This is a genomic window from Nocardioides houyundeii (genome assembly GCF_002865585.1).
In the GTDB taxonomy this organism is placed as follows: Bacteria; Actinomycetota; Actinomycetes; order Propionibacteriales; family Nocardioidaceae; genus Nocardioides; species Nocardioides houyundeii.
Genome location: NZ_CP025581.1, coordinates 1466971 through 1693695 on the forward strand (window position 1 = coordinate 1466971; position 226725 = coordinate 1693695).

215 protein-coding genes, 1 tRNA gene, 9 pseudogenes and 1 riboswitch (1 of these 226 only partly in view) are annotated in these 226725 nt (G+C 71.0%); of the genes and pseudogenes, 149 read left to right on the forward strand and 76 right to left on the reverse strand.

Annotated features, from left to right (window positions below; all coding sequences use genetic code 11):
- Window positions 1-1514 carry the 5' portion of a DEDD exonuclease domain-containing protein gene (locus C0R66_RS07135; protein ID WP_101524117.1) on the reverse strand. The gene continues 268 nt to the left of window position 1, outside the view, so 1514 of the gene's 1782 nt are visible here — the first part of the coding sequence; its start codon is at window positions 1512-1514; its stop codon lies beyond the left edge, outside the window.
- A 96-nt stretch (window positions 1515-1610) separates the two neighbouring features.
- Between C0R66_RS07135 and C0R66_RS07140 the strand changes: the two genes are divergently transcribed.
- From C0R66_RS07140 to C0R66_RS07160, 5 genes are all read left to right on the forward strand, one after another.
- Entirely contained in the window at window positions 1611-1877 is a 267-nt protein-coding gene (locus C0R66_RS07140; RefSeq protein ID WP_101524118.1) for a hypothetical protein, read from the forward strand.
- 82 nt (window positions 1878-1959) lie between these two features.
- Window positions 1960-2169, forward strand: a complete 210-nt coding sequence (locus tag C0R66_RS07145) for a hypothetical protein (RefSeq protein ID WP_101524119.1) — start codon at window positions 1960-1962, stop codon at window positions 2167-2169.
- 101 nt (window positions 2170-2270) lie between these two features.
- A riboswitch (cyclic di-AMP (ydaO/yuaA leader) is annotated at window positions 2271-2429 on the forward strand.
- An 83-nt stretch (window positions 2430-2512) separates the two neighbouring features.
- Window positions 2513-3433, forward strand: a complete 921-nt coding sequence (locus C0R66_RS07150) for a C40 family peptidase (RefSeq protein WP_241901610.1) — start codon at window positions 2513-2515, stop codon at window positions 3431-3433.
- Between the two features lie 549 nt (window positions 3434-3982).
- Window positions 3983-4681, forward strand: a complete 699-nt coding sequence (locus C0R66_RS07155; protein ID WP_158647934.1) for a hypothetical protein — start codon at window positions 3983-3985, stop codon at window positions 4679-4681.
- Between the two features lie 54 nt (window positions 4682-4735).
- Window positions 4736-5959: a M48 family metalloprotease gene (locus C0R66_RS07160; RefSeq protein ID WP_241901611.1), complete on the forward strand. Its 1224-nt coding sequence runs from the start codon at window positions 4736-4738 to the stop codon at window positions 5957-5959.
- A 38-nt stretch (window positions 5960-5997) separates the two neighbouring features.
- Here the strand turns inward: C0R66_RS07160 and C0R66_RS07165 are convergent, their stop codons facing one another.
- The 10 genes from C0R66_RS07165 to C0R66_RS07210 form a co-directional block, all read right to left on the reverse strand.
- On the reverse strand, window positions 5998-6201 hold the full coding sequence (locus C0R66_RS07165; protein WP_101524123.1) for a Flp family type IVb pilin: 204 nt from the start codon (window positions 6199-6201) through the stop codon (window positions 5998-6000).
- 81 nt (window positions 6202-6282) lie between these two features.
- Window positions 6283-6480 (reverse strand): Flp family type IVb pilin, encoded by a 198-nt coding sequence (locus C0R66_RS07170; RefSeq protein WP_101524124.1) that lies wholly within the window; start codon window positions 6478-6480, stop codon window positions 6283-6285.
- A 160-nt stretch (window positions 6481-6640) separates the two neighbouring features.
- Window positions 6641-7315, reverse strand: coding sequence for a response regulator transcription factor (locus tag C0R66_RS07175; protein WP_101524125.1), 675 nt, complete (start codon window positions 7313-7315; stop codon window positions 6641-6643).
- Window positions 7312-8913, reverse strand: a complete 1602-nt coding sequence (locus C0R66_RS07180) for a sensor histidine kinase (protein ID WP_101524126.1) — start codon at window positions 8911-8913, stop codon at window positions 7312-7314. Before C0R66_RS07180 ends, C0R66_RS07175 begins: the two co-directional genes overlap by 4 nt.
- Entirely contained in the window at window positions 8913-9839 is a 927-nt protein-coding gene (locus C0R66_RS07185; protein WP_101524127.1) for a type II secretion system F family protein, read from the reverse strand. Before C0R66_RS07185 ends, C0R66_RS07180 begins: the two co-directional genes overlap by 1 nt.
- A complete protein-coding gene (locus tag C0R66_RS07190) occupies window positions 9839-11740 on the reverse strand; it encodes a type II secretion system F family protein (RefSeq protein ID WP_101524128.1) in 1902 nt (633 codons plus the stop codon). Before C0R66_RS07190 ends, C0R66_RS07185 begins: the two co-directional genes overlap by 1 nt.
- Complete coding sequence (locus tag C0R66_RS07195; RefSeq protein ID WP_101524129.1) at window positions 11740-13269, reverse strand: TadA family conjugal transfer-associated ATPase; 1530 nt, start codon at window positions 13267-13269, stop codon at window positions 11740-11742. Before C0R66_RS07195 ends, C0R66_RS07190 begins: the two co-directional genes overlap by 1 nt.
- 4 nt (window positions 13270-13273) lie before the next feature.
- The gene (locus C0R66_RS07200; protein WP_101524130.1) at window positions 13274-14530 is read right to left on the reverse strand and encodes a CpaE/TadZ family protein; all 1257 of its coding nucleotides are present in this window, start codon (window positions 14528-14530) and stop codon (window positions 13274-13276) included.
- 6 nt (window positions 14531-14536) lie between these two features.
- The gene (cpaB, locus tag C0R66_RS07205) at window positions 14537-15265 is read right to left on the reverse strand and encodes a Flp pilus assembly protein CpaB (protein WP_101524131.1); all 729 of its coding nucleotides are present in this window, start codon (window positions 15263-15265) and stop codon (window positions 14537-14539) included.
- Window positions 15266-15423: 158 nt separating this feature from the next.
- Window positions 15424-17214 (reverse strand): AMP-dependent synthetase/ligase, encoded by a 1791-nt coding sequence (locus C0R66_RS07210; RefSeq protein WP_101524132.1) that lies wholly within the window; start codon window positions 17212-17214, stop codon window positions 15424-15426.
- Window positions 17215-17348: 134 nt separating this feature from the next.
- Here C0R66_RS07210 and C0R66_RS07215 point away from each other — a divergent pair, with 134 nt between their 5' ends.
- The 9 genes from C0R66_RS07215 (at window position 17349) to C0R66_RS07250 (ending at window position 24104) form a co-directional block, all read left to right on the forward strand.
- Window positions 17349-17786, forward strand: coding sequence for an SRPBCC family protein (locus tag C0R66_RS07215; protein ID WP_101524133.1), 438 nt, complete (start codon window positions 17349-17351; stop codon window positions 17784-17786).
- A 2-nt stretch (window positions 17787-17788) separates the two neighbouring features.
- On the forward strand, window positions 17789-18955 hold the full coding sequence (locus C0R66_RS07220; RefSeq protein ID WP_101524134.1) for an ArsA family ATPase: 1167 nt from the start codon (window positions 17789-17791) through the stop codon (window positions 18953-18955).
- Window positions 18952-19401 carry a hypothetical protein gene (locus tag C0R66_RS07225; RefSeq protein WP_101524135.1) on the forward strand — a complete coding sequence of 150 codons (450 nt, stop codon included), beginning with the start codon at window positions 18952-18954 and terminating at the stop codon, window positions 19399-19401. Before C0R66_RS07220 ends, C0R66_RS07225 begins: the two co-directional genes overlap by 4 nt.
- A complete protein-coding gene (locus C0R66_RS07230) occupies window positions 19398-20339 on the forward strand; it encodes an ROK family glucokinase (RefSeq protein ID WP_101524136.1) in 942 nt (313 codons plus the stop codon). Before C0R66_RS07225 ends, C0R66_RS07230 begins: the two co-directional genes overlap by 4 nt.
- On the forward strand, window positions 20336-21304 hold the full coding sequence (locus C0R66_RS07235) for an ROK family protein (RefSeq protein WP_101524137.1): 969 nt from the start codon (window positions 20336-20338) through the stop codon (window positions 21302-21304). Before C0R66_RS07230 ends, C0R66_RS07235 begins: the two co-directional genes overlap by 4 nt.
- A gap of 50 nt (window positions 21305-21354) precedes the next feature.
- Window positions 21355-22119: a hypothetical protein gene (locus tag C0R66_RS07240; protein WP_158647935.1), complete on the forward strand. Its 765-nt coding sequence runs from the start codon at window positions 21355-21357 to the stop codon at window positions 22117-22119.
- Window positions 22119-22307: a hypothetical protein gene (locus tag C0R66_RS07245; protein WP_158647936.1), complete on the forward strand. Its 189-nt coding sequence runs from the start codon at window positions 22119-22121 to the stop codon at window positions 22305-22307. Before C0R66_RS07240 ends, C0R66_RS07245 begins: the two co-directional genes overlap by 1 nt.
- The gene (locus tag C0R66_RS19370; protein ID WP_241901612.1) at window positions 22274-22894 is read left to right on the forward strand and encodes a hypothetical protein; all 621 of its coding nucleotides are present in this window, start codon (window positions 22274-22276) and stop codon (window positions 22892-22894) included. Before C0R66_RS07245 ends, C0R66_RS19370 begins: the two co-directional genes overlap by 34 nt.
- 316 nt (window positions 22895-23210) lie before the next feature.
- Complete coding sequence (locus tag C0R66_RS07250) at window positions 23211-24104, forward strand: glycosyltransferase 87 family protein (RefSeq protein ID WP_241901653.1); 894 nt, start codon at window positions 23211-23213, stop codon at window positions 24102-24104.
- Here the strand turns inward: C0R66_RS07250 and C0R66_RS07255 are convergent.
- Together C0R66_RS07255 and C0R66_RS07260 are read right to left on the reverse strand one after the other, a co-directional pair.
- Window positions 24041-24496 carry a hypothetical protein gene (locus tag C0R66_RS07255; protein ID WP_101524141.1) on the reverse strand — a complete coding sequence of 152 codons (456 nt, stop codon included), beginning with the start codon at window positions 24494-24496 and terminating at the stop codon, window positions 24041-24043. The two genes, C0R66_RS07250 and C0R66_RS07255, sit on opposite strands and share 64 nt — an antisense overlap.
- A 49-nt stretch (window positions 24497-24545) precedes the next feature.
- Complete coding sequence (locus C0R66_RS07260) at window positions 24546-25313, reverse strand: alpha/beta hydrolase (RefSeq protein WP_101526099.1); 768 nt, start codon at window positions 25311-25313, stop codon at window positions 24546-24548.
- A gap of 56 nt (window positions 25314-25369) precedes the next feature.
- Here C0R66_RS07260 and C0R66_RS07265 point away from each other — a divergent pair, with 56 nt between their 5' ends.
- The 6 genes and pseudogenes from C0R66_RS07265 to C0R66_RS07290 all read left to right on the forward strand — a co-directional run bounded on the left by C0R66_RS07265 (window position 25370) and on the right by C0R66_RS07290 (window position 28983).
- Window positions 25370-26116, forward strand: a complete 747-nt coding sequence (locus C0R66_RS07265) for a lysophospholipid acyltransferase family protein (protein ID WP_101524142.1) — start codon at window positions 25370-25372, stop codon at window positions 26114-26116.
- A 107-nt stretch (window positions 26117-26223) separates the two neighbouring features.
- Window positions 26224-26553, forward strand: a pseudogene (locus C0R66_RS19375) (DUF5931 domain-containing protein); the annotation flags it as partial.
- A 101-nt stretch (window positions 26554-26654) separates the two neighbouring features.
- Complete coding sequence (locus tag C0R66_RS07275) at window positions 26655-27302, forward strand: ATP-binding protein (protein ID WP_158647938.1); 648 nt, start codon at window positions 26655-26657, stop codon at window positions 27300-27302.
- Window positions 27299-27835, forward strand: coding sequence for a flavin reductase family protein (locus C0R66_RS07280; protein ID WP_101524145.1), 537 nt, complete (start codon window positions 27299-27301; stop codon window positions 27833-27835). Before C0R66_RS07275 ends, C0R66_RS07280 begins: the two co-directional genes overlap by 4 nt.
- Before the next feature lie 33 nt (window positions 27836-27868).
- Window positions 27869-28507 carry a response regulator gene (locus C0R66_RS07285; protein WP_101524146.1) on the forward strand — a complete coding sequence of 213 codons (639 nt, stop codon included), beginning with the start codon at window positions 27869-27871 and terminating at the stop codon, window positions 28505-28507.
- An 8-nt stretch (window positions 28508-28515) separates the two neighbouring features.
- Window positions 28516-28983, forward strand: a complete 468-nt coding sequence (locus C0R66_RS07290; RefSeq protein WP_158647939.1) for a GNAT family N-acetyltransferase — start codon at window positions 28516-28518, stop codon at window positions 28981-28983.
- 111 nt (window positions 28984-29094) lie between these two features.
- On the opposite strand, the gene C0R66_RS18960 is transcribed toward C0R66_RS07290, so the two are convergent.
- The gene (locus tag C0R66_RS18960; protein ID WP_199286847.1) at window positions 29095-29613 is read right to left on the reverse strand and encodes a hypothetical protein; all 519 of its coding nucleotides are present in this window, start codon (window positions 29611-29613) and stop codon (window positions 29095-29097) included.
- 111 nt (window positions 29614-29724) lie between these two features.
- Here C0R66_RS18960 and C0R66_RS18965 point away from each other — a divergent pair, with 111 nt between their 5' ends.
- On the forward strand, window positions 29725-29922 hold the full coding sequence (locus C0R66_RS18965; RefSeq protein WP_199286848.1) for a hypothetical protein: 198 nt from the start codon (window positions 29725-29727) through the stop codon (window positions 29920-29922).
- Between the two features lie 7 nt (window positions 29923-29929).
- Here C0R66_RS18965 and glpK read toward each other — a convergent pair whose 3' ends face one another.
- The 3 genes from glpK to C0R66_RS07310 are packed head-to-tail and all read right to left on the reverse strand — an operon-like array spanning window position 29930 to window position 33490.
- A complete protein-coding gene (gene glpK / locus C0R66_RS07300; protein WP_101524148.1) occupies window positions 29930-31396 on the reverse strand; it encodes a glycerol kinase GlpK in 1467 nt (488 codons plus the stop codon).
- Window positions 31393-32235: a DUF1028 domain-containing protein gene (locus C0R66_RS07305; RefSeq protein ID WP_101524149.1), complete on the reverse strand. Its 843-nt coding sequence runs from the start codon at window positions 32233-32235 to the stop codon at window positions 31393-31395. The genes glpK and C0R66_RS07305 overlap by 4 nt, the downstream gene beginning before the upstream one ends.
- A 52-nt stretch (window positions 32236-32287) precedes the next feature.
- Window positions 32288-33490, reverse strand: a complete 1203-nt coding sequence (locus C0R66_RS07310) for a pyrophosphate--fructose-6-phosphate 1-phosphotransferase (RefSeq protein WP_101524150.1) — start codon at window positions 33488-33490, stop codon at window positions 32288-32290.
- A 110-nt stretch (window positions 33491-33600) separates the two neighbouring features.
- Between C0R66_RS07310 and C0R66_RS07315 the strand changes: the two genes are divergently transcribed.
- The 3 genes from C0R66_RS07315 (at window position 33601) to C0R66_RS07325 (ending at window position 37573) form a co-directional block, all read left to right on the forward strand.
- Window positions 33601-35058 (forward strand): APC family permease, encoded by a 1458-nt coding sequence (locus tag C0R66_RS07315; RefSeq protein WP_101524151.1) that lies wholly within the window; start codon window positions 33601-33603, stop codon window positions 35056-35058.
- 167 nt (window positions 35059-35225) lie between these two features.
- The gene (locus tag C0R66_RS07320) at window positions 35226-36527 is read left to right on the forward strand and encodes a class II 3-deoxy-7-phosphoheptulonate synthase (RefSeq protein WP_101526100.1); all 1302 of its coding nucleotides are present in this window, start codon (window positions 35226-35228) and stop codon (window positions 36525-36527) included.
- A 38-nt stretch (window positions 36528-36565) separates the two neighbouring features.
- On the forward strand, window positions 36566-37573 hold the full coding sequence (locus C0R66_RS07325; RefSeq protein ID WP_275888071.1) for a threonine aldolase family protein: 1008 nt from the start codon (window positions 36566-36568) through the stop codon (window positions 37571-37573).
- A 39-nt stretch (window positions 37574-37612) separates the two neighbouring features.
- Here C0R66_RS07325 and aroF read toward each other — a convergent pair whose 3' ends face one another.
- From aroF to pknB, 4 genes are all read right to left on the reverse strand, one after another.
- Entirely contained in the window at window positions 37613-38662 is a 1050-nt protein-coding gene (aroF, locus tag C0R66_RS07330) for a 3-deoxy-7-phosphoheptulonate synthase (RefSeq protein ID WP_101524152.1), read from the reverse strand.
- A gap of 85 nt (window positions 38663-38747) precedes the next feature.
- The gene (locus C0R66_RS07335) at window positions 38748-39638 is read right to left on the reverse strand and encodes a DMT family transporter (RefSeq protein ID WP_240311607.1); all 891 of its coding nucleotides are present in this window, start codon (window positions 39636-39638) and stop codon (window positions 38748-38750) included.
- Entirely contained in the window at window positions 39631-40581 is a 951-nt protein-coding gene (locus tag C0R66_RS07340) for a deoxyribonuclease IV (RefSeq protein ID WP_241901613.1), read from the reverse strand. The genes C0R66_RS07335 and C0R66_RS07340 overlap by 8 nt, the downstream gene beginning before the upstream one ends.
- A 46-nt stretch (window positions 40582-40627) precedes the next feature.
- Window positions 40628-42682 carry a Stk1 family PASTA domain-containing Ser/Thr kinase gene (gene pknB, locus C0R66_RS07345; protein WP_241901614.1) on the reverse strand — a complete coding sequence of 685 codons (2055 nt, stop codon included), beginning with the start codon at window positions 42680-42682 and terminating at the stop codon, window positions 40628-40630.
- Window positions 42683-42831: 149 nt separating this feature from the next.
- Between pknB and C0R66_RS07350 the strand changes: the two genes are divergently transcribed.
- A complete protein-coding gene (locus tag C0R66_RS07350; RefSeq protein WP_101524153.1) occupies window positions 42832-43203 on the forward strand; it encodes an Rv2175c family DNA-binding protein in 372 nt (123 codons plus the stop codon).
- Between the two features lie 30 nt (window positions 43204-43233).
- On the opposite strand, the gene C0R66_RS07355 is transcribed toward C0R66_RS07350, so the two are convergent.
- Window positions 43234-44328 carry a polyprenyl synthetase family protein gene (locus tag C0R66_RS07355; RefSeq protein ID WP_101524154.1) on the reverse strand — a complete coding sequence of 365 codons (1095 nt, stop codon included), beginning with the start codon at window positions 44326-44328 and terminating at the stop codon, window positions 43234-43236.
- Window positions 44329-44387: 59 nt separating this feature from the next.
- Here C0R66_RS07355 and metF point away from each other — a divergent pair.
- Together metF and C0R66_RS07365 are read left to right on the forward strand one after the other, a co-directional pair.
- A pseudogene (gene metF / locus C0R66_RS07360) lies at window positions 44388-45277 on the forward strand (methylenetetrahydrofolate reductase [NAD(P)H]).
- Between the two features lie 25 nt (window positions 45278-45302).
- Window positions 45303-45911, forward strand: a complete 609-nt coding sequence (locus C0R66_RS07365; protein ID WP_101524155.1) for an SIMPL domain-containing protein — start codon at window positions 45303-45305, stop codon at window positions 45909-45911.
- Window positions 45912-45925: 14 nt separating this feature from the next.
- Here the strand turns inward: C0R66_RS07365 and C0R66_RS07370 are convergent, their stop codons facing one another.
- Window positions 45926-47224, reverse strand: coding sequence for a phytoene desaturase family protein (locus C0R66_RS07370; protein ID WP_101524156.1), 1299 nt, complete (start codon window positions 47222-47224; stop codon window positions 45926-45928).
- Between the two features lie 47 nt (window positions 47225-47271).
- Window positions 47272-47625: an ArsC/Spx/MgsR family protein gene (locus C0R66_RS07375; protein ID WP_101526105.1), complete on the reverse strand. Its 354-nt coding sequence runs from the start codon at window positions 47623-47625 to the stop codon at window positions 47272-47274.
- Window positions 47626-47856: 231 nt separating this feature from the next.
- On the opposite strand from C0R66_RS07375, the gene C0R66_RS07380 reads away from it, so the two are divergent.
- The 7 genes from C0R66_RS07380 to C0R66_RS07410 all read left to right on the forward strand — a co-directional run bounded on the left by C0R66_RS07380 (window position 47857) and on the right by C0R66_RS07410 (window position 55622).
- Window positions 47857-48321 (forward strand): hypothetical protein, encoded by a 465-nt coding sequence (locus C0R66_RS07380; RefSeq protein WP_101524157.1) that lies wholly within the window; start codon window positions 47857-47859, stop codon window positions 48319-48321.
- 101 nt (window positions 48322-48422) lie between these two features.
- The gene (locus tag C0R66_RS07385; RefSeq protein WP_101524158.1) at window positions 48423-48770 is read left to right on the forward strand and encodes a DUF6504 family protein; all 348 of its coding nucleotides are present in this window, start codon (window positions 48423-48425) and stop codon (window positions 48768-48770) included.
- Window positions 48771-48780: 10 nt separating this feature from the next.
- Window positions 48781-49242, forward strand: a complete 462-nt coding sequence (locus C0R66_RS07390) for an SAV_6107 family HEPN domain-containing protein (RefSeq protein WP_101526106.1) — start codon at window positions 48781-48783, stop codon at window positions 49240-49242.
- Window positions 49232-53026, forward strand: a complete 3795-nt coding sequence (locus C0R66_RS07395; RefSeq protein ID WP_199286849.1) for a DNA polymerase III subunit alpha — start codon at window positions 49232-49234, stop codon at window positions 53024-53026. The genes C0R66_RS07390 and C0R66_RS07395 overlap by 11 nt, the downstream gene beginning before the upstream one ends.
- A 31-nt stretch (window positions 53027-53057) precedes the next feature.
- Window positions 53058-53765, forward strand: a complete 708-nt coding sequence (locus tag C0R66_RS07400; RefSeq protein ID WP_101524160.1) for a methyltransferase domain-containing protein — start codon at window positions 53058-53060, stop codon at window positions 53763-53765.
- A gap of 83 nt (window positions 53766-53848) precedes the next feature.
- On the forward strand, window positions 53849-55024 hold the full coding sequence (dinB, locus tag C0R66_RS07405) for a DNA polymerase IV (protein ID WP_101524161.1): 1176 nt from the start codon (window positions 53849-53851) through the stop codon (window positions 55022-55024).
- A 160-nt stretch (window positions 55025-55184) separates the two neighbouring features.
- Window positions 55185-55622 carry a DUF3040 domain-containing protein gene (locus C0R66_RS07410; protein WP_101524162.1) on the forward strand — a complete coding sequence of 146 codons (438 nt, stop codon included), beginning with the start codon at window positions 55185-55187 and terminating at the stop codon, window positions 55620-55622.
- Between the two features lie 39 nt (window positions 55623-55661).
- Here C0R66_RS07410 and C0R66_RS07415 read toward each other — a convergent pair whose 3' ends face one another.
- From C0R66_RS07415 to C0R66_RS07425, 4 genes are read right to left on the reverse strand one after another with little or no spacing between them, the layout of a single operon-like run.
- Window positions 55662-58022, reverse strand: a complete 2361-nt coding sequence (locus C0R66_RS07415; protein ID WP_101524163.1) for a transglutaminase TgpA family protein — start codon at window positions 58020-58022, stop codon at window positions 55662-55664.
- The gene (locus tag C0R66_RS07420) at window positions 58019-59023 is read right to left on the reverse strand and encodes a DUF58 domain-containing protein (protein ID WP_241901615.1); all 1005 of its coding nucleotides are present in this window, start codon (window positions 59021-59023) and stop codon (window positions 58019-58021) included. The genes C0R66_RS07415 and C0R66_RS07420 overlap by 4 nt, the downstream gene beginning before the upstream one ends.
- A gap of 26 nt (window positions 59024-59049) precedes the next feature.
- Window positions 59050-59295 carry a hypothetical protein gene (locus tag C0R66_RS19380; protein WP_241901616.1) on the reverse strand — a complete coding sequence of 82 codons (246 nt, stop codon included), beginning with the start codon at window positions 59293-59295 and terminating at the stop codon, window positions 59050-59052.
- A complete protein-coding gene (locus C0R66_RS07425; RefSeq protein ID WP_241901617.1) occupies window positions 59288-60265 on the reverse strand; it encodes an AAA family ATPase in 978 nt (325 codons plus the stop codon). The genes C0R66_RS19380 and C0R66_RS07425 overlap by 8 nt, the downstream gene beginning before the upstream one ends.
- A gap of 364 nt (window positions 60266-60629) precedes the next feature.
- Here C0R66_RS07425 and mraZ point away from each other — a divergent pair, with 364 nt between their 5' ends.
- The 30 genes and pseudogenes from mraZ (at window position 60630) to C0R66_RS07560 (ending at window position 90528) form a co-directional block, all read left to right on the forward strand.
- Window positions 60630-61058 (forward strand): division/cell wall cluster transcriptional repressor MraZ, encoded by a 429-nt coding sequence (gene mraZ / locus C0R66_RS07430; protein WP_101524164.1) that lies wholly within the window; start codon window positions 60630-60632, stop codon window positions 61056-61058.
- A gap of 250 nt (window positions 61059-61308) precedes the next feature.
- Window positions 61309-61464 (forward strand): hypothetical protein, encoded by a 156-nt coding sequence (locus C0R66_RS18610; RefSeq protein ID WP_158647940.1) that lies wholly within the window; start codon window positions 61309-61311, stop codon window positions 61462-61464.
- Between the two features lie 5 nt (window positions 61465-61469).
- On the forward strand, window positions 61470-62438 hold the full coding sequence (gene rsmH / locus C0R66_RS07435; RefSeq protein ID WP_101524165.1) for a 16S rRNA (cytosine(1402)-N(4))-methyltransferase RsmH: 969 nt from the start codon (window positions 61470-61472) through the stop codon (window positions 62436-62438).
- On the forward strand, window positions 62435-62944 hold the full coding sequence (gene ftsL, locus C0R66_RS07440) for a cell division protein FtsL (protein WP_101524166.1): 510 nt from the start codon (window positions 62435-62437) through the stop codon (window positions 62942-62944). The genes rsmH and ftsL overlap by 4 nt, the downstream gene beginning before the upstream one ends.
- 217 nt (window positions 62945-63161) lie before the next feature.
- Window positions 63162-64880: a peptidoglycan D,D-transpeptidase FtsI family protein gene (locus C0R66_RS07445; RefSeq protein ID WP_101526108.1), complete on the forward strand. Its 1719-nt coding sequence runs from the start codon at window positions 63162-63164 to the stop codon at window positions 64878-64880.
- Between the two features lie 32 nt (window positions 64881-64912).
- The gene (locus C0R66_RS20390) at window positions 64913-65677 is read left to right on the forward strand and encodes a Mur ligase family protein (RefSeq protein ID WP_277869175.1); all 765 of its coding nucleotides are present in this window, start codon (window positions 64913-64915) and stop codon (window positions 65675-65677) included.
- A complete protein-coding gene (locus C0R66_RS20395) occupies window positions 65674-66441 on the forward strand; it encodes a Mur ligase family protein (RefSeq protein WP_277869176.1) in 768 nt (255 codons plus the stop codon). The genes C0R66_RS20390 and C0R66_RS20395 overlap by 4 nt, the downstream gene beginning before the upstream one ends.
- A 5-nt stretch (window positions 66442-66446) precedes the next feature.
- Window positions 66447-67838 (forward strand): UDP-N-acetylmuramoyl-tripeptide--D-alanyl-D-alanine ligase, encoded by a 1392-nt coding sequence (locus C0R66_RS07455; protein ID WP_241901618.1) that lies wholly within the window; start codon window positions 66447-66449, stop codon window positions 67836-67838.
- Entirely contained in the window at window positions 67835-68908 is a 1074-nt protein-coding gene (mraY, locus tag C0R66_RS07460; RefSeq protein ID WP_101524168.1) for a phospho-N-acetylmuramoyl-pentapeptide-transferase, read from the forward strand. The genes C0R66_RS07455 and mraY overlap by 4 nt, the downstream gene beginning before the upstream one ends.
- Window positions 68905-70365: a UDP-N-acetylmuramoyl-L-alanine--D-glutamate ligase gene (murD, locus tag C0R66_RS07465; RefSeq protein ID WP_101526109.1), complete on the forward strand. Its 1461-nt coding sequence runs from the start codon at window positions 68905-68907 to the stop codon at window positions 70363-70365. The genes mraY and murD overlap by 4 nt, the downstream gene beginning before the upstream one ends.
- Before the next feature lie 24 nt (window positions 70366-70389).
- The gene (ftsW, locus tag C0R66_RS07470; RefSeq protein WP_101524169.1) at window positions 70390-71634 is read left to right on the forward strand and encodes a putative lipid II flippase FtsW; all 1245 of its coding nucleotides are present in this window, start codon (window positions 70390-70392) and stop codon (window positions 71632-71634) included.
- Window positions 71635-71646: 12 nt separating this feature from the next.
- Window positions 71647-72717, forward strand: coding sequence for an undecaprenyldiphospho-muramoylpentapeptide beta-N-acetylglucosaminyltransferase (gene murG / locus C0R66_RS07475; protein ID WP_101524170.1), 1071 nt, complete (start codon window positions 71647-71649; stop codon window positions 72715-72717).
- On the forward strand, window positions 72714-74132 hold the full coding sequence (murC, locus tag C0R66_RS07480) for a UDP-N-acetylmuramate--L-alanine ligase (RefSeq protein WP_101524171.1): 1419 nt from the start codon (window positions 72714-72716) through the stop codon (window positions 74130-74132). The genes murG and murC overlap by 4 nt, the downstream gene beginning before the upstream one ends.
- Entirely contained in the window at window positions 74132-74887 is a 756-nt protein-coding gene (locus C0R66_RS07485) for a cell division protein FtsQ/DivIB (protein WP_101524172.1), read from the forward strand. Before murC ends, C0R66_RS07485 begins: the two co-directional genes overlap by 1 nt.
- Window positions 74888-75140: 253 nt before the next feature.
- On the forward strand, window positions 75141-76391 hold the full coding sequence (gene ftsZ, locus C0R66_RS07490) for a cell division protein FtsZ (RefSeq protein WP_101524173.1): 1251 nt from the start codon (window positions 75141-75143) through the stop codon (window positions 76389-76391).
- 191 nt (window positions 76392-76582) lie between these two features.
- Window positions 76583-77154, forward strand: a pseudogene (locus C0R66_RS20100) (purine nucleoside phosphorylase YfiH/LACC1 family protein).
- Complete coding sequence (locus tag C0R66_RS07500; RefSeq protein ID WP_101524174.1) at window positions 77151-77846, forward strand: YggS family pyridoxal phosphate-dependent enzyme; 696 nt, start codon at window positions 77151-77153, stop codon at window positions 77844-77846. The pseudogene C0R66_RS20100 and the gene C0R66_RS07500 overlap by 4 nt, the downstream one beginning before the upstream one ends.
- Before the next feature lie 58 nt (window positions 77847-77904).
- Window positions 77905-78405 carry a cell division protein SepF gene (locus tag C0R66_RS07505; protein WP_101524175.1) on the forward strand — a complete coding sequence of 167 codons (501 nt, stop codon included), beginning with the start codon at window positions 77905-77907 and terminating at the stop codon, window positions 78403-78405.
- A gap of 6 nt (window positions 78406-78411) precedes the next feature.
- On the forward strand, window positions 78412-78705 hold the full coding sequence (locus C0R66_RS07510; RefSeq protein WP_101524176.1) for a YggT family protein: 294 nt from the start codon (window positions 78412-78414) through the stop codon (window positions 78703-78705).
- Window positions 78706-78854: 149 nt separating this feature from the next.
- Window positions 78855-79604, forward strand: a complete 750-nt coding sequence (locus C0R66_RS07515; protein WP_101524177.1) for a DivIVA domain-containing protein — start codon at window positions 78855-78857, stop codon at window positions 79602-79604.
- Window positions 79605-80118: 514 nt separating this feature from the next.
- Entirely contained in the window at window positions 80119-80514 is a 396-nt protein-coding gene (locus C0R66_RS20245; RefSeq protein ID WP_422385614.1) for a TraR/DksA family transcriptional regulator, read from the forward strand.
- 1218 nt (window positions 80515-81732) lie between these two features.
- Window positions 81733-81897 carry a hypothetical protein gene (locus C0R66_RS18620; RefSeq protein WP_158647941.1) on the forward strand — a complete coding sequence of 55 codons (165 nt, stop codon included), beginning with the start codon at window positions 81733-81735 and terminating at the stop codon, window positions 81895-81897.
- Window positions 81897-82328, forward strand: a complete 432-nt coding sequence (locus C0R66_RS07525) for a hypothetical protein (protein WP_158647942.1) — start codon at window positions 81897-81899, stop codon at window positions 82326-82328. Before C0R66_RS18620 ends, C0R66_RS07525 begins: the two co-directional genes overlap by 1 nt.
- 23 nt (window positions 82329-82351) lie before the next feature.
- Window positions 82352-82930: a hypothetical protein gene (locus C0R66_RS07530; protein WP_158647943.1), complete on the forward strand. Its 579-nt coding sequence runs from the start codon at window positions 82352-82354 to the stop codon at window positions 82928-82930.
- Window positions 82931-83386: 456 nt separating this feature from the next.
- The gene (lspA, locus tag C0R66_RS07535; RefSeq protein WP_241901619.1) at window positions 83387-83884 is read left to right on the forward strand and encodes a signal peptidase II; all 498 of its coding nucleotides are present in this window, start codon (window positions 83387-83389) and stop codon (window positions 83882-83884) included.
- Complete coding sequence (locus C0R66_RS07540; protein WP_101524182.1) at window positions 83881-84819, forward strand: RluA family pseudouridine synthase; 939 nt, start codon at window positions 83881-83883, stop codon at window positions 84817-84819. The genes lspA and C0R66_RS07540 overlap by 4 nt, the downstream gene beginning before the upstream one ends.
- Complete coding sequence (locus C0R66_RS07545; protein ID WP_199286850.1) at window positions 84806-85291, forward strand: GNAT family N-acetyltransferase; 486 nt, start codon at window positions 84806-84808, stop codon at window positions 85289-85291. Before C0R66_RS07540 ends, C0R66_RS07545 begins: the two co-directional genes overlap by 14 nt.
- 21 nt (window positions 85292-85312) lie before the next feature.
- Window positions 85313-86329, forward strand: coding sequence for a DUF2332 domain-containing protein (locus tag C0R66_RS07550; protein WP_101524183.1), 1017 nt, complete (start codon window positions 85313-85315; stop codon window positions 86327-86329).
- Window positions 86330-86405: 76 nt separating this feature from the next.
- Window positions 86406-89965, forward strand: a pseudogene (gene dnaE, locus C0R66_RS07555) (DNA polymerase III subunit alpha).
- Window positions 89962-90528, forward strand: a complete 567-nt coding sequence (locus tag C0R66_RS07560) for a hypothetical protein (RefSeq protein ID WP_158647944.1) — start codon at window positions 89962-89964, stop codon at window positions 90526-90528. The pseudogene dnaE and the gene C0R66_RS07560 overlap by 4 nt, the downstream one beginning before the upstream one ends.
- Here C0R66_RS07560 and C0R66_RS07565 read toward each other — a convergent pair.
- Complete coding sequence (locus tag C0R66_RS07565; protein ID WP_241901620.1) at window positions 90525-91202, reverse strand: LON peptidase substrate-binding domain-containing protein; 678 nt, start codon at window positions 91200-91202, stop codon at window positions 90525-90527. The two genes, C0R66_RS07560 and C0R66_RS07565, sit on opposite strands and share 4 nt — an antisense overlap.
- 69 nt (window positions 91203-91271) lie before the next feature.
- On the opposite strand from C0R66_RS07565, the gene hisD reads away from it, so the two are divergent.
- The 22 genes and pseudogenes from hisD (at window position 91272) to pyk (ending at window position 113870) form a co-directional block, all read left to right on the forward strand.
- Entirely contained in the window at window positions 91272-92567 is a 1296-nt protein-coding gene (hisD, locus tag C0R66_RS07570) for a histidinol dehydrogenase (protein ID WP_101524186.1), read from the forward strand.
- A complete protein-coding gene (locus C0R66_RS07575; protein ID WP_101524187.1) occupies window positions 92564-93670 on the forward strand; it encodes a histidinol-phosphate transaminase in 1107 nt (368 codons plus the stop codon). Before hisD ends, C0R66_RS07575 begins: the two co-directional genes overlap by 4 nt.
- Complete coding sequence (gene hisB / locus C0R66_RS07580; RefSeq protein WP_101524188.1) at window positions 93667-94302, forward strand: imidazoleglycerol-phosphate dehydratase HisB; 636 nt, start codon at window positions 93667-93669, stop codon at window positions 94300-94302. The genes C0R66_RS07575 and hisB overlap by 4 nt, the downstream gene beginning before the upstream one ends.
- Window positions 94299-94958 carry an imidazole glycerol phosphate synthase subunit HisH gene (hisH, locus tag C0R66_RS07585; RefSeq protein ID WP_101524189.1) on the forward strand — a complete coding sequence of 220 codons (660 nt, stop codon included), beginning with the start codon at window positions 94299-94301 and terminating at the stop codon, window positions 94956-94958. Before hisB ends, hisH begins: the two co-directional genes overlap by 4 nt.
- A gap of 152 nt (window positions 94959-95110) precedes the next feature.
- Window positions 95111-95854, forward strand: coding sequence for a bifunctional 1-(5-phosphoribosyl)-5-((5-phosphoribosylamino)methylideneamino)imidazole-4-carboxamide isomerase/phosphoribosylanthranilate isomerase PriA (gene priA, locus C0R66_RS07590; protein WP_101524190.1), 744 nt, complete (start codon window positions 95111-95113; stop codon window positions 95852-95854).
- Window positions 95851-96612 carry an imidazole glycerol phosphate synthase subunit HisF gene (gene hisF, locus C0R66_RS07595; protein ID WP_101524191.1) on the forward strand — a complete coding sequence of 254 codons (762 nt, stop codon included), beginning with the start codon at window positions 95851-95853 and terminating at the stop codon, window positions 96610-96612. Before priA ends, hisF begins: the two co-directional genes overlap by 4 nt.
- A 188-nt stretch (window positions 96613-96800) precedes the next feature.
- On the forward strand, window positions 96801-97916 hold the full coding sequence (locus tag C0R66_RS19385; protein WP_241901621.1) for an ABC transporter transmembrane domain-containing protein: 1116 nt from the start codon (window positions 96801-96803) through the stop codon (window positions 97914-97916).
- Complete coding sequence (locus C0R66_RS19390) at window positions 97871-98635, forward strand: ABC transporter ATP-binding protein (protein ID WP_241901622.1); 765 nt, start codon at window positions 97871-97873, stop codon at window positions 98633-98635. Before C0R66_RS19385 ends, C0R66_RS19390 begins: the two co-directional genes overlap by 46 nt.
- The gene (locus C0R66_RS07605; protein ID WP_241901623.1) at window positions 98632-99849 is read left to right on the forward strand and encodes an ABC transporter transmembrane domain-containing protein; all 1218 of its coding nucleotides are present in this window, start codon (window positions 98632-98634) and stop codon (window positions 99847-99849) included. The genes C0R66_RS19390 and C0R66_RS07605 overlap by 4 nt, the downstream gene beginning before the upstream one ends.
- Window positions 99804-100439 (forward strand): ATP-binding cassette domain-containing protein, encoded by a 636-nt coding sequence (locus C0R66_RS19395; protein ID WP_241901624.1) that lies wholly within the window; start codon window positions 99804-99806, stop codon window positions 100437-100439. Before C0R66_RS07605 ends, C0R66_RS19395 begins: the two co-directional genes overlap by 46 nt.
- Window positions 100440-100494: 55 nt before the next feature.
- Entirely contained in the window at window positions 100495-100851 is a 357-nt protein-coding gene (gene hisI / locus C0R66_RS07610; RefSeq protein WP_101524192.1) for a phosphoribosyl-AMP cyclohydrolase, read from the forward strand.
- A complete protein-coding gene (locus tag C0R66_RS19400; RefSeq protein WP_241901625.1) occupies window positions 100844-101062 on the forward strand; it encodes a hypothetical protein in 219 nt (72 codons plus the stop codon). The genes hisI and C0R66_RS19400 overlap by 8 nt, the downstream gene beginning before the upstream one ends.
- Complete coding sequence (locus tag C0R66_RS07615; protein WP_241901626.1) at window positions 101032-101472, forward strand: Trp biosynthesis-associated membrane protein; 441 nt, start codon at window positions 101032-101034, stop codon at window positions 101470-101472. Before C0R66_RS19400 ends, C0R66_RS07615 begins: the two co-directional genes overlap by 31 nt.
- A 45-nt stretch (window positions 101473-101517) precedes the next feature.
- Window positions 101518-101733, forward strand: coding sequence for an HGxxPAAW family protein (locus C0R66_RS07620; RefSeq protein ID WP_101524194.1), 216 nt, complete (start codon window positions 101518-101520; stop codon window positions 101731-101733).
- A gap of 88 nt (window positions 101734-101821) precedes the next feature.
- Entirely contained in the window at window positions 101822-102604 is a 783-nt protein-coding gene (gene trpC / locus C0R66_RS07625; protein ID WP_101524195.1) for an indole-3-glycerol phosphate synthase TrpC, read from the forward strand.
- Window positions 102601-103830, forward strand: coding sequence for a tryptophan synthase subunit beta (trpB, locus tag C0R66_RS07630; protein ID WP_101524196.1), 1230 nt, complete (start codon window positions 102601-102603; stop codon window positions 103828-103830). The genes trpC and trpB overlap by 4 nt, the downstream gene beginning before the upstream one ends.
- Window positions 103827-104621, forward strand: a complete 795-nt coding sequence (trpA, locus tag C0R66_RS07635; protein ID WP_101524197.1) for a tryptophan synthase subunit alpha — start codon at window positions 103827-103829, stop codon at window positions 104619-104621. Before trpB ends, trpA begins: the two co-directional genes overlap by 4 nt.
- Window positions 104618-105268, forward strand: a complete 651-nt coding sequence (locus tag C0R66_RS07640; protein WP_101524198.1) for an SCO family protein — start codon at window positions 104618-104620, stop codon at window positions 105266-105268. Before trpA ends, C0R66_RS07640 begins: the two co-directional genes overlap by 4 nt.
- A gap of 228 nt (window positions 105269-105496) precedes the next feature.
- Window positions 105497-106192 (forward strand): prolipoprotein diacylglyceryl transferase, encoded by a 696-nt coding sequence (gene lgt / locus C0R66_RS07645; RefSeq protein ID WP_241901627.1) that lies wholly within the window; start codon window positions 105497-105499, stop codon window positions 106190-106192.
- A gap of 149 nt (window positions 106193-106341) precedes the next feature.
- A pseudogene (gltB, locus tag C0R66_RS07650) lies at window positions 106342-110869 on the forward strand (glutamate synthase large subunit).
- Entirely contained in the window at window positions 110862-112322 is a 1461-nt protein-coding gene (locus C0R66_RS07655) for a glutamate synthase subunit beta (protein ID WP_101524199.1), read from the forward strand. Before gltB ends, C0R66_RS07655 begins: the two are co-directional and overlap by 8 nt.
- A 93-nt stretch (window positions 112323-112415) precedes the next feature.
- Window positions 112416-113870 (forward strand): pyruvate kinase, encoded by a 1455-nt coding sequence (pyk, locus tag C0R66_RS07660; protein ID WP_101524200.1) that lies wholly within the window; start codon window positions 112416-112418, stop codon window positions 113868-113870.
- Between the two features lie 5 nt (window positions 113871-113875).
- Here pyk and C0R66_RS07665 read toward each other — a convergent pair.
- Window positions 113876-113949: transfer RNA gene (locus C0R66_RS07665), tRNA-Leu, on the reverse strand.
- 70 nt (window positions 113950-114019) lie between these two features.
- On the opposite strand from C0R66_RS07665, the gene C0R66_RS07670 reads away from it, so the two are divergent.
- From C0R66_RS07670 to C0R66_RS07690, 5 genes are all read left to right on the forward strand, one after another.
- Window positions 114020-114628: an ANTAR domain-containing response regulator gene (locus tag C0R66_RS07670; protein ID WP_275888067.1), complete on the forward strand. Its 609-nt coding sequence runs from the start codon at window positions 114020-114022 to the stop codon at window positions 114626-114628.
- A gap of 233 nt (window positions 114629-114861) precedes the next feature.
- The gene (locus C0R66_RS07675) at window positions 114862-116109 is read left to right on the forward strand and encodes a branched-chain amino acid ABC transporter permease (protein WP_199286851.1); all 1248 of its coding nucleotides are present in this window, start codon (window positions 114862-114864) and stop codon (window positions 116107-116109) included.
- Window positions 116110-116122: 13 nt separating this feature from the next.
- Window positions 116123-117256 carry a branched-chain amino acid ABC transporter permease gene (locus C0R66_RS07680; protein ID WP_199286852.1) on the forward strand — a complete coding sequence of 378 codons (1134 nt, stop codon included), beginning with the start codon at window positions 116123-116125 and terminating at the stop codon, window positions 117254-117256.
- Window positions 117249-118214 carry an ABC transporter ATP-binding protein gene (locus C0R66_RS07685; protein WP_101524201.1) on the forward strand — a complete coding sequence of 322 codons (966 nt, stop codon included), beginning with the start codon at window positions 117249-117251 and terminating at the stop codon, window positions 118212-118214. The genes C0R66_RS07680 and C0R66_RS07685 overlap by 8 nt, the downstream gene beginning before the upstream one ends.
- Window positions 118207-118968 carry an ABC transporter ATP-binding protein gene (locus C0R66_RS07690; RefSeq protein ID WP_101524202.1) on the forward strand — a complete coding sequence of 254 codons (762 nt, stop codon included), beginning with the start codon at window positions 118207-118209 and terminating at the stop codon, window positions 118966-118968. The genes C0R66_RS07685 and C0R66_RS07690 overlap by 8 nt, the downstream gene beginning before the upstream one ends.
- A 73-nt stretch (window positions 118969-119041) precedes the next feature.
- Here C0R66_RS07690 and C0R66_RS07695 read toward each other — a convergent pair whose 3' ends face one another.
- Window positions 119042-120400: an ABC transporter substrate-binding protein gene (locus C0R66_RS07695; protein ID WP_199286853.1), complete on the reverse strand. Its 1359-nt coding sequence runs from the start codon at window positions 120398-120400 to the stop codon at window positions 119042-119044.
- Between the two features lie 271 nt (window positions 120401-120671).
- Between C0R66_RS07695 and C0R66_RS19405 the strand changes: the two are divergent.
- A pseudogene (locus tag C0R66_RS19405) lies at window positions 120672-120956 on the forward strand (N-acetyltransferase family protein); the annotation flags it as partial.
- A gap of 59 nt (window positions 120957-121015) precedes the next feature.
- Complete coding sequence (locus tag C0R66_RS19410) at window positions 121016-121249, forward strand: hypothetical protein (protein ID WP_241901705.1); 234 nt, start codon at window positions 121016-121018, stop codon at window positions 121247-121249.
- 5 nt (window positions 121250-121254) lie between these two features.
- Here C0R66_RS19410 and C0R66_RS07705 read toward each other — a convergent pair whose 3' ends face one another.
- Window positions 121255-121731: a hotdog fold thioesterase gene (locus C0R66_RS07705; RefSeq protein WP_101524204.1), complete on the reverse strand. Its 477-nt coding sequence runs from the start codon at window positions 121729-121731 to the stop codon at window positions 121255-121257.
- 50 nt (window positions 121732-121781) lie between these two features.
- Between C0R66_RS07705 and polA the strand changes: the two genes are divergently transcribed.
- The gene (gene polA / locus C0R66_RS07710; RefSeq protein WP_101524205.1) at window positions 121782-124454 is read left to right on the forward strand and encodes a DNA polymerase I; all 2673 of its coding nucleotides are present in this window, start codon (window positions 121782-121784) and stop codon (window positions 124452-124454) included.
- A gap of 14 nt (window positions 124455-124468) precedes the next feature.
- On the opposite strand, the gene C0R66_RS07715 is transcribed toward polA, so the two are convergent.
- The gene (locus C0R66_RS07715) at window positions 124469-125725 is read right to left on the reverse strand and encodes a lipopolysaccharide biosynthesis protein (RefSeq protein WP_241901654.1); all 1257 of its coding nucleotides are present in this window, start codon (window positions 125723-125725) and stop codon (window positions 124469-124471) included.
- 56 nt (window positions 125726-125781) lie between these two features.
- Window positions 125782-126498, reverse strand: a complete 717-nt coding sequence (locus tag C0R66_RS07720) for a class I SAM-dependent methyltransferase (protein ID WP_199286854.1) — start codon at window positions 126496-126498, stop codon at window positions 125782-125784.
- 75 nt (window positions 126499-126573) lie between these two features.
- Here C0R66_RS07720 and C0R66_RS18625 point away from each other — a divergent pair, with 75 nt between their 5' ends.
- Both C0R66_RS18625 and C0R66_RS18630 read left to right on the forward strand, forming a co-directional pair.
- The gene (locus C0R66_RS18625; protein WP_158647946.1) at window positions 126574-128289 is read left to right on the forward strand and encodes an MmpA family trehalose lipid delivery protein; all 1716 of its coding nucleotides are present in this window, start codon (window positions 126574-126576) and stop codon (window positions 128287-128289) included.
- Between the two features lie 38 nt (window positions 128290-128327).
- Entirely contained in the window at window positions 128328-128474 is a 147-nt protein-coding gene (locus C0R66_RS18630) for a hypothetical protein (protein ID WP_158647947.1), read from the forward strand.
- Here C0R66_RS18630 and C0R66_RS07730 read toward each other — a convergent pair.
- The 3 genes from C0R66_RS07730 to C0R66_RS07740 are packed head-to-tail and all read right to left on the reverse strand — an operon-like array spanning window position 128452 to window position 133075.
- Window positions 128452-129546 (reverse strand): glycosyltransferase family 4 protein, encoded by a 1095-nt coding sequence (locus tag C0R66_RS07730; protein ID WP_101524207.1) that lies wholly within the window; start codon window positions 129544-129546, stop codon window positions 128452-128454. The genes C0R66_RS18630 and C0R66_RS07730 overlap by 23 nt on opposite strands.
- Complete coding sequence (locus C0R66_RS07735; RefSeq protein WP_101524208.1) at window positions 129546-131594, reverse strand: hypothetical protein; 2049 nt, start codon at window positions 131592-131594, stop codon at window positions 129546-129548. Before C0R66_RS07735 ends, C0R66_RS07730 begins: the two co-directional genes overlap by 1 nt.
- The gene (locus C0R66_RS07740) at window positions 131591-133075 is read right to left on the reverse strand and encodes a bifunctional glycosyltransferase/class I SAM-dependent methyltransferase (RefSeq protein ID WP_199286855.1); all 1485 of its coding nucleotides are present in this window, start codon (window positions 133073-133075) and stop codon (window positions 131591-131593) included. The genes C0R66_RS07735 and C0R66_RS07740 overlap by 4 nt, the downstream gene beginning before the upstream one ends.
- Window positions 133076-133196: 121 nt before the next feature.
- Here C0R66_RS07740 and C0R66_RS07745 point away from each other — a divergent pair, with 121 nt between their 5' ends.
- Window positions 133197-134045, forward strand: a complete 849-nt coding sequence (locus C0R66_RS07745) for a 2OG-Fe(II) oxygenase (protein WP_101524210.1) — start codon at window positions 133197-133199, stop codon at window positions 134043-134045.
- Window positions 134046-134110: 65 nt separating this feature from the next.
- Here C0R66_RS07745 and C0R66_RS07750 read toward each other — a convergent pair whose 3' ends face one another.
- A complete protein-coding gene (locus tag C0R66_RS07750) occupies window positions 134111-135445 on the reverse strand; it encodes an acyltransferase family protein (protein ID WP_101524211.1) in 1335 nt (444 codons plus the stop codon).
- A gap of 125 nt (window positions 135446-135570) precedes the next feature.
- On the opposite strand from C0R66_RS07750, the gene C0R66_RS07755 reads away from it, so the two are divergent.
- Together C0R66_RS07755 and C0R66_RS07760 are read left to right on the forward strand one after the other, a co-directional pair.
- A complete protein-coding gene (locus tag C0R66_RS07755; RefSeq protein ID WP_101524212.1) occupies window positions 135571-136464 on the forward strand; it encodes a PorA family protein in 894 nt (297 codons plus the stop codon).
- A 112-nt stretch (window positions 136465-136576) separates the two neighbouring features.
- Complete coding sequence (locus C0R66_RS07760; protein ID WP_101524213.1) at window positions 136577-138223, forward strand: hypothetical protein; 1647 nt, start codon at window positions 136577-136579, stop codon at window positions 138221-138223.
- Here the strand turns inward: C0R66_RS07760 and C0R66_RS07765 are convergent.
- Window positions 138210-139067: a class I SAM-dependent methyltransferase gene (locus tag C0R66_RS07765; protein ID WP_101524214.1), complete on the reverse strand. Its 858-nt coding sequence runs from the start codon at window positions 139065-139067 to the stop codon at window positions 138210-138212. The genes C0R66_RS07760 and C0R66_RS07765 overlap by 14 nt on opposite strands.
- Window positions 139068-139295: 228 nt before the next feature.
- On the opposite strand from C0R66_RS07765, the gene rpsA reads away from it, so the two are divergent.
- The 4 genes from rpsA (at window position 139296) to C0R66_RS07785 (ending at window position 143650) form a co-directional block, all read left to right on the forward strand.
- Window positions 139296-140774, forward strand: coding sequence for a 30S ribosomal protein S1 (gene rpsA / locus C0R66_RS07770; protein ID WP_101524215.1), 1479 nt, complete (start codon window positions 139296-139298; stop codon window positions 140772-140774).
- Between the two features lie 88 nt (window positions 140775-140862).
- Window positions 140863-141747 (forward strand): sulfotransferase domain-containing protein, encoded by an 885-nt coding sequence (locus C0R66_RS07775; protein ID WP_101524216.1) that lies wholly within the window; start codon window positions 140863-140865, stop codon window positions 141745-141747.
- Entirely contained in the window at window positions 141744-142346 is a 603-nt protein-coding gene (gene coaE, locus C0R66_RS07780; protein ID WP_101524217.1) for a dephospho-CoA kinase, read from the forward strand. The genes C0R66_RS07775 and coaE overlap by 4 nt, the downstream gene beginning before the upstream one ends.
- Window positions 142343-143650: a glycoside hydrolase family 3 N-terminal domain-containing protein gene (locus tag C0R66_RS07785; RefSeq protein WP_158647949.1), complete on the forward strand. Its 1308-nt coding sequence runs from the start codon at window positions 142343-142345 to the stop codon at window positions 143648-143650. Before coaE ends, C0R66_RS07785 begins: the two co-directional genes overlap by 4 nt.
- Window positions 143651-143684: 34 nt before the next feature.
- On the opposite strand, the gene C0R66_RS07790 is transcribed toward C0R66_RS07785, so the two are convergent.
- Together C0R66_RS07790 and C0R66_RS07795 are read right to left on the reverse strand one after the other, a co-directional pair.
- Window positions 143685-144647 (reverse strand): sigma-70 family RNA polymerase sigma factor, encoded by a 963-nt coding sequence (locus C0R66_RS07790; protein ID WP_101526115.1) that lies wholly within the window; start codon window positions 144645-144647, stop codon window positions 143685-143687.
- 251 nt (window positions 144648-144898) lie between these two features.
- Window positions 144899-147034: a S9 family peptidase gene (locus tag C0R66_RS07795; RefSeq protein ID WP_101524219.1), complete on the reverse strand. Its 2136-nt coding sequence runs from the start codon at window positions 147032-147034 to the stop codon at window positions 144899-144901.
- Window positions 147035-147104: 70 nt separating this feature from the next.
- On the opposite strand from C0R66_RS07795, the gene C0R66_RS07800 reads away from it, so the two are divergent.
- The 3 genes from C0R66_RS07800 to C0R66_RS07810 are packed head-to-tail and all read left to right on the forward strand — an operon-like array spanning window position 147105 to window position 149256.
- Window positions 147105-147794: a 5-oxoprolinase subunit PxpA gene (locus tag C0R66_RS07800; RefSeq protein WP_101524220.1), complete on the forward strand. Its 690-nt coding sequence runs from the start codon at window positions 147105-147107 to the stop codon at window positions 147792-147794.
- The gene (locus tag C0R66_RS07805) at window positions 147791-148417 is read left to right on the forward strand and encodes a 5-oxoprolinase subunit B family protein (RefSeq protein WP_101524221.1); all 627 of its coding nucleotides are present in this window, start codon (window positions 147791-147793) and stop codon (window positions 148415-148417) included. Before C0R66_RS07800 ends, C0R66_RS07805 begins: the two co-directional genes overlap by 4 nt.
- Window positions 148414-149256 (forward strand): 5-oxoprolinase subunit C family protein, encoded by an 843-nt coding sequence (locus C0R66_RS07810; RefSeq protein ID WP_101524222.1) that lies wholly within the window; start codon window positions 148414-148416, stop codon window positions 149254-149256. Before C0R66_RS07805 ends, C0R66_RS07810 begins: the two co-directional genes overlap by 4 nt.
- Here C0R66_RS07810 and C0R66_RS07815 read toward each other — a convergent pair.
- A complete protein-coding gene (locus C0R66_RS07815; RefSeq protein ID WP_101526116.1) occupies window positions 149242-150558 on the reverse strand; it encodes a DNA polymerase IV in 1317 nt (438 codons plus the stop codon). The two genes, C0R66_RS07810 and C0R66_RS07815, sit on opposite strands and share 15 nt — an antisense overlap.
- 172 nt (window positions 150559-150730) lie before the next feature.
- Here C0R66_RS07815 and C0R66_RS07820 point away from each other — a divergent pair, with 172 nt between their 5' ends.
- A complete protein-coding gene (locus tag C0R66_RS07820) occupies window positions 150731-151690 on the forward strand; it encodes a DUF4192 domain-containing protein (RefSeq protein ID WP_158647950.1) in 960 nt (319 codons plus the stop codon).
- 35 nt (window positions 151691-151725) lie between these two features.
- Entirely contained in the window at window positions 151726-153189 is a 1464-nt protein-coding gene (locus C0R66_RS07825; protein ID WP_101524224.1) for a glutamate-cysteine ligase family protein, read from the forward strand.
- A gap of 11 nt (window positions 153190-153200) precedes the next feature.
- On the opposite strand, the gene C0R66_RS07830 is transcribed toward C0R66_RS07825, so the two are convergent.
- Window positions 153201-153638, reverse strand: a complete 438-nt coding sequence (locus C0R66_RS07830; RefSeq protein ID WP_158647951.1) for a hypothetical protein — start codon at window positions 153636-153638, stop codon at window positions 153201-153203.
- Between the two features lie 149 nt (window positions 153639-153787).
- On the opposite strand from C0R66_RS07830, the gene C0R66_RS07835 reads away from it, so the two are divergent.
- The 5 genes from C0R66_RS07835 (at window position 153788) to C0R66_RS07855 (ending at window position 158160) form a co-directional block, all read left to right on the forward strand.
- On the forward strand, window positions 153788-154186 hold the full coding sequence (locus C0R66_RS07835; RefSeq protein ID WP_101524226.1) for a universal stress protein: 399 nt from the start codon (window positions 153788-153790) through the stop codon (window positions 154184-154186).
- Window positions 154187-154233: 47 nt separating this feature from the next.
- Window positions 154234-154797, forward strand: coding sequence for an HhH-GPD-type base excision DNA repair protein (locus C0R66_RS07840; protein WP_101524227.1), 564 nt, complete (start codon window positions 154234-154236; stop codon window positions 154795-154797).
- Window positions 154798-154975: 178 nt separating this feature from the next.
- Window positions 154976-156370 (forward strand): RNA polymerase sigma factor, encoded by a 1395-nt coding sequence (locus C0R66_RS07845; protein ID WP_241901629.1) that lies wholly within the window; start codon window positions 154976-154978, stop codon window positions 156368-156370.
- A 67-nt stretch (window positions 156371-156437) separates the two neighbouring features.
- The gene (locus C0R66_RS07850; protein ID WP_158647952.1) at window positions 156438-157649 is read left to right on the forward strand and encodes an SGNH/GDSL hydrolase family protein; all 1212 of its coding nucleotides are present in this window, start codon (window positions 156438-156440) and stop codon (window positions 157647-157649) included.
- A gap of 46 nt (window positions 157650-157695) precedes the next feature.
- Window positions 157696-158160 carry a hypothetical protein gene (locus C0R66_RS07855; protein ID WP_158647953.1) on the forward strand — a complete coding sequence of 155 codons (465 nt, stop codon included), beginning with the start codon at window positions 157696-157698 and terminating at the stop codon, window positions 158158-158160.
- A gap of 84 nt (window positions 158161-158244) precedes the next feature.
- On the opposite strand, the gene C0R66_RS07860 is transcribed toward C0R66_RS07855, so the two are convergent.
- Window positions 158245-160668 (reverse strand): immune inhibitor A domain-containing protein, encoded by a 2424-nt coding sequence (locus C0R66_RS07860; protein ID WP_101524231.1) that lies wholly within the window; start codon window positions 160666-160668, stop codon window positions 158245-158247.
- A gap of 213 nt (window positions 160669-160881) precedes the next feature.
- On the opposite strand from C0R66_RS07860, the gene C0R66_RS07865 reads away from it, so the two are divergent.
- Window positions 160882-161433, forward strand: a complete 552-nt coding sequence (locus C0R66_RS07865) for a hypothetical protein (protein ID WP_101524232.1) — start codon at window positions 160882-160884, stop codon at window positions 161431-161433.
- 6 nt (window positions 161434-161439) lie between these two features.
- On the opposite strand, the gene C0R66_RS07870 is transcribed toward C0R66_RS07865, so the two are convergent.
- Both C0R66_RS07870 and C0R66_RS07875 read right to left on the reverse strand, forming a co-directional pair.
- The gene (locus C0R66_RS07870) at window positions 161440-161913 is read right to left on the reverse strand and encodes a DUF456 domain-containing protein (RefSeq protein WP_199286856.1); all 474 of its coding nucleotides are present in this window, start codon (window positions 161911-161913) and stop codon (window positions 161440-161442) included.
- A 77-nt stretch (window positions 161914-161990) separates the two neighbouring features.
- Window positions 161991-162241, reverse strand: a pseudogene (locus C0R66_RS07875) (DUF7455 domain-containing protein).
- Between the two features lie 222 nt (window positions 162242-162463).
- On the opposite strand from C0R66_RS07875, the gene C0R66_RS07880 reads away from it, so the two are divergent.
- Complete coding sequence (locus C0R66_RS07880) at window positions 162464-164536, forward strand: DNA gyrase/topoisomerase IV subunit B (RefSeq protein ID WP_241901630.1); 2073 nt, start codon at window positions 162464-162466, stop codon at window positions 164534-164536.
- A gap of 16 nt (window positions 164537-164552) precedes the next feature.
- Here the strand turns inward: C0R66_RS07880 and C0R66_RS07885 are convergent, their stop codons facing one another.
- From C0R66_RS07885 to C0R66_RS07900, 4 genes and pseudogenes are all read right to left on the reverse strand, one after another.
- Complete coding sequence (locus C0R66_RS07885; RefSeq protein ID WP_241901631.1) at window positions 164553-165047, reverse strand: beta-class carbonic anhydrase; 495 nt, start codon at window positions 165045-165047, stop codon at window positions 164553-164555.
- Window positions 165040-166805: pseudogene (locus C0R66_RS07890) on the reverse strand (MFS transporter). The gene C0R66_RS07885 and the pseudogene C0R66_RS07890 overlap by 8 nt, the downstream one beginning before the upstream one ends.
- A 26-nt stretch (window positions 166806-166831) precedes the next feature.
- The gene (locus C0R66_RS07895; RefSeq protein WP_101524234.1) at window positions 166832-167563 is read right to left on the reverse strand and encodes an LppX_LprAFG lipoprotein; all 732 of its coding nucleotides are present in this window, start codon (window positions 167561-167563) and stop codon (window positions 166832-166834) included.
- A 4-nt stretch (window positions 167564-167567) separates the two neighbouring features.
- Window positions 167568-170048 (reverse strand): DNA gyrase/topoisomerase IV subunit A, encoded by a 2481-nt coding sequence (locus C0R66_RS07900; protein ID WP_101524235.1) that lies wholly within the window; start codon window positions 170046-170048, stop codon window positions 167568-167570.
- A 78-nt stretch (window positions 170049-170126) separates the two neighbouring features.
- Between C0R66_RS07900 and C0R66_RS07905 the strand changes: the two genes are divergently transcribed.
- From C0R66_RS07905 to C0R66_RS07920, 4 genes are read left to right on the forward strand one after another with little or no spacing between them, the layout of a single operon-like run.
- Window positions 170127-172835 (forward strand): bifunctional acetate--CoA ligase family protein/GNAT family N-acetyltransferase, encoded by a 2709-nt coding sequence (locus C0R66_RS07905; protein ID WP_241901632.1) that lies wholly within the window; start codon window positions 170127-170129, stop codon window positions 172833-172835.
- 35 nt (window positions 172836-172870) lie between these two features.
- A complete protein-coding gene (locus tag C0R66_RS07910) occupies window positions 172871-173494 on the forward strand; it encodes a sulfotransferase family 2 domain-containing protein (protein ID WP_158647954.1) in 624 nt (207 codons plus the stop codon).
- Window positions 173495-173538: 44 nt separating this feature from the next.
- On the forward strand, window positions 173539-174138 hold the full coding sequence (locus C0R66_RS07915; RefSeq protein ID WP_101524237.1) for a DUF5998 family protein: 600 nt from the start codon (window positions 173539-173541) through the stop codon (window positions 174136-174138).
- Window positions 174135-175280: an alkaline phosphatase family protein gene (locus C0R66_RS07920; protein WP_101524238.1), complete on the forward strand. Its 1146-nt coding sequence runs from the start codon at window positions 174135-174137 to the stop codon at window positions 175278-175280. Before C0R66_RS07915 ends, C0R66_RS07920 begins: the two co-directional genes overlap by 4 nt.
- Window positions 175281-175286: 6 nt before the next feature.
- Here C0R66_RS07920 and C0R66_RS07925 read toward each other — a convergent pair whose 3' ends face one another.
- Window positions 175287-175940, reverse strand: a complete 654-nt coding sequence (locus tag C0R66_RS07925; RefSeq protein WP_101526120.1) for a thymidine kinase — start codon at window positions 175938-175940, stop codon at window positions 175287-175289.
- Window positions 175941-176015: 75 nt separating this feature from the next.
- Here C0R66_RS07925 and C0R66_RS07930 point away from each other — a divergent pair, with 75 nt between their 5' ends.
- Both C0R66_RS07930 and C0R66_RS07935 read left to right on the forward strand, forming a co-directional pair.
- A complete protein-coding gene (locus tag C0R66_RS07930; RefSeq protein WP_101524239.1) occupies window positions 176016-177026 on the forward strand; it encodes an aldo/keto reductase family protein in 1011 nt (336 codons plus the stop codon).
- The gene (locus C0R66_RS07935; protein WP_101524240.1) at window positions 177023-177865 is read left to right on the forward strand and encodes a sulfurtransferase; all 843 of its coding nucleotides are present in this window, start codon (window positions 177023-177025) and stop codon (window positions 177863-177865) included. Before C0R66_RS07930 ends, C0R66_RS07935 begins: the two co-directional genes overlap by 4 nt.
- Here C0R66_RS07935 and C0R66_RS07940 read toward each other — a convergent pair.
- Both C0R66_RS07940 and sepH read right to left on the reverse strand, forming a co-directional pair.
- Window positions 177837-178697, reverse strand: a complete 861-nt coding sequence (locus C0R66_RS07940) for an MOSC domain-containing protein (protein WP_101524241.1) — start codon at window positions 178695-178697, stop codon at window positions 177837-177839. The two genes, C0R66_RS07935 and C0R66_RS07940, sit on opposite strands and share 29 nt — an antisense overlap.
- A gap of 12 nt (window positions 178698-178709) precedes the next feature.
- Entirely contained in the window at window positions 178710-179744 is a 1035-nt protein-coding gene (sepH, locus tag C0R66_RS07945; protein ID WP_101524242.1) for a septation protein SepH, read from the reverse strand.
- A gap of 173 nt (window positions 179745-179917) precedes the next feature.
- Between sepH and C0R66_RS07950 the strand changes: the two genes are divergently transcribed.
- Entirely contained in the window at window positions 179918-180565 is a 648-nt protein-coding gene (locus C0R66_RS07950; RefSeq protein WP_101524243.1) for a trimeric intracellular cation channel family protein, read from the forward strand.
- Window positions 180566-180599: 34 nt separating this feature from the next.
- Here C0R66_RS07950 and C0R66_RS07955 read toward each other — a convergent pair whose 3' ends face one another.
- On the reverse strand, window positions 180600-181904 hold the full coding sequence (locus C0R66_RS07955; RefSeq protein ID WP_101524244.1) for a D-arabinono-1,4-lactone oxidase: 1305 nt from the start codon (window positions 181902-181904) through the stop codon (window positions 180600-180602).
- Between the two features lie 10 nt (window positions 181905-181914).
- Window positions 181915-183108 carry an MFS transporter gene (locus tag C0R66_RS07960; protein ID WP_101524245.1) on the reverse strand — a complete coding sequence of 398 codons (1194 nt, stop codon included), beginning with the start codon at window positions 183106-183108 and terminating at the stop codon, window positions 181915-181917.
- Between the two features lie 37 nt (window positions 183109-183145).
- Between C0R66_RS07960 and C0R66_RS07965 the strand changes: the two genes are divergently transcribed.
- Window positions 183146-184246 (forward strand): ferrochelatase, encoded by a 1101-nt coding sequence (locus tag C0R66_RS07965; RefSeq protein ID WP_101524246.1) that lies wholly within the window; start codon window positions 183146-183148, stop codon window positions 184244-184246.
- Window positions 184247-184257: 11 nt separating this feature from the next.
- The gene (locus tag C0R66_RS07970; RefSeq protein ID WP_241901633.1) at window positions 184258-185085 is read left to right on the forward strand and encodes an inositol monophosphatase family protein; all 828 of its coding nucleotides are present in this window, start codon (window positions 184258-184260) and stop codon (window positions 185083-185085) included.
- Between the two features lies 1 nt (window position 185086).
- On the opposite strand, the gene C0R66_RS07975 is transcribed toward C0R66_RS07970, so the two are convergent.
- A complete protein-coding gene (locus C0R66_RS07975) occupies window positions 185087-185374 on the reverse strand; it encodes a DUF4235 domain-containing protein (protein WP_101524248.1) in 288 nt (95 codons plus the stop codon).
- A 29-nt stretch (window positions 185375-185403) separates the two neighbouring features.
- A complete protein-coding gene (locus C0R66_RS07980) occupies window positions 185404-185874 on the reverse strand; it encodes a DUF3093 domain-containing protein (RefSeq protein WP_241901634.1) in 471 nt (156 codons plus the stop codon).
- Window positions 185875-185928: 54 nt separating this feature from the next.
- On the opposite strand from C0R66_RS07980, the gene dut reads away from it, so the two are divergent.
- Genes dut through C0R66_RS08000 form a run of 4 tightly spaced genes read left to right on the forward strand, consistent with a single transcriptional unit; the run spans window position 185929 to window position 188278 of the window.
- Window positions 185929-186447, forward strand: coding sequence for a dUTP diphosphatase (gene dut, locus C0R66_RS07985; RefSeq protein ID WP_101526121.1), 519 nt, complete (start codon window positions 185929-185931; stop codon window positions 186445-186447).
- A gap of 10 nt (window positions 186448-186457) precedes the next feature.
- Window positions 186458-187108, forward strand: coding sequence for a DUF3710 domain-containing protein (locus tag C0R66_RS07990; RefSeq protein WP_114422622.1), 651 nt, complete (start codon window positions 186458-186460; stop codon window positions 187106-187108).
- A gap of 1 nt (window position 187109) precedes the next feature.
- On the forward strand, window positions 187110-187472 hold the full coding sequence (locus C0R66_RS07995; RefSeq protein WP_101524251.1) for an OB-fold nucleic acid binding domain-containing protein: 363 nt from the start codon (window positions 187110-187112) through the stop codon (window positions 187470-187472).
- The gene (locus C0R66_RS08000; protein WP_101524252.1) at window positions 187469-188278 is read left to right on the forward strand and encodes a DUF3159 domain-containing protein; all 810 of its coding nucleotides are present in this window, start codon (window positions 187469-187471) and stop codon (window positions 188276-188278) included. Before C0R66_RS07995 ends, C0R66_RS08000 begins: the two co-directional genes overlap by 4 nt.
- Before the next feature lie 15 nt (window positions 188279-188293).
- On the opposite strand, the gene C0R66_RS08005 is transcribed toward C0R66_RS08000, so the two are convergent.
- The gene (locus C0R66_RS08005) at window positions 188294-188959 is read right to left on the reverse strand and encodes a potassium channel family protein (RefSeq protein ID WP_101524253.1); all 666 of its coding nucleotides are present in this window, start codon (window positions 188957-188959) and stop codon (window positions 188294-188296) included.
- Between the two features lie 3 nt (window positions 188960-188962).
- The gene (locus tag C0R66_RS08010; RefSeq protein WP_420818773.1) at window positions 188963-189610 is read right to left on the reverse strand and encodes a potassium channel family protein; all 648 of its coding nucleotides are present in this window, start codon (window positions 189608-189610) and stop codon (window positions 188963-188965) included.
- An 88-nt stretch (window positions 189611-189698) separates the two neighbouring features.
- On the opposite strand from C0R66_RS08010, the gene C0R66_RS08015 reads away from it, so the two are divergent.
- Both C0R66_RS08015 and C0R66_RS08020 read left to right on the forward strand, forming a co-directional pair.
- Window positions 189699-191747, forward strand: coding sequence for an APC family permease (locus C0R66_RS08015; RefSeq protein WP_241901636.1), 2049 nt, complete (start codon window positions 189699-189701; stop codon window positions 191745-191747).
- Window positions 191744-192895, forward strand: coding sequence for a class I SAM-dependent RNA methyltransferase (locus tag C0R66_RS08020; protein WP_101524256.1), 1152 nt, complete (start codon window positions 191744-191746; stop codon window positions 192893-192895). Before C0R66_RS08015 ends, C0R66_RS08020 begins: the two co-directional genes overlap by 4 nt.
- A gap of 30 nt (window positions 192896-192925) precedes the next feature.
- Here the strand turns inward: C0R66_RS08020 and C0R66_RS08025 are convergent, their stop codons facing one another.
- The 3 genes from C0R66_RS08025 to C0R66_RS08035 all read right to left on the reverse strand — a co-directional run bounded on the left by C0R66_RS08025 (window position 192926) and on the right by C0R66_RS08035 (window position 196518).
- Window positions 192926-195199: an FdhF/YdeP family oxidoreductase gene (locus tag C0R66_RS08025; protein ID WP_338418226.1), complete on the reverse strand. Its 2274-nt coding sequence runs from the start codon at window positions 195197-195199 to the stop codon at window positions 192926-192928.
- Window positions 195200-195296: 97 nt separating this feature from the next.
- Window positions 195297-195803, reverse strand: coding sequence for an SRPBCC family protein (locus tag C0R66_RS08030; protein WP_101524258.1), 507 nt, complete (start codon window positions 195801-195803; stop codon window positions 195297-195299).
- Window positions 195804-195882: 79 nt separating this feature from the next.
- A complete protein-coding gene (locus tag C0R66_RS08035; protein WP_101524259.1) occupies window positions 195883-196518 on the reverse strand; it encodes an endonuclease in 636 nt (211 codons plus the stop codon).
- Between the two features lie 202 nt (window positions 196519-196720).
- Here C0R66_RS08035 and C0R66_RS08040 point away from each other — a divergent pair, with 202 nt between their 5' ends.
- Window positions 196721-199531, forward strand: a complete 2811-nt coding sequence (locus C0R66_RS08040; protein WP_101524260.1) for an aconitate hydratase — start codon at window positions 196721-196723, stop codon at window positions 199529-199531.
- A gap of 10 nt (window positions 199532-199541) precedes the next feature.
- Here C0R66_RS08040 and C0R66_RS18970 read toward each other — a convergent pair whose 3' ends face one another.
- Both C0R66_RS18970 and C0R66_RS08050 read right to left on the reverse strand, forming a co-directional pair.
- Window positions 199542-200645: an FAD/NAD(P)-binding protein gene (locus C0R66_RS18970; protein WP_101524261.1), complete on the reverse strand. Its 1104-nt coding sequence runs from the start codon at window positions 200643-200645 to the stop codon at window positions 199542-199544.
- Entirely contained in the window at window positions 200621-200872 is a 252-nt protein-coding gene (locus C0R66_RS08050) for an FAD/NAD(P)-binding protein (protein ID WP_101524262.1), read from the reverse strand. Before C0R66_RS08050 ends, C0R66_RS18970 begins: the two co-directional genes overlap by 25 nt.
- Window positions 200873-200968: 96 nt before the next feature.
- Between C0R66_RS08050 and C0R66_RS08055 the strand changes: the two genes are divergently transcribed.
- From C0R66_RS08055 to C0R66_RS18640, 6 genes are all read left to right on the forward strand, one after another.
- Window positions 200969-201112 (forward strand): thiamine-binding protein, encoded by a 144-nt coding sequence (locus C0R66_RS08055; protein ID WP_101524263.1) that lies wholly within the window; start codon window positions 200969-200971, stop codon window positions 201110-201112.
- 49 nt (window positions 201113-201161) lie between these two features.
- Window positions 201162-201467 carry a thiamine-binding protein gene (locus C0R66_RS08060; protein WP_101524264.1) on the forward strand — a complete coding sequence of 102 codons (306 nt, stop codon included), beginning with the start codon at window positions 201162-201164 and terminating at the stop codon, window positions 201465-201467.
- A gap of 207 nt (window positions 201468-201674) precedes the next feature.
- On the forward strand, window positions 201675-202049 hold the full coding sequence (locus C0R66_RS08065) for a hypothetical protein (protein ID WP_101524265.1): 375 nt from the start codon (window positions 201675-201677) through the stop codon (window positions 202047-202049).
- A 2-nt stretch (window positions 202050-202051) separates the two neighbouring features.
- On the forward strand, window positions 202052-202933 hold the full coding sequence (locus C0R66_RS08070; RefSeq protein WP_101524266.1) for a hypothetical protein: 882 nt from the start codon (window positions 202052-202054) through the stop codon (window positions 202931-202933).
- A 205-nt stretch (window positions 202934-203138) separates the two neighbouring features.
- Window positions 203139-203615, forward strand: a complete 477-nt coding sequence (locus C0R66_RS08075) for a hypothetical protein (protein WP_158647955.1) — start codon at window positions 203139-203141, stop codon at window positions 203613-203615.
- 294 nt (window positions 203616-203909) lie between these two features.
- Window positions 203910-204056, forward strand: a complete 147-nt coding sequence (locus C0R66_RS18640) for a hypothetical protein (protein WP_158647956.1) — start codon at window positions 203910-203912, stop codon at window positions 204054-204056.
- A 522-nt stretch (window positions 204057-204578) separates the two neighbouring features.
- Here C0R66_RS18640 and C0R66_RS08080 read toward each other — a convergent pair.
- Both C0R66_RS08080 and C0R66_RS18645 read right to left on the reverse strand, forming a co-directional pair.
- On the reverse strand, window positions 204579-204770 hold the full coding sequence (locus C0R66_RS08080; protein ID WP_158647957.1) for a hypothetical protein: 192 nt from the start codon (window positions 204768-204770) through the stop codon (window positions 204579-204581).
- Window positions 204771-204813: 43 nt separating this feature from the next.
- Window positions 204814-205095, reverse strand: coding sequence for a hypothetical protein (locus C0R66_RS18645; protein WP_158647958.1), 282 nt, complete (start codon window positions 205093-205095; stop codon window positions 204814-204816).
- Between the two features lie 43 nt (window positions 205096-205138).
- Here C0R66_RS18645 and C0R66_RS18650 point away from each other — a divergent pair, with 43 nt between their 5' ends.
- Window positions 205139-205570, forward strand: coding sequence for a hypothetical protein (locus C0R66_RS18650; protein WP_158647959.1), 432 nt, complete (start codon window positions 205139-205141; stop codon window positions 205568-205570).
- A 229-nt stretch (window positions 205571-205799) separates the two neighbouring features.
- On the opposite strand, the gene C0R66_RS08085 is transcribed toward C0R66_RS18650, so the two are convergent.
- The 6 genes from C0R66_RS08085 to C0R66_RS08110 all read right to left on the reverse strand — a co-directional run bounded on the left by C0R66_RS08085 (window position 205800) and on the right by C0R66_RS08110 (window position 210934).
- Window positions 205800-206612 carry a hypothetical protein gene (locus C0R66_RS08085; protein WP_101524269.1) on the reverse strand — a complete coding sequence of 271 codons (813 nt, stop codon included), beginning with the start codon at window positions 206610-206612 and terminating at the stop codon, window positions 205800-205802.
- Window positions 206613-206663: 51 nt separating this feature from the next.
- Window positions 206664-206960, reverse strand: a complete 297-nt coding sequence (locus C0R66_RS08090; protein ID WP_101524270.1) for a hypothetical protein — start codon at window positions 206958-206960, stop codon at window positions 206664-206666.
- A gap of 185 nt (window positions 206961-207145) precedes the next feature.
- Window positions 207146-208021: a hypothetical protein gene (locus C0R66_RS08095; protein ID WP_101524271.1), complete on the reverse strand. Its 876-nt coding sequence runs from the start codon at window positions 208019-208021 to the stop codon at window positions 207146-207148.
- Window positions 208022-208266: 245 nt separating this feature from the next.
- Window positions 208267-208464 (reverse strand): hypothetical protein, encoded by a 198-nt coding sequence (locus tag C0R66_RS08100; RefSeq protein WP_101524272.1) that lies wholly within the window; start codon window positions 208462-208464, stop codon window positions 208267-208269.
- A 602-nt stretch (window positions 208465-209066) separates the two neighbouring features.
- A complete protein-coding gene (locus tag C0R66_RS08105) occupies window positions 209067-209330 on the reverse strand; it encodes a hypothetical protein (RefSeq protein WP_158647960.1) in 264 nt (87 codons plus the stop codon).
- Window positions 209331-209476: 146 nt separating this feature from the next.
- The gene (locus C0R66_RS08110; protein WP_158647961.1) at window positions 209477-210934 is read right to left on the reverse strand and encodes a recombinase family protein; all 1458 of its coding nucleotides are present in this window, start codon (window positions 210932-210934) and stop codon (window positions 209477-209479) included.
- A gap of 70 nt (window positions 210935-211004) precedes the next feature.
- Here C0R66_RS08110 and C0R66_RS08115 point away from each other — a divergent pair, with 70 nt between their 5' ends.
- The 8 genes and pseudogenes from C0R66_RS08115 (at window position 211005) to C0R66_RS08150 (ending at window position 217730) form a co-directional block, all read left to right on the forward strand.
- Window positions 211005-211184 carry a thiamine-binding protein gene (locus C0R66_RS08115; protein WP_101524275.1) on the forward strand — a complete coding sequence of 60 codons (180 nt, stop codon included), beginning with the start codon at window positions 211005-211007 and terminating at the stop codon, window positions 211182-211184.
- Window positions 211185-211220: 36 nt separating this feature from the next.
- On the forward strand, window positions 211221-211625 hold the full coding sequence (locus tag C0R66_RS08120) for a YjbQ family protein (RefSeq protein ID WP_101526122.1): 405 nt from the start codon (window positions 211221-211223) through the stop codon (window positions 211623-211625).
- A 34-nt stretch (window positions 211626-211659) separates the two neighbouring features.
- Entirely contained in the window at window positions 211660-212031 is a 372-nt protein-coding gene (locus tag C0R66_RS08125) for a hypothetical protein (protein ID WP_101524276.1), read from the forward strand.
- An 11-nt stretch (window positions 212032-212042) separates the two neighbouring features.
- Window positions 212043-212513 (forward strand): NUDIX domain-containing protein, encoded by a 471-nt coding sequence (locus C0R66_RS08130; RefSeq protein WP_101524277.1) that lies wholly within the window; start codon window positions 212043-212045, stop codon window positions 212511-212513.
- Entirely contained in the window at window positions 212510-213463 is a 954-nt protein-coding gene (locus C0R66_RS08135) for an SMP-30/gluconolactonase/LRE family protein (RefSeq protein WP_101524278.1), read from the forward strand. The genes C0R66_RS08130 and C0R66_RS08135 overlap by 4 nt, the downstream gene beginning before the upstream one ends.
- 16 nt (window positions 213464-213479) lie before the next feature.
- Complete coding sequence (locus C0R66_RS08140) at window positions 213480-214127, forward strand: 4a-hydroxytetrahydrobiopterin dehydratase (RefSeq protein ID WP_101524279.1); 648 nt, start codon at window positions 213480-213482, stop codon at window positions 214125-214127.
- Between the two features lie 116 nt (window positions 214128-214243).
- Window positions 214244-216114 (forward strand): annotated as a pseudogene (gene dxs / locus C0R66_RS08145) (1-deoxy-D-xylulose-5-phosphate synthase).
- A 95-nt stretch (window positions 216115-216209) separates the two neighbouring features.
- Window positions 216210-217730 (forward strand): amino acid permease, encoded by a 1521-nt coding sequence (locus C0R66_RS08150; RefSeq protein WP_101524280.1) that lies wholly within the window; start codon window positions 216210-216212, stop codon window positions 217728-217730.
- A 63-nt stretch (window positions 217731-217793) separates the two neighbouring features.
- Here C0R66_RS08150 and C0R66_RS08155 read toward each other — a convergent pair whose 3' ends face one another.
- Entirely contained in the window at window positions 217794-219881 is a 2088-nt protein-coding gene (locus C0R66_RS08155) for a 3-hydroxyacyl-CoA dehydrogenase NAD-binding domain-containing protein (RefSeq protein ID WP_101524281.1), read from the reverse strand.
- Window positions 219881-221080 carry a thiolase family protein gene (locus C0R66_RS08160; protein ID WP_101524282.1) on the reverse strand — a complete coding sequence of 400 codons (1200 nt, stop codon included), beginning with the start codon at window positions 221078-221080 and terminating at the stop codon, window positions 219881-219883. Before C0R66_RS08160 ends, C0R66_RS08155 begins: the two co-directional genes overlap by 1 nt.
- A gap of 180 nt (window positions 221081-221260) precedes the next feature.
- On the opposite strand from C0R66_RS08160, the gene C0R66_RS08165 reads away from it, so the two are divergent.
- From C0R66_RS08165 to C0R66_RS08175, 3 genes are all read left to right on the forward strand, one after another.
- Window positions 221261-222193, forward strand: a complete 933-nt coding sequence (locus C0R66_RS08165) for a proteasome assembly chaperone family protein (protein WP_101524283.1) — start codon at window positions 221261-221263, stop codon at window positions 222191-222193.
- Between the two features lie 3 nt (window positions 222194-222196).
- The gene (locus C0R66_RS08170; RefSeq protein WP_101524284.1) at window positions 222197-223054 is read left to right on the forward strand and encodes an acyl-CoA thioesterase; all 858 of its coding nucleotides are present in this window, start codon (window positions 222197-222199) and stop codon (window positions 223052-223054) included.
- Between the two features lie 224 nt (window positions 223055-223278).
- On the forward strand, window positions 223279-224478 hold the full coding sequence (locus tag C0R66_RS08175; protein ID WP_158647962.1) for a peptidoglycan DD-metalloendopeptidase family protein: 1200 nt from the start codon (window positions 223279-223281) through the stop codon (window positions 224476-224478).
- Between the two features lie 9 nt (window positions 224479-224487).
- Here the strand turns inward: C0R66_RS08175 and C0R66_RS08180 are convergent, their stop codons facing one another.
- Both C0R66_RS08180 and C0R66_RS08185 read right to left on the reverse strand, forming a co-directional pair.
- Window positions 224488-225333, reverse strand: a complete 846-nt coding sequence (locus C0R66_RS08180; RefSeq protein ID WP_101524286.1) for a MaoC family dehydratase — start codon at window positions 225331-225333, stop codon at window positions 224488-224490.
- 1 nt (window position 225334) lies between these two features.
- The gene (locus C0R66_RS08185; RefSeq protein ID WP_101524287.1) at window positions 225335-226678 is read right to left on the reverse strand and encodes a 3-oxoacyl-ACP reductase; all 1344 of its coding nucleotides are present in this window, start codon (window positions 226676-226678) and stop codon (window positions 225335-225337) included.
- Window positions 226679-226725 lie beyond the last annotated feature (47 nt).

A 226725-nucleotide genomic window follows, 5' to 3' on the forward strand; every position in this document is an offset into this window, starting at 1 on the left:
AACTGGTGGGCATCGGCACCCGCGGGGATCACCCCGGCTGCGGCGAGGCGACCGAACCGGACCACGTGGACTGCCCAGCGGCCGTCGTCCTCGCGGCGTCCGGCGACCACCTCAGGGCAGCCGCTGAGGGCGGACAGGCGCTGGGTGCGGGCGGCGGCGCGGACGAACGCCGAGAGCCGGTCACGATGGGCGCCTGCCTCCTCGAACCGCTCCTCCGCCGCCAGCGCCGACATCCGGCGGTTCACGGCGTCCACCACCTCGTCGGGGCGCCGTCGCAGGGCGTCCCCGAGTCGGGCGACCATCTCGGCGTACGTGGAGGAGTCGGTGGATCCGTCACAGGGGGAGAGGCAGCGACCCATCTCAGCCAGGACGCAGGGCGACCGGGACGGCGTCGCGGGCAGCCGGCCGGAGCACTGACGCACCGGGAAGGTGTCGTGCAGTGCCGCGAGGCACTTCTCCGCGACACGTCTGGAGCCGAAGGGGCCGAGGTACTCGGCGTCGTCGTCCAGGACCCGCCGGACCAGGGAGAGCCTGGGCCACACCTCGCGAGTGAGCTTGATGAAGTGCACCTTCTCGGGAAACCGGCTGCGCCGGTTGTAGCGGGGCTTGTGCTCGGCGATCAGCCGGAGCTCCCGCACCTCGGCCTCCAGGGAGGTGGCGCACTCGATGCCCGTGACCGAGGCGGCCAGGCCCACCATCTCACCCATCCTGGATCGGGTCTCGGAGGCGGTGAAGTAGGTCCGGACCCGGGTCCGCAGGTCTCGGGAGGTGCCTATGTAGAGGACGCGGGACCGGTCGTCCTGGAACAGGTAGACACCGGGCGCGTGCGGCAGCGACTCCGCGAGGTGTCGTTTGCGGCGTTGGGCACTGGTCACCTTGGAGCTGAACGTCTGGAGCTCCTCGAGGGTGTGCACCCCCAGGCCGCCGAGACGCTCGACGAGGCCGTGCAGGACGTCCACCGTGGCTCGGGCGTCCGACAGGGCCCGGTGGTTGGGCGTGGTGGTGGAGCCGAAGAGGGTGGCGAGGCTGGACAGCTTGCAGTTGGGCGTCTCGTCCCGGGTGACCACCCGGCGGGCGAGCTTGGCGGTGTCGACGACCTCGAACCGCGGCCAGGGCCGCCCCTGCTGCTTGGCGAAGTGCTGGAGGAAACCGACGTCGAACGGCGCGTTGTGGGCGACCAGCACGCTGCCTGCAGCGAACTCCAGGAACGCGGGCAGTGCCGACTCGATCGACGGGGAGTCGGCGACCATCGAGTTGGTGATGCCGGTGAGGACGGCGATGAACGCGGGTATCTCGGCGCGCGGGTTGACCAGCGTCTGGAACTCGCCGAGGACCTCGCCGCCCCTGACCTTCACGGCTCCGATCTCGGTGATCATCGAGCCGCCTGCTGCCGAGCCACCTGTGGTCTCGAGGTCGACGACGGTGAACGTGAGGTCGCGCAGTGGGCGCCCCAGCTCGTCGAAGCTGCGCTGGGACTCCCACCGGGTCGACGCGGTCTGCTGGGCGGTGCTCATGTCCGGTGACGTTAGACGCGAGCACCGACAGTCATCACGCGCCCGCGCGCACTAGGGTTGGTCCGCCCAGGTCCGATCCCATGCCAGGAGCGCGCGGTGAACCTTGAGCTGCCCGGCCCCACCACCCGGTTGCGCTGTGGCGCGTGCGGCAACCTGACCCGCTTCGACGTCACCCGCACCCGACGCACCACCGAGTTCTGGCACTTCGACCTCGCGGGCGAGCACGTCGTGGAGGAGTCCGAGCTCAGGGCCGAGGACGTCGAGAGCATCACCTGCCGGTGGTGCGGCCGTAGGGACGCCGTCGAGCTGGTGGACCGCAACGTGGTGGCGACCGGTGTCCAGGACCGACAGAGCGGGGGCTGATCGTCCCGGTCGGGACGCGCCGACACGCCGTCTGGCCCTGCGCGCGGCGGGACTGTCGGCGCTCGCTGCTTGAGTCGCTGACATGACGACGAGAATCGACTGTGACACCTGTGTGGTGCGGGGCCTGGCGTGCCACGACTGTGTGGTGACCGTGCTGCTGGGACCACCCCCCGAGCTCACGCTGGAGGACGATGCGCGCGACGCCCTGGACGTCCTGGCGGCCGGCGGACTCGTGCCGCCGCTGCGGATGGTGCATCCCGTCCCGGGGGGTCCGATCATCGAGTCCGCCTGAATTCACACCTTTCTCGGGCGCAAGTTGTCCTGGTCCCGTCCAGCCCACTAGCCTGACCCCAGACTCGCGTGGAAGTGGATCGTCGATTCGCGCGTGGGTCGCGTTGAGTCCCGTCAGCGCCTCCGGGTGTGCGGGAGCCGGGGAACCACAACTCTGGGGTGAATCGTCGACAAGGCGGGCTGCTGGCCCGAGGAGTCGGGGTAGGGCATGTCGTGCCCGAATCCGTCAGCTCACCCGGTAGACGTACGACAAGTAGGGAGACTGCCCGCTCGTGACTCGCGACCGGAAGCGAATCGGCAGGACGACCATCGCGTGCGTGGCCCTCGTCTCGACAGGTTTCGTCGTGGCGAGCCCCGTCCAGGCAGAGCCCGACATCAGCGACGTGCGCGGCCGTGTCGACCGCCTGTACCACCAGGCCGAGCAGGCGCAGGAGCGCTACAACGACGCCCGGCTCGAGCTCGAGGCACTGAGCGACCAGCTCGGCTCCCTCAAGGCTGACGAGAAGCGGCAGAACTCCCGCCTCGCGGTCGTGCGTGAGCAGGTCCAGGAGTCGATCGTCCGCCAGTACCAGGGCGAGAGCGTCTCCACCGTCGGCCAGGTCGTCGTCTCGGAGGACCCGGGTGCGTTCCTGGGCCAGCTGTCCACCATGTCGGCGTTCAACGACCTGCAGAACGACCTCTTCGACTCCTTCTCGACCGAGGTCGACGCGCTGGACATCCGCCAGGACGCGACGGCCGAGCGCAAGACCGAGATCGCGGAGACCACCAAGGCGCTCGCGGAGGAGAAGGCCGAGGTCGAGGCCAAGCTGTCCGAGGCCAAGAGCCTGCTCGGCAAGCTCGAGGACAAGGAGCGCGAGCGACTCCTGTCCGCATCCCGGGGGGACTTCACCCGGCTGCCCGAGAGCGTCCCCGCTTCAGGTCGTGCCGCCGCTGCGGTCAAGGCGGCCATGGCTCAGGTCGGAGACGCCTACGTGTACGGCGCAGTCGGCCCCAACGCCTACGACTGCTCGGGTCTGACCATGATGGCGTGGGGCCAGGCCGGAGTAGGCCTCCCGCACTCCTCCAGCGCCCAGTTCGGCTCGGGCGCCCGCGTCTCCCAGAACGACCTGCAGCCCGGGGACCTGGTCTTCTACTACTCACCCATCAGCCACGTGGGCATGTACATCGGCAACGGCATGATCGTGCACGCGGCCAACCCGTCGAGCGGCGTCCGCGTGGCAGGGGTCTTCTCGATGCCCTACGTCGGTGCCGTCCGTCCTGGCTGACCTCACCCCGAAGCGTCGCCTGGGGTCCGGGCGGCAGATGATCCTGCTCCTGGTGTTCCTGCTGGTCCTGGGCGGAGCGGTCCGCTGGACCGTGCAGGCACGCGTCCCGACACCGCCGCACGCCGGACCGGATCGGATCGTGGTCGCGTCCGCCTCGCCTGCGGCCCTCGCGAGTCTCCTCCACGCCTTCCGCGCCGCCGTCGTGAACCGGGACGAGGCGGCCGCGACTGGTCTGGGTGCAGATGCCGGCGCGCGCCAGCAGCTGCGCCACGTCGTGCGCAACGCGCGCGCACTCGGGATCGGTGGGTTCGAGGTGCGCTACCTGCGCCAGGACGGGGAGGCAGCGCCCGGCGGAGCGCGCACGGTGGTGGCCGAGGTGAGGTGGCAGCTCGCCGGCTACGACCCCGCCCCCTCCGTCTCGAAGGTCTCGGTGCGGCTAGTCCCGGAAGGGGCCGGATCGCGATCGCAGGCATCGACGCCTCCGGCGGCGCCCCTGCCCCGCTGTGGCTCACCTCCCGCCTGCACGTCGAGCGCTCCGCCAGAGTGCTGGTGCTGGCCCAGGACTCGCCACGGGCCGCACGCCGCGAGGCTGTCCTGGCACGGCGTGCCCTGGCCCAGCTGGAGGCGGTGCTCCCGCAGTGGCGGGGGAAAGCCGTGGTCGAGGTGCCCGCCACGGGGCGCGGCCTCGCTGCCGCTCTCGGGGCCCAGGAACCCGTCCCGGAGGGCACGGCCGGCGTCGTGTCGCCGGCGGGGGAGGGGCGCGGCCCCCGGACGCCGGTCCACATCTTCATCAACGGTGCCGCGGCCGGGAGCCGTCCTCACCACCTTCCCAGCGCCCAGCTCGTGCTGACGCACGAGCTGGTGCACCTGGCCACCAGAGCTGGGGACGAGCACCTCCCGTACTGGCTGCTCGAGGGGTTCGCCGAGCACGTCGCACTTCGTGGAGTGCAGCCCGGCCCAGGTACGGCGGGGCGGATCGCCGGCGCGGTCCGTGCGGGTGGGGTGCCTGCCGGTCTGCCGGCTGCTGCGGACTTCGCGCCCGGGGCCCCCGGCGTCCAAGCGGCCTACCAGGCCGCCTGGCTGGCGTGCCGGGCCCTGGAACGACGCCTGGGGAGCGCCGGACTGGTCTCCCTGCACCAGCAGGTCCGCTCCGGGCGCAGCGTGGCCGACGCCCTGCGCCGGGCCGGATGGTCCCAGGAGGGACTGGTCCGGGCCTGGCAGGCGGAGCTCCGGGCGCTCGTCGGCTGACGCCCGGGCACCGGTGATGGTGCTGGCTGGGAGCGCGGTGAGAAGGTGGTCCTCGTGACCCCGCCCCGACTCACGAGCCGCGTCGTGGGGTGGCTGGTCGCCGCCACCGCCGGGGCCTGCTTCCTGGTCCTCGCCGCGGTGCTGGTCCCGTGGCACCCCGTGCCCGACGGCCTGGCTGCGGTGCCCGCGGACAGTCTCTTCACGAGAGCACAGATCAGCCGAGCCGAGTCCTACGCAGGCCAGGCCCGCCTGCTGAGCTGGAGCTCGCTGGGCCTCTCGCTGATCGTCGTCGTCGCACTGGCGGCATCCGGCCTGGGCTCCGCGATGATGCGCCGGCTACCTGGGTCTTGGTGGGTGCGTACCGTCCTCGGGGTGGCGCTGACGCTGCTCGGCGTACGCCTGGTGACGCTCCCGTTCGCGCTCCTGCTGCTGCGGCTCCGGCGGGATTACGGGCTGACGACGCAGCGCGTGCCGGCGTTTCTCCTCGACCTGACCGTCTCGCAGCTGGTCGAGACCGTGGGGACGGCGCTGGTCGTCCTCCTCGTCGTGGGCTGCGCCCGACGGTGGCGGACCTGGTGGCCGTTGATCTGCGCGACCGTGCTGGGAGCACTCGTCGTCCTGGTCTCGTTCGTCTACCCGGTGCTGGTGGAGCCCCTGTCCAACGACTTCACCACGCTGGGGCCGCGCCAGCTGCGGGAGGAGGTCACCGAGCTCGCGGACGAGATGGACGTGCAGCTGGACGACGTGGTGGTCGTGGACGCCTCGCGTCGCACCACGACGCTGAACGCGTGGGTCTCTGGACTGGGCAGCACCCGGCGCGTGGTGCTCTACGACAACCTGGTCACCGAGGTGCCTGGGCAGCAGGTGCGGTCGGTGGTCGCGCACGAGCTGGCGCACGCCCGGCACCAGGACGTGCTGACCGGCACGGTACTGGGCGCGCTGGGAGCCATGGCGGCGGTGGGTCTGCTCGGCGCCTCGTGCACCCGGTCGGATGGCCGGCGACGGGTCGCGGCAGCAGCGACGGTGCCGGTGCTGCTGGCACTGCTCGCGGTCGGCGCACAGGTGGTGGCGCCGGTGGAGAACGGCATCAGTCGGCGCCTGGAGCTGCGAGCAGACGCGGATGCGCTGGCCGCGACCGGGGATCCCGAGGCGTTCGTGGCGGTGCAGCGGGCTCTGGCGCTCAGGTCCCTCGCGGATCCGACGCCGCCGAGATGGTCGTCGTGGTGGTGGGGGAGCCACCCCGGGGTGCTGGAGCGCGTGGCGCTCGCTCGGCGGTGACCTCGGTCCCCGGGAGACGGGCAGCCGCGCGGAGGCGGTCAGCAGCTGCCGGTGTGGGTGCTGGCGTTCATGGTCTCGCAGGAGCCCCCGAACAGGTCGGCCACGGCTCCACCGAACATGAAGACCGAGAGCACGATCAGGGCGGCGATGCCGGCGATGAGGAGTCCGTACTCGACGCTCGAGGCGCCCTGCTCCGACGTGCGGCGACGACCCCGGTCACGTGCGGTGTAGTAGGTGCGCATGCGTTCTCCTCGGGTTGGGAAAAGTGAGATGGCGCGGTTCCGAGACTCTCGGAACCGCGCCGCGTCACGCACGACGAGCGGTCAGTTAGCCTGGCCCGAGCTGATCGCCGAGCTGGTGTTGCCGAAGATGCCGGAGACGAGGCCACCGAAGGCGAACACGACGACGACGATGAGGGCGGCGATGCCGGCCACGAGGAGGCCGTACTCGACGGCGGAGGCGCCGCGCTCGTCCATCTTGGACTTCTTGGCGTCGAGGAGGATGGTGAGGTACTGAAGCATTGGGGTGGTCCTTCCGGTGAATGCTTGGGATTCGGGTCCGGCAGGCACTCGCCTGATCCGTTGAGGCAATCCTCCGGCAATGCGGGACCGGATGTGATCGGAAGAACAGTCACGCTCGTCTAGTCAATTGGGACTAGTTCCGGCGCGTCCCGGGGGAGGTTCAGTGGCCCATGGGGTTCATGCTGGACAGCAGCCCGCTGCGCATCGCGGTGACCAGCGCCTGCGCCCGGTTCGTGGCGCCGAGCTTCTGGTAGATCCGGGCGATGTGGGACTTCGCCGTGGACTCGCTCATGTACAGCTTGCCCGCGATCTGTCCCGCGCCCAACCCGTCCGCCAGCAGCACCAGGACCTCCTGCTCACGGTCGGAGAGTCGCGAGGTCTCGCCACTCATCCGCCGGATCATGGCCGCGGAGAGCCCGGCGCACAGGAACGTGCGAGGGGAGATGGCCGCGTGCTTGGCCGCCTTGACCACCTCTGTGGAGGGGGCGTCCTTGCCGACGAAGGCGGAGGCGCCGGCCTCCATGGCGGCGAAGATCTGCTCGTCGCCGGAGTGCATGGTCAGCACCACCAAGCCTGTGTGCGGGGCCGCCTTGCGCACTGCCCGGACGATGTCCAGGCCGGTGCCGTCGGGCAGCTGGAGGTCGGTCACCACCACCTGGGGCCGGGTCTCGGAGAAGGCGCGCATCGCCTCGCCCACCGAGCCGGCCTGGGCCAGCACCGTGGTGCCCGGGTCGAGGGAGAAAGCGGTCGCGAGACCGTGCCGGATCAGCTCGTGGTCGTCCACGAGGAGCACGGTGGTAGGTCCGGTGGGCAGCTCGGTCTCAGTGTGGTTCATGCGTCGATCGCATCCTTTTCCGTTCTCGGGTGGGTCAAGGGCATGCTCAGTCCCGCTTCGGCCAGCTGCCCCAGCCGCACCGACACGCGGGTGCCGCGCACAGGGCTGGAGCTCACTTCCAGGATCCCGCCGATCAGGGCGGCGCGCTCCTTCATGATGGAGAGGCCGTGGGAGTCGTGCCGGCCGGTCTGGAGACCTTGGCCGTCGTCGCTCACCACGATCTCCGCGGCCGGCGCCTGCACCCGGCAGTGCACGTCGATGAGCTGTGCGGCGGAGTGCTTCACCGCGTTGTTCATCGCCTCCTGGGCGATCCGCAGCAGCTCTGCCTCCACCTCGTGACGCAGCCTGCTGGTCCGCTCGTCGACGGTGACCTTGATCGGGATGCCGGAGACGTCGCTGAGGTGGCGCGCCAGCGTGGCAATGGCGGCGCCCAGGCTCTCGCTGGAGCCGGCCTGGGTGCGCAGCGTCATCACCGAGCGTCGTACCTCGCCGACGACGGAGGTGATCATCGCCCGTAGCTGTTGCAGCGCGGCCTCCTGCGCCGGGGAGGCGGCCGAGCCGATCAGGGCATCGACCACGTACCCCATCGACGCGATGTCCTGGGCGACTCCGTCGTGCATCTCTCGCGCCAGACGCCGACGCTCGTCCGACATCGCCGCGTCCCGGAAGGCGGTGAAGAGCTGAGCCGTGTCCAGGCGGAGCGCCTTGGGGGCCAGGCGGGTGGCGAGTGCGTCGAGCTGGGCGATCACCTGCGTGGGGTCCGGGTCGACGTGCGGCGCGAGCCGGCCGGTGACCACCGCGATGGGGGTCCCGGAGCTGGTGACCTGGAAGGCCACGTCGTTGCCGAGCACCCGGGGCTTGCCGTCGTGCCAGACAGCGTTTGCCATCTCGTCGTTGTCGTCGCTGTCCACCCCGTCCGCGGAGGAGCGGGTGACCAGCGGTAGCAGCACGCTGTCGCGCTGCACGTGGAGCACGACCACCTCCAGCGGCAGCTCCTCGCTGACCTCCTCCAGGATGGTCCCGCCCATGCTCATCGGGTCCAGGCCGCCCTGCAGCTTGGCCGAGAGGTCGTTCAGCTCGGTGATCAGCAGCCGCGCCTCTCGGTAGGCCGCCGAGCTGTCGTCCTGAGGGAGCGTGCTGACGAAGAAGCTCGCGACCAGTCCGAGACCCAGTCCGGTCACCACCCAGGTGAAGATGTCGGCGACCTGGGACACGCTGGGAGCATCGCTGCGCAGGGCCATCACCGCCGCCATCGCGATGGTCTGCGCCGCCAACGACTCCGTGACGCCCCGGACGCTGCGGACCAGGCCGTGGACGAACGGGGGGACCGCGAGGCCGGCGAGCAGCGCGGGCGCCACGTCGTAGAACAACCCGGCGATCATGCCCATGAGACAGGCCTCCGCCAGGCACGCCAGCATGACGGGCGTCGCCGTGCGCATCAACCACGAGGCAGCCACCCAGGTGGTGGCCAACGAGAAGAGCCCGCCCAGGGCGTCCACCTCGCGGCTCCACAGGATCGAGACCCCGACAGCGAGCAGCACGAAGGCGCGGCTGCCGTTGATCAGGCCCGCGTGCTGGCGCTCCGCACGCAGTGACATCAGCCGAGGCTGTCCATGATGGTGATCGCGGCTGGCCCCATGACGGCGATGAACAGGGTGGGCAGGATGCAGAAGATGAGCGGCACCGTCATCTTGACCGGGACCTGCTGCGCCTTCTCCTCCGCGCGCTGGCGGCGCTTCGTGCGCATCTCCGCGGACTGCACCCGGAGCACCTGGGCGATCGGGATACCGAAGGCATCGGCCTGGACCAGTGCGCTCACGAAGCTGCGCAGGTCGTCCAGGTTGGTCCGTTCCGCCAGGCCGCGCAGGGCATCGGCACGGCCAGTGCCGATCTGCATCTCGCGCAGCACCCGCGAGAACTCCTCGGAGAGCGGACCGGTGGTGTTGCGTGCCACCTGCTGGACCGCCGCGTCGAAGGCCAGGCCGGACTCCACGCTGATGGTGAGCAGGTCGATGGCGTCGGGGAGCTCCCGCTGCAGCAGGTTCTGCCGGTCGTAGGCCTTCTGGTACAGGAACATGTTGGCGCCGTAGTAGCCCACCACGGTGCCCACGGCGATGAAGCCGATGCGGGTGGTGAGCGCGAAGCCGAGCATGAAGGAGAACAGGAAGAACAGCACCAGACCGGCGGCGGCTCCGATCACCTTCATGGCCACGACCCGGTCCACGGTCCAGCCGGGCGGGTTGCCCGCCAGCTCGAGCTTGCGGTAGATGCGCTCGGTGCTGTCGGAGCCGCTGAGACGACGGCCGATCGCCAGGGCGCGGGCCTGCAGGGGCGCCAGCACCCGCTCGGAGAACGGACGGTCGAACTCGGCCGTCAGCTCCTTCGGCATGTCGCCCATGGCCTCGAGGGCAGCGATCGAGCGGCTGAGGCCGCTCTGCTCCTTGGAGGCGTCCCTGGTGGCCATGGCGGCCAGCGCGATGGCCGAAGCCACCATCAGCACGCCGAGCAGCAGAAAGATCGTCATCAGACTTCCACCTTCACGAGTCGGCTCATCCAGAACGCCCCGACACTCAGCAGCACGAGTCCGCCACCGAGCATCGCCAACCCCAGCGGGGTGTCGAAGAGCACGCCGACGTAGTCGGGCTTGGTCAGCACCAGGAAGAGCATGAAGCCGGGAGGCAGGCCGCCCAGCACGTAGCCGGAGAGCTTGCCCTCGGCCGCCAGGGCGCGGACCTGCCGGCGCATGTACTCCCGCTCCCGGATGGTGACGGCCACGGTGTCCAGCAGCTCACCGAGGTTGCCGCCGACCTGGCGCTGGATGCGGATGGCCATCACGATCCAGGCGAAGTCCTTGCTGTCGAACCGCTCGGTGATGCCCTCCATGGCGTCCTCGATGGTCACGCCCAGGCGGGTCTCCACGAGCACCCTCTTGAACTCACCGGCGATGGGCTCGCTGCCCTCGCGGACGATGGTGTCGATGGACTGTGCCAGTGAGAGCCCCGCGGACAAGGACCCGGACATCAGCTGGAGGGTGTCGGGGAGCAGGGTCTCGAACTGCTTGAGGCGCTTCTTCCTCTTCCGACCCAGCCACAGCCACGGCAGGACCACACCGAGCAGGATGAAGATCAGGCCGACGACGAAGTTCCCCTTGCCGATGAGCAGGCCGGCGAGACCGGCGACCAGGACGACGCCCAGGTGGGTGAGCAGCCACTCCGATGCCCGCATGTCGCTACCTGCTGCCTCGAGCCGCTTGGCGATCCGGGCCTCGAGCGACTTGTTGCGCTTCAGGACGGACTCGGCAGCGCCCTTGGCCTGCGCGAGGGTCTGGCCGGAGGCGCGGCCGGGCGCTGCCCCGGTCCCGGTCGCTCCGGCTCCGGCGGCGTACAGGTTCACCCGCTCCTCGGCCGTGAGCTCCCGCTTGGTGAAGCCGGAGAGCAGGGCGGCGAGGAAGCCCAGGAGACCGACGCCGACGAGGGCGAGGGCTGCCCACTTGCCCCACTCAGGAACCATCAGGCCCTGGTCCTGCGAGGGCAGCCGGACCGAGGACGGCGCCCGGTAGCCCTGGTCGCGGATCGGCACGAACGCCTCGGCCGTGAGCGTCTGGGCGCCCGATCGCATGGTGACCACGACGTTGGACTCGCGGGTCTCGACCTGCGTCGGGAGGGTGGCGCTGACGAGGATCTGCCGGGCGAGGACCTGAGCCTCCGCCGAGAAGGCGGCGGTGAGGGCCTCCGGCTCGGCGCTGATCACCGTGCCGTTCCCGGCCTCGCTGAGGCTGGTGAGCTCGGACAGGGCACCGTCCTGGTCCAGCGACACCACGTCGACCAGCGCCCGGGACGTCTCGATGGCGCGGATGACGGTGGTCAGCTTGGTCTTGCTGGTGTCGGCTCCGTCCGAGAGCACCAGGATGCTTCGCTGGCCCTCGTCGCCGGCCATCTCGGTGGCGGCGAGCACGCCGTTGTAGAGGCGGGTCCCGCCGCTGAGCTCCAGCCCGGGCAGCACCGCGGTGGCAGCGGCCCGGTCCGTGGTCGGCAGGAGCGCCTCCTCGACCTGGCCGTCGAAGGTCACGATGCCGACCTTCACGTCCGCGGGGACCGTCGCCAGGTAGGCGCTGGCCGCGGCCTTGGCGGCCTCGAATCGGGGGCCGGCCATCGACTTGCTGGTGTCGATGGCCAGGATTGTGGTGCGCTCGATCTTCTGGCCCCCGGCCGGCTCCGCCGTCGACGTGGTCGGGAAGCCGTCGATCTCGACGACGACGCTGGACAGGTCGACGTCGGCGCCGGGCGGGACGCTCACCAGGACCCGCACCCCGTCAGCGCTGGGCTCCACGTGGGCGATGGTGGTGTCGTCCGCGGCCTGGGCGGGGAGCGGCAGACCGATCAAGGCCACCAGACCCGCGGCCGCCAAGAGGCGGGGGAGACGCATCAGAACCTCTCAGTCGCGAAGAGGAGCGGATCCACCTGGACGTTGTTGTACGCCATCTTCTCGAGGAACTTGGGACGCAGCCCGGTGGAGCGCAGGCCACCCAGCGCCTTGCCGTCCGCGTCGAAGCCGGCGGAGTGGTCGTAGAGGAAGACGTCCTGGAGGGTGATCACGTCGCCCTCCATCCGCTCCACCTCGGTCACGTGGGTGATGTGTCGTGAACCGTCCCGGAACCGGGACTGGTGGACGATCAGGTCCACCGCGGATGCGACCTGCTCCCGGATGGCCCGCACCGGCAGGTCCATGCCGGCCATCAGCACCATGGTCTCCATACGAGAGAGCGTGTCCCGGGGGCCGTTGGAGTGCAGGGTGCAGATGGATCCGTCGTGGCCGGTGTTCATGGCCTGCAGCATGTCGAGGGCCGAGGCGTCTCGGACCTCACCGACGATGATGCGGTCTGGTCGCATGCGCAGGCTGTTCTTGACCAGGTCGCGGATGGTGACCGCGCCCTTGCCCTCGATGTTGGAGGGGCGGGACTCCAGGCGCACCACATGCTCCTGCTTGAGCTGGAGCTCGGCGGCGTCCTCGATGGTGACGATGCGCTCGTCCTCGGGGATGAACGACGACAGCACGTTCAGGGTGGTGGTCTTGCCGGCGCCGGTGCTCCCGGAGACGATGATGTTGAGGCGTCCCCGGACACAGGCGTCCAGGAAGTCCTTGGTGCGCGCGCTGATGGAGCCGAAGCGCACCAGGTCGTCGGCGGTGAGCGGGTCGGTGGCGAACTTGCGGATGGTCAGCGCCGACCCGTCGATCGACAGCGGCGGTACCACCGCGTTGACGCGGCTCCCGTCGGGCAGGCGTGCGTCCACCATGGGGCTGGACTCGTCGACGCGGCGCCCGATCCGGGAGACGATCTTGTCGATGGTGCGGCGCAGGTGGGACTCGTCCTGGAAGACCGCGTCCGCGGGCACCAGCTTCCCCTTGTACTCCAGCCAGATGTTGTGCGCGCCGTTCACCATGATCTCCGAGACGTCCGGGTCGCGCAGGTAGGGCTCGATGGGCCCGTATCCCAGGATGTCGTCGCTGATCTCACTGGTGATCTGGGTCCGGTCGGCGTGGCTGATCGGACGATCCTGCTTCTGCAGCACGTCGGCCAGCGCCGCCCTGACCTTCTGGTCCAGGTCGGTCTGCTCCATGTTGGCGTCGTAGAGCTGGGGGCCGAGCTGGCGCAGCAGCTCGGCGTGCACCGACGCCTTGAGCTCGTCGATCCGTTCGGTACCCACGGGAGCGACCTTGCGGCCGCTGACGTGCGTCACCGGCGTCGGGGTGGCGCGGCGGTCGTTGAGCGGGGAGTCCGAGGTGCTCACGGTGGGCCGCGGAGGCGCGGCCACGTGCTCCACGGGGCTCTCGGTCGTGACCGTCTCCACGGGAAGCTGGAGGTTGTCGACGAACCCGCCCGGTGCACCAGCGTCCAGGGCGGCCTCGGCCTCGGCCCTGCGCCGTGCGGCGAGGCGTTCGGAGAGATTGCTCATGTCGTCATCTCCTGCTGATGCGGAAGCGCTTGGGGCCTTCGTCGCGCTTGTCGGTGGTGGCCGGGGTCGCGGGCTGGGGGGCAGGCACCGGCTCGGGGCGCGGCAGCCTGGGGGTGCGCCCCTTCTGCGGCGGCACCGCAGCAGGCGGTGCCGTCTCGTAGCCCATGAGCTTGTCCGCCAGGCTCTTCAGCGCCTTGGAGGAAGGGTGGGACGGGGAGGAGAGCATCAGCGGACGGCCGGCGTTCGTCGCCTTCGCGATGTCCAGCGAGGTCGCCACCTGCACGGTGACCCCCATGCCCAGGATCCCCTCCACCTTGTCCGCGCCGATGCCGACCTGCTCGTCCGCCCGGTTGAGCAGCAGGTGCCGGTGGCCCTCGGCCACCCCGAGCACGTCGAGCGTCTCCAGCGCCACCTTGACGTTCTTGAGGGTGGGGACGTCGAGGGTGGCCACGATGATGCAGTCGTCGGTCTCGTCCAGCGCCGTCAGGGTCTGCTCGTCGAAGGCGGGAGCGGTGTCGAGGACGACGTAGTCGAAGTGCGACTGCAGGGTGTGCAGCAGGCGGGTCACCAGCGCGCCGCTGACCCGTTCGCGGGCGTCGGGCTGGCTCGGGGCCGCCAGCACCATGAGCCCGCTCTCGTGCGGGGTCATGAGCTCCTCGACGAAGGCGTAGTCCATCGAGCTCTCGCCGCCGATGGCGTGCTCGATCGAGTGCGTCGGGAAGAGCTGCAGGGTGATGGCGATGTCGCCGAAGGCAAGGTCCAGGTCCACCACGCACACCCGGTTCTCGCCGCCGCGCATCAGCGCGATGCCGAGGTTGACCGACATCGTCGTCTTGCCGACCCCGCCCTTGGGGGAGAAGATCGTGATGACCCGACCCAGCTTGGCCGGCGCGGACGCCGTGCCGCGCAGGGCCGCCCACAGGGCGTGGGCCCGCTGCAGGGAGGCGGTGACCTGGGGCAGGTCACCGGCGCTCACCACCTCGCGGACTCCGGCGTGCATGGCTCTGGTGAGCACGTCGGTGTCGACCGAGTCGCGCACCAGGATGACGCTGGCGGTCGGCAGCACCGTCCGCATCCGGTCGGCGATGGTCATCGCCTCGGGGACCGAGAGGCTCGGCCCCAGCACGACGGCGTACTCGTCGCTGCGGTGGGTGAGCCAGGTGAAGAGGCGATCGGCGCTGTCGACCACCTGGGTGCCGGCGGGAAGGACGGCGACGAGCGGTGCGGCCTTCGCCGGGTCCGCGTCGAGGAGGATTGGCATGTCGGCCTACTGGAAGAGGGTCTGGAGGGAGACGCCGGGACCTGGCTGGATCTTGCTGTTCTCGGTCAGCAGGCCGAAGGACAGCTCACCGTTCGCGGCGGCGAACATCAGGCGCTCGGCCTGGGGCTGGTCGACGGCCAGGGTCAGCAGGGTCTTGGGCAGCTGCTCGGTGGTCTCGGCGCCCGACTCGTCGGTGGAGGTGGTGGAGACCAGCGTCGTCGACCCCGCCGCCAGGACCTTGACCTTGGGCAGCAGCAGGCGGGTGATGGACTGGCCCTGCTCGTTGGCGCCGGTGAGCCAGACCGCCACGTCGGAGCCGGCGGCCACGAAGCCGGCCACTCGCGCGGTGTCGGTGAGCTGGACCGAGACGGCCGTCTGACCGTCCGGGATGGGGAGCACGGAGGACTCGCCGAGCCCACCGAACTTCTCCTGGACGAGCTGCTCGCCCACGTAGATGTTGCTGTTGGCGGCCAGCCCCGAGAGGGCGTTGATGTCACTCAGCGCGGTGGGGAGCACTGCGGTGCGGGGCAGGCTCTGACGTTGCAGCTTGCCCGCCGCTGCGGCGTCCTCGACGGTCTCGCCGGCGGTGATCGGGCTCACGGCCGTGAGCACCTCGACGGTGTCGTACTGCTCGGCGGCCCGCTTGTCCGCGCCCTGGACGTAGACGAAGACGAGTGCGGTGCCGAGAGCCGCGACGATGACAGCCACCACGAGCAGGAGCTTGCGACGATCCATGGGGTTGAGCCCTCCGGTTTCCGGCAGGCCCCGGCTCAACTCCGGCCGGACACTCTGCGCTGTTCCTTCCCTCACACATTGCCCAACATCTGTTGCGCATGTGGAGGAACTGCGGATCGAACGCTAGTGGTCTGTACCGGGTCTTGTTCGCGTTTTCGTCAAGGAAGGTAGAGCGCCTCCACGTCCTCGCGGAACTCCCGCATGACGACGCTGCGCTTGAGCTTGAGGCTGGGCGTCAGCTGGCCGCCCTCCTCGGTCCATTCCGCGGAGAGGATCGTGTACTTGCGGATGGACTCGGCTCGCGAGACAGCCTTGTTGGCATCCTCGACGGCGGCGTCGATCTCGGCCCGCAGCGCCGGGTTGTCGATGAGGGTGGTGGTGATTCCGCCCGTCAATCCCTGCGCCGTGGCCCAGGCGGGCACGGTCTCCGGGTCGAGGGTGATCAGGGCGCCGATGAACGGCTGACCGTCCCCGACCACGATGCACTGGTCGATCAGGGGGTGGGCGCGCAGCCGGTCCTCGAGGGCGGCGGGAGCGACGTTCTTGCCGCCGGCCGTCACCAGGATCTCCTTCTTGCGACCCGTGATCCGCACGAATCCCTCGTCATCGATCTCACCGACGTCGCCGGTGTGGAACCAGCCGTCCCGGTCCACCGCGACGGCGGTAGCAGCCTCGTCGTTCCAGTACCCGGCGAAGATCTGCCCGCCCTTGAAGAGCAGCTCCCCGTCGTCGGCGACCCGGACGGTGGTGCCGCCCAGCGGGCGGCCGACCGATCCGACTTTGTGGGCGCCTGGGAGGTTCACCGTCAATGCCGCGGTGGTCTCGGTCAGGCCGTAGCCCTCCAGAACCGTCAGGCCGATGCCCCGGTAGAAGTGGCCGAGTCGCTCGCCCAGGGGGGCGCCGCCGGACACGGCATGGAAGCAGCGGCCACCGAGCGCGGCCTCCAGCTTCTTGAACACCAGCCGGGTGAAGAGCGCGTGCTGGACCCGCAGCGCGATGGAGGGGCGCCCCTTGTCCATCGCCCGGGACCAGGCGATGGCCACCTCGGCGGCGCGGTCGAAGATCCTGCCCTTGCCGTCGGCCGCGGCGTTCTGGGAGGCGGAGTTGAACACCTTCTCGAACACCCGAGGAACAGCCAGGATGAACGTGGGCTGGAACTCGCCCAGGTCGGCGACCAGGTTCTTGATGTTGGCGCTGTGTCCCAGCCGCACCCGCCTCTTGACGACGCCGATCTGGATGATGCGGGCGAAGACGTGGGCCAGGGGGAGGAACAGCAGCGTCGAGGCGCCGTCGCTGAACAGCTCGTCGAGCTCGTCGACGGCGACCCCCAGCTCGAACATGAAGTTGCCGTGGGTGAGCATGCACCCCTTGGGCTCACCAGTGGTCCCCGAGGTGTAGATCAGGGTCGCCAGGTCCAGGGGGGTGGCGGTGGTGCGCCGCTCCTCTAGAGCCTCGTCGGAGATGTCCTGGCCCAGCTGGGTGAGCACGTCCAGCGCGTTGTCGGCCAGTGACCAGACGTGGTGCAGCTCCTCGAGCTCGGCACGGACCGAGACAATGCGCGCCACGTGCTCGGGAGTCTCGGCCACGACGGCCCGGGTGCCGGAGTCGGAGAGGATGTGCCGGATCTGGAGCGAGGAGGAGGTCTCGTAGATGGGCACCGTGACGGCGCCGGCGAACCAGATCGCGTAGTCCAGCAGGGTCCACTCGTAACGGGTCTTGGAGATCAGGGCCACCCGGTCCCCGACCTCGATCCCTGCGGCGATCAGTCCCTTGGCGACGTCTTGGACCTGGGCGAGGAACTCCGCAGCCGTGACGTCGAGCCACGCGTCTCCGGTGTTGCGGCTGAAGACCACGGCGTCAGCTGCCTCACGGGCGTTGTTGACGACGTCGTCGGTGAGATTGCCGGTGCCGGGAATCTCGGTCGTCAGGGGCGTGGCGAACTCGCGCACGTGGGGGCCTCCTCATTTGCAGGTGTCAGACGCACGTTACCGCTGCGTTGCGGACCGACGAGATCCGGTAGGGTCCCTGACCTGACCTGACTACGACGGCCCACCGGCTCGTCGGCGACCCAGTGGAGGCAGGGATGGCCGAACAGACCACGTCCTCGATCATCATCGATGCGCCGCCGGCAGCCGTGATGGACGTGATCGCGGACTTCGAGGCATACCCCGCCTGGGCCAAGGGCGTGCAGACCGTGGAGGTCGTGGACTCCGGGTCCGGCAAGCGGGCGAAGTCGGTCTTCTTCGCCCTCGACGTCTCGCCGATCAAGGACGAGTACACGCTGACCTACGACTGGGACGGTGACCGCGCGGTCACCTGGACCCTGGTCGAGGGCAAGATGCTCAAGGCCCTGGACGGCGCCTACATCCTCGAGGACCTCGGCGACGGCTCCACCGAGGTCACCTACCGGCTGGCGCTCGACGTCTCGATCCCGCTGATCGGCATGCTGAAGCGCAAGGGCGAGAAGATCCTCATCGACACTGCGCTGAAGGGCCTCAAGAAGCGCGTCGAGTCGCTCTGACTTTGCGGGTACTGCTCTTCACCGGCAAGGGCGGGGTGGGGAAGTCGACGATGGCGGCGGGCACGGCCGCGCTGGCCGCCCGGGACGGCCGACGCACGCTCGTGCTGTCCACCGATGCGGCCCACTCCCTGGGGGATGCCTACGGCGTCGAGGTCGGCGCCTCCCCGTGCCAGGTGGCGCCCGGACTCTTCGTGCAGCAGGTTGACGCGCAACAGCGCTTCCAGGAGTCCTGGGGCGAGCTGCAGCGCTATCTGCTGACCCTGCTCGACGCCGTGGGCGTGGACCCGGTGGCGGCCGAGGAGCTGACGGTCCTGCCGGGGGCTGAGGAGGTCCTGGCGCTGCTCGAGCTGCGCCGTCAGGCGCGCTCGGGGGACTGGGACCTGATCGTGGTCGACTGTGCGCCCACCGCGGAGACGCTGCGGCTGCTCGCCCTCCCGGAGGCGCTGAGCTGGTACATGCGGCGTGTCCTGCCGGTGGAACGACGGGTGGTCAAGACCCTGCGGCCGGTGCTCTCACGCGCTGCGGGGGTGCCGATGCCCCAGGACTCGGTCTTCGACGCGCTCGAGCGGTTGCACTCCGAGCTCGGCGAGGTGCGGGCCTTGTTGTCCGGGCCGGGCGCGAGCGTGCGCCTGGTCCTCACCCCGGAGCGGGTGGTGCTCGCCGAGGCGCGGCGTTCCTGGACCACCCTGTCGCTCTACGGCTACACCGTGGACGGGGTGGTGGCCAACAGGGTCTTCCCCAGCGACGGCTCGGACCCGTGGCGCTCCGGATGGGTTCAGGCACAGGGGGCTGTGCTGGCGGAGGTCTCCGAGTCGTTCTCCGGCCTCCCGCTGTGGCGGTCGGTCTACCGGACCGAGGAGCCCATCGGGGTCGAGGCGCTGGCCGCGCTGGCCGGCCAGGTGTACGCCGGCAGCGACCCCTTGGCCCTTCCCGTCCGGCAGCCCTTCACGGTGACCGAGTCCGGTCGGGGACGCGTCCTGTCGCTGCTCCTGCCGCTCACCACTCGGGCCGAGGTGGAGCTGGTGCGCCATGCTGACGACCTGGTGGTGACCGTCGGGTCGTACCGTCGCGTGATCACCCTGCCCGCGGCGCTGGCCCGGCTGCGGGTGGCCGGGGCACGGGTGGAGAACGAGCAGCTGCAGGTGAGATTCGTGGAGGAGGCGTCATGACGGCGTACGAGGACGACGTGGTGGGACCCCCGGTCGGGTCGGTGGGCGAGGAGGCCGCCAAGCTGCTGGGCGCGCTGTCGGACTGGGCCGGGGAGCGGGGGCCGGGCCTCGGTCAGCACGTCGAGGACCTGATCGGCCAGATGGCGACCTCCTTCCAGAGCGCCGAAGCCAGTACCGAAGCCAGCGCCGACGCGGGCCCCGACGCGGATCCGGGCGAGCAGCCCGGGGAGCCACGCGGCCACTCCGAGTGCACGGCGTGCCCGGTGTGCCGCGTCATGCACTCCGTGCGTGGACTGCCACCCGAGGTCCGGGGGCACCTGGGCGCGGCGGCGGTGTCGCTGGGGCGGGCAGTGTCTGCGGCCCTCGCGCCTGCCCAGGGCCGGACGGAGTCGGAAGCCGTCGAGCACATCGCACTCGACGACAACGAGGGCTGGGACCGGGAGTGATCCTGACGGTGGGGGTCGACGTGGGCGCCTCGAAGATCGCCGCCGCGGTGGTGGACCCCTGCGGCACGGTGCTCGAGCGCCGGCAGGTGCCCACCCCGGCTCATGACGTCCACGCACTGCTGGACGTCCTCGTCGCCGTGGTGCGGGACGTCTCGGGCGAGCACGAGCCGCCGGCGGTCGGGCTCGGTGTGGCGGCCTTCGTCGACGTGACGCGGTCCAAGGTGCTGTCCGCGCCCAACCTGCCCTGGCGCGACCTGCCGTTGCGTCGGGTGCTGGAGGACAGGCTCGGTCTGCCGGTCGTGGTCGAGAACGACGGCAACTGCGCGGTGTGGGGTGAGTTCCGGTTCGGCGCCGGAGCCGGGGTCCAGGACGTGCTGCTGGTGACCGTCGGCACGGGAGTCGGGGGCGGCATCATCGCCTCGGGGCGTCTGCAACGGGGAGCCCACGGGGTCGCCGCTGAGATCGGTCACCTCAGGCTGGTGCCGGACGGTAGGGCCTGTGGGTGCGGTGCCCGTGGTTGTCTGGAGGCCTACGGGTCCGGCACGGCGCTGGCGCGTGGAGCTCGCGAGGCCGCGCAGACGGATCCCTCCTCAGGACCGCTGCTGGCCCTGGCCGGGTCGCCGGACCTGATCACCGCAGAGCTGGTGTCCCGGCTGGCAGCACAGGGCGATCCCTTCTCGATCGCGCGGCTGACGTCGCTGGGCCAGCGGCTGGGGGAGGGGCTTGCGTCCCTCGCCGCGATCCTGGATCCCGAGGTGGTGCTGGTCGGCGGAGGGGTGAGCGCAGCCGGAGAGCTGCTGCTCGCCCCGCTGCGGGCGGCGTTCGTCGCCCACCACCCCGGCCGGGACGCCCGGCCGCTCAGCGAGGTGCGCCTGGCACACCTGGGGACCTGGGCCGGGGTCGTGGGCGCTGCAGACCTCGCTCGGGAGGCGTCGTGAGCGCTCCCGTGTGGATCGGGGTCGACGTGGGCGGAACCAAGATCCTGGCCGGAGTGGTCTCCGAGGACGGCGCCGTGCTGCGCTCGGCAGGACGCCCGACACCGGGCCGGCTGGCCGAGGTCCGTCATCTCGAGGACGCACTCACCGAGGCCGTCCTGGAGGCGGCGCACGGTGCGCCCCTGGCGGCCGTGGGGCTGGCGGCGGCCGGATTCGTCGACTCCTCCGGCGACCGGGTGATGTTCGCGCCACACCTGCCTTGGCGCGACGAGCAGGTCCGGACCCGGCTGTCCGAGCGTTGGTCGACTCCGGTGTTCCTGGACAACGACGCCAACTGTGCTGCGGTGGGGGAGCGGGAGCACGGGGCGGCGCGCGGTGCCTCGTCGGTCCTGATGGTCACGCTCGGCACCGGCATCGGCGGCGCTCTGCTCGTGGGGGACACCCTGGTGCGCGGGGCCGGTGGCATGGCCGGCGAGTTCGGACACATGCGGGTGGTGCCGGGAGGCCTGCCGTGCGAGTGCGGAGGGCGTGGCTGCTGGGAGCAGTACTGCTCCGGGAACGCGCTGCTGCGGGCCGCGCGTGCCTCGCTCACCGAGGGCCCCACGCTGCTCACCGAGCTGTGCGCCGGAGACCCGGCCCGCCTGACGGGTCCGATGGTCGGGGTGGCCGCCGGCGCCGGCGACCGTTCCGCGATCGCTGCCTTCACGACCGTGGGTGAGTGGCTCGGTGCGGGACTGGCGAACCTGACGGCCGCGTTCGATCCGGCTCGGGTGGTCGTGGGTGGTGGACTCGCGGCGGCGGGGGCGCACTTCCTGGGTCGTGCGCGAGATGCCCTGGCGTCTTCGCTGGTGGGAGCCGGGCACCGGGCCCTCCCGCCGATCGTCGTCGCCTCCCTCGGCGCGGAGGCAGGTCTGGTGGGCGCGACAGTCCAGGCCAGGCGTCAGGTGGAAGGCACGCCCGCGTGCTGAGTGTGGCTGATCGCCTGCGGGCGTGGCGGGAACGCTGACAGACTCCCGGGGTGCAAGCTCATTCCCTCGGACGTGTCTGGGTGCTGGGCATCGGTGGCACGTGCCTGTTCCTGGTAACCCAGTCGGAGCCGGTGTTCCTGGTGCCGCTGCTCCTGCTGGTCGCGACCGGGTGGGCGCTGTTCCTGGTCGTCGGAGGGCCGAACCGGTCCACGCGGATCGACCCGTTCCACGTGGCGGGGACGATGGCGGCCCTCGCCCTGCTGATCACCGGGGCACTCATCGCGATCGACTACGGCGGCAGTCTGCTGGGCCAGGTCGCCCTGGTCTGCGGCTACGCCGGCGTCGGGGTGGTGGCGGTCTGGGGCTCCCCTCGGTGGTCCGGCAGAGCCTTCCTGGCACTTCTTCTGGTCCACGTCGTCGTTGCGCTCGTGGACTTCCACAGCTACGACCCGCGGATCGACGTCCAGCCGTTCCTCGAAGGCGGCATCGACGCCCTCTGGTCGGGTTCCAGCCCCTACGGCATCACCATTCCCAACGTCTTCGACGCCGCGGACACAGCCAAGTTCTACGGCCCCGGCATCGTGGACCAGGGTCGCGTGTTGATCGGCTACCCGTACCTGCCCTCCCCCTGCTGCTGGACTCCCTGGCTCACGTCGTGGGCGAGGTGCGGCTCATGCACCTGGCCTCGCTGCTCGGGACAGCCGCGATCATCCGGCACCTGGCCACGGACCGGACGGGCCGGGCGCTCGCGGTGCTCGTGGTGGCCGCCCCGGTCTCCCGGCCGCTTGTCAACAACTTCTGGGTGGAGCTGGTGATGACCCTGCTGCTGGCGCTCTCGGTCTGGGCGATGTGCCGGGACCAGCGGACCCGAGCTGGTATCGCGCTCGGGCTGCTGCTCGCCTCCAAGCAGAACCTGGTGGTGGTCCTGCCGAGCTTCCTCAGCGTGTGGCGGGCGGGGGTCGCCGCGCCGTGGTGGTCGCCGTGCTCCTGGCCGCCGGGCTGATCGGGCCGTTCCTGCTCTGGGACCCCAGAGGCTTCTGGCGCTCGGCGGTGGAGTTCCAGTTCGTCCAGCCGTTCCGCGAGGACGCGATGTCGCTGCTCCCGGGCCTGGTGGACGTCGTCGGCCCCCTGCCGGACTGGTTCCTCTCCGGGCCGTCGCTGGTGCTGGGCCTTGCGGTCTCCACCCTGGTGGCCTGGCGCACCAGACCTGGGCCGACGGCCTTCGCGCTTGGGGTGGGGCTGAGCCTGCTGGTCACGGTGCTGCTGTCCAAGCAGGCGTTCACGAACTACTTTGGCTTCATCGGCGCCGCGTTGCTGCTGGCCGCCACCACGTGGCAGCGAGACAGCCCCACCGCCTCGGCAACGGCTCCGGGAGAATCGGCGCGCGTGCCGGGGGAGCCCTGGCCGGAGCAGGACGGACAGGAGGTCCCGAGTGGTGGAGCACCGCGGGGCGCGCGTGGCCGTCCTCACGACCGCGGCGCTCGCGATGTACTACCAGACCCAGCAGGTTCCCACCCTGGTGGTGCCCTCGATCCTGGTGCTGGGGGTCCTCGCAGCGCTCCTCATGCTGGCCAGGCCCACCCCGGTTGACCAACTTGACCCGTGGTGGCCGGCGCTGGTGGTGACCGGGACCTGTCTGGCGGACACCGCGGTCAGGTACGGGCTCGACCACGGGGGGCGGACAGCCGGAACTATGGCGATCGTGGTGCTGTACCTGGGCACCGGCGCCGTAGCGATGCTGGGCGGCGCTCGGTCGTCCCGGGTGGGCTTCGTCGCCCTGCTCGCCGTGCATGCCGTGCTGATCCTGGTGGACCTCCGGGTGCATCCGCAGTTGATCGACGTCCAGGTGTTCCTCGACGAGGGGGTCGACGCCCTGCTGCACGGGGTGAACCCCTACTCCATCACCATGCCCAACATCTTCGACCCGGAGCGCACCGCCCGCCTTTACGGGCCGGGAGTGGTGCAGGACGGCCGCATCCAGTACGGCTTCCCGTACCTGCCCGCCCCGCTGTTCTTGGACGTGCCGGGTCGGCTGCTCGGCGACGTCAGGTACGTCCACCTGGCGGCGCTACTCGCCACCGCGGTCCTGGTCCGGCACCTGGCCACCGACCGCACGGGCCGCGCGATGGCGGTGCTGCTGGTCAGCGCTCCGGTCTCGCGCGTGGTGGTCAACGCGTACTGGATCGAGCCCTTGCTCGGCCTGCTCCTCGCGCTCACCGTGTGGTCCTTGGCGCGCCGGCGGCCCGGGTGGGCTGGGATCGCGTTGGGACTGCTGCTGGCCTCCAAGCAGTACCTGGTCGTGGCGGTGCCGAGCCTGGCGAGCGCGTGGCGCGGCCACGGTCGCAAGGCCCTGTTCGCGACGGTGGCGACCGCCGTACTGGTGGTGCTGCCCTTCTTCGCCCTCGACCCGGTCGGGTTCTGGCGTTCGGTCGTGCAGTGGCAGTTCGTGCAGCCGTTCCGGAACGACTCCATGTCGCTCCTGCCGGGTCTGGCCGACGCGTTCGGCGAGCTGCCGGGCTGGTTCGTCTCCGGGCCGTCGCTGGTCCTGGGGCTGCTGGTCTCAGGCCTGGTGGCCTGGCGCACCAGGCCAGGACCGACCGCCCTGGCGCTGGGCGTGGGGCTGAGCCTGCTGGTGACCGTGCTCTTCTCCAAGCAGGCCTTTCCCAACTACTTCTACTTCGCCGGCGCTGCCCTGATCCTCGCGGTGACCACGTGGCCCCAGGACGAACCGAGACGTCAGACCTGCGCGCCGTTGTCCCAGGGATCGCGGGGGTCCCGCGACATCGTCGCGACGAGATAGCCGAAGCCGGCGACGAAGCAGACGACCGCGACCAGCGAGACCAGCGTGGGCGGACGCCAGCCGGTCAGGGCCAGCACGAGCATCAGGATCGGGATCCCCAGAACCGCCGACCACGACGCGCGGCGCAGCGGCGGCACCTCCGGCAACGGGGGCGCCGGCTGGGGCACGAAGTCGTCGTCGGTGTCTCCCTCGGGCTCCGGCGGGTCGCCGGCGGCCTCGTCGGACCCCGAGGGGCCGGTGAAGGGACCAGGATCCGTGGCGGCAGGGTCGCCCTCACCGGCGGGGCGCGCACGTCGGCCGCCGGCGGTCTCGGTCCCGAGGTCGTCGAGGCTGGGCCGCTCGCCGTAGTTTTCGACGATCGCCCTCCAGGCCTCGTCGTCCCGCGAAGTCACTCCTCGACACTAGCCGGGGGACGGAACTGACGCCTCCCCGACGGGCGCCTCAGGACGTCACCCGAGCCACGAAGGCAGCGGACTCCTCGAAGATGGTGGGGGCGTCGTTGTCCAGCGTGGCCACGTGGAAGCTCTCCTCGAGCGAGCGTTCGGTGAAGTCCCGGGAGGAGATCCGGGCCTTGATGATCTCCAGCGAGGACGGGTCGACCACGTGGTCGACGGCGGACTTGAAGAGGAGCACCGGGACCGTGATGCGCACCAGGTCCTCACGGAGCAGCCGCCAGTGGCGCATCATCGAGTGAGTGGCCTTGAGGGGCGTGCGGAGGTAGCCGTGCTCCTCGCCGCCGGGCTTCTTGATGTCGTTCGCGATGCCGGGGAGTGAGGGGACGACCCACTTGAGCACCGGCAGTGCCAGCACGTCCTTGCGGGTGGTGGCCACCGCCGGGTTGACCAGCACCAGGCCGCGCAGCGCCTCTCCCCGGTCGGCCGCGAGCTGGAGAGCCAGGGCGCCACCCATGGACAGGCCGCCGACGACGACCTCGTCGCTCTCCCGCGCCAGCCGGTCGAAGGCCCGGTCGAGCTCGGCGTACCAGTCGTCCCAGGTGGTGCGGTTGAGCTCCTGCCACGACGTGCCGTGCCCGGGCAGCCGGGGCACCTCCACGCCGTACCCGCGCGCGGCCAGGGCCTCGCCCCACGGCTTGATGGAGGCGGGCGAGCCGGTGAAGCCATGGCTCAGCAGCACGCCGATCCGGCGGCCGCCGGTCTGCTCGGGACTGGCGGGGCGCGAGAGCGGCGAGGCGAGCGGGTGGATGGCCATGCCGGGCATTCTGCACCAGCATCGGCAAATAGGCCCGGGGGGTCTAGGCTCGCGTCGTGCTGTACTGGTTCCTGAAGAGGATCGCCCTCGGGCCATTTCTCCGACTCATCTTCCGTCCCCAGGTAGAGGGAGCGGCCAACGTCCCTGCCGAGGGACCCGCCATCCTGGCCAGCAACCACCTCTCCTACGCCGACTGGCTGTTCATGCCGCTCACGCTGCCGCGCCGGGTGACCTTCGTGGCCAAGGCGGAGTACTTCACCACCCCCGGGGTCAAGGGCTGGTTCCAGAAGAAGTTCTTCGCCGGCTCCGGCCAGGTGCCGATCGATCGCAGCAGCGGCAACGCGGCTGAGGGCGCGCTGGCGTCCGCCAAGCAGATCCTGGCCCAGGGCGACCTGTTCGGGATCTACCCCGAGGGCACCCGCTCCCACGACGGCAAGCTGTACCGCGGCAAGACCGGCGTCGCCCGGCTGGCGCTGGAGAGCCGCGCGCCGGTCATCCCGGTGGCCGTCGTGGGCACGGACGTGGTCGCTCCTCCGGGCAAGAAGTTCGGATCCTTCACCCGGCCCATGGTCCGTTTCGGCGAGCCCCTGGACTTCTCCCGCTACGAGGGCATGGAGAACGACCGCTACATCCTGCGCTCCATCACCGACGAGATCATGTACGAGATCATGCGCCTCTCCGGCCAGGAGTACGTCGACATGTACGCCGCCCGGGCCAAGGACGAGGCCAAGAAGGCTGAGGACGAGACCCGGCGTCTCGAGCGCGAGGCCGCGGCCGAGGCCGAGGCCAAGCAGGCGTCCTGACCAGCCAGGCCGGGCCCCGGCCCCGTCCTGGGGTACGGGATCCCGACGACGCCGTCGGTGCCGGCGTCGAGGACCGGCTCTTCGACGCCCTCGCGGTACTCCGCGTCCTGGTCACCATCAACATGGTGGGGCTCACCGTGTGGCGTTGGGACAACTTCGTCCGGCCCACCGCCGCGCTCGTGGCCGTCGGCCTGCTCGTGCTCTGGACCGGTGTGGCGCTCGTCGCCTACCGGGACGCGGCCCGCCGGACCCTGTGGCTGCTCGGCAGCGACCTCGCGGTGGCCGCGCTGGCCCTGGGCATCACCCCGTGGCTCAAGGGTGACGGCTTCCGGGCCACCCTGCCCGGGTTCTGGGTGATGGGGGCCCTGCTCGCCTGGGCGGTGCACTGGCACTGGCGCGGGGGACTGGTCGCGGCCGTGATCCTCTCGGTCGTCGACGTGGCGATCCGCCAGGAGGTGACGCAGACCAACTACGGACACATCTTCCTGCTGCTCCTGGGGGAACGGTGGTCGGCTACATGGCGGGTTCGGTGCGCGAGATGGCGGTCCAGGCCGCCCGCGCCGATCGGGCCACGGCCGCGGCCGAGGAGCGGGCCAGGCTCGCCCGGGCGGTGCACGACGGCGTGCTGCAGGTGCTCAGCCTGGTGCAGCGCCGCGGGGCCGAGACCGGTGGCGAGTTCGGTGAGCTGGCCCGGCTCGCGGCCGAGCAGGAGTCCCGGCTGCGCTCGCTGATCCGGGCCCAGGACACCCTGTCGGAGGCTGTCCCCGCGTCGCAGGCCGAGAGCCGCGGGGCCCTCAGGGACCTCTCCGCAGCCCTGGAGGCGCTGGCCTCGTCGCGGGTGACCGTGGTGACCCCCGGTACGCCGGTGCCGATGCCGGCACCGCGGGTCGAGGCACTGGTCGGTGCGGTGCGGGCCTGCCTGGACAACGTCCAGCTGCACGTCGGGCTCGACGCCCCGGCCTGGGTGCTGCTCGAGCACGCCGGAGACGAGGTCACCGTCAGCGTGCGGGACGAAGGGCCGGGCATCCCGCCCGACCGGCTCGAGGCGGCCGCGCGCGAGGGACGGCTGGGCGTGGCCTCCTCGATCAGGGGGCGTCTGGAGGAGCTCGCAGGGACCGCCTCGCTGCACACGGGCGCCCAGGGCACCGAATGGGAGCTGACCGCTCGGCTGGAGGAGCCCCGATGACCATCCACACCACGCATCCGTTCGCGTCCGAGGAACCGGATCGAGACCCCGTCCGCCGGCTGCGCGGCCGGCTCGGCGGCGTGGTCACGCTCTGGACCGCCGGCGACGCGCAGGGCCGTGCCGGGCTGACGGTCTCCTCGGTGATGGTCGCGGGTGGCGAGCCGGGTCGGGTGCTGGGCCTGCTCGACCCGGACTCCGACCTCGTCGAGGTGCTGCAGCGCACCCGGGCGGCCGTCGTACACCTGCTGCGGTGGGAGCACCGCGACCTCGCCGACGCCTTCGCCGGCGTGGCGCCGGCGCCCGGAGGGCCCTTCCGGACCGGGGTGTTCGTCGCGGACACCGACGGACCCCGACTGGAGTCGGCCACCACCTGGGCCCGGGTCGAGATCGAGAGCCTCGTCGAGGTGGGCTGGTCCCTGCTCGTCACGGCCACCATCACGGCTGCGGAGATCGGCGACGAGGACGACCCGCTAATGCACCGCCGCGGCCGGTATCGGCGCGTGGGCGGGCCGGGCGGGCCCGCGGCGGACTAGGGTCACCGCGTGAGCGAGCAACCCACCAGGCTGATGGTCGTCGACGACCACCCGATGTGGCGCGACGCCGTGGAGCGAGACCTGCAGGCGGCGGGCTTCGACGTGGTCGCCGTCGCGGCCACCGGCGCGCAGGCCGTGGCCCGGTTCGCCGCGGCTCGGCCCCAGGTGGTCGTGCTGGACCTGCAGATCCCCGAGCCCAACGGCGTCGAGGTGACCCGCACGGTGCTGGAGCAGGACCCGGGCGCCCGGGTGCTGATCCTGTCCGCCTCGGGGGAGCAGAACGACGTGCTGGAGGCCGTGAAGGCGGGAGCCACCGGCTACCTGGTGAAGTCGGCCTCGCGCGAGGAGCTGATCTCCGCGGTACGGCGGGTGGCGGCCGGGGACACCGTCTTCACCCCGGGACTCGCCGGGCTGGTGCTGGGCGAGTTCCGGCGGATCTCCGACCCCAGGACCGTGGACGGGACGCCCCAGCTGACCGACAGGGAGACCGAGGTGCTGCGGATGGTCGCGAAGGGGATGTCCTACAAGCAGATCGCCGAGCGGCTGTTCATCTCCCACCGCACCGTGCAGAACCATGTGCAGAACACCTTGCGCAAGCTGCAGATGCACAACCGGGTCGAGCTCACCAGGTACGCGATCGAGCAGGGCCTGGACGACCCCGAGGAGGCGTGATCACGCCCGTGAGCTGGCGACCCGCGGGGGCGGCGGACGCGTTCGCACTGGCCGAGGTCGAGCGGGTCGCGAACCTGGAGGCGCTCGCGCACGTGTTCGATCCGCTGCGCCACCCGTTCCCCTTTGACGACGTGCTGGCCCGGTGGGCGCTGGTGCTCCAAGACCCCGAGGTCCGGGTGGAGGCGGTCGGGGGGGAGCAGGGCCTGCTGGCCTGCACGGCGTACGACCAGGAGAACCTGCGCCACCTGTTCGTGCATCCCCAGCGGTGGGGCACCGGTCTCGGACGCGACGGCGTGGCGCGGGCGGTGGCCCACATCCGAGGCCTCGGTGGGACCCCGCACCTGTGGAGCCTGGAGGAGAACCGCCGGGCCCGAGGGCTGTACGAGCACCTGGGATGGTGTCCCACCGGGGTCACCCGGGAGGCCGTCTGGCCCCCGCACCCTGTTGAGATGGAGTACAGCCTCACCTGGTCGTGAGTCCGAGGCCCCGCGCCCTATGCTCACCAACGTGTCGAGTGACCCTCTCCTCCAGGTGGCGGACGAGCTCTACTCCTTGCCGCTGGCGGAGTTCACCCCCGCACGGGACCGTCACGCCAAGGAGCTGAAGGGCTCCGACGCAGCCCTGGCTGCCCGGGTCAAGGCCCTGCGCAAGCCGTCGCTGGCCGCCTGGGTGGTCAACCTCCTGGTGCGCCGGGAGGCCGAGCAGGTGGAGCAGCTCCTCGCGGTGGGGGCAGCCCTGCGCGAGGCACAGGCCAACCTGGTCGGCGAGGAGCTGCGGGCGCTGACCCGGCAGCGGCGACAGGTGACCGCCGCGGTCACCGGCCGCGCGCGCAGCCTGGCCGCGGAGGCCGGCCAACGGGTCACCGACTCGGTGGCCGACCACGTGGAGGCCACCTTGACGGCGGCGGTGCTGGACTCAGACGCCGCGGAGGCGGTGCGCAGCGGGCTGCTGGTCACGGGGCTGAGCGCGACGGGGGTGGATCCCGTCGACGTCGCCGCCGCGGTGGCCGCGCCGGCAGCCCTCGGCTTCGCCGCCAGCACCCGCGAGGCCCCCGTCGCGTCCCGGCCCCAGCTCCGGGTGGTGCCGGACCCGGACGCGGACGCCAAGAGGCTCAGTGCCGCCCGGGAGCGCGTGAGCCGGGAGGCTGCCGACCTGGCCAGCGCCAGGGGGAGCACGAGGCGGCGGCGCGCGAGGTGGCCGAGCTGGAGGCCCGGAGCATGCAGCTGCAGTCGGAGATCGACGAGCTGCGCCGCCGGCTGGCAGAGCTGGAGGCCGCGGCCGAGCAGGTCGACGACGACCTCACCGACGCCGAGGACGTCCGAGCCGAGGCGGAGGGGACCCTGGCTGAGCGGGAGCGCTCGCACCAGGCGGCCGCCGAGTCGCTGGCGACCCTGGAGCAGCGGCCCCAGTCCTAACCCTGCCCTAGGCCCAGCCCTTGGACCGCTCGACCGCGTCCTGCCAGCGTCGGTACGCACGGTCGGAGTCCTGGCGATCGGACCGGGGCTCGAAGTTCCGCTCGAGCTGCCAGGTCTCGCGCAGGTCGTCCACCGAGTCCCAGACCCCCGTGCCCAGCCCGGCCAGGAACGCGGCCCCCAGTGCGGTGGTCTCCACGACTCGCGGGCGTTCCACCGGGACCCCCACCTGGTCGGCCTGGATCTGGCAGAGCAGGTCGTTGGCAGCGGCACCGCCGTCCACGCGCAGCGACGCCAGGTCCGGCATCGTCTCCAGGACGTCGCGCACCTCGAAGGCGATGGCCTCCAGGGTGGCGCGCACCAGGTGGGCGCGGGTGGTGCCTCGGGTCAGCCCGATGATCAGTCCGCGCGCGTGCGGGTCCCAGTGCGGCGCGCCCAGACCGGTGAGCGCCGGCACGAAGACGACACCCCCGGCGTCGGGCACCGTGGCCGCGATGCCGGCGGTCTCCGCCGCGGACCCGATGATCTGCAGCCCGTCCCGCAGCCACTGGACCGCGGCACCGGTGACGAAGATCGACCCTTCGAGTGCGTAGGTGGTCACTCCGTCCGGGCTCCGCCAGGCGGCGGTGGAGAGCAGCCCCGCGTCGGAGCGGGCGACGGTGGTGCCGGTGTTGGTGAGGATGAACGATCCGGTGCCGTAGGTGCACTTGGAGTCCCCCTCCTCGAAGCAGGTCTGCCCGAACAGGGCCGACTGCTGGTCGCCGGCGATGCCGGCCACGGGCACCGAGAGACCGCAGAAGGAGGCCGCGTCGGTGACCGCGACCTCGCCCCAGCTGGGCACGACGTCGGGCAGGGAGTCGCGAGGCACCCCGAACAGGTCGCACAGCTCCGAGGACCAGTCGCCGGCCTCGAGGTCGAACAGCAGGGTGCGGGAGGCGTTGGAGACGTCGGTGATGTGCCAGGTGCCGCGAGTCATCCGGGCGATGAGGTAGGAGTCGACGGTGCCCACGGCGTAGCGCCCGGACTCCACCAGTGCCCAGGTGTGCGGCTCGTGCTCGGCCAGCCAGGCCAGCTTGGTGCCGGAGAAGTACGGGTCCAGCCGCAGGCCGGTCAGCTGTGCCACTCGCTTCTCGTGACCGGCCTCCCGCATCCGGGTGCACACCTCCGCGGTACGACGGTCCTGCCAGACGATCGCCCGGCGCGGGGAGCCCAGCGTCTCGCGGTCCCACAGCAGGATCGTCTCGCGCTGGTTGGTGATCCCGATCGCCGTGATGTCGCCGGTCTCGACCTGGGCGAGGACCTCTCGGGTCGCTGCCAGGGTGGCCTGCCAGATCTCCTCCGGGGCGTGCTCGACCCATCCCGGGCGGGGGAAGTGCTGGGTGAACTCCTGGTAGCTGCGGGCGGTGATGGTCCCCTGTGGGCTGACCACCACGGCGGTCACGCCGGTGGTCCCGGCGTCGATGGCGATGACGCTCATCCCTGTACCCCCTGGGTCGTCGTGGCGTTGCGCAGGATCTCCAGGACCTGGACGTCGATCCACTCCGGTGCCAACCCCGGGGCGACCCGCATCTCGTAGTTCTCCGACGCCACCCAGGCGGCGAACCGGTCGTGCCCCAGCGACTGGGCACGCTCCTCCAGCTCGCCCAGCAGCCCCGGGTCGACGCTGACCCGCTCCGCGGCGGTGGAGGCGGTGAGGTGGAGCTGGTGGAGGTCCAGCAGCCGCGCCAGCTCGGCCAGGGGGTCGGTGTGGTCGTCGACGCGGAGGTCGACGGCCAGGTCGTCCCGGCCGGCGTACCCGGCTCCGTCCCGGACCACCAGCAGCGCCGCGGACTGTCGTCCCCTGCGGTCGCCGCCGGCATCGTCCCCGGCGGCCAGTGCCGCGAGCAGCCGCCGGGCGAACGGGGCGGAGGTGTCCTCCTGCCAGGCCCGGGTCATCGCCTCGACCACCTCGGGGCCGGCCAGGATGTTGCCCTGGACCGCGAACCCGGGGCCGGTGCGGCCGCCGGCCCACTCGTGGCAGTGCCGCCCGGTGTACGTCGCGGCGTCGCCGTCCAGACCGACGATGCCGACCTGCCGGTCCTCGCGGCCCTCGTCCTCGGCCAGCAGCCGGTCGAGGGCCACCTGGGCGGTGGCTCCCTCGTCCAGGTGGGCCAGTGCCTGGCCCTTGTAGGCCACGTTGGCGTCGGCCTGGGTGGCCAGGGCCCCCAGGCCGGCCACGGCGGCCGGCACGACCGACCCGACGGCCAGGAACTTCGACGCCACGGCCACGCCCCAGGACTGGCCGTCGTCGGATCTTGCGACGATGGAGAAGGTCATGGGCCGACCCTAGTGCCGACGGGGACGACGACGCCGAGGTGGAGCCGGTGGCTCAGGGCAGCTGTCCGATCGAGGAGAGCATGTCGGTGAACCACGGCTGGTCGACGTCGAACGCCTTGTGCCCGGCGATCCGCGACAGCTCGACCGCCCGCAGCTCGTCGCCCCGTTCCTCGTCGTTCCCCACGACCCCGGACTCGCCGCGCACGGCGCACTCGACGGCGACCTCGGCCATCTGGCGGATCAGCGCCAGGTCCGTCGCGTTGGCCGGAGCCGAGCGGGAGAAGTAGCCCGACTTCTGCACCATCTGCTTCTGGGCGCCGATCCGGGACCCGAACGCCTCGGCGAAGTACTTGCCGGGGTTGATGGTGTCGAGCTTGACGTGGCCGAAGGCGTCGCGGGCGACCGTGGTGCCGGCGGCCTCGAGCTCGGCGACGATGTCGGAGACGCCGGCGCCCTCGGAGAGGAAGATGTTGACCGAGCCGATCTCGTCCATCACCGCGCTGAGCCGGGCGGCCTCGGCCTCCAGGTCGATCGCCAGCTCGGGCACGTAGACGGCATGGATGTTCCAGCGCTCGGGGGTCAGACCGATGCTCGGCAGCCAGTCCTGCTCGGCGTGCCAGTCCAGGTAGGAGCGTGCCGCCGCCGCGGTGAGCCAGCCGCAGTTGCGGCCCATGACCTCGTGGACGATGAGCATCCGGGGGCTGGACCCGTGCTCGGCGAGCACGTTGCGGGCGAACAGCGCCGCCTGCTCCGCGGCGGTCTGGGACCCCAGGCTCTGCCGGATGGGGATGATGTCGTTGTCGATCGTCTTGGGCAGGCCCACGACGGTGAGCTCGACCTCGTGCTCCTTCAGGTACGCCGCCAGGTCGGCCGCTGCGGTGTTGGTGTCGTCCCCGCCGATGGTGTGCAGCACCGAGACCCCGTCGGCGACCAGCCGGTCGGCCGCCACCTGGAGGGCCGTCTCGTCGGGGCCGATCAGCCCGCGTCTGCGGCAGTCGGCATCGTTGGTGAGCTTCACCCTGCTGTTGCCCAGGGGGCTGCCGCCGAAGCGGTGCAGGATCGAGGCGCCGCGCCGGGCGTCCTCGTCGACCACGACGCTGTCCCCGGTCAGCAGGCCCTGGTAGCCGTGCCGGTAGGTGAGGATCTCGGTCTCCGGGGAGACCCGGGTCCAGGTCTCGATCAGGGCACCGACGGCCGAGGAGAGGCAGGGCGCATAGCCGCCGGCGGTCAGGATCGCGACACGGGTGGGAGACATGCCGGGAAGTCTAGGTTGTTGCGCTCGCGTCTGCCCGAGGACACAGTGGGAGGCCACAGTGGGCGGGGCGCGCCGGCGATCGGCGGTGGCTCGAGGGGCGAGGAGCGCAGATGGCCGAGACAAGTGCCGAACCGACCACGACGTCCACCGGGGAGCCCGGGCTCAAGCGGGTGATGGGGCCGCGCCTGCTCCTGCTGTTCATCGTCGGCGACATCCTGGGGGCCGGCGTCTACGCGGTGACCGGGCAGATGGCCGCCATCGTCGGCGGCATGGTCTGGCTCCCGTTCCTGCTGGCCTTCGTCGTGGCGACCCTCACCGCGCTGTCCTACCTCGAGCTGGTCACGAAGTACCCCCAGGCGGCGGGGGCGGCGCTGTACGTCCACAAGGCCTTCGGCATCCACTTCATCACCTTCCTGGTGGCGTTCGCGGTGGTCTGCTCCGGCATCACCAGTGCCTCGACCTCGGCCAACGTGCTGGCCCAGAACCTCACCGGCGGCCTGGTGGTCAACGGGTGGCTGGACGAGGCTCCGAGCACCACGGTGATCATGCTCATCGCGATGGCCTTCATGGTGCTGCTGGCGCTGATCAACCTGCGTGGGGTGGGGGAGTCGGTCAAGTTCAACGTGATCCTCACCCTGGTGGAGATGACCGCGCTGGGCATCGTGATCCTGGTCGGCTTCTGGGCGATGGCCCAGGGGGAGGGCGACGTCGGGCAGGTCTTCACCTTCGAGACCGCCGACGACCAGGGCTTGTTCATGGCGGTCACTCTCGCCACCTCCATCGCGTTCTTCGCCATGGTGGGGTTCGAGGACTCCGTCAACATGGTGGAGGAGTGCCAGGAGCCCCAGAAGATCTTCCCGCGGACCATGCTCACCGGCCTGGGCATCGCGGTGCTCATCTACATGCTGGTGGCGGTCGCGGTGGTGACGGTGCTGACCCCCAGCGAGCTGGAGACGATCAACGAGTCAGAGGGTCGAGCGCTGCTCGAGGTCGTCAGCAAGGGGGCTCCTGACTTCCCCATCGACCGGATCTTCCCCTTCCTGGCCGTCTTCGCGGTGGCGAACACGGCACTGATCAACATGCTGATGGCCAGCCGCCTGCTCTACGGCCTGGCCCTCCAGGACGTGCTGCCGCGCGTCCTGGGCAAGGTGGCGCCCCGGACCCGCGCACCCTGGGTCGGCATCCTCTTCTCCACCGTGCTGGCCCTGGGCCTGCTCTGGTACGTGGCGCGGGAGTCGGACAGCCCGGTGGTCACCCAGCTCTCCGGCACCACGGCGCTGCTCCTGCTCGCCGTCTTCAGCGTGGTCAACATCGCCTGCCTGGTGCTGCGCCGGGACCCGGCCTCGGGGTTCTTCAAGTCGCCCGGCCTCACCCCGTTGCTGGGCGCGGCGCTCGCCCTGGTTCTGCTCGTGGTGCCCTGGAACGAGCGAGACCCGCTGCAGTACAAGATCATGCTGTGGCTGCTCGGCATCGGCGTGGTGCTGTGGGCGCTGACCTGGCTCACCAACCGGGGCGTGCGGGCCAAGAAGACCGGCTTCCGCGACATCGAGCACCTCGACCACGAGTGACGAGGGTGCTCGGGGACCGCCCCGAGCCTCACGCGGCCGGACCACGCCTGTGGTACGGGTCCTGGACGCTCGCGCGTCGGACGTAGTCTGGGACGGTGAGCACCTTCCCACCCGACTCCTCCCTCGTGTCCTCGGACGTCATCCCCACCCTCGAGCAGCTGCACGCCATGGGCCCGGCCCAGCAGCCGACGTACGGCGACCGCGCCGCGCTCGACCGGGCGGTGGCCCGGCTCCGCAAGTCTCCGCCGCTGGTCTTCGCCGGTGAGTGCGACGACCTGATGACCAAGCTGGCCGCGGTCAGCCGGGGGGAGGCGTTCCTGCTCCAGGGTGGGGACTGCGCCGAGACCTTCGACGGCGTGACGGCCGACAACGTGCGCAACAAGCTGCGGGTGCTGCTGCAGATGGCGGTGGTGCTGACCTACGCGGCGTCGGTGCCGGTGGTCAAGCTGGGCCGGCTCGCGGGGCAGTACGCCAAGCCCCGGTCCTCCGACACCGAGACGCGGGACGGACTCACCCTGCCGGCCTACCGCGGGGATGCCGTCAACGGCTTCCCGTTCACCGCCGAGGACCGCGAGCCCGACCCCCAGCGACTGGTGGACGTCTACAACTCCTCCGCCGCCACGCTCAACCTGGTCCGCGCCTTCGTCACCGGCGGCTACGCCGACCTGCGCCAGGTGCACACCTGGAACACCGACTTCGTGCGCGACTCGCTGGCCGGCCAGCGCTACGAGACGGTGGCGAGCGAGATCGACCGCGCCCTGACCTTCATGCGGGCCATCGGTGCCGACCCCGACGAGTTCCACCGGGTCGACTTCCACTCCAGCCACGAGGCGCTGCTGCTGGAGTACGAGCAGGCCATGACCCGGATCGACAGCCGGACCCAGGCGCCGTACGACGTCTCGGCCCACTTCCTGTGGATCGGTGAGCGCACCCGCCAGATCTCCGGAGCGCACGTCGAGCTGCTGAGCCACATCCGCAACCCCATCGGCGTCAAGCTGGGCCCCACCACGACGCCGGACGACGCGCTGGCGCTGGCCGCCAAGCTCAACCCGGACAACGAGCCGGGGCGGCTGACGTTCATCACCCGCTTCGGTGCCCACAAGATCCGCGACGGCCTGCCGACGCTGGTGGAGAAGGTGGACGCGGCCGGCGTCAAGGTCGCCTGGGTCTGCGACCCGATGCACGGCAACACGTTCGAGGCGTCCTCGGGCTACAAGACGCGGCGCTTCGACGACGTGATCGAGGAGGTCCAGGGGTTCTTCGACGTGCACCGCTCGCTCGGCACCTGGCCGGGCGGGGTCCACGTGGAGCTCACCGGGGACGACGTGACCGAGTGCGTCGGCGGTGGGGAGGCCCTGGACGAGGCCGGCCTCAGTGACCGCTACGAGTCGGTGTGCGACCCCCGGCTCAACCGGGTGCAGTCCCTGGAGCTGTCGTTCCTGGTGGCGGAGATGCTGCGCAAGGCCTGACGCAGCGGGCTCCACCAGCACCTGCATAGCATCGGGGCGTGACGAACCTCATCGACCTGCGCTCCGACACCCTGACCCGCCCCACTCCCGACATGCGTGCCGCGATGGCACGCGCCGAGGTCGGCGACGACGTCTACGGCGAGGACCCGACGGTCCGCGCCCTGGAGGAGCGGGTGGCGGGGCTGTTCGGCCACGAGGACGCCCTGTTCACCCCGACCGGGTCGATGGCCAACGTGCTCGCCGTCCGCACCCTGGTGGGGCCGGGGGAGGAGGTGCTGTGCGAGTCGTCGGCGCACATCGCCCGCGCCGAGCTGGGGGCGCACGCCGCCTACACCGGGCTCACGATGCGCACCTGGAGCCACCCCCGCGGCGGGGTCGACCTGCCGGCCGTGGAGCGGATGTTCGCCCCCGACATGGGGCCGTTCTTCGTGCGCACCAAGGCGGTCTCGGTGGAGAACACCCACAACTTCGCCGGTGGCACCGTGCTCCCGCTGGCGGACCTGGACGCGCTGCATGCCTTCACCAGCGCACAGGGGATCGGACTGCACGTCGACGGGGCCCGGATCTGGAACGCCCACGTGGCCACCGGCACCCCGCTCTCCGCGTACGGCGCCCGCGCCGAGGTGATGGCGGTCTGCCTCTCCAAGGGGCTGGGGGCCCCGGTGGGCTCGCTGGTGGTCGGCTCGGCCGAGGCGATGGCGGAGTCCCGGGTGTGGCGCAAGCGGATGGGCGGCGGCATGCGGCAGGTGGGGATCCTGGCCGCGGCCGGCCTGCACGCCCTGGACCACCACGTGGAGAGGCTCGCCGAGGACCACGAGCACGCGCGCCTGCTGGCCGAGGCCTGCGGGGTGGACCCGGAGCAGGTGGAGACCAACATCGTGGTCCTGGAGAGGAGCGACGCCGCCGAGCTCGTCGAGGCCGCCTCGGCGGAGGGGATCAGGATCTCCACCGTGGGTCCCCGGACCGTCCGACTCGTGACCCACCTCGGGATCGATCGGGAGGACGCCCAGCGGGCGGCGACGGTGCTCGCCAAGCTCACGAGCTGAGCAGCCACGAGGCTCACCACGACGAGCCTCGCCACACGCTCAGGCGCGTCTGATCCGGGTGCTGGAGTCCACCCGGTTGACCACCGGCGGCATCCGGCGCACGGCCTGGGCCAGCTCGCGCAGCTCGCTGCCCAGCAGTGCCTGGGGTCCGTCGCACAACGCGGTCTCCGGGTTCGGGTGGACGTCGACGATGACGCCGTCGGCGCCCACCCCGATGGCTGCGCGGGTCAGCGGCACCACGAGGTCCTTGCGCCCGGCAGCGTGCGAGGGGTCGACGATGACCGGCAGGTGGCTGGTGGCCTGAACCACCGGGACGGCCGAGATGTCCAGGGTGTTGCGGGTCGACGGCTCGAAGGTCCGGATGCCGCGCTCGCAGAGCACGATGTCCAGGTTGCCGCGCTGGGCGATGTACTCCGCGGCCATCAGCCACTCCTCGATGGTGGCCGTCATGCCACGCTTGAGCAGCACCGGCTTGCCGGCCGTGCCGACGGCCTGCAGCAGGCCGAAGTTCGCCATGTTGCGGGTGCCGATCTGGAGCATGTCGGCATGTGCGGCCACCACGTCCACGTCCCGGGCGTCCACCACCTCGGTGACGATCGGCATCCCGGTCGCGGCGCGGACCGAGCTGAGGATCTTCAGGCCGTCCTCGCCGAGGCCCTGGAAGGCGTACGGCGAGGTGCGCGGCTTGTAGGCACCGCCGCGCAGCAGGGTGGCTCCCGCGGACTGCGCCATCCGGGCCGCGGCCATGGTCTGCTCGCTGGTCTCCACCGCGCACGGGCCGGCGATGAAGGTGAAGGAGTCCGGGCCGATGGGCACCTGGTGCTCCGGGGGGCCGACCCACACCGTGGAGCGCTGGGGGTGGTGCTGACGGCTCACCAGCTTGTACGGGTCGGAGATCCGGTGGACGTCCGCGACGCCGCCCAGGGCGCGCAGGTTCAGGTGGTGGAAGGACTCCAGGTCGCCGACCAGGCCGATGATGGCTCGCTCCACGCCGGTGGAGACGAAGGCCTTCCCGCCGACCCCCTCGACGCGGGACACCACCCGGGCGATGTCCTCCGCCGTGGCCTCTGGGGACATGACGACGACCATGGGGCGACGGTAGTGGCGCAGCGCGGCGCCGCACGCGCCACACCACGATGTGGACCGCGCCGCCCAGGCACCCGGCGGGCCGGGGTCAGACCGCGAGGTGCGGGACCTCGCCCTCGATCTTGCGCCGCGGCACGATCTCCACGACCACCATGGCGGTGAGCACCATGAGGCCGCCGACGACCAGTCGCGAGGTCACGGACTCGTCGCCCAGGAGCACGGCGAAGAGGGCGGCGAACACCGGCTCCAGGCTCATGATGATGGCGCACCGGGTGGGCGGCAGGTGGGCCTGGGCCCAGGTCTGCACGACGAGTGCCGCGGCGCCCGCGACCAGGGCCATGTAGAGCAGGGAGAGCCAGTCGCCTCGGGTCGCGGGGAGCACGATCCCGTCCGGGGCGGTGGCGGTCAGGCACACCAGGGTGATGACGACGAGCTGCACGATGGACATGCCCAACGCCTCGTCGGGCTTGGACCAGGCGCCGAGCCCCACGATGTGCAGGGCGTAGATCACCGCGGCCACCAAGGTGATGGCCTCGCCGTATCCCAGGCTCAGCCCGTTGAGGGTGAGCACCGCCAGACCCGCCGTGGCCAGGGCCACCGCAGCCCAGGTGAGGCGGGTGATCCGCGTCTTGAGGATCCAGGCGGCCAGCAGGGGGGTGAACACGACGTACATGCCGGTGATGAAGCCGCTCACGCTGGCGGCGGTGTGCGCCAGGCCGGCGGTCTGCAGGATCTGCGCGACACCGTAGAGCAGACCCAGCACCAGCGCGTGGCGGCGGGACTCCGCCGACAGCCTGCCCACGGCCCGGGGTGCGAGGACGAACAGCGCCACGCTGGCCACGGCGAAGCGGACCGCCAGGAAGTCCAGGGTGGGCACCCGGTCCAGGAGGTCCTTGATGAGGAAGAACGTGGAACCCCAGCTCGCGGTCATCGCGAGCAGGGCCAGGCTCGCGACCAGAGCGGTACGTCGCTCAGTCACGCTCAGTCACCCAGGCCTCCGCGCGCAGCCTCTTCAGCAGTGCCAGGTCCGGGTTCCCGACCTCGCGCGACCCGGGGGTCTCCAGCACGAACGGCACCCCGGCCGTCGCGGGATGGGAGAGGAGCTCGGCGAACGCACCGACCCCGATGTGTCCCTCGCCGAGCCGCATGTGCCGGTCCTTGCCGGCGCCGCGGACGTCCATCGAGTCGTTGGCGTGCACCAGGCGCAGCCGGCCCGGTCCGGCGATCTCGACCAGGCGGTCCACCGTCGCTGTGGTCCCACCGGGCTCGTCGAGGGGGGCACCCGCCGCGAAGACGTGGCAGGTGTCCAGGCAGATCCCGGCCCTGGGGTGGTGGTCCACCGCGGCCAGGTAGGGCTCCAGGTCCTCGACCCCGGCGCACAGCGACCGGCCCTGGCCCGCGGTGGGCTCGAGCAGCAGCCAGGGCGCGTCGTCGCCCTCCAGGGTCTCCAGGATCGGCAGCAGCGACTCGCGGACCTGCCTCATGGCCTCGGCGTACCGCAGGTCGCTGGCGCTGGGGTCGACGTAGGACCCGGTGTGCACCACGACTCCCTCGGCTCCCAGCTCTCGTCCCCGGCGCAGGTTGTGGGCCAGCACGGCGGCGGACTTCTCGTAGGTCGCGGCCGTGGGGGAGCCCAGGTTGACCAGGTAGGGGGCGTGCACGAACACCCGCAGGCCGCGCTCGGCGCAGGCCGTGCGGAAGCGGGCGTCCTGGACCGGGTCGCCGGCGGAGTGGGCCCACCCGCGAGGGTTCCCCGCGAAGATCTGGATGGTCTCGCAGCCCAGCTCGTCGGCGCTGGCCAGGGCGCCCGCGACCAGTCCCTTGCCCACCACGACGTGGGTGCCCACCGGGTTGCGCCGGGCCGGTGTCTGGTGGAGGGTCCGGGAGGCGGGGGTCACGTCGGGCAGCGCGTTCTGGGGCACCGCGACAGCCTAGGCGGCGCCGGTGGCTCCGCCCCTGCCGGTGCGCTCAGATCAGGCTGAGGGTGATGGTCGAGCCCTTCGGCACCGACTCGCCGGCGTCGGGATCGGTGCTCAGCACGAAGCCCAGCCCGATGTAGGTGCGCGACTCCCGGGTCTCCACGTCGAACCCCAGGGCCTCCAGCTGCTCCCTGGCGGCATCCACCCCGGAGGCGACCACGTTGGGCATCTCGACCAGCTCGGGACCGCGGGAGACGACCAGGGCCACGGTCTCGCCCTTGAAGAGGGTCCCGCTGCTGGGGGACTGGCTGATCACCTCGCCGGCCGGGACGTCGTCGTTGAAGACCTCCTCGCGGGTCACCACCAGCTTGCGCTTCTCCAGCACCTGCTGGGCGCGCTCGGCGCTGCGGCCTGTGAAGTCGGTGACCGTCCTCGGCTTGCGACCCTTGCTGACCACCACGTTGACGGTCGCACCAGGCTTGAGCGTGGTGCCGGCTGGCGGGTCCGAGGACATCACGACGCCGGCCGGGACCGACTCGCTGAAGCGCTCCACGGCCCGCCCGTAGGTGAGGTTGAGGGAGGTGACGGCGTCCTGGGCGGCATCGAGGTCCTTGCCCTCGAGCGCGGGCACGTCGTAGCGCTCCAGCCCCTGGGAGACCACCAGCGTGACGGTGCCCCCCTTGGTCACCCGGGCGCCGGGGTCGGGGTCGGTGGACAGGACCGACCCGGCGGGGACGGTCTCGGAGTAGGCGGGGTCACCGAGCTCGGTCTCCAGGCCGGCGTCCTCCAGGGAGGACACGGCCTCGGCCTCGGCCATGCCCAGGACTCCGGGAGTGGTGGTGTAGCGCGCGAAGCCGAACCACCAGGCGCCGACGCCGAGGCCGACGACCAGCACCAGGGCGATGGCCAGGAGCACCGGCCCGCGTCGCGAGCGCCGTGGCCGGTCGCGCGGCTCGTCCGGGAGGTCGGTTCGGGCAGGGGGAAGCCGGTGGATCGCAGGGGGGGCCGACGGCGCCGGCAGGGTCTGGATCTGGCGGGTGTGGTCGACCTGCTCGTCGCGGCGCGGCTCGGTGGGGAACGGCACGATGTCGTGGTCGGCGGGGTCCTCGATGTCCACCAGGCCGTCGCGGTCCGCGGCCTCCTCCACCTCCAGGGGCGCATGCGCCGGGAGTGGGCGGAGGTCGGCCTCCAGCTCCGGGTCCTCCAGCAGCCCGTCGCGCAGCGTCTGGGCCACCCGGTGCACCTGGTGCAGCAGGACGCTCGCGTCGGCCGAGCGCTGGCTACGGTCCCGGGCGGTCGCGCGGGCCACCAGCGCGTCGACGTACGCCGGGATGCCCGGCACCTTCGCCGACGGCGCGGGCACGTCCTCGTGGACGTGCTGGTAGGCGACCTGGATCTGCGACTCGCCATCGTGCGGCTTGGTGCCGGTGAGCAGCTCGTAGAGGATCACGCCGACCGCGTAGACGTCGGCGCGCTCGTCAGCGCGGCCCTGGACGACCAGCTCGGGTGCCAGGTAGGAGACCGTGCCGATCAGGACGCCGGTGGCGGTGTGCTGCGTGTGGGCGCTGACCGCCTTGGCCAGCCCGAAGTCGGCGACCTTGACCTGGCTGCCGCCCGGCTCGTCGGCGATCAGCACGTTCTCGGGCTTGATGTCGCGGTGCACGAGGCCGGCGCGGTGCGCGGTGGCCAGCGCCGAGAGCACCGGGTCGAGCAGTGCGAGCGCCCGCGCCGGAGCCATCGGTGACTCCTTGCGGATGACGTCGCGCAGGGTGTGGCCCGGGACGTACTCCATGGCCAGGAAGACCGTCCCGTCGTCCTCGCCCTGGTCGTAGACCGAGACGATGTTGGGGTGCGAGAGCCCGGCGGCGGCGCGCGCCTCCCGCACGAAGCGCGCGACGAACTCCTCGTCGTCGCCCAGCCCGGGGTGCATCACCTTGACCGCCACGACCCGGTCCAGCCGAGTGTCCACGGCCTCGTAGACCGAGGCCATGCCACCACGCGCGATCCGCCTCAGGATCCGGTAGCGCCGCTCCAGGGTCCGCCCGACCATGGGGTCGCCGGAGTCGCGGGGCGTGCGGCTGGGCGCATGCTGGTCTGGCTCCACCAGGGACCTCCGAACTGACCGGACGGGGAAGAATCCGTGGCTCAATCGTACGGACGTGGGCCACCGAGCGTGGGCGGCAGTCCATCCCGGCGTGGCGTGCGCCCCTCCGCGGCTCGGCTCCCGGACCTTGCGGGTGGCACGATGGGCACATGAACGACGTACCTCTGGCCGATGCCGACCTCGACGCACTCGTCCCCGACTGGATCGACTGGGCGGCCGCCGCGAAGCTCCTCGGGGTGACCGTGAGCCGGGTGCGCACCATGATCCGCGAGCACGAGCTGGCCGCCGCCGTCCCGCGTCCCGGGGCGGGACAGCAGATCCCGGCGGACTTCATCCAGGACGGCCTGGTCACCAAGGGGCTGCCGGGCCTGCTGACGGTGATGCACGACGGGGGCTACGACGACCGTGAGGCGATCGCCTGGCTCTTCACCGACCTGGACCTGCCGGGCCGGCCGATCGACGCACTGCGCGAGAACCGGGGTGCGGAGGTCAAGCGCCGCGCCCAGGCGATGGCCTTCTGAGGGCTCGCCGGCGGTGCCTCAGACGGTGCCTCAGACGGTGCGCTGGGTGACGGCAGCCGCGAGGTCGCGCAGCACTCCGCGGGCGTCGTCGTCGATCTCGGCCTGGTCGAGCGCGGTCAGGGAGAGCGCGCAGAGCTGCTCGATGACGACCTCGACCTGGTCATGGGCGCCGGAGGCGTCGATGATCTGCCGCAGCCGGTCCACCTGGGCGGCGTCCAGCGGTCGGCCGAGTGCGGTGTCGAGCTCGAGGGCGCCGTCCCCGCCGGCGTCCAGCGCCAGTGCCACCAGCACGGTGCGCTTGCCCTCCACCAGGTCGTCGCCCGCAGGCTTGCCGGTGGTCGCCGGGTCGCCGTAGACGCCGAGCAGGTCGTCGCGGAGCTGGAAGGCCTCGCCGAGGGGCAGGCCGAAGCCGGAGAGCCGGGCGAGGTCCGCGGGCGCCGCGCCGGCCAGCGCCGCGCCGATGTGCAGGGGACGCTCGATGGAGTACTTGGCCGACTTGTAGCGCAGCACCGTCATCGCGGTCTCCACGTCGGCGTGGCCGCGGGCCTGCACCGAGACGTCGAGGAACTGGCCGGCGATCACCTCGGAGCGACACAGGTCGAAGACCTCCAGCGCCGGAGCCACCTGCGCGAACGGCAGGCCGCAGCGCCGCAGCAGCTCGTCGGACCAGGAGAGCAGCAGGTCGCCGAGCAGGATCGCCGCGGAGGCGCCGTACTGTCCGGGCGCCCCACGCCAGCCGCGCTGGCGGTGCTCGGCCTCGAACGCCCGGTGCGTCGCGGGCCGGCCCCGGCGGGTGTCGGAGGCGTCCATGTAGTCGTCGTGCACCAGGGCGCTGGCGTGCAGCAGCTCCAGCGCCGCGCAGGCCCGCACCAGGGCCGTCTCGTCCTCGACCCGGGGCTGCACTGCTCGGTAGCCCCACCAGCAGAACGCGGCCCGGAAGCGCTTGCCCCCGGTCATCGCCGCCCTGGCCTCCTCGAGCAGGCGCGCGGCGTCCGGGCCCAGGGGGGCCAGGCGGTCGGCCTGCTCGCTGAGGAACTCGTCCAGCGCGTCCTGGATCGAGCTGCGGAAGGCCGCTGGGTCCCAGCCGGAGGAGGTGAGGTCGTGCGACGGCGCGGACACAGTCATGAAGACTAGCCAGTGGACATCCCCGGGGGGACAGGTGGTCCGTCCCTAGGATTCGGCGCATGAGTCCCGCCCCCGTACCCGGCATCGGTGACCTCGTGAGCCGCGGTGACCACTCCTTCTCCTTCGAGTTCTTCCCGCCCAAGGACGAGGCCGGGGAGCGGGTGCTGTGGGACTCGATCCGGGAGCTGGAGAAGCTCCGGCCCACCTTCGTCTCGGTGACCTACGGGGCGGGCGGCAGCACCCGCGACCGCACGGTGGCGATCACCGGTCGCATCGCGCGCGAGACCAGCCTGCTTCCGATGGCGCACCTGACGTGCGTGGGGCACACCTGCGCGGAGATCGGCCAGATCCTGGACGACCTCGTCGCCGCCGGGGTGCGCAACGTCCTGGCCCTGCGGGGCGACCCGCCCACCGGGCCGGGGACCCCCTGGGTGCAGACCGAGGGGGAGTGCGCTACGCCAGCGAGCTCGTCTCCTTCATCAGGTCCGCGGCCGAGGTCTCGGTCGGGGTCGCGGCCTTCCCCGAGGGGCACCGCGACGCCGAGAGCCTCGAGGCGGACGTCCGCGCCCTGCGCGCCAAGTACGACGCGGGGGCGGAGTTCGCGATCACCGACATGGTGCTGCGGGCCTCGGACTACTTCGGCCTGGTCGAGCGCGCCCGCGCCGCCGGCGTGGACTTCCCGATCATCCCGGGGGTGATGCCGATCCTGGGCATCGCCTCGATGCGCCGGATGGCCGATATGTCGGGGCGCGCCATACCCGCGGAGACCGAGGCTCGGCTGCTGCCCCACCAGGACGACCCGGCGGCGCTGCGCGCCGAAGGTGTGCGGATCGCCACCGAGATGTGCGCGGAGCTGCTGGCCGGGGGTGCCCCGGGGCTGCACTTCTACACCCTGAACAGGTCCCGGGCGACCCGGGAGATCTGGGCGGCGCTGCGCATTCCCGTGTGAGCCTCGCGCTGGCTAGTCTCACCGCATGCAGCGCACGGTCACGGTCACGGGTCACGGGTTCGCACCGGCGGTCCCGGACTCCGCCGTGGTCACGGTGGTCGGCGTCCGCCGGGCGCCCACCGTGGCCGAGGCCGTGGCGGGCGTCGACGCCGCGGTGAGCGGCATCGTGGCCGTGGCGCGAGGGTTCGTGACCGGGGCCGGCGGCCGGGAGGCCGACGTCGCGAGCGCGGGGCTGCAGGTGTGGGCCACGACCGGCCCCGATGGGGCCCCGGACGGCTTCGAGGCCTCCCACCGGCTCAGGATCCGCTGTCCCAACCTGCCTTCGGCCTCCGCGCTGGTGGTGGGGCTGGCCGCAGAGGTCGGGGACGCGCTGCGGATCGAGGCCGTGGCTCTGGAGGTCACCGATCCCGGGCCGGCCGCCACGGCGGCGCGGGAGAGCGCCTATGCCGATGCCAGGAAGCGGGCCGCGCACCTGGCCGGGCTCGCCGGAGCGGAGCTGGGTGACGTGCTCGTGCTGGAGGACGGGCTCGCCGGGAGTCCAGGGATCGCTCGCATGGACCAGGCGAGTGCTGGGCTCGAGCCGGGGGAGTCGATGCTGGACGCCGCGGTCACCGTGACCTGGCAGCTGCTGTAGCTCCGGCGGGCTGCTCAGGCGGGACCGATGGCCTGGGCGACCAGGGCGGCCGAGAGCCCGACGAAGGGCAGGCCGGACCCGGGAGTGGCGTGGGCGCCCGCGGCGTACACGCCGGGCACGGGGGTCCGGGGACCGAGCCTGCGACGCACCGTGCCGCGTCCCTGCCACGCGACGCCCAGCGGGGAGCCGCCCCACTGCTCGAGCAGCTGTGCGGGGGTGCGGTCGACGCGTACGGCGACCTGTCCGCGCACGTCGAGGCCGTGACCGGCCAGGGCGGCCACCAGGTCGCCGGAGGCCGGGACCCGGCTGTGCACCGTCCAGGCGGTCCCGCCGGGGGGTGCCGTCCCACCAGTGCGCAGCACCAGCGGGACGTCGCCGTGCAGCACCACCTCGGCGGGCAGGTCCGGTACCTCGCCGGTCAGGCCGAGGTAGCAGACCGCGTCCGGAGTCAGGGGCCTGGTCCTGGACACGTGCGCTCGCAGCGCCGGGAGCCGGCGCGGGTCCACAGCGCAGACCACCGCGTCGGCGTCCACCTCACCGGCCGCGGTGACCACCGCCACCGCTCGTCCGGCGCGCACCACCAGGTCCTCGGCCTGGGTCCCGAGGAGAACCTGCACCCGGCGTGTCTGGAGGCGGTGCGCCAGGGCCTCGCCGAGCTGAGCCAGCCCTCCGGGGACGGTCCAGGCGCCGAACTTCTGCTCCAGGTACGACACGGTGCCCAGCCACGCCGGCACTCGGCGAAGGTCGTGGCCGTCCATGGCGAGGGGGTGGCCGGCCACCAGTCGCAGGCGTGGGTCCGGAAGCGCCTTGCGGAGCCTGTGGAGCAGGCTCTCCCGGCCCTCGAGGAGGTTTCGGGTCTCGCGGCGGGCCAGCGCGGGGTCCCACGGACGCTCGAGGTAGTCGCGCCGCAGCAGCTCCCACTCCTCGCCGAGGGTGTCGACGTACGCCGTCCACGCCGCACCGAGGCCGGCGCCGAGCGCGTCGAAGGCGGCCTTCTGTCGGGCCCGGGAGCCGCCCGGAAGCCGCACCGAGGTGCCGTCGGTGAACCGGTGCTCACGGATCACCTCGACCGGGACCAGCTCGAGCTCCCGCTCCAGGGGGCGACCGGACTTGCGGAACAGGTCGCGGACCACGGCGGGCACCAGGGTCGTCGAGGGGCCCGAGTCCCAGCGATAGTCGGCCTCGGCGGTCCAGGACAAGGCGCCGCCGAGGCTCTGCGAGCGTTCCAGCAGGGTGACCTCGTGGCCGAGCTTGGCGAGCCGGGCGGCGCTGGCCAGACCGCCGAAGCCGCCCCCGATCACCACCACGCGCATGGCGAGAGGCTAGTCCCGACCTCTGGGAGGCGCCGCGGCTGGGCTGGTCACTCGGCGGCGATCACCCGGGCCAGGGAGTCGGCGTCGCGGCCGACGACGGTGGTCCCGTCGCCCGCGGTGAGGATGGGACGCTGGATCGCCCGAGGATGGGCCGCGAGGGCGGCGAGCCACTCCTGCCGGTGCTCGGGGTCCCGGGGCAGGTCGATCCCTGCCTCTCGGCTCTCCGCGGGGCGGGCCAGGTGCCAGGGCTCGACGCCGAGCCGGGCCACCACCTCGGCGAGCTCCTCCACCCCGGGCACGTCCTCGAGATAGCGGCGCACCGTGTAGTCGACCCCGGCCGCGTCCAGCTCGGCGACTGCGGCCCGGCACTTGCTGCAGGCGGGGTTGAGCCAGATCTCCATCGTCTCCACCTCGAGCTCTCGTTCGTCGGGTCCGCAGGTCCTGGCCCCCATCCTGCCCGGCCCCACGGGACCGCCGGCGATCACCTCGCCGGTACCGTTGCGGCGCGGCTCGGGCCAAACGTCGTGTCGCCGCCGGTGCCCGGCTGCCGTCCTGCGACCCTGTCAGGGATGGCACCAGCCGCCGTCCACGCTCTTTCCGCGCCGTACCTCGTCCACTTGGGAGAACCACTCATGATCGTCCGGCCTGCCTCGGTCAACCGGGTCACCATCGTCGCGCTGGCGCTGGTCCTGACCGCGGGCGTGATCACCGTGCTGACCTGGATCTTCTCCGACGACCTGCTGACCTCCTGGGCCGAGGGCAACAGCGGGGCGCGGGTGATCCTTCAGGAGGGCGGCCTGGACGCGGTGCGCGAGACCCTGACGGTCCCGGCGTTCGTCCCGGTCGCGATCACCTCGTTCGTGGTCTTCTCGATGCTGGTCGGGGTGCTGGTCGCCTTCTTCGTCGAGGGGTTCACCTGGGCGCGGCTCTCGCTGGCGGTGATCGCAGTGTTCGGCGTCTTCCTGGCGGTGCTGTGCGTGGCCAGCGGCATCCCGACGCTGTTCGTGGTGATGGCGGTCCTGATGATCGTCCTGTGCCTGCTGTTGCTGTTCTTCCTCTTCCACAAGGACACCAGCCGCTACTTCCGCGAGAGCTGAGCTCACGCGCCGCCCGGCGCCGGTTGATCCATTGACCCGGTGTCGGTGGTGAGGTGTACCTTTTCCTTGTTCGAACAAATGTTCGAACGGGAGGAGGAGTCATGAGGCGGTACGACGATCCCGTGGAGGTTCGGCAGGGGCTGGTGCCCGGGGGCGACCCCGGGTCGCCGGAGCAGTTCCTGTGGCGTGGCCGGCTGTGGAAGGTGCGCTCGGTGGTGGCCCACTGGGTGGAGACGACGCCGTGGTGGCAGTCCTCGGGTGCCCGGGCCGTGGTGGGGGACGACGAGCCGCTCGGCACCGGTGGGGCCGACCTGCTGGTGGAGCGGGAGATGTGGCGGGTCGAGGCGGGGCGGGGTCTGGCTCGCGACGATGCTCCGTCGGGTGGGGTCTTCGACCTCTCCTTCGACGGGACGGCCGGCCGCTGGCAGCTCGTCGGCTGCGTGGACTGAGGTGACGACGATGACGGTGCCCAACCCGCACCTGCTGCCCGCGACCACCCACTCCTACCTCGCCCGAGCGGCCCAGTCCCTCCAGGAGGCGATGATCGCCCGGGACGTTCCCACCCGTTATGCGTGTGCCCACGTGGCGGCGCTGCGCGCTGCCGCGGCCCTGCTGGCTGCCCGCGCGCATCCGACGCCTTCGCGACGGCGCCAGAAGAACGCCTGGGTGCTGCTGGCCGAGGTCACCCCCGAGCTCTCCGAGTGGGCAGCCTTCTTCGCTGCGGGAGCCGGGAAGCGGGCTGCCGCGGAGGCAGGCTCAAGCCGTGCCGTCACCGAGCGGGAGGCCGATGACCTGGTCCGGGACGCCGATCGCTTCCTGGGTGTCGTGGAGTCCTGCCTGGGGCTGGTGCCGCACATCTCCGTGGGGCAGCAGAGGCTCGTGGTCGCGACGGGACCGGGTGGTTGGACCGGTGTCGCCTGATCCCTTCACCCATCTCCACGTGGCGTCGGGCTACTCCCTCCAGTACGGCGCCTCGCACCCGGATGCCCTGGTGGAGCGGGCGGTCGAGCACAGGATGGACCTGCTGGCGCTCACCGACCGGGACGGCACCTACGGGGCGGTGAAGTTCGCCAAGGCCTGCAGCCGGGCCGGGATCCGTCCGGTCCTGGGGGTGGACCTCGCCATGGACCCCGCGGGCGAGATGGGTGCCGGACCCGGGCGGGGGACGCGACCGGTGCCGCCGAGCCGAGGTCCGGTGCGCGGGGGAGCGTTCCGTGAGGACCGGCTGCCCCGGGTGACGCTGCTGGCCCAGGGGCGTGCCGGGTGGGCGCAGGTGTGCCGGCTGGTCTCGGCGGTCCACCTCGCCGGCGAACGGGGACGGCCGGTGGCGACCCTGGAGCTGCTGGCGCCCTACCTGATGAGCGGTGACGTGGTGGTGCTGCTGGGACCGACGTCCTCGCTCGGAGCTGCCCTGGCCCGGCGCCGTGAGGACCTGGCGCGGGCGGTGGTGGACTCCTGGCTGACCTGCGTGCCGCGCGAGAACCTCCTCGTCGAGCTGGTCTCCCACCGGGTGGGCAGTGGCCCGGACGGGTGGGGGCCGGGCAGCGCTCCGTACGCGGCCCGGATGGCGGCCGGATCCCGCGACCTCGGTCTCGGGGCGGTGCTCACCAACGCGGTGCGCTACGCCGACCGGCTGGATGCCCCGACGGTCGACGTCCTCGACGCCGCCAGGCGGCTGGTCGCCCTGGACCGTCGTCACGTGGACCGCGACAACGCCGAGGGCTTCTTGAAGTCGGGTCGGCAGATGGCCGAGGTCGCCGAGGAGATCTGCCGGCTCGCCGGGCTCGGCCCTCGGCAGGCCGATCAGCTGCTGGCGATGACCCGCAAGGTGGCAGAGCGGTGCGCCCTGGATCCCCGGGCCGACCTGGGGATCGGCGAGATCCACTTCCCGGAGCTGGAGACGGCTCGGGGCGCCACCGGGCCGGCAGGCTCTCCGGCTGCCGATGCCCTCCTGCGGACCCGGTGCGAGGCTGCCATCGGTGCCCGCTACGGCAACGCGCCGCGACAGCGGATCTGGAAGCGTCTCGACGACGAGCTCACAGTCATCGGGTCCCTGGGCTATGCCCCCTACTTCCTCACCGTCAGCGACGTCACCGACCTGATCCGCGAGATGGGGGTGCGGTGCGCGGCCCGGGGATCCGGGGCCGGGAGCCTGGTCAACTACCTCCTGGGCGTCTCCGGCGTCGACCCGCTGCGCCACAACCTGCTGATGGAACGCTTCCTCTCCCCGCTGCGTCAGTCGCTGCCCGACATCGACGTCGACGTGGAGTCGGCCCGACGCCTCGAGGTCTACCGGGCGATCCTCGACCGCTACGGCGGGGAGCGCTGCGTGTGCGTGTCGATGATGGAGACCTATCGGGTGCGTCACGCGGTCCGGGACGTCGGTGCCGCGCTGGGCATGCCGCCGGGCGAGGTCGACGCGATCGCCAAGGCATTTCCCCATATCCGCGCCAGGGACGCCCGGATGGCGCTGCGTGACCTGCCCGAGCTGCGGGCCAGCGGGCTGGGGGAGGAGCGACTGGACCTGATGTTCGGTCTCGTCGAACGCCTTGACGGGCTGCCGCGCCACATCGCGGTCCATCCCTGCGGAGTGCTGCTCTCCGACATGACGCTGCTCGACCGGACGCCGGTCGAGGCGAGCTACGCCGGGTTCCCGATGAGCCAGTTCGACAAGGACGACGTGGAGGACCTCGGCCTGCTCAAGCTCGACGTGCTGGGCATCCGGATGCAGTCGGCCATGGCGCACGCCGTCGACGAGATCGCCCGGCTCGACCAGGTCGAGGTGGATCTCGACGACGAGGCGCAGGTGCCCTTCGACGACCGGGCGACCTACGACCTGATCAGCTCTGCCCGAACCCTGGGGATCTTCCAGATCGAGTCGCCGGGGCAGCGCGAGCTCGTCGGCAAGTCGGGCATCGACTCCTTCGAGGAGATCATCACCGACATCTCGCTCTTCCGCCCGGGGCCGGTCAAGAGCGACATGATCACGCCGTACCTGGAGGTGAAGCAGGGCTGGAAGGAGGCCTCCTACCTCCACCCCGACCTGGCCCCGATCCTGGCTCCCACCCACGGGGTGGTGGTCTTCCACGAGCAGGTGATCGAGATCATCGCCTGCTTCGCGGACGTCTCGCTGGCCGAGGCCGACGAGAAGCGGCGCGCCCTCGGCGACGTCGAGGGGATGGCCGAGACCCGTGCCTGGTTCCTGCCCCGAGCCTGCGCCCGCGGCTATCCGCGGCCGGTGGTGGACCAGGTGTGGAGGGTGCTCGAGGCGTTCGCCTCCTTCGGCTTCTGCAAGGCACATGCAGCGGCGTTCGCCCTGCCGACCTACCAGTCCGCCTGGCTGAAGACCCATTGGCCGGCGCACTTCCTCGCCGGTGTGCTCACCCATGACCCGGGCATGTACCCCAAGCGGCTCATCCTCGACGACGCACGCCAGTTCGGCATCGGCATCCGCCCCCTCGACGTCAACAGGTCCGCCCGGGAGTACACCGTCGAGCGGTCTCCCGACGATCCGGTGGGCTATGCCCTGCGGCTGGCGCTGGCGGAGGTCAAGGGGATCAACGACGCCGAGGTGGAGCGGATCGTGGCCAGCAGGCCCTTTGCCTCGCTCAGTGACTTCTGGCACCGTGCCCACGTCTCGCGGCCGGTGGTGGAGAGACTCGTGCTGGCCGGAGCCTTCGACTCCGTGCACCGGATCGCGGCGGACGACACCGAGGTGGGTTCCCGTGCCCGGGTCACGCGCCGGGACCTGCTGCTCGGCGTGGCCGAGCTCGACCGCTTCAGCCGCTCCCTGGACCGGACTGCCCGCGGGCGGGGGCTGCGGAGCCTGCGGGGGCCCGGGGCGCCGGCGACCCGGGCCGCCGAGGCGGTCTCGCGCAACAGCAGCGACCCGGTCACCCGGGACGGGATCTGGGAGCAGGCCGCTGCCCAGTCGCGAGCCCCGTCGAGGGACCGACCCGTGGAGTCGGTCCAGATGGCGCTGGAGCTGGGGGACGAGCCCACCGAGTCGGCTGCGGCTGGTCTCCCCGAGCTCACCACCGCAGAGCGGATGGGGGCGGAGCTGGAGATCCTGGGGCTCGACGTCAGCCGCCACGTCGTCGACGAGTACGCCGGGCTGCTCCAGGCCCTGGGAGTGACCAGGAGCAACGAGCTGCTCTCCGGACGGAGTCGGGGAGAGGTGCTGGTGGCCGGGGTGAAGGTGGCGACCCAGACCCCGCCGATCCGTTCGGGACGCCGAGTGGTCTTCCTGACCCTCGACGACTCCACCGGCCCCGTGGACGCGACCTTCTTCGAGGACGCCCAGGGCGCCTACGCGGCCACGGTGTTCGCGTCGTGGTTGCTCCTCGTGCGGGGCGAGCTGCGGCGCACCGGCCATCGGGGAGTCTCGGTGCGGGCCACCGGCGCCTGGCCGCTGCCGGACCTTCTCGCCGCCTGGGAGGCGGCCGACTCCCCGGAGGAGGGCCTGGCCGCGGTGCGTGCGCTGATGGAGCGCCCGGCGCCCGGATGGGTCGAGCCCGGCACGCGGCGGGTGCTGGTGCACAGCAGCGGTTTCAAGATGTCGCCGTACGCCGACGTCAGGCCTGCCGGCGAGGAGGCCTCGAGCGCCAGCGGTCTGAGCAGGTCGCTGTCGGGCCGGGCCGATCCGGATCGGACGGCTCCCCCTTCCCGCAACCTGTGGCACCGCAGCCCCGGGAGCCCAGGATGACCCGCTGGACCCACGCCCTAGGGTGTCTTCCATGTCAGCGAGCGAACGACGCAGCGCCGCCCGGACCTCAGTCGTGTGGGAGGCCTTGGAGCCGATGCTCGCTGGTCCTCCCCAGGAGATCCTCGACATCGGTGGAGGCACCGGTGGCTTCGCGGTGCGGGTCGCTGAGCTGGGACACCGGGTCACGGTGGTCGACCCCAGTCCCGACGCGCTCGCTTCGCTGGATCGCCGTGCCCGCGAGGCGGGCGTCGGTGTCACCGGCCGCCAGGGCGAGCTCTCCACGTTGCTCCAGGTCGCCGCGCCGGCCAGCGTGGATCTCGTGCTGTGCCACGGGGTGCTCGAGGTGGTCGATGACCCTGCGGCCGCCCTGGCCACCATCGTCGAGGTGCTGCGGCCCGGCGGCACTCTCAGCCTGCTCGTCGCCCAACGTCACGCGGCTGTCCTCGCGCGGGCGATGGCGGGCCACTTCCAGCAGGCCCGGGACCTGCTCGACAACATCGACGTCGGCCGGTCGGGCCACCGGTTCACCGCCGAGGAGGTCTCGGTGCTGCTGGCTGACGCGGGTCTGGCGACCCACCAGGTCCACGCGGTCCGGGTCTTCGCAGACCTGGTCCCCGGGTCGCTGCTCGACCTCGAACCCGGAGCCACTGCTGCCCTGGTGGAGCTGGAGCGGGCCGTCAGCGACCGTCCGGAGTACCTCCCCCTCGCGGCCCAGCTGCACGTGCTCGCGACCCGCTGAGCCGCGCGGCCGTCGTCGGCCGCAGAGCCAGGCCGTCCGGGCATCGCAGCCGGTGCGGTCGAGCCGGTCACGGAGGTGCGCCGATGGCTGAGGCGACTCCGGTGCTCCACGTCGACATGGATGCCTTCTACGCCTCCGTGGCGACCCGGGAGCGTCCTGACCTGCGGGAGGTCCCCGTCATCGTGGGCGGCGGTGGTCGAGGGGTGGTGCTCTCGGCCAACTACCTGGCTCGCCAGTACGGCGTCCGCTCGGCACTGCCGATGACCAGGGCTCGGAGGATGTGTCCGGACGCGGTGGTGATACCGCCCGACTTCGAGACCTTCGGCGCCGTCTCGGCGGCGATCATGGAGAACTTCCGCCGGATCACCCCGCTCGTCGAGGTGCTCTCCCTGGACGAGGCCTTCCTCGATGTCTCGGGATCGGCGCTGCGGCTGGGAGGCCCGGTCGAGATCGCCGAGCAGCTGCGGGCCGCCATCCACGACGAGCAGGGCATCACCTGCTCGGTGGGGGTGGCCGCCTCGCCGACCATCGCCAAGATGGCCAGCCGGCGTGCCAAGCCCGACGGAGTGGTCGTGGTCCCACCCGAGGAGGTGACCTCGTTCCTGCACCCCCTGGACGTGGGCGAGCTGTGGGGAGTGGGGGAGAAGACCCGTGCCCAGCTCCACCGCCTGGGTCTCTACCGGGTCGGCGACCTGGCCCACACCCCGGTCCGGACGCTCCAGCGGGCGCTGGGGCCCGGAGTCGGAGCCCATCTGCACGACCTGGCCTGGGGCGTGGACCAGCGGGCGGTCACGCCGCGGCGCGGGCCGGACGAGCCGGATCGCTCCATGGGCGCGGACGAGACGTTCGCGCGCGACACCGACGACCGGGAGGTGATCCTGCGCGAGCTGCTCCGGCTCTCGACCAAGGTGGCCGGGCGGATGCGGACCGCGGGGGTGGCCGGTCGCACGGTGACGGTGCGGATCAGGTTCGCCGACTTCACCACGATCACCCGTTCTCGCACTCTCCCCGAGGCCACCGACGTCTCGGTGGAGGTCTACCGAGCGGCGGTCCGTCTCTTCGAGGCGTTGGGTCTGCAGCGCGCCCGGCTGCGGCTGGTCGGGGTGCGGGTGGAGGGGCTGCTGCCTCGCGAGGAGGTGCAGCGACAGCTCGTGCTCGGGGAGCGTGACCGCGGATGGGCGGAGGCGGACCGAGCGGTGGATGCGGCAACCCGGAGGTTCGGGGCCAGCGCGGTCCGGCCGGCCAGCCTGCTGGCCTGACGCCGCGGGTGCTCAGCACGGTCCAGACCCACGGTCACGCCGTCGGGGCAAACGGCGAACCGATGCCTGATCAATTTGTCGTAGCGACTACCGTGTCACCAGGCCGCTGCCTAGACTTGGGGAAGCGGATGTGCCGCACATCATAGTTTCGGGAGGAATCGTGCCGCTCTCGGAAGAGGAGTTGCGACTGCTCGAGCAGATGGAGCGCGCTCTCGTCGAAGAGGACCCCAAGTTCGCGCACACCCTGCGGGGCACCGCGTTCCAGCGTGCTGCGCGCCGACGAGCCGTCGTCGCCGGCCTCGTCTTCGCGCTTGGAGTCGTCATCCTGATGACGGGCGTCATCGTCCCGCTGCCCGTCGTGGGCGTGGTCGGCTTCGTGATCATGCTGGCCTCCGCCACGATCGCGGTGACCTCGTTGCGAACACCGCAGACCGCCGCCACTCCGTCCGCCCCCTTCCGGGAGACCCGCCAGGGCTTCAGCGTGGTCGACGGTGGCCGCAAGCGCCGCCGTTCCGGCGGCACCGCCAAGCCCTCCGGCTCCTTCACCGAGCGCATGGAGGCACGCTGGCGTCGCCGTCGTGACTCCGGCGGCTACTGAGCAGCACCGGCCCCCTGAGCCCGGGCCCGAGGCCCGACCTCAGCTGAGGTGGTCGGCCAGTCCGGCGCGGCTCGTCACCACCGGCTCTGCCTCGGCGCGCCCGGTCCCGACCTGGCGCAGCACCGAGGTCGGCCACCAGGTCGCCATCGACCGCCGCCCCTTCCCGGCGCCGGCCGACAGTGCGCGAGTGCAGGTCTGCAGGTCCTCCAGCCACCCGGGCACCCGGTCCGCCGCGACTCCAGGACGCCCGTAGCGGGAGCGCTCCAGTGCTGTGACCAGTCGACGGAGCGCGGACCTGGCCCGCGGGTCCTGGTCCGGCCCGAGCCGGGGACGCGCATCGTCCCCGGGTGCCCCGAACCACTGGGAGACCGCATCGGCGGCCGCCTGGGGCGAGCGGCCCGTGGGCCACTGCCGGCCGAGGTCGACCACGTGGTCGGCCAGCTCCGCCCACAGCGACTCGATGTCCCCGGCGTGCAGCCTCGCCAGGCGCCGGCGGCGCCGCACCAGCGCCGGGGTCAGGGCCAGCCCGACCACCACCAGCAGCGCCAGCACCGTGCCCACCAGACGGCGCCACGGGAAGGCCGAGGCCTCCTGGGATCCCGTCTGCTCCAGCGTCTCCTCCTGCCGCTGCTCACGCGGTGCCCTGCTGATCAGGCCCTCACCGGCTCGGGGCGCCGGACGCACGGTCTCCTCGATCTCGGGGAGGTTGGCGACCGTGTAGCCCGGCGTCCCGGGAGCCCGCGAGCTAGGGGTGGGCTCGAAGCGCACCCACCCCGACCCGGGGAAGAAGAGCTCCGGCCAGGCGTGCAGGTCGTCCGAGGAGAACTCCCAGATCGAGGGGGCGACCTCGGTCGGCTCCAGGAAGCCCACCGCCACCCGGGACGGGATGTCGAGGACTCGTGCCATCACGGCCATGGCGGCGGCGAACTGCTCGCAGTAGCCGGTCCGCCCCTCGGGGGAGAGGAAGGCGACGAGCTCGTTGTTGCCCACCGAGTCGACCCGGTCCAGGCTGTAGGTGAACTCGGTGCGGAACCACTCCTGCAGGGCACGGGCCTGACGGAAGCGTGTGGTCTCGCCGCCCGCGACCGACTCCGCCAGCGAGCGGACGACACCGGGCAGGTTGGCTGGCACCTGGACCAGGTCGGCCCCGGTCTGGGAGACCCCGGAACCGGCGTCGTCCAGGCTCTGGGCGTCGTACTCCAGGTCCACACCCCGGAGCTGCCAGCTGAGCCCCGCGGTGGTGAGGTCGTCGTCGCCGGCGATGAAGTCCATCGTCGAGCGGTCGTAGCGCCAGTCGCCCTCGGCGGTGATCTGCGAGGTCTGGGGCATGGTGGGCAGCCAGCGCGACTCGAGGCCGTCGGTGGCGGCGAACGTGTAGGTGGTCTCGTCGCGGTTCAGCCGCCGGTCGACCCCCACCAGGTCCGGGAGGTCGCCGTCGGCCTGCTGGCTGGGCGGCACGGTGCGGTCGCCGCTGCTCCACTCCTCGCCGCTGAAGCGGTTGAGCACCGAGAGCCGGACGTACGTCGGCCGCCTCCCGGTGCTCTGGACCTGGAGCAGCGGGACGTCGTTGCCCCGCTGGAGGTCCCGTCGCAGATCGACCAACGGGTTGGCCACCGAGATGCCGTCGCCGCTCTGGCCCTGCCCGGGACCGTTCCACACGTCGAGCCCCAGTGTCGGCACGAGGACGGGCAGCGCGACAGCCAGTGCGGTGCTGCCGGCGCCGAGGGCGAGGGCCGAGGACCGGGCCCTGCCCGTCCGGGTCCCGAGCAGGGCCTGGCCCACCTCGCCCTCACGGCCTCCGGGCACGCCGCGTCCCCAGCGCGAGACGAGACCGTCCTGCTGCAGGAAAAGCAGGGTCAGGAAGCCGGTCGCGACCAGCACGAACACCCACCAGGCCACGCCTGCGACCAGCAGACTGACCGGGATGCTGTAGAGCGCCATCAGCAGCAGGCCGCACCCGGCGGCGCGGCCCAGTCGCACCGCCACCACGTCGACGACCACCATGGACGACGCGCCGACGAGCAGGAAGAGCGGCCAGACGCCAGGGACGTCGCGGGGCACGGGGGAGGGATAGCGGTGGGCCGAGGTGACCGCCTGGTCCAACCCGGCGAGCAGCTCGCTGATCCCGCCCGGAGCGGGCACGGGGGAGCCGGTGACCGCCCACAGGACGCAGAGCCCCGCCAGGAGCGCCTGGAACGGGACGGCTGCCGCTCCCGGAACCCGGGCGTGACGCAGCGCCGCGCCGGAGACCGCCACCACCGCCGCGCACCAGATGAGCGGATCGAGGAAGGAGCCCGGTGCTTCGGTCAGCGGGGACCAGCCGAGCATCGCCGCCCACACGGTGGCGGCGGCCACCGTGGAGAGCAGGAGCTCGCGACCGAACGAAGGCGCCCGCGTCACGGCGTGGCCCGGATGTCGCGACGATCCCGTGCATGCGTCCGCACCGCGGCACGCCCCAGCTCCTGCCACGCGGCGTCGAGACGGCCGCCTGGTCCCAGCTGGGCGGTTCGCCAACCGGCGGCGGACAGCAGGGCGGCGGCCGGGGGGCTGGTGCGGGTGCGGCCGGGCGCCCAGGCGTCCACGTCCAGCGCGATCGCCATCGGCGCGCTGCCCTGGTGCTGCAGCCGGTTGAGGAAGCCGCGGTCGTGGCTGGTCAGGGCGCCGCTCACCATGACCAGCACCCCGCCCTGGCCGGCCTCTCCGAGCCAGGAGGTGTCCATCGAGGGGCGGCGGTCGAGGTCGACCACGGCCAGCGCCTCCAGGAGGGGCCCGGTGTTGGCCTCGGGGTCACGGAAGTGCCAGGCGGTGGTGGGTTCCTCACCGGCCGCGGTGACCAGTCGCACCATGAATCCTCGGCGGGTCAGGTGGACGGCGATCGAGGCGGCCGCGGTGACCGCCTCCTCCAGTGACGAGGCGGCACCCTTGCCCCGGTGGGAGCCGTCCCGGTTGTCCAGCACCACGGTGGCCCGGGACTGCCAGGGCTGCTCCTCGCGTCGCACCATCAGCTCGCCCAGCCGGGCCGAGCTGCGCCAGTGGACCCGCCGCAGGTCGTCACCTTGGCGGTACTCGCGCACCGTCACGTCCTCGGCGCTCCCGGTGGCGAACGAGCGCGGTCGGTTGTCGCCCGAGCCGGTCCACGCGCCGCCGAGCCCGATGTCGGGCAACGGGACCGTGGGCGGGGTGATGGTCAGTGGAGCACTGGTGTGGAAGGTCCGGCCCAGCTCGACCAGGCCGAACGGGTCGGTGATCCGGATCGTCATCGGGCCGATCTCGTAGTGGCCCCGGAGGTCGGCCCGCAGCTGGTAGGTCACCTGACGGCGCCAGCCCTGTGCGATGCCCTCGAGCACGAACCGTGGTCGTGCGCCCAGGGCGTAGGGGACCTGGTCCTCCAGCAGCAGCACCCCGGTGGGCGCGCGGCCCTCGTTGGTCAGCGTGAGCGTGACCCGGGCGGGCTGACCGGCCGCGACCAGGCGGGGGTCACCTCGCGCTCCAGGGCGAGCCGGAAGTGGGAGCGTCCCAGGAAGGCCGCGCACAGCAGCGGCAGCGCGACCACCAGACCTCCGACCCGGACCAGGCCCTGCTGGTCCAGCAGGATCGCGCACACCACCGCCATCAGGCCGCCGGCAAGGAAGGCCCGGCCCCGGACCGTCAGCGAGGCGAGGGCCTCACGCACGACCGGAGTCCGGGACGCGGACGCTGTCCAGGATGGAGTTGAGGACGTCCCTGCTGGTGCGGCCGCTCATGGCGGCGTCCACGTTGGTGAGCAGCCGGTGGGAGAGCACCGGCACGGCCAGCCGGTGGACGTCGTCGGGCAGGACGTAGTCCCGACCCGACATCGCCGCGACCGCCTTCGCGGCTCGCACCAGGTGCAGGGTGGCGCGTGGGGACGCGCCCAGGTTGAGCTCGCGGGAGGACCTGGTGGCGGTCGCGAGCGCCACGGCGTACCGCTGGACGGGCTCCGAGACGTGCACCTGGGCGACGATGTCGATCAGCTTGCGGATCTCCGCGGCGTCGGTGACGGGCTCGAGGTCGTCCAGCGGACTGGCGCTGGTGTGCGAGGCGAGCATCGCCAGCTCGGCCGCCTCGACGGGGTACCCGACCGAGACCCGGGCCATGAAGCGGTCCCGCTGGGCCTCGGGCAGGGCGTAGGTGCCCTCCATCTCGATGGGGTTCTGGGTGGCCACCACCATGAACGGCGACTCCAGCTGGTACGTCGTGGTGTCCACGGTGACCTGCCGCTCCTCCATGCACTCCAGCAGGGCGGACTGGGTCTTGGGGGAGGCGCGGTTGATCTCGTCACCGACCACGATGTTGGCGAACACCCCACCGGGGCGGAACTCGAACTCGCGGGTGTCCTGGTTGAAGATCGAGACGCCTGTGACGTCGGAGGGCAGCAGGTCCGGGGTGAACTGGATGCGACGCACCGTGCAGTCGATGCTGCGCGCCAGCGCCTTGCTGAGCATCGTCTTGCCGACCCCGGGAACGTCCTCGATGAGGAGATGGCCCTCGGCCAGCAGCACCATCAGCGCGGTCGAGACCACGTCGGGCTTGCCCTCGATCACCCGCTCGATGTTCTCGCGCACCCGACCGGTGACCCGGTTCAGGGTGTCTAGATCGGCTCCCACGGCGATCGGCACGCTCACTGTGTCTTCCCCTCGTCCCGACGCCCGGGCGCGACGTCGTGTGAGTGATCCACGTTAGTCGAGGGATGGCTGTCGCGCCCCCGTGGCGCCCGCCGCTTTGCTCCACTCCGCACCACCCGGTGTGCTCCCTGCTCCACCGGCGCTCCACCCGGGCCGGATCTCACGGGTCCACGCTCCACCACACGGCGCTGACCTGCGGTTTTAGCGCGGCGAGCCACCTAAGACGGTGCCGACGGGGGAGGGCGGGACCGGGAGTTCGTGCCTGGATTTGGGGCGGAATCGGGTGAAAGGTGATTGACGGTGGAGGGAAGTGGGGTAATGTGGGGGAAAGTGGTGGAGGGGTCGACAACGTGGGGGGTGCCGGATGTTCTTCGGCACCTACACGCCCAAGCTGGATGACAAAGGTCGGCTCTTCCTCCCCGCGAAGTTCAGAGATCAGCTGGCGGAAGGACTCGTGGTGACCCGAGGGCAGGAACGCTGCTTGACGGTGTGGTCACTGGAGGACTTCGGTCGGCTCACCGAACGCCTGGCCCAGGCGCCGGTGACCAACAAGGGCACCCGGGACTACGTCCGCATGCTGTTCGCGGCCGCCAGCCAGGAGGTTCCAGACAAGCAGGGCCGCATCTCGATCCCGCAGGTGCTCCGCGACTACGCGTCGCTGAGCAAGGACGTGATCGTGATCGGCTCGATGAACCGGATCGAGATCTGGGACCCCGCCTCCTGGGCCAGCTACAGCGAGGAGCAGGAGCAGGTCTTCTCCGAGCTCAGCGACGAGGTCTTCCCCGGCATCTAGCCGGACCCAGCAGCACCGCAGCACCAGCAGGTCGGCAGCACCACAACTTCACCAACGACGTAGGGCCAGGTCTCGAGCCCGCTCCATGCGGGTCATCTGGGGTCACTTCCCCGGCACCAGAGGACCTTCCCACCGCGGGAGCGGGCAGGGACCTGACCACTACGTCGTACACAGCCGCCGCCGGCACGTACCGCCGATCGCCGGCACCGCACTCCCCGCACCAGCAGCCACGACAGATGGGTCGAGATCTATGGACAGCGTTTCCGCAACTGTCACGGGGCGGGCGGCACGTCCGCGTCGCGTCCGGGACCAGGCGCGCGAGGTGCTGGCCGTGATGACCTTCTCCGCCGGCGCCTCCGCCGCGCTGGCCCTGGCGCTGCTCATCCTCACGTCCCTGGGCAAGTAGGGCAGATGAGCCGCGCATCCCACGTCCCGGTCATGCTCGACCGGGTCGTCGCCCTGCTGGCACCCGCGCTGGAGCGTGACGGCGCCGTGCTGGTGGACTGCACGCTGGGCCTGGGAGGCCACAGCGAGGCGGTCCTGCAGCGCTTCGACCACGTCCGGGTGATCGGCATCGACCGTGACCCCCAGGCGCTGGAGCTGGCCTCGTCCAGGCTGGCCGGGTTCGGCGATCGGTTCACCCCCGTGCACGCGGTCTACGACGAGATCGCGGACGTGGTGGCCGAGCAGGGGCTGAGCTCGGTAGATGCCGTGCTCTTCGACCTCGGGGTCTCCTCCATGCAGCTGGACGTCCGCGAGCGGGGGTTCGCCTACGCCGAGGACGCGCCGCTGGACATGAGGATGGACGGGACGACGGGCATCACCGCCGCGGAGGTCCTCAACACCTACTCCGCCCAGGAGCTGACCCGGGTGCTGCGCGAGTACGGCGAGGAGAAGTTCGCCCGCAAGATCGCCGGCGCGATCGTGCGCGAGCGCGAGCGGGAGCCGTTCACCCGCTCGGGTCGGCTGGTCGAGCTGCTCTACGCCGAGATCCCCGCGCCCGCACGGCGTACCGGGGGACACCCCGCCAAGCGCACCTTCCAGGCCCTCCGGATGGAGGTCAACGACGAGCTCGGTGCGCTGCGGGACGCGCTCCCGGCCGCGCTGTCGGTGATCTCCGTCGGTGGCCGCGTCGTGGTGGAGGCCTACCACTCGCTGGAGGACCGGATGGTCAAGCACGCCTTCACCGCGCTCACCCGCCTCGACGTGCCCGAGGGCCTGCCCTTCATCCCCGAGGGCCACGAGCCGACCATGCGGATGGTCACCCGCGGTGCCGAGGTCGCTGACGAGCACGAGATCGCTGAGAACCCCCGAGCTGCCTCCGTGAGGTTGCGAGCCGTCGAACGAGTCCTGCCAGCCCGAGGAGCGCACCGATCATGAGCAGCCCCGCAGTCCAGATCCGCTCCCGTGTCGCCGCGATCGGCGAGGCGGCCGTCACCCGGTCGCGCCTCAACGTCGTGCCCCGGGTGCGTTCCAAGGCTCCCCGGGTGCCCTTCGTCTTCCTGGTCTCGATGATCCTGCTGACCGGGGTCGTGGGGCTCCTGCTCTTCAACACCTCCATGCAGCAGGCGGCCTTCACCGCCAACCGGCTCGAGGCGCAGGCCGCGACCATGGCAGCGCACGAGGAGTCGCTGAAGATGGAGCTCGACGACCTGCGCGACCCCCAGCGGGTCGCCCTGGCCGCCCAGCGGATGGGGATGGTCATCCCGGCCGCGCCGGCGTTCCTGAAGCTGGACGGCGCGATCGTGGGCACCCCCGCCCCTGCCACGCGGGAGAACGGCATGCGCCTGGCGCCCCGCCCGAAGGCGCTGCCGCCCGAGCTCCGACCGGAGGTCACCGTGGTCCAGGTCCCTGCAGACGCCGGGGCCGCCCAGACCACTCCCTGAGCCGGTCGACCCCTTGACGCGTCCGGCCGAGGCGGAGCGCCGAAGCGCCGACACGCAAGTGACCTGAGCCGAAGCGCCCTTCCGGACAGGTATCAATGAGTACGACACCGCCAGGAGTCCCGAACCGAAACGGAGCCCACCCTTGACCACCACCGGCCGTCCGCAGCTGCGGCGTGGCAGAGGCTCCGAGGCCAGGGAGGGCCGCCGCGGGTCACCGATGGTGCGCCTGCGGTTCGGGTTCGTCCTCATCGCGATGGTGCTCTCGCTCTTCGGCGCCCGCCTGGTGCAGCTCCAGGGCATCGACCCCAAGTCGTACGCGCAGATGGCAGCTGCCGAGGGGGTCGTGGACCTGACGCTGCCCGCGGCGCGCGGGGACATCCTGGACCGCAACGGTGTGCCGCTGGCCGCCTCGGTGACCGGCAAGATGGTGGTGGCCGATCCCCTGATGACTGCTGCGGACGCCCCGGAGATCGCGACGATCCTGTCCAGCGAGCTCGGCCTGGACTACTTCAAGGCGCTGGAGAGCCTGCGCGAGGAGGGCAGCCGCTTCGAGTACCTGGACCGGCGCGTGCCCGCCACCAAGGCGGAGAGCGTCATCGACAAGCTCAAGCAGGCCGGCTACCAGGGCGTCACCACCCACGAGGACCCGGTCCGCAACTACCCGGCCGGCGAGGTGGCGGCCAACCTGGTGGGCTTCATGGGTACCGACGAGCCGCTGGGCGGGTTCGAGCGCACCTTCGACGCCCAGCTCTCGGGCACCGACGGTCGTGCCCGCTACACCCAGGGAAGCGGCGGCTACCGAGTGCCTCTCGCGGAGAACTCGATCACCGAGGCGGTGGACGGTCAGCCCCTTCAGACCACCCTCGACCAGGACCTGCAGTGGTTCGTCACCAAGGCCCTGGCCCAGACGGTGGAGGACTACCGCGCGAAGTCCGGCGCAGCCATCGTGATGGACTCGCGCACCGGCGAGGTGCTGGCGCTGGCCGACGTCCCCACGTTCGACGCGAACTCCCCGCAGGAGAGCCCCGAGGAGGACCTCGGGTCCCGGGCGCTGAGCGAGCCGTTCGAGCCCGGTTCGGTGGAGAAGGTGCTGACCGTGGCGTCCCTGGTCGACGCCGGCAAGGTCACCGCACGCACCAAGATCAAGATCCCCTCCAGTCTGGCGCGGCAGGACCGCACCATCAACGACTGGTTCGACCACGACATCATCAAGCTCACGATGGCCGGGGTCATCGCGAAGTCCTCCAACATCGGGACGGTGCTGGCCGCCGACCAGTTCACTCCCGCGGAGCTCACCGGCTACCTGTCCAGGTTCGGCCTGGGGGAGCCCACCGGGGTCGGTGTGCGGGGCGAGACCCGCGGCATCCTGACTCCGGGCGAGGTGATGACCTCCCAGACCAAGGACCGCGTCGCCTTCGGGCAGTCGCTCTCGGTCAACGCGCTCCAGATGACCGCGGCGGTGAACACCGTGGCCAACGGCGGGGTGCGCGTCAGTCCCAGCCTGATCCGGGGCCGGGCCACCACCGACGACGGCACCGAGGTGGGCACCGAGGTCGCCACCCGTGCCCGGGTGGTCAGCAAGCGGGCTGCCCGGCAGACGGCCCAGATGATGGAGCGCGTGGTGGATCCCGAGGTCGGCGTGGCCCCTCGGGCGCAGGTGCCCGGCTACCGGGTGGCCGGCAAGACCGGCACCGCCCAGCGGGTCGACGGGGACTGCGGCTGCTACGACGGCTCCTTCTCCCTGAGCTTCGGCGGTTTCGCTCCCGCCGACGACCCCCGGTTCACCGTCTACGTCGTGATCCATGCCCCGGAGGTCGACGGTGGCGGTGGCTCTGTCGCCGGTCCGGTGTTCTCCCGGATCATGGGCTACGCGCTCTCGCGCTACGGCGTCCCGCCCACGGGCACCAAGCCCTCGCGCCTGCCGGTTGAATGGTGACCTGGAGGCTCGCCGCAGATAGTCTCCCGGGCGTGAAGAACGAGCGGACGGTCTCGGCGACGAGGCCTGAGCGCCCGCCCGCGAGCAGCCTGGCCGACATCGCGGACTGGCTCGGGACGCACGCCGTCCCGCTCCTGCACGGCGAGCCGCGCACCCTGGTCACGGGCCTGACGCTGAGCTCCCAACGGGTGCTCCCCGGCGACCTGTACGTCGCGCTCCCGGGTGCCCGCGTGCACGGCGCGGCGTACGCCGGGGCGGCCCTGGAGTCCGGCGCCGTCGCGGTGCTCACCGACCCCGAGGGTGCCGCCCTGCTGCCACCCGGGGTGCCCACCGTGGTGGTGGAGAGGATCCGGGCCCTGCTCGGCCCGCTCTCCGCCCACCTGTACGGCGACCCGGCGACCTCGCTGGCGATGATCGGGGTCACCGGGACCCAGGGCAAGACCACCACCACCCGGCTGGCGGAGTCGGGCCTGCAGGCGGCCGGGGTGCGGGCCGGGGCGGTGGGCACCGTCGGCACCAGGATCGCCGGAGTGGACGTGCCGACCACCCTGACCACCCCGGAGGCCCCCGACCTGCACGCCCTGTTCGCCCTCATGCGCGAGCGGGAGGTGCGGGTGTGCGCGATGGAGGTCTCCAGCCATGCCCTGGTGATGGGCCGGGTCGACGGCGTGGTCTTCGACGTGGCGACCTTCCTCAACCTGGGGCGCGACCACCTCGACTTCCACTCCAGCGTCGAGGAGTACTTCGCGGCCAAGGCCTCGCTCTTCACCCCGAGCGGGCCCGGCGCGGGCTGGTGAACCTCGACGACGCCTACGGGCGCCGGCTGCTGGACTCCCCGAGCATCCCGATGCGCACGTTGTCCGCCTCCGGCGACGAGGCGGCGCACTGGCGCGCGGTGGACGTCCGCGCGACGGCGACCGGGTCCACCTTCACCGTGCTCGGGCCCGAGGGCGAGTCGTGTGCCGCGGGCGTGCCCCTGGCCGGCGACTTCAACGTCGCCAACGCCCTGGCCGCCATCGCCTCCGCGGCCGAGGCCGGGTTCGATGCCGCCGCGGTCGCGGCCGGCATCGCCGCGGGTGCCGGGGTCCCCGGGCGGCTGGAGGGCATCGAGACCGGCCAGGAGTTCGCGGTCATCGTGGACTACGCCCACAAGCCCGACGCCGTCGAGGCCACGCTGCGCACCCTCCGGCCGTTGACGACCGGCCGACTCATCGTGGTCCTGGGGGCCGGCGGCGACCGGGACGCCGGCAAGCGACCGTTGATGGGGGAGATCGCCGCCCGGCTGGCCGACGTGGTCGTCGTCACCGACGACAACCCCCGGAGCGAGGAGCCTGCGGCGATCCGGGCCGCGGTGCTGTCCGGCATCGCCCCGGGCTCCCGGGCCGAGGTCGTCGAGATCGGCGACCGACGCCTGGCCATCCGCGACGCCGTACGCCGGGCCCGTCCCGGTGACATCGTGCTCGTGGCCGGCAAGGGCCACGAGACCGGTCAGGAGGTCGGCGACCGGGTGCACCCCTTCGACGACCGCACCGTGGCCCGTGAGGAGCTGGACGCACTGTGATTCCCATGAGCCTGAACGAGGTCGCCGAGGTCGTCTCGGGGACCGTCACCGGAGTCGACGGGGCGAGCCAAGCTCCGCCGACCGTCACCGAGGCCGCCTTCGTGGACAGTCGACACGTGCTTCCGGGCGGGCTCTTCGTGGCGATCGAGGGCGAGCGGGTCGATGGCCACGAGTTCGCGGCGGCCGCGGTGGCGCAGGGCGCTGCGGCGTTCCTGGGCACCCGCGAGTGCGGCGTGCCCGGCGTCCTGGTCGAGGACCCGCTCGCTGCGCTGGGCCTGCTGGCCCGGCACGTGGTCGACTCCCTGCCCGGTCTGATGGTGCTCGCCCTGACCGGCTCGCAGGGCAAGACCGGCACCAAGGACTACCTGGCCCAGGTGCTGGCGGCCGCCGGCCCGTGCGTGGCCACGGCCGGCAACTTCAACAACGAGCTCGGCGTCCCGCTCACGGTGCTGCGCGCCACGCCGGAGACCTCCTTCCTGGTCGTGGAGATGGGTGCCCGGGGCATCGGGCACATCGCCCGGCTCTGCGCTGTCGCGCCGCCCCGGGTCGGGGCGGTGCTCAACGTCGGGACCGCCCACCTGGGGGAGTTCGGCAGTCGGGAGGCCATCGCCCAGGCCAAGGGCGAGATCGTCGAGGCCCTGCCGCCCGGCGGCGCCGCGGTCCTCAACGCCTCCGACTCCCTGACCGCCGCGATGGCCGACCGCACCGCGGCCGGGGTGGTGACCTTCGGACCGTCGGGGGACGTGTCGTGGCGCGACGTCACCACCGACGAGCTCGGCAGACCGGCCTTCCAGCTCGGGTACGCCGGGTCGTGGGCGCCGGTGCACCTGGCGCAGCTCGGTGCCCACCAGGTGGAGAACGCCGCCGCAGCCGCCGCCATGGCGCTGGCCGCGGGCCTCGACCTCGACCTCGTGGCAGACGGCCTCACCCGAGCCCGGGCGGAGTCGCGCTGGCGGATGGAGCCGACCCGGCGCGCCGATGGTCTGCTGGTGATCAACGACGCCTACAACGCCAACCCGGAGTCGACGATGGCCGCCCTGGACACCCTGGGCCACATCGGGCGTGCCGGTGGGCGGCGCACCTTCGCCGTGCTGGGGGAGATGCTCGAGCTCGGCGAGGGATCGCCGGCGGCGCACCGCGGGGTCGGGCAGTTCCTGGCCGCGGCCCAGATCGACGTGCTGGTCACGGTCGGCTCCGCGGCCGAGCAGGTCGCCGACGGGGCCAGGAGCGATCCGGACTGGCGTGGTGAGGCGATTGTCACCGCAACTCGGGACGAGGCACTGGCCTGGATGCGGGAGAATGTGAACCCGGGCGATGTCGTCCTGGTCAAGGCATCCCGCGGTGCTGCGTTGGAGCACGTCGCGCAAGGACTTCTGGAAGGGAACGCTGCTCGATGAGAGCCATCCTGTTCGCGGGCGGACTGGCGCTCATCTTCTCGCTGCTCGGCACCCGGGTGGCGATCACCTCGCTGTCGCGACGCGGCTACGGCCAGGAGATCCGGGACGACGGGCCCACCACCCACCACACCAAGCGGGGCACCCCCACCATGGGTGGGATCGTGATCATCGGCGCCTCGGTGGTCGCCTACTTCCTCGCCAAGCTGATCACCGGTCAGAGCCCGACCGCGTCGGCGCTGCTGCTGCTCTTCCTCTTCGTGGGACTGGGCGCGGTGGGGTTCCTGGACGACTTCATCAAGATCGTCAAGCAGCGGAGCCTCGGCCTGCGGAGCAAGGCGAAGATGATCGGCCAGACCGTCATCGCGCTGGTCTTCGGCCTGCTCGCGCTCTCCCCGATGCTCGAGGACGAGCGCGGGGAGACCCCTGCCTCCCGCCACCTCTCCTTCATCCGGGACTTCGACTCCTGGGTGGTGCCGACCATCCTGCTGCTGGTGGTCATCTGGTTCTTCATCACCGGCTTCAGCAACGCGGTCAACCTCACCGACGGGCTCGACGGGCTCGCGACCGGTGCCTGCGTGATGGTCTTCGGCGCCTACACGCTGGTCAACATCTGGCAGAACAACCAGTCGTGCGCGCTCCAGTCCTCCGGCTCCTGCTACGAGGTGCGCGACCCGCTCGACCTGGCGGTGGTCTCCGCGGCGATCATGGGCGCCTGCTTCGGCTTCCTGTGGTGGAACGCCTCGCCGGCCCAGATCTTCATGGGCGACACCGGCTCGCTCTCCCTCGGCGGGGCGCTCGCCGGCCTCGCCATCCTGACCCGCACCGAGATGCTGCTGGTGATCATCGGTGGGCTGTTCGTGGTCGAGACCCTCTCGGTCGTCCTCCAGGTCGGGTACTTCAAGGCGACCAAGGGACGGCGGATCTTCCGGATGGCCCCCCTGCACCACCACTTCGAGATGCTCGGGTGGGAGCAGGTGACGGTGGTGATCCGGTTCTGGATCATCACCGGCCTGGCCGTGGCCACCGGACTGGGCATCTTCTACGCCGAATGGGTGGCGGGCATCGGATGACGAGCAAGGATCCCCGCTCCCTGGGCCGTCGCGACTCCTGGGACGGCGTGCGCGCCGTCGTGGCCGGCTTCGGGGTCTCCGGCTTCGCGGCTGCGGACAGCCTGAACCACCTGGGCGCCGGGGTGGTCGCGCTGGACGAGGCGACCTCCGACGACAAGGCCGAGAAGGCCGAGCTGCTGAACGTCCTGGGGGCCGACGTACGCCTGGGCCAGGGCGTGACCGAGCGGCTGCCGGACGAGGTGGACGTGCTCGTCACCTCTCCCGGCTGGCGTCCCGACGCCCCCCTGATCGCCCAGGCGAGGGCCCGCGGCGTCCCGGTGTGGGGCGAGGTCGAGCTGGCGTGGCGGCTGCGGGACCCCGAGCACCCGGCACCCTGGCTGGCCGTCACCGGCACCAACGGCAAGACCACGACCGTGCAGATGCTGGACTCGATCCTCACCGCGGCGGGACTCAGGTCGACCGCCGCGGGCAACGTGGGACGGCCCATCGTGGAAGCCGTGATGGACCCCGAGCCCTACGACGCGATCGCCGTGGAGCTCTCCAGCTTCCAGCTGCACTACACCTCCTCGATGAGCGCCGAGGCCGCCGCGGTGCTCAACGTCGCCGAGGACCACCTCGACTGGTACCCCTCCTTCGACGACTACGTGGCCGACAAGGGCCGCATCTACACGCAGGCGCAGCGGGCCTGCGTCTACAACGTCGCCGACGAGCGGACCCGCCGCCTGGTGGAGGAGGCCGACGTGGTGGAGGGCGCCCGGGCGATCGGCTTCACCCTCGGGATGCCCGGTGTGGGCATGCTCGGGCTGGTGGAGGACATCCTCGCGGACCGCGCGTTCGTGGAGGACCGGGCCTCCAGCGCGGCCGAGCTGTGCACCATCGCCGACCTGGCGTCGCCGGCACCGCACTTCGTGGCCAACGCCCTCGCGGCCGCCGCACTGGCTCGCGCGCACGGCGTGAGCCAGGCCGCAGTCCGCGACGGGCTGCGCGCCTTCCGGCCCGACGGCCACCGCATCGCCCACGTCGCGACCGTGCGCGAGGTGAGCTACGTCGACGACTCCAAGGCCACCAACCCGCACGCCGCCCAGTCCTCGCTGCAGGCCTACGACTCCGTGGTGTGGGTGGCCGGCGGCCTGGCCAAGGGCGCCCGGTTCGACGACCTGGTCTCCTCGGTCCGCAGCCGGCTGCGCGGCGTGGTGCTCCTGGGCCGGGACCGGCACGTCATCGCCGACGCCCTTTCGCGACACGCGCCAGATGTCCCCGTCATCGAGATTGGCGACGGGGAGACTGGAGATCCCATGGAGCGCGTCGTCGACGCCGCAGTCGGGCTCGCCAGTCCGGGAGACACCGTGCTGCTGGCGCCGGGATGTGCCTCGATGGACATGTTCGCCAACTACGGCGCACGAGGCGACGCGTTCGCCTCAGCGGTGCGGCGCAGGGCAGCGGGCGAGACGGACTAGCCAGGAGCACAGGGAAGGGGAGCGATGACCACCGCCAACCCCGAGCACGTCCCGCGCGGCACCTTCGGCACCCAGCGGCTGGCCCTCAAGCAGGCCCTGGACCGCCCGCTCACCTCGTACTACCTGTTGCTGGGCTCCTCGGCGCTCCTGCTGACCATCGGCCTGATCATGGTGCTGAGCGCCTCGAGCGTGAACTCGTTCCGGGTCTACGACGACTCCTACGCGATCGTGAAGCGCCAGCTCATGTGGGTGCTCATCGGCGTCCCGGCGGCCTTCGTCGCCTCACGCGTCCCGTTGCGGCACCTCAGGCGGCTCGCCTACCCGGGATACCTGGCCGCGATCGTGCTGCTGGCGCTGGTGGCGAAGTTCGGCGTGACCGTGAACGGCAACAAGAACTGGCTGGCGGTCGGCCCGTTCGCCCTCCAGCCCTCGGAGTTCGCCAAGCTGGCGATCGTGCTCTGGGCCGCGCACGTGTACGCCCACAAGGAGCGGCGACTCGGCGACCTGCACCACGTGATGGTGCCGGTGGTCCCCGGGCTGCTGGCGATCATCACCCTGGTCGTGGTGGGGCACGACCTGGGGACCGCGCTGGTGCTCTTCGCCATCCTGCTGTCGATGCTGTGGATCGTCGGCGCCCCGGCACGGCTCTTCGCGTTCTGCCTGACGATCGTCGGAGTGCTGGCGCTCTTCCTGGCCTCCACGAGCCCCGAGCGCCGGGGCCGGCTGACGAACTTCGTCGACCCCTTCAAGGACTACCACGACAGCGGCTGGCAGCCCGCTCACGGGCTCTACGCCCTGTCCTCGGGCGGATGGCTCGGCGAGGGGATCGGGCGCTCGATCCAGAAGTGGGGAGACCTGCCGGAGGCCCACACCGACTTCATCTTCGCGGTGCTCGGCGAGGAGCTCGGCCTGGTCGGCACGCTCCTGGTCGTCGGCCTGTTCCTCACGATCGCCTACGCCGCCACCCGGGTCGCGGCCACCACGACCGACCCGTTCGTGCGCTACATGACGTTCGGCATCGTGGTGTGGCTGCTCGGGCAGATGATCATCAACGTCGGGATGGTGCTGGCACTGCTGCCGGTCATCGGCATCCCGCTCCCGCTCGTCTCCTACGGAGGATCCGCCCTCGTGCCCTCACTGGTGGCCCTCGGCCTGCTGATCGGCTTCGCGCGACGCGAGCCGGAGGCGGCCGCCGCGCTCGCCGCCCGTCGGCGTCCGGGTTCGGTGGGCCTGGCGGCCGGTCCGCCCGTCGGCCCGGACAAGACTTAGGCTGGCACCGATATGCACGTCCTGCTCGCCGGCGGTGGCACCGCCGGCCACACGTCCCCCCTGCTCGCGACCGCTGACGCGATCCTGCGACTGGCCCCCGAGGCCACCATCACCTGCCTGGGCACCTCGACGGGCCTGGAGGCTCGGCTGGTTCCCCAGGCCGGGTTCCCCCTGGAGGTGGTGCCTCGGGTGCCGCTTCCGCGCAGGCCCGGGGCCGACCTGCTGCGCACGCCCGGGCGGTTGTGGCAGGCCCGCGCGGCGGCGCTGGAGGTCGTGGACCGGGTCCGGCCCGACGTGGTGGTCGGCTTCGGCGGCTACGTCTCCGTGCCGGCGTACCTGGCCGCGCGCAGCCGGGGACTCCCGCTGGTGGTCCACGAGGGCAACGCACTGCCCGGCATCGCCAACAAGCTCGGCGCCCGGCTGACGACCCATGTCGCCACCAGCTTCCCCGGCACCCCCCTTCCGCACGCGGTCCACCTCGGCCTCCCGGTACGCCGGATGATCTCCACGCTCGACCGGGCCGCGCTGCGCGACCAGGCGCGCGCCGCCTTCGGGCTCGACCCGGAGCGACCCACCCTGCTGGTCACCGGCGGGTCACAGGGCGCCGCCCGGATCAACCAGGCGATGGTCGGTGCAGCCCCCGACCTCGGCGCCGCCGGGGTCCAGGTGCTGCACGTGGTCGGTCCCAAGCAGCAGGTGGCGGCGCCGGAGACCGGCGTCCCGTACGTCGTGGTGAACTACGTCGACCGGATGCACCTGGCCTACGCCGCGGCGGACGCGGTGCTGTGCCGCGCCGGCAGCAACACCGTCACCGAGGTGTCGGGGACGGGGCTCCCGGCCGTCTACGTCCCGCTGCCGATCGGCAACGGCGAGCAGGCGCTGAACGCCCGGCCGGTCGTCGACGCCGGGGGAGGGCTGATGGTGGCCGACCAGGCGCTGTCGAGCGAGTGGGTGGCCGCGACGTTGCCCGGCCTGCTCAACGACCCGGACCGACTGCGCCTGATGGGCGCCGCCGCCTCGCACGCCGTCGTCCTGGACGCTGACGAGAAGCTGGCCCGGATGATCCTGGAGGCCGCCCGGTGAAGCTCCCGGTCCCCGACCAGCTCCTGCCCGCCGACCAGCTCGGCCGGGTGCACTTCGTCGGCATCGGCGGGGCCGGCCTGTCCGCCATCGCCCGGATCATGCTGGAGCGCGGCATCGAGGTCTCGGGCAGCGACGGCACCGACTCGCCCACGCTGGAGGCCCTGCGCGAGCTCGGGGCGCGGGTGTACCTGGGTCACGACGCCGCCCACGTCGAGGGCGTCGACACGCTGATCGTCTCCACCGCGGTGCGCGAGGACAACCCCGAGGTGGTCGAGGCCCTGCGCCGCGGCCTGCGGGTGCTGCCCCGCTCTGCAGGTCTGGCCTCGGTGATGGTGGGCCGGCGCACGGTCGCCGTCGCCGGGACCCACGGCAAGACCACCACCACCTCGCTGCTCACCTCCGCGCTGATCGCGGCCGGTGCCGACCCGACGTACGCGGTGGGTGGGGACCTGGCCGCCACCGGTGCCAACGCGCACGAGGGCACCGGCGACCTGTTCGTGGCCGAGGCCGACGAGAGCGACGGCGCCTTCCTCGTCTACTCCCCGCACGCGGCACTGGTGACCAACGTGCAGGCCGACCACCTGGACCACTTCGGCACCGAGGAGGCCTACCGGGCGGCGTTCTCGGCGTTCCTGCGGCGGATCGAGCCCGGTGGGTTCCTGGTCTGCGCCGTCGACGACCCGGGCGCGGCGGCGCTCGCCGAGCAGGCGCGCTCGCTCGGCATCGAGGTGGTCGCGGTGGGGGAGTCGCCCGACGCCGATCTCAGGCTCACCGACCTCAGCTTCGTCGGCACCAGCTCCTCGGCGAGCCTGGTGGACCGCGGCGGCGAGGTCGCCCGCCTCGAGCTGCAGATCCCGGGACGCCACTACCTGCTCGACGCCGCGGTCGCGCTGGCCGCCGGCATCCGGCTCGGGCACGATCGCGAGCGACTGCTCGCCGGGCTCGCCGGGTTCACCGGCACCCGGCGCCGGATGGAGCGCAAGGGCGAGGCGGCCGGGATCCGGGTCTTCGACAGCTACGCCCATCACCCCGTCGAGATCGCGGGCGACCTCGCCGCGGCCCGCGCGGTGGCCGGGGAGGGGCGGGTCGTCGTGGCGTTCCAGCCGCACCTGGTCTCGCGCACCCGCATCTTCGGCACGGCCATGGGCCAGGCCCTGGCCGCGGCCGACGAGGTCGTCGTGATGGACGTCTACCTGGCCCGCGAGGACCCCGATCCGGCCGTCTCGGGCGCCCTGGTGGCGCAGGCGTGCCCGTTGCCGGCCGGCCGAGTGGTCTTCGAACCCGACTTCGACGCCGTCCCGGCCGAGCTGGTACGCCGGGCGGCGCCCGGCGACCTGGTCCTCACCCTCGGCGCCGGCACCGTCACCCAGGTCGGGCCCCGCGTGCTCGCGCTGCTCGCGGCTCGCGACAGCTGATGACCTGGCGTCCGCGCCCGCTGGGGCAGGTCGAGGCCGCCGAGCGCACCCGACGGCGCTTCGCCCGCCGCCAGCGGCTGCGGCGCTGGCAGGTGTGGCGTCGGGTGCTGGTCGCGGTGCTGGTCCTGGTGCTGATCGGCACGGGTGTCTGGCTCGCCTACTTCTCCTCCGTGCTGGCGGTCGCGGGGGTGGCGGTGCACGGTGCCGACCAGGTCTCCGCGGCGCAGGTGCGGCAGGCCGCCGCCGTCCCCGCGCACACCCCGCTGCTCCGGGTGGACCTGGACTCGGTGAGGCGGCGGGTGGAGGGACTCGCGGCCGTCCGCTCCGCGCGCGTCACGCGACAGTGGCCCGACGAGATCCTGGTGTCCGTCCAGGAGCGCGCGGCCGTGGCCGTGGTCGACCTGGGCGGCTCGTGGCGCGGCATGGACTCCGAGGGGGTCGTCTTCCGTGAGTACGACCAGGCGCCGGCGACGCTGCCCCGGGTGCGGGTCGTCGGGGACGCCGGCCGGGACGCGCTGCGCGAGGCCGCGCAGGTCGTCTCGGCGCTGCCGGAGGACCTGGCATCCCGGGTCGACCACGTGGACGTGCAGACCGTCGACCAGATCTCCCTGGTGCTCAGGGACGGTCGGGTGGTGGTCTGGGGGAGTGCCGAGCAGTCCGACGACAAGGCATCGGTGCTGGCGGCCCTGCTGAAGGCGCGCGAGGCCCGCCGGTACGACGTCAGCGTTCCCGGCCAGCCGGTCACCTCCGACTGAGCGGACCTCCCCGGAGGCCCAGATCTCACGACCTAACTGCGGCGCGCGGCGTGTCTGGACCAGTTGGGAGCCGTCGCTTGCCTATGGTCATACCCAACGCGAGGTTGACATAACTATAACCCTCAGGTTCACGGTTAGGGTTTCGCGGACCTGAGCAGCAGCACAGATCCGCTCCCCGGACCTCGCGACATCCCCTGACGATCAACCGGAGCCCGGCAACCGGCCGGCCCAGACGCAAGAGAGGCGTAGAGCCGTGGCAGCAGCCCAGAACTACCTGGCGATCATCAAGGTCGTGGGCATCGGTGGTGGTGGCGTGAACGCCGTCAACCGGATGATCGAGGTCGGACTCAAGGGTGTCGAGTTCATCGCGATCAACACCGACGCCCAGGCGTTGCTCATGAGCGACGCCGACGTCAAGCTCGACATCGGTCGAGAGCTCACCCGCGGCCTCGGTGCCGGCGCCAACCCCGACGTGGGTGCCAAGGCCGCCGAGGACCACGCGGACGAGATCGAAGAGGTCATCAAGGGCGCCGACATGGTGTTCGTGACCGCCGGCGAGGGTGGCGGCACCGGCACCGGCGGTGCCCCCGTCGTGGCCCGCATCGCGCGCTCGCTCGGTGCCCTGACCATCGGTGTGGTGACCCGTCCGTTCGCGTTCGAGGGACGCCGCCGGGCCAACTCCGCCGAGGAGGGCATCGCGCAGCTGCGCGAGGAGGTCGACACCCTCATCGTCATCCCCAACGACCGCCTGCTGTCCATCAGCGACCGCAGCGTGTCGATCCTGGACGCGTTCAAGCAGGCCGACCAGGTCCTGCTGCAGGGTGTCTCCGGCATCACCGACCTGATCACCACCCCCGGCCTGATCAACCTCGACTTCGCCGACGTCAAGTCGGTGATGGCCAACGCCGGCTCGGCCCTGATGGGCATCGGGTCCGCCCGTGGCGAGGACCGCGCGGTTGCCGCGGCCGAGATGGCGGTCTCCAGCCCCCTCCTCGAGGCCTCCATCGAAGGCGCCCACGGCGTGCTCCTCTCGATCGCCGGAGGTTCCGACCTCGGCCTGTTCGAGATCAACGAGGCGGCCGCCCTGGTCTCGGAGGCGGCCCACGCCGAGGCCAACATCATCTTCGGCGCCACGATCGACGACGCCCTCGGCGACGAGGTGCGGGTCACCGTGATCGCGGCCGGGTTCGACGGCGGCATGCCCAAGCGGCGCGAGAACAGCTCGGGCTTCAACCGTCCCGCGACCCAGACGCAGCAGCAGACCCAGCGTCCGCAGGCTCAGCGTCCGGCCACGGACCGTCCTCAGGTCGAGGCCCGCCCGCCGGTGCAGTCACCCGTGCTGGGCAACCAGCGCGAGGGTGACGCCGGGCGTGGGGGCGATGCCTCCTCCCAGCAGGGGGGACGACCCGCGCAGCAGGCCGCCCCGGCGCCGGAGCGTCCTCGGGTCCAGCGCAAGGTCGAGTTCGACGACGACGACCTGGACATCCCCGACTTCCTGAAGTGAGGACCGGGGAGTCGCGGATGTTCGTCCACACCGAGAGTGCCGCGGGAGCGGCCGGCGTGCAGGTGGCCTTCACCGACGCCACGGTCGACGTCGCGGAGCCCGCGCCGGGTCTCACCGGTACGGGCGGGCCGGGCTCGCTCCACCCCACGCTGTTGGCCCTGGGTCGCCAGTGCGGCGCCGAGGTGGTGCGGATGCGACAGGTGCACGGCTCGACGGTGCACGTGGTGGGCCCCGCCGTAACAGGCGCCGTGGCAGGGGCCGCCGCGGAGTCCGGGCCGGAGGGCGTGCCCGAGGCGGACGCCCTGGTGACCCGTCAGGCCGGTGTCGCCCTGATGGCCCGGGCGGCGGACTGCGTCCCGGTGCTCCTGGCCGATCCCGAGGTCGGCGTCATCGGCGCCGTCCATGCCGGGCGCAAGGGCGTGGTCGAGGGCGTGGTGACCGCCGCGGTCGAGCAGGTGCGGGCGCTGGGCGGTCAGGCCCTGCACGCCTGGGTGGGACCCCACGTGTGTGGTCGCTGCTACGAGGTGCCCGCGCCGATGCGTGACGCGGTCGCCGCTGTGGTGCCCGAGACCTGGTCCGAGACCTCGTGGGGCACCCCCGCCCTGGACCTGGGGCCGGCGTGCTGGCTCAGCTCGAGCGCAGCGGCGTGCGCAGCCACACCTCGCTCGGACTCTGCTCGCTCGAGGACCCGCGGCTGTGGTCCTTCCGGCGCGACGGCGAGGCGGCGGGACGCATGGGCGCGCTGATCTGGATGCGGCCGTGAGCAGGCGAGAGGTGCTGGCGGCCAACCTGGAGACCGTCACCCGCCGCATCGACGACGCGCGGCGTGCTGCTGGGCGGACCGACGAGGTGACGCTGGTGGTGGTGACCAAGTTCTTCCCCGCCTCTGACGTGCGCCTTCTCGCCGAGCTCGGCGTCGCCCACGTGGGGGAGAACCGGCACCAGGAGGCCGCGGACAAGGCCGCACAGTGCGCCGAGCTGGACCTGACCTGGCACTTCATCGGTGGACTGCAGAGCAACAAGGCCGCCGCCGTCGCCGGCTATGCCGACGTGGTCGAGTCGGTGGACCGCCGCAAGCTGGTGGCCCCGCTGGGCCGGGGGGCACTCGCCCGTGGGCAGGACGTGGACGTGCTGCTCCAGGTCAGCCTGGACCCGCCGGGGGCCACCTCCCGGTCCGGGGCGGCTCCCGAGGACCTGGACCGGCTGGCCGACGAGGTCGCCGGCACCCCGGGGCTGAGGTTGCGCGGACTGATGGCAGTCGCCCCGCTGGGGGAGGAGCCGGACAGCGCGTTCACCCGGCTGGCCGAGGTCCGCGCGGGGTTCCTGGCGACGCACCCCACTGCGGGTGTGCTCTCCGCAGGCATGAGCGGGGACCTGGAGTCAGCGGTGGGGCACGGTGCGACACACGTGCGCATCGGGTCAGCGGTCCTCGGTCCGAGGCCTGTGATCAAGTAATGTCGAAATTCACGACGGCACTCACTGTGAGTGCCACGACGTACCGGAGGAAACTGTCATGAGCGGCGCGATGCGCAGGATCGGCGAGTACCTCGGCCTGCTCGAGGACACCGGTCGGTACGACGACTACAAGGCGGAGGAAGTCTCCGCCGAGACCGAGACCACCACCCACGGCCGGGTCGAGGACCGACCGGGTCGGGAGCGCCGACCCGCCCCGGTCGCCGATCTCTCCGAGCGCCGGCGGCCCACGCCGGTCCCCGTCGCACAGACAGTGAGCGAGTTGAGTCGAATCACCACTCTGCACCCCCGCACCTACAACGAGGCGCGCACCGTCGGCGAGCAGTTCCGGGAGGGCATCCCGGTGATCATGAACCTCTCCGAGATGGACGACTCCGACGCGAAGCGGCTCGTGGACTTCGCCGCAGGCCTGGTGTTCGCCACGCGCGGCACCATCGAGCGGGTGACCAACAAGGTCTTCCTGCTGTGCCCGCCCAACGTCACGGTGGCTGCCGAGGAGAAGGAGCGCCTCGTCGAAGGCGGTTTCTTCAACCAGAGCTGAGTCCTCATGATCGTGGTGGGCAACATCCTTTACGGGCTGATCTGGCTCTTCCTGGCTCTCATGTTCGTGCGATTCATCATCGACTGGGTCCAGGTGTTCGCGCGACAGTGGAGCCCCACCGGCCCCCTGCTCGTGGTGCTCGAGGGCGTCTACACGGCCACGGACCCGCCCATCAAGGCAGTGCGCAGGTTCGTGCCGCCTATCCGGCTGGGCTCGCTCGCCCTGGACCTGAGCTTCATGATCGTCTTCCTCGTCGCGTGGCTCCTGCTGCGCGTCGTGGGCATCGTGTTCTTCGGGTGATCAGACGCCGATCCTCCGGACCGGGCGACCCGGATCCCCGCCGCGAACCCACCAGCCTCACGGGTCCCTGACCACGGAGCATCCGGGGGCGCTATTGTTCCCACAGTTCACAACCACAAGTTTTGCCGACGAAGAGATTGGGTGAGGTCATGCCGCTGACGCCTGAGGACGTGAGCAACAAGCGCTTTACTCCTGTCCGTCTCCGTGAGGGATACGACATGGGGGAGGTCGACCAGTTCCTGGACGAGGTCGAGGCCGAGCTTGCCCGGTTGACCAAGGAGAACGACGACCTGCGGGCGAAGCTGTCCTCGGCGCAGACCGCTGGGGCCAGTGCCCCGACGCCGGCACCGTTCACGGCCCCCGTGGTCAAGGAGCCCGAGCCGGTCAAGCCGGAGCCCGTCGTGGCAGCGACCCCTGCGCCCGCACCGGTGGTGGAGACCATCAAGGTCGAGACCGTGCCGGACGCCTCCAACGCTGCGGCTCGGCTGCTGGAGATCGCCACTCGCAACGCCGACGAGCTCGTCGACGGCGCGAAGAACGAGGCGGACAAGATCGTCGGCGAGGCCCGCACCAAGGCCGAGCGGCTCGAGGCCGAGTCGAAGTCGAAGGCGGACCGCGTCGAGGCCGACGCCCGCCAGCGCGCCCAGATGCTCGACTCCGAGACCGCCGAGCGACGTCAGCAGATGTTCGGTGACCTGGAGAAGGAGCGCGACAAGCTGAACGGAGAGGTCGAGACGCTGCGTTCGTTCGAGCGCGAGTACCGCTCCCGCCTCAAGACCTACTTCACCCAGCAGCTGGAGTCCCTGGAGGGAACAGCAAGCCTGGAGAACCCGGCACCCGGCGAGAACTCGCCCGCCCCCAAGCGGTTGCGTTCGATCCTGGGTGACGACGAGGGCTGACGCCCCCCTTCGTTCGGCACACGACGGCCGGTCCCCTCGGGGGCCGGCCGTCGTGCTGTCGGCAGAGATACATCGCGCGCCGACGGAGGTTGAGTCCGGGTGTACGACGGGCTAGCCTCCGGTGGCGAGCATGTGGCGCCCGCCACAGCTTTGTTGTCCTAGGGGGCGGATCGCCATGGTGCGCAGTGCTCGAAAGACTCCCGGAGACTCCGCCGCTGCGGCGGCCGAGAAGGCGCGTGGCCGCAGGGGCGTGAGCCTGGAGGACGCCGAGGCATCCACGCCGCGGGTTCCCACGCAGGCCCCGACGCCACCCGGGCAACAGGCGGCCAACGGCTCTGTCGCGAGGAAGGCGGGCTCGGCGAAGAAGGCGGCGCCGGCTCGCAACGGGGTCAAGAAAGCGGCGCCGGCTCGCAACGGGGTCAAGAAGGCGGCGCCGGCTCGCAACGGGGTCAGCGCGGCGAAGCGGGCCACCGCAGGACGCAAGGCCGACCCCACCACGTCGTCGGCTGCCTCCCTGGTCGTCAAGGACGGGGAGCAGCCCTGGACCCAGGCCGAGCTGGACGAGGTGCTGGCCGACCTGCACGAGCACCGCGACCGGCTCGTGGGGATCATGGAGGAGCAGGAGCGCGACCTGTCCCTGCTCATGCGCGACCCCGGGGACGGCGCCGGGAACGACCAGGCGGACGTCGGGGCCACCAACTTCGAGCGGGACCACGAGCTGACCCTGATGAGCGGCGAGCGCGGGATGCTCGAGCAGATCGACCGGGCCCTCTCCCGCATCGGCGACGGCACCTACGGGGTGTGCGAGTCCTGCGCACAGCCGATCGGCAAGATGAGGGTCATGGCATTCCCGCGTGCGACACTGTGCCTGTCATGCAAGCAACAGGCTGAGAAAAGAGGCGCTCGCTGAGCGTGTATCTCGGGGCCACCCAGATCGTCTCGGGGGCATGATGCGGGTGTGACCCAGAGTGCTCCCGCTGCAGCAGACTCGGACCAGCCTCGGTTCGTGCCATGGGAGTACGGCGTCGGCGCGGTGCGCTTGTCCGGCGATAGTTACCCGGGGCAGCGCATCCCGAGGCACCGACCACGCCGGCCACGGCTTGGCTGTGCCGGGACCACCCGCGAGCAAGGTGCCAACATCCGTGGTCGCAGGTCTATCGCAGGTCTTCCTAGCGTGACCGTCATCGGACACACCGCCCGACACCGAACCACGAAGGAGAACTGACGTGGCCGCGAGCGAGAGCTAGACCGAGGCTAGGGACGCCGTCTTCGAGGCCATCATCGCCGTGGCGAAGCAATCCATCCGGTTCAGTGGAACCACCCAGTCCGAGATGATCCGTGACGCTGCGATCGCCGTGCGGTCGTAGGCGGCCAGCAGCCTGGCGGGATCTACGTCGACGTCCCCAAGTAGATCGGGATCAGCCAGCGACGCGAACCGGAGGCGGATCGATCAGCCAACTGGTGATCCAGATGTGCTCTCCGGAGCACAGGTAGTCGGCGGTCGCCAAGCAGTGTCGGAGTCGCACGTTCGTGCTCGTCGGCGGCCTGCCACAGCTCGGGCACGCGGGGGCGCCCTGAGCGGCGAGCCGCGTGGTCGTTACGTTGGTCATGAGTCGGTCGTTTCCCTTCGGTCGGCAAGGCCCCTCCGGACCTTCACCTCCGGCAGGGGGCCGACTTGTGTCGTTTCCCAGGGACAGCACAGCAGACGGTCCCGACTCGGACTACTCCGTTATCCACAGAGGCCTGTGGATAACTGTCCGCTCGGCGCCCATGGCCGTCTCCTGAACGAACGTTGAGCCCGCTGACCTGGCGTACGCGCGCACAAGTGGAGGTACTGCCTGCGCCGATGCGCCTCGTCGACGGCATACAGCACGATGTGTTGAGTGCGCTGAGGCCCGGCAACCCTCTGCCCGAACTTGGTTTCGGCGTAGATCTCCACCGGTCCCGGTCCAGGGTGCAGGTCATTTTGCGGCGTTCGGCGCTCCTCTGGTCGCGCCGCTGCCTCCGCCGGCCACGTACTTGCCCCGGGGCGCCCGTGACCGGAAATCCCCTCACCCCTGTCGGAGGTGTCGAGTACGTTCCCGATCACCCGGCACACCGCCCGGACCTAGGGAGAGAGGACCACGCCATGACCCCCGAGGAATGCCGCGACTGCGGCGCACTGGTGAACCCACACAACTCGAACCGACACCGCGCCTGGCACGACCATCAGACACGACAGACCCGAAAGATCCTCCACGACGGTCAGGCACTGCAGGACCGCATCGACGACCTCGAGCGGCGGTCTCAGTGATGCGCGACCTCTGGACCACCCGCGACCTCCCCGTCCTCCGCGAGTACGTCGAGCTCGACGCGACCGGTGACGACCTTTTTAACGCGACAGACGATATTGCCGCGAAGCTCGGACTCGACAGCGATGAGCTCGACAACTCCATCCACAAGCTCACCACTGCCGGGTACATCACCAGCGCCGCCACCTTCGGCGGCGCGTACGTCACCGACGTCACCGAGCGAGGCCTCCGCACGGTAGGCGCCTGGCCTGACACCGAGAGCGGCGTGGACCGCCTGATCGCAGCACTCGAGGCGCTCGTCGCATCCGCACCAGACGAGCCCACGCGGACGAAGCGACGTGCGACCCTCGAGCAGGTCAGCGGCTTGGGCCGCGACACCCTGGCCGCCGTCGTGGCCACCGTCATCACCGGTCAACTCCCGGGCAGCCAGTGATCGCCGGAGACGCCGCCGCGTGGGTGGCCATCTTCGTCACCCTCGGCATCGCCGTCGTGGGATGGACGCACTCGAACCGTGCCTCTCGCGACGCCGCCAAGGCCGCAGTGGCCGCCGAGCGCAGCGCCACTGCAGCCGAACAGAGCGGGAACGCCGCTGACCGCACAGCCGACGCGCTTGAGAAGATGGGCGAGCAGTGGGGCGACTGGATGTCCCGGGCCGAGAAGCGGGACCAGCGGCAGTGGTCCAGGCCCTCCTCTGGGCATGACTTGCCGTGGCCGTCGCCCGAGGACGGTGGCCCGTGGAACGGCCCGATGCCTGTTGCTGCGCCGAGCGAGCCGGCCGTGCACTGGACAGTCGACCGCCTCAAGGGCCGCCTGCACATGCTCAGAAACCTGGGCCGGGCTACCGCGTACGACGTTACCTTGACCTCGGAGAATGCTGTGCGGTTCGACAGCCCAGAACCGCAGAGCATCGCGATGGGTGAGGCCGTCGAGTTCCGTGCGATCGGGTCCATGCAGACCGGGACACCCGAGCTCACGGTCAGGTGGCGAGAGACACCAGACGGCGCGTGGCGCGAGTGGAAGCGCCCGCTGCCCTGACAAGCCACCAGTCGGGCAGTGCGCAACGCCTTCCGGACGGTGACGGGGGTTTCGCCGGTCAGCCTCCTCGGTGGTCGTGGCCGGCATGTTGTCCGGCCCTGGCAGGGACAAGTCACAGGGACTCTCTCGCCCGCACCTGTTGCCCCAGTCGACGTCTTGTTGCTTGCGGCTGCGTGCCGGTCCCGGCATTACCCGGGCAGTTGGCCGGCCCTTGGGCTGAGCCGCGACCCTGGCTCCCTTGAGCGTTGCAGAGAACTCCCGACTGGGAGACATGTGCGTAGGCGTGCGACTATTGCGACGAGATGCGTGCGAGATCCAAGTCGGCTGAGTGCCCTGCGATGAGGCGAGCGGCTGTGCCTCCGTTGGCACACCGGTGGGTATGACGCGATGAAAGCAGCGCGAGGAACGCCGCTGAAGAACAGCGGCCACACCCCCGGATTCACTCGACGTACCCACTTGGCGATCTTCTCGGCCGTCGCCCTCGTCGGGCTGACGATCGACCAGGCCACCAAGGCGTGGGCTGTCGCCGCCCTCGCCGACGGCGACCGCGAGCTGGTCGGCGACTGGTTCACCCTGCACCTGGTGTTCAATCCCGGTGCCGCCTTCAGCACCGGCACGGAGTTCACGATCGTGTTCACCGCCCTGGCGGCGGTGGCGGTGTGCGTGGTGCTCTACCTCAGCCGTCGGCTCGGTGACCCGCTGTGGGCGCTGGGGCTGGGGCTGCTGCTGGCCGGGGTCGCCGGCAACCTGGCTGACCGGCTGTTCCGTGACCCGACGCCGCTGCGCGGCCACGTCGTGGACTTCCTGCGCCTGCCCAACTGGCCGGTCTTCAACTTCGCCGACATCTTCATCAACGTCGCGGCCGCGGTGATCATCGTGCAGTCCCTGAGGGGGATCGCGTTGAACGGCACCCGGGACTCCGCGCCGCGAGCAGAACAGGGGGACCAGACGTGAACGGCCAGAGCGACCACCGGTCCGTGCAGATCCCGGACGGCTTCGACGGGGAGCGGGTCGACGCCGCCATGGCCCGGATGTTCGGGCTGTCGCGGACCCGCGCCGCCGAGCTCATCGCCCAGGGCCACGTGCACCTCGACGGCGCGGGGGTGAGCAAGAGCGAGCGGGTGCATCCCGGCGCGACCCTGGACGTGACCATCCCCGTCCTGCGCGACCCGCTGGCGCTGGTCCCCGAGCTCGTGGAGGGCATCAAGATCATCCACGACGACGACGCCATCGTGGTGATCGACAAGCCCGTAGGCGTGGCTGTCCACCCCAGCCCCGGATGGTCGGGCCCCACCGTGGTCGGCCACCTCGCCGGCGCCGGCTTCCGGATCGCCACCTCGGGGGCGTCCGAGCGTCAGGGCATCGTGCAGCGACTCGACGTCGGCACCTCCGGGGTCATGGTGATCACCAAGTCCGAGCACGCCTACTCGGTGCTGAAGAACGCCTTCCGGCACCGCACCGTCGACAAGACCTACCACGCCCTGGTCCAGGGCCATCCGGACCCGCTGGAGGGGACCGTCGACGCGCCGATCGGACGGCACCCGAAGTTCGACTACAAGTTCGCGGTGATGGCCGACGGACGGCACAGCATCACCCACTACGAGACACTCGAGGCCCATCGGTTCGCGAGCCTGCTCGAGGTCCACCTGGAGACCGGGCGCACGCACCAGATCAGGGTGCACATGGCCGCCCTCAAGCATCCCTGCGTCGGCGACATCACTTACGGCGCGGACCCGGTGCTCGCGCGGCGGGTCGGGCTGGAGCGCCAGTGGCTGCACGCGGTCAAGCTGGGCTTCGAGCACCCGGAGTCCGGTGAGTACGTCGAGTACGAGTCGACCTACCCCGCCGACCTCGAGCACGCGCTCGACGTGATCCGTGACGAGCGCTGAGCCGGACTCTCTGGCGGACGTCGTGGTCCGGCCTGGCGGCCCGGAGGACCTCGCAGAGGTCGCCGCGCTCTACGTCGCGGCGCGGTTCGCCGCGGTGCCGGCCGTCCCGGCCCCGGTGCGCCTCCCCGAGGAGATGGCGGCCTGGGTCCGCGGGTGGGACCTGGGAACCCATGACCTCTTCGTGGCCCACGCCGACGGCGACCTGGTCGGGTTCGCACTGGCGACCGCCACCTGGCTCGACCACCTCTACGTCGCCCCCGACCGCACCGGCCAGGGGATCGGCTCCCTGCTCCTGGGTCTGGTGCAGGCGATGCGCCCGGACGGGTTCGGACTCTGGGTCTTCGCCTCCAACAGGCCGGCGCAGCGCTTTTACGCCCGCCACGGGTTCGTCGAGGTCGAGCGCACGGACGGGTCCGACAACGAGGAGCGGGCACCCGACGTACATCTCGCGTGGCCGGGCTCCGCGACCTAGGTCCCTGCCCGAAGGAGAGAGATGCTGCTGCACGGAGACATCGCAGAGCGCTACCGCGACTTCGCCGACTATGCCCGCGGCGACTCGCCCTGCTTCGAGGAGTGGGCACTGTCGGTGGCCCAGGACCCGGAGGTCCTCTCCTGGCTGGAGGACCTGCCCGAGGCCAAGCAGCAGCCCAACCTGGTCTTCGCGGCTGCGCGCCGGCACGGGGCGGCGGCGCCCGCGCCGTACGCCGAGCTGCGCCGCGTGCTGCTGCAGCACGGGACAGCCGTGCGGCGGACCGTCCTGGCGTGCGCCACGCAGACCAACGAGGTGGGGAGGCTGGCGACACTCGTCCCGGTGCTGGCGGGTCTGGGGGAGCCGCTGGCGCTGGTGGAGGTCGGGGCCAGTGCCGGGCTGTGCCTGTTCCCGGACCGCTACGACTACGTATGGTCCGGTGCGGGCTCGCTGCGCACCGGCGTCGGACCGGTGCTCCGGGCCGAGGCCACGGGGCCGCTCCCGGTGCCTCGTCGCCATCCGCAGGTGGCCTGGCGGGGGGGCTGTGACCTCAACCCGCTCGACGTCCAGGACGCCGACCAGATGTCGTGGCTGGAGACCCTGGTCTGGCCCGAGCAGGAGGAGCGGCGCCGGCGGCTGCGTGCGGCGATCCGGATCGCGCGCGCCGAGCCTCCGCGGCTGCAGCGCGGGGACCTGCTGGACCTGCTTCCCTCACTGGTGGAGGAGGCGGGGCGCCACGGGCTGCCCGTGGTCTTCCACAGCGCCGTGGCCGCCTACCTCGACGCGGACGAGCGGGACCGGTTCGCCACGCTGATGGCTGGTCTGGTGGCCCAGCGGCGGTGCCACTGGGTGAGCAACGAGGGTCCCGGGGTGCTTCCGGGCGTGAGCGCCACCGGACCAGCCGCCGGGCCGCCGGCGGGCCGCTTCGTCCTCGGCCTCGACGGCCGGGCGGTCGCCTGGACCCATGGCCACGGGCACGCCATCGAGTGGGTCCGAGTCCGGTCTGGTGTCCTGTCGGAGGGGCCTGACACACTGACGTAGGCTGACGTCCTTCCCTCCAGAGACGCCTCAGCGCGTGCCCATCAGCGACCTTTCGGAAGGTGTGGAAGAGCCACTCATGTCGGCCGGTTCCAACGACAACTTCGTCCACCTGCACGTCCACACCGAGTACTCCATGCTCGACGGTGCGGCGCGGCTCCAGCAGATGGCCGAGCGGACGGCGGAGCTCGGCATGCCGGCGATCGCCATGACCGACCACGGCAACGTGTTCGGCGCCTACGAGTTCTACAAGAAGGCCAAGAAGGCCGGCATCAAGCCGATCATCGGCATCGAGGCCTACTTCACCCCCAACATCTCCCGGTTCGAGCGCAAGCGCGTCAACTTCTACAAGGGTGGCCCGGACGACGTCTCCAGTCGCGGCGCCTACACGCACATGACGCTGCTCTCGGAGTCCACCGAGGGCATGCACAACCTGTTCCGGCTCTCCACCGGCGCCTGGCGCGACGGGTTCTTCCAGCATCCGCGGATGGACCGCGAGCTGCTCGCCCAGCACAGCCGCGGGATCATCGGCACCACCGGCTGCCCTTCGGGGAGGTGCAGGTGCACCTGCGCCACGGCAACTACGACGCTGCCCGGCAGACCGCGGCGGACTTCCAGGACATCCTGGGCCGGGAGAACTACTTCCTGGAGCTGATGGACCACGGGCTGTCCATCGAGTCCCGGGTGCGCGAAGGTCTGCTCCGGCTGGCCAAGGACCTGCAGATCCCGCTGCTGGCCACCAACGACTCCCACTACGTGCGCCAGGAGGACGCGGCCTCCCAGGAGCACCTGCTCTGCATCAACTCCGGCTCCACGATGGACATCCCCGCCGGTGACGGTCCGGGCCAGCGCTTCGCCTTCTCCGGCGACGGCTACTACATCAAGAGCCCGGCCGAGATGCGGTCCCTGTGGGTCGACAAGTACGACCTGCGCGAGGCGTGCGACAACACGCTGCTCATCGCCGAGCGCTGCGACGTGGAGTTCACCGAGGGCAACGGCACCTACATGCCGCGGTTCCCGTGCCCGCCCGGCGAGGACGAGACCTCCTGGATGATCAAGGAGGTCGAGCGGGGCCTCAAGGTGCGCTACCCCGACGGCATTCCCGACAAGGTGCGCAAGCAGGCCGACTTCGAGGTCGGCGTCATCACCCAGATGGGGTTCCCCGGCTACTTCCTGGTCGTCGCCGACTTCATCAACTGGGCCAAGGACAACGGGATCCGCGTCGGCCCCGGTCGTGGTTCCGGTGCCGGCTCGATGGTCGCCTACGCCATGCGCATCACCGACCTCGACCCGCTCCAGCACGGGCTGATCTTCGAGCGCTTCCTCAACCCCGACCGGGTCTCGATGCCCGACTTCGACATCGACTTCGACGAGCGTCGGCGCGGTGAGGTGATCCGCTACGTCACCGAGAAGTACGGCGAGGACCGGGTCTCGATGATCGTCACCTACGGCACCATCAAGGCCAAGCAGGCGGTCAAGGACTCCTCGCGCATCCTGGGCTACCCCTTCTCCATGGGCGACCGGATCACCAAGGCGATGCCCGCCGCGGTGATGGGCAAGGACGTGCCGCTCAACGACGTCTTCGACCCCAACCACAAGAGGTACGGCGAGGGCGGGGAGTTCCGGGCGCTCTACGAGGCCGAGGCGGACGTCAAGCGGGTCGTCGACACGGCGATGGGCATCGAGGGCCTCAAGCGCCAGTGGGGGGTGCACGCGGCCGGGGTCATCATGTCCAGCGAGCCGCTGATCGACGTCATCCCGCTGCTCAAGCGGCCGGCCGACGGGGTGATGATCACCCAGTTCGACTACCCCACTTGCGAGGCCCTCGGCCTCATCAAGATGGACTTCCTCGGGCTGCGCAACCTGACGGTGCTCGACGACGCGGTGAAGAACATCGAGGCCAACCGCGGCGAGACCATCGTGCTGGAGGACCTCACCCTGGACGACCCCGTCACCTACTCGCTGCTCCAGCGCGGTGACACGCTCGGGGTCTTCCAGCTCGACGGCGGGCCGATGCGCGCGCTGCTGCGCTCCATGCGCCCCGACACCTTCGAGGACATCTCCGCGGTGGGCGCGCTCTACCGTCCCGGTCCGATGGGCGCGGACTCGCACAACAAGTACGCCCGCCGCAAGACCGGTCGCGAGCCGGTGGAGGCGATCCACCCCGAGCTGGCCGACGCCCTCGAGGACGTCCTGGGGGAGACCTACGGGTTGATCGTCTACCAGGAGCAGGTGATGGCGATCGCCCAGCAGCTCGCCGGGTACACGCTGGGCCAGGCCGACCTGCTGCGTCGGGCCATGGGCAAGAAGAAGAAGGAGGAGCTGGACAAGCAGTTCGCCACCTTCTCGGCCGGCATGACCGAGCGCGGCTACTCGATGGCGGCGATCAAGACCCTGTGGGACATCCTGCTGCCGTTCTCCGACTACGCGTTCAACAAGGCGCACTCCGCCGCCTACGGGCTCGTCTCCTACTGGACGGCGTACCTCAAGGCGAACTACCCGGCCGAGTACATGGCCGCGCTGCTGACGTCGGTGAAGGACGACAAGGACAAGATGGCGATCTACCTCAACGAGTGTCGCCGGATGAAGATCGCCGTCCTGCCCCCGGACGTCAACGAGTCGGCCGCCAACTTCACCCCGGTCGGCACCGACATCCGGTTCGGGCTCACCGCTGTGCGCAACGTGGGGTCCAACGTGGTCGACGGGGTGGTCGCCGCGCGCGAGGAGAAGGGCCGCTTCACCGACTTCAACGACTTCATGGACAAGGTCCCGCTGGTGGTGTGCAACAAGCGGGTGATCGAGTCCCTGGTCAAGGCGGGCGCCTTCGACGAGATGAAGCACTGCCGTCGGGCGCTGGTCACCATCCACGAGACCGCCGTCGACCAGTACGTCGACATCAAGAAGAACGAGGCCATCGGCCAGGACTCGCTGTTCGGCGGTCTCGACGACGGCGAGGAGGGTGGCTTCGGCATCGCCGTGGCGGTGCCCGAGATCGACGAGTGGGACAAGATGACGCTGCTGGGCCACGAGCGCGAGATGCTCGGCCTCTACGTCTCCGACCACCCCCTGCTGGGCCTGGAGCACGTGCTCTCCTCGGGCACCGACTGCACCATCGGACAGCTGATGCTCGACGAGGACCGGCAGCACGGCAGCATGCTGACCGTCAGCGGGCTGATCACCTCGGTCAACCGCAAGATCACCAAGCGCGGCGACGCCTGGGCCACCATCACGCTGGAGGACCTCGACGGTGCCATCGAGGTGCTGCTCTTCCCCAGCGCCTACCAGCTCGCGGCGCCTTACCTCTCCCAGGACGCGATCGTCCGGGTCAAGGGCTCGCTCTCGCGCGACAAGGACCAGCCCGAGATCCGGGGGCAGGAGATCACCGTCCCCGACCTCTCCGACGGCCCTTCCGGCCCGGTGGTGATCAGCCTGCCGTCCACGCGCTGCACCGCGCCTGTGGTCGACCAGCTCCGTGACGTGCTTTCCACCCACCCCGGCATGACCGAGGTGCAGCTGCGACTGCTCACCCGCAGCTCGACGACGGTGATGAAGCTCGACGACCGGCTCCGGGTCACCGCGAGCGCCGCGCTGTTCGCCGACCTCAAGCAGCTCCTGGGCCCCGGGTGCCTGAGCGGGTGAGCGGGACCGAGCGGACACCGGGGTGGGCGGTGGCGCGCCGTCTGGTGCTCATGCTGCTCGCCGCCCTGGTCTGGGGGGCACTCCTGGGATGCGTGTGGGAGGCGGCGTGGACACCGCCGAACGGCGCGGCCTACCAGGGCACCTGGTACCTCGGGCCGGGTGGGCTCGGCCAGGACGTCGGCGGTACGGCGTGGTTCGCCGTCATCGGGCTGGCGGGCGGCCTGGTCTACGGGATCGTCTCGGCGGCGCTGACCAAGGACCGTGAGGTGCTCACCCTGGTCGCCGTGGTGACGGGGGCCGTGCTGGCCAGCTGGGTGATGTTCCACGTCGGTCACGCTCTGGGGCCGGCCGACCCGCAGGCACTCGCCGCCGACGCCGGCGACTACGAGGCGATCCCGTCGGACCTCGGGCTCGCCGGCGCGGGGGACCGGCCGTGGCCCTTCTGGTTCGACTCCAGTGCCTTCACCGCGTTCCCGGCCGGGGCGCTGCTGGGACTGATGGGAGTGTTCCTCGGTGGTTCGCGCCGGACGCGGGAGCGGCCGCGGACCGAGTCCGGCTCCTAGTTGGGCGACCAGCGGGTCCGAGCCACCTCGGTGGCCGGCAGCGACGGGATGACGTTCATCGCGCGCAGCTCCTGGCGCAGCAGGTCGACCACTAGGATCAGCCGCTCGGAGGTGCTGTCGGCCTCCAGCAATGACTGGCGCTCGGCCATCGGCAGTGGGGCGAGCGCGGCCAGAGTCCACGACAGGAAGAGCGGGTCCTGCGGGAGGCGACCGGAGAAAGGGTCCGACCGCACCGCGGAGACCGCCGCCCGATAGGCGGTGAAGGTGGCCCGTGCCCGGTTGACCAGCTCGGGGGAGACCGTCTCCGCCGGGTCTGTCATCTCGGTCACCCGGGCGAGCGGGAACTCCCCGCTGGTGCTCAGCTCCTCGACCCGGATCCGGCTGCGTCCCACCGCCATGATGTCGAAGCCCCCGTCGGGCCGAGCCTCGACCTCGGTCAGCTGGAGCAGGCAGCCGACGCGGTAGAGCGACTGGGAGCCGTGGTCCCCGACCTCGTAACCCTCGCGGATGGCCACCGAGCCGAAGAGCCGCTGGGCGGGGTCCTCGATGCGCAGCAGGTGGTGCACCAATGCCCGGTAGCGGTCCTCGAAGACGTTCAGGGGCACCGAGACACCCGGGAAGAGCACCGTGCTCAGTGGGAACATCGGCAAGGTCTCCGGCGGCGTGGCACTCACCCCTCCAACGTAGATGTCCATCCCTCATCCGGTCCCGGGGCACGCAGGGTGCCCGCCTACAATTGCGCCATGATCCGTCGCATCGACCTCCGGGACGCCGCCGCGTCCGTCGACTACCGCGCCGCCGTGCCGCGTGCCGCGTTCGACGTCGAGTCCGCGACCCATCTGGTGCGGCCCATCTGCGACGCGGTCCGCGACCGCGGCGTGGAGGCCATCACCGAGTTCTCCGAGCGCTTCGACGGGGTCAGCCAGAGCGACATCGTGGTGCCCCCGGCCGCGCTCTCCGACGCGCTGGAACGGCTCGACCCGGCCGTGCGTGCCGCGTTGGAGGAGTCGGTGCGCCGGCTGCGCATCACCTGCCAGGCCGAGCTCGAGCAGGACGTCACCACCGTGGTGGCGCCGGGGGCGACCGTCACCCACCGGCTCGTCCCGGTCGACCGGGTCGGCCTCTACGTCCCGGGCGGCCTGGCGCCCCTGGTCTCCAGCGTGCTGATGAACGTGGTGCCCGCCCAGGTCGCCGGCGTGGGATCGATCGCCCTGACCAGCCCCCCGCAGAAGGACAACGGCGGCCTGCCCGCCGCCACGATCCTGGCTGCCTGCGCGCTGCTGGGCGTCGACGAGGTCTACGCCGTGGGCGGGGCCCAGGGGATCGCGATGCTGGCGCACGGTGCGGGTCCCTGCCGCCGGGTCGACCTGGTGACCGGGCCCGGGAACATCTACACGGTCGCCGCCAAGCGACTGCTCAAGGGCGTCGTGGGCATCGACTCCGAGGCCGGTCCCACCGAGATCGCGGTGCTGGCCGACGACACCGCGAACGCCCGCTACGTCGCTGCCGACCTCATCTCCCAGGCCGAGCACGACCCGCTGGCCGCCTCGGTGCTGGTCACCGACTCGGTGCGGCTCGCCGACGAGGTCGCGATCGAGCTGGACAAGCAGGTCGGCCAGGCGCGGCACGCTGAGCGCATCCGCACCGCCCTGGAGGGCGAGCAGTCGGGCGTCGTGCTGGTCAAGGACCTCGAGCAGGGACTGGCGGTGGTCAACGCCTACGCCGCCGAGCACCTCGAGGTCCACACCGCCGACGCCGCTCGGGTCGCGGGTCGGGTCCGCAACGCCGGCGCGGTCTTCGTCGGCCCCTATGCACCCGTCTCGCTCGGCGACTACGCCGCCGGCTCCAACCACGTGCTGCCCACCGCCGGGTGTGCCTGCCACTCCTCGGGGCTCTCGGTGCGCTCCTTCCTGCGGGCCGTGCACGTCGTGGACTACACGCGCGAGGCGCTGGAGCAGGTCGCCCAGCACGTGGTGACCCTGGCCGAGGCCGAGGACCTGCCCGGCCACGGAGCAGCGGTCCAGGCGCGGCTGTCGTGACGTTCCCCCCGCTGCGCGAGGACCTGCGCGGCATCGAGCCCTACGGCGCGCCCCAGCTCGACGTGCCCGTCCAGCTCAATGTCAACGAGAACCCGTACGCGCCGTCCGCGGCCGTGGTGGCCGACATCGCGGCCTCCGTCGCGGCTGCGGCGAGCACGCTGAACCGCTATCCGGACCGGGAGTTCACCGAGCTGCGTGAGCGGCTGGCCGACTACCTCAACACCTCGGGCGGCAGCGGTATCGCCGCCACCGGGGTCTGGGCCGCCAACGGGTCCAACGAGGTGATGCTCCAGCTCCTGCAGGCCTTCGGCGGGCCGGGTCGCTGCGCGCTGAGCTTCGCCCCGACGTACGCGATGTATCCGGAGTACGCCCGCGACACCGTCACCGGGTGGGTGGAGGGTCGGCGGGAGACCGACTTCGAGCTCGACCTGGACGCGGCCCGCGAGCTGGTGCTCGAGCACCGCCCCAGCGTGGTCCTGCTGCCCTCGCCCAACAACCCCACGGGCACGGCACTGCCGTCCGAGGCGATCTCGGTGCTGTGCGAGGCCGCCGGGGACGGGCTGGTGGTGGTCGACGAGGCCTACGGGGAGTTCCGCCGGGCCGGGACGCCCAGCGCGCTGGAGCTGCTCCCGCAGCACCGCAACCTGGTCGTCACGCGGACCATGAGCAAGGCGTTCGCGCTGGCCGGAGCCCGCCTGGGCTACCTGGCCGCGGACCCGGCCATCTGTGACGCGCTGCGCGTCGTGCGCCTGCCCTACCACCTCTCCGCGGTGACCCAGGCGACCGCGCTGGCCGCCCTGCGACACGCGCCCGAGCTGCTGGCCCAGGTGGACGCGCTGCGCGCCGCGCGCGACGCCTGCGTGACCTGGCTGGCCGAGCAGGGCCTGCGGGTGGCCACGAGCGACGCCAACTTCGTGCTCTTCGGCGGACTCGTGGACCGGCACGCGGTCTGGCAGGGTCTACTGGACCGCGGCGTCCTGATCCGCGAGACCGGTCCCCAGGGCTGGCTGCGCGTCTCGGTCGGGACGCCCGAGGAGATGGCCGCCTTCAGGGATGCCCTGGTGGACGTGATGAAGACCCAAACGATGGAGGAGCAACGATGAGCACCGAGCAGTCCGTGGCCACGGGCAGGCGGGTCGCCGTCGTCGACCGCGAGACCCGGGAGACGCAGATCCACCTCGAGCTCGACCTCGACGGCAGCGGCCAGGCCCAGATCTCCACCGGGGTCGGCTTCTACGACCACATGCTCACCGCGTTCGCCAGGCACTCCCTGGTCGACCTCGTCGTGCACGTCGTCGGCGACACCCACATCGACTCCCACCACACCGTGGAGGACACCGCGATCGCGCTGGGTGCGGCGATCCGCCAGGCCCTGGGCGACAAGGTGGGCATCCGGCGCTTCGGGGACGCCACCGTGCCCCTGGACGAGGCGCTGGTCCAGGCCGTCGTCGACGTGTCCGGGCGTCCCTACTGCGTGCACACCGGTGAGCCCGCGGGCCAGGAGTTCGTCTCCATCGGGGGCACCACGGCGCCGTACGTCGGCTCCCTGACGCGGCACGTCTTCGAGTCGATCGCGCACCACGCCAACATGGCCATCCACGTGCGGGTGCTGGGCGGACGTGACCCGCACCACATCGTGGAGACCCAGTTCAAGGCCTTCGCCCGCGCCCTGCGGGACGCGGTGGCCATCGACCCGCGCGAGACGGGCGTGCCCTCCACCAAGGGCTCGCTGTGACGACGACAGACAACGCAGACCGCCCCGCCCGGGAGGTCGTGGTCCTGGACTACGGCTCGGGCAACGTCCGCTCCGTGGTGCGCGCACTGGAGCGGGCCGGCGCGTCGGTGACCCTGACGGCCGACCGTCAGGCCGCGCAGGACGCAGACGGCCTCGTGGTGCCCGGCGTGGGTGCCTTCGCCTCGTGCATGGCCGGGCTGCAGGCGGTCCGAGGGCACGAGATCATCGGCCGGCGGCTCGCCGGCGGCCGTCCGGTGCTGGGCATCTGCGTGGGCATGCAGATCCTGTTCTCCCGCGGCGTCGAGCACGGCGTGGAGTCCCAGGGCTGCGACGAGTGGCCCGGGGTCGTGGAACGGCTCCAGGCGCCGGTGGTCCCGCACATGGGCTGGAACACCGTCGAGGCGCCCGCGCCGTCGACGCTGTTCGCCGGCATCGCCGAGGAGCGCTTCTACTTCGTGCACTCCTACGGCGTGCGGGACTGGACCCTGGTCACCAACGACCGCACCCGCGCGCCCCTGGTCACGTGGGCCGAGCACGGCGGGGACCGCTTCGTGGCGGCCGTCGAGAACGGCCCGCTGACCGCCACCCAGTTCCACCCCGAGAAGTCGGGGGACGCCGGGGCCGCGCTGCTGCGCAACTGGATGCAGTCCTTGTGAGCTGGCTGCAGCGGCGCCGGAGCGCCAAGCGCCGACGCAGCACCTACCTCCGCTCCATCCGGGTCCGTGCGATCCCGCCCCTGGGCGCGCACGATGCGACCGCGCCGAACCCCGCCATCCCGAACCCCAGCACCCCCAGGAGAGTCCCCGCCATGTCCCAGTACCTCGAGCTCCTGCCCGCCGTCGACATCGCCGGGGGCCAGGCCGTCCAGCTGGTCCAGGGCGTCGCTGGGTCGGAGAAGCGGTTCGGAGACCCGGTCGAGGCCGCCCTGCGCTGGCAGGAGGCGGGGGCGGAGTGGCTCCACCTGGTCGACCTGGACGCCGCGTTCGGCCGGGGACACAACCGGGAGCTGCAGGCCAGGATCGTGGACACCCTCGACATCAAGGTCGAGATGAGCGGCGGCATCCGCGACGACGAGTCGCTGGCGGCCGCGATGGCGACCGGCTGTCGGCGGGTCAACATCGGCACCGCCGCCCTGGAGCAGCCGGAGTGGTGCGCGCGCGCCATCGCGACGTACGGCGACCGCGTCGCCGTGGGCCTCGACGTCCGCGGCCGGACGCTGGCCGCGCGGGGCTGGACCCGCGACGGGGGAGACCTGTTCGAGGTGCTGAGCCGACTGGACTCCGAGGGCTGCGCCCGCTACGTGGTCACCGACGTCAACAAGGACGGCATGCTCCAGGGGCCGAACCTCGACCTCCTGGAGTCGGTCTGCGCCGCGACCGACCGTCCGGTCGTCGCCTCCGGTGGCATCACCGAGCTGGCCGACCTGGCAGCACTGCAGAAGCTGGTCGGCATCGGCGTCGAGGGGGCCATCATCGGCACCGCGCTCTACGAGGGGCGGTTCACCCTCGAGGAGGCCCTCGCCCTGACCCTGCCCGCCGGCGGCGCGTCGTGAGCCTCGCGGTACGGGTCATCCCGTGCCTGGACGTGGACGCGGGGCGCGTGGTCAAGGGCATCAACTTCTCCGACCTGCGCGACGCCGGCGACCCCGTGGAGCTGGCCCGGATCTATGACGCCGAGGGTGCGGACGAGCTGACCTTCCTCGACATCTCGGCCTCGCACGAGGGGCGGGCCACGACGATGGAGATCGTCTCCCGGACCGCCGAGCAGGTCTTCATCCCGCTCACCGTCGGTGGCGGGGTGTCCTCGGTCGCCGACGTCGACCGGCTGCTGCGAGCCGGGGCGGACAAGGTCGCCACCAACACCGCCGCCATCCAGCGTCCCGAACTGATCGCGGAAGTAGCGGACCGGTTCGGCAGCCAGGTGCTGGTGCTGTCGGTCGACGCCCGCCGGGCACCGGGCACCGACTCGGGCTTCGAGGTGACCACGCACGGGGGCCGGCGCTCCGCGGGTCTGGACGCCGTGGCCTGGGCCGCCCGCGCCGCCGAGCTCGGAGCCGGGGAGATCCTGCTGAACGCGATGGACGCCGACGGGACCCAGGACGGCTTCGACACCGACCTGATCCGCGCCGTACGCCGGGAGGTCACCATCCCGGTGATCGCCTCGGGCGGTGCCGGGCGTGCCGAGCACTTCCCTCCGGCCGTGGAGGCGGGCGCGGACGCCGTGCTCGCGGCCACCGTGTTCCACTTCGGCACCCTGCGGATCGGCGACGTGAAGCAGTCGCTGGCCGCCGCCGGCCACCCCGTGCGCTGAGGCCCGAGCCTCCTCCTCGCCGCCTGCTCCGGACCCGTCAGGGAATAGGCCGGGCGCCGGTGCGGTTCGCCACTGGCGATCGCCTCCGACGGTCCCGGCGTCGTCCGGCGCCCGGCGTCGATGGACACTGGCTCTGGGCACAGAGCGCCGGCACAGGCACTTCCAAGACGGGACTAAGGGGCACACGCGTGGTGGACGAGCGGGGCACGTTGCGGAGCTCGACCACCCGAGAGGGCTTCGCCGTGCTCGGGGTCGCGATCCGGCGGGAGCCGGTCATCTTCGTCCTCTCCACCCTGGGCAGCGTGCTCTTCGCGGTCCTCACCGTGGCGGATGCCTGGGTACTGGGGTGGGCCACCGAGAACGTCGTCATCCCCGCCTTCGACGACGGCGAGATCGCAGCCGGGCTGCTCTGGGCCGTGCTGGGGCTGTTCCTCGGCGTCGCCGTGCTCCGAGCGGTGGGCATCGTGGCTCGGCGCCTCGGGGCGGGCCTCATGCAGTACCGGATGCAGTCGCACACCCGGCGCGCCGTGACGCGTCAGTACCTCGCGCTGCCCATGGAGTGGCACCAGCGCCACCCGACGGGTCAGCTGCTCTCCAACGCCTACTCCGACGTCGAGGCCGCCTGGGGCCCCATCGCGCCGCTGCCGATGGCGCTGGGGACCGTGGTGATGATGGTGATCGCGGTGGTGCAGATGCTCGTCGCGGACGTGGTGCTGGCCGCCGTGGGCCTGCTCGTCTTCCCGGCCGTGGTGGTCGCCAACCTGGCCTACCAGCGCCTGTCCTCGCCGTTGATGACCCGGGCCCAGGGCCTGCGTGCGGAGGTCAGCGAGATCGCCCACGAGTCCTTCGACGGCGCGATGGTGGTCAAGACCCTGGGCCGGGAGCCCGAGGAGACCGCCCGCTTCAGCGTGAAGGCCCACGAGCTGCGCGACGTGACGATCCGAGCCGGCCGGATCCGGGCCGTCTTCGACCCCACCCTGGCCTCCCTGCCCAACCTCGGCGTGCTCGTGGTGCTCGCGGTCGGCGTCGCACGGGTCACCTCCGGCGCGGCCAGTGCCGGCGACGTCGTCACCGTCGCCTACCTGCTCACCATCGTGTCCTTCCCGATCCGGGCCATCGGGTGGCTGCTCGGCGAGTTCCCGCGCAGCGTCGTGGGGTTCCGGCGCATCCAGTCGGTGCTGAGCGCCACCGGCGCCGTCGCGTACGGCGAGGCGTCGCTGCCCCCTCGACGGTCGGGGCACGCCTGGAGCTGGAGTCCGTGGGCTACTCCTACGACCCGGCGACCCCGTTGCTGCGCGAGGTGAGCTTCGCGGTGGACCCGGGACAGACCATCGCCCTGGTCGGCGCGACAGCGTCCGGCAAGAGCACCCTCACGAGCCTGATGACCCGCCTGGTCGACCCCGACCACGGGCGGATCCTGCTGGACGGGGTCGACCTGCGGGACCTGCGCCGCGGGGGAGGCTCGCGGGCGGTCGCCCTCGTCCCGCAGACGGCCTTCCTCTTCGACGACACCGTCCGCGGCAACGTCACCCTCGGCGCCCAGATCGATGACGAGCAGGTGTGGGCGGCGCTGCGGACCGCCCAGGCCGACGGCTTCGTCGCCGCACTGCCCCAGGGACTCGACACCCAGCTCGGCGAGCGGGGCACGTCGCTGTCCGGCGGGCAGCGGCAGCGGCTCTCCCTGGCGCGGGCCCTGGCGCGGCGACCTCGGCTGCTGATCCTCGACGACGCCACGTCGGCGGTGGACCCCGAGGTGGAGGCCAGGATCCTCAGCTCGCTGCGCGAGGGCTCCGGCGACACCACGCTGGTGGTGGTGGCCTACCGCAAGGCGACCATCTCCCTGGCCGACGAGGTGGTCTACCTCGCCGACGGGAAGGTGGCCGACCGGGGCAGCCACGCCGAGCTGCTGGCCCGCAGACCCGCCTACGCCAGGCTGGTCAACGCCTACGAGCAGGCCGCACACGAGGAGTCGGAGGCCGGGCCCGCCCAGGTGCTCGGCCAGACCGCAGGAGAACGCGCATGAGCACCGTCCAGGACCCTGCTGCCACGACCCGGATGGACGGCAGCGACGAGATCGGGGCCATGGACACGCTCCGTCGCGGGTTCGCGATCTCGCCGGAGCTCAAGGAGGGCCTCGGCCTGACCGTGTTCTTCGCCGTGGTCGCCTCGCTGGGGCAGGTGATCGTGCCCGTGGCGGTCCAGCAGACGCTGGACCGCGGGCTCAACGGCCCCGACGGCACCGACGTCGGGTTCGTGGTCTGGACCGGGCTGGCCTGCGCCCTGGCCCTGGTGATCTCCTCCGTCGCCTCGTACCTGATGACCAGTCGGCTCTTCGGTGCCGCGGAGCGGGGCCTGGCCACCCTGCGGATCAAGGCGTTCCGGCACGTCCACGACCTGCCGCTGCTGACCCAGAACACCGAGCGTCGCGGTTCGCTCGTCTCGCGGGTGACCTCAGACGTCGACCAGGTGAGCCAGTTCCTGGTGTTCGGCGGGATCCTGCTGGTGGTCAGCGTGGGACAGATCCTGGTGGCCACCGTGATCATGGCGTTCTACAGCTGGCAGCTGGCCATCGTGGTGTGGGTCTGCTTCGCTCCGCTGCTGATCTCCATCCGCTACTTCCAGCGCAAGCTCTCCGAGGCCTACGGCATCGTCCGGCGCCATGTCGGCACCCTGCTCTCGGCCATCTCCGAGCCCGTGGTCGGCGCCGCGGTGGTCCGCTCCTACGGCATCGAGGAGCGCACCCAGGGCCGGATCGACCACGCGATCGACGACTTCCAGGCCGCCAGCGTGCGAGCCCAGAAGTTCACGGTCGTGTCGTTCTCGTTGGGAGGGATCTCCGCGGGTCTGGCCAACGCGGGGGTGCTCATCATCGGGGTGCTGCTCGGCTTCACCGGTGACATGACCGCCGGCCGGGTGCTCGCCTTCGCCTTCCTCGTCACTCTCTTCGTGGGCCCGGTCCAGATGGGCACCCAGATCCTCACCGACGCCCAGAACGCCATCGCCAGCTGGCGCCGGGTGATCGGGATCGTCGAGACCCCGGCCGACCTGGTCGACCCCGGCGCCGGGGGCCAGGTGCTGCCTCGCGGCCCGATCGACGTGCGTTTCGACGACGTCACGTTCGCCTATCCCGGGGGCCTCCGGTGCTCCGGTCGGTCTCGTTGGACATCGCGGCGGGGACCAGGATCGCCATCGTGGGGGAGACCGGATCGGGCAAGTCCACCTTCGCCAAGCTGCTGACCCGACTGATGGACCCGACGAGCGGGGCAGTGCTCCTGGACGGCGTCGACGCGCGCGAGGTCTCCCAGGAGCACCTGCGCCGCAGCGTGGTGCTGGTGCCGCAGGAGGGGTTCCTGTTCAACGACACCATCGCCGCGAACGTCAGGTACGGGCGCCTGGAGGCGACGACGGAGGAGATCCTGGCCTCGGCCGAGGAGCTCGGACTGGCGGACTGGCTCGCGGGACTTCCGGCAGGGCTCTCGACCCAGGTGGGACAGCGCGGGGAGGCGCTGTCCGCCGGCGAGCGCCAGCTGGTGGCGCTGCTGCGCGCCCACCTCGCCGACCCCGACCTGCTGGTGCTGGACGAGGCGACGAGCGCGGTCGACCCCCAGCTGGAGATGAGGATCGGACGAGCCCTGGAGCGCCTGATGTCGGGCCGGACCTCGGTCACCATCGCCCACCGGCTCTCCACCGCCGAGCAGGCGGACGAGGTCGTGGTGGTGGACGCGGGTCGGGTCGTGCAGCGCGGGCCGCACGCCGAGCTGGCCCGCCAGGCGGACTCGGTCTACGCCGGGCTCTACGCGTCCTGGACCGCGCAGCAGGGCCGATGATCGCGGTCCTGCTCCCGCCCTCGCCCTGGCATCGTCCACCGGCGATACTGGCAGGGTGAGTGAACTAGATCCCGCCGTCGCAGCCCGGCTCAAGCGGACCGCCGAAGGGCTCGTCCCGGCCGTGGTCCAGCAGTTCGACACCCTCGAGGTGCTGATGCTCGGCTGGATGGACGAGGAGTCCCTGGCCCGGACGATGGCCACCGGCAGGGCCACCTACTGGTCGCGAAGCCGGCGGGAGTACTGGGTCAAGGGGGAGACGTCGGGTCATCGGCAGTGGGTCCGCGAGATCCGCCTGGACTGCGACAAGGACACCCTCCTCGTCAAGGTCGACCAGGAGGGCGCGGCGTGCCACACCGGCGACCGCACCTGCTTCGACGCCGACCTGGTCTGGGAGGCCGAGCCGCGTGGCTGAGCGCAGCTTCGGTCCTACCGTGCTGCTCGGCGTGGGCGCCGGAGTCCTGGCGGCCGTCTCGGGCAGCCGCGCCTGGATGTCGGTCGAGTCGGCCGACCCCGAGACGCCCGGAGCCGCACTGGTGCTCGACGGGTTCCCCGGCCTGGGTCAGATGCCGCTCGCGGGGCCCTGGGTCTGGTCGTGCTGGCCTGCTGGGGTGTGGTGCTGGTGAGCCGCGGCCTGATGCGGCGCGTGGTGGCCTGGCTCGGACTCGTCGCGGCGCTGGGCCTGGTGGCGACCTGGATCACGGGTCTGGTGACGCTGCGCGAGGCGGTGCTGCAGACCCTGGAGGAGGGGGGCGCCGGGGGAGAGTGGAACACCGCTTGGACCTCCTGGTTCTGGGTCGCCGCCGTCGCCGCCCTCGGCTGCGTGGCGGCCGCGGTGGTCGCCGGCCTGCGGGCCGGTCGGTGGCCTGCGATGGGCAGCCGGTACGACGCCCCGACCGGCGGGGGCCCCGCGTCGGCCCCTGGCCGTGCCGAAGACGGTGGCCGGGGTGAGGGCGCCGAGGGCGAGACCGATCCCGCTGCGTTGTGGAAGGCCCTGGACGAGGGCCGGGACCCGACTCGGGACGGCGCCCCCTAGACTGTGGCTCGCAACTGATGGCACGGCTGACTTGGAGCGCAACACATGGCTGACAACCACGGCAACACCCCTGCTGCATGGACCGCGGTGGGAGTGGCGATGGTGGGCTTCCTGGTCGGGGGCATCGCCCTGATGCTCAGCCCCGTCAGCATGGTGATGTTCTGGATCGGGATCGCGCTCGGCGTCGCCGCCCTGCCCGTGTTCCTGGTGATGTCCCGCATGGGGCTGCACCACACCAGCAGCCACGACTCGGGTCACTGACACCTGCGAGCCTGGCCCCGGGCGGGTCCTCACCGCCGTGGTGAGAGGCTTGCCCACGTCCTTCCCACCGAGAGCAAGAGGTCGCAGCGTGTCCGTCCTCGACGACATCGTCGCCGGTGTCCGGATCGACCTGGCCCGGCGTGAGGCCGCCCGACCCCTGGCCGAGGTCCGTGCCGCCCTGGCTGACGTGGACCCGCCCCGCGACCCCGTGCCGCACTTCCGTGGTGCCGGCTCGAGCGTGATCGCCGAGGTGAAGCGGCGCAGCCCCAGCAAGGGGGACCTGGCCGAGATCCCGGACCCCGCCGACCTGGCTGCTGCCTATGCCCGTGGCGGTGCGGCCGCCATCTCGGTGCTCACCGAGGAACGACGCTTCGGCGGCTCCCTGGCCGACCTGGTCGCCGTCCGGGCGGCGGTGGACGTGCCGCTGCTGCGCAAGGACTTCATCGTCGCCGAGTACCAGCTGGTCGAGGCGCGGGCTGCCGGGGCGGACCTGGCGCTGCTCATCGTCGCGGCGCTGGACCAGGACCGCCTCCGGGCGCTGCACGAGACCGCCCGCGAGCTGGGCCTCACCGTGCTGGTGGAGGTCCACGACGAGCCAGAGACCGAACGAGCGGTCGATCTCGGAGCCGAGCTGATCGGCGTCAACGCCCGCAACCTCAAGACCCTCGCGGTCGACCAGACCACCTTCGGCCGCCTCGCGCCGCTCATCCCCGACGACCGGGTCAAGGTGGCGGAGTCGGGCATCAACACCCCCGCCGACGTCGCCGGCTTCGTCGCCCAGGGTGCGTCGGTGATGCTGGTGGGCGAGGCCCTGGTCACCGGGGGAGACCCCGAGACCGCGGTCCGCAACATGACAGGAGTGCTCGGATGAGCCAGGACGTCTACGACGCCGACGAGCGAGGTTTCTTCGGAGACTTCGGTGGCCGGTTCATGCCCGAGGCCCTGGTGGCGGCCCTCGACGAGCTCGACGTCGCCTGGCGGGAGGCCATGGCCGACCCGGCCTTCGTGGCCGAGTTCGAGGCGATCCTGCTCGACTACGCCGGGACCCCGAGCCTGCTCTACCACGCCGAGCGGCTCTCGGCGCAGGTCGGAGCGCGCATCCTGCTCAAGCGCGAGGACCTCAACCACACCGGCGCCCACAAGATCCGCAACGTGCTGGGCCAGGCGCTGCTGACCAGACGGATGGGCAAGACCCGGGTCATCGCCGAGACCGGGGCCGGTCAGCACGGCGTGGCCAGCGCGACCGCCGCCGCCTACTTCGGCCTCGACTGCACCGTCTACATGGGCGCGGTGGACACCCGTCGGCAGGCGCTCAACGTGGCGCGGATGCAGCTGCTGGGAGCCACGGTGATCCCCGTGGAGTCGGGCAGCGCCACGCTGAAGGACGCCATCAACGAGGCCCTGCGCGACTGGGTCGCCAGCGTCGACCACACCGCGTACCTCTTCGGCACCGCGGCCGGGCCGCACCCGTTCCCCAGCATGGTGCGGGACTTCTGCCGGGGCATCGGCGACGAGTCCCGGGCCCAGTGCCTGGAGCAGTACGGCCGGCTGCCCGACGCGGTGGCGGCCTGCGTGGGCGGCGGGTCCAACGCGATCGGCATGTTCACCGCGTTCCTGCACGACGAGTCGGTGGCCATCTACGGCTTCGAGCCGGGCGGCGACGGGATCGAGACAGGTCGCCACGCGGCCACCATCCACGCCGGTCAGAGCGGGGTGCTGCACGGTGCCCGGACCTTCGTGCTGCAGGACGAGGACGGGCAGACCAAGGAGTCGCACTCCATCTCCGCCGGTCTGGACTACCCCGGGGTGGGCCCCCAGCACGCCCACCTGGCTCGTACCGGCCGCGCGACGTACCTGCCGGTGACAGACGCCGAGGCGATGGAGGCGATGGCGCTGCTCAGCCGCACCGAGGGGATCATCCCGGCGATCGAGAGCGCGCACGCGCTCTCGGGGGCGCTGCGGGTGGCCGCCGAGCTGGCGCAGACCAAGGGCCCGGAGGCCACGATCATCGTCAACCTGTCCGGACGCGGCGACAAGGACATGGGCACCGCCATCGAGCACTTCGGCCTGGGCGGGCCCGCGGGGGAGGCACGATGAGCGTCGGTCCCGCCTTCGACAAGGCCCGGGGCGAGGGCCGGGCGGCCCTGGTCGGCTACCTTCCCGCCGGGTTCCCCGACCTGCCGGGCTCGGTCGACGCGATGCGGGCCATGGTGGCGGCCGGCTGCGACGTGATCGAGGTCGGACTGCCCTACAGCGACCCGGTGATGGACGGACCCACGATCCAGGCGGCGGCCCAGCAGGCCCTCGAGGCCGGCATCCGGACCACGGACGTGCTGCGCACCGTGGAGGCCGTGGCCGCTACCGGTGTCCCTACCGTGGTGATGACCTACTGGAACCCGGTCGAGCGCTACGGCGTCGCTCGCTTCGCCGCCGACCTGGCTTCCGCGGGTGGTGCCGGACTGATCACCCCCGACCTGACCCCGGACAGCGGCGCCGAGTGGATCGCCGCCGCGGACCAGCACGACCTGGACAAGGTGTTCCTGGTGGCACCCAGCTCGACTCCGGAGCGGATCGCGATGACCACCCGCAACTGCCGGGGGTTCGTCTACGCCACCGCGGTGATGGGCGTGACCGGGGCGCGCAGCACCACCAGCGACCTGGCCGGCCCGCTGGTCGCCCGGACCAAGGCCACCACCGACCTTCCGGTGGGGGTGGGGCTGGGCGTCAGCAACGGCGACCAGGCGGCCGAGATCGCCGCCTTCGCCGACGGCGTCATCGTGGGGTCGGCGTTCGTGCGGACCCTGCTCGACCACGCCGGCGACCGCAGGGCGGGCCTGCGGGCCCTGGAGGCGCTGACCCAGGACCTGGCGGAGGGAGTACGCCGATGACCGGGCTGCGCTCGCGGCTCGGCACCGCCCTGGCCGCCGGACTCGTCCTGCTGCTGGCCGGTTGTGGCGGTGGCGGCGGCGGACAGGCCGCACCGCCGGACGGCGAGATCGACGACGACGGGCTGCACGGCTCCGCCCTGACCACCCCCTACGTCGTGCCGAAGGCGCCGCTGGTCTCCACCCAGGGCGGCAAGGACGGCTCCGCCTACTCGCTGACCGAGGCGGACAACGACCTGACCCTGGTCTTCTTCGGCTACACGCACTGCCCCGACATCTGCGGCATCGTGATGTCGACCATCGCCTCGGCGCTCAACCGGCTCGACGACGCGGACCGGGAGCGGGTCGACATGGTCTTCGTGACCACCGACCCTGCCCGGGACGACGTCGCGGTCCTGCGCGACTACCTCGCCGGCTTCGACCCCGAGTTCACCGGCGTCACCGGCGAGCTGGACACCATCGTCAAGACCGCCCGCTCCTTGGCCGTCCTCATCGAGGACGGTCGCAAGCTGCCCGGCGGCGGCTACGAGGTGGCGCACAGCGATCCGGTCATCGGCCTGGACGACCAGGACCGTGCGACCACGGTCTGGAGCAGCGACGTCTCAGCCGCCGAGCTCGCCGAGGACATCGAGAGGCTGCTGGCCGGATGACCCGGGGCCCTGGGCGCCGCCCTGACCGCACCGTGACTGGAGAACCATGTCCCTGTCTGTGATCGCCCTGAGCATCCCCAGCCCGGGCCAGGGCGTGTGGCACCTCGGCCCGGTGCCGATCCGCGGCTACGCGCTGGCCATCATCCTCGGCATCGTCGTGGCCGTCTGGATCGGCGAGCGCCGCTGGGTGGCGCGCGGGGGACCTTCGGGGAGATCCAGGACCTGGCCGTGTGGGGCGTGCCCTTCGGCCTCGTCGGCGGGCGCCTCTACCACGTCGCCACCGACTACCAGCTCTACTTCGGCGAGGGGCGCAACCCCATCAACGCGCTGTACGTGTGGCGCGGGGGACTGGGCGTGTGGGGTGCCGTCGCCCTCGGTGCGGTCGGGGTGGCGATCGGGGCCCGGCTCAAGGGCATCCGGCTGCTCCCGGTCCTGGACGCGGTGGCTCCCGGGGTCCTGGTCGCCCAAGCGATCGGGCGGTGGGGCAACTGGTTCAACCAGGAGCTCTACGGACGACCCACCGACCTTCCGTGGGGCCTGGAGATCGACGACGCGCACCGCCCCTCGCAGTACGTCGGCCAGGACGTGCTGTTCCACCCGACCTTCCTCTACGAGAGCCTCTGGGCGCTGGCCGCCTTCGCGGTGGTCATCTGGCTCGACCGGCGCTTCAACCTCGGACACGGCCGGGTGGCGGCCCTGTACGTGATGGCGTACACGGCCGGTCGCGGGTGGATCGAGACCCTGCGCATCGACGACGTGCAGCTCGACGACGTGGCGGGGCTTCGGCTCAACACCTGGACCTCGCTGGTGCTCTTCGTGCTGGCGGCCGTCTACTTCGTCATCTCCGCACGCCGCCACCCGGGCCGTGAGACGGAGGTCTACCGCCGTCCGCGGGAGCCCGAGCCCGCCTCGTCCGAGGCCTAGCCTCACGTCGGGAACACCCTGGCCCGGGTGATAACCTCAGATCTCACGCCTGGGCCAACGTCGTCCCGAGCAGACCCCCCATGCTTGCCAGTCCGCCGGCCCTCCCCGGAGTACCACCGGCGCACCCGACGACGACGGGAGAATGCCTCATGCACGCATTCCCGCCGCCCCAAGGGCTCTACGATCCCCGCCACGAGCACGATGCTTGTGGTGTGGCCTTCGTCGCGACCCTGACCGGCGTTGCCAGCCACGACATCGTTGCCAAGGCGCTGACCGCGCTCCGCAACCTGGACCACCGCGGTGCCGCGGGTGCCGAGCCCAACTCCGGGGACGGCGCGGGCATCCTGATGCAGGTGCCCGACGCGTTCCTGCGCGCGGTCGTCGACTTCGACCTGCCCACCCAGCACTCCTACGCCGTGGGCACGGCCTTCATCCCCGGCGACGCCGGCGAGGTGAGCAAGGCCCGTGGCCGGATCGAGGAGATCGCCGCCGAGGAGGGCCTGACCGTCCTCGGCTGGCGCGACGTCCCCACCGACGACTCCGTCCTGGGTGCCACGGCCCTGAGCGTCATGCCGACCTTCGTCCAGCTGTTCGTCGCCGCCTCCGGGCCACGCCTGTCCGGGATGGCGCTGGAGCGGCTGGCCTTCTGCCTGCGCAAGCGTGCCGAGCACGAGACGGGGGTCTACTTCCCCTCGCTGTCCTCGCGCACCCTGGCCTACAAGGGCATGCTCACCACGGGTCAGCTCGACGCCTTCTTCCCCGACCTGCTCGACGAGCGGGTGGCCTCGGCGCTGGCCGTGGTGCACTCGCGCTTCTCCACCAACACGTTCCCGAGCTGGCCGTTGGCCCACCCGTTCCGGTTCATCGCCCACAACGGCGAGATCAACACCGTGATGGGCAACCGGAACTGGATGCGGGCCCGGGAGGCGCTGCTGTCCTCGGACCTGATCCCCGGCGACCTCGACCGGCTCTTCCCGATCTGCACGCCCGGTGCCTCGGACTCCGCCTCGTTCGACGAGGTCCTGGAACTGCTGCACATGGGTGGCCGCTCGCTGCCCCACTCGGTGCTGATGATGATCCCCGAGGCGTGGGAGAACCACGCCGAGATGGACGCCAAGCGCCGGGCCTTCTACGCCTTCCACTCCGCCATGATGGAGCCGTGGGACGGCCCCGCCTGCGTGGTCTTCACCGACGGCAGCCAGATCGGTGCCGTGCTGGACCGCAACGGGCTGCGACCCTCGCGCTACTGGGTCACCGACGACGGTCTGGTGGTGCTGGCCTCCGAGGTCGGCGTGCTCGACCTCGACCCCGCGACGGTGGTCCGCAAGGGCCGGCTCAAGCCGGGCCGGATGTTCCTGGTGGACACCGACGAGCACCGCATCATCGAGGACGAGGAGGTCAAGGCCGAGCTGGCCGCCGACCACCCGTACGACGAGTGGCTGCACGCCGGCCTGATCAGCCTCGACGACATCCCCGAGCGCGAGCACATCGTGCACACCCACGCGTCGGTGACGCGGCGCCAGCAGGTCTTCGGCTACACCGAGGAGGAGCTGCGCATCCTCCTCACCCCGATGGCCAACGCGGGCATGGAGCCCATCGGGTCGATGGGCACCGACACGCCCATCGCAGCGCTGTCGGAGAAGCCTCGGCTGCTCTTCGACTACTTCGCCCAGCTGTTCGCCCAGGTCACCAACCCCCGCTGGACGCCATCCGCGAGGAGCTCGTCACCTCGCTGTACGGCACCATCGGGCCGGAGTCCAACCTGCTCGACCCGACGCCGGCCTCGTGCCGCCAGGTGGTCGTGCCCTTCCCGGTGATCTCCAACGACGACCTGGCCAAGCTGCGGCACATCAACCGTGACGGCGACATGCCGGGCTTCATCACCCACGTCTCCCGCGGCCTCTACGAGGTCGACGGTGGCGGCGCCGCCATGGCCCGCCGCATCGACGAGATCTGCGCCGAGGTCTCCGAGGCGATCTCGCAGGGTGCGCGCATCATCGTGCTCTCGGACCGCCACTCCACCGCAGAGCTGGCGCCGATCCCGTCGCTGCTGGTCACCGGCGCGGTGCACCACCACCTGGTCCGGGAGAAGACCCGGACCCAGGTCGGCCTGGTGATCGAGGCCGCCGACGTCCGCGAGGTGCACCACGTGGCCCTGCTGATGGGCTACGGGGCGGCCGCGGTCAACCCGTACCTGGCGATGGAGACGGTCGAGGACCTCGCGCGCCAGGGGCACTACGTCAAGATCGAGCCGGAGCAGGCGGTCAAGAACCTGGTCAAGGCGCTCGGCAAGGGCGTCCTGAAGGTGATGTCCAAGATGGGCGTCTCCACGGTCGCCTCCTACACCGGCGCCCAGATCTTCGAGGCCGTGGGGCTCTCGCAGTCGGTGGTGGACAAGTACTTCACCGGCACCACGTCCAAGCTCGGTGGCATCGACATCGACACCATCGCCGAGGAGGTGGCACGCCGCCACGCCACGGCGTACCCGCGCGGGGCATCCTGCCCGCGCACCGCGAGCTCGACTCGGGTGGCGAGTACCAGTGGCGGCGCGACGGGGAGCCGCACCTGTTCAACCCCGAGACGGTCTTCCGGCTCCAGCACGCCACCCGCACCGGGCGGTACGACGTGTTCAAGCAGTACACCAGCGCGGTCGACGACCAGTCGCGCCGCCTGATGACCCTGCGCGGGCTGTTCGCCTTCAAGTCCGACCGCCAGCCGGTGCCGATCGAGGAGGTCGAGCCGGTCTCCGAGATCGTCAAGCGCTTCTCCACCGGAGCGATGTCCTACGGCTCGATCAGCCAGGAAGCGCACGAGACGCTGGCGATCGCGATGAACCGGCTCGGCGGCAAGTCGAACACCGGCGAGGGCGGGGAGGACGCGGAGCGTCTCTACGACCCGGAGCGTCGCAGCTCGATCAAGCAGGTCGCCTCGGGGCGCTTCGGCGTCACCTCGGAGTACCTCACCGGAGCCGACGACATCCAGATCAAGATGGCCCAGGGGGCCAAGCCGGGTGAGGGCGGCCAGCTGCCTGGTCACAAGGTCTACCCGTGGGTGGCCAAGACCCGGCACTCCACGCCGGGCGTGGGCCTGATCTCGCCGCCGCCGCACCACGACATCTACTCCATCGAGGACCTGGCGCAGCTGATCCACGACCTCAAGAACGCGAACCCCTCGGCACGGGTGCACGTCAAGCTCGTCTCCGAGGTGGGCGTGGGCACGGTCGCCGCGGGCGTCTCCAAGGCGCACGCGGACGTGGTCCTGGTCTCCGGTCACGACGGGGGCACCGGTGCCTCGCCGCTCACCTCGCTCAAGCACGCCGGTGGGCCCTGGGAGCTCGGCCTGGCCGAGACTCAGCAGACGCTGCTGCTCAACGGACTGCGCGACCGGATCGTGGTGCAGGCCGACGGTCAGCTCAAGACGGGTCGGGACGTGGTGATCGCCGCGCTGCTGGGGGCGGAGGAGTTCGGGTTCGCCACCGCGCCGCTGGTGGTCTCCGGCTGCATCATGATGCGGGTCTGCCACCTCGACACCTGCCCGGTGGGCGTCGCCACCCAGAACCCCGTGCTGCGCGAGCGCTTCTCGGGCAAGCCGGAGTTCGTGGTCACGTTCTTCGAGTACATCGCCGAGGAGGTGCGCGAGCTGCTCGCCGAGCTCGGCTTCCGCACGATCGACGAGGCGGTGGGCCACGTGGAGGCGCTCGACATCGTCGACGCCGTGGACCACTGGAAGGCCTCTGGCCTGGACCTGACCCCGATCCTGCACCAGGTTCAGACCGGCAAGCAGTTCGCCGGCCAGGACCTGCGCCGCACGAAGTCCCAGGACCACGGGCTGGACCGGGCCCTGGACAACGAGCTCATCGAGATCGCACGACCCGCGCTCGAGAACCGCGAGCCGGTGCGCGCCCAGATCGCGGTCCGCAACGTGAACCGGACGGTCGGCACCATGCTCGGCCACGAGGTGACCAAGCGCTACCGCGGGGAAGGGCTGCCCGAGGGCACGATCGACCTGACCTTCACCGGTTCCGCCGGGCAGTCGTTCGGGGCGTTCGTGCCTCGCGGGATCACCATGCGGCTCGAGGGCGACGCCAACGACTACGTCGGCAAGGGCCTCTCGGGTGGGCGCATCGTGGTGCGACCGGACCGAGCTGCCACGTTCGAGGCGTCGGCCCAGATCATCGCCGGCAACACCATCGGCTACGGCGCCACGTCGGGCGCGATCTTCCTGCGAGGCCAGGCCGGCGAGCGGTTCTGCGTGCGCAACTCGGGTGCCACCGCGGTGGTCGAGGGCGTCGGGGACCACGGCTGCGAGTACATGACCGGCGGCCGGGTGGTGGTCCTGGGCTCCACGGGCCGCAACTTCGCGGCCGGCATGTCCGGGGGCTACGCCTTCGTGCTCGACCTGGACCCGGGACGGGTCAACGGCGAGCTCGTGGAGCTCGCACCGGTGACCGGCGCGGCTGCCGACGAGCTGGAGGCGCTGGTCCGCGAGCACCTGGAGGAGACGGGTTCGGACGTCGCCGAGGCGCTGCTGGCCGACTGGCCCACGTCGCTGGGGCGCTTCACCGAGGTGATGCCCAGCGACTACAAGCGGGTCATGGAGGCCCGTGCCGAGGCACTCGAGGAGGGTCTCAGCGAGGAAGAGGCCGCCGCACGAATCATGGAGGTGCTACATGGCTGACCCCAAGGGCTTTCTCAAGCACGGACGCCAGGTGGCCACCCGGCGGATCGTGGAGGAGCGAGTCAAGGACTGGAACGAGGTCTATCCCGACGGCATCGGGCGCGCCCTCCTTCCCATCATCGGCACCCAGGCCGGACGCTGCATGGACTGCGGCATCCCGTTCTGCCACCAGGGCTGCCCGCTGGGCAACTACATCCCGGAGTGGAACGACCTGGTCTGGCGCGACGACTGGGACGGCGCGATGGACCGGCTGCACGCGACCAACAACTTCCCGGAGTTCACCGGTCGCCTGTGCCCGGCTCCGTGCGAGACCGCCTGCGTGCTGGGGATCAACCAGGACCCGGTGACCATCAAGAACGTCGAGGTCTCGATCATCGACCGCGCCTGGGACTCCGGCTACGTCCGGCCCCAGCCGCCGGAGTGGCTCTCGGGTCGCACGGTGGCCGTGATCGGCTCCGGCCCGGCCGGGCTGGCCGCCGCCCAGCAGCTCACCCGGGCCGGTCACACCGTGGCCGTCTACGAGCGCGCCGACAAGCTCGGTGGGCTGCTGCGCTACGGCATCCCCGAGTTCAAGATGGAGAAGAAGCACCTGGACCGTCGGCTGGACCAGATGCGGCGCGAGGGCACGATCTTCCGCGCCGGCGTCGACGTGGGCCGGGACAACCTCAGCGGCCAGCGGCTGCTGGAGCGTTACGACGCCGTCGTGCTGGCCACCGGGTCCACCGTGGCCCGGGACCTGCCCGTGCCCGGTCGCGAGCTCGCCGGGATCCACCAGGCCATGGAGTTCCTGCCCCAGGCCAACCGGACCGCGCTGGGGGAGGAGGTGCCCGACCAGATCCGTGCCGACGGCAAGCACGTCGTGATCATCGGCGGCGGCGACACGGGTGCGGACTGCCTGGGGACCTCCATCCGGCAGGGCGCGGCCAGCATCACCCAGCTGGAGATCCTGCCGCAGCCGCCCGAGACCCGGCCGGCCAACCAGCCCTGGCCGTCGTACCCGATGACCTTCCGGATCTCCTCGGCCCACGAGGAGGGCGGGGACCGGATGTTCGCGGTCTCGACGACGGAGTTCCTCGGTGACGAGGAGGGCCGCGTGCGGGCCCTGCGGCTCGTCGAGGTGGACGCCAAGTTCCAGCCGGTCGCCGGCACCGAGCGGGACCTTCCCGCGGACCTGGTGCTGCTCGCGATGGGCTTCACCGGTCCGCAGCGCGAGGGACTCCTCGACCAGCTCGGCGTCGCCCTGGACGAGCGGGGCAACGTGGTGCGCGACGAGCGGTACGCCGCCTCGGTGGAGAAGGTGTTCGTGGCCGGCGACGCCGGTCGCGGCCAGTCGCTGATCGTCTGGGCGATCGCGGAGGGCCGGGCAGCCGCGGCGGGCGTGGACGCCTACCTCACCGGGTCCACCGCGCTGCCGGTGCCGATCCCGCCCACGGCACGTCCGCTGAGCGTCTGATCAACCCCCATGACGGGCTCCCTGGCGGTTCGCCGCAGGGAGCCCGTCGTCGTTCCCGGTCCGGTTGGATCGTTCAAGAGGTAGGCTCGTCCCGTGCGTAGAGCAAAGATCGTGTGCACCCTGGGTCCCGCAGTAGCCACCCCCGAGAAGATCCGTGAGCTGGTCGACGCGGGCATGGACGTGGCGCGGCTCAACATGAGCCACGGCTCGTACGAGGACCACGAGCGGATGTACCGGATGGTGCGGGAGGCCAGCGACGCCTCCGGTCACGGAGTCGGCATCTTCGCCGACCTCCAGGGCCCCAAGATCCGGCTGGGGACCTTCGCCGACGGCCCGGTGGTGCTCGAGACCGGCCAGCGCTGGACCATCACCACCCGCGACGTGCCGGGCGACGCCGTCGAGTGCGGCACGACGTACTCCGGGCTCCCGGGCGACGTCTCGCCGGGCGACCCGATCCTGATCGACGACGGCAAGGTGCGTCTGTTCGTCACCGGGGTCGAGGGACGCGACGTGCACACCCGGGTGGTCGTGGGCGGACGGGTCTCGGACCACAAGGGCATCAACCTGCCCGGCGTCGCGGTCTCGGTGCCGGCGCTGTCGGAGAAGGACAAGGACGACCTGCGGTGGGCGCTGCGGCAGTGCGTCGACTTCGTCGCCCTGAGCTTCGTCCGCCACGCCGCGGACGTCGAGGACGTCCGTCAGGTGATGGCCGAGGAGGGCGTGCGCGTCCCGGTCATCGCCAAGATCGAGAAGCCGCAGGCGATCGCCAACATGGAGGCGATCATCGACGCCTTCGACGGCCTGATGGTGGCCCGCGGCGACCTGGGCGTGGAGTGTCCCCTGGAGCAGGTCCCGCTGCACCAGAAGAACCTCATCGACCTCGCCCGCCGGCACGCCAAGCCGGTGATCGTGGCCACCCAGATGCTGGAGTCGATGGTCGACTCGCCGTCGCCGACCCGCGCCGAGGCCTCCGACGTGGCGAACGCCGTCCTGGACGGGGCCGACGCGGTCATGCTGTCGGGGGAGACCAGCGTGGGCCGGCACCCCGTGCTGACTGTGCAGACCATGGCACGCATCATCGAGAACACCGAGGACCACGGCCTGGCCCGGATGGCTGCGGTGACCTGGCAGCCGCGCAGTCGCGGGGGAGTCATCACCAAGGCGGCCGCGGAGGTCGCGGAGCGGATCGGGGCGCGCTACCTCGTCGCCTTCACCCAGAGCGGCGACTCCGCACGTCGGCTGGCCCGGTACCGCTGCGAGATCCCCGTGCTGGCCTTCACGCCGCTGGCGGCCACCCGCTCCCAGCTGGCCATGACGTGGGGCGTGGAGACGTTCAAGACCGAGGACGTGGAGCACACCGACGAGATGGTGCGCCAGGTCGACGAGGCGCTGCTGGCCATCGGGCGTGTCACCGAGGGGGAGCGGGTGGTCATCGTCGGCGGCAGCCCTCCCGGGATCCCCGGATCCACCAACGCCCTGCGCATCCACCGCATCGGGGACGCGATCAACGGCGTCGCACCGGCGTACCGGCGCCTCGGCCCTCGCTGATCGGGTGCCCCGGGTGGGATTCGAACCCACACTGGACGGTGTTTGAGACCGCTTCCTCTACCGGTTGGGATACCGGGGCCCGGCGTGCGACACCGTACCGGAGCGCCGCGGGGTCGTAGCACGGAGGGGCAGGGCGCTAGCCTGCGTGCGTGACCGCACCTGCCCCGACGTCCAGGCCCACCGTCGTCATCGCCGAGGACGAGGCGCTGATCCGGATGGATCTCGCCGAGATGCTGGCCGAGGAGGGGTACGACGTGGTCGGCCAGGCCGGCGACGGGGAGCGGGCGGTCGAGCTCGCGGAGGAGCTGCGCCCGGACCTGGTCATCCTCGACGTCCGGATGCCGGTGCTGGACGGCATCGCAGCCGCGGAGCGCATCGCGGCCCAGCGCATCTGCGCGGTCGTCATCCTCACCGCCTTCAGCCAGCGTGAGCTCGTGGAACGAGCCCGTGACGCCGGCGCGATGGCCTACCTGGTCAAGCCGTTCGGCAGGTCCGACCTGGTGCCGGCCGTGGAGATGGCGATGAGCCGGTTCGGCGAGCTCCGCGGCCTGGAGGCGGAGGTGGGCGACCTCAACGAGCGGCTGGCCACGCGCAAGGCCATGGACCGGGCCAAGGGCGTGCTGCAGGCGGAGCTGGGGATCAGCGAGCCGGAGGCGTTCCGGTGGATCCAGAAGACGGCGATGGACCTGCGGCTCTCGATGCGGCAGGTGGCCGACGGCGTGCTGACGCACGGCCCGGGCATCGCGCAGAGCGAGTAGTCGCCGCAGGGGCACCGGGCACCAGTGCCGAGGCCGGCGGCAAAGGTCACTGTTTCGCATCACCTCGGCACGGCGGCGAGCAGGTCCTCCCCATATGAGGCAACACACACCTACACTTCCGTGTGCGTCCGTCCGGGCGTGTCGATGGGAGGGATCGAGTGAAGCTGCGCCAGCAACCACGCGAGTGGCGAGGGGGACGCGGGTCACCAGTGGGCGCCTCGGCGCTTCTCCTGGTGATCCTCGGAGCCCTCTCCTTCCTGCTGGCCGCGCCGGCACAGGCGGTGGACACGCTGTGCATGCCGAGCGAGACCACCGGATGCATCGCGGGCACCCTGCGCACCGAGGAGGGGCCGATCGCCGACGTCGACCTGACCCTCACCGGCCCCACGGGGGTCGAGGAGACGGTGACCACCAGCGAGTCGGGCAAGTGGAACCTCTCGATCTCCGAAGAGGGCCAGTACGAGGTCGCGATCGTCACCGACACCCTGCCCGACGACCTGGACACCAAGGGTGCGGCCACCGTCCAGGCCACGTTGGGCTCGACCGCCGCCGCGGTCATCGAGGTACGCACCAGCAGCTACAGCTCCGAGCGCAGCTTCGGGGAGTACTTGGCCCAGAGCGCCGCCAACGGCATCCGGCTCGGCCTGCTGCTGGCGCTGGCCTCGGTGGGCCTGTCCCTGATCTACGGCACCACCCGGCTGGCGAGCTTCTCCCACGCCGAGCAGGTCACCCTGGGCGGCATGCTCGCCTACGGCCTGGTCAACGTGGCGGGGATGAACCTGTGGCTCGGTGGCGCCCTCACGGTGGCGCTGTGCGCCCTCACCGGCTATCTCCAGGACCGCGTGCTCTGGCAGCCGCTCCGGCGGCGGGGGCTCGGCCTCACCCAGCTGATGATCGTGACCATCGGGCTCTCCCTGGCCATGCAGTACTGCTTCCAGTACTTCGTCGGCGCCCGGACCGTCCGGATCGTCCAGGACAACCCCGGGGTGGCCACCTTGGGTCCGATCACCATGACCTACCAGTCCTTCGTCGCGATGGGTATCGCGGTGCTGGTGCTCGGGGGCGTGGGGTTCGCCCTGCTGCGCACCCGGGTCGGGCGCGCCACCCGCGCGGTGGCGGACAACCCGGCACTCGCGGCTGCCTCGGGCATCGACGTCGACAAGGTGATCCGCCTGGTGTGGACCGTGGCGGCCGGCCTGGCCGGCCTGTCCGGGATCATGTACGCGCTGGTGACCAACGGGATCAAGTGGGACTCGGGCATGCAGATCCTGCTGCTCCTGTTCGCCGCCACCACGCTCGGCGGTCTCGGGACCGCGTTCGGTGCGCTGATCGGCTCGCTGATCATCGGGCTGGTCGTGGAGCTGGCCCCGGTCTTCGGCATGCCCGGGGACTTCAAGTACGCCACCGCGATGCTCATCCTCATCCTGCTCTTGCTGGTGCGGCCCCAGGGTCTGCTCGGCAAGGCGGAGCGAGTCGGCTAGGAAGGGGAACGAGATGACCATCGACGCAGGCTCAGAGTCCGTTGAGGCTCAGTCCATCCAGGAAGCACGGCCGCAGGCCGGTCCCGCCCGGCGCGCCCTCTACATCGCCCTCGGGCTGGTGGCCGGCATGGCGCTGCTGATCCTCATCGGCGAGCTGGTGCCGGGCACCGCAGGCAGCATCGCCCGGGGCATGGCGCGGGAGGCGATCTCGCCGCAGACGGCCGCGGTCGCCATCGCCGTCATCGGGCTCAACGTGCACTTCGGCTTCACCGGCCTGCTCAACATCGGCCAGGCCGGCTTCATGCTCATCGGTGCCTACGGCCTCACCATCTCGCTGAAGGCCGACGTGCCGATCGTGCTCGCCGTGCTCATCGGCCTGGCCGCCTCCGTGATCTTCTCCCTGATCCTGGGCCTGCCCACACTGCGGCTGCGCGGGGACTACCTGGCCATCGTGACGATCTCGGCCGCCGAGATCATCCGGTACGTCGGCCGCTCGTCACTGTTGACGGACTTCACCGGTGCCGCACAGGGCATCCAGGGCAAGTCGTACCGTGACCCGTTCACCGACCTCTCCTTCTTCGGCTCGGGGGAGAAGAGCTTCTTCTTCCTCGACTACCAGATGACCGGCGTCAACGGCTGGTGGGTGCGCTTCGTCGCGTGGTCGCTGGTGGCGCTCTGCGTGGGCCTGATCTTCCTGCTCGCCCGCAGCCCCTGGGGTCGGCTGCTACGTGGGATCCGGGAGGACGAGGCCGCGATCCTCAGCCTGGGCAAGAACGCCTTCTCGGTGAAGATGCAGGCCCTGGTCATCGGCGGCGCGCTGGGCGCGCTCGGCGGCATGGTCTACGTCCTGCCGTCCTCGGTGCAGCCCGACTCGATGGGCCGGGCCCTCACCTTCTTCGCCTGGACCGCCCTGCTGCTCGGCGGAGCCGCCACCATCTTCGGGCCGGTCCTGGGGTCGATCCTCTTCTTCATGACGCGCATCTTCATCAAGGGCACGGCGGGGGCCATCATGCCGCCCGAGGTGATGAGCAGCCAGCAGACCGAGCAGTTCTCCTGGATCGTCGTCGGCGTCGCCCTGATGCTGCTGGTGATCTTCCGACCACAAGGGATTCTGGGCGACAAGAGGGAGCTGCGGTTCAATGTCTGAGGCACAGGTGCGCCCCCGGGACTTCGACTCCGCTGACCCGGCGTCGCGACGACAGTTGATGGCCGGCGTCGAGGCGGTTCCGGGCTCGGCCAAGCCGGACGCCATCTTGAAGGTCGACAACATCGTGCGCGCCTTCGGCGGCATGACCGCGGTCGACGTCGGACACCTCGAGGTCCAGCGCGGCGTGATCACGGCGCTGATTGGGCCCAACGGGGCGGGCAAGACCACGTTCTTCAACCTGATCACCGGGTTCGACAAGCCGACCTCGGCCGGCAGCGGCGCCCACTGGGAGTTCGAGGGCAAGTCGCTCGACAAGACCTCGGCCTCCACGGTGGCCCGCTCGGGCATGGTCCGCACCTTCCAGCTGACCAAGGCGCTGAACCGGATGACCGTCCTGGACAACATGATGCTGGGTGCGCGCGACCAGGCCGGGGAGAACCTCTTCAAGTCCCTGCTCAAGCCGCTGTGGAGCGGCCAGGAGCGGGAGATCGAGGCCAAGGCCAAGGATCTGCTGCAGCGCTTCAAGCTGCTGGACAAGAAGGACGACTTCGCCGGCAGCCTCTCCGGCGGGCAGCGCAAGCTGCTGGAGATGGCTCGGGCGCTGATGAGCGACCCGACGATGATCATGCTGGACGAGCCGATGGCCGGGGTGAACCCGGCCCTGACCCAGTCGCTGCTGGCTCACATCCAGAGCCTGCGGGACGAAGGCATGACCGTGCTGTTCGTCGAGCACGACATGCACATGGTCCGCCACATCTCCGACTGGGTGATCGTGATGGCCGAGGGCAAGATCGTCGCCGAGGGCGCGGCCGACGTGGTGATGAGCAACCCGGCCGTCATCGACGCCTACCTGGGTGCCCACCACGACACCGACCTGGGAGACGACTCGCTCCTCACCGACGAGACCATGACCGAGTTGGCGCAGGCAGTGAAGGACGAGGACAAGGCCCATGACTGAGACCGCTCCCAGTGCCGTGCCCGTCGTGGAGGCCGAGAACGTCGTGGCCGGCTACCTGCCAGGCGTCAACATCCTCAACGGCTGCAGCCTGACCGCCTACCCCGGCGAGATGATCGGCATCATCGGCCCCAACGGTGCCGGCAAGTCGACCCTGCTCAAGGCGATGTTCGGGCTGGTCAACGTGCACGAGGGTGCGGTGCGGCTGCACGGCGAGGACATCACCAACAAGCGGACCAACCGGCTGGTGGAGATGGGCGTGGGCTTCGTGCCCCAGACCAACAACGTGTTCCCGAGCCTCACCATCGAGGAGAACCTGCGGATGGGGCTCTTCCTGCGCCCCAAGAAGGTGGGGGAGCGCCTGCAGGCCATGTGGGACCTCTTCCCGGTGCTGCACGACCGGCGCAACCAGAGCGCCGGTGCGCTGTCCGGCGGCGAGCGCCAGTCGCTGGCCATGGCTCGGGCCCTGATGATGGAGCCCGCGGTGCTGCTGCTCGACGAGCCCTCCGCGGGGCTCTCGCCGGTGCGCCAGGACGAAACCTTCCTGCGCACCCGGATGATCAACAAGACCGGGGTCTGCGTGGTGATGGTGGAGCAGAACGCGCGCCGCTGCCTGCAGATCTGCGACCGCGGCTACGTGCTGGACCAGGGTCGGGACGCCTACACCGGCACCGGCCGGGAGCTGGCCAACGACCCGAAGGTGATCGAGCTCTACCTCGGCACGCTGGCCGCGGACGTGAAGTCCGAGAGCGCCTGAGGCGGGACCTGACGAGAAGAAGCCCCCCGGACCGTGAGGTCCGGGGGGCTTCTTCAGTTGACTCGAGCCAGGATCAGCTCTTGCCCTCGACCGAGCCGGTCAGCTCGTTCTTGTTGTCGGCGTTGAACGTGTAGATGCCGATGAACGCGGAGGAGGGGTCGTTCTTGGCGTTGATCGGGCCGATGCCCGACGGGCCGGTGTACTGGATCTCCTTGTCCGCCTCGAGGAGCTCGACGCACTCCTCGTAGGTGGCGCACTCCTCGGCGCCCTTCTCGGCGCCGGAGACCGCTGCCAGGTTCTTCTGGATGGTCACCGAGGTGGTGTCGCCACCCCTGACGGCCGCCAGGGCCGCCAGCATGACCGCGTCGTAGGACTCGGGGCCGTAGGCGAAGTCCTTCAGGGTCTCGCCCTCGGCGGAGTCGTACCAGCCGATGAGGTTGTCCTTGAAGCCCGGGACCGCCTCGGGGTCGGCACCCGGGATGGTGCCCTGGGCACCCTCGAGCGTGCCGGCCTCGAAGTCCTCGCCGTAGTCGGCGGTGTTGCCGTCGCTGAAGTAGGTCTTCTGCATGTCCCAGCCCTGCGCGGCGAGCTCGGGCACGATGGCCTTGGTCTCGTCGAACGCCAGGATGACGATGGCGTCGGGCGAGCTGTTCAGGGCCGCGGTGACCTCGGCCGAGAACGTGGTCTGGCCGGCGGGGAACTCGTCGCCGTCGCCCTTCCCGCCGTACACGACCTCGCCGCCCGCGTTCTCGATGGCCGCCTGGGTGGCGTTGCGCAGACCAGTGCCGTAGGTGTCGTTGAACACCAGGAAGGCGATCTTCTTGTAGCCGTCGGTGGCGATCAGGGTGCCGAGCGCGTTGCCCTGGATGCCGTCCGGCGGTGCGGTGCGGAAGAAGTAGTCGGAGTAGCCGCTCAGGTCCACCGCGGTGTTGGCGGGGGAGATCTGCACGATCTTGTTGTCGGTGAGGGTGTCGACGAAGTTCAGCGAGACGCTGGACGACGCGGCGCCGATCACCACGGACGGCTTGGCCGCCACCATGTTGCCGGCTGAGGCGGTCGAGACCGACATGTCGGTGGAGTCGCCGGAGTCCTCGATCATGTGGCACGCGTCGACGCCGTTGACGCCGCCGGCCGCGTTGATCTCGGAGACCGCGAGACCGACCCCGGAGATCTCGGGCGGGCCGAGGTAGGCCAGGTTGCCGGTGAGCGGCAGGATGCCACCGACCTTGAAGGTGTCCTTGGAGGTCGTGTCGGTGCCGCACTCGTCGTTGGTGAACGCAGCAGCGTCAGTGCTTTCCGAGGCCGAGGCCGAGTCCGTGGGGTCCTCGTTCGCCTCCGAGTCGGATTCGCTGCCGCAGGCGGTGAGCGCGAGCGACAGCGTGGCAGCGCCAGCCATCACCTTGAGCCAGGAGGCTGATGTGGATCGATTCACGTGGTGAACCTTTCGTAGTGGGGTTTCGTCACCTCGCGCCCCGCCCCGAGGGTTGGGCCTCAGCCCTGTCAAGGTAGGGGGGCCAGGACGTGGCGTGATCCCCGCGAGACGTGTCGTTAGCGAACCGTTATGTCGTGTCCGGCTGCCGGACAGCCCCAGGGGCCCCGTACACACTGCCTCTGCCCAAGCAGCCACCGAAGGCGTAGTCTGGCCGGCGGTGCAGATCGGGGGCGAAAAGGCACCACATCTCGTCGTGCTCGGAGGTCTGGACATGGGTCGTGCTGCTGTCACCCTGAGGGCTGCCCTGCCACAGGACCTGGAGGCTCTGCTCGAGCTGTGGGCCGACGTCGTACGGCGGGCGACGCCTACGGAGCAGGCAGCCGATCTGCTCTCGGTGATCCAGTCCGCGGCGGCCTCGGACAACCAGCGACTCCTGGTGGCCGAGTACGACGGCGAGGTCGCCGGCGCCGTGCACCTGAGCCTGACCAGCATCTCGCCGCTCAACCTGGAGCCGGTGGTCCACGCGCTCTCCCCGCACGTGCTCCCCGACTATCGCCGCCGTGGGGTCGGGGCCGCCCTGATGGAGGCTGCGGTCGCGTTCGCCGAGGAGCGCGGGTGGCTTACGTGGCCACCGCCGCGACGTCGTCCTCGCGGGACTCCAACCGGTTCTTCGCCCGGCTCGCCATGGGGCCGCTCGCCGTGCTGCGGGTCGCCCCGACGCACACGGTGCGTCAGCGCCTCAACGCGCTCCGTCCCGCGCGCAGCCGGGTCGCCCAGTCCAGCAACCGCCACATCGACAAGGTGCTGGCAGCCCGCAGGGTCAGGCGGGGCGACCGCGTCTCCTCCTGAGGCGGTCAGGCGCTGCGGTCCGCCGGGATCAGCGCACAGGTGATCCGGGAGGTGCACAGTCGCCGACCCTGCTCGTCGCTGATCACGATCTCGTAGGCGGCCGAGGTACGTCCGAGGTGGATCGCGGTGGCCACACCGGTCACCGTCCCGCTGCGCGCGGAGCGGTGGTGGGTGGCGTTGATGTCCACGCCGACCGGGATCCGGTCGGGGTGCGCGTGCACGGCGGCGCCCATCGAGCCGAGCGTCTCCGCCAGGACCACCGAGGCGCCTCCGTGCAGCAGGCCGTAGGGCTGGGTGTTGCCCTCGACGGGCATCGTGGCGACCAACCTCTCGGCGGAGAGCTCGAGGAGCTCGACACCCATCTTGGCGTTGAGCGCGCCGAGCTGGCTGCGCATCGTCTCCAGCAGCTCGCTCTCCGCGGTGTCGTCCTGGGTGGGGGTCGGTGCGGCGGCAGCGGCTGCCGGTTCCTGGTCCTGGGTCATGGGCGCATTGTGGCTGACGGCCCGTCGGCGCGCCCGGATAGGGTCGAGGTGTGACTGCGACGCCCTCCCGACCTCGACTCCTCCTGCTCGACGGCCACTCCTTGGCCTATCGGGCGTTCTTCGCGCTCCCGGTGGACAACTTCTCCACCAGCACCGGACAGCACACCAACGCGGTGTACGGGTTCACCTCGATGCTGATCAACGTCATGCGTGACGAGGAGCCGACCCACGTCGGCGTGGCGTTCGACCGCTCGCGCCAGACGTTCCGCCTCGAGGAGTACCCGGAGTACAAGGCGAAGCGCAACAAGACCCCCGACGAGTTCAAGAGCCAGCTGCCGCTGATCCAGGAGGTGCTGGACGCCCTCCACATCCCCCACGTGGAGCTCGACGGCTTCGAGGCCGACGACATCATCGCCACCCTCACCACCCAGGCGGTGGCCCAGGGCATGGAGGTGCTGATCCTCACCGGTGACCGGGACTCGCTCCAGCTGGTGGGGGAGACCTCCACGGTGCTCTACCCCATGCGCGGGGTCTCGGAGCTGGCGCGGATGACGCCCGAGGCGGTGGAGGCCAAGTACGGCGTCCCCCCGCACCGGTACCCCGAGATCGCTGCCCTGGTCGGCGAGGACTCCGACAACCTGCCGGGCGTGCCCGGGGTCGGCCCCAAGACCGCGGCCAAGTGGATCAACGAGTACGACGGCCTGGACAACGTGATCGCCCGGGCGGACCAGATCAAGGGCAAGGCGGGGGACAACCTGCGCGCCCACCTCGGCGACGTCATCCGCAACCGGCACCTCAACGCCCTGGTCTGCGACCTCGCCCTGGACCTCTCCCCGGACGACATGCTGCGCCAGCCCTGGGACCGCCAGGAGGTGCACACGCTCTTCGACGGCCTCGAGTTCCGGGTCCTGCGCGACCGGCTCTTCGAGTCGCTGACCTCGGAGGAGGACGTGGAGGGGGAGGGGTTCGAGGTGGCCGGCACGGTGCTCGCGCCCGGCGCCCTGCCTCAGTGGCTGCAGCAGCGCGCCAGCGCCGTGGTCGGGCTGCACGTGCGCGGGTCCTGGGGGGCCGGGACGGGACGGGTCGAGGGGCTGGCGTTCTCCGACGCGCAGGGAGACGCGGCGTACGTCGACGTCGAGCAGCTCAGCCCCGAGGACGACGCCGCCCTGGCGACCTGGCTGGCCGACGCCGACCGGCCCAAGGTGATGCACGACGCCAAGGGGCCGATCCTGGCGCTGGCCGCCCACGGATGGACACTGGACGGTCTCCGCAGCGACACCGCCCTGGCGGCGTACCTGGTCCGGCCCGACCAGCGCTCCTACGACCTGGCAGACCTCACCCTGCGCTACCTGCGCCGGGAGCTGAAGGAGGAGGTGGACGACGGCCAGGCGCTGCTGTTCGACCAGGACGAGGCCGTCGCGGACCTGGCGATGCTGCGGGCCCGAGCCATCGTCGACCTGGCCGCCGCGCTCGAGGACGCGGTGGAGGAGCACGGCGGGACCCGGCTGCTGGCCGACGTCGAGCTGCCGCTGGTGGGAATCCTCGCGGGGATGGAGCAGACCGGCATCGGGGTGGACCTGGAGCACCTCGAGGCGCTGGAGAGCGAGTTCGCCGGTGAGGTGAAGAAGGCCGCCGAGGAGGCCTTCGGGGTGATCGGCAAGGAGATGAACCTGGGCTCGCCCAAGCAGCTCCAGGTCGTCCTCTTCGACGAGCTGGGGATGCCCAAGACCAAGCGCACCAAGACCGGCTACACCACCGACGCCGACGCACTGCAGCAGCTCTTCGTCAAGACCGAGCACCCCTTCCTGCTGGCCCTGCTGCGTCACCGGGACGTGAGCCGGTTGCGCCAGACCGTGGAGGGGCTGCTCAAGACCGTCTCCCCGGACGGTCGCATCCACACCACGTTCAACCAGATCATCGCCGCCACGGGGCGCCTGTCCAGCACCGACCCCAACCTGCAGAACATCCCGGTGCGGACCGAGGAGGGCCGCAGGATCCGTGAGGGGTTCGTCGTCGGGCCCGGCTACGAGACGCTGCTGACGGCCGACTACAGCCAGATCGAGATGCGGATCATGGCCCACCTCTCCGCCGACGAGCTGCTGACCGAGGCGTTCCGCTCAGGTCAGGACTTCCACGCCACCACCGCCTCCCGGGTCTTCGAGGTCGCCCCCGAGGACGTGACGCCCGAGATGCGCGCGAAGATCAAGGCGATGAACTACGGCCTCGCCTACGGCCTGTCGGCGTACGGACTGGCCCAGCAGCTGAAGATCGAGCCGTCCGAGGCGCGGCTGCTGATGGACGACTACTTCGAGACCTTCGGGGGAGTGCGGGACTACCTCGGCGGAATCGTCGACGAGGCGCGCAAGTCCGGCTTCACCGAGACCATCATGGGGCGTCGGCGCTATCTGCCCGACCTGACCAGCGACAACCGCCAGCGGCGCGAGATGGCCGAGCGGATGGCGCTGAACGCTCCGATCCAGGGATCTGCCGCAGACCTGGTCAAGGTCGCGATGCACCGGGTCCACCGTGCGATGTCGGAGCAGGGCCTGCGCTCCCGGATGCTGCTCCAGGTCCACGACGAGCTGGTGTTCGAGGTCGCGCCGGGCGAGACGGAGTCGCTGTCGGCCCTGGTCAGGTCGGAGATGGGCCGTGCCGCCGACCTCAGCGTCCCGCTCGACGTCTCGCTGGGCACCGGGCGCAGCTGGCACGAGGCTGCCCACTAGGGCCCGAGCGGGGCTCAGACCGGGTGCTGGGAGACGTCCTGGGGTTCGGGCAGGGCGTCGTCGGGGACCAGCAGGAAGCTGATGGCCAGCAGGGCCACCAGCAGCGCGAGGTCCACCAGGACCACCCAGACGAGCAGCGACGTGATCGACCCGACCATCAGGCCGCCGAGCACCACGGCGGCCAGCGCGGCCCAGACCAGGTAGACCGATCGCTGTCCCTGCCGGGCGATGACCGAGTAGACCACCAGCTGGAGCATGGACATCGCGGTCCCCAGGATGGCGAACAGCCAGAGCCTCCCCTGGATCTCCGCGAAGTCCTCCCCGCCGACGAAGACCATCGCCAGGGAGGAGAGCAGGGCGACCGTGCCGGTGCCGACGAGCCCCAGCGCCGAGACCAGGGCGAGGCTTCGTCCCAGGGCCCGCCGGCGCTCGTGGGCCGAGGCCATGGCCGGGAAGGCGACCACCACGACGAACTGGGGCAGGAACAGCATCGCCTTGGCCAGGATCAGACCACCTGCGTAGAGACCGGCGTCGTGCTCGCTGAGCACGTTGCGCGCCACCACGATGTCCACGTTGGAGAGAGCGAAGAAGGCCAAGAGAGCCTGGGAGTTGTGGAAGATCTCCTTGGCGATCTCCCGCCCCTGCGGCAGCTCCGTGGAGACTTCGGGCTCACGGACCGGGCGCAGCGCCCACCACCCCACGACCACCGGGGCGACGGATCCCAGGATCACGGCCAGGAAGGCCACGAGCTCGTTGGGCTCCCAGAGCAGCATCGCGGTCCCGACCAGCAGCCGCGGCACCCCGGCGGAGATGTAGAGGACGCCAAGCGGCAGCCACTTCCGTTCGCCCTGCAGGGTGCCGGCCTGCCCGCCCATCATGGTCAGGGGCACCGCGGCCGGTCCGATGAGCGCGGCCATCATCAGGTTGTCGAGCTTGAGGACGGCGTTGACGACCGGGGAGAGGACCAGCAGCACCGCGCCCAGGATGAGGGAGGCGCGCAGGGTGAACCGGAGGATGTCAGCCTGGATCTGCCCGACGTGCGCCGGGTCTGCGGAGATGCGCCGAGCGGCCGTGGTCTGGAGCCCCAGGGACACGACGCTGACCACCAGGAGCACCGCCATGGTGGCGATGAAGCGACCGTAGGCCTGCGGGCCGAGCATCTTGGCCGCGATCATGGTGTAGCCGTAGGTGGCCACGTTCATGACACCCATGGCGACAGCGATCCCTGCGCCGGTGCGCATCAGGTTCCCGAGCTTGTCCCTCATCTGCATCACGGCGGGAGCCTACGGGGTACGCGGCGCGCGTGGCAGGGTGGTTCACATTCGGTTCAGAAGGGGTCCGCGGAGTCGGTGTGCCCGAAGAGCCCGGCCGCCGCACGGCGCAGCCTGAGTCTCAGCAGCACCTTGACCGCGACGTTGCGGCACCACCAGGGCAGGGGCGTGAGGAGGGCCAGCCGGTCACGCAGCGACACCGGGCCCGCCTCGAAGTCGGCCAGGGACCCGGTGCGCCCGCGGTAGCGCAGGGAGGCTCCTCGCCCCCACCCGTGTCGCAGCACGCCGAGGGTGACGCCGATCGAGGAGAACGAGTCGTGGACCAGCAGGTGCCCGCCGGCCGGCAGGTGGCGCGACCAGCCCAGGTCGTGCAGGACGGACCAGTAGTCGTGCTTGCCGTCCACGTACACCAGCGCCAGCGGCTCGTGCCAGGAGTCGAGCACCTGCGCCGAGGTGGCGACTTGGACCTCGACGTCTCCCGTGACACCCGCACGCTCGAGGTTGTTGCGGAACTGCTGCTCGGTGTCGGACTGCCCGTACTTCCAGCCGGCCCCGAACGGATCGACGGCCACGAGGCGCGAACCCTCGGGCAGCGCCGCGGCCAGGACGACCGCCGACCGGCCCTGGTGGCTGCCGATCTCCAGCACCACCGAGCCCGGCGGCAGGCACGCGGCTCTGTCCCACAGGGCCTGGGCCTGGGCGCGGGTGAGCCACCCGGGGATGCCGTCGGCGATCTCCCACACCTCCGCGAAGGTGTACGTCGGTCGGTGCATGGGGCTCCTCGGGTGCGGCGGCGGGAGTCACCCTAGGCTGGGCCGGTGCTGCGGCGCAGGGGAGGAGGCCAGCAGATGAGAAGACCGTCCGCGCGCGCTGTCGTGCTCGACGCCTGGCCCCTCCTTCTCAGTGTCGTGCTGTCCTGGCCCCTGTTGTCGGGACGCGGGTTGCCGCTGGCGCGAGACCTCGTCTTCGTGCCGCGCCAGCCGTTCACCGACGCCTCGATCGGTCTGGGCGACGCGGCCCCTCGCGCCGTGCCCCTGGATGCGGTCGTCTCGGTGCTGAGCCAGGCGGTCGGCGGCGAGGTGCTCGCCCGGGTCCTGGTGCCGGGGCTGCTCGCGCTCGCGGGCTGGGGCGCGCACCGGTTGCTTGCCCAGCACGGGATGGCGGCTCGCCTGGCTGCCGGGGGCTTCGCGGTGTGGAACCCGTGGACGGTGGAGCGGCTGTCGTTGGGGCAGTGGGCCTTGATCGGTGGCTACGCCGCCCTTCCGTTCGTGCTGGCCGCCACCGTGCGGCTTCGCCGGGAGTGGGGCCTCGCCAGCTTCTCCCGCCTGGTGCTGGTGGCCGCCCTCGGATCGCTCACGCCGACCGGCGGCCTCCTGGCAGTCCTGGTGGTGGCCGCGACGACCCTCGGGCGGAGTGCGCGAGGATGGCTGGCGACCGGCGTCGTGCTGGTGCTCCAGCTCCCCTGGGTGGTGGCGGGCGCGGTCGGCGCCGCAGGGCTGACCTCTGACCCCGATGGGGTGACCGCGTTCGCCGCGCGTGGCGACGGGGTCGGCCACGGCGTCGGGGCGCTCCTGGGCCTGGGCGGCATCTGGGACGGGCGAAGCGTGCCCGCCTCCCGGGAGGCGGCCTGGTCGTGGGTCGCGCTCGCGGTCACCGTCCTAGCGTGCACCTTCGGCTGGGCGGCCCTGCGCCGGCTCTGCCCGGCCCGGACGCTGACGGGCGCGGCGGTCGCGGCGGGGGTGGGGCTCGCACTGGCGAGCCTGTCCGCGCTCCCGGGCGGGGCGGCACTGGTCCAGCTGCTGGTGGAGTCGGTGCCGGGTGCTGGACTGCTCAGGGACTCCCAGAAGTTCCTGGCTCCCTTCGTGCTCTTCGTCGTGGTCTCCGGCGGAGCCGCGCTGGGCCGTCTCTCGGCCGCGGCCGCGGTCTCGGACCGCGACGGCTTGGCGGGCACGGTGCTGGTGGGGGCCCTGTTCCTGCCGGTGGTGCTCCTGCCGGACGCGACCACTGTGACCTGGCCGACGGTGACGCCGGTGGCCTTCCCGCCGGGGTTCGCGCGGGCGGCGGACATCGTGGCGGCCGAGGACCGGGCACCGGACTGCCGGATGGTGAGCCTCCCGTGGCGGTCCTACCGCCTCTATCCCTGGGGCTCGGGAGACACCTCCTCGGACCTCGCGGTGCGGATGTTCGACTGCTCTGTCATCGCCGACGACTCCCTGCAGGTCGGGGACACCGTCGTCTCCGGTGAGAACGTGGCGGCTGCGGAGACGGAACGAGCGCTGGCCGAGGGCCGGCCCGCCGACGTCCTCGCCGCGCGTGGGGTCGGCTGGGTGCTGGTCCAGCAGGACGATCCGGAGGCAGCTGGACTAGACCTATCGGGGCTCCAGGAGGAGTATCAGGACGAGTCCGTCGCGCTCTACCGGGTGCCAGGAGCCACGACACGTCCACCATCCGTACCAGTAAGTAGGCAAGAACTGGTGTGGTTCGCTACGCTCATCACGTTCTTGACGGCGCTACTGGCATCAGTTGGTCTCGTCTTCACGACATTCCGGACGCGGAACAGGTAAGACTGATACGGTCCGGATACCTAGGGAGGGAAATCAACGTGACGTTCTTCAGCTGGCTGGGCCCTGTGATCGCAGGCGCGCTGCTCGGTATCTTGTCCATCATCGGCCTGGTGTGGTCTCAGACCCAGCCCCCGGCTGAGAACCCGGCCCAGGACCCGGTTCTCAACTACGGCGACCGCCGCTGATCATGATCTTCTCCACCTGATCGGCGGTTGCGCCCCAGGTGAAGCGACGCGCCCGCTCGGCAGCTTGTCTGCCGAGCCGGGCGCGTTCTGCATGTCCCACCAGGAGACGGCGGGAAGCCGTGATCATGCCGTCCAGGTCGGCCACGAGCAGGCCGGTTGACCCGTCCTGCACTGACTCGTTGACGCCGCCGGCGCTCAGGTAGGCGATCGTCGGCGTCTGCTGGGCTGCCGCCTCCATGATGGAGAGCCCCCACCCCTCCTTGACGGACGGCAGCAGGTGCACCCAGGCCTCGGCCAGGAGTCGATCCCTCTCGGACTCGCTGACGTGCCCGTGGAAGGTGACCCGGTCGCGTACGCCGAGCCGCTCGGCGTCGGCCTCGAGACGATCGCGCCACCAGCCGTCCCCGACGACGTCGAGGCGAAGGTCGGGCAGCTCGTGCGACAAAGTGGCGAGCGCGACGAAGGCGTGCTCGATCTGCTTGTGCGGCACCAGTCGCGAGCACACGGCGAGCGTGGGCGTGGGCGCTTCCTGAGCCTTGCTCCTGGTGACGTCCAGCCCGTTGCGAGCCACCGTCACGGACTGCTCGGGCAGGCCGAGGGCGATGAGGTCGTGCCGGCTCGCCTCTGACACGGTGACGAAGGGCAGCCGTCGGTACAGGCGAGGGACGATGCGGCTCTCCACGAACCAGCCCAGGCTTCCGGGCCAGCCGGGGTAGATGATCTGCCACTGCTCGCGGTGCAGGTGGTGCACCAGAGCGGTGACCCCGCGACGTCGTACCAGCGGCGATGCGAACGGCAGACCGTTGATGACGTCCACGACCCCGTCGTACCTCCGGCCCGGGCCGAGCAGCCAGAGCAGGGCACGGGGATAGACCCCCAGGCGCCCACCGGCACGACGGATCAGCACGCCCCCCAGCCACTCCCGGGTCGGTGCTGCGCCGTGCCGGGCGCAGCGGATCGTCACCTGGTGCCCCCGGGCGGCCAGCTCCTGCGCGACCCGCTCCACGAACACCTCCGACCCTCCGCCGTCGGGGTGGGTGGAGTCGCGCCAGGAGAGGAAGACGAAGCGCATCAGTCGTCGATGTCGATGCCGGCGGTCTCGGCCAGCTTCGAGCAGAGCGTGAGAGGGAGACCCGGCTCGATAGCGAAGGTCACCCCGGCGGTACGGGCCTCCCAGGTGTTCTGCGCCTGGGTCACGATGTCGACCGCGTGGGTGATCGCCTCCCGGTCCCACTGCGCGGCCCTGATGTACCCCACCCAGCCGCCGGGGGTCGAGGTCACCTCGGCATACTCCCACTCCGGGATGTCCCGGATGCCGATGCGGACCTTGTACGGCGGCAGCACGTCGAACCACTGGCCGGCGTACTCACCGGTCTCGTTCTCGATGATCACGCGGGCGCGGCCCTTGGTGTCGGTGATGAGCCAGACCCGGTGCGGCGGGGTGATGAGGGTCTCGTAGAGCAGCAGACGGCCACGGCGGGCACGCTCGATGGGCTTGATCGTGGCCACCACGGTGTCGTTGCGACGCTCCACCAGGGTCCAGGGGACGTACCGGTCGCCGGTGTTGAAGTAGACCGCCTCGCAGTCACCGACGATCGCGATGTCGTCGGTCTTGCCCGAGCCGAACGCCGGGCGGGCGGGGTACTGGTGGATCAGCTTGCTCTGGGCCGACGGGGTCAGCGTGTTCTGGCGACCGAGGTACTGCGCGAGGGTCTCGCCGCCCGCAGTGTTGGCCGCCGCGGTGTGCCCGATGAGCATGTTGGCGACGATGGAGAAGGTCGTGGCGATGGCGGCCAGCCCGATGAAGGGGATCATCAGCAGCGAGCGGTGCTTGATCAGCCACGCGTTGATCAAGCAGGTGGCGATGATCCCGCCCATCATCACGCCGGGGATGAAGTCACAGGTGTACCTGGTCGCGATGTACCCGTAGGCCATCACGCCCCCCGAGACCATCACCCCGGCGACCAGCGGGATCCGCAGCATCTTGTGATCGCGCGGCATCCGGCGACGGAAGAGCATCAGGCTGGACGCGACGGTGAGCAGGAGCAGCCACGGCATGAAGCCGCTGACGCTGCCCGTGCGGTAGCTCTGGTCGAGGAAGGCTCCGTCGATGCCCTCCGCGGGCGTGGCCGGCACCGTGATGAAGGGGAAGTAGTCGACGAATCGGACACCGTCGAGACGGAAGTAGGCCACGAAGGAGGTCCAGAAGAACTGCAGTCCGGTGATGGTCCCGCCGTTCACCTCCAGGGCCCGGCGCCGGTGCTCGTTCAGCTGGGACCACACCTGGTCCTCGAGCGGGAACATGTAGGGGTGCCGGAACTTGGCATAGTTGATGACGGCGCCCACCAGCACGGGGCCGGCACCCGCCGCCATCGCGGCCCAGGCGAACCGGCGGCGCTCGGGGTGCTCGCGGTCGAGGACCAGCCAGGCGCCGACCGCCATCGCGCCCAGGCACATCGCCCAGCCGCCGGTGGTCCGGGTGCACACGGCGCCCAGGCAGAAGGCACCCATCCAGGCGATGCTGGAGAACTGCGGGTCCCGAACCGAGCGCAGCATCCAGTACATGGCGCCCACGCTCATCGGGATCGCCCAGGCGTAGACCTCGTGGTAGACCCACGGCAACGACGCGTTGTAGGTCAGCGTGGTGCCGGCGAGCAGGCACGCCAGGAGGATGGTCAGGGAGAAGGCCTCGAACCGGCCCACGGGCAGGTCGGGCTCCATCACCATGTCGCGGACCAGCCACACCAGCTTGGTGAGCATCACCGCGAGCAGGATGTAGGCCAGGCCCATGAAGAGGAGGGTCAGCTCTCCGTCGAACTCGTTGGTGGTCAGCATCACCGGCACCCGGATCAGGGCGGGCCACGGCTGGAAGTACATGAACTCCTGGCCCCGCTGCCTGAACCCCTCGATCCCCAGGCTGTCCATCGGGACGTTGAGGTCCCCGTCGATGAAGGCACGAGCCTGGAGATCGAAGAAGTTCGAGGCATACCCCAGCGCGTTAGCGGTCCGGGTGGGGTCAAGACTGAAGTTGAGCAGGGTCAGCAGATACGCGACGCTTCCGGTCGCGATTCCGATTGCGGACGCGAGGGAACGCCTGCGATCGCGGCGGAGCAGACTCAAGCGCGCTCCAGGCGATAGAGGAACTGGTACCCGAAGAGCGTGGGCCAAGCCTTCGTGGCCGCTCGATCGACCACGGCGGCACGTTCGGCGACCTGGATCAGCTTGGTGTTGTCCGAGCCTCGACCCAGCACGTCGATCGGCGATCCGACCGCCCGCATCTCGTTGACCTTCATGTCGCACGCCTCGATCAGGCGGCCGAAGCTGCGGCGGGTGAAGAAGCGGACGTGGCCCTGGTCCAGGGGACCGCGCTGGTCGTAGTCGAAGCGGCCCACCGCGGTGCGACCACGGGGGTACCAGTGACCGAAGTTGGGGATGGAGATCAGGACCTCGCCACCTTCGGAAAGACGGTCCCGCAGGTCGGAGAGCAGCGACTCGGGGTCGATCACGTGCTCGAGCACGTCGCCGGCGACGATCAGGTCGTAGCCGCCGCCCGTCTCCGACGGCAGGCCGGCGTTGAGGTCGGCCTGGATGAAGGCGTCGACGCGCTCGGAGACCCCTTCGTGCTCAACGAGGTCCACGCCGGTGACGTGATGCCCGTGGGCGCGCACCAGAGCGGCGAACTTGCCATCGGAGCAGCCCACGTCCAGCACGCGACCCGGCTTGGCGCGCCCCAGCCAGTCCAGCAGCACCCCGTGCGAGGAGTGCGGGGACGGCTTGAGGTCGTAGGCGTCGGTGTCCAGGCCGTGCGAACCGTCGCCGAGGCCCATCTTGTTCAGCCGGAAGGAGATCACGTCGCGGGTGACGTCCTTGGCGTACTTCATGCCGTTGACGTAGCAGATCTCGTCGCCGTAGTACGTGGGGATCGGGACCTCGCTGATGCGCATCCCCTTGTCGTGCAGCCCGAGGATGATCTCGGTGTCGAAGTCGAAGTCGTCGGAGTACGAGGACAGGTCCAGCTCGGCCAGGGCGCCGACGCGGTAGGCGCGGTAGCCGCTGTGCCACTCGCTGAGATCGAGGCCGGCAAGCTTGTTCTCGAACTTCGTCAGCACCTTGTTGCCCAGGTACTTGTAGAGGGGCATCCCACCCGACAGCGCGGACCCGCGCTCCAGCATCCGGGAGCCGAAGACCGCGTCGGCCTCGCCGTCGAGCAGCGGCTGCACCAGGTCCTCGATGTGCTCGGGGGCGTACTGGCCGTCCCCGTGCAGCAGCACCACGATGTCGAGCCCGTGCTCGATGGCCCACTGGTAGCCGGCCTTCTGGTTGCCGCCGTACCCGAGGTTCTTCTCGTGGCGCACCACGGTGAGCGGCAGGTGCGAGCCGTTCTTGAACCGCAGCCCGATCTCGTAGGTGTTGTCCGAGCTGGCATCGTCGCAGACCATGATGTGGTCGACGGTGCGCGCAAAGGTCTGGGGAAGTCGGGACAGAGTCTGGACGAGCGTGCCGGCGGCGTTGTAGGCGACCACCAGGACCCCCACCCGCGGCTCGGTGCGTGCCTCGGTGGAGCCGTCTGTGGGCTGTGGTGCAAGAACTGAGTTGTGCATCGTTTTCTCCCTTGGGTCCTGCGCCGGCCCAGCCCCGAAGAGGCTGCCTCCTAGCACGACGAGTAAACAGAGGTTACTAGGTAGTTACCTTCGGCGGCAGGGCGTGGCATCATCTTTCCGCATGGGAGACAACGAGCTGATCGACTTTAACCGGCTGACCGAGAATCTCGCAGAGAAATCGGTGGCCTACCGCGCGGCGGAGCCCTTCCCACACATCGTCCTGGACGACGTGCTGCGGCCTGAGGCCTTCGCGAAGGCGGCAGGGGAGTTCCCCGGAATTCACGACGAGTTCTGGAAGGGCTACCTGCACGTCAACGAGACCAAGTACTCCAACACCGAGCCTGACACCTGGGGGTCCACCCTGCGAGAGGTGGCCGAGCAGTTCTGCTCTGACGAGTTCGTCGCCTACCTCACCGAGCTGACCGGCATCGAGGGGCTCATCCCCGACTGGTCGATGGACGGCGGAGGGCTCCACCAGACGCTGCGTGGGGGACACCTCAACCTGCACGCCGACTTCACCACCCACCACGTCCACGAGAACTGGGCGCGGCGGGTGAACATCCTGCTCTACCTCAACGAGGAGTGGGAGGACGAGTGGGGCGGCAAGCTGGAGCTGTGGGACAAGAACATGACCGCATGCCAGGGCAGGGTCACCCCTGCCGGCAACCGGATGCTCGTCTTCACCACGTCCTTCGACAGCTTCCACGGTCACCCGGACGGGCTCACCTGCCCCGAGGACGTGGCACGCCGGTCCATGGCCCTCTACTACTTCACCGTGGAGGACGCCCCCGAGCGGCGCTCGACCAACTATCAGGCACGCCCTGAGGAGAGCGCGGTCAAGAAGGCTGCCATCTGGGCAGACCGCAACGCCCTGGACGCGTACGACCGCCTGAAGCGTCGCCTGAACATCTCCGACGAGAAGGTGAACACGGTGCTCACCAAGCTCCACAGGGTGCGCCGCAAGAAGTAGTCACCGCCACAGCCGCACAGGCGCGTCCCGGGGAGGGGGCGCGCCTGTGCTGCATTTGCCCGGACTCAGGCGCGGTGCGAGGCCCGACGGTGCCCCTGTGCCGGTGCATCCTCAGCATGGTCGTCCTTCGCGTCCGCGCGGGCGTCGCCGCCGGTGTCCTGGCCGGGGCTGGTGCTCTCGCCCTCCTTGCTCAGGTTGACGCCCGCGTCGCTGCCGACCTGGTCGCCGGTGGTGCTGGTCCCATCTTGGCGGCCGTCGTTGCGCAGCCGGGAGACCAGCCACGGGACCAGGCCGAGGCGCTCCATGTCCCGCCACGAGTCCGCAGCCAGGAACTTCTGCACCCGGCGCTCGACCAGCAGGTCACTGATCCAGGCGAGGCCGAGCGCGATGGTGAGTCCAGTGACCGTGCGCTCGAAGGTGGTCCAGTCCTGGCTGTGCCGCGAGACCAACCAGAAGATCGGGTAGTGCCAGATGAAGATGGTCAGCGAGTGCTCACCCAGGTAGGCGAGCGGGCGGAAGGACAAGAACGTCGTCATCCAGGCGGGGGGCTCGGCCAGCGAGGTGGCCACCATGAAGAGGGCGAGCGCGATGCTCACCCCGACGCCGGGAGCCAGGAAGAAGTCCTCGTCCTCCACCGCGAGGTGGGACAGAGGCACCAGCGCGACCAGGGCCGCGGCGCCCATCCAGCTGCTCCAGCGCACACGGGCCAGGTAGGGCATCGCGGCGGCCGCGAAGGCGCCCATCAAGGGTGCGTCCATGCGCACCGTGGTGCGGAGCAGCGCCTGGTAGATGCCCTCGGTCTGGTACACGTGGTAGCGCCAGGCGAAGCAGAACAGCAGCACGCCACCGAGCGCCACCACCAGCCAGGCCCGGTGACGCTGCAGCAGCCAGACCAGGAGCACCACGAACACGAAGACCTGGAAGTCGACCGACAGGTACCACAGGTGCCCCAGGTCCGAGCGTGCGTCCAAGGCGTGCTGCTGGAGGAACTGGTTCCAGGTGAAGGTCATGATGCGGAACAACGACTGACGCGTCTGGCTGTCGGTGAACTCATCGACGTCGTCCGAGGCGGTGATCACCGTCAAGGCAGCCAGGGCGAACACCAGGGAGCCGGCGAACCGGACGTAGCGGCGGATGATCAGTACCGCCGGACGGACGCCGGCCTCTGTCCCGGCGCGGTTCAGCATGCTGCGCGTGGCGAGGAAGAAGCCCACCACGAAGAAGATCGACACGGCCGAGTTGCCCGCCCGGAACAGCGTGTTCGTCACTGGGTTGGCGTGCAGGTCCTCGGTCGGCCAGAGCATCCAGCCGTGGTGCAGGATGATCACGATGATGGCGATTCCGCGCAGTCCGTCATAGATCGCGGTACGGCGGCGGACCGTGCTCAGGGCTTCCGACATGCCGGGAACGATAGCGCCCGGACGCGCCCCTGACACCCCTGGAAAAGGTTCTTGTCCAATGGCAGCTACTTGGTAGTAGGTGCTGCTAGTGTTCCGCAGATCACACGATTGATGGAGGGTGCGAAATGCGCAAGGGCGCAGCTATTGTCTTGTCGGTACTCGGTGCGTTCTTGGTCCTCGTCGCCATCATGGCGCAGTTCTACGCTCCGGACAGGCTGATGAAGACGCCGCTTGACGTGAAGACGGTCACGCGGCTCGACGGAACGGCCGAGCTGGCGGACGGTGAGGGCGGCACCAACTCCTTCCCGGTCCGAGCCACCAGCATCACCTACGCCGACAGTGATCTGTCGGACGACAAGGTCGTCTCCTTCGCGAGCTCACAGTGTCTGTTCAAGGACGAGGGCGAGGTCGACCAGTGCGTGTCGGCCCAGGACTCCGAGGACCGGTTGATCAGCGCAGAGACCGACAACTTCGCCACCGACCGCAAGACGGGGGAGTCGGTCAACGACCCCAAGTACGTCCCGCCGGGCAGCGTTGCCCACTCCGGTGTCGTGAACAAGTGGCCCTTCGAGGCCGAGCAGATCGACTACCCCTACTGGGACGGGATGGTCGGTGACGCGGTCACCGCGGCCTTCGACCGCACCGAGATGGTGGAGGACATGGAGGTCAACGTCTACAAGATCGAGGTGAGCGACGTGCCGGCCGAGGTCACCACCGACACCCCGGGCACGTACAGCTCCTCCAAGGAGGTCTGGATCGAGCCCCTGACCGGCCAGATCGTGAATCAGGTCGATCACCAGGAGCGCTACACCGCCGACGGCGACCCGTTCCTCATCCTGGACCTCGGGTTCACCGACGAGCAGGTGCAGGCGAACTACGAGGAGATCAGCGACACCGTCGCGTCCCTGACGCTCATCAAGGACACCGTCCCCCTGGTCGGGCTCGTGGTGGGCCTGCCGCTGCTGCTGCTCGGTCTCTTCCTCGGCTACCGCAACAGCCGCGCCAAGGAAAATGCCTGAGAGCACGACGATCGATCGCGCCCCCGCTCCGCGGGAGGCGCGACTGAGCCCTCGACACCTCCCCGCCCGAGCGATCGGGTGGGTGAGGCGTCGGGGGCTTCGTCGTGACGCAGTGCCTCCCACGCTGGTGGTGCTGGTCGCCCTAGCCCAGGCCGGCTACCTGGCGTTCCTCAACTCCGACATCTACTTCGTGTGGGGGGACGACTACGACTTCCTGCTGCTGCGCGGGACGATCAACGACGAGAACGTCGGGCTCCTGGCGCCGCACGACGACCACTGGTCCACCGTGGTGGTGCTGATCTACAAGGTCCTCTTCCACTTCTTCGGCATGCGCGAGTACTACCCCTACGGTCTGGTCACCATCGGGTTCCACGTGCTCCTCGGGCTCCTGGTCTACCCCCTGATGCGTCGGCTGGGAGTGGGGCAGTGGACCTGCGCCGCCGCGGCCGTGATCGTGCTCTTCCTGGGCGCCGGCGCCGGCGCCGTGCTCTGGTCCACCACGATGGGCACCGTCGGAGCGCTGCTGCTGGGCTATCTCGCGATCTACGTCGGCACCCGGTTCGGCTTCAGCGGCAACGGGCTGCGGGCTGTGTGGGTCATCTTGGTGCTTGCCCTGATGATGTCGGGAGTGGGCATCACCGCCGTCGCGTTCGTGACGCTGTTCGTGCTCTCGGCGTACGGGCGTCGGGCCGCGGCGCTGGTGTTCTCGGTGCCGACGGCGGTGTTCGTGCTCTGGTACCTCTCCTACGGCCGTGACGGCGCCAAGGACCCGCTGGACAGTGCCTGGGACTACCTGCAGATGCCGACGTACATCTGGACCGCACTCACCCACGGGCTCGAGCGCGCCACCGCGATCCCCGGCAGCGGGGCGGTCGTCGCGCTCGTGCTGGTGGTCGGGGTGCTCACCGTGCGCGCCACCACGGCACCGCTGCTCAAGCACCTGGCGGCCGCGGGGCTGCTCGCCACGCTCTTCCAGCTGACCCTCGCTGCCTCCACCCGCCTCGAGTTCGGGGTGGAGAGCTTCAAGGAGTCGCGCTACGCCTACACCGTCGTGGTCCTGCTGCTGCCCAGCGTGGTCCTGGTCATCGATCGCGTGCTCGCCATGGTGCCCAGACCCGCGCCCCTGGCCGCGCTCCTGGCGGCCTGGCTCCTGGTGGCCTACGTGGTCCACGGGGAGCACCTGTTCCACCAGGACCAGAAGGACCGCACATTCGTCACCGACCCGTGGCCCGGCATCATGCGTGGAATGCGGGCCGCGGCGCAGGCCGACGAGCGGGTGCTCACCCAGGACGCCATCGAGTGGCCGAACGCCCGGTTCCGACCTGACCTGGTCGTGCTCCCCGAGATGTGGGACGAGCTGCCCGCGGGAGAGGCCACGGCGGCCGAGCGCCTGAACGCCGAGCGCATCTTCTTCGTCGGTGTCTACCGCGAGACGCTGGGCCTGCCGTCGCCGGACGCCTGGGAGGTGAAGCTGCGCAGCGGCTTCGCCCTAGCCCGCTACCAGGACGGCTGCGCCAACTACGCCGCCTCCACCGATGGTGCGGAGCTGAGCGTCGAGGCCGACGAGGGCGGCGTGGAGATCGCGATCTGGGGTCCGTCCTCCTCCCTCACCACCCATCTGGAGCGGCGCGGCGAGGTGAGCTCTCCGCGCAGCTGGCAGGTGCCGGTGGGGGAGACCTCCTTCATCGGGACCTCGGCGGAGTTCGCCGACCTCGTGATCACCTTCGACAAGGCCGGTCAGTACCTCATCTGCAGCTGAGGCCGGGCTGCAGGTCGCAGACGAAGAGCGCCGTGCCCGGGGTGAGCAGGCCGCGCACCCGGGACCAGCCTCCCCACACCCGGTCGTGGTCAGCGGGCCACTCGGGTTCCAGCAGTCGGCGCATCACGAAGCCGCGCGCCGCCAGCAGCTCCACCCAGTCGCCCAGCGTGCGATGGTGCTCGACGTAGGCCACCTGTCCCGAGGCGTCGTCGATCTCCACGTACGGCGTCCGGTCCCAGTAGGACTGCGACGCCGTGAGCCCACCCTCGCCCGGGTCGTCGGGGAAGGACCAGCGGGTGGGGTGGGTGATGGAGAACGCGAACCGGCCGCCGGGGCGCAGCACCCGAGCCGTCTCGTCCAGGGCCCGGTCGATCTCGCTGACGAACTGGAGCGCCCCGAAGGAGGAGAAGACCACGTCGAAGGCATCGTCGACGAAGGGGAGGTCGGTCGCGGTCCCGAGCACCGACGGCACCGGCAACCCGGTCTCCTGGTCCAGGCGCAGCGAGTGCTGCAGCTGACGGAAGGAGAGGTCGAGCCCGACGGCCTGGGCGCCCTGGCCGCGCGCCCAGCGCGAGCACTGGCCGGCGCCGCTTCCGACCTCGAGCACGCGGCGACCCTCCAAGGGCCCGAGCGCACCGGCCTCGGCCTCGGTCAGCCCCTCCGGGCCCCAGACGAACCCGACATCCCCGAGGAAGGCGCCGTGGGTCGCCTGATACTCATCGGCGTACCGGTCCCAGTCCGGACCGTTGGCCCGTCGGGACTCCGCCTCGCTGACCCCTCGCCTCTCCACCCGGACGGACTGTGGCTGGTGGTCGGGTACGGCGTTGGACGGCGTCTCTGGCACGGCAGCAGACTAGCGCCGACCCACCGGACACCCCGTGGGCGTGGGGCACCGAGGTGCAGCGGGCGTCACGGTTGGACGCTGGGCGTCGTACCCGCGTAGACTCGCACGTCGCCAGAGGTCTGCCCGGGTTCCACATGAGCGGACTCTCGCTCACCACCTCAACTCCGTGGTGAAAACGGACTTCAGGCGTGCCCACGACTTCTATCCACCCAAGGAACTCTTTCCCTTATGACGAGCACCATCTCAACTCTTCCGGACTACGACGCCCCCCAGGTGGCGATCAACGACATCGGGTCCGAAGAAGACTTCCTCGCCGCGATCGATGCGACCATCAAGTACTTCAACGACGGCGACATCGTCGAGGGCACCATCGTCAAGGTCGACCGTGACGAGGTCCTCCTCGACATCGGCTACAAGACCGAAGGTGTCATCCCCTCTCGCGAGCTCTCGATCAAGCACGACGTCGACCCCTCCGAGGTCGTCGCCGTCGGCGACAAGGTCGAGGCCCTGGTCCTCCAGAAGGAGGACAAGGAAGGCCGCCTGATCCTGTCCAAGAAGCGCGCCCAGTACGAGCGCGCCTGGGGCACCATCGAGCAGGTCAAGGAAGAGGACGGCGTCGTCGAGGGAACCGTCATCGAGGTCGTCAAGGGTGGGCTCATCCTGGACATCGGCCTGCGCGGGTTCCTGCCCGCCTCGCTGGTGGAGATGCGTCGTGTCCGCGACCTGCAGCCCTACGTGGGCCAGGTCCTCGAGGCCAAGATCATCGAGCTGGACAAGAACCGCAACAACGTCGTCCTCTCGCGCCGCGCCTGGCTCGAGCAGACCCAGTCCGAGGTTCGCCACGGCTTCCTGACCCAGCTCCAGAAGGGCCAGATCCGCAAGGGTGTCGTGTCCTCCATCGTCAACTTCGGTGCCTTCGTGGACCTCGGTGGCGTCGACGGCCTGGTGCACGTCTCCGAGCTGTCCTGGAAGCACATCGACCACCCGTCCGAGGTCGTCACCGTCGGTGACGAGGTCACCGTCGAGGTCCTCGACGTCGACATGGACCGGGAGCGCGTCTCGCTCTCGCTCAAGGCGACGCAGGAAGACCCGTGGCAGCACTTTGCCCGGACCCACCAGATCGGTCAGATCGTGCCCGGCAAGGTCACCAAGCTGGTGCCCTTCGGCTCGTTCGTCCGCGTCGAGGAGGGCATCGAGGGCCTGGTGCACATCTCCGAGCTCGCCGAGCGTCACGTCGAGATCCCGGAGCAGGTCGTCCAGGTCAACGACGACGTCATGGTCAAGATCATCGACATCGACCTCGAGCGTCGCCGGATCTCGCTGTCGCTGAAGCAGGCCAACGAGACGGCCACCGCCTCTGACGTCGAGGAGTTCGACCCCACGCTCTACGGCATGGCGGCGACCTACGACGAGCAGGGCAACTACATCTACCCCGAGGGCTTCGACCCGGAGACCGGCGAGTGGCTCGAGGGTTACGACGAGCAGCGCGCCACCTGGGAGGAGCAGTACGCCAAGGCGCACGCTCGCTGGGAGGCGCACGTCAAGCAGCAGGCCGAGGCGAAGGTTGCCGAGGTCGAGGCGAGCGAGGCCACCACGTACAGCTCCGGTGGCGAGACCGCAGTGCAGGAGGAGAGCGGCGGCGGTTCGCTGGCCTCCGACGAGGCCCTGCAGGCCCTTCGCGAGAAGCTCACCGGCGGCAGCAACTGACGTCGAGCACCGTGTGATGCGTGGCCCGTCCGGCTCTGCCGGGCGGGCCACCGTCATTTCCCGGGGCGGCTGATACGCTCGGCGGGCCATGCCTGCGCAGACCCCGTCCCCGCCGCTCGGCTGGCAGGCCTACACGTTCTGCATCGCAGGTGTGCAGAAGTCCGGGACCTCGACGTTGTCCGCGCTGCTGGACGCCCACGTCAACATCGCGAAGGCTCCCCGCAAGGAGATCCACTACTTCGACGACGACGCCAGGGACTGGTCGAACCCCGACCACAGCGACTACCGGGTGCCGCGCCGCCGTCGGGTGCACACTCACCTGGGTGACGCCACTCCGCGCTACCTGGCCTGGCCGGGAGCGCTGGAGCGGATCCGCGCGGTCAATCCGGCCATGCTGATGATCGCCATCTTCCGGGACCCCCTGGACCGGCTGTTCTCGCATTGGATGATGCTGCGCGACCGCCATGGCGCCGGTGCTCCCGACTGGACCGAGTTCACCGCATGGCGCCCCGCGGGGATGCCCGACTCGATCCCCGCGGACCTTCGGGGACGGGCTGACCGCAAGCGGTTCCAGCTGGCCTCGGGAGTGATCCGGGGCTACTACGGCAGCCAGGTGCGCGCCGGGCTGTCCTTGTTCCCGCGCGACCAGTGGCTCTTCCACGACTTCGCGTCCCTCCTGGCCGACCACCGCGGGCATCTCGACCTCACCACCGACTTCCTGGGCCTCTCTCGCTACCAGGAGTACCCCCCGCTGCGCCGCCTGATGGCAGCACCGGACGGAGTCACCGGCACCACCCCGACCGGAGACCAGCTGCACGAGCTGGCCCGGCTCTACCAGCCCGAGGTGGAGGAGCTCGCCAAGCTCACCGGTCTGCCGGTCCAGGGCTGGAACACCACTCGGTTGCTGTCCGGCGAGCTTGATCCCGAACACCTGGCCGAGACCTACGCGACGAAGGCGGGACGTGACCGATGACGCTCAGAGTGGGCCTGACCGGCGGTGTGGCATCAGGCAAGAGCACCGTGGCCGCGATGCTGGCCGAGCTGGGCGCCGTCGTCGTTGACGCCGACCTGCTCGCGCGAGAGGCCGTGGCGGCCGGCACCGAGGGGCTGGCCGAGGTGGTGGCCCAGTTCGGCCCCGAGGTGCTGCTGCCCAGCGGCGAGCTCGACCGCCCGGCGCTGGCCTCGGTGGTCTTCGCGTCCGAGCCCCGACGCCGGGCGCTGGAGGCGATCATCCATCCCCGCGTGCGGGACCTGGCCGCCGAGGTCGAGGCTGGCGCCCCGCCGGACGCCGTCGTGGTCCACGACATCCCACTGCTCGTGGAGACCGGACAGGCTCAGGGGTTCGACGCGGTCGTCGTGGTCGACGTACCCGTCGAGACCCAGCTTCGGCGCATGGTGGAGCTGCGCGGGATGGCGGCCGAGGAGGCTCAGGCCCGGATCGCCGCCCAGGCGACGCGCGAGCAACGTCGCGCCGCGGCGACGTACCTGATCGAGAACACCGGCGACCTGGAACACCTGCGTGCCAGGGTGCTGGACGTGTTCACGTCGCTGCAGCAGGGGCGGGCGAGGTGAGGACTCCTCGGTGGAGACGCGCCACCCTCGTCGTGGCCTCCACGTTGCTCTGTGCCGGTTGTGGGCTGATGGACGCGGGCTCCTCGCCGAGCTCCCCGGACGGTGCGGACCGTCGCGGGACGGAGTCGGCCGTTCCCGACTCCTCGGCCGAGACAGCGCCCCTGACCTGGGGTCCCACGCCCCAAGAGGTGGAGCAGGCATCGCGGATCATCGCGGACTGGACTCCGGAGCAGCTCGCGGGGCAGGTCATCGTGGGCCGCTACCACTCCACCGACCCGGAGGTGCCGGCCCAGATGGTGCGCGAGCTGCACCTGGCGGGCGTCTCGGTGACCAACGGCAACGTGCTGGACGCTGAGCAGGTCCGGGCCACGACGAGTGCCGTGTCGGCCGCCGTGGCCGAGGACGGTCGCGACTTCCCAGCCGTGATCGGGGTCGACGAGGAGGGCGGCTCGGTGGCCCACCTACGGGGGATCGCCAGCACCTTTCCGGCCTTCCGCAGTGCTGGGGACGCCGTCGACCGGGACCGGGCCGAGGGCGGGCGCGAGGGTCGGCGCGTCGTGCGCGAGGCCGCGCGGGCGTCGGGACTGGAGCTGCGCAGTCTCGGGTTCACCTGGGTGTTCGCTCCCGTGGGTGACGTGACCATCGGCTCCGCCGACCCCACGATCGGCAGCCGGTCCCCGTCCTCGGACCCGCGCACGGCCGCCACCGCGACCGCGGCCGCGGTCCGCGGCTACGTCGCCGCCGGCATCGTCTCCACGCCCAAGCACTTCCCGGGGCACGGGGGAGCGACCGCCGACTCGCACGAGGTGCTGCCCACCCTGAGCACCGGTCTCGAGGAGCTGCGACAGCGCGACCTGCTCCCCTTCAAGACCTCCATCCGCGCCGGCGCCCCGGCGATCATGATGAGTCATCTCGACGTGCAGGCCCTGGAGCCGGGGCTACCGGCGACGCTGGCTCCCCGGGTGTACGACTTCCTGCGCCAGGAGATGGGGTTCGAGGGCGTGGCCATCACCGACTCCCTGGGCATGGGGGCGGTGGCCGACCTCCCGCTGCCGGCGGTGCGCGCGGTTCAGGCGGGTGCGGACCTGTTGTTGATGCCGGCCGACACCGTGAACACGCACCGGACGGTGACTGCGGCGATCCGCTCCGGCGAGATCACGCCCGAGCGGATCCAGGAGGCGGCGGGTCGGGTGGTGGCGCTGCAGCTGTGGCAGCAGCGCATGTCACAGGAGCTGTCGGTGCCCGAGGACGCAGCCGAACGCGCAGAGGCGGCGGCCTCCGAGCTGGAGGCCGCCGCCTGGTAGCAGCGGGGAACCGGTTGCGGTCTGGAGCCGTGGGTCAGGCTGCGAGGTCGGGGTCGCCGAGGCGGCGCAGCTTCTGGAGCGCCTCGCGCTCGAGCTGACGCACCCGCTCGGCTGAGATCCCGTGCCGGGCACCGATGTCGGCCAGCTTGTGCTGGCGTCCGTCCACCAGGCCGTAGCGGGCCCGGACGATGTCCGCGGAGCGGTCGTCGAGCTGGGAGACCAAGCGGCCGAGCCGCTCGCGGGACTCCACGTCCAGGACGCTGAGGTCCGGGCTGGGAGACGTCTCCTGGGCCATCAGGTCGCCGAGGGAGGTGTCGCCGTCCTCGTCGATCGGCGTGTCCAGAGAGACGTGGTCACGGCCCCAGGCCATCAGGTCGAGCACGCGCTCCACGTCCAGTCCGAGCTCCTCGGCGATCTCGCTCGGGTCGGGGTCCCGGCCGAGCTGGCGCTCCAGCGTGCGGCGAGCGCTGCCGACCTGGTTGAGCTCCTCGACGACGTGCACCGGGAGCCGCACCACGCGCGCCTGCTGGGCGATGCCTCGGGTGATCGCCTGACGCACCCACCACGTGGCGTAGGTCGAGAACTTGTAGCCCTTGGTGTAGTCGAACTTCTCCACGGCGCGGATCAGGCCGGTGTTGCCCTCCTGGATCAGGTCGAGCATCGGCATCTGCGCCCGCCCGTACTTGCGGGCGATGGAGACCACCAGACGCAGGTTGGCGGTCACGAAGGTGTCGACCGCCTCGCGGCCCTGCTCGGCCAGCCACTCGAGCTCTTCCTGCGTCGCACGCATGGGGGCCCCACCCTTGCGGCGGCCCACCCGACCCTCGGCCAACAGGTGCTCGGCCATGAGACCGGCCTCGATGGTCTTGGAGAGCTCGACCTCGAGCGCGGCGTCCAGAAGGGGCGTGCGAGCGATCTCGTCGAGGTAGAGCCCGACGCTGTCGCGTCCCTCGATCTCACGGTTCACGCTGGTGCGGGTTGCGGTCCGGGTAGTCATCTCCACGCCCTCCTGCCTCGGTGACCTGGCCGGTCACATAAGCCTCAACGTCGTGCCGGGCGAGTAACATTCCCGGACGACGAGCGAGGCGCTTGTGTGTCTCTCTCACCTCCAATGACGCTCGGCAGGCTCCCAGAGTTGCCGGGACCGGCAACTCTCAGGGACTTCTCAGGGCCCTCTAGGCGTCGGTGAAGACACCCCGTTCATACCCGCAGACCGGCGCGACCATGCGCCTGGCCGGGGCTGCCCGATCAGCGGTCCGAACCGGTCTCCGCCAGCCCCATCCGGTCCAGGATCCAGGCCAGGGAGAACGCCCGGTCGTGCCAGGACTTGTAACGACCGGAGACGCCACCGTGGCCCGCCTCCATCTCGGTGCGGAGCAGGAAGTCGCGACGGCCCACCGCGGTGGTGCGGAGCCTGGCGATCCACTTGGCAGCCTCCACGTAGAGCACGCGGGTGTCGTTCAGGGACGTCTCGGCCAGGATCGGGGGATAGTCCTGCGCCGTGACGTTGTCGTAGGGGGAGTAGGAGGCGATCAGGTCGTAGGCCTGCGGGTCGTCCTCCGGGTTGCCCCACTCCTCGTACTCGGTCACCGTCAGCGGGAGGGTGGAGTCGAGCATGCTGGTCAGGGTGTCCACGAACGGGACGCTGGCCACCGCTCCGGCGAACAGCTCGGGGGCCTGGTTGAGCACCGCCCCGATCAGCAGGCCGCCGGCGCTCCCGCCCTCGGCCACCAGCGTCTCGGGGGTGGCGCGGCCCGTCTCCACCAGGTGCCGGGCACAGTCCACGAAGTCGTTGAAGGTGTTGGGCTTGTTGCCCAGCTTGCCCTCGTCGTACCAACGCCTGCCGACCTCGCCACCCCCGCGGACGTGGGCGATGGCGAACGCCGCCCCCCGGTCCAGCAGGGAGAGCCGGGCGATCGAGAAGTAGGGGTCGATCGAGGCCTCGTAGGCGCCGTACCCGTAGAGCAGCGTGGGAACCGGGCCGTCGTCCCACGCGCCCCGACGGGCCACCACCGAGATCGGCACCTGCTCGCCGTCCCGGGCGGTGGCCCAGATCCGGTGCTCCTCGTAGTCCTCGGGGTCGTACCCGCCCAGCACCGGGGCTCGGCGCAGCAGGGTGAGCTCGCGGGTGCGTACGTCGTAGTCGTAGACCGACGAGGGCACCGAGAGCGAGGTGTAGCCGAGCCGCACCAGGGGCTGGTCGAACGACGGGTTGGACCCTGCACCCACGGTGTAGACCTCGCGGTCGAACTCGACCAGGTAGTCCTCGCCGAGCCCGGCCTCGGTGAGCTCGATGATCCGCAGCTGGGTCAGCGCCTGGCTGCGCTGGTGGATCACCAGGTGGGTGGCGAAGGCGTCGACGTCCTCGAGGCGGACCGCGGGGTCGTGGCTGACGACGGGCTGCCAGTCGTCGGGGTCGGTCGGGACGACCGGGGCGAGCGCGAGCTCGAAGTCGGGCCCGGAGCCGTTGTGCAGCACCAGGAAGACGTCCCGGCCAGCCACCACGGCCGGCTCGAGGTTGTACTCCAGCCCCTCCCGGCGCGGGCAGAAGACCACGAACTCGCCGTCCGGCTGCGCGGTGTCCCGGAAGGACCACTCGGTGGTCGACTTGGAGCCGCTGACGATGAACAGGAAGCGGTCGTCGCGGCTGCGCCCCACGTTGACCCAGAATCGACCGTCCGGCTCGTGGTGCACGAGCTGGTCGGCCTCCTGGGCGGTGCCGAGCCGGTGACGCCACACCTTGTCGGGGCGCCAGGACTCGTCCACGGTGGTGTAGTAGAAGGAGCGTCCGTCGACGTCCCAGGTGACACCGCCGAGGACGCCGGTGACCACGTCGGGGAGCAGCTCGGTGGTGCCGAGGTCCTTGACGCGGACCGTGTACCTCTCGTCGCCGGCGGTGTCGGTGGCGTAGGCCAGCAGGGTGCCGTCCAGGGTGAGCGAGGAGCCCCCGAGGGAGAAGAACTCGTGACCCTCGGCGAGCTCGTTGAGGTCGAGGAGCACCTCCTCGCCCGGCAGTGCCGGCTGGTCGGGGGCAGCGTCGCCGTCCGGCCGGGGCGGGGTCCAGTCGGCCGCGTCAACCACCGGCACCCGGCAGCTCACGCCGTAGTCCTTGCCCTCGAAGGAGCGGGAGTAGAACCACCAGCCGCGGTTGCGGGTGGGCACGGAGAGGTCGGTCTCCTTGGTGCGTGCCTTGATCTCGGTGAAGATCTGCTCGCGCAGTCCCGCCAGGTGCGCCGTGCGCTCGGCCGTCCAGGCGTTCTCGGCCGCGAGGTGGTCCAGCACCTCGCGGGACTCCTTGTCCCGCAACCAGTCGTAGTCGTCGGTGCGGGTCCGACCATGGTGCTGCTGGGTGACGGGACGAGGTGCGGGGGACGGCGGCTGCATGCGCGAAGGGTACGTGGCCGGTGAGCGAGGCGGACTCCCGAGCGGGCGAGGCCCGGGCGACAATGGGCTCATGCACGTGGACCTGAACGCCGACCTCGGTGAGGAGGTCACCGACGACGTCGCGCTGCTCGGCCTGGTCACCAGCGCCAACGTCGCCTGCGGCTACCACGCCGGGAGTCCGGCCATCATGCGCGCAGTGTGCGCCGAGGCGGCACGCCGCGGCGTCTCGGTGGGCGCTCAGGTGTCCTACGCGGACCGGGAGAACTTCGGCCGGCTGCCCCGTGAGGTGGCCTTCGACCTGCTGGTCGAGCAGGTCGCCGACCAGGTGGGCCTGCTTGCCTCGATCGCGGAGTCCGCAGGGATCTTGGTGCGCTACGTGAAGCCGCACGGCGCCCTCTACCACCGGGTCTGCGAGGACGAGGAGCAGGCGGCGGCGGTGCTGGCGGGCTCCGGGGAGCTTCCGGTCCTGGGGTTTCCCGGCAGCGTGCTCCTCCGGGGCGCGGCGAGCGCCGGTCGTGGCACGCACCCCGAGGGGTTCCCGGACCGGGGCTACACCGACGCGGGTCGCCTGGTCCCCCGCGGGCAGCCCGGCGCGCACGTGGCCGGGGCGGAGCAGGTGTCGGCCAGGGCGGTCGCCCTGGCCCGGTCCGGCACGGTGAGCTCGTTGTGCCTGCACGGGGACAGCCCCGGCGCGGTGGCCCATGCCGCAGCGGTGCGCGCCGCCCTGGTCGGGGCCGGCTTCGAGCTGGTCCCGCTGTGACATCGGTCGGGGAGCACCCGGCCCCCGCCACCCGCCGTGTGGGCCCGCGGGCGCTGCTCGTGGAGGTGGCCGACCATCATGAGGCACGGGCGCTCGCGTCGTGGATCCGCACCCAGCTGGTCTCCCTCACCGACGTCGTACCCGCGGCCCGCACAGTGCTGCTGGACGGTCTGGACGATCCGGCGCGGGTCAGTCAGCTCGTCGGCGGGTGGCGGCCGGGGGCGGTGGAGCCTCCGCACGGACGATCGGTCCGGATCCCGGTCCGGTACGACGGCCCGGACCTGGCGGTCGTGGCGCGGAGCTGGGGCGTCACCGAGGACGAGGTGGTGCGTCGGCACACCGGCCTGGAGCTGGTCAGTGCCTTCGTCGGCTTCGCGCCCGGGTTCAGCTATCTCGGGGGGCTGCCGGAGGAGTGGTCTGTGCCGCGCCTGGAATCCCCGCGCTCCCGGGTCCCAGCAGGCGCCGTGGCGATCGCGGACCGCTGGTGCGCGGTCTACCCCGGCGAGTCACCAGGGGGCTGGCTCCTGCTCGGCCGCACCGACGTCACCGTGTGGGACCTGAGCCAGGCCGACGAGCCGTCACTGCTGCCTCCGGGCACCCGGGTCAGGTTCGTGGCGGCATGAGCCTGCTGGTCACCGATGCTGGACTCCTGACGACGGTGCAGGACCGGGGCCGGCCCGGCTGGGCCCATCTCGGGGTGCCTCGGGCCGGTGCGCTGGACGGCCCGGCCGCGGCGCTGGCCAACCGGCTGGTGGGCAACCCGGTGTCCGCGGCGCTGCTGGAGGCCACCCTGGGGGGCCTGAGGTTCCGGGCCGAGCGGGCCTGCCTCCTGGCGGTCACCGGTGCCGCGTGCCGCGTCGACGTGGGCGGCCGGCCGGCTCCCTGGGGGGCTGCGTTCTCGGTCCGGGCGGGCACGGAGGTCGCGCTCGGCCCCGCCTCAGACGGTGCGCGCTGCTACGTCGCGGTGCGGGGCGGGATCGCCGTGCCGCCGGTCCTGGGCTCCAGGTCCACCGACACGTTGTCGTGGGTGGGGCCACCCGTGGTCACCGAGGGCACCAGGCTGCCCCTGGGTGCCGCCTCGGGCGACGGACCGGCAGACGTGGTGATGACCGCGGCGCCGCACCGGCGCCGCGAGCTCCTGCTGCACCTGGGTCCCCGGGCCGACTGGGTCGCGGATCCCGGCAGCCTCGACGGTGCGACCTACCGGGTGGGCACGGACTCGGACCGGGTGGGGCTGAGGCTGGACGGACCCGTCGTACGCCGCGCCCGGTCCGGGGAGCTGATGAGTGAGGGGATCGTGCTGGGTGCGGTGCAGCTGCCTCCCTCGGGCCTGCCGCTCGTCTTCCTGCACGACCACCCCACGACTGGTGGATATCCGGTGATCGCGGTGGTGGACGAGGCCGACCTCCCCGTGTGCGCCCAGGCCAGGCCGGGGGAGGAGCTGGTGCTACGCCTGCGGTGAGGTCGGCACCCACGGGGAGAGCGCGGCGTCGTCGATCGCGAAGGACCGCACCGGGCCGGGCGCCGTCTCGGCGGTCTCGAACCGCACGGTCACCACGCCCCGACCCGAGCCCCAGACCCACCCGCGTCCGTGCACGGCGTGGACGACGTCCATCCCCGGGCTCCAGCTCCTGCTCACCGGCGCCGGGGCCTGGGCCGGGTCGGGGAGCGCCGGGACGTCCTCGAGCGCGGTCTCCCCGAACAGGTCGTCCTGGATCCAGTCCGCGAGGCCCGAGACCCCGACCCCGAGCAGCCGGACGCCGCCGGAGGTGTCGAGCTCGACGAGCAGGCCTCTTGCCACGCGGGCGATGACGGCCGCGGCGTCGGTGGGGGCGCTCAGCGTGCTGGAGCGGCTGAGCGTGGTGAAGTCGTGCAGCCGGACCTTGATCGTGACCGTGCGACCGGAGTGTCCCTGCTTGCGCAGCCTGTCCGCCACCGAGGTGGCGTGCCGGGTGAGCAGCGCCTCCATGAGCCTGCGGTCGGTGAGGTCCGTGTCGTAGGTGTCCTCGACGCTGACGGACTTGGCCTCACGCTCGGGCACCACCGCGCGGTCGTCCTGGGCCCGGGCCAGCTGGTACAGGCCGTGGCCCTGGGCCTTTCCGAGCAGGCGCACGGCCTCGTCCTCGGAGATCGACTCGAGGTCGGCGACCGTGGTGATGCCCGCACGACGCAGGCGCTCGGTGGTGGCCGGGCCGACCCCGGGGATCACCGAGACGTGCATGGGACGCAGCAGCTCGCGCTCGGTGCCCGGCGGCACCACCGTGAGTCCGTCGGGCTTCTCCAGCTCGCTGGCCACCTTGGCGATGAACTTCGAGGAGCCCACCCCCACCGAGGCGGTCAGTCCGCCGGTCCGGTCGTGGACCCCGGTGCGCAGGTGCTCGGCCACCGTCGCGACGGTGACCACGTCGAGCGAGGGCAGCCCGGCGGCGGCGAGGTCGACGAAGGCCTCGTCCAGGGAGAGTGGCTCGACCAGCGGAGAGACCTCCTGGAGGAGTCCCATGACGATCCGGCTGGCCTCGCGGTAGGCGTGGAAGCGCCCCGAGAGGAAGGCGGCGTGCGGACAGCGAGCCCTCGCCTCCCGGGTGGACATGGCTGATCGGACCCCGTACCGGCGAGCCTCGTACGACGCCGTGGCCACCACACCGCGGCCCCCGGTGCCCCCGACGATCACCGGCTTGCCGCGCAGCGACGGCTTGTCACGCTGCTCGACCGAGGCGAAGAAGGCGTCCAGGTCCAGGTGCAGGACCGAGGCGGTGGTGCGCATCAGGCGCACGTCGCACGTCGGCCGGTCATGGAGCCATTGTGGACGTCCCAGCGACGCTCAGCCGCACCGCCCGGGCCGCGGCGCGCCCACAGCCGGCGCCGTCAGCGCGTTTCTCCACAGGCGCCTGCAGCCAGCAGGCGGCATGGCCCGGCCGCGCCGCAGTCTGGGACGCATGACAGACCAACGCCACCTCGCCGTCCGTTCCCCTGAGGACCTGCTCGCCTGCGTCCCCCTCCTGCTGGGCTTCCTGCCCGCGGAGTCGGTGGTGATGCTCGGGCTGCCTCCCGACCCGGCGTTCCACGCCCGTGTCGACATCGCGCCGGCTCCGGAGCTCCCACGGATGTGCCAGGCGCTGGTGGCTCCCGCGCTCAAGCATCGGCTCGGCCGCGTGGTGCTCTGCGTGTTCACCGATCTGGACGCGGCGGGGGTCGTGGTCCAGGAGCTGCTCGCCGCCTTCCGCGTCGCCGGCATCGAGGTCCGAGAGGTGATCACGGCAGACGGGCGCAACTGGCGAACCATGCTCACCGCCGAGGAGCTCGGTGAGCACCAGACGTACGGCAGCTACGACGCGCTCAGCCATCGGTTCGTGGCGGAGGCCGTCGTCGCCGGTCAGGTGGTCCTCGCCTCGCGCGAGCGGCTGGCACTCAGCCTGGCACCGGACCCGGCGGCCGCCGCGAAGGTGGCCTCCGCCCTGGCCGTCCAGGCCGTGCCGGATCCGTCGTGGGTGGTGCGCACGACGGCCGCCCACGCCGCCGCAGGGACCTGCCCGACGCCGCGGGAGACGGCGCGCCTGGTGGTGGCGCTGGTCGACCTGGACTGCCGAGACGTCGCCTGGGGCACGGTCCGGCGGGCCGAGGCTCGTGCCCATCTCGACGTCTGGCTGGGGGTCTGCCGTGCCACTCCGACGCCGTTGGTGGCAGCTCCTGCGGCGGTGGCGGCCTTCCTCGCCTGGTTGGCCGGCGACGGCGCGCTGTCCTGGTGCGCCCTGGACCGGTCTCGGGAGGCGGGGGTGCCGTGCAGTCTCGCCGGACTGGTCGAGGACCTGCTCCAGCAGGCGGTCTCACCGCTGGACTGGCGCCCGGTGCTGCCCGAGCCCCGATCGGCCGACCCGTGGACCGGTGGCGCTGCCTGAGGTGCGGTGGCTGCGGAGATGGTTATCGTTCCCCCATGGGTCAAGAGGTCGAGGCACAGGAGTTCTCCCGGGCGGACCGGACGAGGCACCGTGAGAAGGTGCGGCGCGGCCTCGACGTGTTCGCCCGCATGCTGCGCGAGGCGCGGTTCGACACCGACGACCCGATGACCGGCCTGGAGGTCGAGTTCAACCTCATCGACGAAGCCGGCGACCCAGCGCTGAAGAACGCCGAGGCGCTCGAGGCGATCGCCAACCCTGCGTTCCAGACCGAGCTCGGGCAGTTCAACATCGAGATCAACTGCGAGCCGGCACGCCTGCGGGAGCGGGGACTGACCCAGTTCGAGCAGGGCCTGCGGATCAGCCTCAACGCGGCCGAGGAGCGCTCCGCCAAGGTGGGAGCGCACCTGGTGATGATCGGGATCCTGCCCACCCTGGCCGAGGGGCACATGAGCCTGGGCGCGATCAGCACCAACCCCCGCTACCGGCTGCTCAGCGAGCAGATCCTGAACGCCCGCGGCGAGGACATCTCGATCTCGATCTCCGGCACCGAGCGTCTGCAGACGACCGCGGACTCGATCGTGCCCGAGGCGGCCTGCACGAGCACCCAGTTCCACATCCAGACCTCGCCCGACGAGTTCGCCGCGTACTGGAACGCCAGCCAGGTCATCGCCGGGGTGCAGCTGGCCGTGGGCGCCAACTCGCCGTACCTGTTGGGCAAGCAACTGTGGCACGAGACCAGGATCCCGTTGTTCGAGCAGGCCACGGACACCCGCAGCGAGGAGCTCAAGGCCCAGGGCGTGCGGCCACGGGTGTGGTTCGGGGAGCGGTGGATCACCTCCGTCTTCGACCTCTTCGAGGAGAACGTGCGCTACTTCCCCGCGCTGCTGCCGATCAGCGACGACGAGGACCCGCTGGCCGTGCTGGAGGAGGGGGGCACTCCAGGCCTGCACGAGCTGCGGCTGCACAACGGCACGATCTACCGCTGGAACCGCCCCGTCTACGACGTCGCCGCCGGGGTTCCGCACCTCCGCGTGGAGAACCGGATCCTCGCGGCCGGCCCGACCGTGGCCGACACCATCGCCAACGCCGCCTTCTACTTCGGGCTCGTTCGCGCCCTCGCCACCGGCGAGCGTCCGCTGTGGTCCCAGATGTCGTTCAGCGCGGCCGAGGAGAACTTCCACGTCGCCGCGGAGCACGGCATCGACGCCGAGGTCTACTGGCCGGGCCTGGGGCAGGTCAGCGCCTCCGAGCTCGTGCTGCGCCGGCTGCTGCCCCTGGCCCACGAGGGACTGGCGTCCTGGGGTGTGGAGACGGATGAAAGGGAGCGGCTGCTCGGGATCATCGAGCAGCGCTGCCTGCTGCGGACCAACGGCGCCCAGTGGTTCGTGGCGCGCATGGCCGAGCGTGCCGAGGACGACCGCGAGGCATCGCTGCGCGCGACCCTGCTGGAGTACGCCGAGCGGATGCACAGCAACGATCCCGTGCACACCTGGAGCTGAGGCAGCCTCGTTCACCGCCGCAGTCGGCGCCAGGTGCGCGAGCGGGCAGTGGGGTGATGGACCCACCCGTGCCGCGTCACCAGGGCGAAGCTGGGGGTGAGTCCCAGCTCGCGCCAGGCCGCGTCGCCGGCCGACAGCCAGTCGAGGTCGGCAGGGCACAGCTCGGTGTCGCCGGACCTGGTCAGCCACAGCACCGGGGCGGGGTGGGCCTCCAAAGCCCGGTTGCCCAGGGCGACCGCGACCTCGACCCTGGTGTGCCTGTCGAGCATCTCGTCCCTGGCGGGGTCGAAGTGCACCGAGTCGGCGCCGGAGTCCGAGACCTGCCCCGGCAGCCCGGCCCACAGCCGCGGCTCGAGGTGGCCGCGGGGAGAGTGGGCCTTCAGCGCCAGGACGCTGCCGCGCAGGCCCCGCTCCACGGCTCGGGGGAGGGAACTGGGCTCGGACGACACCCTGCCACCCTGCCGCACCCGGCCCCCGTGGGGTGATCAGTTCTCCACAAGGTCCCCAATCGCGCGGCGATTGGGTAGCGTGCGCGTCGGGGCCGCACCAGCGGCACACGAATGGCCCGGCGCGAGCCCGGGCAGAGGGAGCCAGCCTGATGGGTACCGTGGTTGTGGGATACGTGGCCAAGCCTGAGGGTGAGGCCGCTCTGTCGAAGGCCATCGAGGAGGCCAAGCTGCGGGGGGCCAAGCTGGTGGTGGTCAACTCCCACCGCGGCGGCGCCGAGTACGACGGCGACACGGCACGGCGCGCCTCCGACGAGATCGAGTCGGTGCAGCAGCGGCTCGCCGAGTCCGGTCTGGAGTACGACGTGCGCCAGATGGTGCGCGGCTTCGAGCCCGCCGAGGACCTGATCAGCCTGGCCGACGCCAACTCGGCCGAGCTCATCGTCATCGGCCTGCGCAAGCGGACCCCCGTCGGCAAGCTCATCCTCGGCAGCAACGCCCAGCGCATCCTGCTGGACGCCACGTGCCCGGTGCTGGCGGTCAAGGCCTGAGCGCACCGCGGGTGCAAGGCGTTGCCGCGGCGCGGCATGATGGCGCCATGGGCCTACACATCACCGGCGACGCCGACGCGGACGCCGTGCTCGACGACCACCCGTTCGCGCTGCTCGCCGGCAAGATGCTCGATCAGCAGTACCCGATGGAGCATGCGTTCCGCGGTCCGGCGAAGGTCCTGGAGCGCTTCGGCAGCCTGGAGCCGGGCGACCTCGCGGCAGCCGATCCCGAGGAGTTCGCCGCCCTGGCCGCGACCACCCCGGCGATCCACCGGTTCCCCGGCTCGATGGCAGCACGCCTGCAGGAGCTCGGCCGGATCGTCGCCGAGACCTACGGCGGCGATGCGGCCCGCATCTGGACCGAGGCCGCCGACGGTCGGGACCTGCTCCGGCGCGTCATGGCGCTGCCCGGCTTCGGCAAGCAGAAGGCGCAGATCTTCGTGGCGCTCCTGGCCAAGCAGCTCCAGGTCCGTCCCGACGGGTGGGAGGCCGTGGTGGGGGACTACGCGCTGGAGGGCTACCGCTCCGTGGCGGACGTCGTCGACGAGGAGTCACTGCAGCGCGTGCGCGAGTTCAAGAAGCAGAAGAAGGCCGCAGCCAAGGCGGGATGAGCCCGCCGCTGCGCCTGTCGAGCGGGGGCGGTGGGAGACCTCACCGCCCCCGTGGCAGAATGATCAATGCGGCTCTTGACTTTACCGGGCCTTGCCGCGCCCCTTTTCGTTCCCGAGAGGTGTTCGTGTCGTCGCACCCAAGCAAGTCGCTCCCCCCGAGGTGCTGTCCCACCCGGCAGTGCTGACCCTCGTCGAGCTCGCCTCCAAGGACGGGACCGTCACTCCCGACCAGGTGCGACAGGCCAGTGATGGCGCACAGGTCGAGCCACGACACCTCAAGGCCCTCCTGACGCATCTCAGCGGACTGGGCATCACCGTCGACGTGAGCGCCGGCGTCTCGCGGGTGGCTGCGGCGGGTGCTCCTCGCAAGACGACCACCGCGAAGACCGCCCAGGCGGCCAAGACGGCGGCCCCGGCCAAGAAGACCGCGGCGAAGAAGGCCACGGCCAAGAAGACCGTCGCGAGCGTCGACGACGTCGCGAGCCTGGTGGTGCCCGCGCTGGGCCCGGACGGCAAGAAGCTCCTGCCGGACATCCCCGACGAGCAGTTCGAGAAGGACGTCGTCGCGGACCCGACGATCAAGGAGGACGAGAAGAAGGCCTCCTTCGTCGTCTCGGCCGCCGACGACACCGACGAGCCCGAGCAGCAGGTCATGGTGGCCGGCGCCACCGCCGACCCGGTCAAGGACTACCTCAAGCAGATCGGCAAGGTGCCCCTCCTCAACGCCGAGATGGAGGTCGAGCTCGCGAAGCGGATCGAGGCCGGCCTGTTCTCCGAGGAGAAGCTCGCCAAGGGGGGGAAGATCAGCCCCAAGCTGCTCGAGGAGCTCGAGTGGATCTCCGAGGACGGCCGACGCGCCAAGAACCACCTCCTGGAGGCCAACCTGCGACTGGTCGTCTCCCTGGCCAAGCGCTACACCGGCCGCGGCATGCTCTTCCTCGACCTGATCCAGGAGGGCAACCTGGGTCTGATCCGCGCGGTCGAGAAGTTCGACTACACCAAGGGCTACAAGTTCTCCACCTACGCGACGTGGTGGATCCGCCAGGCGATCACCCGCGCGATGGCCGACCAGGCCCGGACGATCCGGATCCCGGTTCACATGGTCGAGGTCATCAACAAGCTGGCCCGCGTTCAGCGGCAGATGCTCCAGGACCTGGGCCGCGAGCCCACGCCCGAGGAGCTCGCCAAGGAGCTCGACATGACCCCCGAGAAGGTCATCGAGGTCCAGAAGTACGGGCGCGAGCCGATCTCGCTGCACACCCCGCTCGGCGAGGACGGCGACTCGGAGTTCGGAGACCTCATCGAGGACTCAGAGGCCATCGTGCCGGCTGACGCGGTCTCGTTCACCCTGCTGCAGGAGCAGCTCCATGCGGTGCTCGACACCCTGTCGGAGCGCGAGGCCGGCGTGGTCAGCATGCGCTTCGGCCTCACCGACGGTCAGCCCAAGACCCTGGACGAGATCGGCAAGGTCTACGGGGTCACGCGCGAGCGGATCCGGCAGATCGAGTCCAAGACCATGTCCAAGCTCCGCCACCCGAGCCGCTCGCAGGTGCTTCGCGACTACCTCGACTGAGGGTGTCGTGTCCGCCGGTCGCGTGATGCGCTCCCGGCGGACTCGGCTCGCGCTAGGTTTGGCGACCATGTCACGACGGTCCCTACTCATGGTGGCGCTGGTCGGGTGCCTGGCGGTCGGGGTCGCTGCGTGGGGCCTGGTCCTCTCCGACGGCGAGGGCTCGGCGGCCGAGGTGGCCGACAGCGATGAGGACGTCCGGGAGTTCCTTCGCCCCTGGTACGAGGCCCTGGCGGACCAGGAGCGCTCGCCCGCGAAGGTCGTGGTCGTGGGCGACTCCATCTCCGAGGGAGCGATGCTCCCGACGCCGATCCACCAGACGAGGTTCGTCCGTCGCCTCCAGGACATGCTCCGGGCCCAGCAGGACGTGGGCGGCGGCAGCGGCTACTTCCCCGCCTTCTACGGCGACATCTTCTCCGCCGACGACAACGTCCGCACCGGTACGCCGCCCCAGGAGCACTCCTACGACCGGTGGGGGCTCGGCGGTCGCGCCCTGTTCCTGCCGCAGGGCTCCACCGTGACCTACCCGCCGCAGCGGGCGACCAGCATCCGGGTGTGGTTCGGCCGCATTGACGTGCTCGCCGGAGCCGGCAAGGTGGTCATCGACGGCGTCGACGTCACGGCCCAGGGCGTCCTGTCGACAGGCGAGGCGCCGGGCGGGGCGATCGACTCCGCTGGGGCGGCCCAGTCGGGCTTGTGGTGGGAGTCTGCTCCGATGCCCTCCGCCGAGCACACCGTGGCGGTCAGCGGCGCCTCTGACGCGGGCGTCTTCGTGCACACCGGAGTCGAGTTCCTCGACGGCGACGAGGACTCCGGGATCCACGTCTACGACGCCTCGCACTCGGGAGCGACCGCGCAGGACTTCGACTCCGAGGGGATGGCGGCCGGCCACTGGGCCGACGTCCGGGCCATCGATCCCCAGCTCGTGCTCATCAACGTGGGGACCAACGTGGATCCCGACTACGCGGCCAGTCTCGAGCGGTTGGTGGAGCTCGCGCTGGAGTCGGCGCCTCATGCCCAGGTGGTGCTGGTGCACGGCTACGAGCCTGGCCACTGGAGCAGCCGGGACTGGGATGAGGTGAGGGAGGTCAGGGAGTCTGTGGCCGCCCAGCACCCCGACCGGGTCGGGTTCTTCGACCTCGCCGCCCACTGGCCGGCTCTGGCCAAGGACGGGTCGACCAGCGAGGGGCTGATGCTCGAGGAGGCTCAACCGGTCCACCCGAACGTGGCAGGCAACGAGCGCATGGCGGAGATCTTCGCCGAGCTGCTGGAGCTCCCGTGATGGGGCCGGGGCGGAACCGCGGGGGACCGCGACGCGTCCCAGTCACATGAACTGCCGACGCCGACGGGTCACCACCTCAGCACACGTGATGCTCCTGGTGGCGCTGCTGCTCCTCGGCACCGCCTGTGGGACCGACCGCCCCCCGGGTGGGGGCGCGGATGGAGCTCCGGACGCGACCGGAGACACCACGACGCCGGAGCCCACGACCCCGGGTCCCGCGACTGGTCCCGAGACTGGTCCCGGGACGCTCTCAGGGCGCCCCACCGGGAGGTCGACGCCGCCGAGCGAGGCGCTGCAGAAGATCCGGGTGGTCGGGAGGCTGGTCAGTGTCGGCGCGTGCGTGGCGATCCGCGACGCCAACGCGATCAGCTGGACGCTGCGTGGCGCCAGGACCGAGGGGCTGGCCGTGGGCGACCGGGTGCAGGTCACCGGCGCGCCGGACCTGCGGGGTGAGGGCTGCGGCGGGCCGGTCGTGGTGGTGGACGCGCTGGAGGTCCTGGACCGCGAATGAGACCCGCCCCCTGACCGTGGCGGTCAGGGGGCGGGTCGTTGGTCAGTCATGCCCGGCTCGGCGCCGAGCGTGAGCGGGTCGGGGTCAGTTGACCCTGATCCGCATGGAGGTGCCGTTCTGCGACAGGACCCTGATCTTGACGCCCGCACCGGCCACCTTCACCCCGACACGGGGGAGACCCGCGTCCGCCTGCGGCTGGAAGTAGCGGTTGGGGTCGCTGTCGTCGAACAGCGGCTTGGCGCTGGCGCCGCGGATGTAGCTCTTGCGGCCCCCGGCGGTGAGGTAGAACGAGTCGGACTTCTCCAGGCTGAACGGTGCGTCGTAGGTCTGGATCCGTCCCCGCCAGGGCTGGCCCTGCAGGTTGTAGAGCACCTGCGGGTTGGCATCCACCGGCAGCACCAGGCCGGCACCGGGGTGCTGGCTGGTGTTGTTGTCGGTGTAGGAGGCGTCCCAGTAGTTCACCAGGAGCCCGTCCTGATAGGGGAACTTCTCGGCGAAGTCGGGCCGGTCGGCGAAGCTGAAGTTGTACGGACCGGTCTGGAGGTACTTGTCGTAGGACACGTACTGGCGGTTGCTGGCCAGGTAGAACTGGTCGGTCAGCGTGGTGATGCTGGCGCCCACCGAGGTGAATCCGTCCAGGGTCCAGCCGTTGGGCGGGTTCTCGGCACCGTCTGCGAGCAGCACCGTCCCCGAGGCGTCGGTGACCTCGATGTCATCGACGAACAGTCCGGCCCAACCGAGGTCGGGGTCCTGACCCTGCACGCCGCCGTCGGTGACGTAGCGGGCCCGGAAGCCGATGGTCTCACCGGCGTACGCCGACAGGTCGTAGCTCACCGGGACGTACCCGTCGCTGACCCCGTCGATGCCGATCTCGGCGGCGTCAGGGGCGGTGTCCGGGTCGAACGGCGTGGCCAGCTTGGTCCAGCTGCCGCTGCCGGCGGGCACCTCGGCCTCGAAGAAGGCGTAGTCGTAGTCTTCCTCGATGTTGTACTGCGCCGAGAGCGTCAGGGTCGCGCCACCGGCCGGGACCGCGATGTCCGTGCGGGACATCGAGGCCTCGTAGTCGTCGCCCTGGCCGGACCACCACTGCTTGGCTCCCTGCGCGGGGGCGGGAAGAGCAGTGACGTTCTCCTTGTCCGGGAGGACCACTGCCACGCCCTGCGGCTTCTCGGAGTTGTACTCGTGCGGGCCGAGGTCGATGGTGCGGTTCTGCCCGGCGACCACGGTCTCGTAGTCCAGCCAGCCCAGCTGCAGCTTGTCCCAGACGCCGAGGTCGGCGGCCCGGGTGCCCAGACCCTGGTCCCCGGGAGCCGAGACACGGCTCTGCGCCATCAGGGTCCACCAGCTGACCGGGTTGTCACCGGACGCGGCCGTGTCGTAGTGGTCGGGCAGGCCCAGGTCGTGGCCGTACTCGTGGGCGACGGTGGAGAGTCCACCGTTCTCGGACTGGATGGTGTAGTCGGCCACCCAGATGCCGCTGCTGCCGATCTGGGCGCCGCCGTCCAGGTTGCCGGCCGGTCCGGCGGTCCCGTCGAGGTTCTGGAAGGCCTTCCAGCGGTGGCTCCAGATGGCGTCCTCCCCGTAGATCGGGTCACCGTCGGACTGGTCGCCGCCGGCGTGGATGATCTGGAAACGGTCGATGTAGCCGTCGGGCTCGTCGAAGTTGCCGTCACCGTCGAAGTCGTAGCGGTCACGGATGTCGTACTGGGCCACCAGGGAGGCGATCTGTGCGTCGCTCCGCCCGGCCGCCTTCTGGTCGGCGACCCACTGGGTCATCGCGTCGGAGATGAGGGGCCAGGTGTTGTTGCAGACCTGGCTGCCGCAGGGGTAGCCGTTGCTGCGGCCGTAGCGGGCCTGGTTGTAGGGCACCGTGGTGATGTCGGTGACCATGCCCTCGACGCTGTAGCGACCCGAGGACTGACGCTCGTAGTAGGTCTTGAGCGACTCCACGCCCTTGCCCTCGCCGAAGTACAGCTTCTGGTAGTAGGCCTTGTCGTACTTGGCCTGCCACTGCGTGGAGTTGTCGTTGCGCCCGGGCTTGGGGATCTCGTTGAAGGAGGGACCGTCGAACGACGCCGGCCCCTGGGTCTGCGGGTCGACGTCCACGTCGGGGAAGTCCGGGTGCCGCTGGTCGCCGAACTGCACCAGGAGCACGAACACCTTGTCGGTGCGCTCGTTCTCGAGCTCGACGTACTGATCGGCCGCGCTCTTCTTGGCGCTGGCCCGGGGCGACTTCGTCCCGGCGGGCTTGCGGCCGACCTTGAGCACCGAGGTGCCGTTGATCTTCTTGGGGGAGGCTTCGCCGCTGAGCACGTCGGCCCACGCCTCCTGGCGCAGGACGGCCTGCTTCTCGGCCTGAGGGTTCGGCATGACGTGCTCGGGATTCGCGCTGCGGGGTTCTCCCTGGCGCTGGTGCGAGGCCGCTGGTGCGGCAGTAGCCGAAGGCAGGGCGGCCAGCCCCAGTCCGGCGAGCAGGGCCACGCTCAGCGCGGCGTTCGTGGTTCTCACGTGATCGTTCCTTCCGAGATCAGAGCAGCCGGTCCTGGTAGACCCGCAAAACCTCCCTGTCGCCTTGGACACTAAATGGACTCCTTACCGCTGAACAGAGGGAGACCAGGATGAATCGCAAGAAACATGCGCGGTGCGGGCAACCTCGTCCGGCCCGGATGCGTCCTGAGGTGACAGGAGCCCCGAGGGGCACACGAGTACGAAGGGGACCCGATGAGCCTGCACTCCACCGTCCTGCTCACCGCGCCGAGCGCCGCCGCCCTGCTCGCGGTCGGGACGCTCACACCGGCGCACGCCGCCACTGCCAGCTTCCTGGACGGGGACGACCGTCCGATGAAGGCCGACATCCTCGAGGTCAGGGTGGCGCACGACGCCGATCGGATCCGGGTGCGGATCAGCTTCGACGACCTGGTCCGGTCGGGGCTGGAGCGGTCTCAGGGCGTCTCGATCTTCTTCGACACCGACGAGGGTGACGCGGGTCCCGAGTACCGCCTCGGCGGCGGTCTCAACAGCGGCACCGACTACCTGCTGGCCGCCGTGGAGGGGTGGAACGACGACGGCTCGCCCCTGGAGAGCTGCGACTACCTCGGACGCATCAACTGGCGCCGGGACACCGTGACCTACCTGGTCGACCCGCCGTGCTTCGGCGACGTCCCCGCGGTGCGGGTCGCGGTGAAGGCGGGGGAGTCGAGGCGTCAGGGCGTCGAGCGCAACGACTGGCTGCTGGGTCGCAGGGTGCTCACCGACCCCGTGGCGCGGGGCTGAGTCGCCTCAGGTGATGACGACGCCGACCACCCAGGTGGCGGCGGCCAGCGCTGCCGCCAGGAGCTCGATGACCATGCTCAGGCCCACTGCCTTGAGCGCGTGCACGGTCGAGGCCCAGGCGCCGGACCCGAGGCGTCGGTGCTCGGCCAGGAACACTCCCAGCACGAACCCGAGGAAGAGCCCCACCACCGGCACCACGAAGAAGCCAGCGGCCCCGAGCGCCGCCCCGAGCCACAGTGAGCTGTTGGGGACCCCGGCGACCTTCAGACGCCTGCCGGGCACGGTGAACTTGACCACCGCGCCGACGACCAGGAACGCCAGCGCGACGCCAGCCACCAGCCAGGCCGGCGTGGTGCCGACCGCGACGCCCCACGTCACGATCGCGGCCAGCATGAGCGCGGTGCCGGGCAGCACGGGCACGATGATGCCCACCATGCCGACCGCCAGCGCCAGGCCGACGAGGAGATCGAGAGTGGTCACTGCGTCACCCTAGTGGCCGGACACATGAAGACGGCCCCGGACGATGTCCGGGGCCGTCGATCACGTCTAGATGCCGGTCAGTGCTGCGGCTCCGGGTTGGAACCGGGCGTGTTCACGAGCTTGTGGGTCTCGTCGACCACGGTCGCGGCGACCTCGCGGAGCTTGTCGCCGTGCTCGCGGGCGTGGTGGGCGCAGAAGAGCAGCTCGCCGCCGCTCTGGAGCTCGACACGCAGGTAGGCCTGGGCACCGCAGCGGTCGCATCGATCGGCCGCCGTGAGGGCGGCTTTGGGGCAAGTGCAGTAGTCACTTCGGCCTCGTTTCTCTCCATCGGTGTCTGGCCTAACGTACCTGTCGGGGAAAAGATTCCCCCGCTGCTGGTGACGTCCTATCCAACCACGGACCTCATTACCCCACTCTCCGATTCCTCAACCCTCGAGAACTCGGTGGCGGAGACCGTGGCGTCGTGGCTCACGCTAGAGCAGGGATCGCTCGAGCGCTTGCAGGCGTGCCTTGTCAGGTCCACGGTGTGTCGCGGGTAGATTCGGGTCTTGTGGCAGCCCCGACCGACACCTCCTACAACGCAGCTCACCTCCTGGTCCTCGAAGGCCTCGAGGCGGTGCGCAAGCGGCCCGGCATGTACATCGGGTCCACCGACACCCGCGGCCTGATGCACTGCCTGTGGGAGCTCATCGACAACGGGGTGGACGAGGCGCTCGCCGGCGCCGCGCACCGCGTCGAGGTGACGCTGCACGCCGACGACTCGGTGGAGGTCATCGACGACGGCCGCGGCATCCCCACCGACAAGGAGCCCAAGACCGGGCTCCCGGGCGTCGAGGTGGTCGCCACCAAGCTGCACGCCGGAGGGAAGTTCGGCGGGGGGTCCTACGTCGCCACCGGTGGGCTGCACGGGGTGGGCCTCTCGGTGGTCAACGCGCTCTCCTCGCGGATGGACATCGATGTCGACCGGAGCCCTGCCCAGCAGGGACTGAGCTTCCAGCGCGGGGTTCCGGGAGTCTTCGAGGGTGAGGGGCCGCAGGCCGGGTTCACCGCCAGGTCGGGCCTGACCCGCAAGGGCCGACGGGTGGCGAAGGGCCGCACCGGCACCACCGTGCGCTTCTGGCCGGACCGACAGATCTTCACCCGCGACGCCACCTTCGTGTTCGAGGACCTGGTGACCAGGGCCCGCCAGACCTCCTACATCGTGCCGGGGCTGGAGCTGGTGATCCGCGACATGCGCGGCGACCAGCCCGTGGAGGAGAAGTTCCGCCACGACGGGGGCATCTCGGAGTTCGCGGAGTTCCTGTCGGTGGGGGAGCCCGTCACCGACGTGCTGCGGCTCCAGGGGTCCGAGACCTTCAAGGAGACCGTGCCCCTGCTCGACGACAAGGGGCACATGACCCCGCAGGAGGTGACGCGCGAGCTCGGCGTGGACGTCGCCCTCCGCTGGACGATGGGCTACGACACCGAGGTCCGGTCCTACGTGAACGTGATCGCCACGCCCAAGGGCGGGACGCACGTGAGCGGGTTCGAGCAGGCGGTCACCAAGACGTTCAACGACGTGATGCGGGCGACCAAGGCGCTCAAGGTCGGCGACCAGGACGTCATCAAGGACGACGTGCTCGAGGGGCTCACCGCGGTGGTCACCGTGCGTCTGGCCGAGCCGCAGTTCGAGGGCCAGACCAAGGAGATCCTCGGGACCCCGGCCGCCCGCGCGATCGTGCGCAAGGTCGTCTCCTCCGAGCTCAAGGCGTTCCTCACCTCCACCAAGCGTGGCGAGAAGTCCCAGGCCAAGCTGGTCATGGACAAGGTGGTGGGCGCTTCCAAGACGCGCATCGCGGCACGGCAGCACAAGGAGACCCAGCGCCGCAAGAACGCCCTGGAGTCCTCCGCCCTGCCTGCGAAGCTGGCAGACTGCCGTTCTGGCGACAACGAGCGCACGGAGCTCTTCATCGTCGAGGGGGACTCCGCGCTGGGCACCGCCAAGATGGCGCGCGACTCCGAGTACCAGGCCCTGCTGCCCATCCGCGGCAAGATCCTCAACGTCCAGAAGGCCTCGGTCACCGACATGCTCAAGAACACCGAGTGCGCGGCGATCATCCAGGTCGTCGGCGCCGGGTCGGGCCGGAGCTTCGACCTGGAGGCGCGGCGCTACGGTCGCATCATCTTCATGGCGGACGCCGACTCCGACGGCGCGCACATCCGCTGCCTGCTGGCCACCCTGTTCTTCAAGTACATGCCCGATCTGCTGACCGCGGGCCGGGTCTACACCGCGGTCCCGCCCCTGCACCGGATCGAGCTCACCAACCCGCGCAAGAGCATGGACAAGTACGTCTACACCTACTCAGACGACGAGCTGCACCGTCGCCTGGCCGAGCTGAAGAAGAAGAACCTCGGCTACAAGGACCCGCCGCAGCGCTACAAGGGTCTCGGCGAGATGGACGCCGACCAGCTGCAGGAGACGACGATGGACCCCCGCCACCGCACCCTGCGGCGGCTGACGGTCGACGACGCCGCGATCGCCGCGGACGTCTTCGAGCTGCTGATGGGCTCCGACGTCGCCCCGCGCAAGGAGTTCATCGTGCAGGGCGCCTACGAGGTCGACATGGAGACCCTGGACGCCTGAGCCGTGCCCGGCCGCCTCACGGCACGGGCGTCATGAGCCCCGAGTCGACGTCGTACACGAAGCCGCCCACCTTGATGGAGGCGGGGATGAGCGGGTGGGACCGCACCTTCTGCACGTCCTCGCGCAGTCGGGTCACCTGGTCGTCGATGACGCCGAAGGTCTGCCACGAGGCGTCGACGCCGGCGGACTCGCCGATCTTCTCGCGCAGCTCCGCCTCGGAGTGCTGCGTCATCGCACACCTGGTGTGCGGGACGATCAGCACGCGCTCGACGCCGAGCAGGTGGGCCCCCAGCACCAGGGCCTCCAGGGCCTGCGGGGTGACCCGGCCCCCGGGGTTTCGGAAGATCTTGGCGTCGCCGTGGTGCAGGCCCAGCATCGCCAACGGGTCGATCCGGGAGTCCATGCACGTCACGATGGCGACGCCAGCATGAGCCTTGCCGTCGAAGCCGCCCAGGTCGAAGTTCGCTGCGAACGCGCGGTTCGCCTCCATCAGGTCGTCGAAGTCAGCCACGGGAAGAACCTAACCCAGTGCTCTGGGCCACAGGCGCCGAGGTCGCACTCCGGAACAGGACCAGCGCCAGGACGCCGGCGAGCAGGGCACAGCCGGCGGCACCGAGGAACACGGTCTGCTCCTGCGCGATGCCCGCCTGCTTGAGCAGCAACGTGAACTCCGCGCACCTCGACCTGCCGTCGCAGACCTCCCGGACGCCGGGGATGTCAGCCTGCTCGGCGTAGTAGCGGCGCAGGCCGAGCGTGGTGAGCGCGGAGATCCCCACCAGCATGCCGACCATCCGGGAGACCACCACCAGCGCGCTGGTCAGGCCGTGCACCGAGGAGTCGGTGAAGGCGAGGACGGCCGCGTTGACCGGGGCGAGCGCCAGACCGAAGCCGAGGCCGCCGAGGACCAGGGGCACGGTCGCGCTCCAGCTCTCCAACGCGGTGATGTCCCACCGGGACATCAGAAGGAACGAGGCGGCCGCCAGCGCCATGCCCGTCGCGGTGGTGCGTCCGGGACCCCAGCTGCGCGTCAGGTAGCCGCCCAGGACCGCGCCCACGGGGAGGGCGACCAGGAACCGCACCAGCACCAGGGCGGCGGAGAGCTGGGAGTCGCCGTAGATGGTGGTGCGGGCGAAGAGCGGGATGTCGATCAGGGCCGCGATCAGCGCGGCACCGACGAAGAAGCTCACCACCAGGGAGCCCCAGGCCGGCGTACGGCGCAGGGTTCCGGCAGGCACCAGCGGCGCGGGGGAGCGGCGTAGGTGCACGACGAGGCAGACTGCGGCGACCGCGGCGCCCAGCAGGTACCAGGCCCCCTGTGCGGAGAACACCTCCAGCCGGGGATCAGCGGTCGCGAAGGCCAGGATGATCCCGCCCAGGGCGACCCCCAGGAGCGCGGACCCGAGGAGGTCGGCCTCCCGCATGGCACGACCCCAGGAACGTACGTCGACCAGCGGGTGGGCGGCGGTCAGCAGCCGGACGACCAGTCCGGCCGCGGCAGCCAGGGTGACCGCTCCGACGGGGGTCGGCCAGCGTCCGTCGCCGACGAACGGCACGAACATCTCGCCCCATCTCAGGTCCCGCATGATGGGCCCGGGTCGGACGAACACCAGGGCGCCGGCCACCAGCGTCAGTGCCGCCAAGGCCAGTCCGACGAGGTCCCGGCGGCGCCGGGCCGGCTCACCCGGTTCCGCCCCTGGCGGGCCCGGCTCCTGACCCGGCCCGGGACGGCCCAGCGCCAGGGCCCGGATCGCGGCGGCGAGCACCAGTCCGACGACCAGGTTGAGCGCGAAGATGGCCCGCCAGTCGGAGACGGCGAGCACGACGGCGCCGAGCAGCGGGCCGAGGACCGACCCCACCTCCTGGACGGCCGAGACGATGCCCAACGGGACCCCGCGCCGGTTGGCGGGGTAGAGGTCCGCCACCAGCGCCAGGGTGGCTGGCACCAGCCCACCACCCCGACGCCCTGCAGGAAGCGTCCGCTCACCATCGAGGGCAGGTCGTAGGCCAGGGCGGTGACCAGGGAGCCGAGGGCGAAGAGGACGAGGGAGAAGACCAGGACGGGGACGCGGCCCCGCAGGTCCGCGATCCGGCCGATCAGGGGGAGCATGGCGACGTAGCCGAGGAGGAAGCCGGAGACGATGGGCGCCGCCCGCTGCAGCTGGTCCAGCGGGATGCCGGCGCTGCCCATCATGTCCGGCAGGGCCAGCACCACCACGTAGGTGTCCGCCGCGGCGAAGGCCACGGCACCGGCGGCCAGCCCCAGCAGCATCCGGGGGGCGTTGCCCAGCGCGGGCGTCACGGTGCGGTGATCGTCTTCTCGGTGTCGTAGTCGCGGATGTCGACCTGGTAGGTCATCTCCGGACTGTCGGCGTAGAAGACCCCGGTCAGGGTGGCCTCGCGCAGCTCGCCGTCCTCGTTGATCAGGTAGGCGGCGTCGAAGACGTCACCCGCGCTGCTCGGGATCACGTTCTTCATCACCTCTCCGTCGATGGTCCCGGTGTAGGAGGTGAGCACCTCCCGGTTGTCCACGCCGCCGCGCTCGGTGTCCCCGGCCTCGGCGGAGTCGGTGGCGGTCAGCAGCGTGGCGAACCCGTGGTCCGCACTGATCAGGAGGCTCGGGTCCGGCGCGCCGTACTCGGCCGGGTCCACGTCGGACCAGCCGGGGGTCAGCGGGATACGGGCCCACACCTTGCCGTCCACCGCCACCACCGGGACCTCGAACTCGTTGCCCGAGAGCCGGACCTTCAGTGCCCCGTCGAAGGCGGGGGCGGAGGTGGCCGTGCCGACTGCGCTGGTGATGCCGGTGACGCCGTCGGGCAGGTCGTCGGTGGTGAGGCTCAACGTCACCCCGGACGTCTCGTCGAGGCGCTCGGCGGCGCCGTCGAGCACCGCCGAGACCTCCTCGGGAGAGGCGTCCGAGCCCTCGTCGGAGCTGCAGGAGCCCAGTACCAGCGCCAGGCCCAGCAGGGGCGTCAGGGCGAGCACGCGCGCGCGGGAACGGATGTGGAGGACCGGTGTTCGAGACATCGCGTCAGCCTGTCACACCGGAGGCCACGCCCAGCTGACGGGCGACCGGGGGAGCGCAGGCGACGATGGGCTGGGAGCCGGGCACGCCCGAGCCGTCCCGGCGGCCGTCGGCCTCCGGCAGCTCCACCGGGGCCCCGCTGGCCGCCGCCGCCCGGGCCGGCGCGGTGCCCGCCCAGGCGAACACCAGGGAGTCCTCGCCCTTGAGGAAGCGGTGGCACCGGACGCCGCCGGTGGCGCGGCCCTTGGCCGGGTACTCGCTGAACGGCGCGACCTTGACCGCGCCGGGCTCGGTGCCCGGGAGCGCGGTGGAGGACCCGGAGGCCGTCACCACCACGGCGTCGGCAGGGTCCAGGGCGCCGAACCACACCACGCGATCACGTCCTGCCAGCCGGACTCCGGCGATGCCGCCCCCGGAGCGGCCCTGCGGCCGCACCGCGTCGGCCCCGAAGTGCAACAGCTGGGCCTCGGCGGTGATGAAGCACAGCTCCTCGTTGCCGGTCGCCAGCTCGACGGCGCCGACCACCTCGTCGCCGTCCTTGAGACCGATCACCTCCCAGTCCTCGCGGGAGAGCACCTCGGGCGTGACGCGCTTGACGATGCCCTGCCGGGTGCCCAGCGCCAGCCCCGGGCCTGCGGTGCCCAGCGAGCTCAGGCACAGCGCCCGCTCGCCAGGCTCCAGGGAGAGGATCTCGCTCAGCGGCAGCCCACCTTGCAGGTTCGGGTCGTTGGCGCCGGCCGGCAGCTCGGGCATGTCGAGGACCTGGACCTTCAGCAGCCGACCGCGGGAGGTCACCACCCCGATCTCGGCGCGAGCCGTGGTGCGCACCGCCGAGACGACGACGTCGTGGTTGGCACGCCCCCCGCCCTCGCCCGGGGCCTCGTCGGTGGAGGTGCGCGCCAGCAGACCGTTGGCGGACATGAAGGCGAAGCACGGCGCGTCCGCCACCTCCAGCGAGGCGGAGCCGGCGGCCGTCACCGTGGTGCCGGCCGAGGCCAGCAGCACGGTCCGGCGGGGGGTGCCGTAGGTGCGCGAGACCTCCGAGAGCTCGTCGGCGACCACCTTGCGGAGCAGCTTGTCGTCGCCGAGGATCGCGTCGAGAGCCTCGATCTGGCTCTCCAGCTCGGACTTCTCCTTCTCCAGCTCGAGGGTGGAGAAGCGGGTCAGCCGGCGCAGCGGCATGTCCAGGATGTAGGTGGCCTGGATGTCGCTGAGGTCGAAGACGTCGATCAGCCGCTCCTTGGCCATCGCGGAGTTGTCGCTGGAGCGGATGAGCTGGATCACCTCGTCGATGTCGAGGATGGCGATCATCAGGCCGGCGACCAGGTGCAGCCGGTCCGCCGCCTTGCCGCGCCGGAACGTCGTACGCCGGCGGACCACGTCGAAGCGGTGCGCGAGGAAGACCTCCAGCATCTCCTTCAGGCCCATCGTCCGCGGCTGCCCGTCGACCAGGGCGACCGCGTTGATGCCGAAGGACTCCTCCAGCGGGGTCTGCTTGTACAGCTGCTCCAGCAGGGCCTCGGGGACGAACCCGTTCTTCACCTCCACGACCAGGCGCACGCCGTTGGCCCGGTCGGTGAGGTCCTTGATGTCGGAGATGCCGAGGAGCTTCTTGGACTGCACCAGGACCTTGATCCGCTCGATGATCCGCTCGGTGCCCACGCCGTAGGGCAGCTCGGTGATGACGATCCCCTTCTTGCGGGGCGTGACGGACTCGATCCGGGCGGTGGCGCGCATCTTGAAGGTGCCGCGGCCGCTCGCGTAGCCGTCCCGGACCCCGTCCAGGCCCACGATCTTGCCGCCGGTGGGCAGGTCCGGGCCGGGGATGAAGCGCATCAGGTCGTCCACGGACGCCTTGGGGTGGCCGATCAGGTGCTTGAGCGCCTGGACCACCTCGACCAGGTTGTGCGGGGGGATGTTGGTCGCCATGCCCACCGCGATGCCGGTGGCGCCGTTGACCAGCAGGTTGGGGATGGCCGAGGGCAGCACCCCCGGCTCGGTCTCGCGCGAGTCGTAGTTGGGCTTGAAGTCGACGGTGTCCTCGTCCAGCGAGGCCGTCATGGCCACCGCCGCCGGTGCCATCCGGCACTCGGTGTAGCGCATGGCGGCGGGGGAGTCGTCCGGTGACCCGAAGTTGCCGTGCCCGTCGACCATCGGCAGCCGCATCGACCACGACTGGGCCATCCGCACCAGCGCGTCGTAGATCGCGCCGTCGCCGTGCGGGTGCAGCTTGCCCATCACCTCGCCGACCACGCGCGCGCTCTTCACGTGGCCTCGCTCGGGGCGCAGGCCCATGTCGGACATCGTGTAGAGGATGCGCCGCTGCACCGGCTTGAGGCCGTCCCTCGCGTCGGGCAGGGCGCGGGAGTAGATCACCGAATAGGCGTACTCCAGGAAGGAGGACTTGATCTCGTCGCCGACGTCGATGTCGAGGATGTGCTCCTCGAAGTCGTCGGGCAGGGGAGCCTTCGTGCCGCGTCTTGCCATGCTGGCATTGTCCCCAACGGCCCGCCCGATGCGGTGACAGGGCACGCCGAGGTGCGGCGGCAGGTTAGATTCAGTCGCGTGAGCCACGCCGAGACCGGGACCCTGATGACCGATCCTCCCAAGCACTGGGAGGCCGACGTCCTGCTCCGCGACGGTCGCACGGCGCACATCAGGCCCATCCGGGCCGCCGACGCCGAGCTGATGGTCGAGTTCTACAGCCGCGTCTCGGACCAGTCGAAGTACTACCGGTTCTTCGCCCCGATGCCGAAGCTCTCCGACAAGGACGTGGCCCGGTTCACCCAGGTCGACTTCGTGGGGCGCGTCGCGTTCGTGCTGCTGGTGGGCGGGAAGATGATCGCGGTGGGCCGCTACGACACCGTCGCGCCCGGCGAGGCCGAGGTGGCGTTCCTGGTCGAGGACAAGCACCAGGGCCGCGGCATCGGCCAGCTGCTGCTCGAGCACCTCGCCCAGGCGGGCCGCGAGCGCGGGATCGAGCGGTTCGTCGCCGAGGTGCTGCCCGACAACCACCCGATGATCCGCACCTTCAAGGACGCCGGCTACCAGGTGGCCAGCCAGTACGACGACGGCCTGGTGTCGCTGGAGTTCTCCATCGACCCCACCGAGACCGCCCTGGACGTGATGGAGCAGCGCGAGCACCGCGCCGAGTCCGCCTCGATCGAGAAGTTCTTCAATCCGCGCTCGGTGGCCGTCATCGGCGCCAGCCGCCGTCAGGACACCATCGGGCAGGCCCTGGTCCGCAACCTGGTCCTGGGCGACTTCACCGGCCGCGTCTACGCCGTGAACCCCACAGCCGACGCGGTCTCGGGACTCCCGGCGTACTCGTCGGTGGCCGAGATCCCCGGCGAGGTCGACGTCGCCATCGTGGCGGTGCCGGCCGACGCGGTGCAGGACGTCGTGCTGGACTGCGCCGCCAAGGGCGTGCACGGCCTGGTGGTCATCTCCTCCGGCTTCGCCGAGACCGGCGAGGAGGGACGCCGTCGCCAGCGCCAGCTCGTCGGGCTCTCCCGCTCCTACGGCCTGCGGCTGATCGGCCCCAACTGCCTGGGAGTGATCAACACCGACCCCGAGGTCTCGATCAACGCCTCGCTCTCCTCGGTGATGCCTCCCCGCGGCCGGGCGGGGTTCTTCTGCCAGTCCGGTGCGCTGGGCTCGGCCATCCTGGAGAAGGTGAACAACCGGGGCCTGGGGCTGACCACCTTCGTCAGTGCCGGCAACCGTGCCGACGTCTCCGGCAACGACCTGCTGCAGTACTGGGAGGAGGACGACTCCACCGAGGTCGTCCTGCTCTACCTGGAGTCCATCGGCAACCCCCGCAAGTTCTCCCGGATCGCGCGTCGGGTCTCCCGGCGCAAGCCGATCATCGCCGTGCGGTCCGGCCGCACCACCCAGGGTGTGCCCATGGGGCACGCGGTGCGCAAGATCGCCGCCCCCTCGCAGTCGGTGGACGCCATGTTCCGGCAGGCCGGGGTGATCCAGGTCGACACCCTGGAGGAGATGTTCGACGTCGCCCAGCTGTTGGCGCACCAGCCGCTGCCCCGCGGCCGCCGGGTCGCGGTCGTGGGCAACTCCGACGCCCTCGGCCTGCTGGCCGCGGACGCGGCCGCCGGCGCCGGCCTCGTGGTCAACAAGCAGGTGGCGCTGGGTGCGGAGGCCACGGCCGAGGACTTCGAGGACGCGCTGGACGCCGCCATCGACGACCCCGAGGTCGACGCGGTCGCCGCCATCTACATTCCGCCGCTCAACGTCAGCGGCGAGGACGTGGCCAACGTGCTCGCCGCCATCGGCGAGCAGTCGGACAAGCCCCTGGTCTCCACGTTCCTGGGGGCCGAGGGGGTGCCCGAGCTGCTGCGGGTCCCCGACGTCGCGGGCTCCACGGCCGGCCGCGGCTCGGTGCCGTCGTACCCGGCGGTCGAGGCCGCGGTCCGGGCCCTGGCCCGCGTCGTGGAGTACGCGATGTGGCTGCGCACCCCGGACAACCCGCCCGGCGACCTCGAGCTGGTGGACCGACCGGCGGCCAAGAAGTTGGTCGCCGAGCTGCTGATCGAGCACCCCACGGGGCGCGACCTCAGCGACGCCGAGCAGTTCGAGCTGCTCGCCTGCTACGGCATCGACCTGTGGCGCACCCGCCCGGTGAGCTCGCTGGAGGAGGCACGCGCCGCCGGTGCCGAGCTGGGCTGGGACGTCGTGCTGAAGGCGACCGCTCCGCACCTGCGCGACCGCCCCGACCTCGCGCACGTGTGGCGCAACATCGACTCCCCGGCCCAGATGGACGACGCGTGGAAGTCGCTGCGCGAGGTGATCACCGATCCCGGCAAGGCGGGCTTCGTGGTGCAGCGCAACGCGCCGCCCGGCGTCCCGGTGGCCGTGGCCAGCATCGAGGACCCGCTGTTCGGTCCGGTGATCTCGTTCGGCATCGGTGGCCCGCTCACCGAGCTGCTCGGGGACCGTGCCTTCCGCATCCCGCCGTTGGCCGAGCACGACGCCCAGGACATGGTCCGCGAGATCAAGGCGTCCCCCCTGCTCTTCGGCTACCGGGGGAGCGAGATCGTGGACGTGGAGGAGGTGGAGAGGATCGTGAGGCGGGTCGCGCAGCTGCAGTACGACGTGCCCCAGATCCGCTCCCTCTCGCTGCCCCTGGTGCTGGCCGGCCAGAGCGGGTGCGCCGTGCTGGGCTCGACCATCCGGATCGAGCCCGTCCTGGACCCGCGCTCGGACTGGTTCGTCCGGCGACTGAGCTCGATGCCGGGGGACACGCTTCCCGACTGAGGCCCGCGCCCTCGGTGGCCACTAGGATCACGGCCGTGCTGGTCTCCGATGCTCATCGCTTCCTCTTCGTGCACGTGCAGAAGACGGGCGGCGTCAGCGTGGAGCACCTGGTCCGGTCCCACCTGCCCGAGGTGCGCGGCATCGACGGCCTCACCCGGCACGCCCGACTCGGGCAGATCCTGGCCGCCGAGCCCGACCTGGTCGACTACTGGACGGTGGGGTTCGTGCGCAACCCCTGGGCCCGTCTGGTCTCCTGGTACGGCATGGTCCAGCGCTTCCGACGCCTGGCCGAGCAGGGCCGGCCCAAGGCGCAGCGGTTCCTCGCCGGAGAGGGGTTCATGGCCCGGGTGGCACGCGACTACGCCGACTTCGACGCGTTCGTGCTGCGCGGCCCCGACGACTGGCCCCGGCTGCGCACGCCGCAGGTCGCCTACCTCACCGCCGAGGGGCGTACGGCGGACTTCGTGGGCCGCACCGAGAGCTTCGACGCCGACGTCCGCACGGTGATGGTGCGGCTCGGTCTCTCGGACCAGGCGCCGATCCCGCGCGACAACGCGGCCCCGCCCCGCGACTACCGCCGTGACTACTCGCCCCTGACCCGGGACCGGGTCGCCGAGGTCTTCGCCGCGGACCTGAGGGCCTTCGACTACACCTTCTAGACCGCCGCGCAGCCCTACGGCCCGCCGCGTGACAGACTGCTCCCATGCGCAGCAGGACGCCCGAGCACGCTCCGGCCGAGAAGGACCATGCCCGCGAGCTGCGGTCGGCGATCGACCGCACCGGCTACTACCCCGAGGTGGTCTCCGACGGCGTCTTCGCCGCGCTCGGCGGAGAGCGGGTGGCCGCGTTCTACGTCCACCACGAGCCGACGTTCGAGCACGACGAGGTGCGCCGCCACCTGACGGTGGTGGTGCTGACCCCCACGCGGCTGCTGCTCGCGCACACCGACGAGCACCCGGGCGACGACATGCTGCCCGAGCCCTACACCTCCACCTCCACCGAGGCGATCACGCTGGCCTCGGTCCGGTCGGTGGTGGTGACCCGGATGGTGGCCAACCCCACCTCCGGTCCCGCGCCCGCCGCCGAGGCGGTGCTCACCATCGGCTGGGGTGGCGTCAGCCGGATCGACCTGGAGCCCGCCGCGTGCGCGGACCCGGCGTGCGAGGCCGACCACGGCTACACCGGGGTGCTGGCCGGCGACGACTTCTCGCTGCGGGTCTCTGCCGCTGCGGAGGGCCGGGACGCGGTCTCGGGCCTGCTGGCGTTCGCGGAGGCGCTCTCCGCCCGCACCCGCGGCGCATGAGTCCCGGAGCTCCGGGCCCGAGTGCGCCGGAGTTCGTCGAGCCGGCCTACGGGACGAGATCGCTGGGCGACGTCGTGCCCGCCGTCGCCCAGGCACTGGGGGTGCCTCTGCCGGGGGCGACCACCCGGATGGTGCTGCCCGAGGCACCGGCCTACGTGGTGTTCCTGGTCGACGGGCTGGGCGCCGAGCTGCTGCGCCGCTACGCCCACGCCGCGCCGTTCCTGGCCTCGCTGCTGGCCGAGCAGGCCACCGGCACCGCGGGCGTCCCCTCGACGACCGCCACCAGTCTCACCTCCCTGGGCACCGGGCTGGCCCCGGGGACCCACGGCCTGGTGGGGTTCACCAGCCGCATCCCCGGCACGGACCGCCTGCTCAACGCGCTGACCTGGGACAAGGCCGTCGACCCGGTGGACTGGCAGCCGCACCCCACGGCGTTCTCCCGGCTGGTCTCCGCGGGCGTGGCCACGACGGTGGTCAACAAGCGTGACTTCGTGCGCAGCGGGCTCACCATGGCCGCCCACCGGGGCGCGGAGTACGTCGGCGCCGACCGGGTGGGGGAGCGCATCGCCGCCGTGCTGGCGGCCTCGGCCCCGCGTCCCTCGCTGACCTATGTCTACGACTCCGACCTGGACTGGACCGGGCACAAGTTCGGCGTCTCCTCCACCCAGTGGCTCCAGCAGCTCTCCATGGTCGACGCCGAGGCCGAGCAGCTGCGCGAGGCGCTGCCGCCGCAGGTGCGGCTCCTGGTGCTGGCCGACCACGGCATGGTCGACTCCCCGGTCCAGGCGCACATCGACGTCGACGAGCACCTGGGGCTGCGCGACGGGGTGGCGCTGCTGGGCGGGGAGGCCAGGTTCCGGCACCTCTACTGCGCGCGCGGCGCCGTGGACGACGTGGTCGCCACCTGGCGCGAGACCGTGGGGGAGGCCGCGGAGGTGCTGACCCGCGACGAGGCGGTACGGCGCGGCTGGTTCGGCGCCGCGGACCCTTCGGTGCTGCCCCGGATCGGCGACGTGCTGGTGGCCTGCCGCGGGACCAGCGCGATCATGTCCACCGCCGACTTCCCCTACGAGAAGACGCTGATCGGCCTGCACGGCTCCCTGACGCCCGCGGAGATGCTCATCCCGATGCTGGTGGTGTGAGCGGGCTCAGCCGAAGGGCAGGGGCTCGGGCGCGAGGCTGACCGCCTTGGCCCGCGCGGCGGTCAGGCGGCGCCGGTGGTGCTGCCGGCACAGCACCTCGTAGGCGACCTCCGCCGAGGGGTCGTCGGCCTGCTCGACATCCCCGACGACCACGACGTCGCCCTCCACCACCATCACGCCGTTCTCGGTGCGCGCGTTCTGGGTGGCCTTCTTGCCGCACCAGCACAGCGCCTCGACCTGCAGCACGTTCATCCGGTCCGCGAGCTCGACCAGCCGCGCGCTGCCGGGGAACATCACGGTCCGGAAGTCGGTCAGGATCCCGAAGGCGAAGACGTCGATCTGCAGCTCGTCGACGACCTTGGCCAGCTGCTCGATCTGGAGCGGGGAGTAGAACTGGGCCTCGTCACAGATCAGGTAGTCGATGCGACCGCCCCGGGTGAGGGTGTCCACCACGAACTTCCAGAAGTCGAAGTCCGCGTCGACCTCGAGGGCGGCGTGGGTCAGCCCCAGCCTGCTGGACAGCACCGCCTCGCCGCCACGGTCGTTCGCGGTGAAGATCCGGCCCACGCGGCCACGCGTGGCGTGGTTGTGGTTCGTCTGGAGCGCGAGCGTGCTCTTGCCCGAGTCCATGGTGCCGGTGAAGAAGTGCAGTTCTGCCACGACCGAGGATCCTTCCACACCTGCGTGTCCTGACAGGCGCCGGACCACAGACGGCGTCCCGGTAGCGTCTGGACCATGGAATTCAGATACCTCGGCAACAGTGGCCTCAAGATCAGCGAGATCACCTACGGCAACTGGCTCACCCACGGCTCCCAGGTGGAGAACGACGTGGCGAAGGAGTGCGTGCGCGCCGCGCTCGACGTGGGCATCACCACCTTCGACACCGCCGACGTCTACGCCAACACCCAGGCCGAGACGGTGCTCGGAGAGGCGCTGCGCGGCGAGCGACGCCAGTCGCTGGAGATCTTCACCAAGGTCTACTGGCCCACCGGCCCCAAGGGCCACAACGACAGCGGCCTGTCTCGCAAGCACATCATGGAGTCGATCGACGGATCGCTGCAGCGGCTGCAGACCGACTACGTGGACCTGTACCAGGCACACCGGTACGACACCTTCACCCCGTTGGAGGAGACGATGCAGGCGTTCGCCGACATCGTGCGCGCCGGCAAGGCGCTCTACATCGGGGTGAGCGAGTGGACTGCCGACCAGCTCAGGGCCGGGTCCGAGCTCGCCCGCGACCTGGGGTTCCAGCTGATCTCCAGCCAGCCGCAGTACTCCATGCTGTGGCGGGTGATCGAGGACGAGGTGGTGCCCGCCTCGCGCGAGCTGGGCATCTCCCAGATCGTCTGGTCGCCGATGGCCCAGGGCGTGCTGTCGGGCAAGTACCAGCCCGGTCAGGCCCCGCCGGCGGGCTCGCGTGCCACCGACGAGAAGGGCGGCGCCGACATGATCAGCAGGTTCATGGACGACGACACCCTGACCGCCGTCCAGCGGCTCAGGCCGATCGCGGAGTCGCTGGACCTCACGATGTCCCAGCTCGCCGTCGCCTGGGTGCTGCAGAACGACAACGTGGCCTCCGCGCTCGTAGGAGCCTCGCGTCCCGAGCAGGTGCACGAGAACGTTGTCGCCTCCGGCGTCACGATCCCGGAAGAGGTGATGGCCAGCATCGACGAGGCACTCGGAGACGTCGTGGAGCGCGACGCCGCCCGGACCGCGCAGCAGGCTCCGGCGCAGCGACCCTCGTGACCGGTCCGCTCATCTCGGCCGAGGAGCTCGCCGGGCTCCTCGGCGAGGTGACGCTGCTCGACGTCCGCTACGAGATGGGCGCCCAGGGAGGTCCGCCCCGGCATGCGGACTTCGTCGCCGGGCACCTCCCCGGCGCGCGCTACGTCGACTTGGACACCGACCTCGCGGCCCCGCCGGGGGAGGAGGGCCGCCACCCGCTGCCGGAGCCGGACGATTTCCAGGCCGCGATGCGTCGACTCGGAGTCACCGCCTCCCGCCCGGTCGTGGTCTACGACGACTGGCAAGGGCGAGCGGCGGCGCGCGCATGGTGGCTGCTGAGGTACCACGGGCACACCGACGTCCGGGTCCTGGACGGCGGCCTCACCGCGTGGCGGGAGGCAGGTGGCGAGCTGGAGCGAGGTCTCCCGGCCCGCGTCGACGTGCCGGCGGCCGACTCGGACCCGGACGCCTTCGTGGTGGACCCTTCCTCGCAGCACCTGCCGGTGGTCCGGGCGCAGGACGTGGCCTCGGTCCGGGTGCTGGTCGACGCCCGGGCCGCCGCGCGCTACCGCGGCGAGGTGGAGCCCGTCGACCCGGTCGCCGGACACATCCCCGGAGCCGTCAACCTCCCCACCGAGCGCAACCGCGACGACTCGGGCCGCTTCCGCACCCCCGAGGAGCTCGCCCGGCTCTACGCCGGCGTGGGGGCCGTGCCGGGCGTCTGGGTCGCGGCGTACTGCGGCTCGGGGGTCACCGCCACCCACGACGTGCTGGCCATGGAGCTGGCCGGGATCCCGGCAGCGCTGTTCCCCGGCGGCTGGAGCGGTTGGATCACCGATCCGGCGCGGCCGGTCGAGTGACGGGGGAGACCCGGTCGCCCACCCGGACGGTCCCGGGGCCCTCGGGGATCAGCTCGACGGCGAACACCAGGCCCCTGCCTCGTCGCCGGTGCCGCGCCAGGGTGCGCAGCGGCTCCTTGCCCCGGGTCAGGGCCTGGGGGTCGACGGTGGTGATGACGCACCGGCTGATCTGACCGGCGACGCGGAACCGGACCTCGCCGATCTGGACCGCGTCCCAACCGTCCTCCGCGAACGGCTCGTCGCCGTCGACGACCAGGTTGGGACGGAACCGCTGCACGGACATCGGCTCCGGCTCCTCCTGGCGCTGCTCGGCGCCCTGGGCGATCCACTCGTTGAGCAGCGCCAGCGAGGCCCGCGAGACCAGTGAGACCGGTGCCGCGTCCGCGTAGCCGGTGTGGTCGTGAGGCGTGGCCCGGTCGTTGGCCAGGCGCCGCCGGGTCGGGTCGTCGCACCACAGCAGGCTCAGGTCGTCACGTCCGGACAGTGACCGGAACCAGGCGTTGGCCGCAGCCCCCGCAGGCAGTCCCTGGAGGTGCTCGGAGAACATCGTGAAGTCGGTCAGCCGTCCACCTCTGGGCACGTCCACCGACAGGGTGGGCTGACCCGGGGCTCGCAGGCGCAGCGCGGCCGTGGTCGCCGGATCGGTGACCGGGGTGTCGGTCACCACCCCCACCAGTGCCGGAAGCTCGCGTGCCGAGACCATGACGCCCCGACCGTCGACCAGGGTCCACGAGCGATCATCGGCGAGCCCGCGTCGCAGCACCTCCGCGGACGGCAGGGGCCGGGGCGCGGTGCTCTTCACCGGATGCACGAAGAGGTCCGTCAGCCGCATGTCGGGCCAGCCTCAGTCGCCGGTGCCCCCGCCGAACATGATCTCGTCCCAGCTCGGCACGGAGGCGCGCCCGCGGCTCTTCTTCACCGGACGGCGGGGGGCCTCCTCCGGCTTGGCGCTGGCGGGCTCCTCGGCCGGTGCCGCGTCCGCGGCGGCCGGGTCCGCGCCCGTCTCCCGGCCCGTCTCCCGAGCCGGGTCCTTGCGCGGGTCCTGGCCCGGCTCCTTGGCCGGGCCCTCGTCGAGACCCTCCAGGGGCAACGAGTCGGTGAGGTCCATGGTGGCGTCGTCCTCGTGGTCGACGCGCGCCTGGCGCTGCCGGTCCTCGTGCTCCGGGGCCGGGTCCTCCGAGACCAGCTCGATGGCGTCGTCGCCGAGGGGGAGCTCGTCGGTGGGCACCGAGCTGAGGCGGCGCCGCACGGGGGCCTCCGGGGCGGAGGGTGCGTCCGTCTCGACCGCGGCGGTCGCCTCGCCGACCAGCCAGCGCGCGTCGTCGTCGTCGACCGTGACGTAGTTGCCGGGGACGTCGTAGGAGAACGTCGCCCGGCCGGAGCGCTGCTCCGTGCTGAAGGTGCCGACCAGGGTCCAGCGCCCGTCCTCGCGGCGCCAGGCGTCCCACTCCACCGCGCCCGGGTCGATGTGGCTGGCGCGCAGGTGTGCGGAGACGGTCTCGCCCAGGCTGCGTCCCCCTCCCAGGGAACCGCTGCCCTCGGCCGAGCGGCGTCGCACCGAGGACAGCTGGGCCCGGCCGGCCACGTGCTCTCGCTCGGCCAGCACCGGGGCCGCGTAGATCATGATCTTCTCCACCGTCGAGTCAGCGGCCTCGGCCACGGCCTCGGGCGTCTCGCCGGCCCGGATCCGGGCCTGGATGTCACGGGGGCGGATGGCGCTGTCCATTCGTTTCTCCAAGTGGCCGGGGCGTTGTTCGGTGGCGCGGAGCGCGGCCCGGAGCGGGGCGTCGACATCGACGGTGTGCTCCACGCCTGTGTCGTCGACGAGCAGCAACCGCGTGCGGTCATCGCTCAACCCGACGAGCGTGAGGTGCGCCATCGTGCACTGCTCCTGCCCTTGTCCGCCCCGGATTGCCGGGGCATGTCTCTCCGGTGGGTCGAGCCTACGCCAGCGCCGAGCGCGAGGAGACACATCATGCGGCGCGCCCCCCGGACCGCCGCCGTGACGTCTCCGCCGACCGCGCGTGGTCCGGGCCGCTGTAGCCTCCGGGCATGACCGTCCTGGCCGTCGCCGCCCAGCACCAGACGGTGCTCGTGCTGATGGACCTCGCCGGGATCTTCGTCTTCGCGATCTCCGGCGCCCTGGTCGCGGTGCGCAAGCAGCTGGACGTCTTCGGGTGCCTGGTGCTGGCCGGGGCGACCGGGCTCGGTGGAGGCTGGATCCGCGACGTGCTGATCGGTGCGGCCCCGCCGGAGACGCTCACCGACTGGCGTTACCTGACGGTGCCGTTGGCGGCAGGGCTCCTGACCTTCGCCTTCCATCCGGCCGTGGGCCGGGCCGAGCGCGTGGTGAACGTCTTCGACGCCTTCGGGCTGGCGCTGTTCTGTGTCACCGGGGCGCTGAAGGCGCTGGACTACGGCCTCGGGCCACTGCCGGCGGCCCTGCTCGGCATGATCACCGGGATCGGTGGCGGCATGGTGCGCGACCTGCTCGCGGGCCGGATCCCGATCGTGCTGCGCGGCGAGCTGTACGCCATCCCCGCCCTGGCCGGCGCCGCGGTCGCGGTGCTCGCCGAGAGGCTGGACCAGCCGTGGTGGGTGATCGCGCCGGCGGGTGCGGGGGTGTGTCTCAGCTGGCGGCTGCTGGCGCTGTGGCGCAACTGGCAGGCCCCCATGCCCGCCGGTCCGGCCAGCGTCTGAGCGGTCCGCGGCGGGCCGGCCACCCGGCCGCGGGTCAGGAGCCCAGGACCCGCCGCAGGTAGCCGTTGGCGAACACCCGGTCGGGGTCCAGGCGGTCCCGCAGCGCGGTGAAGTCGTCCAGGCAGGGATGCAGCTCGCCCAGTGCCGTGGCGTCCAGGGAGTGCAGCTTGCCCCAGTGCGGACGTCCTCCGTGGGCGCGCATCACCGACTCCATGGCGGCGAAGTACGCGGTGTGGTCGACCTCCCGCGGCACGTGGAAGGCCAGGTAGGTCGAGTCCTGCCGGTAGGCGGTGGACAGCGGCACGTCGTCCGCCGGGGCGGTCCGGATCTCCACGGGGAAGCCGATGCGCCAGTCGTGGGCGTCGATCACGCGGCGCGCCTCGGCGAGCGCGGCGAGGCCGGCGGCGCGCGGCACGGCGTACTCCATCTCGCGGAAGCGCACCCGGCGGGTGGAGACGAAGACCTTGTGGGCGACGTCGGAGTAGGTCCGGGCCGACAGCGCGCGGGAGGAGACCCGGTTCACCGCCGGGACCACCGGGGGGAACCGGTTGCCGAGGCGGGTGGTCAAGCCGAAGACGGTGTTGGAGAGCAGCTCGTCGTCCAGCCAGCTCGACCACGGGGCGAGCGGCCGGGCGGTCCCCACGTCGTCGGCGAGGCGGGTGTTGGCCTTGAGGAGCGCGCCCTCGCTGTGCGGGAACCAGTGCACGTCGACGTGGTGGTGCGTGGCGACGAGCTCGTCGTGGCGCTCCAGCAGCTCGGCCCATCCGATGGGCCGCTCGGTGGCCTGGAGTAGGAGCAGTGGCTCCACCGCGAAGGTGAGGCTGGTCAGCACGCCGAGGGCGCCGAGACCGAGCCGGGCGAGGTCGAGGACCTCGGGGTTGGTGGTCCGGTCCGCCGCCAGGACCTCCCCGGTCCCGGTCACCATCTCCAGGCCCACCACCTGGGCGGCCAGTCCCGCGGCGATGCCGCCGCTGCCGTGGGTCCCGGTCGAGATCGCTCCGGCGAGGGTCTGCTCGGCGATGTCCCCCATGTTGTGCAGCGAGAGTCCGAGACGCTCCAGCTCGGCGTTCAGGGTCTTCAACAGGGTGCCGGCTCCAGCAGTGACGGTCATGGCGCGCCGGTCGACCGACAGGATCCCGGACAGGCCGCCGGGCCGGAGCATGGTGTGCTCGGGTGCCGAGATGCCGGTGAAGCTGTGCCCGGAGCCGACCATCTTGACCCCGGTGCCGGACTCCCGTGCCCGGGAGATCGCGGTGACCACGTCGGCGACGGTCCTCGGGTCGAGCACCTGCGTGGGCTCCGCCGACTCCAGCCCCGACCAGTTCGTCCAACGCGTCATGACCCGCAGGCTAGTGCTTGGCGCCGCTCCGGTCCTCGGACCGACGGGTCCACTGCGCGGCGACGGCGCCGACGAGCCCGGCGGCCACCGCCACCAGGTACGCCGGGGACGCGCCCTGGTGGTCGATCACGAAGCCCGCTGCCGAGGCGCCGGGCGCCACCCCGGCCACCAGGCCGGTGTGCAGGACCGCCAGCCCCTCGGTGAGCCGACCGGGCGGCACCGAGCGCTCCACCATGCTGAGCGTGGCGATCAGGGTCGGGGCGACCGCGCCCCCGCTGACCAGCAGCAGCACCGCCATCAGCGGCACGGAGTCGACCAGCGCCAGCGGCACCATGCTCAGCGTCATCACGACGATGCCGACCCGCACCCGCACCGCCGGCCCTCGCTGCCAGGCGACCACACCGGTCACCAGCCCGCCCACCAGGCTGCCCAGCGCCCACGCGGCCAGCAGCACACCAGCCGCGGCGGGGTGGTTGCGCTCGTCGGCGAAGGCCACGGTGGCGACCTCGGCGACCCCGAAGAGGGTGCCGAGCGCCAGACTGACCACCGCCAGCGGCGCCACCACGCCCCAGGGCATGGCCGGGCGCTCGGCGGCGGCGCGCCGCCCGTGCGGCGTGGGCTCGGTGTCGCGTTGGGCGGCGTAGGCGAAGGTGCCGGCCACCCCGGTCACCACGGCCACCGCCAGCCCGGCCACCGGATGCCAGAGCGTGGCCAGGACGGTGACCGCCACCGGCCCGACCATGAACACGACCTCGTCCAGGACCGACTCCAGGGCGTAGGCGGTCTGCACCTCCTGCGTGTCGGAGAGCAGGTTCGACCAGCGTGCCCGGACGCTGGCACCCACCTGGGGGAGGGAGCCTCCCGCGATGGCCGCGAAGACGTACGTCGCCGCCACCGGCCAGGACTGCTCCACCGCCAGCACCATCAGCGCCAGGGCGGCGCCGAAGACGGAGATGGCCAGTGGCAGCACACGGGACTGGCCGTGGGCGTCGAGCCATCTGCCGTGGAGCAGCGCCATCGCCGCCTCGGCCAGCACGTAGGTGGCCGAGACGGTGCCGGCCAGCCCGTAGGAGCCGGTCTCGCCCTCCACGAGCAGCACGATTCCCAGGCTGACCATGGAGACGGGCAGGCGCGCCACCAGGGCGGCGGCGCTGAAGCGGAGGGCACCCGGGCGGCTCAGCACCCGGCGGTATGAATCGAGCATCTCCGCGTACCTTAGGTGCTCTCCCTACGATGGGCGCATGACGCCTCTCGTGGCCCCGGACGTGGCTCCCTACGACGCACTGCTCCTGCTCTCCTTCGGAGGACCCGAGAAGCCCGAGGACGTGGTGCCCTTCCTGGAGAACGTCACCCGGGGCCGGGGGATCCCGCGAGAGCGGCTCGAGGAGGTCGGTGAGCACTACTTCCGGTTCGGCGGCCGGTCGCCCATCAACGACCAGAACCGGGCCCTGCTGGCGGCGCTGCGCGAGGACCTGGCCGGGGCGGGCGTGGACCTCCCGATCTACTGGGGAAACCGCAACTGGGACCCCTTCCTGGTCGACACGGTGCGGCAGATGGCTGCCGACGGGATCACCCGGGCCGCCGTGCTGCCCACGTCGGCGTACTCCTCGTACTCGTCCTGTCGCCAGTACCGGGAGAACCTGGCCGACGCCGAGGCGGAGGTCGAGGGAGCACCCCGGCTCGACCGGCTGCGGCAGTACTTCAACCACCCCGGGTTCGTCGAGCCGGTCGTCGACGCGACGCTGGCCTCGCTGGCCGACCTGCCCGAGGACCTGCGCGACACCGCGGTGCTGGTCTTCGTGACCCACTCCATCCCGGTGTCGATGGCCGAGCAGAGCGGTCCCGCGGGCAACGCCTACGTCCTCCAGCACCGCAGCGTGATGGAGGAGGTGGTGGAACGGGTGCGCCAGGAGATCGGCGTCCGGCCGCACCACGACCTGGTCTACTGCTCGCGCTCCGGCGCCCCGCACGTCCCCTGGCTGGAGCCGGACGTCAACGACCACCTGGAGGCCCTGGCCCGCCGCGGCACCCGAGCGGTGGTGATGGTCCCGATCGGCTTCGTCTCCGACCACATGGAGGTCATCTTCGACCTCGACACCGAGGCCATGGCGACGGCGACGAAGCTGGGCATCACCGCGGTCCGGGCGGGAACCCCCGGCATCGACCCGCGGTTCGTGGCGATGGTGCGCGACCTCCTCGTCGAGCGCGCCGCGGTCGAGCGCGGGGAGCAGCCGCACCGTCAGAGCGTGGGCTCCATGGGTCCCTGGCAGGACCTCTGTGCGCCGGGCTGCTGCCCGAACCCGCGGGGGCCGCGGCCGGCCCTGTGCGGCCTGCCGGAATGACGGCTGCCGGAATGACGCTGCCTTCCGGGAGCGACCAGGCGCTCGCGCTGCGAGACCTGGCGATCGAGATCGGCACGGAGGCGGCAGGGCTGGTGCGCACCCTGGCCACCGGCACCGTCTCGGTCTCCGCCACCAAGTCCAGCCCCGTCGACGTGGTCACCGAGGTGGACCGAGCGTGCGAGGAGCTGGTGCGCGCCCGGCTGCTGGCCGCTCGACCCCAGGATGCCGTGCTGGGGGAGGAGGAGGGCGACACCGAGGGCACCAGCGGGGTGCGCTGGATCGTCGACCCGGTCGACGGCACCGTCAACCTGCTCTACGGCATCGGCGAGTACGCCGTCTCGCTGGCCGCCGAGGTGGACGGCGAGGTGGTGGCGGGCGTCGTCGTCGACGTCGCCAAGGACGTGCTCTACGCCGCAGCGCTCGGCCACGGCGCGACGCGCGACGGCGTGCCCCTGCGGGTGCGTCCCTCGCCGCCGGTCCCGGAGCGGCTGCTGCTCACCGGGTTCGGCTACCGGCCCGACGTGCGGGCCCACCAGGGCGCCTGCGTGGCCCGGCTGCTGCCCCGGGTGCGCGACATCCGCCGGATGGGCTCGTGCGCGCTCGACCTGTGCCACGTGGCCGAGGGCACGGCCGACGGCTACGTCGAGGACGGTCCCCGGCCCTGGGACTGGGCGGCGGGTTCGCTGGTGGTCACCGAGGCCGGCGGCCGGTTCGCCGTCCTGGCGGGCGCACCGGCTCCGCACCGCCTCACGAGCGAGGACTCGGTGCTGGTGGCCTCACCGGCCCAGGGCTGGGACGACCTGGTGGCGCTGCTGCGGCAGACCGGGTTCCTGGCCTGAGCTACTTGCCGTCCTTCTGCAGGTCGGGCGGCAGGTGGCCGGTGGAGCGGGTGTAGTAGTTGGCGGCGCGACGCTGGGCCAGCATCCGCGCCAGCCCGACGGCCAGTCCGCTCACCGCGGCCCAGGCCACCGCCTCCCACAGGTCGACATCGGGGTCTGCCGGGTTCTCCGGCGGGTTCTTGCCGGTGGCCGCCCGCCACGTGGTGTTGAGCGACTTCTTCGCCAACGCCGCCGCGCCGAGGGCCGAGCCGAGCGAGAAGACGGTCCAGAACTTCGAGCCTGATGCCATGGTGTTCCTCCTGAGGTCTGGTCGTGACCCTACCCAGCGGCGGGGTCGGACATGCGCGGTGCCGCTGCGGCCCGGGTGAGGGCCTCGGCCAGCTCGGCGGGACGGCGGCTGCTGACCAGCCAGTACGGCGTCGGGTCGGCGGGGTCGGTGATCTCGATCCGGACCGCCCGCTTGAGGTAGGGGCGCAGCACCAGGTAGGCCCGGGCGTCAGCGTCGACGCCGGCGAGTGCTCGCGTGGCGTCGGCGTCCAGCGGCTCGGCCGTGCCGACGTGCTCGAGGGGGACGTGGGCGCGCCCGGCGTGCAGCTCGCCTCCGGCCACGGTGACGCGTGCACCGTAGGCCAGGAACCCGGCAGCCAGCACCAGGGCCGCAGCGCCGGTGATGGCCCAGGCGGCGGCACCGGGGATCGCCACGATCAGGGCCAGCCACAGGCTGGCGATCATCATCGTCCCCTGGACCCACCACCGCAGCGGCACGTGCAGGCGTTCGGCGTACTCCACGAGGACAACAGTAGGCGGGCGGGGTAGCGCGGGGCGCAGGTAGGGTGTGCCGCCGTGACCGACTCCCCGCGCGACGACCAGGACCTCGAGGTGCTGATCGTCCGGCTGGACCCCGACCTGCCGCCTCCCTCCTACGAGCATCCCGGGGACGCGGGGGCCGATCTCAGGACGACGGTCGACGTGCGGCTGGAGCCCGGCGAGCGCACCCTGGTCCCCACCGGGATCTCCATCGCGCTGCCCTCGGGCTTCGTGGGCCTGGTGCACCCGCGGTCGGGGTTGGCCGCCAGGCACGGCCTCTCCGTGGTCAACACGCCCGGCACCGTCGACGCCGGCTACCGGGGCGAGATCAAGGTGCTGCTGGTGAACCACGACCTGCGTGAGCCGGTCGAGCTGCGGCGCGGGGACCGGATCGCCCAGCTGGTCGTCCAGCGGGTCGAGCGCGCTCGCTTCGTCGAGGTCGGTGAACTCCCCGACTCGGTCCGTGGCGCCGGGGGCTACGGTTCTACAGGGGGCTTTCGCGCACCGGACCCGACGCCGGGCGGTCAACCCGCGTCAGGCTCCCCCGAGACGTAGGAGGCAGGTCGTGAAGTTCCGTCGCAAGTCCGAAGCCGCAGCTGAGCCCGAGCACGCGGCCCAGGCGCCGCAGGAGCCCGGTGAGGCCGGGGACACCTCGGACTCCCAGCCCACCGCCGGCTCGGGCCCGTACGACGTCTCCGAGGTGCACGACGGCCTCGAGCGGGTCGACGTCGGTGCCCTCCTGCTCGCCCCTGCGCCCGGCTTCGAGCTGCGACTGCAGGTCAACGAGGAGACCGGCGCGGTCCAGTCGGTGATGATGGCAGGTCCGGACGGGGCCATGGAGTTCCAGGTGTTCTCCGCCCCGCGCAACGGGGACCTGTGGTCCGACGTCCGCCCGCAGATCGCCGAGGACATCGCTCGCCGCGGGGGGACCTCGGTCGAGCGCGAGGGGCGCTTCGGCACCGAGCTGGCGTGCCAGATGCCGGTCAAGCGGGAGGACGGCACCGACGCGGTGCAGCCCTCCCGCATCATCGGGATCAACGGGGCGCGCTGGTTCCTGCGGGTCTCGCTGCTGGGCCGGCCGGCGGTCGAGCCCGAGTCCGCCCAGGACTGGGAGGACGCCCTGTCGCTGGTGGCGGTCCGGCGCGGTGACCAGGCGATGCCCGTGGGCCGGCCGCTGCCGTTCGTGCTGCCCGACAACGCCCGCCGGGCTCAGTGACATGGCGGTGCGCAGCCGGCTGCGTCGCAGCATCTCCCGTTGGGCCGACAGCGGCGACCAGGAGGTGCGCGACCTCCGCGAGGCTCACGGGGGAGACGACGTGGCGCCGATCAGCCACGCGCCCGACCGTGAGCCCGTCCAGCTGCGCGGCACCCTGCGCACCGTGACCCTGCGTCCCCGGGGTGGGGTACCGGCCCTGGAGGCCGACCTGGACGACGGCACCGGTGTGGTGACCATCGTGTGGCTCGGCAGGCGTCGGATCGCCGGCATCGAGCCTGGACGGGCGATGTCCGTGGCCGGCCGGATCGGGCTCCACGACGGGCGACGCATCATGTACAACCCGCGCTACGAGCTGATGCCGTGAGCGGAGGCGAGGCGGAGCAGGCGCCCGACCCCCGGCACCGCCACCAGCCCGACCACCAGCCCGATCACCGGCCCGACCCCCGGGCCGACTCCCTGCCCGGAGCGGACTCGGCGACCGAGACGGTTGAGGCGGTCGTGCGACGCCAGCTCGCCCAGGCCCTGGGGGGTCGCCGCGGCATGGTCGAGGCTGCCGTGCCCACCATCTTGTTCACCGCCACCTGGCTGCTCGGCGACGACCTGCAGCTGGCGCTGACGGTCAGCATCGCCGCCGCCGTCGCGATGCTCGCCGTCCGGCTGGTCCAGCGCTCCACGGTGCAGTTCTGCGTCAACGCGCTGGTGGGGATCGGCATCGGCTGGTTCTTCGTCAACCGCGCCGCCGCTGCCGGCGGCTCAGCGGAGGACCAGGCGCTGGCGTACTTCCTGCCCGGCATTCTCTACAACGGCGGCTACGCGGTCGTGCTGGCGCTGACCTGCCTGGTCGGATGGCCCGCGGTGGGCTTCATGGTGGGCAGTGTCACCGGCGACCCCACGGCATGGCACCAGGATCGTCAGCTGGTGCGTCTGACGTCGCTGCTGACCTGGGTGCTGGCGGCTCCCTGCGTGCTGCGCGTCGCCGTGCAGACGCCGATCTGGCTGGCGGGTCACTCCGGATCCCTGGACCCGGACACGGCGGTGGCCACCCTGGGCCTGCTCAAGATCGGGCTGGGCTGGCCGCTGCAGCTGGCCACGCTGGCCCTCATGGTGTGGCTGTTGGCGCGCAACCACACCCCGGTCAGCGCTGGGAGCCCGGACCGCCACGAGGAGTGAGCGGCACCGGCTGCCTCAGTGCTGGTGCGGGGCGAGCATCTGCTCCAGCTCGGCCTCGGAGTCGGCGCCCACCACGAAGAGCAGCTCGTCCCCGGACTCCAGGGGCTGCTCGTCGCTGGGCGGGTAGACCTGCCCGTCGCGCAGGATCGTCACCAGCGCGCAGTTCTCGGGGAACGGAACCAGGCCCGCCGGCTTGCCGACGTACGGCGAGTCGTCGGGCAGCGTCATCTCGACCAGGTTGGCGTTGCCCTGGCGGAAGGTGAACAGCCGCACCAGGTCGCCGACCGTGACCGCCTCCTCGACCAGGGCGGACATGATCCGGGGCGTCGAGACGTTGACGTCGACCCCCCAGGCCTCGGTGAAGAGCCACTCGTTGTGCGGGTGGTTCACCCGGCCCACAGTCCTGGGGACGCCGAACTCGGTCTTGGCGAGCAGCGAGGTGACCAGGTTGGCCTTGTCGTCGCCGGTCGCGGCGATCACGACGTCGCACTTGTCCAGGCGCGCCTCCTCCAGCGAGGACATCTCGCAGCAGTCCGCGAGCAGCCACTCGGCGTTCGGCACCCGCTCCTGCTTGATCGCCTCGGGGTTGCGGTCGATCAGCAGCACCTGGTGCCCGTTCTCGATGAGCTCACGGGCGATGGAGCGTCCCACGGCACCTGCTCCGGCGATGGCCACACGCATGGCTCAGCCCTCCTCGGGTCCGCGGTTGATGGTGGCGTACGCGTCGGCCGCGTTCTCCTCGCGGATCACCAGGTGGAGGACGTCGCCCTCCTGGATCACGGTCTGGCGCATCGGCAGCATGCCCTCGCCCAGCCGGTCGATCCAGGCGATCCGGCTGCGGGTCTGCTCCTGGAAGTGGACGGTGCGCTGACCGATCCACGGCTCGGGGATCGGCACCTGGTCGAGCCGGATCGTGCCCGAGGGGTCGCGGAAGTCGGGCTCGGCGCCGGCCGGCAGGATCCGCCGGAGCACCTGGTCGGCCGTCCACTTGACGGTGGCCACCGTGGTGATGCCCAGCCGCTGGTAGACCTCGGCGCGGCGGGGGTCGTAGATCCGGGCCACGACCTGGTGGATCCCGAAGGTCTCGCGCGCCACCCGGGCCGCGATGATGTTGGAGTTGTCCCCGCTGGAGACGGCGGCGAAGGCGTCCGCGCGCCGGATCCCGGCCTTCTCCAGCACGGCCTGGTCGAAGCCGTAGCCGGTGACCTTGTCGCCGTTGAAGGACGGGCCCAGCCGACGGAACGAGTCGGGCTCGCTGTCGATGACCGAGACGGTGTGGTTGCGGTCCTCGAGACTGCGCGCCAAGGTCGATCCGACCCGGCCACAACCCATGATCACGACATGCACACCCGAACCGTATCCCAGTCCGGTGCGCGGGGGATCCGGCGCGGTTGGCTCGGGCGGGATAGCCTTTCGCCACGTGGGAATAGGCGATGTCTCGAAGCGGGTCCTGCTGGGCCGCAAGCTGCGTAGCTCCCAGCTGGGCGAGACGCTGCTGCCCAAGCGGATCGCGCTGCCGGTCTTCGCCAGCGACGCCCTCTCCTCGGTGGCCTACGCGCCTGACGAGATCTTCATCATGCTGGCGGTGGCCGGCGCCTCGGCGTACGCCTGGTCGTGGAAGATCGGGCTGCTGGTCGCCCTGGTGATGCTCACCGTGGTGGCCTCCTACCGCCAGACGGTGCACGCCTACCCCTCCGGCGGCGGCGACTACGAGGTCGCGACCGTGAACCTGGGGCGCAACGCGGGGATCACCGTGGGCAGCGCGCTCCTGGTGGACTACGTGCTGACCGTGGCCGTCTCCATCTCCTCCGCCTCCCAGTACGCCGCAGGCGCGATCCCGGCGCTGGTGGGGCACGAGGCCACGGCCGCGGTCGCGGCGGTGGCGCTGCTGGCCGCGGTCAACCTGCGCGGGGTGCGGGAGTCGGGGACGTTCTTCGCCGTGCCCACCTACCTGTTCATGCTCGCCATCCTGGGCATGTGCGGCTACGGGCTGCTGCGCCTGTTCGCCGGGGACCTGCCGGAGGCCGACAGCGCCGACCTGGTCATCGAGCCTGCCGCGGGCTGGGAGGGCCCGTTGGGGCAGGTGGCGCTGTTCTTCCTGCTGGCCCGCGCGTTCTCCTCCGGGTGTGCCGCGCTGACCGGGGTGGAGGCCATCTCCAACGGCGTGCCGGCCTTCCGCAAGCCCAAGAGCACCAACGCCGCCACCACGCTGCTGCTGCTGGGACTGATCGCCATCTCGATGATGATGAGCGTCATCGTGCTCGCCAAGCAGATGAGCATCCGCTACGTCGACCCGCACGAGCTGGACCGGCTGCGCACGGCGGCCGGGGACGCGCTGCCCGAGGGCTACGAGCAGCACCCGGTGATCTCCCAGATCGCCGCGGGCGTCTTCGACCACTTCCCGCCCGGCTTCTACTTCGTGGTCACCGTCACCGGGGTGATCCTGGTGCTGGCCGCCAACACGGCCTTCAACGGGTTCCCGGTGCTGGGCTCGATCCTGGCCCAGGACGGCCTGGCGCCGCGGTCCCTGGGGTCGCGCGGCGACCGGCTGGCCTACAGCAACGGCATCGTCTTCCTCGCGGTGCTGTCGATGCTGCTGATCTGGGTCTTCGACGCCGAGACCACCAAGCTCATCCAGCTCTACATCGTGGGCGTCTTCGTCTCCTTCAACCTCAGCCAGCTGGGGATGATCCGGCACTGGACCCGGCACCTGCGCACCGAGCACGACCCGGCCGCCAGACGCAAGATGATGCGCTCACGCGCCATCAACGCGTTCGGCCTGACGCTGACCGCGATGGTGCTGGTGGTGGTGCTGCTGACCAAGTTCATCGCCGGCGCCTGGATCACGATCATCGCCATGCTGGTGTTCTTCACGGTGATGCGCGCGATCGGCAAGCACTACGACGAGGTCGAGCTCGAGCTCGCGGCGGACGAGCAGGACAAGGTGATGCCGACGCGGGTGCACGCCATCGTGCTCACCTCCAAGCTGCACAAGCCGACCCTGCGGGCACTGGCCTTCGCCAAGGCCACCCGGCCCAACGTGCTCGAGGCCGTCTACGTCGACATCGACTCGCGGGCCACCAACCAGATGCTCCGCGAGTGGGACGAGCGCCGCCTCGACGTGCCGCTCAAGGTCCTGCACTCGCCGTACCGCGAGGTGGTCCGCCCGATCGTGGACTACGCGCTGGAGATCCGGCGGGCGAACCCGCGCGGGGTGGTGGCGGTGTTCATCCCGGAGTACGTCGTGGGGCGCTGGTGGGAGCAGCTGCTGCACAACCAGACCGCGCTGCGACTCAAGGGGCGCCTGTTGTTCGCGCCGGGCGTCATGGTGACATCGGTGCCTTACCAGCTGGAGTCCTCGCAGGCGGCCCGGGACCGGCGCCGCCGCGACGACCACCGGGTGAAGGCAGGAGACCTGCGTCGCGGACGCGTGGTCAGGGACGACGATCAGAATCAGGTGGGCAGATGACCAGAAGGCCACGCCAGCGAGCAGCGCGCGGTCGCTCGCGAGTGGGGGAGCGCTTCGAGGCCGAGGTCGGCCCGATCGCCCACGGTGGGCACTGCGTGGTGCGGGTGGTCGCGGATCCAGAGACCGACCCGGAGACCAGGCGGGTGGTCTTCACCCGGCACGCCCTGCCCGGCGAGCGGGTGGTCGTGGAGATCACCGAGGGCACCGAGGGTGATCGCTTCTGGCGCGGGGACGCGGTGGAGGTGCTCTCCCCGGCGCCCGAGCGGGTGGTGCCGCCGTGCCCGTTCGCAGGACCGGGGCTGTGCGGGGGCTGCGACTTCCAGCACGTGAGGCTGGACCACCAGCGCGAGCTGAAGGCGACGGTGGTCCGCGAGCAGCTCGTGCGTCTGGCCGGCCTCTCCGCCGACGACCCCCTGGTCTCGGGGCTCACGGTGGCCCCGGTGCCCGGGGACGTCAACGGCCTGCGGTGGCGCACCAGGACCCGGTTCGTGCCTCTGGCCGGAGGACGCATCGGGATGCGCAAGCACCGCTCGCACGACGTGGTGGAGATCGACGACTGCCTGATCGCCGCGCCCGGCGAGGTCGACCACACCGTCGCCGGACGCGAGTTCACGGTGGCACCGGACGGGTTCTGGCAGGTCCACCCGGGTGCCCCCGAGCTGCTGGTGACCACGGTGCTGGACCTGCTGGACCCCCAGCCCGGCGAGTCGGTCCTCGACCTGTACGCCGGGGTCGGCCTGTTTGCGCGCTTCCTCGCCGACCGCGTCGGTGAGCGGGCCCGCGTGGTCGCGGTGGAGGGCGACGCGGACGCCGCCAGGCTCGCTCGCGGTCACCTGGCCGGCGTGGAGCAGGCGGCGGTCAGCGCGGGCGGCGTCGAGAAGGTGCTGTCGACCGAGTACGACGAGCCCTTCGACATCGTGGTGCTCGATCCGCCTCGCGAGGGCGCCCGCCGCAAGGTGGTCGAGCAGGTGGTCGACCGGGCGCCGCGGGCGGTGGCCTACGTGGCGTGCGATCCTGCCGCCCTGGCTCGCGACCTGGCCATCTTCGCCGAGCACGGCTACCGGCTCGAGCAGCTGCGGGCCTTCGACCTGTTCCCGATGACGCACCACGTCGAGTGCGTCGCACTGCTGTCGAAGACCCGGGCCTGACCTGCGGCGCAGCGCTCCGCGATCGCTCGATCACCCCGGGGGCGGCGCCTGGCCCCGTGCGGCGACGGGCTCCAGCCGGACGATGATGCTCTTCGAGGCGGGCTCGTTGCTGATCGCGTCCACGTTGTCCAACGGGACCAGCACGTTGGTCTCGGGGTAGTAGGCGGCCGCGCAGCCGCGGGGGGTCGGATAGGAGACGAGCTCGTAGTCGGCCGCGCGGCGCTCCACGTCGTCGGGCCACACCGACACCACGTCGACACGGTCCCGCTCGGCGAGGCCGAGCTCGGCGAGATCCTCGGGGTTGACCATCACCACCCGACGGGTGCCGTGGATCCCTCGGTAGCGGTCGTTGCTGGTGTACGGAACGGTGTTCCACTGGTCGTGGGAGCGCAGCGTCTGCAGCACCAGATGGCCCTCGGGTGCCCTCGGGGCTTCGCCGGCGTTGCGGGTGAACACCGCCTTGCCCACCGGGGTGGCAAAGACTCCTTCGTTGACCGGGTTGGGCAGGGGGATGCCGCCGGGGCGGACGACGCGGGCGTTGAAGTCGTGGAAGCCGGGTACGACGCGTGAGATCCGGTCCCGGATGGTCCCGTAGTCGGCCTCGAAGGTCTCCCACGGGATGTCGTGCCTGGACCCGATGGTCTGCCGCGCGAGCCGGCTCAGGATGGCGACCTCGCTGAGCAGCAGGCGTGAGGCCGGTTCCAGCCGCCCCCGGGAGGTGTGCACCTCGCTCATGGAGTTCTCGACGGTCACGAACTGCTCTCCGGTGGCCTGGATGTCGTGCTCGGTCCGCCCGAGCGTCGGCAGGATGAGCGCGGTGTCCCCGCAGACCACGTGGGAACGGTTGAGCTTGGTCGAGACGTGCGCGGTGAGCCGACACCGTCGCAGGGCCTCCTCGGTGAAGTTGCTGTCCGGGGCGGCGCGGACGAAGTTGCCCGCCACGCCCATGAAGACCTTCACCCGGCGCTCGTGCATGGCGCGGATGGCGTTCACCGAGTCGAGCCCGTGGTGCCGTGGGGGCTCGAAGCCGAACTCCTGCTGAAGCGAGTCGAGGAACCCTTCGGGCATCTTCTCCCAGATCCCCATCGTGCGGTCGCCCTGGACGTTGCTGTGCCCCCGCACCGGGCACGCCCCGGCTCCTGCCTTGCCGAGGTTGCCGCGCAACATCAGGAAGTTCACGATCTCGCGGATCGTGGGGACAGCATGGCGGTGCTGGGTGAGGCCCATCGCCCAGCAGACGATGACCCGGTCGCTGCACAGCACCTCGTCGCGGACCGCCTCGATCTCCTCGCGGGTCAGGCCCGTGTCGGCGAGGACCTGGGACCACTCGGTCGCCCGGACGTGCTGGCTGAACTCCTCGAACCCGACAGTGCTGGCGTCGATGAACTCCTGGTCCAGGACCGTGCCCGGCGCCGCGTCCTCCGCCTCGAGCAGCAGCCGGTTCAGGGCCCGGAAGAGTGCGAGGTCGCCACCGAGGCGGATCTGCAGGAGGCGGTCGGCGATCTGCACGCCCCGCCCGACCACACCGCGCGGCTTCTGGGGGTTCTTGAACCGCAGCAGGCCGGCCTCGGGCAGCGGGTTGACGGCGATGATGCGACCACCGTTGAGCTTCGTCTGCTCCAGCGCGGACAGCTGTCGGGGATGGTTGGTTCCGGGGTTCTGTCCCACCACGAGGACGAGGTCGGCGTGCTCGAGGTCGAGCAGGGTCACCGTGCCCTTGCCGATGCCGAGGGTCTCGTGCAGAGCGGACCCGCTGGACTCGTGGCACAGGTTGCTGCAGTCCGGCAGGTTGTTGGTGCCCAGGGCCCGGGCGAAGAGCTGCAGGAGGAACGCAGCCTCGTTGCTGACCCGGCCGGAGGTGTAGAAGGCGGCTTCGTCGGGGGAGTCCAGGGAGTTGAGCTCGTCGGCGAGCAGGCGGAGGGCGTCGTGCCAGCTGATCGGCTCGTAGTGCTCAGCGCCCGGCCGCTTCACCATCGGCTCGGTGAGGCGACCCTGCTGGTTCAGCCACTCGTCGGACCGCTGGCCAAGCTCCGCGACGGTGTGGCGACGGAAGAAGTCGGGGGTGACCCGTCGCGTGGTCGCCTCGTCGTTGATGTGCTTCGCGCCGTTCTCGCAGTACTCGTTCTTGTGCCGTTGACCCGGCGCTGGGTCTGGCCACGCGCAGCCCGGGCAGTCGATGCCGTCGACCTGGTTCATCGTCAACAGCGTCAGCGCCGTCCTCCGCGGGGAGGTCTGGTCGAGCGAGTACTCCAGGGCGTGGGTGACGGCCGGCACCCCGGCCGCCCATTCCTTGGGTGGGGTCACCGACAGCTCCTCGTTCGGTTCCTCCTCCGGTGATCTCCTCATGGTCGTGCGCCGCCTCTCGCCGATGGGTGACCCGTGTGCTCTGCGCCGCCGGTCCTCAGCCGTGCGGCCATCCGGGAGTGCTCGGGGACGCGTCGTAGGTGTGCTGCACGCGTCCGTCGCGGATCGTGCCGCGCCAGGTCTCGCCCGCCTCGCCCATGCCCTCGATGAACTCCTTGAAGTGCCCGAGCTCGGACCGGATCAGGCGCTGCACGGCCGGCACGATCGCCGCACCCGTGAGCCGTCGTGGCTCGAAGCGCAGCTCCACCCGCACCGAGGTGAGGTCGGGCTCCAGCTCCTGGAAGGTGACCTGGCCCTCGTGGCGCAAGCGGCGGTCCAGGCCGCGCCACGCCACGAGCGAGTCGGGATGCTGCTCCAGGGTCTCGGCGTAGTACGCGCGCCGCAGCGGGCCGTACCCCAGGATCCATCGGGTGATGGCGGGCCGCTCCTGGTGGACCTCCTTCACCACCGACATGAACCGGGGGAAGGTCTCGTACTGCGTCCACTGGTCGTACGCGGTCCGCAGCGGAACCGCGACCTGCACCGCTTCGACGATGGCACCCATGAGCCGACGGTAGCCCTCAGGCCGCTGCGGCACAGGGGCCAAATGACCCGGGACCGGCCCCCGAGGTGTCCCCGCCTCCTCAGGGGCTCGGCACGTCGGTGAGCGGTGACGTGGCCCGCGCGGCGCGGACACAGGCGGCGACGAGACGGGGGAGGTCCGCGCGCGGCACGAGACGGGCCAGGTCCTGCGCCGAGGTCGGCAGGCCGAGGCGCTGGGCGCCGCGGGCGGCGAGGTCGTCGGCGTACGGCGCGACGTCGGGCCACGCGAACTGGACCTCGCGGAGGAAGATCGCCGCGCCGGCCGGGCCGATCCCGGTGAACTCCTGCAGGGCGGCCGCGAGCGTGGTGTTGTCCTCGCAGCGCTCGTGCATCCGGCGCAGGTCGCCGGCGTGGTCGCCGAGCACCTTGAGGGCCAGCTGGCCGAGCTGGCCGGCCGTGCGCTCGTCGTAGCGTCGGTAGCCGCCGCGACCGAGCGCGGCGACCAGCGACCGGCGAGGGAGGTCGCGGGTGCGCGGGGGCGTGGTGCAGCCGGCAGCGAACAGCTCGCGGGCGGTGGCCACTGCGACCTCCGAGCGGATCCGCGCCGAGAGCAGCAGGCTGAGCACGAGCAGCTGCCACAGGGGCGCGGGCTCGTCCTCCAGGGCGATGCCCGCGGCCTCGGCGTACGTCGTGCCGTGGCGGGTGAGGAGGGCCTGGACCACGTCAGCGTCGCTCATGGCGGGACCTGTACCCAGCCCCGGCGTGGATCACTGGTGGCACGGCGTCCAGCGAGCGGCCGTCGGCTGGTGTATCTTGACGTCAAGAGATATTCTCGGGTTGCACCGGTCCGAGTTAGGCAGCCCTGTCTTCCCGCGTACGGGAGGGCGGCGGCAAGATGGACCGTGAGACACCCACAATCCCCGGTAGGAGACGCGACTGATGGTCAGTCAGGACAGCTTCGGTGCCAAGGGCACCCTGGACGTGGACGGGAAGTCCTACGAGATCTTCCGCCTCAACGCGGTGGCGGGTGACGGCCTCGACGTCGACTCCCTGCCGTTCAGCCTCAAGGTTCTGCTGGAGAACCTGCTGCGCACCGAGGACGGTGCCAACATCACCGCGGACGACATCCGTGCCCTCGCCGGCTGGGACGCGGACGCGGACCCCGACAAGGAGATCCAGTTCACCCCCGCCCGGGTGATCATGCAGGACTTCACCGGCGTGCCCTGCGTGGTCGACCTGGCCACCATGCGCGAGGCGATGGCAGACCTCGGCGGCGACGCCACCAAGATCAACCCGCTGGCTCCCGCCGAGATGGTCATCGACCACTCCGTGATCGCCGACGTGTTCGGCACGCCCGAGGCGTTCGGCCGGAACGTCGAGATCGAGTACGAGCGCAACCGGGAGCGCTACCAGTTCCTGCGCTGGGGTCAGGGCGCGTTCGACGACTTCAAGGTCGTCCCGCCCGGCACCGGCATCGTGCACCAGGTCAACATCGAGCACCTGGCGCGCACCGTCTTCACCCGCGAGGTCGACGGGGTGCTGCAGGCCTACCCCGACACCTGCGTGGGCACCGACTCCCACACCACGATGGTCAACGGCATCGGCGTGGTCGGCTGGGGCGTGGGCGGCATCGAGGCCGAGGCGGCCATGCTCGGCCAGCCCGTGTCCATGCTGATCCCCCGCGTGGTCGGGTTCAAGCTCTCCGGCGACCTGCCCGAGGGGTCGACCGCCACCGACCTGGTGCTCACCATCACCGAGATGCTGCGCCAGCACGGCGTGGTCGGCAAGTTCGTGGAGTTCTACGGCCCCGGCGTCTCCGTGCTGCCGCTGGCCAACCGCGCCACCATCGGCAACATGAGCCCCGAGTTCGGCTCCACGATCGCGGTCTTCCCGATCGACGAGGAGACCCTGAAGTACCTCGAGCTCACCGGTCGCTCGTCCGAGCAGCTCGCCCTGGTGGAGTCCTACGCCCGCGAGCAGGGACTGTGGCACGACCCGTCGGCCGAGCCCCGCTTCTCCGAGCGGCTCGAGCTCGACCTGGCCACCGTGGTCCCCTCCATCGCGGGGCCGAAGCGTCCTCAGGACCGGATCCAGGTCACCGACGCCAAGCAGTCCTTCCGGGGCGCCCTGGCCGACTACGTCGACGAGGGCGAGCAGGAGACCAGCGGCTACGACGAGGAGGTCGAGGAGTCCTTCCCCGCCTCCGACCCGCCCAGCCACAACGGCAACGGCTCCGCGGCGCCGACCGACCACCTCTCGGCCGCGCCGAAGGACGGCGGTCGTCCGAGCAGCCCGGTCCGGGTCACCCTCGACGACGGCACGAGCTTCACCCTGGACCACGGAGCCGTGGCGATCGCCGCGATCACCTCGTGCACCAACACCTCCAACCCGTCGGTGATGATCGGCGCGGGGCTGCTGGCAAAGAAGGCCGTGGAGAAGGGCCTGCAGCGCAAGCCGTGGGTCAAGACCACCCTGGCTCCCGGCTCTAAGGTCGTCTCGGACTACTACGAGAAGGCCGGCCTCACGCCGTACCTCGACAAGCTGGGCTTCAACCTGGTCGGCTACGGCTGCACCACCTGCATCGGCAACTCCGGACCGCTGATCCCCGAGGTCTCGGCCGCGGTGAACGAGAAGGACCTCTCGGTCGTCTCGGTGCTCTCGGGCAACCGCAACTTCGAGGGCCGGATCAACCCGGACGTGAAGATGAACTACCTGGCCTCGCCGCCGCTGGTGGTCGCCTACGCGCTGGCCGGCTCGATGGACGTCGACCTCTTCACCGACCCGCTGGGGCAGGACGCCGACGGCAACGACGTCTTCCTGGCCGACATCTGGCCCTCGCCGTCCGAGGTCGAGGACACCATCGCCGCCGCCGTCACCTCCGAGATGTTCGGCAGCTCCTACGCCGACGTCTTCGCCGGCGACGAGCAGTGGCGGTCGCTGCCCACCCCCGAGGGCAAGACCTTCGCCTGGGACCCCGAGTCCACCTACGTCCGCAAGCCCCCGTACTTCGACGGCATGCCGGCCGAGCCCGTCCCGGTCACCGACATCGAGGGTGCGCGCGTCCTGCTCAAGCTGGGCGACTCGGTCACCACCGACCACATCAGCCCGGCCGGTGCCATCAAGAAGGACTCGCCCGCCGGCAAGTACCTCGCCGAGAACGGGGTGGCCCAGCGCGACTTCAACTCCTACGGCTCGCGGCGCGGCAACCACGAGGTGATGATCCGGGGCACCTTCGCCAACATCCGGCTGCGCAACCAGCTGGCTCCCGGTACCGAGGGCGGCTTCACCCGCGACTTCACCGTGGCCGACGGCCCCGTCACCACGGTGTACGACGCCTCGGTGAACTACATCGCCTCCGGCACTCCGCTGGTCGTGCTGGCGGGCAAGGAGTACGGCTCCGGCTCCTCGCGTGACTGGGCGGCCAAGGGCACCTCGCTGCTGGGCGTCAAGGCGGTCATCGCCGAGTCCTACGAGCGGATCCACCGCTCCAACCTGATCGGCATGGGCGTCATCCCGCTGCAGTACCCCGAGGGCCAGAGCGCGGAGTCGCTCGGCCTGACCGGCGAGGAGACGTTCTCCTTCACCGGCATCGAGGCGCTCAACGAGGGCACCACGCCCCGCACGGTCAAGGTGAAGGCCGGCGACGTGGAGTTCGACGCGGTCGTCCGCATCGACACCCCGGGTGAGGCCAACTACTACCGCAACGGCGGCATCATGCAGTACGTGCTGCGCAACCTGCTGCGCGCCTGATCGATCCGCCTCACCACGACGAGGCCGGCCGCGAGACTTCTCGCGGCCGGCCTCGTCGTGCGTCCGGGCTCAGCGGAGCACGCGCGTCCGCTCGTCGGCCGCGGCCTCCGCAGCGGTGGCCACCACCCCGGCCAGTGCCACCGCCTGGGCACGCAGGTCGGGGATCGCTGCGACCTCCCACTCCAGCCCCCTTGCGCGCCGACCCGAGCCAGAACAGGTCGGTGAGCACCTCCTCGTCGTCCGCCACCGGGTGGCCGGGCTGCACCAGGTCGACCCCCAGACCCAGCCGGTGGGGACGGACCAGGCCGCGTTCGAGCATGGCGTCGACCAGCGGGTTCCAGCCCCGCGTGGGCACGGGCCGCGGTCCGGTGCAGTTGAGGACCAGGTCGAACTCGCCCGGGGAGACCTCCGGCACTGTGCGGACCACCAGCGTGCCGTTGTCGCGCAGCCGGGTCAGGTGGTGCGACATCGCCGGCGACATCCGGTGCCGGTGCAAGTCCCAGCCGTGGGCGTAGGTGCTGGCGAAGCGGGACTGGTCCTCGGGTTCCAGCCCGGCCCACAGCTGGTTGGCGAACCCGCGGACGCCGTCCACCGCGTCTCGCCAGTCGCTGCCGTCAGTGGGCTCGACCACGTGTGCCGCGGGCAGCCTGCCCCGGCGGGAGGCGGCCACCAGCTCGCCCCGGGGCAGCAGGTGCTCGAGCTCCACCGCCAGGTCCAGCATCGTCAACCCGGTGCCGAGCAGCAGCACCCGTCGTACGCCGGCCAGGGCGGGGCGCCAGTCGGCGGTCCAGGGGTCGGCGACGAATCGGTCGCCCAGCTCCTGCTGCAGGTGGGGCTGTGGGTGCGCGGGAGGGTTGCCCAGGGCCAGGACCACCTTGTCGGCCGGGATCGCGGAGCCTGAGGCGAGCACGGTCTGCCACCCCTCCTCGGTGCGGTGCAGGTCGATCGCCTGATCCCGGACCCGGCGTAGCGAGGAGCCGTCGGGCACCGCCACCTCGTCGAGCACCGAGGTGAGGTACTGCCCGTAGACCTTGCGCGTCGGGAAGGATCGGGCGCCCAGGTCCATGCCTCGGGCCGCGCACCAGCGGATCAGGTGCCCGGGGTCCCCGTCCACGGCGCTGAGGCGCTCGGCGAAGTTGTTGACGGTGTGCCTGGGGTGGTCGGTCCGGTAGGCCAGGCCCGGCCCGACGCCGGGGAGCGCTCGACCAGGTGCACGTCGACCGGTGCTGCCGGGGTGGCGCGCTGGAAGAGGTGGAGCGCGGCGATCACCGCGGCGGCGCCGCCACCCACGACCACGACCTGGAGGGGCTGTCGCCGGGTGCTGGAGCGGAGGATGGTCATGGGGTCTCCCACCGGCTTCCCGGCATCGTCAGTTGATATTGTCGATCAACTTACTACACAAAGGGGGATGGGCGGCGCAGCGCTACCGTGGCGTCCATGATCGTCGCCATCAGCATCAGTCCCGCCAGCACGGAAGCGACCGGAGGGGTGGCCGCCGCGGTGGCCGAGGCGGTCCAGGTGATCCGCGACTCGGGTCTGCCGTGCGAGACCAACTCCATGTTCACCAACATCGAGGGGTAGTGGGTAACGAAGCACATCGCACGTCAACGTCTACCGAAGGGGTCAGAACATGCTCGTAGCCTTCTCAGTCGCACCGAGCGGGACAGGCCGAGACAACGGTTCCGTCGCCGATGCCGTCGCGGCGGCCGTGCGGGTTGTCCGCGAGTCGGGCCTTCCGAATAGGACGGACGCGATGTTCACGACGCTCGAAGGAACGTGGGCGGAGTGCTTCGGGGTGATTCGCCGAGCCACGCAGGCCGTAGAACCGTACGGGTCGAGGATCTCCCTCATCATCAAGGCCGACATTCGTCCCGGCTACGAGGGCGAACTCGACGCCAAGGTCGCGAGGCTCGAAGCGGCACTAGCCGAGGAGTAGCGATGCTGACCGAGGCCTCGCAGCGCGAGACCGGATCGCCGCATCGGGTGCCCGGGTTGGCGAGGTCATCGAACGGCGCTCACCGCAGCAAGGAGAACATGGCTAGGCGGCCTGCCGAGAGAACTTTCAGGTCAAGTCTCCCAGGGTCGTTGAGCGGAGTCGAGCACGGTGCCGTTCTAAGGGGAGCACATGCGCGATAGTGGACACATGACTCGCCTGATTGACGCAACCATGAACCGCCGAGCCCATGACGTCGCGTTCACGTGGAAGGTGGAGGGGGATCTGGAGGTCGCCGCGAGCCCGTGGCTCTTGTCCTTCGACGTGATCGGCGGCGAGGACGGCCCCGCCCATCAGTTCGGTTTCCGGTTCCGGGACGGCAAGGTTGAAGAGCGGTTCTACTTCGACTTCGTGGAGGGGATGAACTACTACGTACCCGAGGTCCGCCCCCACCGGCTCGGCGACACTTGGAAGGCCGTCTTCCCTGCGAGTGACGAGGTCGCCCGTGATGGCAAGTGGCGCGCTGCGCTCTCGTTCGACGAGCCGGACAACTCGAATGAGTCGAACGTCGAGGGGACTTTTTAACCGTGACCAACGAGGACCGTCCGGTATGGCGGCCGTTGGGCGCGCGCGACGCGACGACCGCGCATGAGTATGGCGCGCTCGCCGAGGGCGTTCCGGCATGGCTTGAGCGGTCCCTTTGGCGGTGGGCGATGGACCGGGGCGTCAGGAACTCAAACCTGCACCACAAGGCCGAGCGCCTGATGAAGGTGAGCATCCCTCAGCGGCAGGGTGAGAACCCGTTCGCTGCGTACTGGGCCGCGGTAAGCGAGGACGACCGGGTCGCTCTTCTCGACTTCTTTCTGCACGATCTCGAAGAGACTGGCACCGAAGCGTACAAAGCCGGTGACACCCACGGAGCGCAGGAGATCGTCCGCACGGCCGAGCTGCTCGACAAGATGCTCACCGAGGGCGGTTCGGTGTGGCAGGTCGCTTACGAGCCTTACTGGTGCCTCCAGCGGCGCGCGAACGAGACTACGCAATCGCTCGTGGACTTGGCGTCCTCGCCAGAGACCGACGCCGCGCGGAAGATCGCCTCGGCGTGGAACGCCCTATACCGTCACTCGCCGGACTATGACCGCGCCTACCGAGACGCGGTCCTGGCGGTCGAGGCGGTCGCCCTTCCGGTCACTGTCCCGAAGAACAAGCGAGGCACTCTGGGGAACGCCGTCGCACATATAGGTGACACGGTCGATCGCTGGACGGTTGGCGATCTCGACGCCGAGGAGCAAGCCTCGGGCGCGACGCTCCTCGCGATGCTACGGACGCTGTGGCATAACCAAGAGCGGCACGCGAAGCCGGACGGAACAATTTTGGACGTAACCCGCGCCGAGGCAGAGGCCGCCGTCTCGCTCGCGGTGGTGCTCGTTCACTGGTTTGCGACCGGTGCTGTGCGTCGCGTCGCGTAGGTCGCCCACGCGCGGCTAGCCAGATTATTGTCCCAGGCGTGACCATCACGAGCGGAGACTTCTTCATCCTCCGAACGTCCCGGACGCCCCGAACGCCGTGGGACACCGCTACCGAGGAACTGGACCGGGATCGCCTGACGGCACTGATCGACCGCCCGGACCCGGCACACGCGATGTGGAAGTCGCTCTCGCTCTAATGGATCTCGTGCGCGACGACCTGACCAACTCGGGCACGGAAGGCAGCGGGAAAGGCAGCCTCAACGACGACGACATGCGCCTCGCCGTGCGTGCGCTTCAGAGCGTGACCGCGCGGACCGGGTACGAGTTCAAGTTGCCCTTTCGCGACCACACGAGTTGGCGCGCTTGGGGGCTCCGCAACAACGCTCACGGCAGTTGGCAGGCACGGAGACATCTCCTGAGAGGCTTGTTCGAGGAGCGATACGCTGCGTTTGATGAGTGCCCAGGAGGGCGCGCGCTCCGCTCGTCACTCGTCGAAGCGATCTCGCTTCACGAGCGGCTGGGGTGGCGGGAGATCGGCACGGAGATCGGCGAACTTCGACGGCACTTCCGAGCGGCCAGAACGCCGCAGGACTACCGAGCGGTCGGCATCGACTGCGTTCACGTCACCGAGGCTCTCAGTCGGAAGGTCTACGACCACGGCTCGCACATGCCGGACGGCTAGGACGAGCCACCCCCCTCCCAGACGAAGACGCGACCTGACCGATTCGTCACGGTGCAGTTGCCCGGCTCTGACAGCGGCCCTTCGGAAGTTCGCTCGCGCGTCGATCGAATTCGCCCAAGCCGTGAAGCACTCCGGTACACCGACCCGCACCGAGGTCGGGATCCTCGCGGAGGCGCGGCTCACATAACGATCTGATCGCGTAAGACGCCTCGCGGACGCCCTTGACCTGCGATCGCGAGTCACGAAAGAAGACGGCCCGTTGCGGCGCCTCCCGATGCTCGGCAGGGCCGTCCCATGACTCCCGGAGAGCACCTCGCAGCCCTCCTTGGCCCCGTCCTCGGCGAGCACTTCTCTGAGGTCGAGTTCGCCGACCTCGTGGACGAGATCCTCGACGACCTCGACCTCCGTATCGCCGGTCCGGCCGCTTCGGCGAGCGTGTAAACGCCAAGAGCCCCGCTCCTCCGGCGTCGGCGCCAGAGGGGCGGGGCTCTTCTCGTGTCTCAGGAACGGCAGGAGCAGCGGGTTGGCGGGCGACCCGGACGGCGCTCGCGCACGAAGGTCAAGCCGCACGCGACGCGCGTCCGCACGTCCGGCGGCTCGCCGGGCACCTCCTCGGGCTCGGGCCCGGCCACGGGCGCCGGGCGCGAGCGTCGAGACGACGAGCTCGGTCTCGACCCACTCGCCGGAGAGACCGGGCAGGGCTCCCGACGTCCCGCGAAGTCGACGAGGTATCCCCGTGTCATGATCTCGACGCCGAGCGGCCCGCCCGCGTTCCGCCACCGGCCAGGACAGAGGCGGATCTCTTCGCGGGATGGCGAGGAGTGTACGTAGGGCTAGGAGTCGAACGACGCGTATAGGCGGGTCCCAGGCATCTCGTGGCGAGTCGCGGGGCTCGGCTGGCTGCGGTGGTTCAGTGGGGGGTCTCTGGTCCGTAGAGGGGATGCGTACGGGGGGCATGCTCGTTCAGTGCGTGCCGTGGCCCGCGCCGACGACGACGGCGAGCGGGGTTCGCGGTGGGGCGGAGAGGAGGCGCAACGGGTCGTGCTGCTGCTCACGGGGGTCCGCGTCGGCAAGCCAGTCGAGGAGTGTCGAGATCTCGGCAAGGCCGGTCGGGACGGTGCCGCCCGGGCCCAGGAGATCCCTCGGGGCGGCCAACAGGTCCGGGCGTACAGAGTGGCGGCGGCGGGGCTTCATCGCATCAGACACCTTCGTCGGTTAGGGCAGGGAAACGGGCCAGCATCTTGCGGAGGACTTCGCGTTGCTGGCGCAATTCGACGACCTCCGAGCGGACGCGGCGGCCGCCTTGCCGGATCTCGGTCAGATCGTCGACCTCACTGACAGCGGCGGTGAGGCGCTCGATCAGGTCGAGGGTCGCGGCAGCTTCGTCGATGGCTTCGAGATCAGCGGGTGATAGGTCCGTGTACGTTTCGGCGACGCGTTGGCGGAAGCGTCGTGCTCGTGTGCGCGGTTGTGCGGTCATATGGGCTCCTTGTCTCGGCGTGGGGCTTGCAATCAGGTGAGTCGTGGCGTCGTGTGACCTCGACGCGGCCTACGGTGCCTCTGTGCAGAGCGTTCTAGTTGCCCTGGTTGGCGCACTCGGTGCGGTCGTGTTGTCGCTATTTGAGGGCGTCGGCACTCGTGGTGCCGCGCTACGGCACTTGAAGGAGGAATCCGAACTCATTGCGGCACTCCCCGACGACGATCCACGACGGGCGGTACTACAGGAGGCATCCCTGTTCGCGGCAGAGCGATATCGGGACCACGCCAAGACACCGAGGGTAAAGCGCAATCGATGGGTGGGACTCATCTCCTCGAGTGGCCTGCTCGCAATGGTCTTGTATGCAATGGGATCGGTTAGCACAAACAACAACTGGGAGAACGTGCTTTTCGTCGGGGCGGGTCTCTTTGGTCTCTACGCCTTCCTCCGCTTTGCCACTCGGCTCATGAGTTCCTGAAGGAGCACAAGGCTCGTTAGTTCGGGTGTTTTTGGCGCTCATTGCGTGTGTAGCGCCGCTATGCCAAAAGTGTGGCGTGTCGGGTGGGGGAGGGGGTCTCCCCCGGGGGCCGAGGGGCGCTCGACGTCGTCGCACGTCGACGGAGCGCGACCCTCGGCTTGGGGCCGAGCGGCCGGGCAGCACTCGGTCGAGTGCTGCCCGGCCTCCCGTGCTCGGTATTGGGAGAATCTCAGAAGAGGCGTCGCCGCTTCTGAGTTGCTTCGCAGGTGACTACGCGGCCAGCGGCCATGTGCTCGGCGTTCGCACGGCGCGTGGCGCCGTCGGCCAGGACGAAGCGGGCGCCAGCGCGAGCAGCGAGGACATGCCAGGGCGCTGTGATGGTCGCGATTGAGCCAGGGACCTCGGACGGCTTCATCTCGCGGAGCGCCCAGACGATCTCCTTGACGTCACAGTCATCTACGTCGAGGAGACCCAGGCGCCGCCAGTCGACGATCGGGAGGTTCCCTCGATCGCCGGGGGTGGGGGCAAACGGGGAGACGGCCGCGAGGACCTCATCCACCCGCCCAGCCGCCGTGCGGGCCAGGGAGTACGACTCGAAGATCCTCGTGTCCATTGATGCGATGTCCCGGATCACCAGAGGGATCTGAGAGGCCCGCTCGTTCAGCGTGTTGACGTCGTCGGCCAGGGCGACGCGGAATCGGGCCAGGATCTCGTCGGCGTGAGCCTCGACAGTGGCAACGTGCGCCGTGGCGACCATGTCGCTGACACGGCCGCGGATCTTGCTCGCGGCCTCTGCGCGGGCGAGTTCATTGAGCGCATCTGTGGTGATCTCGGCGCGCTTCGCGGGGGAGAGAGTGACGCTCTCACTGATTGCCAGGGCGGCGGTCGCTTGCGCTTCGGCGAGCCCAAGAGGCATGACCGGCTCGGCAGTGAAGGCGTCGGCGACCTCGCCCGGGAGTTCTACGGCGAAGCTCTCAGCGGTGGATGCGAGGCGGCGCAAGGCGTTTCGGGCAACGGCGGGGTGGGTGTAGAGGTCGTACACAGGAGGGCTCCTTGCTGGGGTGAGGAAACGAGCGGGGGCGCGGTGTTGATGTCAGGTGTCGTCCGGGAAGGACGTTGAGCGGGACGCTCGCAAGGCATCTGCGAAGGTTTCTGCGAAGAGGTCACGCGGTGACGGCGTCGAGGCCCTCTTGGCGTGCTCCTCTTCGCGGCGGGCTTCGTCAAGGGCAATGGAGTTGAACCAGTCCCGGCGCAGTTCTGTGGTCGAGTTCCACTTGATCGAAGTCCTGGCGTCGTTGGCCGCGTTGCGTTCGGTGAGGAGTTGTTCGACGCGTTGACGGGCGCGTGAGAGGTCATCGGCGGCGTGCCGGAGGTCGTCGTGGTGGGTCATGGGTGAGGTGTCCTTTCGATTGGGGAAGGTGCTTGGATTCCGGCCGCGGCGCGGTGCCGACCCGGGGGGAGCAGGGGCCTCCGGGCTGGACAAGGGCGTCCCGCGGGCTTCGCCCCAGTACGGGCGCCTGGTCTGGCCGCGCATTCGATCGCGGCGGTCGGCGACGACTGGGGACGGTGCTGCGCCTAGGTGGGCTCGCTCCAAGCTGTCTCGGCAGCGCACCTCGTCGAAGACACTCGGGAGGTTCGATCGAGGGCAGCGCGAGCGGTGGAGGAGAGGTTGTTGGTCATCCTGTAGGTGACTCCTTGATTCGTGCGCTTGCGGCCTTCGCCTAGGTAGGTCTTCAGGACGGCGTCGAAGACGCGAGGGCCTGGCTCTGCGATCTCGCGACCATCGGGGAGGGTTTCGCCGGAGTCGTACCGGCGCCAGAGCGTCTTGACGGCCTCGGTGTGCAGGTCGGCGAGCCGGTAGGCGCCGGGTGCAGGCGGGTTCTCGGCGTCGAGCCAGCCGTCCAGCCAGAGTCGGGTCGAGGCTTCTTGATCGGCGCGGGAGTGCGCGCGGCGATCGCTCAAGATCTCGGCGTTGCTCTTCGCCGGACCACGGGGTGGGCGCGGAGCCGCTTCGGCGATGCGGCTCTCTGGGGCGTTCGGGAGCCCTTCTCTGTAGGCCCGAAGGACGTCGAGGAGGTAGGCCTCGAACCGCAGCGACGGCACCGAAGCGGCGCGGCTCAGGTCTCGGTAAGCGTCCAGGGCGTCCCGGCGATCGGGCAGGCCGCGGAACGCAATTCTCAGCGGTTCGGCGAGCCCGGGTAGGTCAATCGGTAGCGGGTCTTCGTTCAAGCCGTCAGGGCGCGTCAAGAGGGCCCTGCCGCGACGGAAAGCCTCGACGCCGGGGAGGCTCACGAGATGGGCGACGTCGCGAGGGGCGGGCAGTTCAACCGCTACGCGCGTGCCGTCGTCGTCGAGGAAGAACGCCGACGTCCGGGCCAGCCGGTCCCGGTCGCGGCGGCGGCGTAGGCGCAGCGCTGCCAGGGCGTCGAGATCAAGTTGCGGTGCGGTCATGGGTCGTCCTTAGGGGGTTGATTGGCGGGGCGGCGCGGGTCGACCGCCCGGGGTCGAGCGCCATCAGGGGAAGGGAAGAGGGAATCGAGGCGCTCGTGTTCGCCCGGGAGATCCGGGGAGCACGTGCCCTCTTCGCCGTGCCGCTTCTCGGGACGAGCCCGAGGAGGCTTCTCGCGTGCGTTGAGCCGCACGCGGCGGCGCTCGTGGGCGCAGTGCAACCGAGGCAAGGCGCTGGACTCGGGCGCTCAGTCCTCGGCGGGAGCCAGCGCGGCACCGAGCGACGTCAGGAGCGCAGCCGATGTCCGGGCCTCGGCCAGGAGCGCTGCCTCACGGAGGGCGGCGCGCTCGCGGAAGGCGCGCTGGCGGCAGGCATTGGAACAGGTGCGCGCGGGGCGCATCGAGGTGAACGAGCGCGCGCAGACCTCACAAATCGAGTACCGCACGGCGGCCTCCTTCCGGTGTTACGTGATGAGAACAGGTCGAGAAAAACGCCCCCGGCTCCTCGCGCCGCTTCGTCGTGCTCTACGAGCACGGAGTCAGTGAGGAACCGGGGGCATTCAGGCCCCGCGTGACCGATAGGTCGAGTTGAAGAGTCCGCGCGTCGCGCGTGCCCTCTGAAGGAGAAGTCCGCCTGCCCTACGACAAGCTCTGGCGCGGTCTGCCGTGTTTCTCTCGGCAAGACGAGTCCGCCTGCGGGCTGGCGCCTTGTTCGTGTCCGCACCTTTGCGAATTGGGCGCGGAGTGGGTCTCGATGTGGGACGGCCGTCGGCGGCTCAAAAGGGTGACGGAAGACGACATGTGACGTTCAAAGTGTCACTTCGCCCTAGCGCTATATATGGGTGGTTCGTTCCTTCTTGCCAGAACATTAGAAGTGCGACAAGAACCGTCACTTGTCGCCTTCCGTCACCCTTCGGGACCCCGGCGCTCTCGCGGCCTTCGGCCCTACCCGGCGCCCGCCCCCCTCTGCGATTGAGGTGTGATAGAGGCAGCCCTCCGGGCCGACTGGTGTGTCCCATCCGCGCGGATCGCGGCATGAGCGGACGCGTCAGGTCCCGGCGAGTTCACTCCATGCGGCTTCAACGGTCAGGCCGTATCCGTCCGTACCCAACTCGGGGATGAGGGGGTCGGCTGCGCGCAGGAAGGCGCCCGCGACCAGGTCCTCGCCCCTGCTTCGCGAGGGCAAGTCGCCGGTGAAGTCCATGAATGCTATGAGTTCACGAAGTGCAATCAGTTCGGCGCGGGACATCGTGACCGTGATGCCTTGACTATCTTCGGCTGCTTGCATCTGTAGAGCATGCCGCACGCTCATCGGCATGAGCGTGCGTGTCGCTGCGCGCTATCACACCTCAATCGCAGAGGGGGGCGCCCGCTCCGCCGCGCGACGTGAGTGAGGCCGACGAGAGCCCCCTGCCGGAGGACTCGGCACAGGGGCTCTCAAGAGGCGCGCAAGCGGGATCATTCGAGCAGGTCAGAAAGGTCCTCGGTCTGCCCGACGAGATAGTCGACCTCAGAAGAGAGCCGGACGCGGGATGGGTCCCATGCGCCTCGCCGACGGGCCGGGAGGACGCTCACGCGAACGCCGAGCGCAGCCATGTGCTTGCGGCGCTCCCCGACCGCCCACCCGTCCCACGCGGCGCCGTAAGGGGTGCGGGTGCGCCGGGTGGTGACGCGGTCCTCGGAGGCGCCTAGGCGCTCGCGCTCGGCTGTTAGCTCGGAGATCCGCTCGAAGAGCGCCGGGAGGTCGCCGGTCGCGGTATGGGCGATCTCGGCTGTCGCCACGGCGAGCGCGGTCTCAACCTCGGCGAGGGCTTCGGAGACGGAGACCTCGACGACGCGCTCGACGATCTCTACGCCAGAGAAAGCGGTGAGGAACAGGCGCTCGGCCTCGGCGTCGACCTCGGCCGCGTCGACGAGGACGTGAGAGCCCTCGGAGATCCCTCGACAGCCGTAAAAGGCCCGGCCTCGACGGGACCGACGGATGAGGGCCTCTCCGCATGGGCAGAAGGCGAGGCCGTGAAGCAACGGACGGGGGGCGGTGAGCCCTTCGCGCGTCGCGGACGAGCGAGCCTCGTCGAGGGCCTGGGGGGTGACAAGCGCCCGGACTGCCTCGGCGGTCTCGTCGTCAACGAGGGGCTCCCAAGCGCGGACGGGCGCACCACCCTCGTCGTGCACCGGACGCCGCTGGCGGGTGGGGTGGCCCTTCTGATCGCGGACGGACTCGGTCAGGTAGCCGGAGACGTGAAGAGCCCGCGCGATGTTAAGCACGCTTGCAGGCTTCCAGTCGCGGCCCGTCGCGGTCGGGATGCCCTCGGTGGTGAGGTTACGCGCGAGGCGATTGACCGGGACGCCGTCGAGGAGGTCGGCGAAGATCCGCCGGATGACGTCGGCCTCGGCCTCGTCGACGCGGAGCACCTTCCCGACGCCGTCCGGGGCGGGCCCGGGGCGGTAGCCGTAGGGGCGGGGGCCGCCTCCCCAGCGCCGAAGGCCACGCAGGTACGCCTTCGTCGCCTTCGCGCGCTCGCCGGTTGTCGCCGCCTCTAGTCCGGCGAAGACTTGAGTGATCTGGACGATCGCGAGACCCATCGGTGAGGTCGTGTCGTAGGGCTCGGTCGCGGAGACGATCCCGACGCCTTCGTCGAGGAGCAGGCTCATATCCACGACGTTTCGCGCGATCCGGTCGAGGCGCCAGCACAGGATCGCATCGGCGCGGCTGGAGAGGACGGCCTCGCGCGCCTCGGTGAGTCCCGGGCGGTTCAGTCGAGCCTTCGTAGCGCTCACGCTCTCGTCGGCGGCGATCCCGATGAGGTCCCAGCCGCGGGCTTCGGCAGTCCTCGTGATGATGTCGCGTTGTTTCTCGATCGACGTTGAGTCCTCGCTCGCGCGGGACAGGCGGGCGTAGCCGTAGACCCTCATGCTGTGTTCTCCTCGTGTCATCGTTGGACGCGAGGTAGGAGTCCGCCAGTGATCCGGAACGTGCTCAGTCATGTACCCCGCTAACCATGAAGGGGAGTGGGACGAGGTGATGGCCGTGGTCAAGCAGGCGGTGTTCAAGGTCGCCGAGACCTCGCCGCGGGTCGGGCTGGTGCTCAAGGCCGACCTGCGTGCCGGCCACGACGCCGGCGAGATGGAGGCGAAGGTGCGTCGCCTGGAGCAGCATCTGTGAGCCCCCTGGATCTGTGAGGTCCCTAGGGTGGTCGCCATGGAGACGACCACCATCGAGTACCTGACCGGGGACTCCGAGCGCGTGCTCGACATCACCGACGACTGCGCGGCGTTCGTGGCAGGGCGCGGGGACGGGCTGCTGCACCTCTTCGTGCCGCACGCCACCGCCGGGCTGGCCATCCTGGAGACCGGCGCGGGGTCCGACGCCGACCTGCTCTCCGCCCTGCGCGAGCTGCTGCCCGCCGACGACAGGTGGCGGCACCGGCACGGCAGCCCCGGGCACGGCCGATCGCACGTGATGCCGGCCCTGGTCCCGCCGTACGCCTCCGTCCCGGTCGCCGCCGGACGACTGGCGCTGGGGACCTGGCAGAGCCTCTGTCTGGTCGACCTCAACGTGGACAACCCCCGGCGGCAGGTCCGGATGGACTTCCTCGCCGGATGATGTGTCGAACACCTGTTCGACGTAGGATCGGCGCATGCCCACCCACGTCGCGCCGCCCGGCTGGCCCTCCGCGGTCCGCCCGCCGGACGCGCCCGACTGGGAGCGCACGGCCGTCAACTGGCTCTTCGACATCAGCCCGCCGGAGTACCGCGGACACCAGACGCTGCGACGCCACGTGGTGGTGCTGGCGCGCTTCGCGGTGCTGCACGTCGAGGCGCAGCAGGCCGCGTGCCGACGCGGTCTCAGCCAGGCGCGCGCCGACCTGCGCGACGTGACCGACCTGGACACCGTCGAGGCGGCGGTGGCCACGTGGCAGGCCGAGCAGGCCCGCCTGCTCGCCGTACGACGCGAGGTCGGGCTGGTCGAGGAGGCGCTGCGAGGCCGGCGCTTCGTGGCCCGGCTGTAGGTTCTGCTGCCATGCAGCCCGCCAGCGATGCGCCCAGCCACCCGCCCGGCGTACGCCGGTTCGCGGGAGTGATCCTGGTCGACCCACGCGGCTGGCTGCTGCTGCAGGAACGGGACGAGCACCCGGTGATCGACCCGGACCGGTGGGGCCTGCCCGGCGGCCACGTTGAGCCCGGCGAGACCTTCGCCCAGGCGGCGCACCGCGAGCTGGCCGAGGAGACCGGGGTCGAGGTCGCCGCCGGTGGCCTGGCTTTCTGGGGGGAGTTCCGGGTCGACCACCGTCACGCCTACGGCACCTTCGACCAGATGCAGGTCTTCGTCGCCCCGACGCTGCTGAAGGATGAGGAGATCGACTGCCGGGAGGGTCGCCGGATCGTCTTCGTCGAGCCCCGGCACGCGCTGGGCCTGGAGCTCACCTCGGCGGCGTCGGTGATCGTGCCGGCCTTCCTCTCCTCACCGGAGTACGCCAGCATGGCCCCATGAGCCTCGCGGGCAGTCCCCTCACCGTCCACCCCGTGCCGGGGGCGGGCGCCGAGGACGTCGTCGTAGCCCCCGACGGCAGCGTCTACACCGGCACCGAGAACGGCGTCGTCTGGCGGCTGAGTCCCGACGGCACCCGGACCGACCGGGTGGCCGACACCGGCGGGCGTCCGCTGGGGCTCGAGCTCTTCGACAACGGTGACCTGCTGGTCTGCGACGCCACCCGCGGGCTGCTCGTCGTGCACCAGGACGGGGCGGTGGAGGAGCTCGTGACCAGGGTCGACGGGGTGCCCATGCGGTTCTGCAACAACGCCGCCATCGCCGCGGACGGCACGATCTGGTTCAGCGACTCCTCCCAGCTCTACGGGGTCGAGCGGTGGAAGGACGACTTCGTCCAGGACACCAGGACCGGGCGCCTCCTGCGCCGGGACCCGGACGGCTCGGTGAGCGTGGTGCTGCAGGGGCTCGCCTTCGCCAACGGGGTCGCGCTGTCGAAGGGCGAGGAGTTCGTGGCGGTCGCCGAGACCGGCGCCCGGACGGTGGTGCGCTACTGGCTCACCGGAGCGCGCAGTGGTCAGCGTGACTTCCTGTGCACCGACCTTCCCGGCTATCCCGACAACATCTCGCGCGGCAGCGACGGCCTGGTGTGGGTCACCATCGCCAGTCCGCGCGACGCGCTCGTGGAGCGGCTCAAGCGGGCGCCGCTCCCGCTGCGCAAGGCGGTGACCCGGATCCCCGACGCGCTGCAGCCGAAGCCCAGACGCACCATCCGGGTCCAGGCCTTCGACGACGACGGCCGGCTGGTCCACGACCTCGACCTGCAGCACCCCGGCTACCACATGGTGACCGGGGTGCGCGAGCATCAGGGGCGGGTCTGGATGGGCAGCCTGCACGAGCCGGCCGTCGCCGTCCACGACCTGGTGCTCCGGAGCACCGAACGCACAGCCGACTGAGCAGACAGGGACGACCATGGGGAATCTGAGACCTTCGGAGGTCGCGGCAGCAGGCCTGGACGACTGGCGCCAGCTCTACCAGGCCCTCCAGGCCCGGTTCGTGACCGGTGACTTCGCCACCGGACTGGCGCTGCTGACCGACATCGCCGGCGCGGCCGAGGAGGCTGACCACCACCCTGACCTCGATCTGAGGTACGCCCACCTCAACGTCCGGCTGCACAGCCACGACACCGGAGGGGTCACCGAGCGGGACCTGCGGTTGGCCGCCCGGATCAGTGAGCTCGCCTCGGCCCGCGGCGTGCGCGCGGCCCCCGAGCAGGTCGCCGCGATGGAGATCGCTCTCGACACCCCCGGCTACGCCGCCATCCGCCCCTTCTGGCAGGCCGTCCTCGCCATGGACAGTCCGCGCCGGGACGACGAGGTCCGGGACGACGACGCCGACCTGCCTCGCCTCTGGTTCCAGCACAGCGGGGTCGACGAGCCGCGCCAGCGGTTCCACCTCGACGTGATGGTGCCGCCGGAGCAGGCGCAGACCAGGATCGACGCCGCCCTGGAGGCCGGGGGCGTCCTGGTCAGCGACGAGGCGGCCCCGACGTTCACCGTGCTGGCCGATCCCGAGGGCAACAAGGTGTGCGTGTGCACCATGCTCCAGCGCGACGACTGAGCCGGCGCTGGGTGCGTCCCCTAGACTCGAGGGCTGGGCCCTGTGCCGTCGAGGCAGACGCGCGGGCCGGATCAGCACCACACTGAACACCCTCATCATGTAGGAAGCGGAGGACCATGGGCCACCTGGACTCGATCACCTCCCCGCGTGACCTCCGTGCTCTCTCCACCGAGCAGCTCTCCGAGCTGGCCGAGGAGATCCGCGACGTGCTGATCAGCACGACCGCGCGCACCGGAGGCCACCTGGGTCCGAACCTGGGCGTCGTCGAGCTCACGCTGGCCATCCACCGGGTCTTCGAGTCCCCCCATGACCGGGTCGTCTTCGACACCGGCCACCAGACCTACGTGCACAAGCTGCTCACCGGGCGCGCGGACCGCTTCTCCACCCTGCGTCAGGAGGGCGGGCTGAGCGGCTACCCCAGCCGGGCCGAGTCCGAGCACGACATCGTGGAGAACTCCCACGCCTCCACCTCGCTCTCCTACGCCGACGGCCTGGCCAAGGCGTACGCGATCCGCGGCGAGGACCGTCACGTGGTGGCGGTCATCGGCGACGGCGCGCTGACCGGCGGCATGGCCTGGGAGGCGCTGAACAACATCGCGATCGCCAAGGACTCGCGGCTCGTGATCGTGGTCAACGACAACGAGCGCTCCTACACCCCGACCATCGGGGGCTGGCGACCTCCCTGACTCGGCTGCGCACCAACCCCCGCTACGAGCAGGTGCTCGACGTGGTGAAGAAGCGTCTCCAGGCCGTGCCCGGTGTCGGCGGCGCCGCCTACGACGCCCTGCACGCCATGAAGAAGGGCATGAAGGACGTCCTCGCCCCCCAGGGTCTCTTCGAGGACCTGGGCCTGAAGTACGTCGGCCCGGTCGACGGGCACGACGAGGCGGCGGTGGAGTCCGCGCTCACCCAGGCCAAGCGGTTCGGCGGCCCGGTGATCGTCCACGTGATGACGCGCAAGGGCGCCGGCTACGACCCCGCCGAGCGGCACGAGGCCGACCAGTTCCACGCTCCGGGGCCGTTCGACGTCCAGAACGGTGCCGAGAAGCCCAAGGGCAAGATCTGGACCGACCACTTCTCCGAGGCCATGGTCGAGCTGGGCGAGCGCCGCGAGGACGTGGTCGCGATGACGGCCGCCATGATGCACCCGGTGGGCCTGGACGCGTTCCAGGCACGCTGGCCCGGTCGGACCATCGACGTGGGCATCGCCGAGCAGCACGCCACGACCTCGGCCGCCGGTCTGGCGATGGGCGGTCTGCACCCCGTCTTCGCCGTCTACGCGACCTTCCTCAACCGTGCCTTCGACCAGGTGCTGATGGACGTGGCCCTGCACAGGTGCGGCGTCACCTTCGTGCTGGACCGCTCCGGCGTGACCGGTGACGACGGCGCCAGCCACAACGGCATGTGGGACATGTCGATCCTCCAGGTCGTGCCGGGGCTGCGCCTGGCCGCGCCGCGAGACGTGACGCGGCTGCGCGAGCTGCTGGACGAGGCGGTGGAGGTCAGCGACGCCCCCACGGTGGTGCGCTTCCCCAAGGGCCCGCCGCCGGCCGACATCCCCACGCTCGCCAAGGCCGGGGGCGCCGACGTGCTCGTGCGCACGGGCGCCCGCGACGTCCTGCTCGTCGCGGTGGGCGCCATGGCCGAGGTCGCCGTCGAGGCTGCGGCGCGGCTGGAGGCCGAGGGCGTAGGAGTCACCGTCGTGGACCCGCGCTGGGTCAAGCCGGTCGACCCCGCCATCGTGGAGCTCGCGCGAGAGCACCGTCTGGTGGTCAGCGTGGAGGACAACGGGCGAGTGGGGGGCGTGGGCGCCACCCTGCTGCAGACCCTCAACGACGCGGGCGTGGAGACCCCGTTCCAGCTGCACGCGATCCCGCAGGAGTTCCTCGACCACGCCAAGCGCGCGGTCATCCTGAGCCGGATCGGGCTGGACTCCCAGACGATCGCCCGCCGCATCCTCGAGCAGGTCTCGGCCCTGGAGCCCTAACCGACGCTGGTGCGCTCAGACCGCTCCTGAGTCGGGCCGGTCCCGGGCGCCACACGGCATGGACGTCGTCGCCCAGGGCCTCTAGCGTGCTGGGCATGGACCTGATGCGGACCAAGTCGGTCGAGCAGTCGATCGCGGAGACCGACGAGCCGGGGCGCCGGCTGAAGAAGACCCTCGGTGCCCTCGACCTCATGGTCTTCGGGGTGGGCGTCATCATCGGGGCCGGCATCTTCGTGGTCACCGGGACCGTCGCCCGGACCAACAGCGGCCCGGCGATCACGCTCTCCTTCGCGATCGCGGGACTCGCCTGCGGTCTCGCCGCGCTGTGCTACGCGGAGTTCGCCTCCACGGTGCCGGTCGCCGGCAGTGCCTACACCTTCAGCTACGCCACGCTGGGGGAGCTGGTCGCCTGGATCATCGGGTGGGACCTGGTGCTGGAGTTCACCATCGGTGCGGCCGCCCTGGCGACGAGCTTCTCCGGCTACTTCCAGGAGGTCTTCGCGGGCACCTTCCTCGAGGTGCCCACCTCCCTGGGCTCCGCCGCCGACGGCGTGGTGGACCTGCCGGCCGTGATCATCGCCCTCCTGGTCACCGGTGCCCTCATCGTCGGCATCAAGTTCTCCAGCCGCCTCAACCAGGTCGTCGTCGCGATCAAGCTGCTGGTCATCGCTGCGGTCATCGTCTTCGGTGTCTCCCACATCGACACCGACAACTACTCGCCGTTCATCCCGAAGTCCCAGCCCGCCCCCGAGGGCGGCGACGGGTTCCTGGACAACACGCTGATCAGCACCCTGCTCGGGATCGACCCCGCGGTCTACGGTCTGGCCGGGGTGATCGCCGGCGCCTCGATCGTCTTCTTCGCCTTCCTCGGGTTCGACATCGTCGCCACCACCGCGGAGGAGACACGCAACCCGCAGCGCGACATCCCGCGAGGCATCCTCGGCTCCCTGGCCGTGGTCACCCTCCTCTACATCGCGGTGAGCCTGGTGGTCACCGGGATGCAGCCCTACACCGAGATCGACGAGAACGACGCGGCTCCACTCGCGTCCGCCTTCGACGCCGTGGGCATGGAGTGGATGGGCCGGCTGATCTCCGTCGGTGCCTGCATCGGCCTCATCGTCGTGGTGATGATCCTGATGCTGGGGCAGACCCGGGTCGCCTTCGCGATGGCCCGCGACGGCCTGCTGCCCACCGCCCTGGCCCGGGTCCACCCCAGGTTCGGGACGCCGCACGTCATCACCGCCGTCACCGGCGTGGCCGTCGCCCTGATCGGCGGTCTGGTCGACCTGGGAACCCTGGTCAACCTGGTCAGCATCGGCGCCCTGTTCGCGTTCGTCCTGGTCAGCGTCGGGGTGGTGGTGCTGCGCCGGCAGCGTCCCGACCTGGAGCGCTCGTTCCGCACCCCGGCCGTCTACCTCGTCTCCGTCGCCTCGGTGCTGCTGTGCGTCTACCTGATGCTCAACCTCACCGGCAGCACGTGGGTGCGGTTCGCGGTGTGGATGGCGATCGGGCTGGTGGTCTACTTCGCCTACGGCCGCACCCACTCCCGCCTGGCACTCCAGCAGACGGACCGGCACGAAGGCCAGGGCACGGGTCAGGAGACGGTCTCCGGCTGACACCCGGAACCACGAACGGCGCCCCGGCCAGAGCCGGGACGCCGTCGCCGTGGAGCGGGTTGATCAGTGGAAACGCTTGCCGTTGACCTTCTCCGAGATGCCGGAGGAGTCCAGCAGCATGGTCAGGCCGCCGTTCCAGAACGAGAAGCCGGCGCCGGTGATCATGGCCAGGTCGAGGTCCTCCGGGGCTGCGACCACACCCTCCTCGAGCATCAGGCGGGCCTCCTCGGCGAGGCCGGACAGTGCGGCCTCACGGATCTGGTCCTTGTCCAGGACGACCGGGTCCTCCGGCTTCTCCAGCAGCGCCTTGACCTCGGGGTCGATGGTCAGGTCGGGGGCGTAGAAGGAGGTCTTCTTCGCCTCCACCACGCGCTCCAGCGCGGGGGAGACGTAGAAGCGCTCCGGGAACGCCTTGACCAGCGTCTCGTTGTTGTGGAGCGCGATGGCGGGTCCGACGAGCCCGAGCAGCATGAACGGCGGCATCGGGGCGATGCCGGCGAACGTGGCGTCCGCGGTCTCGATCGGGGTGCCTGCGTCCACGACCTTGGCGACCTCGCCCAGGAACCGACCCAGGAGACGGTTGACGATGAAGGACGGGCTGTCCTTGACCAGGATGGTCGTCTTCTTCAGGCCCTTGCCGGTGGCGAACGCGGTGGCGAGCGTGGCGTCGTCGGTGGTGTCGCCCTTGACGATCTCCAGCAGCGGCATGACGGCGACCGGGTTGAAGAAGTGGAAGCCCACCACTCGCTCCGGGTGCTGCAGCTCCGAGGCCATCTCGGTGATGGAGAGCGAGGAGGTGTTGGTGGCCAGCACGCACTCCGGGCTGACGACCTTCTCGACGTCGGCGAAGACCGACTTCTTGACCGACATCTCCTCGAAGACGGCCTCGATCACGAAGTCCGCGCCCGCGAAGGCGACCGACTTGTCAGCCGAGCCCGAGACCAGCGCCTTGAGGCGGTTGGCCTTGTCGGAGGAGATGCGCCCCTTGCCGAGCAGCTTCGCGATCTCGGAGTGGACGTAGTCCACGCCCTTCTGCGCACGCGCCTCGTCCAGGTCGGTGAGGACCACCGGGACCTCGAGGCGGCGGGCGAAGAGCAGCGCCATCTGGCTGGCCATCAGACCGGCACCCACGATGCCGACCTTGGTGACCGGACGGGCCAGCGACCTGTCGGGCGCACCCGCCGGGCGCTTGGCGCGCTTCTGGACCAGGTCGAAGGCGTAGAGGCTGGCGAGCAGCTCCGGGGTCTTCGACATCGCCTCGAGGGCCTCGTCCTCGGCCGCGAACCCCTCGTCGCGAGTGGCCGTGCGGGCGCCCTTGAGCAGCTCGACGATCTTGAGAGCCGCAGGCGAGGCGCCGCCGGTCTTGGTCAGCACGACCATCTCGGCGCGGGAGATCGCCGCGTCCCAGGCCGGGCCGCGGTCGATCTCGGGACGCTCGACGGAGATCTTGCCGGTGAGCACGTCGGCCGCCCAGAGCAGCGACTGCTCCAGGTAGTCGGCACCACCGAAGACGGCGTCGGCCAGGCCGAGCTCGAACGCCTTGCTGCCGCCGACCGTGCGACCGTTGTTGAGCGGGTTCTCCAGGGCCACCGTGACGGCCGTGTCGGCACCGACGAGGTTGGGCACCAGGAAGGCGCCGCCCCACCCGGGCACCAGGCCGAGCATGGCCTCGGGCAGGCCGAGGGCCGGCGCGGAGTCCATGACCGTGCGGTACGTGCAGTGCAGCGCCACCTCCAGGCCGCCACCCAGGGCGAGCCCGTTGATGAAGCCGAAGGACGGCTTGCCGCCCTCGCCGAGCTTGCGGAAGACCGCGTGCCCCAGCTCGGCGATCGTGCGCACGCCGTCGGGACCGCTGCTGGAGACCGAGCTCAGGTCCGCGCCGGCGGCCAGGATGAACGGCTTGCCGGTCACCCCGAGCGCGGTGATCTCGTCGTCGGCCAGCGCCGCGTCGATGGCGGCGTTGAGGGAGGCCAGGCCCTTGAAGCCGAACGTGTTCGGGCGGGTGTGGTCCTGGCCGTTGTCGAGGGTGATCAGGCCCAGGACACCGGCGTCGCCGGGCAGGGTCACCTTGCGCAGCTTGGCCTCGGTGACGACCTCGGCGTCGCTGGCGAGGGAAGCCGCCTTGTCGAGAAGGGTGCTCAGCTCGGTCATCAGGCGTTCTCTCCGTTCCAGTGCGGGTTCTCCCAGACGATGGTGCCGCCCATGCCGATGCCGACGCACATGGTGGTGATGCCGTAGTGGACCTCGGGACGATCCTCGAACTGACGCGCGAGCTGGTTCATCAGTCGCACGCCGGAGGAGGCCAGCGGGTGGCCCATGGCGATGGCGCCGCCGTAGGGGTTGACCCGCGGGTCGTCGTCGGCGATGCCGTAGTGCTCCAGCAGCGAGAGCACCTGGACGGCGAACGCCTCGTTGATCTCGAAGGCGTCGATGTCGTCGATCGTCAGGCCGGCCTGGGCCAGCGCCTTCTCCGTCGAGGGGATCGGACCGGCGCCCATCACCTCGGGCTCGACGCCGACGAAGGAGAACGAGACCATCCGCATCTTGATCGGGAGGCCGAGCTCCTTGGCGGTCTCCTCGTCGGCCAGCAGGGCGGCGGTGGCGCCGTCGTTGATGCCCGAGGCGTTGCCGGCCGTCACGTTGCCGTGTGCCCGGAACGGGGTCTTCAGGCCGGCCAGCGACTCCATGGTGGTCTGGGGACGTGGCGCCTCGTCGGTCAGGGCCAGGCCCCAGCCCTCCTCGGCGGAGCGGGTGGCCACCGGGACCAGGTCGGGCTGCAGCTTGCCGGCGGCGTACGCGGCGGCCGTCTTCTGCTGGCTGCGTACGGCGTAGGCGTCGGCGCGCTCACGCGTGATCGTGGGGTAGCGGTCGTGCAGGTTCTCGGCCGTCTTGCCCATCACCAGGGCGTCGGGGTCGACGATCTTCTCCGAGATGATCCGGGGGTTGGGGTCCACGCCCTCGCCCATCGGGTGGCGCCCCATGTGCTCCACACCCCCGGCGATCACGACGTCGTAGGAGCCGAACGCGATGCCGCCGGCCGTGGTGGTCACGGCCGTCATCGCGCCGGCGCACATGCGGTCGATCGAGTAGCCGGGCGTGCTGGTGGGCAGGCCGGCCAGGAGGGCGGCGGTGCGACCCATGGTCAGGCCCTGGTCGCCGATCTGGGTCGTCGCGGCGATCGCGACCTCGTCCACGCGCTCGGGCGGCAACGAGGGGTTGCGGCGCATGAGCTCACGGATGCACTTGATGACGAGGTCATCGGCGCGGGTCTCGGCGAACTGGCCCTTGGCCTTGCCGAACGGCGTGCGCACGCCGTCGACGAAGACGACCTCTCGCAACTGTCGGGGCACGAAGTCTCCTAGGTGTTGGTGGGCCCGGCGATGAGCCGGGCAGGGATACGTTACCTCTCAGTAACAACATCGTGAGCCGGGAGTGGGTGTGGGTGTCGTCACCCCCGGGCGCCGCGCCCGCGGTGCCCGCCGGGACCACTCCTGCAACGCCACGCGTGCCCGGCCACCTAGGCTGTGGTCATGGACTCCTCAGCACGGCTGGTGCACATCGTTGACGACGTGCCCGAGCTGGAGGGCGTCGACGGGCTCACCATGGTGGTCGTGCTCACCGGGTTCCTGGACGCGGGACAGGCTGCGGACCGTGCGGCGGACCACCTGACCGAGCTCGGTGACGGCCCGGTGGTAGCGACCTTCGACGTGGACTCGCTCCACGACTACCGGGCGCGTCGGCCCCCCATCTCCTTCGTGCAGGACCACTACGAGAGCTATGAGGCCCCGCGACTGGTGGTCCGGCTGCTCCGTGACACCGGCGGCACTCCGTTCCTGCTGCTGCGCGGCGCCGAGCCCGACATCCGGTGGGAGGGGTTCGCGAGTGCGGTGCGCGAGGTCGTGGAGCGGCTCGGGGTGACCCGGGTGGTCAACCTGGGCGCGGTCCCCATGGCGGTGCCGCACACCCGGCCGATCGCGGTGACCCACCACGCCAACGACTCCTCGCTGCTGACCGGGCGCAGTCCCTGGCGTGGTGAGCTGCGGGTCCCCTCCAGCGCCCAGGCGCTGCTCGAGCTGCGGCTGGGGGAGTGGGGGCACCCCTGCCTGGGCTACGTGGCCCACGTCCCGCACTACCTGACCCAGATGCCCTACCCGGTCGCCTCGGTCACCCTCCTGGAGAACCTGGAGCTGGGTGGCCGGCTGACCATCGACCTGACGGCCCTGCGCGCGGCGGCGGTGGAGTGCGAGGCCGAGGTCTCCCGCTACCTGGCCAGCCACGACGAGGTCTCCGACGTCGTCCAGGCCCTGGAGCGTCAGTACGACGCCTTCCAGCGTGCCGAGGAGTCCGGCTCCTCCCTCCTGGCCGCCGACGAGCCTCTCCCCACCGGCGAGGACCTCGGGCGCCAGTTCGAGCAGTTCCTGGCGGGTCTGGACGGTCCTGACCACGAGCCCGGGCAGGGGTAGGCGTTGTCCGGATCTGCGACGGAGCTGCTCGACCTGCTCCAGCTCGAGGACCTCGACGTCGACCTGTTCCGGGGTCGGCAGCCGGTCACCGGGCGGCAACGCGTGTTCGGCGGCCAGGTGGCGGCCCAGGGGATCGTGGCGGCCGGGCGGACGGTGAGCCCGGAGTTCTCGATGCACTCGCTGCACTCGTACTTTCTGCGACCCGGTGACACCTCGGTCCCGATCATCTACGACGTGGAGCGGATCCGCGACGGTCGCAGCTTCGTGACCCGGCGGGTGATGGCTCGCCAGCATGGACGGCCCATCTACTACCTGACCTGCAGCTTCCAGCTCGCCGAGGAGGGCATGGACCACCAGGATCGGATGCCCGAGGTTGCCGGGCCCGACCAAGGGCTGTCGCTGCTGGACCTGGCGCGGTCGCGAGGCGAGGAGGCGGCGGCTGAGTGGCAGCGCGAGTGGTCCGCGCTGGACATCCGACACCTCGGGATGTCGGGCCTGGGTCTTCCGGTCGACCCGGCGCGTCCCGCGGAGGCCAGGCTCTGGGTCAGGGTGGACGGCGATCTCCCCGACGACCTGGTCACCCAGCAGGCGGCGTTCACCTATGCCACCGACCTGACGCTGCTGGGCGCGGCGTTGGTGCCGCACGGGGTGCAGATCGACGCTCCGAACCTCCAGGCGGCGTCGCTGGACCACACGATCTGGTTCCACCGTCCCGTGCGCGCCGACCGCTGGTGGCTCTACGACCAGACGTCACCCTCCGCGCAGGGCGGGCGGGGCCTGGCGTTGGCGCACGTCTACTCCCAGGACGGCGCTCTGCTGGCGACCGTGGCCCAGGAGGGGCTCCTCAGGCTCAAGGGCTGACGGGTCGGCATATACCACTACAAGCGTGTAATTCGTCGGACCCGCGGACAGACACGCCGATGGCTGGTTACGGTTGAGCACTTGTGTGGCGTCCGGCCACTCCAGTGACCCCTGTGTCGCAGCGACACGGATGTGACTGGACGGATGCCGCTCCTCGACTGACCGATGAGAGTGGTGTGCCCGTGCGCGTCTCCAGGCAGGCAAGGGGCTTCCGTGCCCTGGCCGTGTTGATCGTTCCCGCCGCAGGTCTCGCCCTGCTGGGTGGGACTCCCGTGGACGCGGCGTCCCGCAAGGCGGAGCCGGTGCCGGTCACCAGGTACCAGCTGCCGTTCCTGTGCCAGCAGGCCTGGTCCGGGGGGATGCGGGCGCGTCACTCGCCGAGCCCGAACGCGATCGACTTCAACAGGACCGCGGACGAGGGCAAGCCCGTGCTGGCCGCCGCGGCGGGCGTGGTCGTCACGGCGAACGCCACCGGACGCACCGGCTACGGCCGCTACGTCGTGCTCGACCACGGCAACGGCGAGAGCAGCCTGTACGCGCACCTGAAGAGGGTGCTGGTGAAGGTCGGCGCCACCATCGACCAGGGAGCTCTGCTCGGCGTCGTCGGCAGCACCGGCAACAGCACGGCGCCGCACCTGCACTTCGAGCAGAAGGTGGGTCGGCAGGTGGTCCCGGCGTACTTCTCGGGACTGTCCTTCAGCTCGAGCACCCTGGCCTCGACCAACTGCCCCGACGTACCCCTGGCCGGCAACACCGACGGGGACCGGGCCGCCGAGGTCGTGGTCTTCCGGCGGACCCAGCCGGCCAGCTTCATCATGGCCCCCGCGGGCGCCGCGCCCCGCGTCGTGTCCTTCGGCGGCGCCACCGACGAGCCGCTCCTGGGCGACTGGAACGGCGACGGTGTCGCGGAGCCTGGAGTGTGGTCCCCGCGGGGCCGCCGCTTCAAGCTCGCCGCCCCCGGCGGCGTGGTCAGCCTCAAGCTCGGGATGAGCAGCGACCGACCGGTGGCCGGGGACTGGAACGGCGACGGCACCTGGGAGGTCGGCGTCTTCCGGCCCTCGCGCGCCATGTTCCGGCTGCGGGCGACGACGGGCGCGCTGACGAACGTCTCCCTGGGCAACGCCGACGACGTGCCGGTCACCGGCGACTGGAACGGCGACGGCCGGACCGACGTCGGGGTCTACGACCGGGCGACCGCGGTGTTCACGCTGCGCAGCGTGGATGCCGCGGGCGTGGCTGCCATCTCGACGGTCCAGTTCGGCGCCGTCGGTGACCTGCCTGCCGTCGGTGACTGGAACGGCGACGGCACCACCGACCTGGGCACCTGGACGCCCGCGACGGCAGTGTTCAACCAGCGTCAGTCTCCTGATGCCGCTGGCGCCGACCGCGCACCGGCGGCCGTGCAGTTCGGCAACCCGCGCTGAGCCGGGCGCTCACACCGCGGCGGTGCGCCCCACCAGGTGTGGTGACCGGTCACCGGGGTTGGTGAGCGCGAACTGCCAGGAGGAGCGGTCACCCTCCAATCCGAACGCGACCTTGCCGGGCAGGAACACCGGCTTCTTGAAGGCCACCTCGATCCGGACGGCGTCCGGCAGCCGGTTCTCGATGGCGGCCAGGCATCGTGCCTTGGTCCACATGCCATGGGCGATCTGACGCTTGAAGCCGAGCGCCTGAGCGGTCAAGGGGTAGAGATGGATCGGGTTCAGGTCGCCCGACACCGCGCCGTACCGCCGGCCGAGGTCTGCGGGCAGGTCCCAGACCGCTCGCCCCTCGGGGGGTGCGGGGAGACTGAGGCCCGGCTCCGCGGACTCGTCGCCCCGACCTCGGCGCAGGTAGCTGGAGATGGACTCCCACACGATCTCGTCGCCGGAGGAGATGGTCGTCACGAAGTCCAGCACCATGCCCTTGGCGTGCGGACGCGGGGCCCCCACCGACGTGGTGGCGCCCAGAGTCTCGGTCAGCGCGATGGGACGGTGCGAGGTGATGGTGTTCTCCACGTGCACCGTGCCGATCGCGGGCCACGGGAACTCGGGGCTGCTCATGATCTCCATGTGGAGGTCGAAGCCGAGCAGGTGCGGGTAGGTCACCGGAACGGTGTCGCGCCGGGGGAAGCCACACACGCGCGAGTAGGCCGCGACGTGGCGGGCGTCGATCGGCGTCGGGGGACCCGATGCGGAGAGCCCCTGGAACTGCGCGGCGGGGACCTTGCGGATGCCGGGCAGCAGGTTGATCCCGGGCACGGCGGGCAGAGCGGCCCGGGCGAGGGTGCGGACCCCCATCTCAGGCGCCCAGCATCATCTGGCCGCACACGCGCACCACGTTGCCGTTCACGGCGCTGGACCCGGGCGAGGCGAACCAGGCGATGGTCTCGGCCACGTCCACCGGCAGGCCCCCCTGGCTCAGCGCGTTCAGGCGCTGGCCGACCTCGCGGGTGGCGAACGGCACGGCGGCGGTCATCTGGGTGATGATGAAGCCCGGGGCCACGGCGTTGACGGTGATCTGGTCCTCGAGCTCGTCGGCCAGGCTGTCGACCAGGCCGATGACCCCCGCCTTGGACGCGGCGTAGTTGGTCTGGCCCACGTTGCCGGCGATGCCGGCGATGGAGGCCACCCCGATGATCCGGCCGTTGGGGTTGACCACGCCCTGGTCCAGCAGTGCCCGGGTGATGAGCTCGGGAGCCAGCAGGTTGACCGCGATCACGCTGGACCAACGGTCCTCGGACATGTTGGCGAGCTTGCGGTCCCTGGTGATGCCCGCGTTGTGCACGACGACGTCGACGCCGCCGTGGTGCTCGGCCAGGTGGTGGGCAATGCGCTGCGGGGCGTCCGGGTGGGTGATGTCGAGGCAGAGGTGGTCGCCGCCGAGCTCGGCCATCAGCGACTGCAGCTCGCTGGCCGCCTGGGGCACGTCCACGCCGACGACCGTCGCGCCGTCGCGGTGCAGCACCCGGGCGATCGCCTCGCCGATGCCCCGGCTGGCCCCGGTCACGAGCGCCACCTTGCCTGCCAGCGGCCTGGTCAGGTCCGGTACCGCGGACCGGGTCGAGTCGGCGGCCCCGTCACGGGGAGCCACGCGCACCACCTGTCCGGAGACGTAGGCGGACTTGGGGGAGAGGAAGAAGGCCAGCGTGGAGTCCAGCATCGACTCCGCGCCCTCGGCCACGTAGACCACCTGGACCGTCCCGCCGCGACCGATCTCCTTGCCCAGGGAGCGGGTAAAGCCCTCCAGGGCGCGCTGGGTGATCCGCTCGGGCCCGGTCACCGTCGCCGGGGTCGTGCCCAGGACGACGACCCGGGGGGAGCTGTCCAGGCGGCGCATCAGGGGTGTGAAGAACTCCTGCAGCGCAACCAGCTGGGCCGGGTCCGTCAGGCCGGTGGCGTCGAACACCAGCCCCTTGTACGTCGTGCCCTCGGCGTCCTGCGAGAGCGCCGCGATGCCGAGCCCGTCCAGCACCTTCGGCAGGGAGTCGACCAGGCGCCCGGTGCCCCCGACGAGGACGGTGCCGGCAACCAGCGGGGCGCCCTCGGTGTAGCGCTCCAGGCGGGTGGGGCTCGGCAGGCCGAGGTTCTTGACCAGAACCTTGCCGATCGGGGAAGAGACGAAGCCCTGGTAACGGTCGCTCATCGGTTGCTGCCTCCGGAGGTGGGATGCGGGGGGTCGGGTGCGGCACC

Coding starts and splice junctions, on each gene's coding strand:
- C0R66_RS07145 (WP_101524119.1), top strand. CDS start 1,960: ATGACGACGAGAATCGACTGTGACACCTGTGTGGTGCGGGGCCTGGCG.
- C0R66_RS07165 (WP_101524123.1), bottom strand. CDS start 6,201: ATGCGCACCTACTACACCGCACGTGACCGGGGTCGTCGCCGCACGTCG.
- C0R66_RS07170 (WP_101524124.1), bottom strand. CDS start 6,480: ATGCTTCAGTACCTCACCATCCTCCTCGACGCCAAGAAGTCCAAGATG.
- C0R66_RS07175 (WP_101524125.1), bottom strand. CDS start 7,315: ATGAACCACACTGAGACCGAGCTGCCCACCGGACCTACCACCGTGCTC.
- C0R66_RS07180 (WP_101524126.1), bottom strand. CDS start 8,913: ATGTCACTGCGTGCGGAGCGCCAGCACGCGGGCCTGATCAACGGCAGC.
- C0R66_RS07185 (WP_101524127.1), bottom strand. CDS start 9,839: ATGACGATCTTTCTGCTGCTCGGCGTGCTGATGGTGGCTTCGGCCATC.
- C0R66_RS07190 (WP_101524128.1), bottom strand. CDS start 11,740: ATGCGTCTCCCCCGCCTCTTGGCGGCCGCGGGTCTGGTGGCCTTGATC.
- C0R66_RS07195 (WP_101524129.1), bottom strand. CDS start 13,269: ATGAGCAATCTCTCCGAACGCCTCGCCGCACGGCGCAGGGCCGAGGCC.
- C0R66_RS07200 (WP_101524130.1), bottom strand. CDS start 14,530: ATGCCAATCCTCCTCGACGCGGACCCGGCGAAGGCCGCACCGCTCGTC.
- cpaB (WP_101524131.1), bottom strand. CDS start 15,265: ATGGATCGTCGCAAGCTCCTGCTCGTGGTGGCTGTCATCGTCGCGGCT.
- C0R66_RS07215 (WP_101524133.1), top strand. CDS start 17,349: ATGGCCGAACAGACCACGTCCTCGATCATCATCGATGCGCCGCCGGCA.
- C0R66_RS07225 (WP_101524135.1), top strand. CDS start 18,952: ATGACGGCGTACGAGGACGACGTGGTGGGACCCCCGGTCGGGTCGGTG.
- C0R66_RS07245 (WP_158647936.1), top strand. CDS start 22,119: ATGACCCTGCTGCTGGCGCTCTCGGTCTGGGCGATGTGCCGGGACCAG.
- C0R66_RS07250 (WP_241901653.1), top strand. CDS start 23,211: ATGCCCAACATCTTCGACCCGGAGCGCACCGCCCGCCTTTACGGGCCG.
- C0R66_RS07260 (WP_101526099.1), bottom strand. CDS start 25,313: ATGGCCATCCACCCGCTCGCCTCGCCGCTCTCGCGCCCCGCCAGTCCC.
- C0R66_RS07275 (WP_158647938.1), top strand. CDS start 26,655: ATGGCGGTCCAGGCCGCCCGCGCCGATCGGGCCACGGCCGCGGCCGAG.
- C0R66_RS07280 (WP_101524145.1), top strand. CDS start 27,299: ATGACCATCCACACCACGCATCCGTTCGCGTCCGAGGAACCGGATCGA.
- C0R66_RS07285 (WP_101524146.1), top strand. CDS start 27,869: ATGGTCGTCGACGACCACCCGATGTGGCGCGACGCCGTGGAGCGAGAC.
- C0R66_RS18965 (WP_199286848.1), top strand. CDS start 29,725: ATGCAGCTGCAGTCGGAGATCGACGAGCTGCGCCGCCGGCTGGCAGAG.
- glpK (WP_101524148.1), bottom strand. CDS start 31,396: ATGAGCGTCATCGCCATCGACGCCGGGACCACCGGCGTGACCGCCGTG.
- C0R66_RS07305 (WP_101524149.1), bottom strand. CDS start 32,235: ATGACCTTCTCCATCGTCGCAAGATCCGACGACGGCCAGTCCTGGGGC.
- C0R66_RS07310 (WP_101524150.1), bottom strand. CDS start 33,490: ATGTCTCCCACCCGTGTCGCGATCCTGACCGCCGGCGGCTATGCGCCC.
- C0R66_RS07315 (WP_101524151.1), top strand. CDS start 33,601: ATGGCCGAGACAAGTGCCGAACCGACCACGACGTCCACCGGGGAGCCC.
- C0R66_RS07320 (WP_101526100.1), top strand. CDS start 35,226: ATGGGCCCGGCCCAGCAGCCGACGTACGGCGACCGCGCCGCGCTCGAC.
- aroF (WP_101524152.1), bottom strand. CDS start 38,662: ATGGTCGTCGTCATGTCCCCAGAGGCCACGGCGGAGGACATCGCCCGG.
- C0R66_RS07350 (WP_101524153.1), top strand. CDS start 42,832: ATGAACGACGTACCTCTGGCCGATGCCGACCTCGACGCACTCGTCCCC.
- C0R66_RS07355 (WP_101524154.1), bottom strand. CDS start 44,328: ATGACTGTGTCCGCGCCGTCGCACGACCTCACCTCCTCCGGCTGGGAC.
- C0R66_RS07365 (WP_101524155.1), top strand. CDS start 45,303: ATGCAGCGCACGGTCACGGTCACGGGTCACGGGTTCGCACCGGCGGTC.
- C0R66_RS07370 (WP_101524156.1), bottom strand. CDS start 47,224: ATGCGCGTGGTGGTGATCGGGGGCGGCTTCGGCGGTCTGGCCAGCGCC.
- C0R66_RS07375 (WP_101526105.1), bottom strand. CDS start 47,625: ATGGAGATCTGGCTCAACCCCGCCTGCAGCAAGTGCCGGGCCGCAGTC.
- C0R66_RS07380 (WP_101524157.1), top strand. CDS start 47,857: ATGATCGTCCGGCCTGCCTCGGTCAACCGGGTCACCATCGTCGCGCTG.
- C0R66_RS07385 (WP_101524158.1), top strand. CDS start 48,423: ATGAGGCGGTACGACGATCCCGTGGAGGTTCGGCAGGGGCTGGTGCCC.
- C0R66_RS07390 (WP_101526106.1), top strand. CDS start 48,781: ATGACGGTGCCCAACCCGCACCTGCTGCCCGCGACCACCCACTCCTAC.
- C0R66_RS07400 (WP_101524160.1), top strand. CDS start 53,058: ATGTCAGCGAGCGAACGACGCAGCGCCGCCCGGACCTCAGTCGTGTGG.
- dinB (WP_101524161.1), top strand. CDS start 53,849: ATGGCTGAGGCGACTCCGGTGCTCCACGTCGACATGGATGCCTTCTAC.
- mraZ (WP_101524164.1), top strand. CDS start 60,630: ATGTTCTTCGGCACCTACACGCCCAAGCTGGATGACAAAGGTCGGCTC.
- C0R66_RS18610 (WP_158647940.1), top strand. CDS start 61,309: ATGGACAGCGTTTCCGCAACTGTCACGGGGCGGGCGGCACGTCCGCGT.
- rsmH (WP_101524165.1), top strand. CDS start 61,470: ATGAGCCGCGCATCCCACGTCCCGGTCATGCTCGACCGGGTCGTCGCC.
- ftsL (WP_101524166.1), top strand. CDS start 62,435: ATGAGCAGCCCCGCAGTCCAGATCCGCTCCCGTGTCGCCGCGATCGGC.
- C0R66_RS07445 (WP_101526108.1), top strand. CDS start 63,162: ATGGTGCGCCTGCGGTTCGGGTTCGTCCTCATCGCGATGGTGCTCTCG.
- C0R66_RS07455 (WP_241901618.1), top strand. CDS start 66,447: ATGAGCCTGAACGAGGTCGCCGAGGTCGTCTCGGGGACCGTCACCGGA.
- mraY (WP_101524168.1), top strand. CDS start 67,835: ATGAGAGCCATCCTGTTCGCGGGCGGACTGGCGCTCATCTTCTCGCTG.
- murD (WP_101526109.1), top strand. CDS start 68,905: ATGACGAGCAAGGATCCCCGCTCCCTGGGCCGTCGCGACTCCTGGGAC.
- ftsW (WP_101524169.1), top strand. CDS start 70,390: ATGACCACCGCCAACCCCGAGCACGTCCCGCGCGGCACCTTCGGCACC.
- murG (WP_101524170.1), top strand. CDS start 71,647: ATGCACGTCCTGCTCGCCGGCGGTGGCACCGCCGGCCACACGTCCCCC.
- C0R66_RS07485 (WP_101524172.1), top strand. CDS start 74,132: ATGACCTGGCGTCCGCGCCCGCTGGGGCAGGTCGAGGCCGCCGAGCGC.
- C0R66_RS07505 (WP_101524175.1), top strand. CDS start 77,905: ATGAGCGGCGCGATGCGCAGGATCGGCGAGTACCTCGGCCTGCTCGAG.
- C0R66_RS07510 (WP_101524176.1), top strand. CDS start 78,412: ATGATCGTGGTGGGCAACATCCTTTACGGGCTGATCTGGCTCTTCCTG.
- C0R66_RS07515 (WP_101524177.1), top strand. CDS start 78,855: ATGCCGCTGACGCCTGAGGACGTGAGCAACAAGCGCTTTACTCCTGTC.
- C0R66_RS18620 (WP_158647941.1), top strand. CDS start 81,733: ATGACCCCCGAGGAATGCCGCGACTGCGGCGCACTGGTGAACCCACAC.
- C0R66_RS07525 (WP_158647942.1), top strand. CDS start 81,897: ATGCGCGACCTCTGGACCACCCGCGACCTCCCCGTCCTCCGCGAGTAC.
- C0R66_RS07550 (WP_101524183.1), top strand. CDS start 85,313: ATGCTGCTGCACGGAGACATCGCAGAGCGCTACCGCGACTTCGCCGAC.
- hisD (WP_101524186.1), top strand. CDS start 91,272: ATGATCCGTCGCATCGACCTCCGGGACGCCGCCGCGTCCGTCGACTAC.
- hisB (WP_101524188.1), top strand. CDS start 93,667: ATGAGCACCGAGCAGTCCGTGGCCACGGGCAGGCGGGTCGCCGTCGTC.
- priA (WP_101524190.1), top strand. CDS start 95,111: ATGTCCCAGTACCTCGAGCTCCTGCCCGCCGTCGACATCGCCGGGGGC.
- C0R66_RS07605 (WP_241901623.1), top strand. CDS start 98,632: ATGAGCACCGTCCAGGACCCTGCTGCCACGACCCGGATGGACGGCAGC.
- C0R66_RS07620 (WP_101524194.1), top strand. CDS start 101,518: ATGGCTGACAACCACGGCAACACCCCTGCTGCATGGACCGCGGTGGGA.
- trpB (WP_101524196.1), top strand. CDS start 102,601: ATGAGCCAGGACGTCTACGACGCCGACGAGCGAGGTTTCTTCGGAGAC.
- trpA (WP_101524197.1), top strand. CDS start 103,827: ATGAGCGTCGGTCCCGCCTTCGACAAGGCCCGGGGCGAGGGCCGGGCG.
- C0R66_RS07640 (WP_101524198.1), top strand. CDS start 104,618: ATGACCGGGCTGCGCTCGCGGCTCGGCACCGCCCTGGCCGCCGGACTC.
- C0R66_RS07655 (WP_101524199.1), top strand. CDS start 110,862: ATGGCTGACCCCAAGGGCTTTCTCAAGCACGGACGCCAGGTGGCCACC.
- C0R66_RS07680 (WP_199286852.1), top strand. CDS start 116,123: ATGACCATCGACGCAGGCTCAGAGTCCGTTGAGGCTCAGTCCATCCAG.
- C0R66_RS07685 (WP_101524201.1), top strand. CDS start 117,249: ATGTCTGAGGCACAGGTGCGCCCCCGGGACTTCGACTCCGCTGACCCG.
- C0R66_RS07690 (WP_101524202.1), top strand. CDS start 118,207: ATGACTGAGACCGCTCCCAGTGCCGTGCCCGTCGTGGAGGCCGAGAAC.
- C0R66_RS07705 (WP_101524204.1), bottom strand. CDS start 121,731: ATGACCCAGGACCAGGAACCGGCAGCCGCTGCCGCCGCACCGACCCCC.
- C0R66_RS07715 (WP_241901654.1), bottom strand. CDS start 125,725: ATGCAGATGAGGGACAAGCTCGGGAACCTGATGCGCACCGGCGCAGGG.
- C0R66_RS07720 (WP_199286854.1), bottom strand. CDS start 126,498: ATGCACCGACCGACGTACACCTTCGCGGAGGTGTGGGAGATCGCCGAC.
- C0R66_RS18625 (WP_158647946.1), top strand. CDS start 126,574: ATGAGAAGACCGTCCGCGCGCGCTGTCGTGCTCGACGCCTGGCCCCTC.
- C0R66_RS07730 (WP_101524207.1), bottom strand. CDS start 129,546: ATGCGCTTCGTCTTCCTCTCCTGGCGCGACTCCACCCACCCCGACGGC.
- C0R66_RS07740 (WP_199286855.1), bottom strand. CDS start 133,075: ATGCACAACTCAGTTCTTGCACCACAGCCCACAGACGGCTCCACCGAG.
- C0R66_RS07745 (WP_101524210.1), top strand. CDS start 133,197: ATGGGAGACAACGAGCTGATCGACTTTAACCGGCTGACCGAGAATCTC.
- C0R66_RS07750 (WP_101524211.1), bottom strand. CDS start 135,445: ATGTCGGAAGCCCTGAGCACGGTCCGCCGCCGTACCGCGATCTATGAC.
- C0R66_RS07755 (WP_101524212.1), top strand. CDS start 135,571: ATGCGCAAGGGCGCAGCTATTGTCTTGTCGGTACTCGGTGCGTTCTTG.
- rpsA (WP_101524215.1), top strand. CDS start 139,296: ATGACGAGCACCATCTCAACTCTTCCGGACTACGACGCCCCCCAGGTG.
- C0R66_RS07775 (WP_101524216.1), top strand. CDS start 140,863: ATGCCTGCGCAGACCCCGTCCCCGCCGCTCGGCTGGCAGGCCTACACG.
- coaE (WP_101524217.1), top strand. CDS start 141,744: ATGACGCTCAGAGTGGGCCTGACCGGCGGTGTGGCATCAGGCAAGAGC.
- C0R66_RS07790 (WP_101526115.1), bottom strand. CDS start 144,647: ATGACTACCCGGACCGCAACCCGCACCAGCGTGAACCGTGAGATCGAG.
- C0R66_RS07795 (WP_101524219.1), bottom strand. CDS start 147,034: ATGCAGCCGCCGTCCCCCGCACCTCGTCCCGTCACCCAGCAGCACCAT.
- C0R66_RS07800 (WP_101524220.1), top strand. CDS start 147,105: ATGCACGTGGACCTGAACGCCGACCTCGGTGAGGAGGTCACCGACGAC.
- C0R66_RS07810 (WP_101524222.1), top strand. CDS start 148,414: ATGAGCCTGCTGGTCACCGATGCTGGACTCCTGACGACGGTGCAGGAC.
- C0R66_RS07815 (WP_101526116.1), bottom strand. CDS start 150,558: ATGCGCACCACCGCCTCGGTCCTGCACCTGGACCTGGACGCCTTCTTC.
- C0R66_RS07820 (WP_158647950.1), top strand. CDS start 150,731: ATGACAGACCAACGCCACCTCGCCGTCCGTTCCCCTGAGGACCTGCTC.
- C0R66_RS07825 (WP_101524224.1), top strand. CDS start 151,726: ATGGGTCAAGAGGTCGAGGCACAGGAGTTCTCCCGGGCGGACCGGACG.
- C0R66_RS07835 (WP_101524226.1), top strand. CDS start 153,788: ATGGGTACCGTGGTTGTGGGATACGTGGCCAAGCCTGAGGGTGAGGCC.
- C0R66_RS07840 (WP_101524227.1), top strand. CDS start 154,234: ATGGGCCTACACATCACCGGCGACGCCGACGCGGACGCCGTGCTCGAC.
- C0R66_RS07850 (WP_158647952.1), top strand. CDS start 156,438: ATGTCACGACGGTCCCTACTCATGGTGGCGCTGGTCGGGTGCCTGGCG.
- C0R66_RS07855 (WP_158647953.1), top strand. CDS start 157,696: ATGAACTGCCGACGCCGACGGGTCACCACCTCAGCACACGTGATGCTC.
- C0R66_RS07865 (WP_101524232.1), top strand. CDS start 160,882: ATGAGCCTGCACTCCACCGTCCTGCTCACCGCGCCGAGCGCCGCCGCC.
- C0R66_RS07895 (WP_101524234.1), bottom strand. CDS start 167,563: ATGTCTCGAACACCGGTCCTCCACATCCGTTCCCGCGCGCGCGTGCTC.
- C0R66_RS07900 (WP_101524235.1), bottom strand. CDS start 170,048: ATGGCAAGACGCGGCACGAAGGCTCCCCTGCCCGACGACTTCGAGGAG.
- C0R66_RS07915 (WP_101524237.1), top strand. CDS start 173,539: ATGCGCAGCAGGACGCCCGAGCACGCTCCGGCCGAGAAGGACCATGCC.
- C0R66_RS07920 (WP_101524238.1), top strand. CDS start 174,135: ATGAGTCCCGGAGCTCCGGGCCCGAGTGCGCCGGAGTTCGTCGAGCCG.
- C0R66_RS07930 (WP_101524239.1), top strand. CDS start 176,016: ATGGAATTCAGATACCTCGGCAACAGTGGCCTCAAGATCAGCGAGATC.
- C0R66_RS07940 (WP_101524241.1), bottom strand. CDS start 178,697: ATGCGGCTGACGGACCTCTTCGTGCATCCGGTGAAGAGCACCGCGCCC.
- sepH (WP_101524242.1), bottom strand. CDS start 179,744: ATGGCGCACCTCACGCTCGTCGGGTTGAGCGATGACCGCACGCGGTTG.
- C0R66_RS07950 (WP_101524243.1), top strand. CDS start 179,918: ATGACCGTCCTGGCCGTCGCCGCCCAGCACCAGACGGTGCTCGTGCTG.
- C0R66_RS07955 (WP_101524244.1), bottom strand. CDS start 181,904: ATGACGCGTTGGACGAACTGGTCGGGGCTGGAGTCGGCGGAGCCCACG.
- C0R66_RS07960 (WP_101524245.1), bottom strand. CDS start 183,108: ATGCTCGATTCATACCGCCGGGTGCTGAGCCGCCCGGGTGCCCTCCGC.
- C0R66_RS07965 (WP_101524246.1), top strand. CDS start 183,146: ATGACGCCTCTCGTGGCCCCGGACGTGGCTCCCTACGACGCACTGCTC.
- C0R66_RS07970 (WP_241901633.1), top strand. CDS start 184,258: ATGACGCTGCCTTCCGGGAGCGACCAGGCGCTCGCGCTGCGAGACCTG.
- C0R66_RS07975 (WP_101524248.1), bottom strand. CDS start 185,374: ATGGCATCAGGCTCGAAGTTCTGGACCGTCTTCTCGCTCGGCTCGGCC.
- C0R66_RS07995 (WP_101524251.1), top strand. CDS start 187,110: ATGGCGGTGCGCAGCCGGCTGCGTCGCAGCATCTCCCGTTGGGCCGAC.
- C0R66_RS08005 (WP_101524253.1), bottom strand. CDS start 188,959: ATGCGTGTGGCCATCGCCGGAGCAGGTGCCGTGGGACGCTCCATCGCC.
- C0R66_RS08010 (WP_420818773.1), bottom strand. CDS start 189,610: ATGGGTTGTGGCCGGGTCGGATCGACCTTGGCGCGCAGTCTCGAGGAC.
- C0R66_RS08020 (WP_101524256.1), top strand. CDS start 191,744: ATGACCAGAAGGCCACGCCAGCGAGCAGCGCGCGGTCGCTCGCGAGTG.
- C0R66_RS08030 (WP_101524258.1), bottom strand. CDS start 195,803: ATGGGTGCCATCGTCGAAGCGGTGCAGGTCGCGGTTCCGCTGCGGACC.
- C0R66_RS08035 (WP_101524259.1), bottom strand. CDS start 196,518: ATGAGCGACGCTGACGTGGTCCAGGCCCTCCTCACCCGCCACGGCACG.
- C0R66_RS08040 (WP_101524260.1), top strand. CDS start 196,721: ATGGTCAGTCAGGACAGCTTCGGTGCCAAGGGCACCCTGGACGTGGAC.
- C0R66_RS08050 (WP_101524262.1), bottom strand. CDS start 200,872: ATGACCATCCTCCGCTCCAGCACCCGGCGACAGCCCCTCCAGGTCGTG.
- C0R66_RS08055 (WP_101524263.1), top strand. CDS start 200,969: ATGATCGTCGCCATCAGCATCAGTCCCGCCAGCACGGAAGCGACCGGA.
- C0R66_RS08060 (WP_101524264.1), top strand. CDS start 201,162: ATGCTCGTAGCCTTCTCAGTCGCACCGAGCGGGACAGGCCGAGACAAC.
- C0R66_RS08065 (WP_101524265.1), top strand. CDS start 201,675: ATGACTCGCCTGATTGACGCAACCATGAACCGCCGAGCCCATGACGTC.
- C0R66_RS18640 (WP_158647956.1), top strand. CDS start 203,910: ATGACTCCCGGAGAGCACCTCGCAGCCCTCCTTGGCCCCGTCCTCGGC.
- C0R66_RS18645 (WP_158647958.1), bottom strand. CDS start 205,095: ATGACCGCACAACCGCGCACACGAGCACGACGCTTCCGCCAACGCGTC.
- C0R66_RS08090 (WP_101524270.1), bottom strand. CDS start 206,960: ATGACCCACCACGACGACCTCCGGCACGCCGCCGATGACCTCTCACGC.
- C0R66_RS08095 (WP_101524271.1), bottom strand. CDS start 208,021: ATGACCGCACCGCAACTTGATCTCGACGCCCTGGCAGCGCTGCGCCTA.
- C0R66_RS08105 (WP_158647960.1), bottom strand. CDS start 209,330: ATGAGCGTGCGGCATGCTCTACAGATGCAAGCAGCCGAAGATAGTCAA.
- C0R66_RS08110 (WP_158647961.1), bottom strand. CDS start 210,934: ATGAGGGTCTACGGCTACGCCCGCCTGTCCCGCGCGAGCGAGGACTCA.
- C0R66_RS08115 (WP_101524275.1), top strand. CDS start 211,005: ATGTACCCCGCTAACCATGAAGGGGAGTGGGACGAGGTGATGGCCGTG.
- C0R66_RS08120 (WP_101526122.1), top strand. CDS start 211,221: ATGGAGACGACCACCATCGAGTACCTGACCGGGGACTCCGAGCGCGTG.
- C0R66_RS08125 (WP_101524276.1), top strand. CDS start 211,660: ATGCCCACCCACGTCGCGCCGCCCGGCTGGCCCTCCGCGGTCCGCCCG.
- C0R66_RS08130 (WP_101524277.1), top strand. CDS start 212,043: ATGCAGCCCGCCAGCGATGCGCCCAGCCACCCGCCCGGCGTACGCCGG.
- C0R66_RS08135 (WP_101524278.1), top strand. CDS start 212,510: ATGAGCCTCGCGGGCAGTCCCCTCACCGTCCACCCCGTGCCGGGGGCG.
- C0R66_RS08140 (WP_101524279.1), top strand. CDS start 213,480: ATGGGGAATCTGAGACCTTCGGAGGTCGCGGCAGCAGGCCTGGACGAC.
- C0R66_RS08150 (WP_101524280.1), top strand. CDS start 216,210: ATGGACCTGATGCGGACCAAGTCGGTCGAGCAGTCGATCGCGGAGACC.
- C0R66_RS08155 (WP_101524281.1), bottom strand. CDS start 219,881: ATGACCGAGCTGAGCACCCTTCTCGACAAGGCGGCTTCCCTCGCCAGC.
- C0R66_RS08165 (WP_101524283.1), top strand. CDS start 221,261: ATGGACTCCTCAGCACGGCTGGTGCACATCGTTGACGACGTGCCCGAG.
- C0R66_RS08180 (WP_101524286.1), bottom strand. CDS start 225,333: ATGGGGGTCCGCACCCTCGCCCGGGCCGCTCTGCCCGCCGTGCCCGGG.
- C0R66_RS08185 (WP_101524287.1), bottom strand. CDS start 226,678: ATGAGCGACCGTTACCAGGGCTTCGTCTCTTCCCCGATCGGCAAGGTT.